This is a genomic window from Leptolyngbya sp. GGD (assembly GCF_026735145.1).
GTDB classification, from domain to species: domain Bacteria; phylum Cyanobacteriota; class Cyanobacteriia; order Leptolyngbyales; family Leptolyngbyaceae; genus Leptolyngbya; species Leptolyngbya boryana.
Window position 1 is genome coordinate 572,247 of record NZ_JAPQKE010000003.1, and the last position, 227,567, is coordinate 799,813.

At 47.3% G+C, this 227,567-nt stretch carries 238 protein-coding genes, 2 tRNA genes and 1 riboswitch; of the genes, 137 read left to right on the forward strand and 103 right to left on the reverse strand.

The features are described from left to right. Window positions 1-58: 58 nt before the first annotated feature. The gene (locus tag OU814_RS17650; protein ID WP_036045839.1) at window positions 59-562 is read right to left on the reverse strand and encodes a DUF29 domain-containing protein; all 504 of its coding nucleotides are present in this window, start codon (window positions 560-562) and stop codon (window positions 59-61) included. A 127-nt stretch (window positions 563-689) separates the two neighbouring features. Beyond that, window positions 690-5,345 carry a glutamate synthase large subunit gene (gene gltB, locus OU814_RS17655; RefSeq protein ID WP_326498316.1) on the reverse strand — a complete coding sequence of 1,552 codons (4,656 nt, stop codon included), beginning with the start codon at window positions 5,343-5,345 and terminating at the stop codon, window positions 690-692. A gap of 633 nt (window positions 5,346-5,978) precedes the next feature. On the opposite strand from gltB, the gene OU814_RS17660 reads away from it, so the two are divergent. The 7 genes from OU814_RS17660 to tuf all read left to right on the forward strand — a co-directional run bounded on the left by OU814_RS17660 (window position 5,979) and on the right by tuf (window position 13,451). After that, window positions 5,979-7,667 carry a phosphodiester glycosidase family protein gene (locus tag OU814_RS17660; protein WP_268184552.1) on the forward strand — a complete coding sequence of 563 codons (1,689 nt, stop codon included), beginning with the start codon at window positions 5,979-5,981 and terminating at the stop codon, window positions 7,665-7,667. 180 nt (window positions 7,668-7,847) lie between these two features. After that, a complete protein-coding gene (locus OU814_RS17665) occupies window positions 7,848-8,255 on the forward strand; it encodes a cupin domain-containing protein (protein WP_017288036.1) in 408 nt (135 codons plus the stop codon). A 192-nt stretch (window positions 8,256-8,447) separates the two neighbouring features. Then, complete coding sequence (locus OU814_RS17670) at window positions 8,448-8,780, forward strand: HesB/IscA family protein (protein ID WP_268184553.1); 333 nt, start codon at window positions 8,448-8,450, stop codon at window positions 8,778-8,780. A 148-nt stretch (window positions 8,781-8,928) separates the two neighbouring features. Then, window positions 8,929-9,315, forward strand: a complete 387-nt coding sequence (rpsL, locus tag OU814_RS17675) for a 30S ribosomal protein S12 (RefSeq protein ID WP_017288038.1) — start codon at window positions 8,929-8,931, stop codon at window positions 9,313-9,315. A 189-nt stretch (window positions 9,316-9,504) separates the two neighbouring features. Continuing rightward, window positions 9,505-9,975 (forward strand): 30S ribosomal protein S7, encoded by a 471-nt coding sequence (rpsG, locus tag OU814_RS17680; RefSeq protein WP_017288039.1) that lies wholly within the window; start codon window positions 9,505-9,507, stop codon window positions 9,973-9,975. An 84-nt stretch (window positions 9,976-10,059) separates the two neighbouring features. Continuing rightward, on the forward strand, window positions 10,060-12,198 hold the full coding sequence (fusA, locus tag OU814_RS17685; protein WP_017288040.1) for an elongation factor G: 2,139 nt from the start codon (window positions 10,060-10,062) through the stop codon (window positions 12,196-12,198). 23 nt (window positions 12,199-12,221) lie between these two features. Then, window positions 12,222-13,451: an elongation factor Tu gene (gene tuf, locus OU814_RS17690; protein ID WP_017288041.1), complete on the forward strand. Its 1,230-nt coding sequence runs from the start codon at window positions 12,222-12,224 to the stop codon at window positions 13,449-13,451. Window positions 13,452-13,736: 285 nt separating this feature from the next. Here the strand turns inward: tuf and OU814_RS17695 are convergent, their stop codons facing one another. After that, the gene (locus OU814_RS17695) at window positions 13,737-14,225 is read right to left on the reverse strand and encodes a hypothetical protein (protein ID WP_268184554.1); all 489 of its coding nucleotides are present in this window, start codon (window positions 14,223-14,225) and stop codon (window positions 13,737-13,739) included. Window positions 14,226-14,426: 201 nt separating this feature from the next. Further along, window positions 14,427-14,984, reverse strand: a complete 558-nt coding sequence (locus OU814_RS17700; protein ID WP_268184555.1) for a Uma2 family endonuclease — start codon at window positions 14,982-14,984, stop codon at window positions 14,427-14,429. Window positions 14,985-15,181: 197 nt separating this feature from the next. On the opposite strand from OU814_RS17700, the gene rpsJ reads away from it, so the two are divergent. Both rpsJ and OU814_RS17710 read left to right on the forward strand, forming a co-directional pair. Continuing rightward, window positions 15,182-15,499 (forward strand): 30S ribosomal protein S10, encoded by a 318-nt coding sequence (gene rpsJ / locus OU814_RS17705; protein ID WP_017288044.1) that lies wholly within the window; start codon window positions 15,182-15,184, stop codon window positions 15,497-15,499. A gap of 114 nt (window positions 15,500-15,613) precedes the next feature. Beyond that, a complete protein-coding gene (locus OU814_RS17710) occupies window positions 15,614-16,261 on the forward strand; it encodes an LON peptidase substrate-binding domain-containing protein (RefSeq protein WP_017288046.1) in 648 nt (215 codons plus the stop codon). A 48-nt stretch (window positions 16,262-16,309) separates the two neighbouring features. On the opposite strand, the gene pheA is transcribed toward OU814_RS17710, so the two are convergent. Continuing rightward, a complete protein-coding gene (pheA, locus tag OU814_RS17715) occupies window positions 16,310-17,155 on the reverse strand; it encodes a prephenate dehydratase (protein ID WP_268184556.1) in 846 nt (281 codons plus the stop codon). A 169-nt stretch (window positions 17,156-17,324) separates the two neighbouring features. On the opposite strand from pheA, the gene OU814_RS17720 reads away from it, so the two are divergent. Beyond that, window positions 17,325-17,903 carry a DUF1997 domain-containing protein gene (locus OU814_RS17720; RefSeq protein ID WP_268184557.1) on the forward strand — a complete coding sequence of 193 codons (579 nt, stop codon included), beginning with the start codon at window positions 17,325-17,327 and terminating at the stop codon, window positions 17,901-17,903. Here the strand turns inward: OU814_RS17720 and OU814_RS17725 are convergent. Together OU814_RS17725 and OU814_RS17730 are read right to left on the reverse strand one after the other, a co-directional pair. Further along, window positions 17,887-18,528 carry a ribonuclease HII gene (locus OU814_RS17725; protein WP_268184558.1) on the reverse strand — a complete coding sequence of 214 codons (642 nt, stop codon included), beginning with the start codon at window positions 18,526-18,528 and terminating at the stop codon, window positions 17,887-17,889. The two genes, OU814_RS17720 and OU814_RS17725, sit on opposite strands and share 17 nt — an antisense overlap. A 1-nt stretch (window position 18,529) precedes the next feature. Beyond that, on the reverse strand, window positions 18,530-20,665 hold the full coding sequence (locus tag OU814_RS17730) for an Rne/Rng family ribonuclease (protein WP_268184559.1): 2,136 nt from the start codon (window positions 20,663-20,665) through the stop codon (window positions 18,530-18,532). 40 nt (window positions 20,666-20,705) lie between these two features. On the opposite strand from OU814_RS17730, the gene OU814_RS17735 reads away from it, so the two are divergent. Further along, complete coding sequence (locus OU814_RS17735; protein ID WP_017288051.1) at window positions 20,706-20,909, forward strand: hypothetical protein; 204 nt, start codon at window positions 20,706-20,708, stop codon at window positions 20,907-20,909. A 216-nt stretch (window positions 20,910-21,125) separates the two neighbouring features. Here OU814_RS17735 and OU814_RS17740 read toward each other — a convergent pair whose 3' ends face one another. From OU814_RS17740 to OU814_RS17750, 3 genes are all read right to left on the reverse strand, one after another. Next, window positions 21,126-23,684 (reverse strand): TIGR03960 family B12-binding radical SAM protein, encoded by a 2,559-nt coding sequence (locus OU814_RS17740; RefSeq protein WP_268184560.1) that lies wholly within the window; start codon window positions 23,682-23,684, stop codon window positions 21,126-21,128. Between the two features lie 77 nt (window positions 23,685-23,761). After that, window positions 23,762-24,097, reverse strand: a complete 336-nt coding sequence (locus tag OU814_RS17745) for an STAS domain-containing protein (protein ID WP_190652342.1) — start codon at window positions 24,095-24,097, stop codon at window positions 23,762-23,764. Between the two features lie 263 nt (window positions 24,098-24,360). After that, the gene (locus OU814_RS17750; RefSeq protein WP_017288054.1) at window positions 24,361-24,720 is read right to left on the reverse strand and encodes a hypothetical protein; all 360 of its coding nucleotides are present in this window, start codon (window positions 24,718-24,720) and stop codon (window positions 24,361-24,363) included. Between the two features lie 243 nt (window positions 24,721-24,963). Between OU814_RS17750 and clpS the strand changes: the two genes are divergently transcribed. The 4 genes from clpS to OU814_RS17770 are packed head-to-tail and all read left to right on the forward strand — an operon-like array spanning window position 24,964 to window position 27,899. After that, window positions 24,964-25,245, forward strand: a complete 282-nt coding sequence (clpS, locus tag OU814_RS17755) for an ATP-dependent Clp protease adapter ClpS (RefSeq protein WP_017288055.1) — start codon at window positions 24,964-24,966, stop codon at window positions 25,243-25,245. A gap of 15 nt (window positions 25,246-25,260) precedes the next feature. After that, a complete protein-coding gene (locus OU814_RS17760; RefSeq protein WP_268184561.1) occupies window positions 25,261-26,085 on the forward strand; it encodes a CPBP family intramembrane glutamic endopeptidase in 825 nt (274 codons plus the stop codon). Window positions 26,086-26,094: 9 nt separating this feature from the next. Next, window positions 26,095-26,985 carry a lipoyl synthase gene (gene lipA / locus OU814_RS17765; protein WP_326498319.1) on the forward strand — a complete coding sequence of 297 codons (891 nt, stop codon included), beginning with the start codon at window positions 26,095-26,097 and terminating at the stop codon, window positions 26,983-26,985. After that, window positions 26,982-27,899 carry an NAD(P)H-dependent glycerol-3-phosphate dehydrogenase gene (locus OU814_RS17770; RefSeq protein ID WP_268184562.1) on the forward strand — a complete coding sequence of 306 codons (918 nt, stop codon included), beginning with the start codon at window positions 26,982-26,984 and terminating at the stop codon, window positions 27,897-27,899. The genes lipA and OU814_RS17770 overlap by 4 nt, the downstream gene beginning before the upstream one ends. A gap of 43 nt (window positions 27,900-27,942) precedes the next feature. Here the strand turns inward: OU814_RS17770 and trpE are convergent, their stop codons facing one another. The 7 genes from trpE to OU814_RS17805 all read right to left on the reverse strand — a co-directional run bounded on the left by trpE (window position 27,943) and on the right by OU814_RS17805 (window position 37,098). Next, window positions 27,943-29,469 (reverse strand): anthranilate synthase component I, encoded by a 1,527-nt coding sequence (gene trpE / locus OU814_RS17775; protein ID WP_190652337.1) that lies wholly within the window; start codon window positions 29,467-29,469, stop codon window positions 27,943-27,945. A gap of 137 nt (window positions 29,470-29,606) precedes the next feature. Continuing rightward, complete coding sequence (locus OU814_RS17780) at window positions 29,607-30,029, reverse strand: photosystem I reaction center subunit II PsaD (RefSeq protein WP_017288063.1); 423 nt, start codon at window positions 30,027-30,029, stop codon at window positions 29,607-29,609. 210 nt (window positions 30,030-30,239) lie between these two features. After that, window positions 30,240-32,228 (reverse strand): DICT sensory domain-containing protein, encoded by a 1,989-nt coding sequence (locus OU814_RS17785; RefSeq protein ID WP_017288064.1) that lies wholly within the window; start codon window positions 32,226-32,228, stop codon window positions 30,240-30,242. Between the two features lie 171 nt (window positions 32,229-32,399). Then, complete coding sequence (gene ispF, locus OU814_RS17790; RefSeq protein WP_017288065.1) at window positions 32,400-32,879, reverse strand: 2-C-methyl-D-erythritol 2,4-cyclodiphosphate synthase; 480 nt, start codon at window positions 32,877-32,879, stop codon at window positions 32,400-32,402. Between the two features lie 161 nt (window positions 32,880-33,040). Further along, complete coding sequence (locus tag OU814_RS17795; protein ID WP_268184563.1) at window positions 33,041-34,444, reverse strand: TldD/PmbA family protein; 1,404 nt, start codon at window positions 34,442-34,444, stop codon at window positions 33,041-33,043. A 258-nt stretch (window positions 34,445-34,702) separates the two neighbouring features. Further along, a complete protein-coding gene (locus tag OU814_RS17800; protein WP_017288067.1) occupies window positions 34,703-34,978 on the reverse strand; it encodes an Npun_R1517 family heterocyst differentiation transcriptional regulator in 276 nt (91 codons plus the stop codon). Between the two features lie 971 nt (window positions 34,979-35,949). Then, on the reverse strand, window positions 35,950-37,098 hold the full coding sequence (locus OU814_RS17805) for a histidine kinase (RefSeq protein ID WP_017288068.1): 1,149 nt from the start codon (window positions 37,096-37,098) through the stop codon (window positions 35,950-35,952). A gap of 272 nt (window positions 37,099-37,370) precedes the next feature. Between OU814_RS17805 and OU814_RS17810 the strand changes: the two genes are divergently transcribed. Continuing rightward, window positions 37,371-39,665: a cation:proton antiporter domain-containing protein gene (locus OU814_RS17810; RefSeq protein WP_268184564.1), complete on the forward strand. Its 2,295-nt coding sequence runs from the start codon at window positions 37,371-37,373 to the stop codon at window positions 39,663-39,665. A 108-nt stretch (window positions 39,666-39,773) separates the two neighbouring features. Further along, window positions 39,774-40,298: a hypothetical protein gene (locus OU814_RS17815; protein WP_268184565.1), complete on the forward strand. Its 525-nt coding sequence runs from the start codon at window positions 39,774-39,776 to the stop codon at window positions 40,296-40,298. A gap of 109 nt (window positions 40,299-40,407) precedes the next feature. Here the strand turns inward: OU814_RS17815 and OU814_RS17820 are convergent, their stop codons facing one another. Then, window positions 40,408-40,623, reverse strand: a complete 216-nt coding sequence (locus OU814_RS17820) for an Hfq-related RNA-binding protein (protein ID WP_017288073.1) — start codon at window positions 40,621-40,623, stop codon at window positions 40,408-40,410. 78 nt (window positions 40,624-40,701) lie between these two features. On the opposite strand from OU814_RS17820, the gene dapF reads away from it, so the two are divergent. After that, complete coding sequence (gene dapF / locus OU814_RS17825) at window positions 40,702-41,541, forward strand: diaminopimelate epimerase (protein WP_268184566.1); 840 nt, start codon at window positions 40,702-40,704, stop codon at window positions 41,539-41,541. A gap of 65 nt (window positions 41,542-41,606) precedes the next feature. Here the strand turns inward: dapF and OU814_RS17830 are convergent, their stop codons facing one another. Further along, window positions 41,607-41,828 (reverse strand): DUF4327 family protein, encoded by a 222-nt coding sequence (locus OU814_RS17830; protein WP_026148621.1) that lies wholly within the window; start codon window positions 41,826-41,828, stop codon window positions 41,607-41,609. A 311-nt stretch (window positions 41,829-42,139) separates the two neighbouring features. Continuing rightward, window positions 42,140-43,159 (reverse strand): 4-hydroxythreonine-4-phosphate dehydrogenase PdxA, encoded by a 1,020-nt coding sequence (gene pdxA, locus OU814_RS17835; protein ID WP_268184567.1) that lies wholly within the window; start codon window positions 43,157-43,159, stop codon window positions 42,140-42,142. A gap of 82 nt (window positions 43,160-43,241) precedes the next feature. On the opposite strand from pdxA, the gene petM reads away from it, so the two are divergent. Beyond that, window positions 43,242-43,346 (forward strand): cytochrome b6-f complex subunit PetM, encoded by a 105-nt coding sequence (gene petM, locus OU814_RS17840; RefSeq protein WP_017288077.1) that lies wholly within the window; start codon window positions 43,242-43,244, stop codon window positions 43,344-43,346. Window positions 43,347-43,375: 29 nt separating this feature from the next. Here petM and OU814_RS17845 read toward each other — a convergent pair whose 3' ends face one another. After that, complete coding sequence (locus tag OU814_RS17845) at window positions 43,376-43,753, reverse strand: ArsR/SmtB family transcription factor (protein ID WP_017288078.1); 378 nt, start codon at window positions 43,751-43,753, stop codon at window positions 43,376-43,378. Window positions 43,754-43,942: 189 nt separating this feature from the next. On the opposite strand from OU814_RS17845, the gene OU814_RS17850 reads away from it, so the two are divergent. The 10 genes from OU814_RS17850 (at window position 43,943) to OU814_RS17895 (ending at window position 54,034) form a co-directional block, all read left to right on the forward strand. Further along, complete coding sequence (locus tag OU814_RS17850; RefSeq protein ID WP_268184568.1) at window positions 43,943-44,926, forward strand: SDR family oxidoreductase; 984 nt, start codon at window positions 43,943-43,945, stop codon at window positions 44,924-44,926. Window positions 44,927-44,962: 36 nt separating this feature from the next. Beyond that, on the forward strand, window positions 44,963-45,865 hold the full coding sequence (locus OU814_RS17855) for an NAD(+) kinase (protein ID WP_268184569.1): 903 nt from the start codon (window positions 44,963-44,965) through the stop codon (window positions 45,863-45,865). A 98-nt stretch (window positions 45,866-45,963) separates the two neighbouring features. After that, window positions 45,964-46,653: a response regulator transcription factor NblR gene (gene nblR, locus OU814_RS17860; RefSeq protein ID WP_268184570.1), complete on the forward strand. Its 690-nt coding sequence runs from the start codon at window positions 45,964-45,966 to the stop codon at window positions 46,651-46,653. Next, the gene (locus tag OU814_RS17865) at window positions 46,650-47,162 is read left to right on the forward strand and encodes a DUF192 domain-containing protein (protein ID WP_017288082.1); all 513 of its coding nucleotides are present in this window, start codon (window positions 46,650-46,652) and stop codon (window positions 47,160-47,162) included. The genes nblR and OU814_RS17865 overlap by 4 nt, the downstream gene beginning before the upstream one ends. A 500-nt stretch (window positions 47,163-47,662) precedes the next feature. Beyond that, a complete protein-coding gene (locus OU814_RS17870) occupies window positions 47,663-47,860 on the forward strand; it encodes a DUF2949 domain-containing protein (RefSeq protein WP_017288083.1) in 198 nt (65 codons plus the stop codon). Between the two features lie 17 nt (window positions 47,861-47,877). After that, entirely contained in the window at window positions 47,878-49,008 is a 1,131-nt protein-coding gene (locus tag OU814_RS17875; protein ID WP_268184571.1) for a glycosyltransferase, read from the forward strand. Between the two features lie 91 nt (window positions 49,009-49,099). After that, window positions 49,100-50,245, forward strand: a complete 1,146-nt coding sequence (locus OU814_RS17880; RefSeq protein ID WP_268184572.1) for a glycosyltransferase — start codon at window positions 49,100-49,102, stop codon at window positions 50,243-50,245. Beyond that, window positions 50,223-51,305: a glycosyltransferase family 4 protein gene (locus tag OU814_RS17885; RefSeq protein WP_017288086.1), complete on the forward strand. Its 1,083-nt coding sequence runs from the start codon at window positions 50,223-50,225 to the stop codon at window positions 51,303-51,305. The genes OU814_RS17880 and OU814_RS17885 overlap by 23 nt, the downstream gene beginning before the upstream one ends. A 16-nt stretch (window positions 51,306-51,321) precedes the next feature. Continuing rightward, entirely contained in the window at window positions 51,322-52,764 is a 1,443-nt protein-coding gene (locus OU814_RS17890; protein WP_017288087.1) for a polysaccharide biosynthesis/export family protein, read from the forward strand. Between the two features lie 250 nt (window positions 52,765-53,014). Next, window positions 53,015-54,034 (forward strand): pentapeptide repeat-containing protein, encoded by a 1,020-nt coding sequence (locus OU814_RS17895; RefSeq protein ID WP_017288088.1) that lies wholly within the window; start codon window positions 53,015-53,017, stop codon window positions 54,032-54,034. Between the two features lie 6 nt (window positions 54,035-54,040). On the opposite strand, the gene OU814_RS17900 is transcribed toward OU814_RS17895, so the two are convergent. Both OU814_RS17900 and OU814_RS17905 read right to left on the reverse strand, forming a co-directional pair. Further along, window positions 54,041-55,081, reverse strand: a complete 1,041-nt coding sequence (locus tag OU814_RS17900) for a tetratricopeptide repeat protein (RefSeq protein WP_017288089.1) — start codon at window positions 55,079-55,081, stop codon at window positions 54,041-54,043. Beyond that, on the reverse strand, window positions 55,081-55,773 hold the full coding sequence (locus OU814_RS17905) for an RNA polymerase sigma factor (RefSeq protein WP_268184573.1): 693 nt from the start codon (window positions 55,771-55,773) through the stop codon (window positions 55,081-55,083). The genes OU814_RS17900 and OU814_RS17905 overlap by 1 nt, the downstream gene beginning before the upstream one ends. A 183-nt stretch (window positions 55,774-55,956) precedes the next feature. On the opposite strand from OU814_RS17905, the gene OU814_RS17910 reads away from it, so the two are divergent. After that, the gene (locus OU814_RS17910) at window positions 55,957-56,475 is read left to right on the forward strand and encodes a hypothetical protein (RefSeq protein WP_026148622.1); all 519 of its coding nucleotides are present in this window, start codon (window positions 55,957-55,959) and stop codon (window positions 56,473-56,475) included. Between the two features lie 183 nt (window positions 56,476-56,658). On the opposite strand, the gene OU814_RS17915 is transcribed toward OU814_RS17910, so the two are convergent. Next, window positions 56,659-57,627, reverse strand: a complete 969-nt coding sequence (locus OU814_RS17915; RefSeq protein ID WP_268184574.1) for a HEAT repeat domain-containing protein — start codon at window positions 57,625-57,627, stop codon at window positions 56,659-56,661. A 54-nt stretch (window positions 57,628-57,681) separates the two neighbouring features. Continuing rightward, the gene (locus OU814_RS17920; RefSeq protein WP_190652320.1) at window positions 57,682-58,746 is read right to left on the reverse strand and encodes a DMT family transporter; all 1,065 of its coding nucleotides are present in this window, start codon (window positions 58,744-58,746) and stop codon (window positions 57,682-57,684) included. Window positions 58,747-58,865: 119 nt separating this feature from the next. Here OU814_RS17920 and sppA point away from each other — a divergent pair, with 119 nt between their 5' ends. Both sppA and aroH read left to right on the forward strand, forming a co-directional pair. After that, window positions 58,866-59,705 (forward strand): signal peptide peptidase SppA, encoded by an 840-nt coding sequence (sppA, locus tag OU814_RS17925; RefSeq protein ID WP_017288099.1) that lies wholly within the window; start codon window positions 58,866-58,868, stop codon window positions 59,703-59,705. A 78-nt stretch (window positions 59,706-59,783) separates the two neighbouring features. Continuing rightward, window positions 59,784-60,194: a chorismate mutase gene (aroH, locus tag OU814_RS17930; RefSeq protein WP_268184575.1), complete on the forward strand. Its 411-nt coding sequence runs from the start codon at window positions 59,784-59,786 to the stop codon at window positions 60,192-60,194. Window positions 60,195-60,284: 90 nt separating this feature from the next. On the opposite strand, the gene OU814_RS31340 is transcribed toward aroH, so the two are convergent. Both OU814_RS31340 and OU814_RS17940 read right to left on the reverse strand, forming a co-directional pair. Beyond that, window positions 60,285-60,644 carry a chlorophyll a/b-binding protein gene (locus OU814_RS31340; RefSeq protein WP_326498317.1) on the reverse strand — a complete coding sequence of 120 codons (360 nt, stop codon included), beginning with the start codon at window positions 60,642-60,644 and terminating at the stop codon, window positions 60,285-60,287. Between the two features lie 81 nt (window positions 60,645-60,725). After that, the gene (locus tag OU814_RS17940; protein WP_268184576.1) at window positions 60,726-62,927 is read right to left on the reverse strand and encodes an NACHT domain-containing protein; all 2,202 of its coding nucleotides are present in this window, start codon (window positions 62,925-62,927) and stop codon (window positions 60,726-60,728) included. Between the two features lie 185 nt (window positions 62,928-63,112). Here OU814_RS17940 and OU814_RS17945 point away from each other — a divergent pair, with 185 nt between their 5' ends. Together OU814_RS17945 and OU814_RS17950 are read left to right on the forward strand one after the other, a co-directional pair. Continuing rightward, entirely contained in the window at window positions 63,113-63,538 is a 426-nt protein-coding gene (locus tag OU814_RS17945) for a hypothetical protein (RefSeq protein WP_268184577.1), read from the forward strand. Continuing rightward, window positions 63,535-63,954, forward strand: coding sequence for an HNH endonuclease (locus OU814_RS17950; protein ID WP_268184578.1), 420 nt, complete (start codon window positions 63,535-63,537; stop codon window positions 63,952-63,954). Before OU814_RS17945 ends, OU814_RS17950 begins: the two co-directional genes overlap by 4 nt. 14 nt (window positions 63,955-63,968) lie before the next feature. On the opposite strand, the gene OU814_RS17955 is transcribed toward OU814_RS17950, so the two are convergent. Continuing rightward, complete coding sequence (locus OU814_RS17955) at window positions 63,969-64,403, reverse strand: hypothetical protein (RefSeq protein ID WP_268184579.1); 435 nt, start codon at window positions 64,401-64,403, stop codon at window positions 63,969-63,971. Window positions 64,404-64,522: 119 nt separating this feature from the next. Between OU814_RS17955 and OU814_RS17960 the strand changes: the two genes are divergently transcribed. Together OU814_RS17960 and OU814_RS17965 are read left to right on the forward strand one after the other, a co-directional pair. Further along, a complete protein-coding gene (locus OU814_RS17960; protein WP_017288102.1) occupies window positions 64,523-65,959 on the forward strand; it encodes a folate/biopterin family MFS transporter in 1,437 nt (478 codons plus the stop codon). A 14-nt stretch (window positions 65,960-65,973) separates the two neighbouring features. Beyond that, window positions 65,974-67,494 carry a carotenoid oxygenase family protein gene (locus tag OU814_RS17965; protein WP_268184580.1) on the forward strand — a complete coding sequence of 507 codons (1,521 nt, stop codon included), beginning with the start codon at window positions 65,974-65,976 and terminating at the stop codon, window positions 67,492-67,494. Between the two features lie 47 nt (window positions 67,495-67,541). On the opposite strand, the gene OU814_RS17970 is transcribed toward OU814_RS17965, so the two are convergent. Both OU814_RS17970 and OU814_RS17975 read right to left on the reverse strand, forming a co-directional pair. Then, the gene (locus tag OU814_RS17970; RefSeq protein WP_017288104.1) at window positions 67,542-68,120 is read right to left on the reverse strand and encodes a rhomboid family intramembrane serine protease; all 579 of its coding nucleotides are present in this window, start codon (window positions 68,118-68,120) and stop codon (window positions 67,542-67,544) included. A gap of 53 nt (window positions 68,121-68,173) precedes the next feature. Continuing rightward, on the reverse strand, window positions 68,174-69,052 hold the full coding sequence (locus OU814_RS17975; RefSeq protein ID WP_268184581.1) for a M48 family metalloprotease: 879 nt from the start codon (window positions 69,050-69,052) through the stop codon (window positions 68,174-68,176). A 64-nt stretch (window positions 69,053-69,116) separates the two neighbouring features. Here OU814_RS17975 and OU814_RS17980 point away from each other — a divergent pair, with 64 nt between their 5' ends. After that, on the forward strand, window positions 69,117-69,986 hold the full coding sequence (locus tag OU814_RS17980) for a DUF72 domain-containing protein (protein ID WP_268184582.1): 870 nt from the start codon (window positions 69,117-69,119) through the stop codon (window positions 69,984-69,986). A gap of 6 nt (window positions 69,987-69,992) precedes the next feature. Here OU814_RS17980 and OU814_RS17985 read toward each other — a convergent pair whose 3' ends face one another. The 3 genes from OU814_RS17985 to OU814_RS17995 form a co-directional block, all read right to left on the reverse strand. Further along, entirely contained in the window at window positions 69,993-70,214 is a 222-nt protein-coding gene (locus tag OU814_RS17985) for a PIN domain-containing protein (RefSeq protein WP_268184583.1), read from the reverse strand. A gap of 151 nt (window positions 70,215-70,365) precedes the next feature. Next, window positions 70,366-70,626, reverse strand: coding sequence for a hypothetical protein (locus tag OU814_RS17990; RefSeq protein ID WP_268184584.1), 261 nt, complete (start codon window positions 70,624-70,626; stop codon window positions 70,366-70,368). Window positions 70,627-70,670: 44 nt separating this feature from the next. Further along, window positions 70,671-71,453: a hypothetical protein gene (locus OU814_RS17995; protein WP_268184585.1), complete on the reverse strand. Its 783-nt coding sequence runs from the start codon at window positions 71,451-71,453 to the stop codon at window positions 70,671-70,673. Window positions 71,454-71,780: 327 nt separating this feature from the next. On the opposite strand from OU814_RS17995, the gene hpsJ-B reads away from it, so the two are divergent. The 4 genes from hpsJ-B (at window position 71,781) to OU814_RS18015 (ending at window position 75,259) form a co-directional block, all read left to right on the forward strand. Further along, window positions 71,781-72,599 (forward strand): hormogonium polysaccharide biosynthesis protein HpsJ, encoded by an 819-nt coding sequence (gene hpsJ-B / locus OU814_RS18000; RefSeq protein WP_199329622.1) that lies wholly within the window; start codon window positions 71,781-71,783, stop codon window positions 72,597-72,599. 79 nt (window positions 72,600-72,678) lie between these two features. Then, window positions 72,679-73,539 carry a glycosyltransferase family 2 protein gene (locus OU814_RS18005; protein ID WP_017288111.1) on the forward strand — a complete coding sequence of 287 codons (861 nt, stop codon included), beginning with the start codon at window positions 72,679-72,681 and terminating at the stop codon, window positions 73,537-73,539. A gap of 227 nt (window positions 73,540-73,766) precedes the next feature. Continuing rightward, on the forward strand, window positions 73,767-74,459 hold the full coding sequence (locus tag OU814_RS18010; protein ID WP_197693268.1) for a DUF502 domain-containing protein: 693 nt from the start codon (window positions 73,767-73,769) through the stop codon (window positions 74,457-74,459). Between the two features lie 29 nt (window positions 74,460-74,488). Beyond that, a complete protein-coding gene (locus OU814_RS18015) occupies window positions 74,489-75,259 on the forward strand; it encodes an HAD family hydrolase (protein ID WP_017288113.1) in 771 nt (256 codons plus the stop codon). A 3-nt stretch (window positions 75,260-75,262) separates the two neighbouring features. Here the strand turns inward: OU814_RS18015 and OU814_RS18020 are convergent, their stop codons facing one another. Continuing rightward, window positions 75,263-76,150 carry a Uma2 family endonuclease gene (locus OU814_RS18020; RefSeq protein ID WP_268184586.1) on the reverse strand — a complete coding sequence of 296 codons (888 nt, stop codon included), beginning with the start codon at window positions 76,148-76,150 and terminating at the stop codon, window positions 75,263-75,265. Window positions 76,151-76,424: 274 nt separating this feature from the next. Between OU814_RS18020 and OU814_RS18025 the strand changes: the two genes are divergently transcribed. Continuing rightward, window positions 76,425-77,504: a HEAT repeat domain-containing protein gene (locus OU814_RS18025; RefSeq protein ID WP_268184587.1), complete on the forward strand. Its 1,080-nt coding sequence runs from the start codon at window positions 76,425-76,427 to the stop codon at window positions 77,502-77,504. A 169-nt stretch (window positions 77,505-77,673) separates the two neighbouring features. Here OU814_RS18025 and ilvB read toward each other — a convergent pair whose 3' ends face one another. Together ilvB and OU814_RS18035 are read right to left on the reverse strand one after the other, a co-directional pair. Then, a complete protein-coding gene (gene ilvB, locus OU814_RS18030) occupies window positions 77,674-79,512 on the reverse strand; it encodes a biosynthetic-type acetolactate synthase large subunit (protein WP_268184588.1) in 1,839 nt (612 codons plus the stop codon). Between the two features lie 283 nt (window positions 79,513-79,795). After that, the gene (locus tag OU814_RS18035; RefSeq protein WP_268184589.1) at window positions 79,796-80,311 is read right to left on the reverse strand and encodes a hypothetical protein; all 516 of its coding nucleotides are present in this window, start codon (window positions 80,309-80,311) and stop codon (window positions 79,796-79,798) included. A 110-nt stretch (window positions 80,312-80,421) separates the two neighbouring features. Here OU814_RS18035 and OU814_RS18040 point away from each other — a divergent pair, with 110 nt between their 5' ends. Further along, complete coding sequence (locus tag OU814_RS18040; RefSeq protein ID WP_268184590.1) at window positions 80,422-81,594, forward strand: ferrochelatase; 1,173 nt, start codon at window positions 80,422-80,424, stop codon at window positions 81,592-81,594. Window positions 81,595-81,688: 94 nt separating this feature from the next. Here the strand turns inward: OU814_RS18040 and glmU are convergent, their stop codons facing one another. After that, window positions 81,689-83,044 carry a bifunctional UDP-N-acetylglucosamine diphosphorylase/glucosamine-1-phosphate N-acetyltransferase GlmU gene (gene glmU, locus OU814_RS18045; RefSeq protein WP_268184591.1) on the reverse strand — a complete coding sequence of 452 codons (1,356 nt, stop codon included), beginning with the start codon at window positions 83,042-83,044 and terminating at the stop codon, window positions 81,689-81,691. Between the two features lie 139 nt (window positions 83,045-83,183). On the opposite strand from glmU, the gene OU814_RS18050 reads away from it, so the two are divergent. From OU814_RS18050 to OU814_RS18105, 12 genes are all read left to right on the forward strand, one after another. Next, a complete protein-coding gene (locus OU814_RS18050; protein WP_268184592.1) occupies window positions 83,184-84,062 on the forward strand; it encodes an Rpn family recombination-promoting nuclease/putative transposase in 879 nt (292 codons plus the stop codon). A 59-nt stretch (window positions 84,063-84,121) separates the two neighbouring features. Then, window positions 84,122-84,250 carry a hypothetical protein gene (locus tag OU814_RS18055; protein WP_263970826.1) on the forward strand — a complete coding sequence of 43 codons (129 nt, stop codon included), beginning with the start codon at window positions 84,122-84,124 and terminating at the stop codon, window positions 84,248-84,250. Between the two features lie 13 nt (window positions 84,251-84,263). Further along, complete coding sequence (gene glyA, locus OU814_RS18060; protein WP_268184593.1) at window positions 84,264-85,541, forward strand: serine hydroxymethyltransferase; 1,278 nt, start codon at window positions 84,264-84,266, stop codon at window positions 85,539-85,541. A gap of 334 nt (window positions 85,542-85,875) precedes the next feature. Next, window positions 85,876-86,916: a glycosyltransferase family 4 protein gene (locus OU814_RS18065; RefSeq protein ID WP_017288123.1), complete on the forward strand. Its 1,041-nt coding sequence runs from the start codon at window positions 85,876-85,878 to the stop codon at window positions 86,914-86,916. Then, window positions 86,913-88,160 carry a competence/damage-inducible protein A gene (locus tag OU814_RS18070; RefSeq protein WP_190652311.1) on the forward strand — a complete coding sequence of 416 codons (1,248 nt, stop codon included), beginning with the start codon at window positions 86,913-86,915 and terminating at the stop codon, window positions 88,158-88,160. The genes OU814_RS18065 and OU814_RS18070 overlap by 4 nt, the downstream gene beginning before the upstream one ends. A 163-nt stretch (window positions 88,161-88,323) precedes the next feature. Then, a complete protein-coding gene (locus OU814_RS18075; RefSeq protein ID WP_017288125.1) occupies window positions 88,324-88,461 on the forward strand; it encodes a hypothetical protein in 138 nt (45 codons plus the stop codon). 27 nt (window positions 88,462-88,488) lie between these two features. Beyond that, a complete protein-coding gene (gene aroQ / locus OU814_RS18080) occupies window positions 88,489-88,932 on the forward strand; it encodes a type II 3-dehydroquinate dehydratase (RefSeq protein ID WP_190652310.1) in 444 nt (147 codons plus the stop codon). Between the two features lie 15 nt (window positions 88,933-88,947). Next, window positions 88,948-89,334: an allophanate hydrolase-related protein gene (locus OU814_RS18085; RefSeq protein WP_190652309.1), complete on the forward strand. Its 387-nt coding sequence runs from the start codon at window positions 88,948-88,950 to the stop codon at window positions 89,332-89,334. Then, window positions 89,331-89,510 (forward strand): DUF4089 domain-containing protein, encoded by a 180-nt coding sequence (locus tag OU814_RS18090; protein WP_190652308.1) that lies wholly within the window; start codon window positions 89,331-89,333, stop codon window positions 89,508-89,510. The genes OU814_RS18085 and OU814_RS18090 overlap by 4 nt, the downstream gene beginning before the upstream one ends. Next, window positions 89,507-90,877, forward strand: a complete 1,371-nt coding sequence (locus OU814_RS18095) for an AtzE family amidohydrolase (RefSeq protein WP_268184594.1) — start codon at window positions 89,507-89,509, stop codon at window positions 90,875-90,877. The genes OU814_RS18090 and OU814_RS18095 overlap by 4 nt, the downstream gene beginning before the upstream one ends. Window positions 90,878-90,984: 107 nt before the next feature. Then, window positions 90,985-91,251, forward strand: coding sequence for a photosystem I reaction center subunit PsaK (gene psaK, locus OU814_RS18100; RefSeq protein WP_026148626.1), 267 nt, complete (start codon window positions 90,985-90,987; stop codon window positions 91,249-91,251). Window positions 91,252-91,486: 235 nt separating this feature from the next. Beyond that, complete coding sequence (locus OU814_RS18105) at window positions 91,487-92,356, forward strand: lipid kinase (protein WP_017288131.1); 870 nt, start codon at window positions 91,487-91,489, stop codon at window positions 92,354-92,356. Here the strand turns inward: OU814_RS18105 and OU814_RS18110 are convergent. Then, window positions 92,316-93,182: an FTR1 family iron permease gene (locus OU814_RS18110; RefSeq protein WP_268184595.1), complete on the reverse strand. Its 867-nt coding sequence runs from the start codon at window positions 93,180-93,182 to the stop codon at window positions 92,316-92,318. The genes OU814_RS18105 and OU814_RS18110 overlap by 41 nt on opposite strands. Window positions 93,183-93,257: 75 nt before the next feature. Between OU814_RS18110 and OU814_RS18115 the strand changes: the two genes are divergently transcribed. From OU814_RS18115 to OU814_RS18125, 3 genes are all read left to right on the forward strand, one after another. Beyond that, window positions 93,258-93,851, forward strand: coding sequence for a Uma2 family endonuclease (locus OU814_RS18115; protein WP_268184596.1), 594 nt, complete (start codon window positions 93,258-93,260; stop codon window positions 93,849-93,851). Between the two features lie 78 nt (window positions 93,852-93,929). Further along, complete coding sequence (locus OU814_RS18120; RefSeq protein WP_268184597.1) at window positions 93,930-94,520, forward strand: Uma2 family endonuclease; 591 nt, start codon at window positions 93,930-93,932, stop codon at window positions 94,518-94,520. A 102-nt stretch (window positions 94,521-94,622) separates the two neighbouring features. Continuing rightward, on the forward strand, window positions 94,623-95,213 hold the full coding sequence (locus OU814_RS18125; RefSeq protein WP_268184598.1) for a Uma2 family endonuclease: 591 nt from the start codon (window positions 94,623-94,625) through the stop codon (window positions 95,211-95,213). Window positions 95,214-95,222: 9 nt separating this feature from the next. On the opposite strand, the gene rppA is transcribed toward OU814_RS18125, so the two are convergent. Beyond that, window positions 95,223-95,903, reverse strand: a complete 681-nt coding sequence (gene rppA, locus OU814_RS18130; RefSeq protein ID WP_017288135.1) for a two-component system response regulator RppA — start codon at window positions 95,901-95,903, stop codon at window positions 95,223-95,225. An 86-nt stretch (window positions 95,904-95,989) separates the two neighbouring features. Between rppA and hisG the strand changes: the two genes are divergently transcribed. The 10 genes from hisG (at window position 95,990) to OU814_RS18180 (ending at window position 104,430) form a co-directional block, all read left to right on the forward strand. Beyond that, entirely contained in the window at window positions 95,990-96,634 is a 645-nt protein-coding gene (gene hisG / locus OU814_RS18135) for an ATP phosphoribosyltransferase (RefSeq protein WP_190652302.1), read from the forward strand. After that, window positions 96,631-98,427 (forward strand): ABC transporter ATP-binding protein, encoded by a 1,797-nt coding sequence (locus tag OU814_RS18140; protein WP_268184599.1) that lies wholly within the window; start codon window positions 96,631-96,633, stop codon window positions 98,425-98,427. The genes hisG and OU814_RS18140 overlap by 4 nt, the downstream gene beginning before the upstream one ends. Window positions 98,428-98,650: 223 nt before the next feature. After that, window positions 98,651-99,232, forward strand: a complete 582-nt coding sequence (locus OU814_RS18145) for a TetR/AcrR family transcriptional regulator (protein WP_017288138.1) — start codon at window positions 98,651-98,653, stop codon at window positions 99,230-99,232. Further along, a complete protein-coding gene (locus OU814_RS18150) occupies window positions 99,229-100,401 on the forward strand; it encodes an ABC exporter membrane fusion protein (RefSeq protein WP_268184600.1) in 1,173 nt (390 codons plus the stop codon). Before OU814_RS18145 ends, OU814_RS18150 begins: the two co-directional genes overlap by 4 nt. 33 nt (window positions 100,402-100,434) lie before the next feature. Further along, window positions 100,435-101,052, forward strand: a complete 618-nt coding sequence (locus tag OU814_RS18155; protein WP_017288140.1) for a GNAT family N-acetyltransferase — start codon at window positions 100,435-100,437, stop codon at window positions 101,050-101,052. Window positions 101,053-101,056: 4 nt separating this feature from the next. Beyond that, complete coding sequence (locus OU814_RS18160; RefSeq protein ID WP_268184601.1) at window positions 101,057-101,965, forward strand: sigma-70 family RNA polymerase sigma factor; 909 nt, start codon at window positions 101,057-101,059, stop codon at window positions 101,963-101,965. A gap of 35 nt (window positions 101,966-102,000) precedes the next feature. Then, on the forward strand, window positions 102,001-102,363 hold the full coding sequence (locus OU814_RS18165; RefSeq protein ID WP_268184602.1) for a DUF5367 family protein: 363 nt from the start codon (window positions 102,001-102,003) through the stop codon (window positions 102,361-102,363). After that, a complete protein-coding gene (locus OU814_RS18170) occupies window positions 102,360-102,560 on the forward strand; it encodes a hypothetical protein (RefSeq protein ID WP_017288143.1) in 201 nt (66 codons plus the stop codon). The genes OU814_RS18165 and OU814_RS18170 overlap by 4 nt, the downstream gene beginning before the upstream one ends. A gap of 11 nt (window positions 102,561-102,571) precedes the next feature. Then, window positions 102,572-103,723, forward strand: a complete 1,152-nt coding sequence (devC, locus tag OU814_RS18175; protein WP_017288144.1) for an ABC transporter permease DevC — start codon at window positions 102,572-102,574, stop codon at window positions 103,721-103,723. Further along, a complete protein-coding gene (locus OU814_RS18180; protein ID WP_268184603.1) occupies window positions 103,723-104,430 on the forward strand; it encodes a DevA family ABC transporter ATP-binding protein in 708 nt (235 codons plus the stop codon). The genes devC and OU814_RS18180 overlap by 1 nt, the downstream gene beginning before the upstream one ends. Window positions 104,431-104,466: 36 nt before the next feature. On the opposite strand, the gene OU814_RS18185 is transcribed toward OU814_RS18180, so the two are convergent. Beyond that, the gene (locus OU814_RS18185; protein WP_268184604.1) at window positions 104,467-107,232 is read right to left on the reverse strand and encodes a M16 family metallopeptidase; all 2,766 of its coding nucleotides are present in this window, start codon (window positions 107,230-107,232) and stop codon (window positions 104,467-104,469) included. A gap of 180 nt (window positions 107,233-107,412) precedes the next feature. On the opposite strand from OU814_RS18185, the gene OU814_RS18190 reads away from it, so the two are divergent. The 4 genes from OU814_RS18190 to OU814_RS18205 all read left to right on the forward strand — a co-directional run bounded on the left by OU814_RS18190 (window position 107,413) and on the right by OU814_RS18205 (window position 111,100). Continuing rightward, the gene (locus OU814_RS18190; RefSeq protein ID WP_268184605.1) at window positions 107,413-108,309 is read left to right on the forward strand and encodes an alpha/beta fold hydrolase; all 897 of its coding nucleotides are present in this window, start codon (window positions 107,413-107,415) and stop codon (window positions 108,307-108,309) included. Between the two features lie 182 nt (window positions 108,310-108,491). Continuing rightward, entirely contained in the window at window positions 108,492-109,376 is an 885-nt protein-coding gene (locus OU814_RS18195) for a D-alanyl-D-alanine carboxypeptidase (RefSeq protein WP_017288148.1), read from the forward strand. A gap of 74 nt (window positions 109,377-109,450) precedes the next feature. After that, entirely contained in the window at window positions 109,451-110,101 is a 651-nt protein-coding gene (locus OU814_RS18200) for a TVP38/TMEM64 family protein (protein WP_268184606.1), read from the forward strand. A gap of 18 nt (window positions 110,102-110,119) precedes the next feature. Further along, a complete protein-coding gene (locus tag OU814_RS18205) occupies window positions 110,120-111,100 on the forward strand; it encodes a hypothetical protein (RefSeq protein ID WP_026148628.1) in 981 nt (326 codons plus the stop codon). Between the two features lie 151 nt (window positions 111,101-111,251). On the opposite strand, the gene OU814_RS18210 is transcribed toward OU814_RS18205, so the two are convergent. The 5 genes from OU814_RS18210 to OU814_RS18230 form a co-directional block, all read right to left on the reverse strand. Continuing rightward, window positions 111,252-112,091: an ABC transporter ATP-binding protein gene (locus tag OU814_RS18210; protein WP_017288151.1), complete on the reverse strand. Its 840-nt coding sequence runs from the start codon at window positions 112,089-112,091 to the stop codon at window positions 111,252-111,254. Between the two features lie 43 nt (window positions 112,092-112,134). Beyond that, the gene (locus OU814_RS18215; protein WP_268184607.1) at window positions 112,135-113,526 is read right to left on the reverse strand and encodes an ABC transporter substrate-binding protein; all 1,392 of its coding nucleotides are present in this window, start codon (window positions 113,524-113,526) and stop codon (window positions 112,135-112,137) included. A gap of 205 nt (window positions 113,527-113,731) precedes the next feature. Then, complete coding sequence (gene ntrB, locus OU814_RS18220) at window positions 113,732-114,580, reverse strand: nitrate ABC transporter permease (RefSeq protein ID WP_190652290.1); 849 nt, start codon at window positions 114,578-114,580, stop codon at window positions 113,732-113,734. Between the two features lie 17 nt (window positions 114,581-114,597). Next, window positions 114,598-114,757: riboswitch (cyclic di-AMP (ydaO/yuaA leader) on the reverse strand. Between the two features lie 93 nt (window positions 114,758-114,850). Continuing rightward, window positions 114,851-115,738, reverse strand: a complete 888-nt coding sequence (locus OU814_RS18225) for a glycerate kinase (protein ID WP_268184608.1) — start codon at window positions 115,736-115,738, stop codon at window positions 114,851-114,853. 107 nt (window positions 115,739-115,845) lie between these two features. Further along, window positions 115,846-116,880 (reverse strand): hemerythrin domain-containing protein, encoded by a 1,035-nt coding sequence (locus OU814_RS18230; RefSeq protein ID WP_017288155.1) that lies wholly within the window; start codon window positions 116,878-116,880, stop codon window positions 115,846-115,848. A 297-nt stretch (window positions 116,881-117,177) separates the two neighbouring features. Between OU814_RS18230 and crtO the strand changes: the two genes are divergently transcribed. Continuing rightward, a complete protein-coding gene (gene crtO / locus OU814_RS18235) occupies window positions 117,178-118,869 on the forward strand; it encodes a beta-carotene ketolase CrtO (protein ID WP_268184609.1) in 1,692 nt (563 codons plus the stop codon). A gap of 238 nt (window positions 118,870-119,107) precedes the next feature. Beyond that, window positions 119,108-119,539 (forward strand): IS200/IS605 family transposase, encoded by a 432-nt coding sequence (gene tnpA / locus OU814_RS18240; protein ID WP_071596222.1) that lies wholly within the window; start codon window positions 119,108-119,110, stop codon window positions 119,537-119,539. Between the two features lie 57 nt (window positions 119,540-119,596). Here the strand turns inward: tnpA and gatA are convergent, their stop codons facing one another. After that, the gene (gatA, locus tag OU814_RS18245) at window positions 119,597-121,045 is read right to left on the reverse strand and encodes an Asp-tRNA(Asn)/Glu-tRNA(Gln) amidotransferase subunit GatA (protein ID WP_268184610.1); all 1,449 of its coding nucleotides are present in this window, start codon (window positions 121,043-121,045) and stop codon (window positions 119,597-119,599) included. Window positions 121,046-121,446: 401 nt separating this feature from the next. On the opposite strand from gatA, the gene OU814_RS18250 reads away from it, so the two are divergent. Both OU814_RS18250 and xth read left to right on the forward strand, forming a co-directional pair. Beyond that, window positions 121,447-122,649, forward strand: a complete 1,203-nt coding sequence (locus tag OU814_RS18250; protein WP_268184611.1) for a protein kinase domain-containing protein — start codon at window positions 121,447-121,449, stop codon at window positions 122,647-122,649. 55 nt (window positions 122,650-122,704) lie between these two features. Then, window positions 122,705-123,490 (forward strand): exodeoxyribonuclease III, encoded by a 786-nt coding sequence (gene xth / locus OU814_RS18255; protein ID WP_268184612.1) that lies wholly within the window; start codon window positions 122,705-122,707, stop codon window positions 123,488-123,490. Window positions 123,491-123,595: 105 nt separating this feature from the next. Here xth and OU814_RS18260 read toward each other — a convergent pair whose 3' ends face one another. Further along, window positions 123,596-123,817, reverse strand: coding sequence for a hypothetical protein (locus OU814_RS18260; RefSeq protein WP_268184613.1), 222 nt, complete (start codon window positions 123,815-123,817; stop codon window positions 123,596-123,598). Between the two features lie 283 nt (window positions 123,818-124,100). On the opposite strand from OU814_RS18260, the gene OU814_RS18265 reads away from it, so the two are divergent. Next, a complete protein-coding gene (locus OU814_RS18265; RefSeq protein WP_268184614.1) occupies window positions 124,101-125,165 on the forward strand; it encodes a hypothetical protein in 1,065 nt (354 codons plus the stop codon). Here the strand turns inward: OU814_RS18265 and OU814_RS18270 are convergent. From OU814_RS18270 to OU814_RS18300, 7 genes are all read right to left on the reverse strand, one after another. Beyond that, the gene (locus OU814_RS18270) at window positions 125,162-125,482 is read right to left on the reverse strand and encodes a hypothetical protein (RefSeq protein ID WP_268184615.1); all 321 of its coding nucleotides are present in this window, start codon (window positions 125,480-125,482) and stop codon (window positions 125,162-125,164) included. The two genes, OU814_RS18265 and OU814_RS18270, sit on opposite strands and share 4 nt — an antisense overlap. Further along, window positions 125,466-128,648: a DUF3854 domain-containing protein gene (locus OU814_RS18275; RefSeq protein WP_268184616.1), complete on the reverse strand. Its 3,183-nt coding sequence runs from the start codon at window positions 128,646-128,648 to the stop codon at window positions 125,466-125,468. The genes OU814_RS18270 and OU814_RS18275 overlap by 17 nt, the downstream gene beginning before the upstream one ends. Window positions 128,649-129,057: 409 nt before the next feature. Beyond that, window positions 129,058-129,744, reverse strand: a complete 687-nt coding sequence (locus OU814_RS18280) for a hypothetical protein (RefSeq protein WP_268184617.1) — start codon at window positions 129,742-129,744, stop codon at window positions 129,058-129,060. Then, window positions 129,741-129,932 carry a hypothetical protein gene (locus OU814_RS18285; RefSeq protein ID WP_268184618.1) on the reverse strand — a complete coding sequence of 64 codons (192 nt, stop codon included), beginning with the start codon at window positions 129,930-129,932 and terminating at the stop codon, window positions 129,741-129,743. Before OU814_RS18285 ends, OU814_RS18280 begins: the two co-directional genes overlap by 4 nt. Window positions 129,933-130,120: 188 nt before the next feature. Next, window positions 130,121-130,705 (reverse strand): Uma2 family endonuclease, encoded by a 585-nt coding sequence (locus tag OU814_RS18290; protein WP_268184619.1) that lies wholly within the window; start codon window positions 130,703-130,705, stop codon window positions 130,121-130,123. Between the two features lie 6 nt (window positions 130,706-130,711). After that, on the reverse strand, window positions 130,712-130,918 hold the full coding sequence (locus OU814_RS18295) for a hypothetical protein (protein WP_268184620.1): 207 nt from the start codon (window positions 130,916-130,918) through the stop codon (window positions 130,712-130,714). Between the two features lie 2 nt (window positions 130,919-130,920). Continuing rightward, window positions 130,921-131,211, reverse strand: coding sequence for a hypothetical protein (locus OU814_RS18300; protein WP_268184621.1), 291 nt, complete (start codon window positions 131,209-131,211; stop codon window positions 130,921-130,923). 261 nt (window positions 131,212-131,472) lie between these two features. On the opposite strand from OU814_RS18300, the gene OU814_RS18305 reads away from it, so the two are divergent. The 19 genes from OU814_RS18305 to OU814_RS18395 all read left to right on the forward strand — a co-directional run bounded on the left by OU814_RS18305 (window position 131,473) and on the right by OU814_RS18395 (window position 140,611). Next, window positions 131,473-131,634 carry a hypothetical protein gene (locus OU814_RS18305; RefSeq protein ID WP_268184622.1) on the forward strand — a complete coding sequence of 54 codons (162 nt, stop codon included), beginning with the start codon at window positions 131,473-131,475 and terminating at the stop codon, window positions 131,632-131,634. After that, window positions 131,619-132,065: a hypothetical protein gene (locus OU814_RS18310; protein WP_268184623.1), complete on the forward strand. Its 447-nt coding sequence runs from the start codon at window positions 131,619-131,621 to the stop codon at window positions 132,063-132,065. The genes OU814_RS18305 and OU814_RS18310 overlap by 16 nt, the downstream gene beginning before the upstream one ends. A gap of 261 nt (window positions 132,066-132,326) precedes the next feature. Then, window positions 132,327-132,671 carry a GIY-YIG nuclease family protein gene (locus tag OU814_RS18315; RefSeq protein ID WP_268184624.1) on the forward strand — a complete coding sequence of 115 codons (345 nt, stop codon included), beginning with the start codon at window positions 132,327-132,329 and terminating at the stop codon, window positions 132,669-132,671. Window positions 132,672-132,732: 61 nt separating this feature from the next. Beyond that, on the forward strand, window positions 132,733-133,761 hold the full coding sequence (locus tag OU814_RS18320; RefSeq protein WP_268184625.1) for a ParM/StbA family protein: 1,029 nt from the start codon (window positions 132,733-132,735) through the stop codon (window positions 133,759-133,761). A gap of 8 nt (window positions 133,762-133,769) precedes the next feature. After that, window positions 133,770-134,072: a hypothetical protein gene (locus tag OU814_RS18325; RefSeq protein ID WP_268184626.1), complete on the forward strand. Its 303-nt coding sequence runs from the start codon at window positions 133,770-133,772 to the stop codon at window positions 134,070-134,072. A 10-nt stretch (window positions 134,073-134,082) separates the two neighbouring features. Beyond that, window positions 134,083-134,427: a hypothetical protein gene (locus OU814_RS18330; protein ID WP_268184627.1), complete on the forward strand. Its 345-nt coding sequence runs from the start codon at window positions 134,083-134,085 to the stop codon at window positions 134,425-134,427. Between the two features lie 234 nt (window positions 134,428-134,661). After that, window positions 134,662-134,874 (forward strand): hypothetical protein, encoded by a 213-nt coding sequence (locus OU814_RS18335; RefSeq protein WP_268184628.1) that lies wholly within the window; start codon window positions 134,662-134,664, stop codon window positions 134,872-134,874. 24 nt (window positions 134,875-134,898) lie between these two features. Beyond that, window positions 134,899-135,237 carry a hypothetical protein gene (locus OU814_RS18340; protein WP_268184629.1) on the forward strand — a complete coding sequence of 113 codons (339 nt, stop codon included), beginning with the start codon at window positions 134,899-134,901 and terminating at the stop codon, window positions 135,235-135,237. Between the two features lie 77 nt (window positions 135,238-135,314). Continuing rightward, window positions 135,315-135,470 (forward strand): hypothetical protein, encoded by a 156-nt coding sequence (locus tag OU814_RS18345; RefSeq protein ID WP_268184630.1) that lies wholly within the window; start codon window positions 135,315-135,317, stop codon window positions 135,468-135,470. 70 nt (window positions 135,471-135,540) lie between these two features. Then, window positions 135,541-135,873: a hypothetical protein gene (locus OU814_RS18350; protein WP_268184631.1), complete on the forward strand. Its 333-nt coding sequence runs from the start codon at window positions 135,541-135,543 to the stop codon at window positions 135,871-135,873. Beyond that, window positions 135,870-136,061: a hypothetical protein gene (locus OU814_RS18355; protein WP_268184632.1), complete on the forward strand. Its 192-nt coding sequence runs from the start codon at window positions 135,870-135,872 to the stop codon at window positions 136,059-136,061. Before OU814_RS18350 ends, OU814_RS18355 begins: the two co-directional genes overlap by 4 nt. Window positions 136,062-136,064: 3 nt before the next feature. Beyond that, a complete protein-coding gene (locus OU814_RS18360; protein ID WP_268184633.1) occupies window positions 136,065-136,307 on the forward strand; it encodes a hypothetical protein in 243 nt (80 codons plus the stop codon). After that, window positions 136,304-136,456: a hypothetical protein gene (locus OU814_RS18365; protein WP_268184634.1), complete on the forward strand. Its 153-nt coding sequence runs from the start codon at window positions 136,304-136,306 to the stop codon at window positions 136,454-136,456. Before OU814_RS18360 ends, OU814_RS18365 begins: the two co-directional genes overlap by 4 nt. Next, on the forward strand, window positions 136,453-136,668 hold the full coding sequence (locus OU814_RS18370) for a hypothetical protein (protein WP_268184635.1): 216 nt from the start codon (window positions 136,453-136,455) through the stop codon (window positions 136,666-136,668). Before OU814_RS18365 ends, OU814_RS18370 begins: the two co-directional genes overlap by 4 nt. Continuing rightward, entirely contained in the window at window positions 136,665-137,096 is a 432-nt protein-coding gene (locus tag OU814_RS18375; protein WP_268184636.1) for a hypothetical protein, read from the forward strand. Before OU814_RS18370 ends, OU814_RS18375 begins: the two co-directional genes overlap by 4 nt. Then, a complete protein-coding gene (locus OU814_RS18380) occupies window positions 137,096-137,872 on the forward strand; it encodes a hypothetical protein (RefSeq protein WP_268184637.1) in 777 nt (258 codons plus the stop codon). The genes OU814_RS18375 and OU814_RS18380 overlap by 1 nt, the downstream gene beginning before the upstream one ends. After that, the gene (locus tag OU814_RS18385) at window positions 137,811-139,727 is read left to right on the forward strand and encodes a hypothetical protein (RefSeq protein WP_268184638.1); all 1,917 of its coding nucleotides are present in this window, start codon (window positions 137,811-137,813) and stop codon (window positions 139,725-139,727) included. Before OU814_RS18380 ends, OU814_RS18385 begins: the two co-directional genes overlap by 62 nt. Window positions 139,728-139,738: 11 nt before the next feature. Further along, window positions 139,739-140,104, forward strand: a complete 366-nt coding sequence (locus OU814_RS18390) for a hypothetical protein (RefSeq protein WP_268184639.1) — start codon at window positions 139,739-139,741, stop codon at window positions 140,102-140,104. Window positions 140,105-140,323: 219 nt separating this feature from the next. Next, window positions 140,324-140,611: a hypothetical protein gene (locus OU814_RS18395; RefSeq protein ID WP_268184640.1), complete on the forward strand. Its 288-nt coding sequence runs from the start codon at window positions 140,324-140,326 to the stop codon at window positions 140,609-140,611. 90 nt (window positions 140,612-140,701) lie between these two features. Here the strand turns inward: OU814_RS18395 and OU814_RS18400 are convergent, their stop codons facing one another. Next, a complete protein-coding gene (locus tag OU814_RS18400; protein ID WP_268184641.1) occupies window positions 140,702-141,667 on the reverse strand; it encodes a hypothetical protein in 966 nt (321 codons plus the stop codon). Window positions 141,668-141,697: 30 nt separating this feature from the next. Between OU814_RS18400 and OU814_RS18405 the strand changes: the two genes are divergently transcribed. Next, window positions 141,698-142,006 (forward strand): hypothetical protein, encoded by a 309-nt coding sequence (locus OU814_RS18405; protein ID WP_268184642.1) that lies wholly within the window; start codon window positions 141,698-141,700, stop codon window positions 142,004-142,006. Between the two features lie 4 nt (window positions 142,007-142,010). Here the strand turns inward: OU814_RS18405 and OU814_RS18410 are convergent, their stop codons facing one another. Next, entirely contained in the window at window positions 142,011-143,567 is a 1,557-nt protein-coding gene (locus OU814_RS18410) for a DUF4214 domain-containing protein (RefSeq protein WP_268184643.1), read from the reverse strand. Between the two features lie 1,135 nt (window positions 143,568-144,702). Continuing rightward, window positions 144,703-145,245, reverse strand: coding sequence for a tyrosine-type recombinase/integrase (locus OU814_RS18415; RefSeq protein ID WP_268184644.1), 543 nt, complete (start codon window positions 145,243-145,245; stop codon window positions 144,703-144,705). A 200-nt stretch (window positions 145,246-145,445) separates the two neighbouring features. On the opposite strand from OU814_RS18415, the gene OU814_RS18420 reads away from it, so the two are divergent. The 4 genes from OU814_RS18420 to OU814_RS18435 all read left to right on the forward strand — a co-directional run bounded on the left by OU814_RS18420 (window position 145,446) and on the right by OU814_RS18435 (window position 147,069). Continuing rightward, entirely contained in the window at window positions 145,446-145,997 is a 552-nt protein-coding gene (locus OU814_RS18420; protein WP_268184645.1) for a hypothetical protein, read from the forward strand. A gap of 15 nt (window positions 145,998-146,012) precedes the next feature. Continuing rightward, window positions 146,013-146,174, forward strand: a complete 162-nt coding sequence (locus OU814_RS18425; protein WP_268184646.1) for a hypothetical protein — start codon at window positions 146,013-146,015, stop codon at window positions 146,172-146,174. Between the two features lie 190 nt (window positions 146,175-146,364). Further along, complete coding sequence (locus OU814_RS18430) at window positions 146,365-146,841, forward strand: hypothetical protein (protein ID WP_268184647.1); 477 nt, start codon at window positions 146,365-146,367, stop codon at window positions 146,839-146,841. Between the two features lie 66 nt (window positions 146,842-146,907). Further along, a complete protein-coding gene (locus OU814_RS18435; protein ID WP_268184648.1) occupies window positions 146,908-147,069 on the forward strand; it encodes a hypothetical protein in 162 nt (53 codons plus the stop codon). A 131-nt stretch (window positions 147,070-147,200) separates the two neighbouring features. Here OU814_RS18435 and OU814_RS18440 read toward each other — a convergent pair whose 3' ends face one another. Next, a complete protein-coding gene (locus OU814_RS18440) occupies window positions 147,201-147,527 on the reverse strand; it encodes a hypothetical protein (protein WP_268184649.1) in 327 nt (108 codons plus the stop codon). A 200-nt stretch (window positions 147,528-147,727) separates the two neighbouring features. After that, window positions 147,728-147,901: a hypothetical protein gene (locus tag OU814_RS18445; RefSeq protein WP_268184650.1), complete on the reverse strand. Its 174-nt coding sequence runs from the start codon at window positions 147,899-147,901 to the stop codon at window positions 147,728-147,730. 286 nt (window positions 147,902-148,187) lie between these two features. Here OU814_RS18445 and OU814_RS18450 point away from each other — a divergent pair, with 286 nt between their 5' ends. After that, a complete protein-coding gene (locus OU814_RS18450; RefSeq protein ID WP_268184651.1) occupies window positions 148,188-149,531 on the forward strand; it encodes an AAA family ATPase in 1,344 nt (447 codons plus the stop codon). Then, window positions 149,528-150,211 carry a Rho termination factor N-terminal domain-containing protein gene (locus OU814_RS18455; protein WP_268184652.1) on the forward strand — a complete coding sequence of 228 codons (684 nt, stop codon included), beginning with the start codon at window positions 149,528-149,530 and terminating at the stop codon, window positions 150,209-150,211. Before OU814_RS18450 ends, OU814_RS18455 begins: the two co-directional genes overlap by 4 nt. Here the strand turns inward: OU814_RS18455 and OU814_RS18460 are convergent. From OU814_RS18460 to OU814_RS18470, 3 genes are all read right to left on the reverse strand, one after another. Continuing rightward, entirely contained in the window at window positions 150,201-150,413 is a 213-nt protein-coding gene (locus OU814_RS18460) for a hypothetical protein (RefSeq protein WP_268184653.1), read from the reverse strand. The genes OU814_RS18455 and OU814_RS18460 overlap by 11 nt on opposite strands. Before the next feature lie 22 nt (window positions 150,414-150,435). Next, on the reverse strand, window positions 150,436-150,909 hold the full coding sequence (locus OU814_RS18465; protein ID WP_268184654.1) for a hypothetical protein: 474 nt from the start codon (window positions 150,907-150,909) through the stop codon (window positions 150,436-150,438). A gap of 366 nt (window positions 150,910-151,275) precedes the next feature. Continuing rightward, window positions 151,276-151,464, reverse strand: coding sequence for a hypothetical protein (locus OU814_RS18470; RefSeq protein WP_268184655.1), 189 nt, complete (start codon window positions 151,462-151,464; stop codon window positions 151,276-151,278). A 125-nt stretch (window positions 151,465-151,589) separates the two neighbouring features. Here OU814_RS18470 and OU814_RS18475 point away from each other — a divergent pair, with 125 nt between their 5' ends. After that, window positions 151,590-152,453, forward strand: coding sequence for a pentapeptide repeat-containing protein (locus OU814_RS18475; RefSeq protein ID WP_268184656.1), 864 nt, complete (start codon window positions 151,590-151,592; stop codon window positions 152,451-152,453). Window positions 152,454-152,560: 107 nt separating this feature from the next. Here OU814_RS18475 and OU814_RS18480 read toward each other — a convergent pair whose 3' ends face one another. Further along, complete coding sequence (locus tag OU814_RS18480) at window positions 152,561-152,764, reverse strand: hypothetical protein (protein WP_268184657.1); 204 nt, start codon at window positions 152,762-152,764, stop codon at window positions 152,561-152,563. Window positions 152,765-153,343: 579 nt separating this feature from the next. Between OU814_RS18480 and OU814_RS18485 the strand changes: the two genes are divergently transcribed. Beyond that, on the forward strand, window positions 153,344-155,332 hold the full coding sequence (locus OU814_RS18485; protein ID WP_268184658.1) for a GAF domain-containing protein: 1,989 nt from the start codon (window positions 153,344-153,346) through the stop codon (window positions 155,330-155,332). Between the two features lie 257 nt (window positions 155,333-155,589). Here the strand turns inward: OU814_RS18485 and OU814_RS18490 are convergent, their stop codons facing one another. The 3 genes from OU814_RS18490 to topA all read right to left on the reverse strand — a co-directional run bounded on the left by OU814_RS18490 (window position 155,590) and on the right by topA (window position 159,324). Beyond that, the gene (locus OU814_RS18490) at window positions 155,590-155,892 is read right to left on the reverse strand and encodes a hypothetical protein (protein ID WP_268184659.1); all 303 of its coding nucleotides are present in this window, start codon (window positions 155,890-155,892) and stop codon (window positions 155,590-155,592) included. 544 nt (window positions 155,893-156,436) lie between these two features. Then, window positions 156,437-156,510, reverse strand: a tRNA-Pro gene (locus OU814_RS18495). Between the two features lie 105 nt (window positions 156,511-156,615). Further along, the gene (gene topA, locus OU814_RS18500) at window positions 156,616-159,324 is read right to left on the reverse strand and encodes a type I DNA topoisomerase (protein WP_190652868.1); all 2,709 of its coding nucleotides are present in this window, start codon (window positions 159,322-159,324) and stop codon (window positions 156,616-156,618) included. A gap of 541 nt (window positions 159,325-159,865) precedes the next feature. Here topA and OU814_RS18505 point away from each other — a divergent pair. Further along, window positions 159,866-161,452: an NAD(P)H-quinone oxidoreductase subunit N gene (locus OU814_RS18505; RefSeq protein ID WP_017288220.1), complete on the forward strand. Its 1,587-nt coding sequence runs from the start codon at window positions 159,866-159,868 to the stop codon at window positions 161,450-161,452. Window positions 161,453-161,531: 79 nt separating this feature from the next. Here the strand turns inward: OU814_RS18505 and OU814_RS18510 are convergent, their stop codons facing one another. Then, complete coding sequence (locus OU814_RS18510; RefSeq protein ID WP_268184660.1) at window positions 161,532-163,754, reverse strand: CHASE2 and HATPase_c domain-containing protein; 2,223 nt, start codon at window positions 163,752-163,754, stop codon at window positions 161,532-161,534. Further along, window positions 163,735-164,565: a FecR family protein gene (locus OU814_RS18515; RefSeq protein ID WP_017288222.1), complete on the reverse strand. Its 831-nt coding sequence runs from the start codon at window positions 164,563-164,565 to the stop codon at window positions 163,735-163,737. The genes OU814_RS18510 and OU814_RS18515 overlap by 20 nt, the downstream gene beginning before the upstream one ends. Before the next feature lie 75 nt (window positions 164,566-164,640). Between OU814_RS18515 and OU814_RS18520 the strand changes: the two genes are divergently transcribed. The 3 genes from OU814_RS18520 (at window position 164,641) to OU814_RS18530 (ending at window position 167,974) form a co-directional block, all read left to right on the forward strand. Continuing rightward, window positions 164,641-166,602: an FAD-dependent oxidoreductase gene (locus tag OU814_RS18520; protein WP_268184661.1), complete on the forward strand. Its 1,962-nt coding sequence runs from the start codon at window positions 164,641-164,643 to the stop codon at window positions 166,600-166,602. Between the two features lie 11 nt (window positions 166,603-166,613). After that, window positions 166,614-167,330 (forward strand): Uma2 family endonuclease, encoded by a 717-nt coding sequence (locus OU814_RS18525; protein ID WP_268184662.1) that lies wholly within the window; start codon window positions 166,614-166,616, stop codon window positions 167,328-167,330. A gap of 65 nt (window positions 167,331-167,395) precedes the next feature. Further along, window positions 167,396-167,974 (forward strand): Uma2 family endonuclease, encoded by a 579-nt coding sequence (locus tag OU814_RS18530; RefSeq protein WP_017288225.1) that lies wholly within the window; start codon window positions 167,396-167,398, stop codon window positions 167,972-167,974. Here the strand turns inward: OU814_RS18530 and OU814_RS18535 are convergent. Further along, the gene (locus OU814_RS18535) at window positions 167,971-168,351 is read right to left on the reverse strand and encodes a hypothetical protein (RefSeq protein WP_268184663.1); all 381 of its coding nucleotides are present in this window, start codon (window positions 168,349-168,351) and stop codon (window positions 167,971-167,973) included. The two genes, OU814_RS18530 and OU814_RS18535, sit on opposite strands and share 4 nt — an antisense overlap. Window positions 168,352-168,420: 69 nt before the next feature. On the opposite strand from OU814_RS18535, the gene OU814_RS18540 reads away from it, so the two are divergent. Beyond that, window positions 168,421-169,833, forward strand: a complete 1,413-nt coding sequence (locus tag OU814_RS18540; protein WP_268184664.1) for a GTP-binding protein — start codon at window positions 168,421-168,423, stop codon at window positions 169,831-169,833. A 119-nt stretch (window positions 169,834-169,952) separates the two neighbouring features. Here the strand turns inward: OU814_RS18540 and OU814_RS18545 are convergent, their stop codons facing one another. The 5 genes from OU814_RS18545 to OU814_RS18565 all read right to left on the reverse strand — a co-directional run bounded on the left by OU814_RS18545 (window position 169,953) and on the right by OU814_RS18565 (window position 176,640). After that, entirely contained in the window at window positions 169,953-171,134 is a 1,182-nt protein-coding gene (locus OU814_RS18545) for a hypothetical protein (protein WP_268184665.1), read from the reverse strand. Between the two features lie 55 nt (window positions 171,135-171,189). After that, window positions 171,190-173,511 carry a hypothetical protein gene (locus OU814_RS18550; RefSeq protein ID WP_268184666.1) on the reverse strand — a complete coding sequence of 774 codons (2,322 nt, stop codon included), beginning with the start codon at window positions 173,509-173,511 and terminating at the stop codon, window positions 171,190-171,192. Window positions 173,512-173,888: 377 nt separating this feature from the next. Next, window positions 173,889-175,331 carry a cardiolipin synthase gene (cls, locus tag OU814_RS18555; protein WP_268184667.1) on the reverse strand — a complete coding sequence of 481 codons (1,443 nt, stop codon included), beginning with the start codon at window positions 175,329-175,331 and terminating at the stop codon, window positions 173,889-173,891. Between the two features lie 10 nt (window positions 175,332-175,341). Beyond that, complete coding sequence (locus tag OU814_RS18560) at window positions 175,342-176,160, reverse strand: endonuclease/exonuclease/phosphatase family protein (protein ID WP_190652877.1); 819 nt, start codon at window positions 176,158-176,160, stop codon at window positions 175,342-175,344. 129 nt (window positions 176,161-176,289) lie between these two features. After that, window positions 176,290-176,640 (reverse strand): DUF1257 domain-containing protein, encoded by a 351-nt coding sequence (locus OU814_RS18565; protein ID WP_017288233.1) that lies wholly within the window; start codon window positions 176,638-176,640, stop codon window positions 176,290-176,292. 191 nt (window positions 176,641-176,831) lie between these two features. On the opposite strand from OU814_RS18565, the gene OU814_RS18570 reads away from it, so the two are divergent. Beyond that, window positions 176,832-177,296, forward strand: a complete 465-nt coding sequence (locus tag OU814_RS18570) for a DoxX family protein (protein ID WP_017288234.1) — start codon at window positions 176,832-176,834, stop codon at window positions 177,294-177,296. Between the two features lie 69 nt (window positions 177,297-177,365). Here the strand turns inward: OU814_RS18570 and OU814_RS18575 are convergent, their stop codons facing one another. From OU814_RS18575 to OU814_RS18585, 3 genes are all read right to left on the reverse strand, one after another. Then, on the reverse strand, window positions 177,366-177,500 hold the full coding sequence (locus OU814_RS18575; RefSeq protein ID WP_017288235.1) for a hypothetical protein: 135 nt from the start codon (window positions 177,498-177,500) through the stop codon (window positions 177,366-177,368). A gap of 149 nt (window positions 177,501-177,649) precedes the next feature. Further along, entirely contained in the window at window positions 177,650-179,638 is a 1,989-nt protein-coding gene (gene htpG / locus OU814_RS18580) for a molecular chaperone HtpG (protein ID WP_190652878.1), read from the reverse strand. Between the two features lie 131 nt (window positions 179,639-179,769). Next, window positions 179,770-180,198, reverse strand: coding sequence for a Pvc16 family protein (locus OU814_RS18585; RefSeq protein WP_268184668.1), 429 nt, complete (start codon window positions 180,196-180,198; stop codon window positions 179,770-179,772). 383 nt (window positions 180,199-180,581) lie between these two features. Between OU814_RS18585 and OU814_RS18590 the strand changes: the two genes are divergently transcribed. Both OU814_RS18590 and OU814_RS18595 read left to right on the forward strand, forming a co-directional pair. Then, entirely contained in the window at window positions 180,582-181,724 is a 1,143-nt protein-coding gene (locus OU814_RS18590) for a sensor histidine kinase (protein WP_017288238.1), read from the forward strand. Window positions 181,725-181,748: 24 nt separating this feature from the next. Continuing rightward, window positions 181,749-182,438: a LuxR C-terminal-related transcriptional regulator gene (locus tag OU814_RS18595; protein ID WP_268184669.1), complete on the forward strand. Its 690-nt coding sequence runs from the start codon at window positions 181,749-181,751 to the stop codon at window positions 182,436-182,438. Between the two features lie 18 nt (window positions 182,439-182,456). On the opposite strand, the gene OU814_RS18600 is transcribed toward OU814_RS18595, so the two are convergent. Together OU814_RS18600 and murI are read right to left on the reverse strand one after the other, a co-directional pair. Then, complete coding sequence (locus tag OU814_RS18600) at window positions 182,457-182,822, reverse strand: hypothetical protein (RefSeq protein ID WP_017288240.1); 366 nt, start codon at window positions 182,820-182,822, stop codon at window positions 182,457-182,459. 14 nt (window positions 182,823-182,836) lie between these two features. Further along, the gene (gene murI / locus OU814_RS18605) at window positions 182,837-183,694 is read right to left on the reverse strand and encodes a glutamate racemase (RefSeq protein ID WP_326498318.1); all 858 of its coding nucleotides are present in this window, start codon (window positions 183,692-183,694) and stop codon (window positions 182,837-182,839) included. Between the two features lie 382 nt (window positions 183,695-184,076). Here murI and OU814_RS18610 point away from each other — a divergent pair, with 382 nt between their 5' ends. Both OU814_RS18610 and OU814_RS18615 read left to right on the forward strand, forming a co-directional pair. Beyond that, window positions 184,077-184,454: a hypothetical protein gene (locus OU814_RS18610; RefSeq protein WP_017288243.1), complete on the forward strand. Its 378-nt coding sequence runs from the start codon at window positions 184,077-184,079 to the stop codon at window positions 184,452-184,454. A 4-nt stretch (window positions 184,455-184,458) separates the two neighbouring features. Next, window positions 184,459-186,429, forward strand: coding sequence for a caspase, EACC1-associated type (locus OU814_RS18615; RefSeq protein ID WP_017288244.1), 1,971 nt, complete (start codon window positions 184,459-184,461; stop codon window positions 186,427-186,429). A gap of 249 nt (window positions 186,430-186,678) precedes the next feature. On the opposite strand, the gene OU814_RS18620 is transcribed toward OU814_RS18615, so the two are convergent. Continuing rightward, complete coding sequence (locus OU814_RS18620; RefSeq protein WP_190806266.1) at window positions 186,679-186,846, reverse strand: hypothetical protein; 168 nt, start codon at window positions 186,844-186,846, stop codon at window positions 186,679-186,681. A gap of 245 nt (window positions 186,847-187,091) precedes the next feature. Between OU814_RS18620 and OU814_RS18625 the strand changes: the two genes are divergently transcribed. Then, a complete protein-coding gene (locus OU814_RS18625) occupies window positions 187,092-187,991 on the forward strand; it encodes a DUF4351 domain-containing protein (RefSeq protein ID WP_017288247.1) in 900 nt (299 codons plus the stop codon). A gap of 9 nt (window positions 187,992-188,000) precedes the next feature. On the opposite strand, the gene OU814_RS18630 is transcribed toward OU814_RS18625, so the two are convergent. Next, a complete protein-coding gene (locus tag OU814_RS18630; protein ID WP_197693266.1) occupies window positions 188,001-189,734 on the reverse strand; it encodes an N-acetylmuramoyl-L-alanine amidase in 1,734 nt (577 codons plus the stop codon). Window positions 189,735-190,364: 630 nt separating this feature from the next. Beyond that, on the reverse strand, window positions 190,365-191,738 hold the full coding sequence (locus OU814_RS18635) for a cation:proton antiporter (protein WP_268184670.1): 1,374 nt from the start codon (window positions 191,736-191,738) through the stop codon (window positions 190,365-190,367). A 140-nt stretch (window positions 191,739-191,878) separates the two neighbouring features. Here OU814_RS18635 and psbN point away from each other — a divergent pair, with 140 nt between their 5' ends. From psbN to OU814_RS18650, 3 genes are all read left to right on the forward strand, one after another. Next, window positions 191,879-192,010: a photosystem II reaction center protein PsbN gene (psbN, locus tag OU814_RS18640; RefSeq protein WP_017288250.1), complete on the forward strand. Its 132-nt coding sequence runs from the start codon at window positions 191,879-191,881 to the stop codon at window positions 192,008-192,010. A 97-nt stretch (window positions 192,011-192,107) separates the two neighbouring features. Continuing rightward, window positions 192,108-192,350: a type II toxin-antitoxin system RelN family antitoxin gene (locus tag OU814_RS18645; protein ID WP_017288251.1), complete on the forward strand. Its 243-nt coding sequence runs from the start codon at window positions 192,108-192,110 to the stop codon at window positions 192,348-192,350. Continuing rightward, window positions 192,340-192,720 (forward strand): type II toxin-antitoxin system RelE family toxin, encoded by a 381-nt coding sequence (locus OU814_RS18650; RefSeq protein WP_268184671.1) that lies wholly within the window; start codon window positions 192,340-192,342, stop codon window positions 192,718-192,720. The genes OU814_RS18645 and OU814_RS18650 overlap by 11 nt, the downstream gene beginning before the upstream one ends. 12 nt (window positions 192,721-192,732) lie before the next feature. On the opposite strand, the gene OU814_RS18655 is transcribed toward OU814_RS18650, so the two are convergent. After that, window positions 192,733-195,834, reverse strand: a complete 3,102-nt coding sequence (locus OU814_RS18655; protein WP_268184672.1) for an alpha-mannosidase — start codon at window positions 195,832-195,834, stop codon at window positions 192,733-192,735. A gap of 17 nt (window positions 195,835-195,851) precedes the next feature. Between OU814_RS18655 and OU814_RS18660 the strand changes: the two genes are divergently transcribed. The 3 genes from OU814_RS18660 (at window position 195,852) to OU814_RS18670 (ending at window position 199,931) form a co-directional block, all read left to right on the forward strand. Beyond that, window positions 195,852-197,348: a hypothetical protein gene (locus tag OU814_RS18660; RefSeq protein ID WP_017288254.1), complete on the forward strand. Its 1,497-nt coding sequence runs from the start codon at window positions 195,852-195,854 to the stop codon at window positions 197,346-197,348. 72 nt (window positions 197,349-197,420) lie between these two features. Then, a complete protein-coding gene (locus OU814_RS18665; RefSeq protein WP_071596159.1) occupies window positions 197,421-197,537 on the forward strand; it encodes a photosystem II reaction center protein I in 117 nt (38 codons plus the stop codon). A 219-nt stretch (window positions 197,538-197,756) separates the two neighbouring features. Continuing rightward, window positions 197,757-199,931: a DUF3769 domain-containing protein gene (locus OU814_RS18670; RefSeq protein ID WP_268184673.1), complete on the forward strand. Its 2,175-nt coding sequence runs from the start codon at window positions 197,757-197,759 to the stop codon at window positions 199,929-199,931. Here the strand turns inward: OU814_RS18670 and OU814_RS18675 are convergent. Next, the gene (locus OU814_RS18675; RefSeq protein WP_268184674.1) at window positions 199,912-203,481 is read right to left on the reverse strand and encodes an eIF2A-related protein; all 3,570 of its coding nucleotides are present in this window, start codon (window positions 203,479-203,481) and stop codon (window positions 199,912-199,914) included. The genes OU814_RS18670 and OU814_RS18675 overlap by 20 nt on opposite strands. A gap of 179 nt (window positions 203,482-203,660) precedes the next feature. Here OU814_RS18675 and OU814_RS18680 point away from each other — a divergent pair, with 179 nt between their 5' ends. The 4 genes from OU814_RS18680 (at window position 203,661) to OU814_RS18695 (ending at window position 208,639) form a co-directional block, all read left to right on the forward strand. Further along, window positions 203,661-204,068: a hypothetical protein gene (locus OU814_RS18680; RefSeq protein ID WP_268184675.1), complete on the forward strand. Its 408-nt coding sequence runs from the start codon at window positions 203,661-203,663 to the stop codon at window positions 204,066-204,068. A 108-nt stretch (window positions 204,069-204,176) separates the two neighbouring features. Then, on the forward strand, window positions 204,177-207,974 hold the full coding sequence (locus OU814_RS18685; protein ID WP_268184676.1) for a hypothetical protein: 3,798 nt from the start codon (window positions 204,177-204,179) through the stop codon (window positions 207,972-207,974). Window positions 207,975-208,193: 219 nt separating this feature from the next. After that, on the forward strand, window positions 208,194-208,376 hold the full coding sequence (locus tag OU814_RS18690; protein WP_268184677.1) for a hypothetical protein: 183 nt from the start codon (window positions 208,194-208,196) through the stop codon (window positions 208,374-208,376). 2 nt (window positions 208,377-208,378) lie between these two features. Continuing rightward, window positions 208,379-208,639 (forward strand): hypothetical protein, encoded by a 261-nt coding sequence (locus OU814_RS18695; protein WP_268184678.1) that lies wholly within the window; start codon window positions 208,379-208,381, stop codon window positions 208,637-208,639. Window positions 208,640-208,763: 124 nt separating this feature from the next. Here OU814_RS18695 and OU814_RS18700 read toward each other — a convergent pair whose 3' ends face one another. Then, entirely contained in the window at window positions 208,764-209,585 is an 822-nt protein-coding gene (locus tag OU814_RS18700) for a C39 family peptidase (protein ID WP_190652890.1), read from the reverse strand. Window positions 209,586-209,824: 239 nt separating this feature from the next. On the opposite strand from OU814_RS18700, the gene OU814_RS18705 reads away from it, so the two are divergent. Beyond that, window positions 209,825-210,454, forward strand: coding sequence for a TetR/AcrR family transcriptional regulator (locus OU814_RS18705; protein WP_017288259.1), 630 nt, complete (start codon window positions 209,825-209,827; stop codon window positions 210,452-210,454). Next, the gene (locus OU814_RS18710; protein WP_268184679.1) at window positions 210,438-211,685 is read left to right on the forward strand and encodes an aminopeptidase P family protein; all 1,248 of its coding nucleotides are present in this window, start codon (window positions 210,438-210,440) and stop codon (window positions 211,683-211,685) included. The genes OU814_RS18705 and OU814_RS18710 overlap by 17 nt, the downstream gene beginning before the upstream one ends. A gap of 58 nt (window positions 211,686-211,743) precedes the next feature. Here OU814_RS18710 and OU814_RS18715 read toward each other — a convergent pair whose 3' ends face one another. Next, entirely contained in the window at window positions 211,744-211,932 is a 189-nt protein-coding gene (locus OU814_RS18715) for a hypothetical protein (RefSeq protein WP_017288261.1), read from the reverse strand. 158 nt (window positions 211,933-212,090) lie between these two features. Between OU814_RS18715 and OU814_RS18720 the strand changes: the two genes are divergently transcribed. After that, entirely contained in the window at window positions 212,091-212,924 is an 834-nt protein-coding gene (locus OU814_RS18720; protein ID WP_268184680.1) for an alpha/beta fold hydrolase, read from the forward strand. Between the two features lie 78 nt (window positions 212,925-213,002). Further along, window positions 213,003-213,851, forward strand: coding sequence for a LysM peptidoglycan-binding domain-containing M23 family metallopeptidase (locus OU814_RS18725; RefSeq protein WP_017288263.1), 849 nt, complete (start codon window positions 213,003-213,005; stop codon window positions 213,849-213,851). 273 nt (window positions 213,852-214,124) lie between these two features. On the opposite strand, the gene OU814_RS18730 is transcribed toward OU814_RS18725, so the two are convergent. The 10 genes from OU814_RS18730 to OU814_RS18775 form a co-directional block, all read right to left on the reverse strand. After that, complete coding sequence (locus OU814_RS18730) at window positions 214,125-214,319, reverse strand: hypothetical protein (RefSeq protein ID WP_144056278.1); 195 nt, start codon at window positions 214,317-214,319, stop codon at window positions 214,125-214,127. After that, a complete protein-coding gene (locus OU814_RS18735) occupies window positions 214,282-214,749 on the reverse strand; it encodes a hypothetical protein (RefSeq protein ID WP_268184681.1) in 468 nt (155 codons plus the stop codon). Before OU814_RS18735 ends, OU814_RS18730 begins: the two co-directional genes overlap by 38 nt. Continuing rightward, window positions 214,746-215,252: a hypothetical protein gene (locus OU814_RS18740; RefSeq protein WP_268184682.1), complete on the reverse strand. Its 507-nt coding sequence runs from the start codon at window positions 215,250-215,252 to the stop codon at window positions 214,746-214,748. Before OU814_RS18740 ends, OU814_RS18735 begins: the two co-directional genes overlap by 4 nt. Before the next feature lie 95 nt (window positions 215,253-215,347). Then, window positions 215,348-215,959, reverse strand: coding sequence for a hypothetical protein (locus tag OU814_RS18745; RefSeq protein WP_268184683.1), 612 nt, complete (start codon window positions 215,957-215,959; stop codon window positions 215,348-215,350). Continuing rightward, window positions 215,959-216,408, reverse strand: coding sequence for a hypothetical protein (locus OU814_RS18750; protein ID WP_268184684.1), 450 nt, complete (start codon window positions 216,406-216,408; stop codon window positions 215,959-215,961). The genes OU814_RS18745 and OU814_RS18750 overlap by 1 nt, the downstream gene beginning before the upstream one ends. After that, entirely contained in the window at window positions 216,405-216,686 is a 282-nt protein-coding gene (locus OU814_RS18755; protein ID WP_268184685.1) for a hypothetical protein, read from the reverse strand. The genes OU814_RS18750 and OU814_RS18755 overlap by 4 nt, the downstream gene beginning before the upstream one ends. A 3-nt stretch (window positions 216,687-216,689) precedes the next feature. After that, complete coding sequence (locus OU814_RS18760) at window positions 216,690-217,220, reverse strand: hypothetical protein (protein WP_268184686.1); 531 nt, start codon at window positions 217,218-217,220, stop codon at window positions 216,690-216,692. A 121-nt stretch (window positions 217,221-217,341) separates the two neighbouring features. Beyond that, complete coding sequence (locus OU814_RS18765; RefSeq protein ID WP_268184687.1) at window positions 217,342-218,175, reverse strand: hypothetical protein; 834 nt, start codon at window positions 218,173-218,175, stop codon at window positions 217,342-217,344. Next, window positions 218,175-220,802, reverse strand: coding sequence for a hypothetical protein (locus OU814_RS18770; RefSeq protein ID WP_268184688.1), 2,628 nt, complete (start codon window positions 220,800-220,802; stop codon window positions 218,175-218,177). Before OU814_RS18770 ends, OU814_RS18765 begins: the two co-directional genes overlap by 1 nt. A gap of 64 nt (window positions 220,803-220,866) precedes the next feature. Next, complete coding sequence (locus OU814_RS18775) at window positions 220,867-221,172, reverse strand: hypothetical protein (protein ID WP_268184689.1); 306 nt, start codon at window positions 221,170-221,172, stop codon at window positions 220,867-220,869. A gap of 203 nt (window positions 221,173-221,375) precedes the next feature. On the opposite strand from OU814_RS18775, the gene OU814_RS18780 reads away from it, so the two are divergent. After that, complete coding sequence (locus tag OU814_RS18780; protein WP_268184690.1) at window positions 221,376-221,549, forward strand: hypothetical protein; 174 nt, start codon at window positions 221,376-221,378, stop codon at window positions 221,547-221,549. A 145-nt stretch (window positions 221,550-221,694) separates the two neighbouring features. Here the strand turns inward: OU814_RS18780 and OU814_RS18785 are convergent, their stop codons facing one another. From OU814_RS18785 to OU814_RS18810, 6 genes are all read right to left on the reverse strand, one after another. Next, window positions 221,695-221,874 (reverse strand): hypothetical protein, encoded by a 180-nt coding sequence (locus OU814_RS18785; protein ID WP_268184691.1) that lies wholly within the window; start codon window positions 221,872-221,874, stop codon window positions 221,695-221,697. A 166-nt stretch (window positions 221,875-222,040) separates the two neighbouring features. Beyond that, entirely contained in the window at window positions 222,041-222,706 is a 666-nt protein-coding gene (locus OU814_RS18790; RefSeq protein WP_268184692.1) for a hypothetical protein, read from the reverse strand. Further along, window positions 222,691-222,951, reverse strand: a complete 261-nt coding sequence (locus tag OU814_RS18795) for a hypothetical protein (RefSeq protein WP_225885687.1) — start codon at window positions 222,949-222,951, stop codon at window positions 222,691-222,693. Before OU814_RS18795 ends, OU814_RS18790 begins: the two co-directional genes overlap by 16 nt. A gap of 15 nt (window positions 222,952-222,966) precedes the next feature. Further along, complete coding sequence (locus OU814_RS18800) at window positions 222,967-223,452, reverse strand: hypothetical protein (protein WP_225903962.1); 486 nt, start codon at window positions 223,450-223,452, stop codon at window positions 222,967-222,969. 30 nt (window positions 223,453-223,482) lie between these two features. Then, window positions 223,483-223,803, reverse strand: a complete 321-nt coding sequence (locus OU814_RS18805) for a hypothetical protein (RefSeq protein ID WP_268184693.1) — start codon at window positions 223,801-223,803, stop codon at window positions 223,483-223,485. Window positions 223,804-224,050: 247 nt separating this feature from the next. Further along, window positions 224,051-224,272, reverse strand: coding sequence for a helix-turn-helix domain-containing protein (locus tag OU814_RS18810; protein WP_268184694.1), 222 nt, complete (start codon window positions 224,270-224,272; stop codon window positions 224,051-224,053). A gap of 323 nt (window positions 224,273-224,595) precedes the next feature. Between OU814_RS18810 and OU814_RS18815 the strand changes: the two genes are divergently transcribed. The 6 genes from OU814_RS18815 (at window position 224,596) to OU814_RS18840 (ending at window position 227,434) form a co-directional block, all read left to right on the forward strand. After that, window positions 224,596-224,931 (forward strand): hypothetical protein, encoded by a 336-nt coding sequence (locus OU814_RS18815; protein ID WP_268184695.1) that lies wholly within the window; start codon window positions 224,596-224,598, stop codon window positions 224,929-224,931. Between the two features lie 68 nt (window positions 224,932-224,999). After that, window positions 225,000-225,218 (forward strand): hypothetical protein, encoded by a 219-nt coding sequence (locus OU814_RS18820; RefSeq protein WP_268184696.1) that lies wholly within the window; start codon window positions 225,000-225,002, stop codon window positions 225,216-225,218. A gap of 81 nt (window positions 225,219-225,299) precedes the next feature. Then, on the forward strand, window positions 225,300-226,202 hold the full coding sequence (locus tag OU814_RS18825; RefSeq protein ID WP_268184697.1) for a hypothetical protein: 903 nt from the start codon (window positions 225,300-225,302) through the stop codon (window positions 226,200-226,202). Beyond that, window positions 226,199-226,426 (forward strand): hypothetical protein, encoded by a 228-nt coding sequence (locus OU814_RS18830; RefSeq protein WP_268184698.1) that lies wholly within the window; start codon window positions 226,199-226,201, stop codon window positions 226,424-226,426. Before OU814_RS18825 ends, OU814_RS18830 begins: the two co-directional genes overlap by 4 nt. Next, window positions 226,423-226,614 carry a hypothetical protein gene (locus tag OU814_RS18835; RefSeq protein ID WP_268184699.1) on the forward strand — a complete coding sequence of 64 codons (192 nt, stop codon included), beginning with the start codon at window positions 226,423-226,425 and terminating at the stop codon, window positions 226,612-226,614. The genes OU814_RS18830 and OU814_RS18835 overlap by 4 nt, the downstream gene beginning before the upstream one ends. Beyond that, window positions 226,607-227,434, forward strand: a complete 828-nt coding sequence (locus tag OU814_RS18840; protein WP_268184700.1) for a hypothetical protein — start codon at window positions 226,607-226,609, stop codon at window positions 227,432-227,434. The genes OU814_RS18835 and OU814_RS18840 overlap by 8 nt, the downstream gene beginning before the upstream one ends. A gap of 48 nt (window positions 227,435-227,482) precedes the next feature. On the opposite strand, the gene OU814_RS18845 is transcribed toward OU814_RS18840, so the two are convergent. After that, window positions 227,483-227,555: transfer RNA gene (locus OU814_RS18845), tRNA-Glu, on the reverse strand. Window positions 227,556-227,567 lie beyond the last annotated feature (12 nt).

The following is a 227,567-nucleotide window of genomic DNA, read 5'->3' on the forward strand; positions in this document are numbered from 1 at the left end:
GTGTTGCGGAAGCAGAGGCAGACAGCATCTACAGACGAATAATGAATAATAAGTGAGTTTAGTCCGCTACTAACTCGCTTGGTTCACCCGGATAAAAGCGATCGCTCAATATCTCTTCCAAGTTGTAAGGACAATCGATCGGAAAAGTAGAATTCGGTAAATCTGTCTCTCTCACCGCAAGTTCAACTCCTCTCAAATAGGCTTTACAAAGCGCTTCTTCGATGTAAGGCTTCAAGCTAGGATTCTCGTCAAGTAGATCATTAATATCTAAACGCTGAATTCGCAGCGTTGACAACCAGCTACGGCTACGATGTTGAGGCTGATACTGCCATTTCAGCAAATGCCCAATTAAAATACTGAGACGATTCCGAAGTTCTTGGCGCTGCTGCTTTCCCAAAGATTCGATTTCCTCAATGATATTTGGCAGATCAATCTGCTCCCACTGCTGACTGTGCAGAAGTCGTACTTGCTGTTGTGTCCAACCGTAGAAATCAGCTTCGTAGAGATCCAATCCAGAAACTGTATGCTTTGCTGTCTCGGAATCCGCTTCTGGCATGTTCATCAGCTTGCCCCGATTGTGATGTCTCATTATAAAAATAAAATACTTATTCCTGGCGCTAAGCGATTCAAAACTTGAATATTGAAAAAAAAGGAGCGATCGCAGAAATAGCGATCGCTCCTTTTTTTCATTAAGCCGAGACAGCTACCTTCTCAACATCTGGATTTGCTTCCGGCGTGTCCTTCTCAGACGGCGGAACCACCTGCCAGAACTTCGGCAAATACTCCGACCAGTTCGCCAAAACAGCCTTCGCTTTCGGGCTACCCGTATGCTCAACATGAGCCTCAAGCAGTTCTTTTAACTGTTGCTCACCCGCAGGCGCTACAACTCGCTGAACTTTGACAATCTCAGGATTTACTTTCTCTTGGAAGCTACCATCTTCATCCAAGAAATAAGCTAATCCTCCAGTCATCCCTGCGCCAACGTTCCGACCTGCTCGACCGAGAACAACGACTACACCGCCTGTCATATATTCACAGCAGTGGTCACCCACACCTTCAACCACAGCTTCAGCCAGAGAGTTACGGACTGCAAACCGTTCGCCTGCTTGACCATTCGCAAACAGTCTGCCGCCTGTCGCACCGTAAAGGCAGGTATTTCCGATGATCACATTCTGAGATGGATCATACGTTGCTTCAGGAGAGGGTTTGATAGCAATCTCACCGCCATGCATTCCTTTACCGACGTAATCGTTTGCTTCTCCAACGAGATTCAACGTCATACAAGGTAAGTTAAACGCACCAAAGCTTTGACCCACCGCTCCGGTAAAGTTTAGAGTGACCTGACCGCTGAAGCCAGAGTTACCATATTGTTTCGCGATCGCTCCTGAAATCCGAGTCCCAACCGTTCGATCCGTGTTAACGACTTCAACGGATTTGGTCACATCGCCTTGATTTTGAATCGCAGCTTGAAGATCTGGATCACTGAGCAATTGATCATCCAGAACAGCACCATTGCTATGCACAGTTTCGTGATTCAGCCAAGTGCGATCGCTGCGAGTATCCGGCAACTGAGTCAAACAATCTAAGTTCAACAGTTGAGTCTTGGTCAGATTCACAGCTTCTCTGGGCTTGAGCAGATCAGCACGTCCAATAATTTCATCCAGAGATTTGTACCCTAAGCGAGCCAAGAGCGATCGTACTTCTTCTGCGATGAACAAGAAGAAATTCACAACATGCTCAGGTGTGCCAGGGAAGCGTTTGCGAAGTTCTTCCTTCTGACTCGCAACACCGACTGGACAACTATTGGTATGGCAAATCCGAGCCATGATGCAGCCTTCCGCGATCATTGCGATCGAGCCAAATCCATATTCTTCAGCACCCATCAACGCGCCCATGACAACATCCCATCCCGTCTTGATACCGCCATCAACACGCAGAATCACACGATCGCGCAATTGATTTTCCATCAAGACTCGATGCACTTCGGTTAAGCCCAATTCCCAAGGACTTCCAGCGTGTTTGATTGAGCTGAGAGGAGATGCACCTGTACCGCCATCATGTCCAGAAATTTGAATGATGTCAGCATTCGCTTTGGCAACCCCAGCGGCGATCGTACCGATTCCTACTTCTGCAACCAATTTCACGGACACTTGAGCCAGCGGATTGATTTGGTGCAAGTCGAAAATCAGTTGGGCAAGATCTTCGATCGAGTAAATGTCGTGATGCGGAGGTGGAGAAATCAGCGTTACTCCAGGCTTCGATCGACGCAGGAGAGCAATGTAAGGACTGACTTTTGGCCCAGGTAATTGTCCACCTTCACCCGGTTTTGCACCTTGAGCCATCTTGATTTCGATTTGCTTCGCGCTCATCAAATACTCAGGCGTAACTCCGAAACGTCCTGATGCGACTTGTTTAATCGCAGAGTTTGCAGTGTCGCCTGTTTGCAGTCCTTTGAGATGCGGCAAGAGCGGGGATGTCCCGTTCTCAACTTCATTCAGGATCTTGTATCGAACTGGATCTTCGCCACCTTCTCCAGAGTTAGACTTACCGCCGATTCGATTCATCGCGATCGCTAAGACTTCATGCGCTTCACGAGATAAAGCACCGAGGGACATTCCACCTGTGCAGAAGCGTTTCACAATGTCGATCGCAGGTTCTACTTCATCGATCGAGATAGCTGCGCGATCGCTCTTGAAATCGAGTAGATCTCTCAATGCCGTAAGCGGACGACCCGCTAAATGCTTCTGATAGAGGTCGTAATGATCCGGGTTCTTCGTTCTCACAGCTTGGTGCAAGTGCTTCGCCATCTCTGGACTGTTCATGTGATACTCGCCGCCTGGACGGTATTGCACAAAGCCAAAGTTTTCCAGCTTCTTGGTTGTCAGCTCAGGGAATGCCTTGCTATGGAAGGAGAGAATTTCTTGAGCCAGCTCCGCTAAGGTCAACCCACCTAAGCGTGAAGCGGTTCCAAAGAATCCAGTATTGAGTAAATCGCCGCCGATTCCGATCGCTTCAAAAATTTGTGCGCCTTGATAGCTCGAAAGCAGGGAAATTCCCATTTTCGAGAGAATCTTCAGCAAGCCATCTTCGATCGCTTTTCTGAAATTCGCTTGAACGGCTGCAATGCTGGCAGATTTAATTTTTCCACGTTCCATCAAAGCCTGAGTCTTAGAATCCGACCACCACTGACGCACAGATTCCAATGCCAAGTAAGGACACACCGCACTTGCACCATAGCCAATTAAGCAAGCGAAATGATGCGTGCTCCAAGCTTGAGCCGTATCTACGACCAGAGAAGCTTTCATCCGTAAGCCTTTCTGAATCAAATGATGGTGAACAGCTCCCACTGCCAGCATCGGCGGAATGTAGCTGTAGTCCGCATTCAGTTGAGTTGGATTGCCAGATTGATCTAAGCGATCGCTCAAGACCAAAATCTTGCTTCCGGATCGCACTGCTTCCGTCGCCTGCTCACATAAGCGAGCCACCGCAGCTTTCAAACCTTCTGGGCCTGCTGCGACTTCAAATAAAGTCGAAAGATTTGCAGTCGCCAAACCCGATTCACGAATCTGATCTAACTCAGGTTCAGTTAATACTGGAGAATCAAGTAAGAAGAGATTTGCGCCATCTGAATTAATTTTCAGCAGATTTCCGCGCTCACCTAACTGCATCGTCAACGACATGACGAGTTTTTCGCGCAGTGGATCGATTGGCGGATTTGTCACCTGAGCAAAGCGCTGTTTGAAGTAGTCATACAGCAAATGAGGACGCTCAGACAGCACTGCAAGGGGAATATCATCCCCCATACAGAATGTTGGCTCTTTCCCTTGAGCCGCCATATCTTGGATGACCATTTCCAAATCTTCCAAGGTGTAGCCAAAGGCAGTTTGATGCGTCAGCAGCGATTTTGCATCCAATGCCGCTGTTTCCAAGAAAGCATGAGATTTCAGAGTTTTACGATTTTGCTTCAACCACTCTCCATAGGGATGAGCGTTGGCAATGCGTTGCTTGATTTCCCAATTTTTCAGCACTTCACGAGATTGCAAATCGAATGCAATCATTTGCCCTGGACCAAGCCGCCCTTTCTCAATGATTTCGGATTCTGGCAGATCTACAACACCCGCTTCTGAACCCACTACAAAGTAGCCATCGCGCGTAATGCTGTAGCGGGCTGGACGCAAACCGTTCCGATCGAGAGTTGCTCCAACAATTTTTCCGTCACAAAATGCCAGCAGTGCAGGACCATCCCAAGCCTCTTGAACACCGCTGTTGTACTCGTAAAAATTGGTGATTTCAGGGTGATCTGCTAGTTCCGGCTGGTTCTTGTACGCTTCTGGAACCATCATCATGAGCGCTTCGACTGGGCTACGTCCAGATCGCACTAACAATTCCATCACGTTGTCCAAATTCGCGGAGTCACTGTTATTGGAATTCACCGTTGGCTTGAGCAAATCAATGCGATCGCCCCAAACCTCATGCGCTAAGTCCGCTTCTCGCGCTCTCATCCAGTTGACGTTGCCAAGCTGGGTGTTAATTTCGCCATTATGACCGAGCAATCGCATCGGCTGCGCGAGTTGCCACTTCGGCATTGTGTTGGTACTAAATCGACGGTGATACAGCGCGAAGGTGGTTTTGTATGCTGGATTTTGCAAGTCGAGATAAAACTCGCCTAAAATCTCCGATCGCACCATGCCCTTGTACACGATCGTCCGCGTCGAGAAAGAGCAAACATAAAGCTCATCAAATCCGGCTTCAGGTCTTACTGCAAGTGTGCGATGAATGCGTTTGCGAGCAACATAAAGCTTGCGCTCTAATTCTTCATCGGCAACTTCAGACTGCACAATTAACTGTTCAATCAGCGGCTGATTGTCTCGAGCTTGAACGCCTAAAACTTCGGGTTGGACTGGAACGCTTCGCCAACCTAAAAGGGTCAGCCCTTCTTCAGCAATAATTTTCTCTGCGACCTGTTTTGTTTCAGCCGCGATCGTAGGGTTTTGCGGCAGGAAAACCATACCCACTCCGGTATAACCCGCTTTGAGCGTTACACCGCGATCGCTTGCCCATTGATTCAGAATCTCCCAAGGAATTTCTGCCATCACACCCGCGCCGTCTCCGGAGTCTTGATCCGCGCTGCATCCGCCCCGATGCTCCATACAAGACAGGGCAATCAGCGCTTTGGACATCAGATCATGACTGGCTCGACCTTGCTGATCGACAATAAAACCAACTCCACAGGCATCGCGTTCCTCGACTAACCAGCGCTGCCCTGCATATCCATTCGAGATTGACTGAGATTCATTCGGAGACGGAACACTTGCTTGACTCATGGGTGGATTGATTCGATTCATTTCAATGAGAATTTGAGGGTTAGAACGGAGAGCGCTGGGACTTGAGAAACTTTTATGAAGAAAGGAGAAGAACGATCACATAAACTTAACAATCAAGGAAAAGATTCTGCTCGTCAAGCAGTTCTGTAGCCACGCTTACCTGTGACGAAGGCATCGTAAAAGATCTATCACAACAAAACAGCCAAATCTGTTGCCAAACCTCAAGTCTGAGAAACCATTCACTCGTTCATGGTGATGTCAGATTTATCAGAGCTGAACTAGCCAGCCTATACCCAATCGCCGAAGAGATCTTAGCTTGACTGAATTTTTATAAAGACCGGATTAAGAATATTATAGAAAATTTTGACTTCTGACAATCCCTGTAAAATTGCGGTTTCAACTGAAATAGACTGACGTTCTCAGCCCAATCGCTTTGCTGAGCCAGTAGATTCCCATAAAGTCCCCTGAGGAAAGTTATGGTTTGTTGATAGTTTCACCTTTGGACGATCGCAGTAAAATACCGCAGGTATTGCGGAATCTCTTTCACGAAATCTTGTCTAGATGACTTCTCCCAAATTTGGTTTCTACGTCCTAGCACTTCTCTCTTTTTCACTTCCTGCTCGGGCTGATGCCCCTGCAGCTCTTGATTTTAACGTGGCGCAACAATCCGTTCCCCAAAGAGTTCCTGCTTTGAATTTCAATGTTCCAACGGCTCAAGGTACTCAAATTAATTTGAATGGCGTAACCATCAGCGGAAATTGGATGCAATGGCAGGGAAATCGCGTCGGAATCAGTGATGCCATCATTCGTTCTCAATTCGGAGCGGAGCTTCTCAGTACAACCGATGCTACTCGCCAACCTGTGCAATGGTTCTCTGAAGCCGTTTTACCAACTCGACTCACACCACCCCTGCGATATTTGGATGTTACAGATCTCGCCCAAAAGTACGGGTGGCAACTGCAAATTAGCGGCAATATTCTCCAGATTTCGACTCCAAAAGCAAACCTGACAGCGATTCAGCAAGAGCAACTGGCTGGAAACGTCGATCGCATTACAATTTCGCTCGATCGCCCAATTACCTGGCAAGCTGATCCGCAGTCGAATGAACTTGTTTTAACATTCGATGCCCAAGCGGATCAGAACCGGATTCAAGCGTTTAAGCCGATGCCATCTTTTCGACTTCGTTCTCTCAAAGTCGAGCCGACGCCAAACCGAACCACAGTTCGGTTTGGTATCCCCATTGGTTTCAGACCTCGAATTACCACGCTTTCCAATCCCGATCGTATCGTCATCGATATCGGTTCCAACTTTCTCAGTGACAGAGATATCCTCTGGACAAACGGCTTACTCTGGCGGCAAAGATCCTTAACTGTACGATCGAATCAATTCCCGATCGTTTGGTTTGAAGTGAATCCACGTCAACCGGGTCTCAGCATCCGCCCGATTTTGCCCAATGCTACAACATTGACGGGAACCCTACCTTTATTTACCACGGCTCAACAGTCCCTCACTTCAGCAGCCATTAACGGTGGATATTTCAATCGCAATAATCAGCTTCCTCTAGGTGCAATTAAGGTAAATCAGCGATTTGCTTCTGGTCCAATTTTGAATCGGGGGGTTGTCGGCTGGGATGCAGCGGGAAATTGGAAGTTCGATCGCTTAAGACTTCAAGAAACTCTCATTCTCAGTTCGGGTCAACGCTTTCCTTTAACTGCTCTAAATTCTGCTTATGTTCAAGCTGGGATTGCCCGGTACACCGCTGATTGGGGCAGTACTTATACGACTTTAACCGACAATGAAATTCTGCTCACTGTCCAGAATAATCAAGCGGGAACTCAGCAAGCCGCAGAAAAAGCGGGAACGGTCATTCCGTTGCCAACGACTGGATATCTACTCGTTTTTCGATCGAATCGAACTGCTGCCGCATCTTTCCCACCCGCAACACCAGTTCAACTAGAAAGTATCTTTACTCCTTCTGACCTTGCTGCTTTGCCTAACCTGATTGGTGGTGGGCCGCTTCTTATCCGCGATGGTCAAATCGTTCTCGATGCTCGGCTCGAACAATTTAGTGATGCGTTCATTCGAGAAACGGCAGCACGAAGCGCGATCGGACAAACTTCTGACGGCAGAATCCTCATTGTTACGGCTCAGAATAATGTTGCAGGTTTAGGTGCGACACTCAGTGACATGGCAGACATCATGCAGCAATTAGGTGCGGTCAATGCGTTAAATCTCGATGGAGGAAGTTCAACGACGCTTTATCTAGGAGGACAGTTGCTCGATCGACTTCCTCGTACTTCTGCCCGTGTTCATAATGGAATTGGCGTTTTTATCCAGCCCTAACGCCTCTTCGCCCTTCTTCACCGATTAAGCAATTTAAGTCAAGACTTCGTGAAATCTTCGCAAATCGTCCACTATAGACAAGCGAGTTCTAGATTGGTCTGTTAGGCTTCTTGGTTGGTAATCCAATCGGTGAAGTCAAGCAGTACGACTTCGTTCCTAAGTTTTAGAGGAGGAAAAACGGTGGCTCAGGCTCAAGAAAAGACCCCAACCCTTACTTTATCGCCAACTGCTTTGAAGTCGGTGGGTGCTTCCGAACTCCGTCCTTGGGGTTCGTTTACAGTTCTGGAAGAAGGTCGTGGCTACAAGATTAAGCGGATCGAAGTCAAACCTGGTCATCGTCTTAGCTTACAGATGCATCACCACCGCAGCGAACACTGGATTGTAGTCTCCGGGACAGCAAAGGTTGAGTGTGGCGGTGAAGAAATTACCCTCAGCAGTAATCAATCGACCTATGTGCCTCAATGCACGACCCACCGCTTAGAAAATCCTGGCGTCATTCCTCTAATTCTGATCGAAGTTCAAAACGGCGAATATCTTGGCGAAGACGACATCGTAAGATTCCAAGACGACTACTCCCGCGCTAACTAAATCTTATTTATTTTCTAGAGGGGCAATTCTACCGGGATTGCCCCTCTATGTTTTTGGAAATTCCAATCGCGGTACGATAGGAACACAAAATTTTGCATCCAATATCGTGCCAGTTCTATAAAGTCCCAGTTCAAGGACAATCACCCTAGAAATGTAGTGAACTGGTGCGGGTTGTTAATTCTAGGAAATTCCATGATCAACTTAAGCCCTTCGGCGATCGCCGAAGTCCAACGCCTTCGCACCCGCCACTCTACTCCTGACGCTCTTTTCCGTCTCCAAGTCATTCCAGGCGGATGTGCCGGACTTGCTTATGAAACGAAATTCGATCTTGAAAGTAGGTCCGACGATCTCATTTTCAATTGTCACGGCATCCAAGTCGCGATCGATCCACAAACCGCCACTTATTTAACTGAATTAACGATCGACTTTTCAGAAGACTTAATGGGCGGCAGTTTCCGCTTCCATAACCCCAATGCTAAAAAAAGTTGCGACTGTGGGGTCTCCTTCTCGGTAAACGAGAGCTAGAATAGATAGGCTTTACATTCCGAAAATGTCGATCGTTCTGGATTTCCCAAAAAAAGGGTTTGACAGGCGTATCGATCCATTGGTATGTTTAGTGATCGTTGAAAGTCGGAGCAGTCTCGAAACTGCATTCTCCAATACATTTTAGAAGATGCCCACCATCCAGCAACTCATCCGAGATGAGCGCAGTAAAGCTAAGAAGAAAACCAAATCCCCGGCTCTGAAGAGTTGCCCTCAGCGTCGTGGAGTTTGCACACGGGTTTATACCACTACGCCGAAGAAGCCGAACTCGGCTCTGCGTAAGGTGGCGCGGGTTCGTTTAACTTCAGGATTTGAAGTGACAGCGTACATTCCCGGTATCGGTCACAACTTACAAGAACACTCCGTTGTGATGATTCGGGGCGGACGGGTAAAAGACTTGCCTGGTGTCCGTTACCACATCATTCGCGGAACTCTTGACACGGCTGGTGTAAAAGACCGCAAACAAGGTCGTTCTAAGTACGGCGCGAAACGTCCGAAACCAGCGGCTGCTAAATAAGCACGCTAAAATTATCTGCTTAATAAAGAACCTCGTCGCTCATACTTATGAGTCAATGAGGTTCGTTTGTTAGCGATCGAAGGTATTGATAGAAAACATCTCACGGCTTTCTGTTCTGCGATCGCGCTTTTGTCGGTCAACTATGCTGGTTGAACCTCAATCCATCGTTGTTTTTCTTGAAGGCTCATTATGTCTCGTCGCGTCGCAATCAAAAAGCGTCCCATTCCTGCGGACTCGGTACACAATTCCCGTCTCGTCACCATGATGGTGCGGCGGATTATGAAAAGTGGCAAGAAATCTCTCGCCACTCGCATTGTTTATGATGCGTTTGAAACGATCAAAGAGCGCACTGGCGCTGATCCGCTCGAAACCTTTGAACGGGCTGTAAAAAATGCAACGCCGCTCGTCGAAGTGAAAGCGCGTCGGGTTGGTGGTGCGACTTATCAAGTTCCGATGGAAGTGCGAACCGATCGAGGAATCGCGTTGGCCTTGAGATGGTTAATTCAATTCGCACGGGCGCGGGCAGGAAAGTCCATGTCAGCGAAACTGGCGAATGAATTGATGGATGCTGCAAATGAAACCGGAAGCGCAATTCGTAAACGCGAAGAAACGCACCGGATGGCAGAAGCAAATAAAGCATTCGCGCACTATCGCTATTAAAAAGTATAGAATCTTAACAGACGCACAGACGCAGTAGTGTGATTTAAACCCAAGACCCTTTTCACAGATGCTAAGGAGGTAGCTGTGGCTCGTACCGTCCCGCTCGAAAGAGTAAGAAACATCGGGATCGCCGCGCATATTGATGCGGGCAAAACAACAACAACAGAACGGATTTTATTTTACTCCGGCATCGTCCATAAAATTGGCGAAGTGCATGAGGGGACAGCCACAACGGACTGGATGGAGCAAGAGCGGGAGCGGGGAATCACAATTACCGCTGCTGCAATTAGTACTCAATGGACTCGTCGCGATGCAGACAAGCCGAACCAGCCCGGTGAAGGCGAACTCGAACACAAGATCAACATCATCGACACGCCTGGACACGTAGACTTCACGATTGAAGTTGAGCGTTCCATGCGAGTTCTAGATGGCGTAATTGCTGTGTTCTGTTCCGTGGGTGGCGTTCAGCCCCAGTCCGAAACTGTGTGGAAACAGGCGAATCGCTATAACGTTCCCCGCATGGTGTTCGTTAACAAGATGGACAGAACTGGCGCAGACTTCTTTAAGGTCTACGGTCAAATTCGCGATCGTTTAAACGTTAAATACGCTGTTCCAATTCAAATTCCGATCGGTGCTGAAGATCAATTCAAAGGCATCATCGATTTGGTTCGGATGAAAGCGTACATCCACAAAGACGATTTAGGTCGTGAAATTGAAGTCACCGATATTCCTGAAGATCTCAAAGAGAAAGCTGAAGAATTCCGCACGATTCTGATCGAATCCGTTGCAGAAACCGATGAAGCTCTACTTGAGAAGTACTTCGCTGGTGAAGAACTGACCGAAGAAGAAATTAAAGCTGCAATTCGCAAAGGCACGATCGAAGGAATCGACGGAGAATTTTTTGTTCCGCTGCTTTGTGGTTCTGCCTTTAAGAACAAAGGCGTTCAGCAGATGCTCGACGCAGTCTTGGATTACCTTCCTTCCCCGATCGATATTCCGCCGATCCAAGGAACGATGCCGGATGGAAGCCTTCAAGCTCGTCCGCCGAAAGACGATGCACCTTTGGCTGCACTCGCTTTCAAAGTCATGACCGACAAGTTCGTGGGTCGCTTAACCTTTGTTCGCGTATACTCTGGTGTGCTTGCGAAAGGGAGCTACATCTACAACTCGACTAAAGGTAAGAAAGAGCGCGTCTCTCGTTTGATCATCTTGAAAGCAGATGAGCGGATTGACGTAGACGAACTCAGGGCCGGTGATTTGGGAGCGATTCCTGGATTGTCCGACACGCTCACGGGTGACACTCTTTGTCCTGAAGGCGACAACATTGTGCTTGAGTCGCTGTTTATTCCTGAGCCTGTGATTTCGGTTGCAGTTGAACCGAAAACCAAAGGCGATATGGAAAAACTTTCCAAAGCGCTCAAGGCACTGTCTGAAGAAGACCCGACGTTCCGCGTCAGCATTGACCAAGAAACGAACCAAACTGTAATTGCCGGAATGGGCGAATTGCACTTGGAAATCTTGGTCGATCGTATGCTTCGCGAGTTCAAAGTTGAAGCAAACGTCGGTGCGCCTCAAGTTGCTTACCGTGAAACGATTCGCAAAGCTGTCAAAGCTGAAGGCAAGTTTGTTCGTCAGAGTGGTGGTAAAGGTCAATATGGTCACGTTGTGATCCAGCTTGAACCTGGCGAAGTCGGAAGCGGATTCGAGTTTGTCTCGAAAATCGTAGGTGGTACAGTTCCGAAGGAATATGTCGGGCCTGCTGAGCAAGGGATGAAAGAAGCTTGCGAAAGTGGGATCGTTGCGGGCTATCCATTGATTGATGTGAAAGCAACACTCGTCGATGGTTCGTACCACGATGTAGACTCTTCTGAAATGGCGTTTAAGATTGCTGGATCGATGGCGATCAAGGATGGCGTTATGAAAGCCAGCCCGGTACTCTTAGAACCGATGATGAAGGTCGAAGTTGAAGTGCCAGAAGACTTTCTTGGCAGTGTAATGGGGAATCTGATCTCGAAGCGTGGGCAAATTGAAGCTCAAGGTGTCGAGCGCGGAATCGCCAAAGTCACCACCAAGGTTCCACTGGCAGAAATGTTTGGATATGCTACGGATATCCGATCGATGACTCAGGGACGCGGTACTTTTACAATGGAATTTAGCCATTACGAGGAAGTACCTAAGAACGTCGCTGAAACCATCATTGCGAAAAACAAAGGGAACGCTTAATCAGGAAAGAGGAATTGTAATTCATGGCACGCGCAAAGTTTGAACGGACTAAACCCCACGTTAACATCGGCACGATTGGTCACGTTGACCACGGTAAAACGACGCTGACGGCTGCAATCACGATGACCCTATCAGCTCTGGGTCAAGCAGCGGCTCGGAAGTATGAAGACATTGATGCAGCTCCGGAAGAAAAAGCACGGGGTATCACCATCAACACCGCTCACGTGGAGTATGAAACTGAATCCCGTCACTACGCTCACGTAGACTGTCCTGGACACGCTGACTATGTGAAGAACATGATCACGGGTGCGGCTCAGATGGACGGCGCGATCCTGGTGGTATCGGCGGCTGATGGTCCCATGCCCCAAACTCGCGAACACATCCTCTTGGCTCGTCAGGTTGGCGTTCCCCGTCTGGTTGTCTTCTTGAACAAGAAAGACATGGTGGATGACGAAGAACTGCTCGAACTCGTAGAACTTGAAGTTCGCGAACTTCTCAGCTCTTATGACTTCCCCGGTGACGAAATTCCTATCACCGCTGGTTCTGCTCTTCAAGCAGTTGAAGCGATGACTGCGAACCCCAAAACCAAGAAGGGTGAAAACGAGTGGGTTGACTGTATTTATGCGTTGATGGATTCCGTTGACGAATACATCCCAACTCCTGAGCGTGATGTTGACAAGCCTTTCTTGATGGCGGTTGAGGACGTATTCTCGATTACAGGTCGGGGTACGGTTGCAACGGGTCGGATTGAACGTGGAAAAGTCAAGGTTCAAGACGAAGTTGAACTCGTTGGTATTCGTGACACTCGCAAGAGTACTGTAACGGGTATCGAAATGTTCAAGAAATCCTTGGATGAAGGGGTTGCTGGTGATAACGCTGGTATTCTTCTCCGTGGTATTCAGAAGGCTGACATTGAGCGTGGGATGGTCTTGGCTAAGCCAGGTTCGATCAAGCCTCACACCAAGTTTGAGTCTGAAGTTTACATTCTGAAGAAGGAAGAAGGCGGCCGTCACACTCCGTTCTTCCCTGGCTATCGTCCTCAGTTCTATGTTCGTACAACCGACGTAACCGGAACGATCAGCGACTTCACGACTGACGAAGGTGGCGCAGCAGAAATGGTGATGCCTGGTGATCGCATCAAAATGACGGTTGAACTCATCAACCCGATCGCAATTGAAGAAGGAATGCGTTTTGCAATCCGTGAAGGCGGTCGTACCGTTGGTGCAGGTGTTGTTGCTAAGATCCTCAAGTAAGTCTTAGTTAGCTAACTTGAAGCCCCCAGTGGAGAGATTCACTGGGGGCTTTGTTATTTCCAAGTACAATTGAAAGTTTTTGAAATCTCGATCAAACTAACCCGATTCGAGTTTCCTCGATCAGTTCAAGCTAGATTGCAGTTTTTGCTCGATCAATTAAGATAAAAGTCACGAGCTATCTCAAGCTGAACGACAAGGAGAAGGCTTAGCAGAATTTTTGTCTTTGCTATGTTTATGCTCGAGACAATCAACAAAGTAAGCAAGAGCAATATCCGATTCAAGTTCTTATTCCATCCAAAACTTGAATCGGATATTTCTTGATTTGACTTTGCTTAAAAAGCTTGCAAACCGTTCAAGATCTTGAATGATAACTGCTACTGATTCATCGTTGTTGTGAGTCCATAAATGAGTAAATAGGTTGGGGTTGATTTGTAAAGATTCAACTAATTTCTGCATTGTCCTAATTGCAATATCAGCATCAGTAGAACTGAACCAGTCAGGTTGTCTTGAAAGTTGTTGCAAGCTCTCCTGAATCTTCTGCATAAGTTCATCACGTTCAGGATTGTCCAATTCTTCAGCAGCTTTCAGAGCTTCTTCATAATATTCAGGGTCGTCGATAAAGAAGTGGCTTAACTTTGTTAACCCATTCTCTTCAGCGATTTCCTCAAGTTTCTCCCAAACTCCTCTAATAGTTAGATTCTGACTGGGGAAATTTTCTGGGAGGGATTGCATCCACTTCTCACTCTCTAGAGCGATTCCAAACGCGATTGACACTACTTAGGCTCCACAACTTTCAATCTTATCTGTAGTTCAAAACACCTATACAAGCGACAGGCTTTCTCCGTTGATCCTGTATAGCTCTCTCAAAGCTGCCTCTAAACCTACAAAATCTCATTGATGAGCACTGCACTACCATGGCAAAAATCAATACCAATCTGTGCATCAGCTTGTTTTGCCATTTATGATCTTCAGCTTTTAGACAGTTATCAACTGCCGCACATCAATTTGAATGTTCGGAAAAGACAATGGGCTGATTACTCCAGAAGTGACACTAACTTCTGATTGGTACTCTCCATTCACTGGAGTGCGAAAAACAATCAATTTCTTGTCACGCAGATTAATCACCCAATACTCAGCAATGTTTACTTCTGCATAGATTTTGCTTTTAATCTCTAGATCTTTCGTCAAGCTTGACTGGGCATATTCAATGACCCAAAATACATCGTCTGGATAGGGGTGATGCGCTAGATAAATTTGATCAAGGGGTTGAACGATCGCAATATCTGGTTCTGGTTCTGATGCATTCGGCAGCGTGATCGGTTTTGCCTCTCTGACATAAGCGAGTTCAGGAAGTTCCAATAATCGTCTGAGGTAACGAGCGGCTCTATCACTGTAATAAGCATGAGGTGTCCCTTCAGGCGACATCAGAACCAATTCTCCTTTCAACAATTCGATCGCTTGATCCTCAAACACGCCAGCTTCTACCGCTTGATGGTAACGGTCGATCGTCCATTGGTAAGTTGCGATCGTCATCTGCCTCGCTCCACTTGAACCTGGTTCTATTTTACTGAGAATTCACTGACCGTATGTTGCTCACTGCTGATCAAGTCAGTCGATCAAGGTTTCTTGAGAAAAGAGCGAGTCTGAAGCGTTTTTAGCGCTACAATATTTTACTGGCGCGATCGCGCGTCCACATCTGAACCATTGACAACTTGGGAACTTAACTTCAAATGGCAACGATTCAACAGCAAAAAATTCGGATTCGTCTGAAAGCGTTCGATCGACGTTTACTCGATACATCTTGTGAAAAGATCGTCGATACCGCAAACCGCACGAATGCCACTGCAATTGGTCCTATTCCGCTCCCGACTCGCCGTAGAATCTATTGCGTTCTGCGTTCTCCCCACGTTGATAAAGACTCGCGTGAGCATTTTGAAACTCGCACTCACCATCGCTTGATCGATATCTATCAACCTTCTTCTAAGACCATTGATGCTTTGATGAAGCTTGACCTTCCGGCTGGTGTTGATATTGAAGTCAAACTCTAGAACTTTGAAAGGATGTGAGTGATCACATCCTTTATTTTTTTAAAGATGTTTACATTTCTCAATAACAGATCCGTTAGAGTAGAGTAAGCACCCTCAATCACAAGTTTGCAGAGCATGACATCATCGATCGCGGTTCGTGAACTCCCCCTGTTTCCTCTTCCCGACCTGGTACTTTTCCCAGGTCGCCCCCTTCCTCTTCACATCTTCGAGTTTCGCTACCGCATGATGATGAACACGATTCTGGAAAGCGATCGACGATTTGGAGTATTAATGTGGGATCCCGTTAAGGGACAGCCTGCTCCGGTGGGATGCTGTGCTGAGATTGTTCAGTTTCAGCGGTTGCAAGACGATCGCATGAAAATTCTCACACTTGGACAGCAGCGATTTAGAGTGTTGGAATATACTCGCGAAAAGCCATATCGAGTTGGTTTGGTGGAGTGGATTGAAGATCATCCTCCCGCGATCGATCTCAGACCTTTAGCAAAAGAAGTCAATCAACTTCTGCATGATGTGGTTAGGTTGACTGAGAAGCTTTCTGGACAAGAGATTGATCTGCCTGAAGATATTCCAGAGCTACCGACTGAGCTTTCCTACTGGATTGCTAGTAACTTGCACAATGTTCCAGACGAGCAGCAAGCATTGCTTGAGTTGCAAGATACGGAAGCTCGCCTAGAGCGAGAGTCTGAGATTTTAACTTCAACTCGGAACCATTTGGCAGCTAGAACGGTTTTAAAGGACACCTTAAAAGACGTTGCTGAATAGTTGAAGAATCAAGCGAATGAAGAAGCGATCTTTTGAATCTGCAAGCATTTAACCGATCGCGGGTAAAACGTCATAGCTTCCGAAGATTTTCAGAGTCTCGGTGCAATGCTCTAACTCAGCGAGTGCAGATTGAATCGCATCTTGTCGGGTATCGGCTTCTAAATCGACAAAGAACACGTAATCGCCGAGCGATCGCTTTGTTGGGCGCGATTCAATTCGGCTCAGGTTAATCCCTTTTTCTGCAAAAATCTGCAACGGTTTAACTAATACTCCAGGCTGGTTCGCACTGACACTAAACGCGATCGAAGTTCGACTTCCGCCGGGTGACGGATCGAGACTGACAACAATAAATCGCGTGCAGTTCTCTGGATGATCATTAATCGGAGACGCAAGAACGGGCAGGCTGTAGAGCTGGGCTGCTCTTTGTGAGGAAATAGCAGCGATCGTTTGATTCTCGCCTAAATGCTGTAATGCCTCAGTTGTGGAATTTGCGGCAATGACTTGCGCCGAAGGTAAATTGCGATCGAGCCAATTTTGACATTGAGCCAGCGCTTGCGGATGAGAATAGACCGTTTGAATTTCGCTGAAATCAGATGCGATCGACAACAGTGCATGATGAATCGGTAATACGATCGCATGTTGAATTCGCAAGGTATCAAGCCGCCAGAGAGCATCTAAGGTCATCGTGACACTTCCTTCGATCGAATTCTCGATGGGAGCTACGGCAACCTGAACTTCTTCCTTTGCCACAGCTTCTAAAGATTGCGTAATACTGGGATAAGGACACAGCAACGCAGCTTGATCGTGGCTTTTCGTGAACCAGTTGAGATATTTCAGTGCAGCCGTTTCTGCATAAGTTCCATGCGGTCCTAAATGTGCGATCGAAATAGTCATCGCCTTTTTCCAAAAATGATTCAGTACTCTATATACTCTGCTGAGTTTTGTAAAACAATAATCTTTTGTATAAGTAATTATGTTTATATTTCAGTAAGATGACTTACGTGACTGAGAAGCCCTTAAAATTAGTTCATAATTAGATCAAACCTTCCCTAAATCTTTGCGAATGGATACTCGGTTTTCCGCCTCTCTGGGAGTTGAAATGGTTGTTCCAGAGCAGCCCATTCATATTACGAATTACTTGCGCCAGCCGCAACGGGTTGTCAATGCACTCGCCGCTTCTAGCCAGATTGAGCGATTGGATTCAGACCTTTATCGGCTGAAAATGCGATCGCTGAATTTTATGACCCTCAGCATTCAACCGATTGTCGATATGCGCGTTTGGGCAAATGAGGAAGCAGCGATTAATATTCAATCGGCTGCCTGCGAGTTGCGTGGAATTGAGTATGTCAATGACAAGTTTTTATTCGATTTAAAAGGACAATTATCACCGTGTCAGCAGCATGGTGAAACCTATCTAAAAGGCTTAGCAAATCTTGCGGTCGCAGTTGAACTTCCGCCGCCTCTGAACTTTATGCCACGTCCCCTAATTGAGACGACTGGAAACGGGTTGCTGTTGAGTGTTTTAACCACGATTAAGCAAAGATTAATGCAGCAGTTATTGACTGATTATCGGAACTGGGTTGCAGTGCAAGTGGGAACTAATTCTGTGCAAGATTCGGTTGTGCTTAAGCCTCTAAATTAAGCTCGAATTGCTGAATGACTTTCTGTACTGGAGCATAAGTTTTGCGGTGATAAGGAGTAATTCCCAAGGATTGAATCGCGGCAAGATGCTGCTTTGTTCCGTATCCTGCGTTTTTCTCCCAGCCGTACCCTGGATATCGTTGTGCCAAACGGCGCATAAAGCGATCGCGTCTGACTTTAGCAATGATCGAGGCAGACGCGATCGCGTAGCAGGTCGCATCTCCATCAATGATTGCAGTATGTGAGCCTAAATCCGTTTGCCGAATGGGACGACCATCAATCAATGCGTGATCATAAGGTGCAACTCGGCTTAAAGCGCGTTGCATCGCGAGATAGGAAGCGCGGAGAACATTGATTTGCTCAATTTCTCGAACTGTGGCAATGCCAACTCCAATCGCGATCGCATTTGATTTAACTATGTCAAATAGTCGCTCTCTCTGAGATGCAGAAAGCAGCTTAGAATCTCTGACTCCGGCAATCATTTCGCAATGCACAGGTAAGAGAACGGTTGCGGCCACAATTGGACCAGCAAGACATCCTAATCCGGCTTCATCTACACCCGCGATCCGAAGCAGTCCTTGCTTCCACAAAGACTGCTCGATTTCTAGGGTCGGATTCTGCGGCATCTTACTCGTTTGTCGAAGCAGACGAGCGACGACGACGACGACGAACGGTCGTGTCTTCTTCGGGTTCCGCCGGAGCTTCCTCAACTGTGGGTGGCTCTGGTTCTGCAATGTCTGCAAATGTTGGAACTTCAAATGCAGGTTCTTCAAACGCAGCTTCTTCAAACTCTGGAGCTTCAAACACTGGTTCTTCAAACGCTTCGAGATCCTCTACTGGAGAAGATTCTACGTCAACAGATGGTAGAGATTGAACTGCTTCAGGAGGTGGAACTTCACCGGGTAAAAGAATGGACACGATCGCATTTTTGGGATTTTTCACTTCCTGATTTGAGAGAATCAGCGGTGAAATTCCCATCCAGGCGTAAACATCCTGTTCATCGGGAGTCATTTCGACATAAACCGATTCGGGCGGTTCGGATGGCGTTTTATTAAAGCGATCGCGTCTTTGTGACCGTCCACCGCGACGCTCTTCGTATCGATTTTCGCGAGGGGCTTCTTCGGTTGGGGGTTCTGCAACGGGTTCTGCGGGGAAATCGCTATTCGATCGAGACACCAAAGTGGGTGCAGAAACTGGGGGACGGCTGCTGCCGGATTCTTCCCAACGAGAAGGTCTGGGGGCAGATTCGCGCACAGGAGCTTCGGATCGACTCGATTCACGTGGGGCATCTTGGCGACGATGACGCGTTCTTTTCGCTGATCGACCCCGTTCTTGATAACTCGGATGATGCAGAAGTTCGAGGTCAGAATCGCCCGAATCGCCTTCCAAATCGTCGCCTTCCCAGAATGACTCTGAAGCGGCTGGAGCTTCGCGACGTGATTCGATGCGACGAACTGAAGCATCTCGCTCAGTGTAACGAGCCGCCGGACGCTGCTCTAAAGTCTCAAACTCTTCAGATGAGTCTGCTTCACCCGGCAAGTGAACGACATGACCTAAACCGCCGCAGGTCGGGCAAGGACGACCAAAGAGTTCGTAAATGTTTTTCCCTTGACGTTTCCGGGTCAGTTCGACGAGTCCGAGTTCGGACAATTGAGAAATTTGCGGTTTTGCTTTGTCCGATCGCAATGCTTTATTGAAATGCTCCAAGACCTGCAATTGGTCGCGGCGCGAGTCCATATCGATAAAGTCTACGATAATCACCCCGGCAATGTTGCGGAGGCGGAGTTGTCGAGCAATTTCGGTTGCCGCTTCGCAGTTTGTCCAGAGAACCGTTTCTCTTGCCGTTGCCGATCGCGTAAATGATCCAGAGTTAACATCAATGACCGTTAAAGCTTCGGTGCGTTCAATAATGATGTAACCACCAGAAGGCAAGTCTACTCTTGGTTTGAGCGCTTCTCGAATCGCAGCATTGACCCGGAAATAATCGAGAATCGGAATGCGATCGCGGTGATGATCGATCAGAACTCCTTGCGGCGTTTTGCCACTGCCCCAGTTGAGCAGTTGTTGTTTGACGCGCTTCAGCCCGGTATGAGAATCGACCACAATCCGGTTCACGTCTGAACTGTAGACATCGCGCAGCACTTTTTGAATGAAGTCGTCATCTCGATTCAAGAGCGCCGGGGCACGGGTGGAGCTTGCTTCTTGCAGAATCGCTTCCCACTGCCGTTGCAGCGCTTCCAAGTCCTCGATGATTGCCTCTTCGGGCATTCCTTCGGCTTCGGTGCGGATGACAATGCCCATTCCAGCAGGCTTCACTAGAATTGCCAATGCCCGTAATCGGTTTCGTTCATTCTCGTTGCGAATCCGACGAGAGAGATTAACGCCGCGACCGTACGGCATCAAGACTAAATAGCGACCCGGCATAGAAATATTGCCAGTCAGGCGAGGCCCTTTATTTCCGGTCGGCTCCTTCATCACCTGAACTAAAACTTTCTGCTGCGGGGCAAGCAATTCGGTAATTGAACCTGCCGCGCGCTTGAGCCGTAATGGCCCTAGATCCGAGACATGAATAAATCCGTTCCGTTCCGAATCGCCGATATTGACAAAGGCAGCGTCGATTCCGGGTAAGACGTTCTCAACAATTCCTAAATAAATGTCACTAACCTGATGACTTCCGGTTGCAACGATTAATTCTTGAATTTGATCTTCTGAAAATACAGCAGCGATTCTATGCTGCTCAGCAATCACAATTTGCTTAGGCATTCAATTTCCTCAAAACTGAGCGCGATCGAAGCTTTGAAGTTTGACTTCTTTCGCGTTAACAAACAAAAATACAGGCGCACAAAATCACACAAATCTGGGCGGTTTCTGGCTGAAGTGGTTTCTGAAAAACCGACAACCTCAAGCCACTTCTCGCCAAATGACGATAGGCATCCAACGAGTGAACTTCGATCAAGCTAGCAGCGGTGGTAAAGAGTTACGCATGCTGCATCCGGATGAAGAATAGCGAAAATCTGGCAGACAAGATGAGCAAAGACTCTAAGACTATCTCCCGACAGCATCTACGGGGATTCCTAGCTTGCTTCAGCTTGTGATGCAAAGCATTATAACGTGCGAATCTGCATCCGTACCATTTTTAACAATTGGATTCAAAAAGGGGGAGTAAAAGCGTGGCTTATGACCGTGTTCTTATTGCCTAACTCCCCCTTTTGGGGATGACAAATTACGCTAAAACCAGCTGAATTCGATGAATGGTGAACAAGTGGAGTTCTTGCTGGCTCACCTGTTCAAAGATTGAAACCAGTTGTTCAGGTTTCAACAATGTCCCGTCATTCTGACAGCTTCCGACATAACGAACGATCGCTCGATCTGAAGACGATTCGAGTAATTCCAATTCAAATAAGCGATCGCGCATGTTCAACGGATAGGTCTTACCCGATTTCGTCGTATGTTCTAGGAGAATCTCAGATTTCGCCAAAATTTGCTCGATCCAATCTTGCCAATTTCCCTGATCACCCGCAATTTCAAGCCGATATTCAGCTTTCTGTAGCAAAACTGCGGCGGCAGGTTGTTTCGGATCTACGTCTTGCACTTCATAGATGGGCATGTCAGCCGGAAGTTGAGCCGCGAGTTTAGTGCGGAATTCTTCGATCGACATTGGCTCAGTCAATTCAAAATCGACAATTTCACCGGAACTACTGACCCCAAGCGGCAACGCACTGGCGGGCACAATTCTAGGTTGAGGATGAAATCCACCTGTAAATGTCAGTGGAATCGAAGCGCGGCGAATGGCTCGATCGAATAATCGCATTAAATCCAAATGACTTAATAACGCCATTTCGCCTTCTTTGCCCATCCGCACCCGAATACGTTGTGCGCGGGTTTGATTGGGGACAAAATGCCCTGTAAATTCTGGGATTTCTGGCGGTGGGATCACAATATTGTGTCCAAAATCAACGCCACAAACGCCACAGTGAGAACAGCCTTCAAACGAGCAATCCGGCACGATCGCGGCTTCTAATGCCTTCTGCAAATCTTCTTGTAGCCATTTCTTATCGATTCCGGTATCCAAATGATCCCAGGGCAGAGGTGCATCGAGCGAAATGGATTCACTCGCCTCAAAAATATTCCACTCACCGCTATCGACTTGGCGATATTTCCACGTTAAGCCTGATTCTTCAATGGCTTGTGTCCAAGCTCCAAATGCTTTTTCGACACTTTCCCACCAGGAATCCATCCCTGCACCGAGTTCCCAAGCCCGCTTCACAACAGGCGCTAATCGTCGATCGCCTCTGCCGACAAAATCTTCCATTGCCGAAATCCGCGTGTCGGTGAAATTGACCTTTGTGCCTCTAATCGATCGAAACGCTTCTTTCAATAATTCTTGCTTGCGCTTGAATTCTGAGGTCGAAACAGAGTGCCATTGGAACGGCGTATGGGGTTTCGGTGTGAAATTAGAAATCGTAATGTTGAAATCCAACCGTCTGCGCCCCTGTTTACTGCACTCGCGGCGCAACCAGCGAATTGTATCTGCAATGCCCAAAACATCTTCGTCAGTCTCACCGGGAAGCCCAATCATGAAATAAAGCTTCACCTTGTCCCAACCTTGCTCAACGGCGGTCTTCACGCCTCTGAGCAGTTCTTCATTGGTCAAACCTTTGTTCACAATGTCGCGCATTCGCTGAGTTCCAGCTTCCGGCGCAAAGGTAATCCCGATTTGACGAGTTCCGCCAATGATATTGGCGATATTTTCATCGAAGCGATCGACTCTCTGACTGGGTAAAGACAACGAAATGTTTTCGCCGTGCAACCGATTCTTAATCTCAACCCCAACGGCTGGAAGGGCTAAATAATCCGAACAACTCAATGAAAGCAGCGAGAATTCGTTATATCCGGTGGCTCTCATTCCGGATTCGATCGCTTCGACCACTTGTTCTGGTTCAACATCCCGTGCCGGACGCGTGAGCATACCCGGCTGGCAGAATCGACAGCCGCGAGTACAGCCGCGCCGGATTTCGATCGTTAAGCGATCGTGAACAGTTTGCACATAGGGCACTAAGCCAATCGAATACGCTGGAATCGGAGTTGCAACGCGTCTCAAAATTCGTTTGGGTACGTCTGGACGATTCGGACGCACTGATCCATCTGCCGCCATGTCATAAAATCGCGGCACATAAACCCCTGGAATCTGTGCCAGATCGAATAAAAGGTCTTCGCGGCTCAGTCCTGCAAGCTTCCCTTCTTCAAGAACTAATCCAATCTCTGGGAGTAATTCTTCGCCATCGCCTAAAGCGACGAAATCAAAGAAATCCGCGTAAGGTTCGGGATTGGAAGTCGCAGTTTGTCCACCTGCAAAAATCAGGGGGTCAGATTCGGATCGTTCTCTCCAGGTCAAAGGAATGCCAGCGAGGTCGAGCATTTCGAGAATATTAGTTGCGCCCAATTCGTAGCTGAGGCTGAAACCAAGAATATCGAAATCGGTGAGAGGGCGACGCGATTCAACCGCAAAGAGTGGCGTTTGCGTTTCCCGAAGTTTTGTAGAGAGATCGGGAGCGGGGAGATAAGCGCGATCGCACAATTGACGCGGCTGGGTATTGAGAATGCTATAGAGAATGATGTGACCGAGATTTGATGCCCCGACTTCATAAACTTCTGGGTAAGTCAGCACCCATCGAACGACTGTGGTTTCCCAATCTTTGTGAACTGCGCCCAATTCGTTCCCAAGATATCGAGCGGGGCGCAGAATATCGGTTGTTAAGAGGTTTTCTACTGCAATTGCCACGATTCCACCTTGCGTTCTTAAATCAGATGCGTTCGAGTCTTTTAGTATAGCGACGAACGCAAGGTGAATTCGGGAAATTAGGCTGCGGCAAGTTCAAATCCAGAAATGCTCTCGAAGATTTCAAATACGCGATCGAGTTGAGTCAGTTCAAATACGATCCGGACTGAGGAGGAAACAGAACACAGACTGAGACGCTTTTGATTCACTTTTGCTAAGTTCAAAGTGGAAACCAGTGCCATCAAGCCAGCGCTATCTAAGGCTTCAACCTGGCTCATATCAACCACAAGGGCGTTATTGTGCTCTGAGAGAACGGCTGCATTTAGTTGCTGTTGAAATTCTGCGGCATTCGCAGCATTGAGAGAACCGCAAGGACGGATGATGACAGCCTGTGGACGAACGAGCAAACTCTGCATAACTACTTACCCTTTAAGCTCTCAAACACAACTTTCATGTGAACGCTTTGACGATAACTGTCGGCATCCGCGAAAGCCTAGAGAGAACTACGAGTTTCGCAGAAACTTCACTTGATTACCTCAATTGTTTAAATTTTTCAGTAAGCTTGAAATCCAAAAATGTGTAATTTTACACATTTCGGCAGTAAAAGGCATAAGCTAAATCGTTATATAACCAACTATTTTGGCTGAGATATTTACGTATTATTCACTACACCATAAAGTTATTGAAATGCTTCAGGATGCGCTTGCCAAATCTCGTGGATGAATTGGTGTAAATCTGAGGATTGAGGTTTAGAGTCTTGCAGTTGATACAGTCGATCGAGTAAGGGCAATACCTCGGTATCTAATGCTTCATGAAAGAGACGAGCCGGACACATCAAATCGGAGCCATCTCGCAGATCTTGAATCATCCAGTACTGATAATCTGTCCACCTCTGTTCTGGATCGGTGACGAGTGCGATCGGGCGCACCCAGCAGAGCTGCCTTGACTCTACGAATTGCACCACTTCAGCATAGAGGCGTGAATGCTCGTGTTCGAGGAAAACAACTTGGGAGGCATGGAACTTGATCAGCGCGGTCATAGAAAACGGTTGAAGGTTGCTATTTCTAATTCTAGAGGTCTGAAAATTAGATCTGCTACTCTTGAGTCGCGTCTGGGAGCTTCAAGCTAGAATACGATCGCTAGATTAAATTTGTTTAAACCCGGATTGTTCAAATAATCCATCTGATTTCGCCAATTTTGGTCGAAGTCATTAAAATTAGGTGGGTGGATTTGCCCACAACATTGTAGTAAACCCCTAATTGCTTACCGAGAGGAAAGACTTGTGTCTGTTGAAACGATTGAACAGCGCTCAACAACCCGTAAACTTGCCCCTCGCTATCGTGTTTTGCTTCATAACGATGACTACAACACGATGGAATACGTGGTGCAAGCTCTGATGGAAACGGTTCCCAGTCTGACCCAGCCCCAAGCGGTCAATATCATGATGGAAACGCACAATAGTGGCGTTGGACTCGTGATCACCTGTGCTCAGGAACATGCGGAGTTTTATAGCGAAACGCTGAAAATGAAGGGCTTAGATAGTACGATCGAGCCTGACGAATAAACCTCAGAACTCGACTTGAAGCTTAATTTTGCCAACCTTGCTCACCGCCCAACTCCGATCCGGATTGGGCTATTTTTGCTGATGTTGTTGGCAATTTGGTTGCCTGTGAAGCTCCCAATCGAGTGGGTGATTTCTGTTCTTTATGGCGTAAATGATGCGGCTCGAAATCTTGCTTCGATCGTGACGCTGGTGATTTTGTATCTCGAATTCATTGTCTTAGTGAGAGTTTGGAGTCGAGCGGTTTACCACGAGAATCTCTTCAAAACTTACGGACTCAGGCAGCCTCGTCAAACTGTTCGCGATCTGCTGAAAGGGCTTGCGATCGGGCTTGGCAGTTTGATGCTGATGTTTTTACTGCAAGGTCTATTGGGCTTGGTGCAGTGGCAAACTCCACAAAGTTCGTTTCCCCGAATTCTGCTCGAAGGTGGGGTGATGGCGATCGCAGTTGGTTTTGCAGAGGAATTGCTGTTTCGCGGCTGGTTGTTGAATGAACTCGATCGGGATTATTCGCCTCGGATTTCCTTGTGGGTGAGTAGTTTAATTTTTGCGATCGTTCATGGCACTCGACCGCAGTTTTTTGCGCTGGTGCTGCTTGGAGTAGCTTTAGTTTGGGCGAAACGAGGAACAGAAGGGCGATTAGGTCGCTCGATCGGACTTCATGCTGGATTGGTGTGGGGCTATTACTTAGTGAATGTCGGGCAATTGGTGAAGTATACGAATCACGCTCCGGAGTGGGTGACGGGAATTGATCGAAATCCGTTGGCAGGGCTGATTGGGATTTTGGCATTGAGCGCGATCGCGTTCAGTATCAAAAAAGCGAGTGTAAGAGCGTTAAGATAGATCACGCAAATCGCACATCGGGTTAAAAACGTGGTTGTTAAGCCAGAGTGGTTAAGAGTTAAGGCTCCGCAGTGGGAACGAGTCGGCAGCGTTAAAGAAATTCTGCGAGATCTCGAACTAAATACAGTCTGTGAAGAGGCATCTTGTCCCAACATTGGCGAATGTTTCAATGCAGGGACGGCAACGTTTTTGATTATGGGTCCAGCTTGTACGCGGGCTTGTCCGTATTGCGATATTGATTTTGAAAAGAAGCCGAAAGCGCTCGATCCGACAGAGCCAACTCGCTTGGCAGAAGCCGTTCGGCGGATGAATCTGAACCACGTTGTGATTACTTCTGTGAATCGGGATGATTTGCCCGATGGAGGCGCATCGCAATTTGTTCGCTGCATTGAAGGAATTCGAGCCGTTTCACCGAAAACCACGATCGAACTGCTCATTCCTGATCTCTGTGGCAACTGGGACGCTCTGGCAACGATTCTCAGCGCATCACCGGAAGTCTTGAATCATAATACTGAAACGATTCCTCGGCTTTATCGTCGGGTGCGTCCGCAAGGGGATTATGCGCGATCGCTAGAACTCCTGCAAAAAGTTCAAGACATCAATCCTCACGTTTACACGAAGTCGGGGATCATGGTTGGACTTGGCGAAACTGATGAAGAAGTGCGCCAAACGATGCGAGATTTGCGATCGGTGAACTGCGATATTTTAACGATTGGTCAATATCTCCAGCCGACTCAGAAGCATTTAGACGTAAAAGATTTCGTGACTCCAGAGCAATTCGATGCTTGGCGAGAATATGGCGAGTCGATTGGCTTCTTACAAGTTGTTTCGACTCCGCTGACTCGTAGCTCGTATCACGCAGAGCAGGTTCGCGCATTGATGGAACAGTATCCGCGATGAAGATTGCTGTGATTGGGGCGGGGGCTTGGGGGTCAACGCTGGCAGGATTAGTCCGCGAGAACGGGCATGAGGTGTCAATCTGGTCGCGTCGGAGTGAGCGATCGCTCAACGACACGATCGCGAATGCTGAACTGGTCATCTCTGCTGTGTCGATGAAAGGGGTGCGTTCTGTAATTGAACAAATCTCCACTCCAATTCCCGCCATTGTGACAGCAACGAAGGGACTGGATTCACAATCAGGTAGCGATCAGGCGTTGCCCTTGTTGCCGTCTCAGGTTTGGCAATCTGCATTTGCAAAGAGCACGATCGCGGTTTTATCAGGTCCAAATTTATCGAAAGAAATTCAGCAAGGCTTACCCGCGGCGAGTGTGGTTGCAAGTCAGGATCAAACGCTAGCGGATCAGGTGCAACGAGCCTTTTCATCGAGTCGATTTCGGGTGTATACCAACTCTGATCCGCTAGGCGTTGAACTGGGTGGCACGTTGAAGAATGTGATTGCGATCGCAGTGGGTGCCTGTGATGGATTGCAGCTTGGAACCAATGCAAAATCAGCATTAGTCACACGTGGACTGGCTGAAATGATTCGCTTGGGGACAACTTGGGGCGCGAAACCAGAAACGTTTTACGGATTGTCGGGATTAGGGGATTTGTTGGCGACTTGCAGCAGTGCGTTGAGCCGTAATTATCAGGTGGGATGTGGGCTGGCTCAAGGGCGATCGCTCGATGACATTCTCACAAATTTGGAAGGGACAGCCGAGGGAATTAATACCTCTCAAGTTTTAGTCAGACTGGCAAAAGAGCAAGGAATTTCGATGCCGATTTCGACTCAAGTCGATCGCTTACTGCGAGGGGAAATTACGCCTCAACTGGCAGTCAATGAACTGATGCAGCGTGATAGTAAACCCGAACAGTAGATTGCAGTGGGGCGAATCGTTCATCCACCCCCTGCGATCGCACTTAAGATTGTAAACATCGAATCGCTTCTAACAACCCCCGCGCTTTGTTCAGGGTTTCCTGATATTCGCTTTCCGGGACAGAATCCGCGACGAGTCCGGCTCCGGCTTGTACACTCACGGTATGTTTGCCGTTGCCTTGATCGCGAACAACCATTGTCCGAATCGCGATCGCGCTATTCAATTGCCCTTCAAAGTCATAGTAACCATACGCTCCAGAGTAAACTCCCCGCCGACAAGGTTCTAACTCATGAATAATTTCCATCGCTCGAATCTTCGGCGCACCGCTCACCGTTCCGGCGGGGAATCCGGCTTTGAGTAAATCCCAGGCTGATTTATCGGGGGAGAGCTGTCCAATCACATTACTGACAATGTGCATGACATGAGAGTAACGCTCAATCACCATCAGTTCGTCAACTTTGACTGTGCCATTGATGCAAACCCGCCCTAAGTCATTGCGTCCTAAATCAACTAACATCACATGCTCAGCCACTTCCTTTGGATCAGCGAGTAAATCCTGTTCCAAGGCAACGTCTTCTGCATGAGTTTTGCCGCGTTTGCGAGTTCCTGCGATCGGGCGAACAGTAGCAATTCTGGGTTCAGTTGGATCGCTTGCTTGTTCTGCTTTCACCAGGACTTCTGGGCTTGAGCCAATGATCTGCCAATCGCCAAAGTTGAAATACGCCATGTAAGGCGAAGGATTAATCAATCTCAACGATCGATACAAGGCAAACGGATCGCCTTCAAATTCTGAAGAAAGCCGTTGAGAAATCACAACCTGGAAGATGTCACCCGCTTTGATATAGTTTTTCGCGGTCTCTACGCTGGCACAGTACTGTTCTTTCGTCGTATTACTCGTCCAATTCACCGAAGTATCATTCTTTGGTGTCCAAGACAGGAGGCGATCTTCCTCGGAAAAGGGAGCTTTGAGTTTATCGACGAGTTGAGAAACGCGATCGCACGCTTGTTGATAAGCTGCCTTTAAATCTGTATTTGGATCACGCAAGTCGGCATAAGCGATCGCCCAAATTTTCCGCTTCACTTGATCAAAAATCAACACTTGATCGATCTGCATCCATAACCCATCGGGCAAATCGTCTTCTGTCGCCTGATAAATCGGGACACGCGGCTCAATCCAATTGATCAGTTCATATCCCCAGAACCCAAACAGTCCGCCGATTCCAGGCGGTAACTCTGGCACTTTTACCGGATGATAAGGCGCTAAACATTCAGACAATGTCGTAAATGGATCGCCCTCAAAAACTTGCTGAGTGCCATCTCGATGCGTTTGGGTTGTGCGATCGCCTTTCGCTTCTAAAATCCACAACGGATCGCATCCTAAAAAGCTATATCGCCCGATCGTTTCTCCGCCTTCCACCGATTCGAGCAAAAAGCTATAAGGCTGTCCGGCACAGACGCGATACCACGCGGAGACAGGTGTATCTAAATCTGCGACCCATTCTTGATAAACCGGGACAAAATTACCTTGTTTTGCAAGTTCGGCAAACTGAGAAAAATCAGGAGAAATCATAGAATCACGTTTGAGCTTGGCTTTAAAGAATACAAGCTTAATTAGCAGTTTGGTATGCCAGAAACAACAAGAGGAGCCAAACTTCAACCGAAACGGCTAAACTTTGGCTCCTAAAAGCACAACCAATAAAATTGAAATTAAGGATCGTAAGGGAGACGACCGCTAAACTTCAATTTTGCAGGTTCGGGGTTAGAACCGATGTTGCGCGGCACGCTATTCACGGCTACGCGACCTTCGTTCACCTTCTCAGGGAAAACACCATCTGCGGGATGCAAATACTGAATTTCGCCGTTGGGGAAGACACGGTAGATCTTGTAGTTGGTGATCTTAAACTTCGTGCGAAGTTGTCCACCGAGTGCAAGACAGTGTTCCTTGCGAGCTAAATACAGCAAGTTGTCACCTTGACGCATTTTGGCTGCACCACACATGGGCATTTCAAAGACTTGCTCTTTGGGGCTGCTCCATGTGATGGCATATTTCTCTTCTACTAAGGCTTTGGTAAGCAGTCCGCCTGTGCTGCCTCCGAACAAAGGTGCTTGTCCAGTAAGAGTTTCTGACATAGGTCTCGCTCTAAACGTTTTTGGCATCGTATCATCGGCTGTTTACAGGTTTAACGATTCCGTAACAGTTGTTAATAGGTGCTATTCCACGGTCTGTTCAGTCGGGTCGATTGATTAATTTTCTTAACAAAATAGGAAGTTTTTCTAGTGAATGGGCGTGTTGCTCAGCTTTAGATTCGGAGTTGGGTAAGCCGGAGAATAACCCGCCGATCAATCTCTCGATCGAGACGTTCTTTTCCGCTGTGCCGTTCTCTTTGTCTCGCCTGTAGCAACGATTGGAATCGTAAAGTGGAACTCACTGCCTAAATCTTTGCCGCTCGACTCTGCCCAAATCTTTCCGCCCCAATTCGTAATAATTTGGCGACAAATCGCAAGTCCAAGCCCTGTTCCGCCTGTCGTTCGACGGAGCGCGCCTTCCTCTTGGTAAAAGCGATCGAACACGGTTTCTAGGCGGTTTTCCTCGATTCCGCGTCCTGTATCGGAAATCATTACCTCCAGCATCGTGTCTCCGCTGCGCTGTGCTCGAATCGTCACTCTGCCAGTAGCGTCAGTGAATTTACAAGCATTATCCAGCAGTTTGGTTAAGACTTCGACGAGCCATTCGCCATCGACTTGTACCAGAGGCAATTCCGTTGAAAGCTGTGTGACAATTTGCGGCAAATTCGTAGTCATACGGCGAGTTTGCAGACTACTCAGCGCTAAATCGACGCATTCCCACAGAGGTAAGGGTTCAAATCGCCATTCGACTCGACCGCTTTCTAGGCGAGACAACGTGAGAAAATCCTGAATCAGCTTTCGCATCCGCTCTCCATCCACGAGAGCAGAATTCAGCATGACTTGCCGCAAGTCGGGGGACATGTCAGGTTCACTCGCTAGGCTTTCTAGACAGACTTGAATCGTTGAAAGTGGAGTCCGAAGCTCGTGTCCAGTAATCGCGATCAAATTGCTGCGCGTGCGATCGAGTGCCTCTAACTGCTGATTGAGATCTTCTAAATTCGCAAACGATTCGGCTTGAATCAGGGCAACCCCGATTTGAGTCGCGATCGCTTCTACCATTTCGACTTCATCACGCTCTAACACATGCGGTGTTGCACCCCAATAATGCAATTCCACCATGCCGAGCACTTGGTTTTGATGCAGAACCGGAACCATTAACCATGATCGAATATTCCAATCGAGCGTTAATGCCTGCAAGGTACGATCGCCATCCTTGATCATGGAGAATCGCGGATCGGTTTGCGTATCTTCAATAAAGACGGCTTCCTGGCGCTGAGCAACTTCTTCAAACAGAGGATTGCCTTGTAATGTCCAGACATGCCCTACTAAAGACGGCATGGATTCTGTGAGATATTCGTGACTTAAAGTGGCAGATAAATCAGTCGATTTGCACCGATAAATCAAACAGCGCTCTGCACCGAGAACTTTGCCGAGTTCTTCTGCCGCAACATTCAGAATTTCAGTTGGATTGAGCGATCGTCGAACTGCTGACGTGATCGAATTGACTAAGCGCTCTTTGCGTTCTTTTTCAGCGATCGAGCGATAGGCTTTCGCTAATTTGTACTGTCCTGCTTGCAAATAAGTCACTAAGCGATCGGCAAACGGAGCCGGATCGACTTGATTCAACTTAGAAACCATACCAGTCGCCATCTGATCCAGCACAGGCGCAATCTTGGTTTGCAATTCAGGACGATATTGGAGAATGCGGTGCAGCAAAATCTCAGCGGCTTTGAGGACAATATCGCGATCGAATGTCCAAATGCCTTCAAATCGCCGCGATTGATCGACATGCAGCGGTGGAGCAGATTGATTCTCCGTCGTTAAATCCCGTTCTCGGCAAATCAAACACGATGCGTATTGTTCGCTCATGACGACTAAATGCCATTCTTGGCTGAGTCCATCCTCTGGCTCAAACGCGATCGTTTCATAATGCTCTGAGCGATTGGTGAAATCTGTCTCAGGAGCGGCAAGCACATAAACTTGATCCGTGCGGCTGGCAATTCTCAAATATCGATGCGCTTCTTGACGATAGAACCGTTCGCGCTGGAAACTCGCAATCACCAGTGGGCGATCGTGACCTGCTAAAACTTGGTCTTCCATGGCATGGGACAATGCCGTTAAGGAAGACTTGAAATAGATTTGAGGTCGCACCTGGGGAAGCGCATTCAGTAAGGCTTCCAGGACAGAATCAGTAAGAATCATCGATAATAATTAACCCGCCAACTGTGTAATTTTTTGTGCAATTTCCAGTTAGGTCGAGAAGCTGAGGTCGTTGAGGGTTCAGCCGACGACCCAGACCCATATAGGACTATATTCTCAGCCATTGTAAAGGTTGAGCGGGATCGATGACTGAATCATGTTTTGTTTCTTAACTCATGCTTGAATTAGTAAAACTACCGCATGGGATGCGATCGCTTGTTCGTTCCCGACTGCATCCATCTTTTCATTCGTGGTTGCTTTCACACCGACTTGATCAGGCGCGAGGTTTAAAGCATTGGCAAGACGCGATCGCATCGCTTCAATATGTGGCTTCAATTTCGGACGCTCTGCCACGATCACCGAATCAATGTTACTAATTTGCCAACCTTGATCTTGAATGAGTCGATGAACTTGTTCTAACAGCACAATGCTATCGGCTCCTGCCCATTTCGGATCAGTCGGCGGGAAATAATGACCAATATCTCCCAAGCTCAAAGCCCCTAGCATGGCATCCATAATGGCGTGAGTCAGCACATCTGCATCACTGTGACCGAGCAATCCGGTTTCATGTGCGATTTGGATGCCACCTAAGATTAAGTCTCGTCCGCTAACTAAGCGATGAATATCGTATCCGTTGCCAATGCGAAGCTTCATGAGAGTGTGAAATTAACGATCGATCACAATTTTTACAATATCGCAGTTTAGGCGTTGGATTTAGGTTCCGATGATGCAGGTGCAAAAGTTACACCGTGCTGAACCTGAAAATCAAAACGCCCGAAGCATTGAGAATCTCAGGTGTTAGGCGACACGCTCTGCTAATCGTCGATCGCTTCTCCGCCAACCACGACATCTCGAATTCTTAGACTCGGCCCGCCACATCCGACGGCTAATCCACTCTGTCCACCTTTGCCACAGCCTCCCGACTCATCCCAGAAGAAATCATCTCCGATCGCTTCAATGTCGGCTAAGGTCTTAAACGCATTACCTGAAAGCGTGACATCCCGCACTGGCTCAGCAATTTCTCCATTCCGAATCATCCAAGCTTCGCCCGCAGTAAAGGTAAACATTTCGCCATTGGTCATGCCTCCGATCCAGTTGCGGGCATAAACACCTTCTTGAATATTCTGAAAGAGATCCTTGACGGGAGTCTTACCCCGCTCGATCCAGGTATTGGTCATTCTGACGATCGGGGGATAGTGATAGTTCAAGCAGCGTGCATTTCCTGTCGGCGCTTCTTCTAATTTTCCAGCGGTTTCCCTCGAATGCAGTCGTCCCACCAAAACGCCATCTTTGATCAGTTGCGTCGTAGTGGCTGGAACGCCTTCATCATCGTAGAAATAGCTGCCTCGATGTCCCTCGATCGCGGCTCCATCATAAATCTGCAATTCCGGCGATCCAAACCGTCGCCCTAGGCTCATCACTTCCAAAATGTCCGGATTCTCATATGCCATATCTGCTTCAGACAAATGCCCAAACGCCTCATGCACAAACAATCCAGACAGAATCGGATCAATGACAACGGTATACGCCCCACCTTTGACCGGGGGCAATGCGAGCGAGTTGACAGCGCGCTGCGCGGCTTCTTCAACTTGTCGATCGAGTCCCAGTAGATCCTCGTAAGCTTTCCGTGATCCAACCGTTTCGCGTCCTGTCTGCACAGTTTCGCCGTCACGGGCTGTCGCTGCAAATCGCATCTCCAGATCGACCCAAGACTGCTCGATCATGCTGCCGTCAGAAGTTGCCAAAATAATTTTCTGGGCGCTATCTCCATATCGCACCGAAATCGTCGCAATCCGAGGATCGACACTGCGAAGAATTTCTCCATAGTGCTGACAGAGCGATTTTTTCTGAGCAAGCGAAATTTGACGTGGATCGCTTCCTGTCAGGCGTAAAGCGCGATCGTCTTGAATCGGCGCAACAGGTGCCAAAATCGTTTCATCCATGCCGACTAACTTTGCGGCAGCGATCGCATCTTCAACGCGCTCTTTCAAACTCGACAACTGATTAAAACTCGAAAACCCCCAACCGCCTTTATAGCAAGCGCGAACCTGTCCCCCGATTGAAATTCCTTCACTCAGCGTTTCGATCTTATGACCTCGCAATAAAATGTCGGTTCCTTCTGCCGCTTCGAGTCGGATTGCCAAATAATCGACCTGATGACGGTAGCGACTCATCAAATCAGAAATTAAGTTCTTAGCGTCAGATAATGCCGAATTCATAGATGTTTTAGAAAATCACTAGATTAGTCGCAAATTCGATCGTCAAATTCCCCAAAATGATTCAGTCACTTCGTCGAGCGAGTTTCCCAACGAGAAAGCAGGTGACGTAGCGGATTTAGGAGATGGCAGCCGCGAGTCATGAAGCTGCTAACCTATCAAATTCACTTCTTAATTGTGCGCCTAATCGCGCCACCCTGCAAAAAAGGAGCCACGGATTGTCGTCGGCTCCTTTTTTGTAGTATTCAATTTGTGAACGATTCAATCTTTCGAGTTGCGAAGGCGCATGAGACGGCGACGCATCTGAGGAGAAGCCGCCAGTTCAGAAATCTCCGTTGCCTTTACATCCACATCCAGAGGTTCTAAATATTCATCTGCTCCGCAGGAATAAGCATCTAAGAGAAACTCTAGAAGTTGCTCTGGGTTGCTCAAAGCGCCCTTCTCTTCAATCAGTCTAAACTTCAGTCGAACCTCACACTCGTAAACTCCAACCTCTGCTGGAGCTGTGACTTTACACTCTAAAGGATCGTAATTCATCTACGCAGGCAGTCCCAATGACGCGGTTAAGTTGGATAGGGTTTCAGAATTAGGCTGTTCGATTGGCAGATCGCCACGAAAAAGATGCAGATAAGTTGAGTGCTTCAAGAAATCACGCCGAAACAGCAATTAATCTAGAAGCAATCTGGTAGATGTTCCTTTAACTGCTTGAACTTAGCACTTTTAGGAAGTTAGTCAGATCAGCTATATCGCTGAATCAAATTCATCAATATCTCAGCTTCATTGAGAAGTGAACCTGATTTTCTCAGCCGTTCTCAAATCCTGCTTATGCTCAGTTATAGAGGAGTGATTTTGGAATTAGTACCGTAATAACACCAATCTTTCAGGCACTTTGAATTGGAGAGTCAGAAAGATTGAATGCAAAATTTTGATCGAGTCTGTCTTTGATTTTTTGATCTCAAATTTGTGTGATGCATTGATGAAGTTCTCCCTGATTCAGCAACCCGTAATTTCAATTTCTGAAGCTAGTAAATTCCCTTGTAGCCTGTATTACAATCCTTAAATCCTATACGCAAGGATGGCACAAATCTAAGCGATATCAGATTAGGTTGATTTCGATCTGATCTGAGTGGACTTCGCAAAACTAGAGCGAATCAGTTTTTAGAGAATGCGCCTTGAAACCATCAATCTTGTTCTCTACGTATTTAACTAAATTTGATGTAATTAAAAATACATTGCCTGAAATTAAGCCTGGTTTTTTCTGAGTTGCCAAGTATCGATCGCACTTCAGTAGACGAGTTGTTTTAGACCATGAGTTTAAAGATTTTGTATAAGGCAAGATTCGGTTCTTAAATTCTGCTTTTTCGGTTCAGATCGCATTCTCCGAAATAGTATCTTTCTTGCTCAGATCCTTACATATTCAAGCATTCAAGCACATTGATTTTTGAACCTTCGTTGGTTCAAAAACGATCATTCAGTACAACTACTGAAAACTCCGTATTCTCCACAGGCTAGGAGCGGAATATAGGCAGGGTAAAGTGAAAACAACTGCCTTGATTTGCGATCGAATCGACCCAAATCTGCCCGTAGTGCGCTCTGACAATCCTTTGGCATAAGGATAATCCAATGCCGTATCCGTCCTGAGCTTCATCGCGTTGCAGCCGATAATGATCCTCGAAGACGCGATCGCGATTTTCGGGTGGTACTCCAGGGCCTGTATCACAAATACTGACTTGCACTTTCTGAGCAGTGCGGTGCAAAATCGAAACCTGAATTTTGCCACCAGTCGGCGTGTACTTAATGGCGTTATCCAAAATATTGACTAACACCTGCCGAATTCGCTCTCCATCGGCATACACGATCGGCAGATCCGAAGGCATATCTGTTGCGATCTGCTGATTTTTAGACTGCATGCGATCGCCGAGTCCTGCTAAAACATCCTCACAAAGCGCTCTCAAATCAATTTTTTCAGGTTGAATATGCAACTCGGAACTTGTCCCTCTTGCCGCTTGCAGGATATCCGTGATCATGCGGTCGATCGTCCGGATTTGAGTGCGCCCATGCTTCAACAGGTTCGCAGTCATTTGCGGAGTGAGCCGAGAAGTTTGCCCGTCTGCTTGTTTGTACGCAATTTCTAAGGTTTCGATCGCAATTGAGGCGGCGGTCAACGGATTGCGCAAATCGTGCGCCAGCATGGAAATAATTTGATCCTTAAACTGAAGCTGCGCTTGGAGATTCTCGTTCTCGCGCTGCAACCGGAAAACTTCATCAGTAAGTTTAATTAATTCCGCAGAATAGCCGACAGAGGCAGAGGGTTCAGTAGAATCAGAAGGAAGAGTCTCTTCGATCGATTTTTGCCAGCGCGACCACCAATTTTTCAGCTGAACGATTAAATCACTTCCAGTTAAAGTCTGACGGGGTTCTGGATGAAGTTTGATTAGAGCAGGTGTAGCAATGAGGCGAAAATGTTCAGCGAGATAAGGCTGCTCACCGACATCGACAACTTCTAATTCAAATGGACATTCCGCGCTCCGGTCTTTGAGAAAACCGCGAATTTGTCTGATCTGTTCGCGGGACGCGGGTCGTTGATCGACGAACAGCAAAATTTGGAGTGTCACTTTGGGGTCAGTGGCTGGGTTAGAGTGTGCCTGCATCGTCATGAATGGGCTTCTCAGAACTGAAAGCGGGTCTGAAGACGAAGGTTAGAGTGCACGATCAAGGATATTAAATTAATCGAAACATCACGCAAAATGCGCGGAGCTTGCCCCCAATCCAATATCGATCGTACTCACTCTATATAGATAGATTACCGCATCACCTCCATTGTCGGGCGTTTCAGTTAGATTCTGCGTCAGTTCCCCTACAAACTGGTGATTCAATGTAAAGTAAAATTAATAAGCTGTCATAAACTTTCTAATAATTCTGGAAGCTCGTGCAAGAAGACTTTCGTTTAATCGTTGATCTCGTCTCAGTATTAGCGGCAGCAGCAGCGGGTGGATTATTCGCCGCACTATTGAAACAACCTGTGTTGCTGGGCTATTTGGCGGCAGGGGTGATTGTTGGTCCGACTGGCTTGGGGTTAATTAAAGAGATTATCCAGGTCGAAACGCTTGCCCAGTTTGGGGTGGCGTTTTTGCTATTTGCGCTAGGGGTCGAATTCTCATTTTCAGAACTGAAAAAAGTTAAAGTGATTAGTCTCGGGGGCGGGGGCTTGCAAATTGCGCTCACGATTCTGGTGACGACATTAGTTTCTTTGGCAATGGGATGGGTGACATCTCCCCCTCAAGGAGTCTTCCTGGGCGGGATTCTGTCGCTGTCTTCGACGGCGGTTGTACTTAAGTGTTTGATGGAGCGCAACGAGACCAGCACGCCTCATGGTCAAGTGATGCTCGGGATTCTGGTGGTTCAGGATTTAGCGTTGGGGTTGATGTTAGCGGTATTACCTGCGTTAGATCAGCCAGCGGAAGAAGTCGGTTTAGCGATCGGGTGGGCACTTCTCCAAACGGGTCTTTTTGCACTTGGAGCCGTTGCCGCTGGGATTTGGGTAATTCCACGACTTTTAAGATTACTGGCAAAAACTGAGAGCCGCGAATTATTTTTGCTGGGAGTGGTTGCGCTCTGTTTAGGTATTGCTTTATTAACTGAGCATTTGGGTCTGTCGATCGAAATGGGAGCCTTTGTTGCAGGCTTAATGATTTCAGATGCAGAATACGCCGACCAAACGCTGACTTATGTAGAACCCCTGCGCGATATTTTTGCGTCGTTGTTCTTTGCGTCGATCGGGATGTTGATTGATCCCGTCTTCCTCTGGAATAATTTGGAATTGATTCTCGGTTTAGTCACCCTTGTTTTCATTGGCAAATTCTTAATCATTACGCCGCTGGTGCGAATTTTTCGATATCCCTTGAAAACCGCTTTGATTGCAGGATTGGGACTGGCTCAAATTGGAGAGTTTTCATTTGTTTTGGCGAGTGAAGGACAGACATTAGGATTAGTTTCGCGTCGAGTTTACCTTCTCATTTTGGGGACGACGGCGGTTACTTTGGTTGTGACCCCATTTGTATTGAGACTTGTTCCAAAATTATTTGCTTGGGGCGAATCAATTCCTTGGCTAGTGAAATTCTTAGAACAATCCGATGAACCGTTAGCGATTTCTGAGGATCTGCCGATCAAAGATCATTTCATTGTTTGTGGATACGGTCGAATTGGACGAAATATTGTGCGATTGTTGCGCGATCGCAATCATCCGGTTCTGGTGATTGATCAATCCGAGTCTCAAATTCAAAAGGTTCGAGACGCTGGAATTCCCTATATTTACGGCAATGCTGCAAGTTCCTATGTTTTAGAAAAAGCAGGCGTTGCAGAGGCGAAAGGCATGGCGATCGCACTTCCTGATCCGATGAGCACAAGATTGTGCGTGAAGCGATCGCTAGAAATTTCTCCAGATTTAGATTTAGTCGTCAGAGCCAACAAAGACAAAGACATCGAATTGCTCTATCAGCTTGGAGCGCGCGAAGTCGTCCAACCTGAGTTTGAAACGAGTTTAGAGCTTTCGGCTCATTTGCTGGCAGGAATTGGCATCCCAAGTCCCGCAGTACACCGAGAAGTGCAGATGATTCGGAATTCTCATTATTTAGAGTTTCGCCCAGACCAGGCTTCTGAGAACATTTCGCGCGATCTCAAAGCGGTCACAGGTGAGATGAATAGTCGTTGGTATGCGTTGCCAGAAGAGTCTCCATTACTGGGAATGTCGATCGAAGAAACAGATATTCGCCGTTTAACGGGTGTGTCTGTGATGGCGATTCGTCGTGCGGGTGGGTTGACGATCGATTATCCAGAGAGTTTGACGACATTGGAACAAGGCGATCGCTTATTAATCGTGGGTGAAACCGATGAAGTTGCTGCATTTGACCAACTGGCAAAAGGCGAAGCAGCAGTGCCTTCGACGAATTCTTCTTGCCAGTGGCTACAAGTGCCTTCAGAAAGCCCTTTGATCGGTAAAACGCTCTTAGAACTTGAACTTCAGCAGCGCTATAAAATCACAATTCAGACGATTCGACGCGATGGAAAATTGATTCGATTTCCTGAACCCGACGTAGAGATTCAGAATGGCGATCGTTTATTACTCTGTGGCGGATTTCATGCTCTGACTCAAGCGCAAGAATCCCTTGCCTCAAAAACGGAAGTGCCTTTAATCACGACCTCAATCTCTGAAGCAGAAAGTTAACATCAAACAGAATCGGCAATCAATGTGCCATTGGTTATAGATGTTTAGTCCCAGTTCGTAGCTTGGGAAAAATATTGCTGTTGTCAGTAAGAATTAAAGAAACAAGCAATGAGTGATCTATACGAACTCGCATTTACGCTTCAATTAAAACGAGATTTATCTCAGGAAACCCGTGGAATATTGAGATACATGACTCGATCAGTTGGTGTAAGTAACAAGCCACCCACATTGGATCATCCATTCTTTCATGTTGAAGGCTTCAAAACTGAGTGGACATATTTGATTGCAAATCCTCGTAATGATGACGAAGAAATGTTAGAGGGTGAATGTGGTAGCGCTTTAACGGATGAGCAACTAACATTTCGCGGATTGATTCATGAAGACCCATTTTGGAATACTTGGGAGCATTTTTCAAACTGGCTCCTGTCAATCAGTTCATCGACTGGGTTAATTGGGTATTACCGAAACATTCAATACGACGATCACATTACCTTAATTGTCTTTGAAGCAGAGAGGGTGTGCGACTTACCTTGTGAGGACTATTCAGAATTTGAGGATTTGCAGATTGAGATTATCGATACACTCAGAATTTCTGAAGTTGATCCTCCTATGATTCAGAGAGTAGATGGATAATAGCTTCATTGAGCATGATATTATTCTCGCTAGCAAAATTTTGAATGTGGCTACAAAAAAAACAAAACCCGCGTGAAGCGGGTCTGAAAAGCGAATTTGAAGTTATTTTCTACATCTTTGGCTTCACGAATACGATCGACTGTCGCCAGACAATCGTGGGCTGGTCGTAGTGATCCATGATGCAGATACAATGAGGGTCTTGCCAGCGAACCTTTCCCGTGAGTAAATCTCCGGTAGAAAGTTTCATCTCAACTTCTTTTTCTTCACGAATAATCGTCTGAATCTGACGAGTACTTGGCAATCCGGTATCTAGTTCAATACTCATTGGGGAAAAGTCCTCGATCGAAATCGTTCTAATTTACTAGAGTGCCTCAATTCACCACATCCTATACAGTCTTGCACTATGGCGATCGAATTTACAAAGTATCATGGGCTTGGAAACGACTTTATTTTGATTGACAATCGGGCTTCGACAGAACCAAAACTAACGCCGGATCAAGCGATCGCATGGTGCGATCGACATTTTGGCATCGGAGCAGATGGAGTCATTTTTGCACTTCCCGGTCAAGATGGCACAGACTATACGATGCGGATCTTCAACTCAGATGGCTCCGAGCCAGAGATGTGCGGCAATGGCATTCGCTGTATGGCAAGATTCCTCGCCGACCTAGAAACGGCTGAGACTGGAAAATTTCAAGAAAAATATCGCATTCAAACTTTGGCAGGTATAATAACGCCGAAGTTTGAATCCAACGGACAAATTACCGTAGACATGGGTGAACCCCGTCTCTGGGCAAGTGAAATTCCAACCACCTTAACTGGTGAGAAGGTAATCGATCAGCCGTTGGAAGTCGCAGGACAATCCTGGAATGTGACTTGTGTGAGCATGGGAAACCCGCACTGCATCACATTCGTTGATGACGTTGCTGCGATCGAGTTAGAGAAAATTGGTCCGCTGTTTGAACACCATCCAGTGTTTCCACAACGCACCAATACGGAGTTCATTGAAGTCGTCCGATCAGACTACCTGAAAATGCGAGTTTGGGAGAGAGGAGCCGGAATTACACTCGCGTGCGGCACAGGGGCTTGTGCGTCATTGGTCGCAGGGGTTCTCAATGAGAAATGCGATCGACGCGCAACGATTGAATTACCGGGTGGTTGTCTCGACATTGAATGGGCAGCCGATGGTCGAATTTATATGACCGGAGATGCAGAAAAAGTGTTTACAGGCAGTCGAAGTTAGAAAGACAGAGGATGGAGAGAAATGGAACCCGCTTTTGTTCCCGATCTCCCCATCTCCTCGTCTCCCTAATCGTTATCCCAGCACTCCTGAGCCATCAAATCGCCAATTCGGTCACGCAGCAAGAAGTCGAACCGCTCTAACTCAGTTTCAAAACGAACCCATTCACGAGCTGGAATATGCTTGCAAAGGGTGTAAATGGGCTGGTGGCGGCTCACAACACCTCGATCGATAAGTTGACGTACCTCGTCTTGAATCATGCAAAGCGAGTACTGTGCTGTCTGAAGCATGGGTCTACCTTCCTGAGAAATCTGGGATCGAAGATTGAAATCTATTTGGGGGACAAACCAAGTAGCAAAAGTTCGGAACATCAATCCTCAATACAATCAGCCATTACTCTCCTCAAAACGGCTGAAATCTGTAGTGAGATATACTGAATTCTCTCTATTTTCTAACTCATTTTGGGGTCAAAAGTTTACGAAGTGTCTCTAAAGTTATGAGATTCTGACATTGTTTAGCCATGTTACTCCTACAAAATTCAGCTCAAAGGCTTTGCTGAACGCGGGTCTGACGGATTGTGTTGCAGATAACTGTTTTTGGCTTAGATTGCCTTCATGGATTGAGACAATGCTTTACGTTTTGCAAGTCTAATTGCGAACTCGATCGCGGCTTTCATACTGGTTGCATCTGCAATGCCTTTGCCTGCAATGTCAAAGGCAGTCCCATGATCCGGCGATGTCCGAATAAATGGCAGTCCGATCGAGGTGTTGACAGCGCGATCAAATGCCATCAGTTTCACCGGGATCAACCCCTGGTCATGATAGAGCGCTAGATATCCATCGTGAGCGTTGACCTGTCCCAACCCAAACCAAGCCTGACCCGGTTTCACCCACATCGTATCTGGTGGCAATAATCCATCGAGTTGAGCCTGTGGGAAGCGTTGCCGCATTGCTGCAAGCCAATCGGATATCCAGTCCATTTCTTCGCGTCCTAGTTGCCCCTGCTCGCCGCTGTGGGGATTTAACCCGGCGATCGCAATTCGTGGCTGAGTGATCCCAAACGAATCTTGCAGCGATTCAATCAACAAGTCCAATTTGAGCGTTAAAACTTCTCGGGTTAATTTCTCCGGTACTTGGGATAAAGGAATGTGCGTGGTTGCTAACAGAGCGCGAAGTTCCCAGTCGGTATGTGGCGATCGCGCAACAAACATCATGCCGAATCGATTCACACCCGCTTTTTCTGCTAAAAGTTCTGTCTGTCCTGGGTAAATGTGACCTGCGGCTTTCCAGGCGGATTTTGCAATCGGAGCGGTCACGATCACATCAAACTCGCCGCTTAAAGTGCGGTCGATCGCCGTTTCCAAATATCGAAATCCGGCTTCACCACTGGCTGCATTTCCGGTTCCAAGTGTGATTGAACCGGGAGTTTCGATGTGAAGCAGGTTGAGATTCTCAGGATTCGCGGCGCTGTCTAAGCGATCGTACGTTTCGAGGAGAATATTGCGATTTCCAGCGATCGTAATTTCGGCTTGTTGTGAAATGGCTGGATCGGCTAAAGCTTTGAGGATGACCTCTGTACCGATTCCGGCAGGGTCGCCCATGGAAATAACTAAACGTGGCATTGGGTTCTAAGGCGTGACTGAACTGCTTTACAATACTTAGAGATGACCCACCTAATTGCTGTTTAAGAGGAGAATTCAAACAATGGCTGGCGAAATTTTTAACACTGCATTTTTAGCGTCCACCCTAATCTTAGTTGGGTTGTCGCTCGGTTTCTTACTCCTCAAACTCCAAGGTGGAGAAGAATAGAAATCAAACGCGAGAGTGGGGGAAATCCTTCACTCTTCTTCGTCTAAATGTTCAGCAACCTCGCGATAAAGATTGAGAACGTGATGATCTTTGAGCGAGTAAAAAACATTCCGCCCTTGTTTGCGATAGCCCACTAAGCGCATCGATCGCAGCGCTCGGAGTTGATGCGATACCGCCGATTCCGACATTTTGACGGCTGCTGCCAAATCACACACGCATAATTCCTGAACTGCCAGTGCCGAGAGAATTCTAAGACGGTTTGCATCGCCTAGCAAACTGAAAAACTCCGCCATGCGCTGAGACTTCTCTACACTCAGTAAGTCCCGGTGGAGAAAGCGAATATTATTTAAATTCACAGGATGCTGAACCGCACATTGCTCAGTTTCAGCCGGATTAGGGTTTGCCATATTCAGTTACAAGGTTGAGCGATCGCTTTATTTAGCGTAGCGTACGGAGTCAGGTTACATCCCTTAATCCAGGTTACGATGAGGGATGTTCGACTGGGGATCTGGAATTCGTTCTTGCTTTGCGCGACTCAACGCCAAGATTTCTGATAGAATTTATCGAAAAGTTAACAATTTGTCACATAACTCCTCATGAGCGTATTGATAGTAGGTGCGACTGGCACTTTAGGAAGGCAGATCACTCGGCGCGCCCTAGATGAGGGATACAAAGTTCGCTGTTTGGTACGTAGCCCCCGCAAAGCTGCTTTTCTAAAAGAATGGGGAGCCGAACTCGTGACCGGAAATCTCTGTTATCCAGAGACGCTTCCGGCAGCGCTAGAGGGTGTGACAGCGATTATTGATGCTGCAACTGCACGAGCAACCGATTCGCTCAGTATCAAAGAAGTCGATTGGACAGGCAAGGTCAATCTGATTCAAGCCGCGAAGAAAGCGGGAATTGAGCGATATATCTTCTTTTCGATTCTGGATGCAGAGAAATTTCCCAAGGTTCCTCTGATGGAAATTAAGACTTGCCTTGAGAAATTCTTAGCAGAATCAGGATTAAGCTACACAATTCTTCGCCCTTGCGGATTCTTACAAGGCTTAATCGGACAATACGCTATCCCGATTTTAGAAGGGCAAAGCGTATGGGTGATGGGGAATACTGCTCCCACGGCTTATATGGACACGATCGATATTGCAAAATTCGCGGTTCAAGCCTTAAAAGTCCCAGAATCAATTGGCAAAACCCTTCCGGTTGTCGGTTCAAAAGCTTGGAGCGCGGACGAAATTATTAAAGTTTGTGAGCGGCTGTCCGGCAAACAGGCAAAAGTGACTAAAACGCCGATCTCAGTTGTGCGGATCTCGCGGCGGATTGCTCAATTCTTTCAGTGGACTTGGAATATTGCCGATCGCTTAGCGTTTACGGAAGTCGTGGCAACAGGCAGACCGTTAACGGCTTCAATGGATGAAACGTACGAAGTTTTGGGATTAGATCCTCAAGAAATGACGACGCTAGAATCCTATCTGCAAGAGTATTTCAGCCGCATTTTGAAGAAGCTGAAGGAAGTCGAATACGCCCAAGAGCAAGCTAAGAAAAAGAAAGAGCGTACAAAAAAAGCGTATCCCCGCTTTTAGAATTAGAATTCATCACCATTTCACAGGGTTTTGCGCGTGCCGAAAGCTGGCATTATCTACAACGATGACAAGCCGATCGCTTGTCAAGTTGCGACCGATCTCGAAGCGAAGCTGACTTCGCTAGGCTGGGATGTGGCATTGGCAACGGGTGCAGGCGGAATCCTCGGATATGCTTCACCTGAAAGTCCAATTTGTCACACCCCGATCGATCGCTTGGTTCCGCCTGGGTTCGATTCTGAAATGAAATTCGCGATCGTCTTAGGTGGCGATGGCACAGTTTTGTCTGCATTTCGTCAGGTTGCACCCTGCAACATTCCACTGTTGGCGGTCAACACGGGGCACTTGGGATTTTTGACCGAGATTTTATTGGATCAATTGCCAGCAGCGCTCGACGCGCTGCTCTCTGAAGACTACGAAATCGAAGAGCGCACCATGCTGCATGTGCAAATCATTCGAGAGGAGGCCATGCTTTGGGAAGCCCTATGTCTGAATGAGATGGTGCTGCATCGTGAACCTTTGACCAGCATGTGCCATTTTGAGATCAGCGTCGGGCGACACAATCGTGTCGATATTGGTGCAGATGGAATTATTGTGTCCACGCCAACTGGCTCAACGGCGTATGCTTTATCGGCAGGTGGGCCTGTGATTGTTCCCGGTATTCCCGTGATGATTCTGGTTCCGATCTGCCCACATTCTTTAGCTTCGCGATCGCTCGTATTTCCCAATCGCGATCCGGTCACGATTTATCCTGCAATTCCGCATCGCCTCGTTCTGACCGCCGATGGCAACGCCGGATCATACGTGTTGCCAGACGATCATGTCTGTGTGAAAAAGGCCCCATATCCTGCAAGATTTGTCCGTTTACGTCCGCCTGAATTCTTCAGTGTCTTACGAGAAAAACTTGGCTGGGGCGTAGCGCATGTTGCCAAACCGACTTAGAGTCTGAGGACGTTATTTAATTATTTAATTGGGGCACTTTTCCCAAAATTGCCGTCTATGGTTAGAATAGGCTGAATTTCCATGCGAGGCTCTGCGGAATGAGTATTGCCGATGTGACTCCGTGCGTTTTGATTGTCGAAACTGATGCAGCACTAGCAAATCATGTGAGTTTGGATTTGCAAGAATCGGGCTATGACACGATCGTGGCTCATGATGCGCATATGGGATTAAGACAAGCGATCGAGAAACATCCCGCGCTGATCGTTGTCGATCGTTTACTCGATGGCGATTCTGGACTCTCGTTTTGTCACAATCTCCGAACCAGTGGTACTCGAATCCCAGTCTTGCTCTTGATGGCACGCGATGCCGTTGAAGATCGCGTCGCGTGTATCGAAGCCGGAGCCGACGATTATTTTCTCAAGCCTTACCGGAGTGAGGAATTTCTCAAACTGGTGAAACTTTATCTCAAGCCTGATATTCCGAGTACTGAGCAACTGAAGTTTGGCGACTTGGTTCTAGATTTAGCGACTCGTCAGGCGTTGCGAAATGGTCGAGCGATCGACTTAACAATGAAAGAGTATGAATTGCTCAAATACTTGATGGAGCATCCGCGCGAAGTTCTGACCCGTGAGCAAATTTTAGAGAACGTTTGGGGCTATGACTTTGTTGGCGAATCCAATGTCATCGAAGTCTACATTCGGTATTTGCGGCTCAAGATTGAAGACGAGGGTGAAAAGCGCCTCATTCAAACCGTTCGTGGAGTCGGCTACGTTTTACGAGAGTCATGAAAAATCGATTTTTTGCCTGGTTAAGTTTGCTTGTGTTGCTGGCAAGCTGTTCCACCACAACACAAGCAAAACCCTCACCCACTGAATTACCGCGCAGCAGTTCGCCCGCTGCGCCTCTGGGGCAAGTCTTGCCGCTCTCCGCATTTTTTCAAGTTGCAGATCAAACCATTCAACTCGAAGTTGCCCGAACCCCCGCAGAACAAGCGATGGGGTTGATGTATCGCACCAGTTTGGCAGACGATCGCGGCATGCTTTTTCCCTTCAAGCCAGCTCGCCCCGCCCAATTCTGGATGAAGAATACGCTCATTCCTTTAGATATGCTGTTCGTGCGAGATGGCACAATTCGATTTATCTCTGAAAATGTTCCGCCTTGTAAAGCTGATCCCTGTCCAACTTATGGATCACCGACAATCGATATTGATCAAGTGATCGAGCTACGAGCAGGACGAGCCGCTGAATTGGGGCTAAAAGTGGGCGATCGCATTTTTATTAAATCGCTTAAAAAATAGCAATGCTTGTCACAATCTCTTAAACTACTAAGGCTAATTCTTAACTCTTCTGGAAGAAACGAAAGGGTTCGAGGATGTGGTATTACACTCATCTCGTTAACATTTGTTGTAAACCTTGTTTATAAATGAATGAACATAACGATCTGTGTGACGGCAGGCAACCTAACTTCAGATAGAGACACTTTCCGCTATCTCGATTTACGCTAGAAGCCTGTTCTTGTGGCAGCTTGAGCTTGCGCTATTTAGCTTGAATCTGTGAAACTTTTACGCAGCTTCTATCTAATAACAGTAAGAAAACCTTAAGATCTGCTGATTCCAACTCAGAATTGCCTTGATACTCGGACTGACAAACTTAATGGAAACGATATGTTCAGTATTTCTCAACTGTACTGACCACTTCGTACACTGGCTACTCTCATAGGTCAAGCTAGCTTGGCTTTTCCATAATTAGATTCACTTGACCCTGTGTAAAACCCGTCTACTCCAGAGGTATTTGTCTGATGTTGACTGCAACCCATTCCAAGTTCATCCGGTTTTTACAAGAAGAACTGTCGCTATCTACTTCTTCGATCGCGCTGGCATTGCGCTACCGTGAACAAAATCCAGGACCTCTGCCGATGATTCTCTGGCAGTATGGTCTCGTTACGATCGAACAGCTCGACCGAATCTACAACTGGCTAGACTCATCCGAAAGGTAGGTTTCTCAGGTTGTGGCGTGAAAAGACTCCTATTTTTAGACCAGACAGGTAAATCTGGAGGTGCAGAACTGTGCCTACTTGATATTGCAAGAGCGTATCGAGATTCTTGCTTGGTTGGGTTGTTTGAAGATGGTGACTTCCGAGAACGGCTTGAGCAAGAGCAGATTCCGGTTCAAGTTTTAGCGAAAAAGTCGATTGCTGTACGTAAATCAAGCGGCGCGATCGCAGGTTTCCTGGGTTTGGGACAATTAATTCCTTTAGCAATGCGTGTTGCTACCCTCGGTCGTAGCTATGATGCAATCTATGCGAATACGCAAAAAGCTTTAGTTGTTGGTGCGATCGCGAGTGCCTTGTCAAACCGACCTTTGGTGTATCACCTGCACGATATTCTTTCTCCTGAGCATTTCAGTAAAACGAATCGACGCTTGGCAATTCTGATGGCAAATCGCTCCAAGCTGGTGATTGCAAATTCTCAAGCGAGTCGAACTGCATTCATCGAAGCAGGTGGAAATCCCGATCTAGTTGAAGTTGTTTACAACGGATTCGCGCTGGAGCCTTATCAGACTGATGTGCGATCGCCAATTGGATTAGAAGAATTAGAAGGGCGCTTCGTCGTTGGTCATTTCAGCCGCTTATCACCCTGGAAAGGGCAACATGTATTACTCGAAGCGTTGCAGTACTGTGACGAAAGCGTGAGCGCAATTTTTGTTGGTGACGCATTGTTTGGCGAACAAGATTACGTTCAACAATTACAAAATCAGGTGCAGCAATTTCAACTGCACGATCGCGTCAAATTTCTCGGGTTTCGCAATGACGTGACGGCACTAATGAAATCTTGTGATGTGATCGCGCATACCTCGATCGCAGCAGAACCCTTTGGACGAGTGATTGTGGAAGCTATGCTTTGTGGCATACCGACGATCGCAACGAAAGCAGGCGCAGCAATAGAACTGATTGATCCCGGAGTTACAGGATGGCTCACTCCGCCAGGTAATGCGAAAGAATTAGCGAATACGATCGAGTACTGTCGCCAACACTCGACTGAAGCTGCTCGAATCGCGGCAGCAGCTCAACTGCAAGCTAGCCAGAAATTCCGTCTGACAGAAACGAACGCTCAAATTCAACAGCATCTCCAAGCTCGGCTGTAGTTCGATTTGCACCAGTGTAATTTCAAACTACAGAGAGATGAATTTGTAGAAAAATTCCTTCATGCTATCAACCGCCGTTCTGCAAAACAGCATGTCTACTGTCAAACCCTTACTCAGTATATTTTTACCGACTCTCGATGGGGGCGGAGCGGAACGTGCCATGCTTTATCTCGCGATTGGTTTCGCTGAGCGAGGCTGGAAAGTTGATTTAGTCTTGGCAGAAGCTAGAGGAGCCTATCTCGATCGCGTTCCGCCTGAAGTTCGCATCGTCGATTTAAAAGCAAAATTCCCGGTTCTAATTACAAAAACGCTGGCGCTGCATCAATATTTGCAAACCGAACAACCTGCCGTTCTATTCTCTGCATTAGATATCTTAAGTTCAGCGTTATGGGCGCGCGGTAAGGCTCCGACTCGAATTGTGATGTGTGTCCAGACTTATTTATCTGAACAGTTTAGAAATCATCAAGGTGCAACCTTTGGCAAAGTGCGATCGCGCATGGTGCGCTGGCTCTATCCCAAATCCGATGCGATCGTCGCTGCTTCTTTAGGAACTGCAAAGGATGTTGCTGAACTTACCCAAGTTCCAGTCGAACAAATTCAAGTCATCTACAATCCGGTGGTCACGCCCGATGTATTTCAGAAAAGCCAAGAACCGATCGATCACCCTTGGTTTCAGCCTGGAGAACCTCCTGTGATTTTGGGAGTCGGACGATTGGTCAGCCAAAAAGATTTTTTCACGTTAATCGAAGCTTTTGCTCAAGTTCGGGTGACTCGTCCCGCACGCTTGATGATTCTGGGTGAAGGCGAACAACGTGCTCTATTAGAGGAACGAATTCGGCAACTCGGACTCGAACAAGACGTCGCCTTGCCCGGATTTGTGGAAAATCCCTACGCCTACATGGCAGCATCAGCTGTATTTGTTTTGTCCTCGAAATTTGAAGGCTTTGGAAATGTTGTGGCAGAAGCCCTCGCTTGCGGTGTTCCGATCGTGGCAACAGACTGTCCCAGCGGACCTGCGGAAACTCTAGCAGCGGGAAAATACGGTAAGCTAGTAAAAATTGCTGATCCGGCAGAAATGGCAACCGCGATTCTGGACACGCTGGATAGGTCGATCGATTCGACGCTTCTCAAACAGCGCTCTCTAGACTTTGAGCGCGATCGCATCGTCGATCAATACCTCACATTTGTGGAAACCCTGTTGCAGACTAGCTTAGATGCGGATTCTTCACATCCTTAACCACGCTCAAAATATTGGAAACGGGATTGTCAATGCTGCAATCGACCTCGCCTGTGCTCAAGCTCAAGCAGGTTTTGAGGTCGCGATCGCTTCGGCGGGCGGTGAATATGAATGTTTGATGAAGCAATTTCAAATCCAGCATTTCCCGCTAAAAGTTTCTCGCTCTCCGATAGAAGTATTAAACGCTACCAAGAAATTTAGAAAAATTACGCAAGAATTTTCACCGAATATTGTCCATGCCCACATGATGACTGGCGTGATTTTAGGGAAAGCTTTGCGTGGAAATGCCGATTATGCTTTGGTTTCAACCGTCCACAATGAATGGCAATTTCATGCAGTTTTGATGGGAGTTGCCGATCGGGTCATTGCAGTCAGCCAAGCAGTTGCGCGATCAATGCAACATCGGGGTATTCCAGTACGGAAACTCCATGTGGTGCCGAATGGAACGATTGGCAGTCTGAGACAGACCCCCCTGGATCGGGTCAAACCCTTATTGTTAGAGCGTCCTGCCATCACGACTATCGCCGGACTCTATCACCGCAAAGGAATTGAAGACTTACTTGAAGCCTTTGTGCAGATAGCTGACGAACATCCAACCGCCCACTTATATTTAGTAGGAAATGGTCCGCAACGGGCGGCGTTCGAGCGTCGAGCCAGGAAAAGTCCTCACCGGAAACGGATTCACTTTGAGGGTTTCCAAGCGGAACCGCAGCGATATCTGCTTGCAACGGATGTGTTTGTACTCGCCTCTCGCCGAGAACCTTTTGGGTTAGTGCTCTCTGAGGCACGGGAAGCTGGATGTGCGATCGTCGCCTCCAATGTCGATGGCATTCCAGAAGTCCTCGACGGTGGAAGCGCCGGAAAACTCATCCCACCCAAAGACATCACCGTTCTTTCTAAGACACTTTCCGGGCTGTTGACTCGGCGAGATGAATTAGAAGATTGGAAGCAGCGTGCCCAAACCAATTTAGATTGGTTACGGGTGGAACGTGTTCATCAGGAAACGCTTGGGGTGTATCAAAGTGCGATCGCAGAACTGACTCGGACTGTTTGTGCTTAGGAGATTTATCAGATCTATGGATTGGAAAAAGGCTCAGCCTAACCCGCTGATGATGGCAACACTACTCGGATTGACCGCGATCGCGACTCCTGCAATCGCCCAGACTGCGCCCACTCGACCTGCCCCAGCGGCTGCGAGTCCGGCTCCGGTTCGAGTAGATGAAGGGTACTTACTTGGCTCCGGTGACAGAGTGAAGATCGATATCTTCGGTGTCCCAGAATATAGTGGCGAATATCAAGTCATGTCGGATGGCTCGATCAACTTGCCGCTAGCAGGTGGAGTCGTGGTGCAAGGATTAACGATGCGGCAGGCATCTGATACGCTGGCACGACGCTACAGCGAATATCTGACTCGTCCCGTGATTACCGTCAGCTTGTTGACTGCTCGTCCCATTCAGGTGGCAGTATCCGGCGAAGTGGCACGCCCAGGAACCTACACTACGACGCTGGGGGATGTTGGTATTCCCACCCTGAGCCGCATGGTACAGATGGCAGGTGGAATCAAGCAGTCAGCAGATCTCAAGCAAGTCGAGATCGTGCGTCGTCGCCCCGGTGGTGGTGGAACACAGACATTCAAGGTTGACTTAGCCAAACTCTTGAGAGGTGGTGATTTAGGTCAAGACGTGCAGTTGCGCGACGGGGACAGTGTCTATGTGCCTGCAGCGGCCGCGCTAAATTTTGATCAATCGAGTGAACTGGCAAACTCTAGTTTAGGCGCAAGCTTCGATCGACCAATCAGCATTATTGTTGCCGGGGAAGTGAATCGTCCTGGACCTCAAACCGTGCGCGGTGAAACAATCGCGGTCTCCGATACAGGTGCGACAACCCCTGCTCCTGGAGCCACCACAGCAGCACAGCGCCTGAGAGCACCCACTGTTACCCGAGCACTGCAACAAGCAGGCGGTATCACTCAGCGAGCCAACATTCGCGATATTGAAGTGCGGCGGACGGTTGCCAACGGAGCCGAACAAACCATCAAAGTGAATTTGATGAGCTTGTTGAGAGAGGGCGACGGCAAGCAGGACATCATCTTGCAAGAAGGCGATCGCGTCATTGTGCCTCTGGCAACTGCTTCGATTACTCCAGAAGATGCCGCGATTATGGGTCGTGGGGTCATCTCGCCTGAACTGATCACAGTCAATGTGGTCGGGCAAGTAGAAAAACCTGGTGCAGTTCAGGTTCCACCTTACACGACGATGAACCAAGCCCTTCTTGCGGCAGGTGGCTTTGCTCGGGGAGCGCGTAAGAGTTCGGTTGAATTTATTCGCCTTCAGCCGAATGGAGCAGTTGATCGTCGTCGGGTCGATATCGATTTCTCCCGCGGCATTGATCAAGCAAAGAATCCTCCTCTGCAAGCCGGAGATACGATCGTGGTCGGTAAGACTGGACTTCAAAGTGTCGCTGAAGGAATCGGCAGTTTCTTAGGGCCGGCACTTGGTATCTTTGGGATTTTCCGTTAGGTTTCGGTTCCATCTCAAGCTGGGGAAACAAGGCTCTGCATATAAGGTCTGAGCCTTGTTTCTCTTTTTCCCGGCTATTTATAAATTTAATCAATGGGTTAACGAGATTAAATCACTCTTTATTCCGAGACAGGCGACCGAAGAACCGTTTACACTGAATCAAAGCAAGCTTTCTACTTCATTCTTCATTGGAGAATGAGTGAGTGAGTAATCACAGTTGGCTATCGGTCGAAGCGGGATGGTGAAGTAGATGGGTGAGCTAGAACGCTGCTATCAACTATTAGGATTAGAGCCTGGGGCATCGATGGAAGAGGTGACCCAAGCTTATAAGGACTTAGTGTTTATTTGGCATCCTGACCGTATCCCCAAGGATAATCCCCGCTTAGTGCAAAAAGCCGAAGCGAAAATCAAGGAATTGAATCAGGCACGAGATACCTTGCGATCGCACCATAAAAACGGCGCAACTCCAAAACCTGCAGCGGCTCAACCTAAGCCTGCGCAGCAAACTTATTATCAGTCCTACTATTACCGTCCTCCGACCCAATCTTCGACGGGCTACCACAGTGGGCAGACCTCCAGTGGACGGCAAACCAATGGGCATTCGACCAATGGGCATTCGACTAGCGGGCACTCAAATAACGGGCACTCAAATAGCGGGCACTCAAATAACGGACATTCGGAAAAGCACACCGCGAATTCGCGCCCAAATTACCAAACCTATCAGCCTTATCCCCGTCCAAATTATCATCAGACTTCGGATGCCAATCGCTCTGAACAGGCAAAATCGGCTGATGCGAATCCGCATAAATCGACGAATGATCAAAACTATTATCGTCAATCCCACTATCGCGCTGAATATCACCAGCCTCCCAAAACGCCCGCACGTCCCCACATGACAGATATGACGGGGAAAGATTTGAGCGGACAGAACTTAAAAGAGAAAGATTTGTCTGGCTATAACTTGAGTCGTGCGAATTTAACGCGTGCCGATCTCAGTGATGCGTTTATGCACAAGGCAAACTTGGAAGGTGCGAAATTAGAGAAAGCGAATTTGTTCCGTGCGAATTTGCTGGAAGCAAATTTGTGTGGGGCAGATCTGCGGGAGGCGAATCTAATCGGCGCGGATTTAAGTGGGGCAGACCTGCGGGGCGCGAATTTAGAGGGTGCGAAAGTTGGCTTTGAAGATCGAGTCATGGTGAAACTCACGGGAGCAAATCTTCAGGGCGCAATTATGCCGAATGGAAAAGTCCACGGGGTTAAGACTTCCTGATGTGTCTTATCGCGCTTGCCAACGGAATTTGCGCGATCGCAAAAACCCGAGTTGTTCTCTCAAAAAGGTCTGTTCCCGGGCTGCATTCAATCTCTGAGCCACCGAATAAGCTTGCTGATAATAGCCCTCAGCCGCAGTGAGTTTGCCCTGCTGCTGTTGATGCTGCGCCACCATTTTCAAAGAGTTCAGCATTTGCCAAGCGTCGTTACTCCGATTTGCCATTGCTAAACGCTGATTCAGCATCTCGGTGAAGCGATTCTCTTGACCCATGCCTCGATTTGCGAGCATCATGCCATCAAACGCTCGAAATTGAGCCGCTTGGTCGCTTCCTGTCTGTGCGAGCGTCATCGCGCGATCGTGGGCTGCATAAGCGAGCGCAAAAGATCCAACCGCCCGATAGGCATCGCCTAAGTTATTCAAAGTATTCGCTGCACCAATGGGATCTTTTGCCTGATCTCGGAACTTGCGGGCTTCTTCGAGAAATGCGATCGCGGCTTGATATCGCCCTTGGGCATAAGTTGCTAATCCCAAATTGCTCAGCGATAATCCCAGTCCTGCATCATGTTTCGCTTGGCGAGCGATTCTCACACCTTCTGCAAAAGAATTCGCGGCTTCAACGGTTTGCCCACGTTGCAGAATCACCTGTCCGACATTGTTATAGCCGTAGATTTGCCGAATCGTATTGCCTTCATCGCGGGCTGCACCCAAACTGCGGCGGAAAGCATTCTCAGCATTGTTCAATTGATTGAGTTGGATATAGGTCATGCCGAGCAAATCATAGACCCGCCCCTGCGCTGGGATTTCGCCAATTTGTTGATAGAGGTCAAGAGCGCGATTCCAATCCGCGATCGCTTGATCGAGTAAACCGCTTCGTTGCGCTTGAATTCCAGATTCCACGATGCGGTCTGCGGTTTGTCGCGCACTGCCTTGCGTGCCGTTATTGTACTGAACACGAAGCTGGTGATTGAGTGAAGACGCGAAGCTAGGAGCAGCCAGAGCGCTACTGACCAACAGGCTGAGCGCGATCGAGGGGACGAGTTTCAACATTAGAAAAATTCAATTTCTTCTAGGCTTGGATCGAAATCAGCCTCCAATTCGGAAACCGATTCTTGATCTAAAGCATTCCCACCCAGATAGATGGTTCTAATGTCATCCGGCAAAAGTTTCTCTAAGGCTTTGTAGCCTGCGTGCAAATGCGCTTTGACTTGATCCGCATCGATTTGTTCACCTTCTGCCTGCAAATACGCGGCAATTCGAGTTTCGCCCCAATGGAAGGTCTGAGCCATGACGATCGTCAAACGTGTCAAAGCTGGCAACTGTTCTAAAGCACGATCGAGATAACACCAAAATGGCGGAGAAACCCGTCGAATGTCATAATGAATTTCCTCAACAGGCGGCAATTCTGCTTCGTTCATCCCCGATGCCGTCACAGCTAAAAGCCAAGTTTGGAATGTTGAGCCACTTTGACTAAACACTCGCAAATCAACGCCTGCCAATTCGTGAAAGACATGTCGCCAAATCAATGCCAAGAGATACTCAGCTTGCACAGGCGAGCGGGCGGAGCGCTGAATTAACGCATAAACCATGGGACTGTAGCGACAAAACAGCGCTGTAAAGAATTGCCCAGAGTCAGGATAGCGCTGAAACAAGGTCAGCAATTCCTGATCGCTGTGATGAAACAATGCTTTAACGATTGGATGATTTGCTTCTGGAAAAGTTGGAACCGCTACAGCTTTCATAAGAATGTCAAGGTCGGATTAATAACTATATACAGGCTGAATCGAAAATGGCACGTTTTTTTAGAGGTCGATCGCCCAAAAAAATTGTGATTTTCTAAAGCTTGCGGATGGTTTCAGAATCGTATTGATAGAATAAGTGGACTGATTCTGTAACTCAGCCCGTTGCGTTAGTCTTTTTAATCTATGGATAGTTTATTCTCAACTCAAGGCATCATGGTGATGTTGCTCGGCGCATACGCTGTAGCAATGTGGCTTTTCCTGACGAGCGCTCCCAAGGTTCATACTGTGATGGTTTCAGATATCGAAAGCGCCCGCGATTTCTATGAAGGGATGTTGAAGCTAGCAGTGGCTGAGATTCCATTGCACTATTACTACAATTACGAACAGTCATTGGGAACGGCAGGAGTGAACCCGATGTATCTTACTGGTTCGATGGGAAGTACGACGGCGCGTGGTAACGGCAATGATGGACTGTGGTATCAGCTAAAGAAGAATACTCAACTGCATGTGATTTCTGGTGCAACTTTGGGTGAGAAAGACCGACAACGGCATGTTTGTTTCGATCGAGATTGTCTCGATCAGATTCTCCTCCGCATTCAAACTCGCGGCATCAAGCACAAGATCCGTCGTGAAAAGCCTTTGAACTTCTTAGCAAAAGACTTTACCGGGCAAGTTGTTGAGTTTGCAGAAGTTGTGAACTAAGCCTGAATTTGAGTTTTACAACGAGGAGTTAGAAAAGTCTGGCTCCTCGTTTTGCTGTTTAAAAAAGAATAGCTCCCGCAAGGGAGCCGAAGTTATGGTGATTTGACTCTAGGACACAATCGTAATTTTGACGGGATCTAGGCGAGAAATCTGTATCGAAGATTGCTCAAATCCCATTCATGCCTATGGCAAACTTTCAGGAGGACTGACTGAATTTTTCAAGGCAGGTAGATTGTCACCCGGAACTTGACGAATGCGATTCAGTTGTCCTAATGCCCATTTTGCTGTTTCTTGCACATCTTGGTCTGAATCCTCAGTGGCTTTGTGCAAGAGATTGCTGATTTGCGAAACCATGTCATACACGCGCGTCAAATCTCGAATGGCATTTTTTCGCACTTCTGCATTTTCATCTTGCAATGACACTGCTAAAGCGCGGGTCATTGGTTTGAGGGTGCGAGTCCCAATCTCTGACAGAGTTGAGAGAATTAAACTTCGCTGTTTAGAATCCGAATCAATCAGCAAATCGACGAGTGGCTGAACGGCACGAGTGTCGCCTCTTTGTCCCAACTCCCAAATCACTTTGCGGCGCTTAACTGGATCAGGCGATCGCAGATCTTGAATCAGTTCATCGACGATATTGACTTTCGCAAGTCGCGTCGTTTCCTCAAGCTTGGGCTGAGATTCTAGCTCCGTAGGCTTTGGAGAATTGACAACCTGAGTTAGCGGCTCAGCAATCTCAGATTGGAGAGTTGTCTGCGATCGACCATTGCCATTTTGAGAGGTTGGGCGAGAGTTTGCTAGCTCTGACTTGAGAGTTGAGCCGTTCAACGTTGGAACACTCAATGGCAAGGATGGGGAGGCTGGTAAGGATGGGGGGACAGGGTTTAAATCAGGCGTAATCGGCTCTAGGATGTCAGGCGTTGTTTGTCCCATACGCTTTAAGGCTATAACAACTGCAACTCCCACGATCGCGACTGCTCCAGCGCCTCCTAGCACAATTGGAGAAGCCCAAAGCGGTGGGGTTGCTGGCTGACCTGTTTTTGCCAAAACGGGTGAGGCTAAATTTTGAGCTTGACTTGCCTCGACCGAACGCGCCGACACACTGAGACAAGCTGCACAAGTGACAATCAGGAGACTGGGGCGTGGGATCATAAACAAATCCAAAACTGCAAATCGCCATTCGACTCCTAGAATGCCCGAATCGATTTAGCGATCGAGGTTAGAGTCCGAGATGGTTGTAATTTCACTGAGATTCGAGTCGGCTTGCGGTAGCATTTGCCTATTCTCGGCTATGTTACCCTGAACTTCTTCGATCGACTCAGAAATTGATCCACTCAAGACATCGCGTTGATTGATTAAGTAAATACTGATAAGGGTTAAAGCAACGCCAATCCACTGAATCGGACTGAGGACTTCAGCTAAGAAAAGGTTGCCAAACAGCAAAGCGAATACGGGTGTCAAAAATGTCAGAGAACTTAAACTAGTCAAGCTCCCACTCGCAGCAAAATAGAAAAATAAACCGTACGCAATTGCACTGCCAAAAATTGTGGAATAAGACAACGACACCCAATTGGCTGCACTTAAATTCGTCCACTGATCAGTCTCTAACTGGCTCGACAATCCAAACAGGGGCAATCCGCCTAAAATCATGTGCCAGCCTGTGGCTGAAATCGGATCTGCATATTGGCAAACATAGCGAGAAAGAATCGTTCCCACCGCCATCGACAAAGCAGCGAGTAACATGAGCCATTGCCCGTTATCGAATAAGCCAGCGAGCAAGTCAGCAAATGAGCCGATATCGACAAAAGCTTCTCCTAAACGTGATCCTGCTGAAAGAATGAATTCTTCAGGCAAGCCGAGCAGACTGATGCCGCAAACGCCTATTGCTAAACCCATCCAGCCCCACACTCCAATCTTTTCCCCAAAGAGCCATAACGCCATCAGCGCGACCGCTAAAGGCTGAGAATCAATCATCACTGATCCCAGTCCTGCCCCAGTTCTCACCAATCCTTGCGCCAAAAAACCCTGAAACAGTGCGCCATCGACTAGGGCGAAGAAACTAATCCAAAGCCATGCTGCCCACCCTTGTGGTTGCGATCGCTTCATCCAAATTGCTGCCAATAAAACCAAAATTCCCGCAGGGAGTAAACGCACCCCTGCCATAAAAAAAGGCGTGGTATTGGGAATGACTCCTTTCATCGCGACCATTGCAGTTCCCCATAGGAAAAAAGGTGCGATGAGCAGGAAAGGCGATCGAGATTTGAGTGACATGGGCAATTAGGAATGAGGCTACTCTAATCTTAGTAAATTATGTAGATTCGTTAAGTATTCTTTATAGCGATGGCGATCGGATTCGTTAGAATCAAACATACTTGTGATGGTTGAAATTTATGGTTCGGTTCTTTAGAAAACGTGGGTCACGAAAACAGATTGCTCGAATTGAGGTGAAAGGCGCGATCGCAGGTGCAACTCGAAAAAGAGTGCTTGAAAATCTCAAAGTGATTGAGGAAAGAGAATTTCCAGCTCTATTGCTGAGAATTGATAGCCCGGGCGGAACCGTAGGCGATTCTCAGGAAATTTACGAAGCGCTGAAACGATTGCGCGAAAAGGTAAAGATCGTTGCGAGCTACGGCAATATTTCGGCTTCAGGTGGCGTTTACATTGGCATGGGCGCACAGCACATTATGTCGAATCCTGGAACGATTACAGGTAGTATTGGCGTGATTCTGCGCGGGAATAATATTGAGCGCCTGCTCGAAAAAGTTGGCGTTTCGTTCAAAGTGATCAAATCAGGTCCGTACAAAGATATTTTGTCGTTCGATCGAGAACTGACTGAGCCTGAGCAAAAAATCCTACAAGAACTGATTGATATTAGCTATTCTCAATTCGTTCAGACCGTTGCAGAGTCACGAAACCTCCCAGAGGAGACGGTCAGAACGTTTGCAGATGGGCGGATTTTTACCGGACAGCAGGCACTCGCTTTAGGAGTTGTCGATCGCTTGGGAACTGAAGAAGATGCCCGTCGTTGGGCTTGTGAATTGGTTGGGCTTGATCCTGAGAAAACCAAGACATTTAACTTTGAAGAGAAGAAGTCGGTTGTGAGTCGATTCACGTCGAACGATCGCTTAGACGGACTGATTGGAGCCTTGCCGCCGTTGGTTGTCGGAATGGATTGGTTGGAATTTGAACTTGAGACTTGTGGGTTGCCTCTGTGGTTATACCGCCCTTAAGCGTAAAGAATGAAGCAATGATCCGGATTCAATCTATATCCCTTCGTTGATAAGCTAGTGGATTGAGACGAGCAAGATATGGAGGATACCCACGTGCATTGGCGAGTACGAGCAATTCGGGGAGCGACCACCGCTTCAGAAAATACGATCGAGTCAATTCGGGAAGCGGTGACGGAGTTATTAGACGAGTTGGAGGCTTACAACACGTTAGACCCTGATGAGATCGTCAGTGCTACGTTTACGGTGACGAAAGATCTGGATGCGATTTTTCCGGCTGCGATCGCTAGAGAACGCGCGCATTGGGCAAATGTGCCGCTAATCGACGTGCAGCAAATGTATGTGAAGGGGAGTTTAGAGCGGTGTATCCGGTTTTTGATTCATTTCAATACGCCTGATCCGGATGTGAAAATTCATCATCCTTATCTGAGACAGGCAAAAAATCTTCGTCCAGATTGGACGATCGCTCAAATTGCTGGAACGCAAAGTTAGATTGCAAAAAAACTGGGCATCTCTACCAGAGATGCCCAACAGACTAGCTTTCAAGGTTGACCAGAATTTAAAAGAAAGATAACGATACGATTACATCAGACCCAGGAAGCGCAATACGCCGCTACCTGTTAAATATTCAGTGATCAAAGCAGCCACAAAGCCGATCATTGCTAATCGACCATTCCATAGTTCAGCTTGCGGAGTGAAGCCAAATTTCCAAGCGTTACGATCCTCTACAGCAGGTGCTGTAATCTTTTGTGTGTCTTGCATGGTAAGTACTCTGAACGCATTAGCTGTAAATATATTAACTAATATTACAAAAAGTGTCAAAGTATTACGAATATGGTTAAGTGCGATACATAAAGCTGATATGGAAGCGTTAAGTCGGGTTGGGTGAAACTGAGAAGCATTGATCGAGCTATCTGAGAAGCGGCAACAAGAAATTATCATTGCAACTACGAATGTCGGTCATCTTTCAAGATTTACGATCGCTCAGCATTGGCGCGATCTTGTTTGACGCTCCCTATCTCCCTATCTCTCCACCTTCACCTGCTTTGCAAAATGCTCCAACAGTTCCCGATGAATGAACCGATAGCGTCCGCCGATGCGTTGTAGCAGTCGCCGCTCGGTGCAGTAGTTGAGAAATTGCGCTATGTTCCAGGGAGCAAGATTGTTTTGCCAAAGTACTAAGCGGAGACAGATATGCTTGATGCAAGTCATTCCAAGCTCAGGACGTATACTCCAGAAAAGCGCTATTGGTAATCCAATGAGTAAGAGAATTGGAATATTTATGCTTGTAATTGAATTACCCTTTAGTGATTGGTCTACTGCCAATCGAAATATTAGAACCAGTAGGATGAGAACTAATCCTACTAGGTAGCCTACAATAGCGCTTTTTAATGTATGTTGTGCAGAAATCCACATTCCTTGGTTGGGATAGGAACTAACTTTTAGTTCAAATGTGTTCCGCTCTTCTATGAGGGCTTGCCTCAACTTATTAATTCTTTGCTGTAGTTCAGATATTTCTTCTCGTGAAACGCCTACTTTATCGAGAATTCCGTCTACTCTTTGTCGTGCGAAATCTATTTTCTCCATAACTTCATCTATGTTTGATGGTCTGTCCTCCAGTTGGTTTACTTCTACGCTGATTTGCGCTAATTCCTTTTCATCTCGTATTACTGAGCTTACATCGCTCATTAGTGAATCTATATTGCTGATTCGTGCTTTCCATTTCTGTATTCGTGTATCTCTCTCTTGTAATAGAGCATCCATATTTTGCCGGATTCTATTTAGCCTCCCCTCAAGTCTATTGTTTACTTCAAAAAGTAGCGCAAGAGTTAATGCAATACTCAGTGCAGGAATCATGCCTATATTCTGTGCAAATAATATTGCGAAGAACAGGCTGCTGACTATCAAGTTAATTGATTGAATGAGCAACCGATATCGATTGCTTAGCCAAGGTGATTCAAGCCAAGAAAAATCGATTTGTTCGATCAGAATTTCTATCTTATTTCTTTGTTGTAGCTGTCTTGCTATCCATCTCAAATGTTGTTTTGCTGCTGTGTGATTTAGCTCCTGTTCTACTATTTCATAAGCCCAATTTTTCTTATCTAAGTTTTTTCTCCGATCGCTAGATCTCACATCAAAACTCAATTGCCGATCGATATACCGTTCCAGCAATTCTCCCTTCGCCCGAAACGGCTGATTCCTGTCATAAATTGCCGCTGCCAAAGACACAAACAAAGGAACCCGCAACAATCCCGCTTCCCCATTATTCGGCTCCAACATCTGCTGCATCTCTGGCGTTTCCTGAATCTGTTGCCAAAGTCCCTCTCGTTCAACCTGCTGCAAATAAGTCTGAATCTGTCGATCGCTTAACGGCTCTAACTCAACTGCACCCCGCAAATTTCCTAAGCGAATTCCTGACTCTTCAAATTCTTTCGACCTGCAACACACCACAACTTGTGGATACTGTCGCGTAAAATCATTCAATTTCGCCATACATTTCTGCTGGCGTTCCATTCCCAATTCATCTAATCCATCTAGCAACGGTAATAAAACTCGTTGTTCTAACCATTGCTCATAGCGTTTCAGCTTACGATCGCCCCCGTACAGATCGTAAAGCTGCTCAATCAGCCAATCTTGAATCGATTGATTGTCATTCTTCCAAGTTGAAAGCTCAAAGATGACAGGAATTACTGTTTTTGGATTGTCGTAGCCTTCGGCGCACGCTTGCGTGTTCGCTCCCGCCAAAAGCTGTTCTGCCAAACTTAGCAATAGCGTTGTCTTTCCCGCCCCTGGCGTACCCAAAATTAGCAACTTTCCTGCAATGTCGCCTCGTCCAAAGACCTCAATCATTAACTGTCCTGGATCGAGTAATTCTGAATCTTCTCCAGCGATCGTCAATCTTCGCTCTGACTCCAAAGCAGGCAAATTTACCCGTTCTGGCTGTTCTGACAGTTGAAGTGAGAGAGGATCGCGATCGCGCAATACGTATTTCAGTCGATTACGAACCTCTGCCTGCTGCTCGTGAATGACTCGCCCTGCCCATTCCCAATCGATTCCTGACGCAATCGAGCGTGAACCAAACAAGCCGTTATAAACGATCGTCACCTGCTCCACATTTTGGAAACTCAGCGCATCCCGTCCTGCCTGCGTCTGTTGCAACGTGCTATTTACGACAGAACTATCCTTCAGCGTTTGAGCTTGACGCGACTTCAGAAACCAAATCATGGGAAATCGATTGAGAGGCTTCTCCCTATGTTACTGACATCGAAAATCAATCTTAGGGAGAGCAGAGAAAAATTGTTACAGTTCAAGTGTTTTGCTGATGAAGTGGAGTGCGATCGCATCAGAACAGAATTGACCATTTTCCTCGATTAGAATAAGCAATATATCGCACTCTTCGGATTGCAAGTATGACAACGCAACGAGTCACAATCGATCTTCCAGAAGCAGTGTTTCGGCAGCTTGTTCGCATTGCGGAAGCAACCCAGCAGCCCGTTGAGAAGCTTGTCGCTCAAAGTGTGCTGAGTAATCTTCCACCTTCAGTAGAAAATGCTGCACCTGAGCTACAGAGAGAGTTGATCAGAATGCAAGTGTTGAGTACAGAAGAGTTATTGGAAATCGCGCGATCGCACAACGAACCTGCTCAACAAGCCCGTCATACAGAACTTCTCACCAAAAACGAGATGCAATCGCTTTCCTTACAGGAACAGCAAGAACTATCCACATTGAGGGAGTCTGCTGATCGTCTGATGCTCCTTAAAGCCTATGCCTGGTCTATTTTGCGCTGGCGAGGACAACGAATTCCACCCTTAGAAGAAATCCCTTTGCCCCGATGACGATTTCAGAAGCTTTACGGCGGCAAATAATCGAGGAAGCGGGTCATCGATGCGAATATTGCAAAACCTCCTCACGCTTGATTGGGATGCCGCTGATTATGGAACATGTCTTTCCAAAATCGTTAGGGGGACAAGACGATCGCAGCAATTTGGCAGCATCGTGTTACCGATGTAATGAATTTAAAGGAGCCAGAACGGATGCCCGTGATCCCGAAACGGGTCAGCTTGTTCCTCTGTTCAATCTTCGAATGCAGACTTGGAGCGATCATTTTACGTGGGGAAATGGGGGCACTCATCTTTTGGGCATAACATCAACAGGGAGAGCTACAGTCATTTCGCTCCGACTCAATAACGAAAACATTGTCGAAGCGCGAGCCATCTGGATTGAGTTCGGTTGGCATCCTCCTACAACTTGATCCTGTCTTAGAATTTAGAATCCTAAGAGTTTTGCGGCTCCTCCTAGCCAAGGCGCGATCGCGTTAAATACCGCCTGTCCCTTCTCCCAAAGCCCTTTCCCCGCCTCAGTTCCCTTATTCAAAGCTTCCAGCGTTTCCCCCGCTCGCTTCAGATTCTTTGCCACCATTTCTTTATCCGCATCGTCCCGCTTTGCCTCATCCTTTGCGGCTCCGACCGAATTTAGGAGTTTTTGCTGCGTCTCGGCTTCAATGCTCGATCGCTTCACCGTGGTCTCTAATTCTTCCAATAGGTTCACGACATCTGAACCAGTTAAGCCTGATTGCTGAACGGACGAGACGACGGATTGAGTTGCAGTTGCATCTGCTCCTGCCTGAGTCATCTGAATCTGACTGCCGACAACGGAACTTCCTGAAATCGCTTGAGACTGAGGCGGCTTTTTCTGAAACATGGTCGAATTACCAGCATTTTCCCTATTGTAGAAAATGCAACGCGAGGAAGAAGACTCGTAAATCAGTAAATCGCAACTTTCCGCAGGTCGGATAATACCCGGCTTCTGGATCTAGCGATATGATTAAAGACATTGATATTTGTAAAGAAACGTCAATGATTGTTTCTGACTCTGGTTTATCCAAACTCAAGGCATCCGTGACCGAGAAACTCTTCTTTGGGCACGAGCCATCTGCTGAGTTAATCGCGATTCTGCTGGTCTATTTTGTCCAAGGGATTCTCGGATTAGCTCGACTGGCTGTGAGTTTCTTTCTCAAAGACGAGCTACATCTCAATCCGGCTGAAGTCTCAGCACTGCTGGGTATTGTAGCGCTGCCCTGGATGATCAAACCTCTATTTGGGTTTATCTCGGATGGCTTACCGATCTTTGGATATCGTCGTCGTCCTTATCTGATTCTGTCTGGACTCATTGGAACCACAGCTTGGATTCTCCTGGCAACGGTTGTACATTCCGCTTGGGCGGCAACGTTGGCAATTTCATTAGGGTCTTTGTCTACCGCGATCGCAGATGTCATTGTCGATTCCCTGGTTGTCGAACGAGCTAGAGGCGAATCTGTAAGTGGTGCGGGTTCGTTGCAGTCCCTAAGCTGGGGAGCTTCTGCATTGGGTGGTTTGATGACTGCTTACTTCAGTGGGGCATTGCTTCAGCAGTTTGATACTCGAACGATTTTCTTAATCACCGCCACATTTCCGCTGATTGCTTCATCGGTGGCTTGGTTGATTGCAGAGTCTCCAGTTACCTCGAAGCCTGATTGGTCAGTTGTGGGCGATCAATTGAAGCAATTGAAGCAGGCGATCACGCAGAAATCGATTTGGCTGCCAACTGCGTTTTTATTCTTGTGGCAAGCGACTCCAACAGCTGAATCTTCGTTCTTTTACTTCTCAACGAATGAATTGGGATTTGAGCCGGAGTTTTTAGGGCGAGTTCGACTTGTCACGAGTATTGCCTCGATCGTTGGAATTTGGGTGTTTCAACGATTTCTCAAAGGGGTGCCATTTCGAGTTATTTTTGGCTGGTCTACCGTCATTTCAGCCGTTTTAGGATTGTCGATGATCCTGCTCGTGACGCATACCAATCGAGCATTGGGAATTGACGATCGCTGGTTTAGCTTGGGCGATAGTTTGATTCTGACGGTGATGGGACAGATTGCTTTCATGCCTGTGCTCGTGCTTGCAGCAAGACTCTGCCCGCCGGGAGTGGAAGCGACCTTATTCGCGTTGCTAATGTCGGTTGTTAACTTGTCTGGATTAGTCTCATACGAGTTTGGAGCGTTACTGACTCACTGGTTTGGCGTGACCGAGACAAACTTCGATAATCTATGGATTTTGGTCTTGATTACGAATTTGAGCACGTTGTTACCCTTACCTTTACTCGGTTGGCTGCCTGGGGCAGATGCGACGACTTCTGAGCCGATCAAACTTGCTGAGCCAGTTGGACAAGCTTTGGTTTCGGTCGGTAGCAGTGAAGTCGTTGAAGTCCAGAAAGATAGTGTTTAGGAATTGATTGGATAATGCAAGGATTTCAGCTTTTTGAACATGCAGCGACGGTTCCGACCCGTTCTTACAACACAGAAGAATGGCAACGCGGATATCGATCGCTGAAAGAAGAACATAGTTATTGGATTGAAGAGATTGAAGGCGAAATCCCGACTGAGCTAAACGGAACGTTGTTTAGAAATGGGCCTGGATTGCTCGATATCAATGGAGAACGGATTCAACATCCGTTTGATGGCGATGGCATGATTAGCGCGATCGCATTTCACAACGGTCGTGCTCATTACCGCAATCGATTTGTTAAAACTGAAGGCTACTTAGCAGAACAAAAAGCTGGCAAAATTCTCTATCGAGGCGTATTCGGCACTCAAAAATCTGGCGGCTGGCTCGCGAATGCTTTTGATACTCGCATTAAGAATATTGCTAACACACAAGTGCTTTACTGGGGCGGTAAATTACTTGCCCTTTGGGAAGCCGCAGAGCCGCATCGTCTTGATCCGAAAACTTTAGAGACGATCGGGTTAGAGTATTTCGATGGCGAACTCTCGACAGGCGCACCGTTTGCGGCACATCCTTGGATTGATCCATCGAGTCAATTTGATCAGGGCAACCCTTGCTTAGTCAACTTCTCGATCAAGGCTGGATTATCCTTCACCATTAGCATTTACGAATTGGATCTTGATGGCAAAATTGTTCGGCATCATGAGCATCCAGTTCCGGGATTTGCTTTTATTCATGACTTTGCTATCACACCGAACTATTGCATCTTTTTCCAAAATCCAGTTGCATTCAATCCTTTGCCGTTTTTAGCAGGATTGAGATCGGCAGGTGAATGTATCAAATTCCGCCCGGATCAACCCACAAAAGTTCTGATTATTCCCCGCGATCCAGCCCTCAAAGCGAAACCGAAAATTCTTGAAACGCCTTCAGGTTTTGTGTTCCACCATGCAAATGCTTTTGAGCAAGATAGCGAAATCGTGCTCGATTCGATTTGCTATGAGAGCTTGCCATCGGTTGAACCGGGTTCGGACTATCGCGAAACTGATTTCGATGCGCTTGCACCGGGTCAATTGTGGCGATTCCGCATGAATTTAGAGTCGGGAACAGTCGATCGACAACTGCTCGAACCTCGCTGCTGTGAATTTCCTTTTATTCACCCTGCGCTCGCTGGACGACAGCATCGCTATGTTTATCTCGCTGCGGCTCATGCTGAAAGCGGGAATGCTCCCCATCAAGCGATTCTCAAAGTTGATGTTGAAACTGGAGAACGTCAGACTTGTAGTTTCGCACCCGATGGCTACGTTAGCGAACCTGTCTTTGTGCCGCGTGGAAAAGCTTCAGACTCTGGGCTTTACACCGAAGTGCAAGGTGCAGAAGATGACGGATGGCTAATTGCAGTGGTCTTTGATGTGAAACGCGATCGCTCAGATGTGGTGATTGTTGATGCAAAGGATTTGAGTGTTGTTGCAAAGCTCCATTTGAAGCATCATATTCCTTACGGGCTGCACGGCTCGTTTACGCCGCATTACTTTGAATAGATTGCAACGCAAAAGAGCGATCGAATAATTTCGATCGCTCTTTTGCATCAGCGTCGTGAAAGTTCTCTTGCTGCGTAAATCCCGCCCAAGAAGCCGAAAAGGTGCCCTTCCCAGGAGATACCGAAGCGACCCGGCAGCACTCCCCAAATCAAACCGCCGTAGAGCAAACCGACAGCGAGAGATAGCGCGATCGACAAACTACTCCGTTCAAAATAAGCTCGTGAGAGTAGAAAGCCGAAATAGCCAAAGACGACACCACTCGCCCCAATATGTAATCCTGCTGAACCAAATAACCAAGTTCCGATTCCGCTTGCTAAAGCGACGATCACACTGACTTTGAAAAATTCAGGAATGCCGCGCAGCATCACAAACCAGCCCATGACAACGAAGGGAATGGTGTTACTAATGAGATGCTGAAAGTTCAGGTGTAGAAATGGGGCTAATAAAATACCTCGCAGCCCAATCGTGCTACGAGGATAGATGCCCAGGTAATTTAATCGACCGCCTAAAGCAATATCGACAAATTCCAGCAGCCACATTGCGGCAACGATCGTGCCAAGGATTGCAATATGAGCTTTGATTTCATCACCGATTCCGTTGGGATCGTTATAGTCGCGTCGCGTCATAGCGGTTTTTTGTGTTGAGATATTTCTGTTCTAGCACAGAGTTCTCAACGAAATTAAGCCGCGATCGCCGATGAGCGTTGAGCCGCGAGTTCCATTAAGCGACGAATTCGTTCTTCGGTTGCAGGGTGAGTGCGGAAGAGAGACTGTAACCCTTGGGTTGATAGCGGATTCACAATTAAGAGCGGTGACATTGCCGGATTTCCATTCATGGGGATTTGATGCCCAACGGTCTCCAATTTCTCTAGCGCACTGGCAAGAGCTAACGGGTTGGCAGTGAGTTCAGCAGAACCTTGATCTGCCGCAAACTCACGAGTTCGAGAAATTGCGAGTTGAATCAATGAAGCGGAAAGGGGGGCAAGAACAATCAGAAATAAGATGCCTAAAGGATTGTTGCCCCGGCGATTATTTCCGTAAACTGGCCCATATAGAGCGCCGAAGGTTAAGATGCGACCGAGAAAAGTGATGGCACCTGCGATCGTACCTGCAACCGCTTGCGTCAGCGTATCGCGATTCTTCACGTGAGTTAATTCGTGAGCGAGAACGGTTTCTAATTCTTCCGGGGATAGCAAATCAACAATCCCTTCTGTCACTGCTACAGAAGCATGTTCTGGATCGCGTCCGGTTGCGAAGGCATTGGGGGATTTGGTGGGAACGAAAAAGATTTTGGGCATGGGAATTTCCGCTCGATCGCTGAGTCGTTTCACCATGTCAAAGAGTTCGGGGGCTTGTTCCCGTTCGAGTGGCTGAGCAGCATAGGATGCAAGCGCAACTCGATCGGAGTAATACCATGACCCGAAGCTCGTGAAAGCTGCAAAGATTAGTCCTAAAATAAGACCTTGCTCATTTCCGACGAGATAGTAACCTGCTAAAACTAGGATTCCGCTTAAAAGTCCTAATAGTCCTGCTGTTTTAACTTGATTGATACCTAGCATGTTGATCAAATTTTGAAGGGGCAGTCTGATTGTCTAAATTTACGTTGTGATTTGACTCTATCTGATGATTGAATCCTCTTTCTCCGACAGAACGAAATTTCGGATCGGTTGTGCAATTTGGGCATATAAGCAGTGGGTAGGCGATCTGTTTCCCCCAAAAAGTAAAGCTTCTGATTTTCTAAATCTCTACAGTCGTCGCTTCACTTGTGTTGAGGGTAATACGACGTTTTATTCCATTCCCGATCGCGCTACAGTCGATCGCTGGAAATCCGAAACGCCTCTTGGCTTTAAGTTCTGCCCAAAGCTGCCAAAAATACTGACTCATTCTGGAAAGCTTGCCTCGTCGATATCAGGAGCCTTGCAGTTTTTGGAACTCATGCAGGGACTCGACGATCGCTTAGGGGTCTTGTTTGCTCAATTACCTCCAAGCTATAGCCCTGCGAATTTTGCAGATTTAGAAACGTTTCTTCGCGGCTGGAAGGGTGCAGATTTGGCGTTAGAAGTTCGACATGCCCAATGGTTTCAAGAACCGCATCGCAGCCGCTTGAACGAGCTATTGCAAGAGTTAAAGATTGGGCGAGTGTTGCTAGATACACGCCCAATCTATGAATGCGAAGATGATCCGCAGTTGGAGAGCGAACGCAAAAAGCCGAAAGTTCCATTGCAGCCGGATGTGACTGCACCGTTTACTTTGATTCGATATATCAGCCATCCAACTTTGAATCAGCAGTATTTGGAAGAATGGGTGAAAATTGTCGATCGCTGGTTACAACAAGGCACAGAAATTTACTTTTTTGTCCACTGCCCTGTTGAAGAACATTCACCCCAAAACGCCCGCCAATTCCAAAGATTACTAGAGCAGCAAGACGTGAATGTTCCGCCTCTTCCCTGGGATTTGATAGAACAACCGCCTTCACAAATGAGCTTGTTCTAAAAAACGTTATGGAATTTCAGCGTCAAACGGATTTAACAACTGAAACTGCCCTATCCACTGAAAATCGTTGATATTTCGTGTTACTAGGGTCAAGTTATGAACGAGTGCAGTGCCAGCAATTGTGGAATCTCCAAGTGAGATTCTGCGAATCTGGCGGAGTGCAACAGCTTGTTCCAAGACAGGCTGAGTCATCGGCAAAACTTGAGCGACTTGAAAAAACAGTCCCAAGCGATTCGATCTGCTTCTGTTAAGCGATGATAACCAAGAACCTCGACGTAACTTAACGCAGAGACAGCGGGAGCATGATCAGCGATAAATTGCCGAAGCTGAGCATTTTCAGGTTGAATCGCGTAAATGATAATGTTGCTGTCGAGAAGCATTATTCATCTCGTCCTGGAATAGAGCGATCCTGACGGACTTCGTGCTGCCAAGCGATCGGATCAATCTCTGAGAAAGCACGACTTGCGGCGAGTTTCTCAAGCACTTCAGCCATTCTTTGCCCACGAGTAGCAGAATCTATGCCCGTTTTTTCCTCTAAGACGGTGATGTGAACTGCGATCGATTGCTCTCCCAATTCGGGGGCTTCATCAAGCCACTCGATCGAGTTTCCCTTTAAAGCAGCCCTAAATGTTCGCAGCATACGGATAGCTAAGTGATGTATTTGTATTATCTCGTTTACTCGATCTAAACCGAAAGTCTCAACAAGAATCCACCGTTCGTCGTGACGATCAAATCCTTTTCAAAAGCGACAATTCCCGACGGAATCTGATATTTCGCTGTTTTTACATCGGCAACAGTCGAAACTTTTCCGGCTTTATCCACTGCGACAACTAGCCCTGCGTTCGTCGTCGCCACAATTTGATCGCGCCAAATTGCCACATTAAACGGCAATCCAAATCCTAACTCTTGCAAATCGACGATCGCTTTCACGTCTCCTTTCTCACTCACTCGCACCAAATGCCCACTCGACTGCGCCACAACCACGGAGTCCCCTTGCACGACTAGCCCGAATGGATTCTTAAACTCAGTCAAATTCGCGATCGTCTGAATCTCACCTTTTTGGCTCACTCGCACCAACTCACTTGTCGATTCGACCACATCCGTCGAGACTGTGACCCAGTACTCATCTCGAAACACCGTCACCCCAAACGGCGCACCATAAGCCCCACTCTGACGAGATAAATCTGCGATCGTCTCTACTTTGCCATCGGGTTTCACCCGCATTAAATAATGCTGAGGCAGAAAACCTGATACCGTTGCAATCACATCATTGCCTTGAGCGGTCATCCCAAACGGGACACCTAACTCATCTTTCATAAAATTCGCGATCGCCGAACTTTCTCCCTGGGGTGTCACTCTCAACAGTTGCCCATCTAACAACGGCACAATCAAATCCCCTTGCCTCACCGTAATATTCTGAGGGGTATAGATATTTAGCTTTTGAGAAATCACGGAGAGAGTTGCCATCATCTCAGAAAGTTTAGAAAAGTTGATAAGAATTCAAGCAGAAGGAACTCCGCTAGCGTTCTGGGGTCAAAAAAGCTTGTGATTTCTAAGCGTAGCAATGTTACCCTCTACATGCGGTGCAAACCTCAACTTCTATTTAGAATTTGATTCATTGACCTGACGTAGACATCCTCGGTATTCCTGCGCTTGAATCGCCATATAACTCATGTAAAATAACCAAGTTTCCAAAGTCACTTTACATTGAAGAAAGAAATCGCGCAGATCTAACCCGATGAGGTTTGAGTAATTTGCAATCCGTAGACAACCGTTAAATTTCTAGAAAGCCCGATGAAAGCAACGAATTCACTTCCCACCGCCCCCTTCGTCCTCCGACTCGTCGGCATCATTATGATCGTGTCGTCGATGGTGGACTATATTTCGGTTCTAATTCCGCCGAATTTCTCTGATAAAGCCTGGTTCGCGAACGTTGTCACACAAATCGTCGATCGTGGAATCATCCCACTCGTCGGTTTTGCCTTCCTCTTCGCCGGTGCATTCCTAGAAAGCGGTTCTTTCAATCTTGGAGAGCGCGTTAAACCTGCGATGTCGTTCCGGTTCTGGGCGATGCTGCTGTCTTTGCTCCTCGGGTTGGTGTTCCTCATTGCTTTCCCGCTGCACTTAAACAATACCCGTCAGGTTTCGGATCAGGCGCTAGAGCGCATCGATCGAGAAGCAAAAGACGCAGAAAATCAACTCAATACCCAAGTTCAACAGCGTCAAGATCAGATTACTGCTGCGCTGCGTGACCCGAATCAGAGCAAACAATTGGATGATCAACTCAAACAAATTGATGCAGCGATCGCCAGTGGTCAATTAAAAGGAGATCAACTCACTCAAGCCCAACGAGCGCAGAAAGAACTGCAAGCGCTAAAAGCGAATCCCAATTCGGTTGCCGATCGTGCAAAAGAATTCCGCAACACACAATTGACTTCAATTCGCGAACGGCGCACTCAAGCCGAGAATCAAGCGAGAAACGAATTCTGGAAAACTGGAATTCGAGTCGGGATTAGCAGCTTACTGCTTTCGCTGGCGTACTTCGTGATCGGGTGGTCAGGATTACGCGAGTTGGGTGTGATTGGTGGGAAGCGCAAGCCTGTAATGCGATAAAAATCTGAGGCTGCTTGCAAGATTAAAAAGGCAAATGGGGAGAACTAGAAGGTGATCCCCTTTGCCTTTTTTTACGGTTATGTTTTCTATTTTCATCCTGACGCACAACGAAGAAGTCGAAATCGCTGCATGTATCGAATCAGCGTTGTTGTCAGATGATGTAATCGTTGTCGATTCTTGTAGCGATGATCAAACGATCGCGATCGCAAATTCTTATCCCGTTCGTGTGATTCAACATCCCTTTGAAAGTCACGGCAAACAGCGCACCTGGATGCTGCAATCTGTCCCTGTGAAACACGAATGGGTCTACATCCTCGAAGCCGATGAGCGGATGACGCCGGAACTGTTTCAAGAATGCCTCGACACAATTCAAACAGCCGAGCATATCGGCTATTACGTGGCAGAGCGCGTGATGTTTATGGGCAAATGGATTCGCCGCAGCACGCAATATCCGAGATATCAGTTGAGACTCTTTCAGAAAGAAAAAGTTTGGTTTACCGATTACGGACATACTGAACGCGAAGTCGTAGACGGAACCACTGGATTTCTCAAAGAAACTTATCCGCATTACACCTCTGGTAAAGGGTTCAGCCGCTGGATTGATAAACATAATCGCTATTCGACAAATGAAGCGATCGAAACGATCCATCAACTTGAAACCGGAGGCTTAAATTGGAGCGCGCTATTTTTTGGCAAATCTGAAGTCGAACGGCGACGGGCATTAAAGGATCTGTCGCTGCGACTGCCTTTTCGACCGTTGATTCGATTTTTCTATATGTATCTGCTCTTAGGTGGGATGTTTGACGGCTATCCAGGATTTACCTGGTGCATGCTGCAAGCGTTTTACGAATATTTAATTACGCTGAAGGTTTGGGAACTCCAGCATCAGCCTGTAGACTCTCCCAAACTCGTCACACCGATCCTAGAAAATGTTAAATAATATACAGATCGTGTTCGGATATGTCGAGCGGGGATCAATGATTAAATAAGAAAGCTTAGAAATTCCTCAAATTCTCAACCTTTCTTTACAATATTAATAAACAGAGTAGATGCTGATTGCAAGATTTTTTGAGGAGCGTTCCTAATTGCGATTCAAGAATCGAAATCTACTTCTAAGGTAACGTCTACACTGAATGGCATAGCTGCCGTTAGATGAAGGAGATATCTGTGATCCATCGTCTTAAGCAAGATCTAAAAAACGACCTGATCGCCGGATTACTGGTTGTAATTCCGTTGGCAACGACGATTTGGCTGACGTATACGATCGCGAATTGGGTGATCAATTTCCTGACGCGCGTTCCGAAACAATTGAATCCTTTTGACGGCTTACATCCGCTCTTAGTGAATCTGCTCAATTTTATCGTAGGGCTAGCGGTTCCTCTGTTCAGTATTCTGTTTATCGGTTTGATGGCACGGAATATCGCGGGGCGTTGGCTCTTGGATGTCGGTGAGCAAGTTTTGCAGGCAATTCCGCTGGCGGGTGCGATTTATAAAACGCTGAAACAATTGCTCGAAACGGTATTACGCGATTCGAGTGGAAAGTTTCGCCGCGTCGTGTTGGTGGAATATCCGCGTGAGGGAGTTTGGTCACTAGGATTTGTCACGGGTGCGATCGGAGCCGAGGTGCAATCGCATTTCAAAACGGATATGCTGAGCGTCTTTATTCCCACGACTCCCAATCCGACCACGGGCTGGTATGCTGTTGTGCCTGAGAATTCGGTGATTAATTTGTCGCTGCCGATCGAAGATGCGTTCAAGGTAATTATCTCAGGTGGGATTGTCAGCCCAGACTCAATGAATGTGATTACAACTTCGACAACTACGAAACCTCCTTTAGTTGAAGCAACGGCGGACGAGTAGTACGCTTGAGGGGAATTTGAGGAGGTTGTATGCCGGGTTCCCCTAGTGTGTTGGCGTTAGATTTTGATGGTGTAATTTGTGATGGTCTGAAAGAATATTTCCAGACCTCTTGGCAGGCTTACGCGCAAATTTGGCAGACGGATACGACGCCGAATGAGCAGATCGCACCTGCTTTTTATCGATTGCGTCCGGTGATTGAGACGGGCTGGGAAATGCCTATTTTGATCCGATCGCTGGTAGTCGGTGTTCAAGAAGAAGAGATTTTGCAGAATTGGCTGACGATCGCGACTCAGACGATTGAGAAAGAGCAGTTAAAACCGTTAGAGATCAGTGCAGCGGTCGATGGAATTCGCGATCGCAAAATTGCAACCGATTTAGACAACTGGCTGGCAGAGCATGAATTTTATCCGGGCGTGATCGATCGACTGAATACAATTTTGAATAGCTCAACTGATTTTTTCATCATCAGTACAAAAGAAGGACGATTTATCAAGCAGCTTCTGAAACAGGAAGGGATTGAGTTAGCAGATTCGCAAGTGTACGGCAAAGAATCGAAGCGACCGAAACCACAGGTTTTGAAAGAACTCCAACAGGTTTATCAGGGTGCGATCTGGTTTGTTGAGGATCGATTGAAAACCTTACAGGCAGTTGAGCAGCAGGAATCGTTGCAAGAGGTCGAATTATTTCTAGCAGATTGGGGATATAACACGCGATCAGAACGAGAAGAGGCGCAGAATAGCGATCGAGTTCATCTAATTTCTTTGCAACAATTTGGACAAGACTTTCCGAATTGGCTGTGATGCTTATTCAGTTTGAAGCTGTTGTACCTCAGTTTCAATTAGCCCTGTGATCTGACTGACTTGCTCGATCGACATTCCTGTTTGCAGGAGATTTCGAGCAACTTGCAGTATTTGAGCTTCTGCTTGATTGGCGCGTTGTCGTTCTTGCTCTGCATCAGTCAGTATCCAATTGCCTTGATCGTCGTACCACCGTAACCAAGACCGACAAATTCCCTCAAATTCGCCTTGCCACAAGCCCAGTCCGATTTCCAGTTCTGGAATCCAAATCCGAGAATTTTCAGGATCAAGGGGTTGTGCTTGATATTTTCCACTCACCAGTTTGAAGAAATGCACCTGATCGTCATAGCGACTAAACACAATGTAGTAAGGAACGCGCAAAATCTGCTCGTAAACCTTCCATTTTGAAGGAGGTTTCTCTGACTTTTGACCTTTCGCTGTCGGCGTTTCAGATGCTTCTCTCACAGGTTGAAGGGGTTCCAACTCGATCTCTGGAGTATCAGCATAGGAACCCAAATCTTCTTTTTCTGTCCCAGGCGACAACAGTTCAACGACCACAAAGGGCGCACGTCGTTCTTGCCAGATCACATAGCTATTGCGGAGATCTCGCCCTTGATACAGACGCGGAACTCCGATCGACAAAAACCAATCTGGGCGCTTGTACCATTGCGGATGTGCGCTGTCGTAATACAGGTTTAAATCTGCTCCCGTAAAAAATTGATCAGTTACGGATTGGGTTAGTCGCAAGGTGCGGCTGAGAAGTTGAGGTTGAAGATCGTGAAATTCGTCGGGTAAACCAGGCTCCTCTGGATTCTCGCTGGGCAAATCATACATCGTTGGGAGCGTTTGCCAGGGAGGAAGTGGTGGATCGGGCTGGGGAAATGGTGAAGTCATAATAGATCAGCGATCGATGAGACTCTACTCTCATATTGTGCCGGATTATTGGGGAAGGCACGAACGCGATCGCTCTCGAAAGATAAGTTGTTTTATCAACCTAATTACGAGATGGAATTACGTAAATTACGAATTTGTGTCATATAAAACAGGAATAACCGCTTCTACTCAGTAATATCCCTGATATTTTTCATCACAATGATACTGTGTGCAATAGTCGATCGATTTCATTGCAAACGTTGCTTGATGTATAAGAGGGACAAAAATGAGGAACATGGGTTCAGTCTTTTTAGCACTTGCCATAGGGACGACATTGACAGTTTCTGAGGGGGCTTCTGCACAATCTACACCACCAGCAGGGCAGCAAATTCAGTACTCTGGTTCTTTTACAAATGCAACTCATAATCTGAGCGGTAAAGTCCTCATTAATCTGAGCTTTGGCTCCGATGATCAGGTCTCCGGCTATATCAACTTTACAAATTATCCTAACGCTCGTGCGCTATGCGGAGCAGGTAAGCTTACTGGGCGCAGACAAGGTAAAACATTGCAGTTTAGATTTGTCTCTGATGATCCAGATCCAGGTTGTGGTTTCGATCGAGGTTGGATATTTACAGGTAGCGCTACGCTTTCAAGCGATCGCACTGCGCTCGAAAATGGAACTTACCAGGTTATCCCTAGAGGGCGACGTGTTGAGAGTACTGGCATCTTTAGAGCCACTGCTCAGAATGTTGATCCGGTTGCGACTCGGATGCGGCAACTATCTTTACGGGAACAAGTTGGCTATCTGACCCAACTTATCAAAACTGGTAGTGAACAAGACCAGGCTAAAGCAAGAGAGATTTTGAAAACAGCACCCCCCGATGCAATTCCCTACTTAATTCCCTATCTGAAAGAGTCATCACCAGAAGTTCGCAAGGTTGTTGTTCTCTCCTTTGTTGGGATGAAAAGGTCAGCAGAACCAGCAATTCCCCACATCATTCCGCTACTAGAGGACTCAGATGAGTGGGTGCGGGCTTACTCCGTCATGGTTTTATTGAATATGGGAGAATCATCCAGTCCCTTCATTCCGCAACTGACGCGATCGCTGAAAGATCCATTTGTGACAGTTCGTTATTTATCGGCGCAGGTATTAGGAGAGATAGGAGTCGCCGCTAACTCTGCAATTCCTCATCTCATTCCGCTGTTGAAAGAGTCCAATGTCTTTCCTCGTTCTGCGGCAGTAAATGCTTTAGGAAAGATGGGAGAGTCTGCACGAGTTGCGATTCCCCAAATCATTCCGTTATTGAAAGATCCAGACCCAAAAGTTGTGGATGCAGCGAGAGCTGCGCTAAGAAACTTGGGGTATCAGGAATAGTCTGAACGAATCGCATGCTGCAACGCAATGAGAACACTTGTATCTACAAACTCCATGCTTTGTATCAGGAATAGTCTGAACGAATCGCATGCTGCAACAAGTAGGCAAATAAAACAAGAAGTCCAGCTTTTCAAATCGGCTGGACTTCTGAAAAATTGGGTCGATCGCGCTAAATTTTCGCGCCGCAATTTGGACAGAACTTATTCGTCGGAAGATTTTCAGTGCCACAACTTGCACATTGAACGGTTTCTGCCGCCCGTTCTAGCAATTTCCGCTCAGGGAGTCCGATCATTTGAGCATTGCTCTTACCGGATGGAACCATCGGATAACAGTTCTCATTCTTCTTGACGCGGACATCCATCAGAACGGGGCCTGGATGAGCGATCATTTCAGCGATCGCACTCTTCAACTCTTCGCGCGTTTCGACAATCATGCCTTTAATGCCAAACGCCTCTGCCAATTTGACAAAATCTGGCGTTCCCACCTGCATGTTGGAATTCGAGTAGCGCTCATCATAGAAGGCTTCTTGCCACTGCCGCACCATCCCTTGCCAACCGTTGTTGACAATCACGGTCTTCACACTGATGCCGTACTGTGCCAAAGTCCCCAACTCTTGAATGTTCATCTGAATACTGGCATCGCCACTGATACAGATCACTTCTTCATCGGGAACTGCCACTTTCGCGCCCATTGCCGCAGGCATACCAAAGCCCATCGTGCCAAGCCCCGCACTGGAAATCCAACGGCGTGGTCCATTTTTCAAGAACTGTGCTGCCCACATCTGGTGCTGTCCGACATCTGTCGTGTAGAAAGCATGAGGTGCTTGTCGTCCGACTTCTGCAATGACTTCTTGGGGAGAGAGAACATCTGAATATTCGGGAACCACGAGCGGATAATCTTCACGCCACCGATCGATTCTCGCGAGCCATGCTTCTGTCTGATTTGGATTCGCCGGATCATTCTCGTCTGCACTGCGCTCTAACAAGTCGGTTAAAACTTGTTTCACATCGCCCACGATTGGCACATCGGGCAAGCGAACTTTACCGACCTCTGCCGGATCGATATCAATGTGAATGACTTTTGCACGAGACGCAAATTCGTCGAGTTTTCCGGTCACACGATCGTCAAATCTTGCTCCAACTGCAATTAGCAAATCGCATTCCGTGACCGCAAAGTTTGCATAAGCTGTGCCATGCATCCCCAACATGCCGACAGAAAGCGGATGATGCTCATCAAATGCGCCAATGCCCATCAAAGTTGTCGTCACGGGCAGTTTGAAGCGTTCAGCCAGTTCTTTTACTTCTGCATGTGCGCCTGCTGCGATCGCGCCACCACCCACATAAAGCAGAGGTTTCTGAGCCTGACGAATCAATTTCAAAGCTTGTCCAATTTGGCGCGGATTGCCCTTCGTCGTCGGGCGATATCCCGTCAAGCGAACGGAGCCGGGATCGATTGGCTCATACTCAAATTGCTCAACGCCGACATCTTTGGGCACGTCGATCAACACAGGACCAGGTCTGCCCGTGCTAGCGATAAAGAAGGCTTCTGCCACAATGCGCGCCATGTCGCGAGGGTCACGCACCACATAGGAATGCTTGACGATCGGTAAAGTAATGCCGTAGATATCTGTTTCCTGGAAAGCATCACTGCCGATCGCAGGTCGAGGCACCTGACCGGTAACGATAACCATCGGAATCGAATCCATGTGAGCCGTAGCGATTCCGGTGACGAGGTTCGTCGCTCCGGGACCTGAGGTTGCGAAACACACACCGACTTGACCCGTAGCACGGGCATAGCCATCTGCGGCATGTGCTGCACCTTGCTCGTGGCGCACAAGAATATGCTGTAGAATTCCGGCTTTTTCGGCGCGATAAAGCTCATCGTAGATCGGGAGGATTGCTCCGCCTGGGTAGCCAAAGATATGTTTTACACCGTGGCGACTGAGACTATCGATTAAAGCAAAAGCACCCGTCACCCGTTGGACTGCCGATCGTTGCTGCAATTGCACTGGGGGAACCTCGTCAAGTATTACGCGATTTGGATAAATTGGAAGAAATTTGTATCGTAGGATGCAAGCAATAAGAATATAGTGTAAAACTGATCCCTATTTGTGTCGAGAGAATTGACTCAAGATATTTTCAAAATGCCCGATGACTGGGGAGTTTGAGCAATCTGAGCGAGAAAAAGCCGTCAGAAAAGCCTGACAATACCGAATTTTTGGTTTGAATCTATTGTCGATCGCGGGCCAATCGGATTCGGCATCGAAATAGACAAAACTTCTAAAACCAACCTTAAGACTGAAACTGAGTGATACCTGCTTTCTCAAGGATAAAGGTTGCAGCCGTCGTGACACGATTTGGGGTTCGATTTGAAAAGTCAACGTAGCCACGAACCAGATGTGGAGAGTGCCACATGGTCAGATGGTCAACGGCTGGATCAGCATAAAAGCTTTCTCCGCCCCCAAGCAGCTTTGAACTCCAATGTGTGAATTGATCGTGGCTTACCCGGTAGATTGGAAAATCTCCAAATAATGGAACTCCCCAGCCATCGATCGCGATCAAGGCAGAAATTGGAATATTGCGATCATACCAAGTTCGAGTGGCAGCGATCGCGCCTACAACTCCTGCACTAAACGCAATCATCACAACGGGGGCTTGCGGTTCAAAGAAGTCAAGTACATGTTGCGGAGAGTAAACGGGCTGATCTGCTGGAAAGATTAAAACTTCCTGTTGCAACAGTCCTAACGCTGTAACAAATTGCGTCGTTAATGTTGGCGAATGTATGCCCGGACAAATAAAAATCTGCATTGCTGAAGTTTCATCACAATCTACCGAGGGATAGCACCATCCCCCAGTAGGGGATGTTAGCCTAATGCCTAAACCTACTCGATACATTCTTTAGGCAAGGAGCTTTAATAGTGGTTGCAACTCCAGACAAGCTCGAACATTCTCATCATCTCGCATCTTCAGGCTCAGAACGAGTTGCGGTTTTATTGATGGGATATGGCGAAGTCGAAAGTTACGAAGATTTTGCAAATTATAATGAACAAGCCTTGAATCTGCTGACTGCTAAATTTGCACCCGTTCCAACTTGGGTATATCCCCCTTTGGCAAAACTTTTAGCGGTGTTTGACCTGCATGAGTGGGGTCATCAGCATGGCAATTTTATTTCTCCACACAATGCGATTTTTGAGCGGCAACGCGCCGGGGTAGAAGAAATTCTGCAAGAGAAATGGGGCGATCGCATTCAAGTCTTTAAAGCGTTCAACTTCTGTAAGCCTTTTCTTCCAGAGCAAGTGCTTGCCGAAATCAAAGCGCAGGGGTTTTCAAAGATCTTGATTTATCCTTTGCTCGTTGTGGATTCGATTTTCACGAGTGGAATTGCAGTGGAGCAAGTCAATAAGGCTTTGGCGAATTCGGCAGACGAGGGAGAACATTGGCTGAAGGGAACGCGGTATATTCCTTCTTTCTTCGATCGTCCGGAATATCTCAATCTGATGGCGCGGATGGTTGAGAAGCAGATTCAATCAGATTTAGCGGAGCACTATCTCCCGTCTCAAATTGGGATTGTGCTGATGAATCATGGCTGTCCTCATAAAGCGAAAGGCTTTACCTCTGGGATTACCGAGAGTCAGGCGCTTTATGATAAGGTTCGCGATCGCTTAATTGACAAGTATCCTTTGATCTCGGTCGGTTGGCTCAATCATCAAACTCCGTTGATTGAATGGACGCAGCCGAATGCGGATTTAGCCGCAAAGAATTTGATCGAATTGGGCGCGAAAGCGATCGTGTTTATGCCGATCGGATTTGCGACTGAAAATCATGAAACGCTGTTAGATGTTGAACACATCATTGAGAAGTTGCATCGCAAATATTCCGATGTGAAATATGTGCGGATGCCTTGTGTGAATGACGACGCAGACTTCTTGAAGATGGTGGCAGATTGGGCGAATCCACAGATTGATTCGCTGTTGACGGAAGAGGCGTTAGCGGTGACTCCAGTCCACGGTGAGGTACATCATCATCACCATCATGGGCACGATCATGACCATGATCACGCGCACGATCACGAGCATGCTCATCACCATTAATCGCAGTTTTGCTTTGTTTGAATAGATGAAATCCCGCTCAATCTCCCCAAATTTGGAGGATTGAGCGGGATTTCTGAATTAGAACCAGAGCGATTTATTGATCCTTGCGTTTCCAACCGGGTTTAACGACTTGGCGGGCACGCGCGATCGCTAAACAATCATTCGGCAAATCTTCGGTGATCGTCGAACCTGCTGCGGTTGTGACATCTTCCCCGATCGTAATTGGCGCGACCAAACAATTATTTGAGCCGATTTTGGTACGATCGCCGATCGTCGTTGGATATTTTTTCACGCCGTCATAATTGACGGTAATCGTTCCGGCTCCAATATTGACGCGATTGCCGATCGTCGCATTTCCTAAATACGACAAATGCGCCGCATTCGTTTTCTCACCTAGTTTCGTATTTTTCAATTCCACAAAATTCCCGACTCGGCAACCCTGCCCGATCTCAACGGGTGCTCTTAGATGTGAATAAGGCCCAATCTGGGAATTGGAATGAATCACACTGCCTGCCACGACTGAAAATAGAACCGTTACGTTCTCTCCAATTTGGCTGTCTTCAATTAAGCTTCCAGGCCCGATACGGCTTCCAGTCTTGATCGTTGTCTTGCCACGTAAATGGGTTTGTGGCTCGATCGTCACATTGGCTTCAAGTTCGACCGTATCGTCGATCGTGACGCTATTGGGGTCAATGATGGTCACGCCTTCTCGCATCCAGCGATCGCGAATTCGTTTCTGCAAAATCGCATAAGCATCAGCCAGTTGAGCGCGATCGTTAATCCCCAAAACCTCTTGATAATCCGGGACATCAACCACAGTCACTGCATCAAAGAAGTTAATCGCATCTGTGATGTAATACTCTTTCTGCTCATTATTAGAGTTCAGCTTGGGCAAAACCTGAACCAGATCTTTCCAGCGAAAACAATATGCGCCTGCATTCATGCGATCGTTTAATCGCTGCTCAGGGGTACAGTCTCGATCCTCGACAATTTCGGTCAAAATCTGATTCTCGTCACAGAAGACTCGTCCATATCCAGTCGGATCAGGAACATGGGCTGCAAGTAAGGTTGCTGGATTACCTTTTGCGCGATGGGTTTCAAGAAGCAGAGAAAGCGTTTCGGGGCGTAAAAGTGGGAGATCGCCATTTAAAACGATGAGATCATCGTCAAAGTTTTCTAGAGATGGAATCAATTGTTGAATTGCGTGACCTGTTCCTAACTGTTCGGTTTGGTCAACAAACTCGATCGCGTCTGGATAATCTGCTAATGCTTCTCGAACTGAATCTGCCTGATAGCCAACAATCACTAATCGACGAGAAGGCGCGATCGCAGTTGTGCTGCCCAAAACTCGTTCAACGAGCGATCGACTTCCCAACTGATGCAACACCTTGGGTAAATCCGATTTCATCCGTGTTCCGCGACCTGCTGCCAGAATTGCCACCGCTACCATACGTTTTCTACTTGCTCAATACGAGAGGGAGTATACCGTGAGTCGGTTATTCCTTCATCTTCTAATGAATCTTCACCGGGAAGTTTTAATTTTTAATCGGACATAATAGTACAATTGCTTCAGTTCTCCCTCGTCTTCTATGCGTCGTGATTCGATCTTTTATGCGCTGTTTCGGCAATCTCCCTCGCTTCTGTTCGAGCTTCTAGACTCCCCACCCCTGAATGCAGAAGCTTATCGATTCGACTCGGTTGCAGTCAAAGAGCCAAAATTTGAGATCGATGGCGTATTTCTGCCGCCTGATTCTGAGGCTGCTGGAATTGTCTATTTCTGCGAAGTGCAATTTCAAAAAGATGAACTGCTGTATGAAAGGTTATTTAGTGAGTCGTCTTTTTACTTCTACCGAAATCGGACGAAGTTCTCAGATTGGCGAGGAGTCGTAATTTATCCTTCACGCAGCACTGAGCAATCAGATACTCTTCCGTTTGAGGATCTATTAGGAGGGCATCGGGTTTGTCGAATTTACTTGAGTGAATTAGGCGAGATAGAACAGTTGCCGTTGGGAATTGCACTGATGGTGCTCACGACGATCGCTGAAAATCGCGCCTTTGAATCTGCTCGTGGCTTGCTCGATCGAGTGCAGCAGTCCGAATTTTCAACACAAAAAAGACGTGACATCATAGAGATGGTCACTACAATTCTCGTTTACAAATTCACAGACCTAGGTCGGCAGGAGATTGAACAGATGCTAGGAACTTCACTTCAACAGACACGGGTTTATCAAGAGGCAAAAGAAGAAGGTAGAGAAGAAGGTAGAGAAGAAGGCAGAGAAGAAGGTAGAGAGTATGAGTGTCGATCGCTTGTCTTACTTCAACTGAATCAGAAACTTGGGTCGCTTTCAGAAGAAACGATCGCTCAAATTTCCACCTTGACTCTTGACCAATTGGAATCCTTAGCGATCGCTCTACTCAACTTCACAACAATGCGCGACTTGACAGCCTGGTTAGAACAAATTTGTTAGTTTCTCAAAGTTCATACAAAAATTTAGGGATTGCACGAAAGTCTCGATCGAAGAGCGTTATGATCGGAAATCTTGGAAGCGCCCGATTCGTGATTGAGCCGTCTCAGATTGTTTTACCCCTTGATTCGCGTCTCGTTTCACTGCTCAATCGCGCGACTCGAAGGACGACTTCCGAATCGACGAATTAAAGGAATTAGCACTGTGACTCAATCAGACTTTCTCGCTAAGAGTGACCCCGCACTCGCCGAAATGCTTCAACAAGAACTCCAACGCCAACGCGATCACCTCGAACTGATCGCCAGCGAAAACTTCACATCGCCAGCGGTGATGGAAGCGCAAGGTTCAGTTTTGACCAATAAATATGCAGAAGGCTTGCCCAATAAGCGGTACTACGGTGGCTGCGAATTTGTCGATCGCGTCGAACAACTCGCGATTGATCGCGCGAAAGAACTCTTCGGAGCGGCTCACGCCAACGTTCAACCTCACTCTGGGGCACAGGCAAACTTCGCTGTTTTCCTCACGCTGCTCAAACCGGGTGACACGATCATGGGCATGGACTTGTCCCACGGCGGACACTTGACCCACGGATCGCCCGTCAACGTCTCAGGAAAATGGTTCAACGTTCAGCACTATGGCGTGAGTCAAGCGACTGAGCAATTGGATTATGACCAAATTCGCGATTTAGCCCTTCAGCATCGTCCGAAATTGCTGATTTGCGGCTATTCGGCTTATCCGCGTGTGATTGACTTTGAAAAATTTAGAGCGATCGCAGATGAAATCGGCGCATACTTACTCGCTGACATTGCTCACATTGCTGGATTAGTCGCCACTGGACATCATCCCAACCCGATTCCGTTCTGTGATGTTGTAACGACAACAACGCACAAAACGCTACGTGGGCCGAGAGGCGGTCTGATCATGACTCGCGATGCTGAATTGGGTAAACAACTCGATAAAGCTGTCTTCCCTGGAACTCAAGGCGGACCTTTGGAGCATGTGATCGCTGGAAAAGCCGCAGCGTTTGGGGAAGCATTGAAGCCCGAATTCAAAACCTATTCGGGTCAGGTGATTGAGAATGCCGCAGCAATGGCATCTCAGTTGCAAAATCGCGGCTTCAAGATCGTTTCAAACGGAACTGACAATCATCTAATGTTGGTAGACTTACGATCGATCAAAATGACCGGAAAGATTGCTGATCAACTCGTCAGCGGTGTCAACATCACGGCAAACAAAAATACGGTTCCGTTTGACCCGGAATCGCCGTTTGTCACCAGTGGTCTAAGACTGGGATCGCCTGCCATGACGACCCGCGGTATGGGAACAGCAGAATTCACCGAGATCGCAAATATTATTGCCGATCGCTTACTCAGCCCAGAAGACGACACCGTCGCTCAAGATTGCCGTCGTCGAGTGGCTGCATTATGCGAACGCTTCCCGCTTTATCCGCATCTTGCGGCTCAAGTTCCAGCGCTGGTCTAGGGAAATGATAGGGAGTCGTAGTTCACTACCATCAATTGGATAGCGGGATAGGGAGTAATCTGTATCTGAGTTCTCCCTATCTCCCTACCTCCTCACAGGATTGCTTCCAATCCTTCCTGATTCGAGTCGAGTGCGCCGAATAATCGTGACAAAGGCATCCCCTTCAGGATGCCTTTCGTTGTGTTTGAGTGAACAAATCTTGCGATAGATGATAAATATCAAAATAAATTTATGAATTAAATAGTCAACCGTGGTTCATAATTCTTTGCGAAGGATTCGCGAATCCGTAGTACACTCTCCCTGAAGCTTCTGTTCTTCCTACCTACGATTTCTAATGCCGTCGTTTTTTGCCGCATTCCTGATTTCTTTCCTCGTTGTTATCGTGACAACCCCCATCATCAACCGCTATGGCAGGCGAATTGGCTTGGTCGATCAGCCCAACCATCGCAAAGTTCATCAACGTCCCATGGTGCGACTGGGTGGCGTTGCCATGTTTATTGGGGTCGTGATGGCGATGTTGGTCGCTTGGGGAATGGGAGGATTTGATTTCCTCAGACCTGGAAAAGAGTCAGAGGTCTTAGGAGTCGCGATCGGTGGAATCGCCTTCTTTTTGATCGGGCTGGCTGATGACTTGTTTAACCTCTCACCGAAAACCCGATTAATCCTGCAAGTGGTCGTGTCCGGGCTGGTTTGGCAATCCGGTGTTCAGATTGATTTCTTGACGAACCCGCTTGCCGGATTAGGATTGTCGGCATTGCCAGAATGGGCAAGTCTTGCCATTACCGTGGTCTGGTTGGTGGGAATGGCAAATGCAATTAACTGGATTGATGGGTTAGATGGCTTAGCAGCCGGAGTGTCAGGCATCGCAGCTTTTGTGATGTTTTGGACTTGTCTGTTTATGGGACAGCCTCATGCCGCATTATTTGCAGCGGCTTTGGCAGGAGCAGCGTTTGGATTTTTACGCTACAACTTCAACCCGGCTCAGATTTTTATGGGTGACGGTGGGGCGTATTTTATCGGGTTTACTCTCGCTGCTGTGAGTGTGATTGGTCTTGTGAAAAGTGTCACGACTGTCGCAGTCTTGTTGCCTTACGTAATTTTGGCGGTTCCGATTTTGGATATGTCTGCTGTGATTCTCGATCGCTTACGGCGCGGAAAATCTCCGTTTGTGGCGGATAAGCGACATTTACATCACCGCCTTCTTAAAGCAGGACTCTCGCAACGGTTGGCGGTTTTGTTTATCTACTCGCTGACGCTTTGGGCAGGGAGTTTGGCGATGGCAGTATCAGGAATGCCAAGCGGAGTGGGATATGCGATCGCGGCGACAGTGATCTTAAGCGTAACGAGTTGGCAAGTTTGGCGCACCGCACGATGAACGCAGAAATTATTAGCGTCGGCACAGAGATCTTGCTCGGCGATATTCTGAACTCGAATGCTCAGTTTTTAGCGCAGCAGTTTGCGGAATTGGGCATTCCCCATTACTTTCAAACTGTGGTGGGAGATAATCCTGAGCGGTTGAAACAGGCGATCGCAATTGCCAGCGATCGCGCAAATTTGATCGTTTTCACAGGCGGATTAGGACCGACTCCAGACGACTTGACGACCGAAACGATCGCAGATTTTTTCCAAACGCCTCTGATTGAAAAGCCAGAAATCATCGAAGACATTCAGCAGAAATTTGCTCAACGCGGTCGGATGATGACCGATAACAACCGCAAGCAAGCCTTGATTCCGGAAGGTGCAGACATCTTGTACAACGCGATCGGCAGTGCGCCCGGTATGATTTGGCAGCCGCGCGTTAATCTGACCATTCTGACGTTTCCAGGGGTTCCGACTGAGATGAAGTATATGTGGCGTGAAGTCGCTGTACCTTATCTCAAATCGCAAGGCTGGGGAAAAGACATCATCGTGAGTCGAACGCTGAGATTTTGGGGCATTTCAGAATCTGCACTGGCTGAAAAAGTTGCACCATTTTTTGATTTGCAAAATCCCACTGTTGCGCCGTATGCCAACTATGGAGAAGTAAAATTAAGAATTTCAGCGAAGGCTGCTTCTGCTGAAGCTGCCCAAGCGTTAATTACGCCGATCGAACAGCAATTGAGCGAGATTGCAGGCATTGATCAATATGGCGCGGATCAAGATACGTTAGCTTCTGTAGTCGGTGACTTGCTGAAATCGCGTCATGAAACCCTGAGCGTTGCTGAATCTTGTACAGGTGGCGGGTTAGGACAAATGCTGACTCGTGTTTCAGGAAGCTCAGCCTACTTTTGGGGCGGAATTATCTCTTATGACAATTCAGTTAAAGAAAAAATGTTAGGCGTTGATCCAAGTGCGATCGCCGAGCAAGGAGCCGTGAGCGCAATTGTTGCCGAACAGATGGCGATGGGAGTGCGTACTCAACTGAATACAACTTGGGGCGTGAGTATCACAGGTGTCGCAGGACCAGAGGGGGGTACGGACGCGAAGCCCGTGGGACTGGTTTATATTGGCTTAGCAAATGCTGAAGGCGCGACAAGCCAACCGTATCAATTTGGCGATCGCGGTCGAGAATGGGTTCGTCAAGTCAGTGCTTGCAGCGCCTTGGATCAACTCCGGCGGCGGTTGTTAAACAAGTCTTAAGTTTTATAACTTGCGTTTAATCTATCTTTCGGTATGATGTTTAAATAGCCGATCTTCCTACTCCGGGATCATTGGTTTTCCAAAATCCGCCTGATAAAATTAGGTTACGCTTCAATCGCTGATTGAGCAAAATTTAGACCCTATCAAAGGAGCCGTCTGACTGATGGATTACGTTGAAAAGGTATTAGAAAAGCTTAAAGAATGGGCACGTCGCTTGATCGAAACCCTCTTAGGTCCTGAAGAAGAACCTGAAGCAGAGTTGATCCCAATCCCCGTTCACGACCGCCCTCGTCATCGCTAGTTTGACGCTACTTACGAGGCAAGTGAGTTGGATAGCATTTTGGTTCTCCACGGACCAAACTTGAACCTCCTGGGTAAAAGAGAACCTGGAGTTTACGGGGTTGTTACGCTGGACGAAATTAATCAGGCTTTAGAAAAGGAAGCTCAGTCGCTCGGGTTTGAAATTGCCACAGCGCAATCGAATCACGAAGGCGCGCTTGTTGATCTTATCCACGATGCGATGGGTCGTCATGCTGGAATTTTAATTAATCCAGGTGCATATACGCATACGAGTGTTGCCATCCGAGATGCGATCGCGGGTGTGAATCTGCCAGCGGTTGAAGTGCATCTCAGCAATATTCATAAGCGCGAAGAATTTAGACATCATTCTTATATTGCTCCAGTCGCGATCGGACAAATTTGTGGATTTGGAGCCGAGAGCTACCGTTTAGGATTGCAAGCACTTGTACACTACTTAAGACAGAATATGTAGTCTCTATCAGTTTCAATGAATAGTGCGGTGCGCTTAGCGGTCAATGGTACATTGATGCGCGGGCTTGAACTCAATCAAAACTTATTAGCCATCGAGGCGAAATTTCTGCGAGAGACGCAGACTGAGCCAGCCTATCGAATTTGGTCAATTGGCGATCGTCATCCGGCAATGTTGAAAGTCAAAGAAAATGGCGTTGCAGTGGCAGTCGAAGTGTGGGAAGTTCCAGCCAGTGGATTAGCAACCCTATTGATGCAGGAACCGCCTGGATTGTCGATCGGGAAAGTTCGGCTGATTGATGGCGAAGAAGTATTAGGCGTATTGGGCGAACCTTTTCTGTGTGAAGGGCAGGTCGAGATTACTGAATACGGCGGGTGGCGAGCTTATACCGAGGCAAAAAAATGACGAATGACCCGGAGAAATTTGTCGAGGTGATGTCTGAAGTGGTTGCGATGCCGATTCCGGACGAGTATCGAGAGAGTGTCGTTGCCAACTTTCAGCGAATTCAGACTGTTGCGAAATTGGTGTTAGAGTTTCCGCTTCCCGAAGAGATTGAAATTGCCCCGGTGTTTGAACCATGACGATTCCTGATGCGACTCAAATTGCGACTGCTGTTGCAAACCGCGAAGTCACCGCAAAGTCTGTGACAGCAGCGGCGCTGGCTCGAATTGCCGAGGAGAATCAAACTTATAACTGCTTTACAACGGTTTTGGCAGAGTCAGCGATCGCAGATGCCGATCGTATCGATCAAAAAATTGCGGCAGGAGAAGAAGTTGGAGCCTTAGCGGGGGTTCCTTTTGCCGTGAAAGACCTCTTCGATGTCGCAGGAATTCCAACGTTAGCAGGTTCTAAAATCAATGCTGACAATCCACCTGCGACTGAAGATGCAACGCTAGTGGCTCGATTGAAGCAGGCAGGTGCAATTTTAGTCGGCGCGCTCACGATGGATGAGTTTGCTTACGGGTTCACGACTGAGAATGCACACTATGGAGTTACCCGTAATCCGCATGATCTAGAGCGAGTCGCAGGAGGGTCATCCGGCGGCTCAGCGGCAGCCGTAGCAGCAGGGCTTGTCCCGTTTAGCTTAGGGTCTGATACGAATGGCTCGATTCGCGTTCCTTCCTCGTTCTGCGGGATTTTTGGACTCAAGCCAACCTATGGGAGACTACCGCGATCGCGCACCTATCCGTTTGTGGGCAGTTTGGATCATCTCGGTCCGTTTGCGCGATCGACTCGTGACATTGCACTCCTGTTTGACCTGATGCAGGGTTACGATCCGAGCGATCCAGTGTGTACCCAAAGACCGCCCGAACTTTGTTTACCCGAACTGGCAAAAGGCAGTGAAGGATTGAGAATTGCGATCGCGGATGGTTACTTTGCCAAAGGTGCTGAGCCAGAAGTCTTTGAAGCTGTTCAGAAAGTGGCAGAAGCGTTGGGGGTAACGGAGCGCATGATCTTGCCAGAGGCGCATCGGGCAAGGGCAGCCGCATTTGTGATGACGGGGGTAGAGGGAGCGAATTTGCATTTTGAGCATCTATGCACTCGTCCCCAGGATTTTGATCCGGCTGTGCGCGATCGCTTGTTGGCGGGAGCATTGATGCCAGCACAATGGTACTTGCAAGCGCAGCGATTTCGGCAGTGGTTTCGCGATCAAGTCCGCGAAGTTTTTCAGTCAGTCGATATTATTTTGGCTCCAGCGACTCCTTGTGTCGCGCCTCGGATTGGACAGCAAACGATGGTTTTAGATGGGCAAGAGATGCTCGTGCGCCCGAATATTGGCATTTTTACACAACCGCTTTCATTCATTGGATTACCAATTATTTCGGTTCCAGTGAAACGAGAAGGATTGCCGTTAGGAGTGCAAATTATCGCTGCTCCTTATCAGGAAGCCTTAGTGTTGCGGGTTGCAGCAGAATTGGAAGCGAAGGGTGTTGTCTCACTGAGTTAACTTTTTCATGTGTTAACTCTTTCAACAAAAGCGACCAGAGAAATCCACAACCGGGTATCTATGATCTTGGTGAATGTGTCAATTTAGCAAGACATAGGAGAAAAACTTTGCTTTACTCATTACTTCTTACGGCTGCACCTCGGACGATCGAATGGTCACCGGGTGTCGGAATCACCATGACGCTGTGCTGTTTGTTTTCAGTTGCGATCGGACGTTTTGCGATCAAAAATCGCGGAGTTGGCGCGAAACTTCCCGTTAGCACTCCTGCATTGTTTGAAGGATTCGGAGTTCCTGAACTTTTAGGAACGATGAGCTTTGGACATGTTCTAGGTGCTGGTGTAATTCTCGGACTGAGCAACGCAGGCGTGCTGTAAGCGAGAAGATGACAAGCTTCCTCACCGATCGTTTTGACTCAAAAAGAGTTGACTCAAAGCGATGGGTGAGGAAGTTATTTTTAGGTTGAGATGCAGAGACAGAAGAACTACTTGTCAACACTCCCTACTCCCCACTCCCCACTCCAGTTTCAATACTTCACCGCCATAGACACATGCGAGAATACCTGCCATCCGCTAAGATTGCTGCATCCGTTCCCTTACCTTGACGTTTATCATGGCTCATCGTGCGCTACTTCTGGTTAATCGCAATGCTCGCAAAGGTCAGCAACAACTCGAAGCAGCGATCGCTCAACTGCAATCGGTTGGCTTTGAACTGATCGAAGCGCCGATTGATCGTCCTAGCTTACTGCCACAAGTGATTCGAGACCATCGCGATCAGGTTGATTTAGTGATTGTGGGTGGAGGAGACGGAACGTTGAATGCAGCCGTACCGGGTATTGTGGAAACGCAACTCCCACTGGGAATTTTGCCGCTTGGAACTGCAAATGATTTGGCTCGAACTTTGGGCATTCCGTCCACTTTAGCGGAAGCGTGTCAGGTCGTTGCAGGTCGGAAAGTGGAGCATATCGATCTAGGTTGGGTAAATGGTCACTATTTTTTCAATGTGGCAAGTTTGGGGTTGAGTGTGCAGATTACGCGTGGGTTGACGAAATCGGTCAAACGGCGGTGGGGAGTCTTAGCTTATGCAGCGACTGCGTTGAAAGTGCTTTGGAAATCGCGGAGATTTAAAGCGGAAATTGTCATCAATGGTCAGTCTCAGAAAGTGAAAACCATTCAAATTGCTGTCGGGAATGGGCGTTACTATGGCGGGGGAATGACTGTCGCAGAAGATGCTGCCATTACTGATGGTCGCCTAGATTTGTATAGCCTTGAGATTGATCATTGGTGGCAAATGCTAGCTGTCTTGCCTGCATTGAGACGAGGAACACAAACGCGATCGCCTTGGGTACAGACTTGGGCAGGAGAGGAGTTCTTTGTGTACTGTCCCACCCCAAAATCGATCAACACAGATGGCGAGATTACAACTTCAACTCCTGCTCACTTTAAGGTGATTCCAAAGGCACTGCCTGTTTTGGTTCCGTAAGGCTTCTGAGGTAGAGGGTTCCAACTGTCGCCAAAAAGGTGAAGTATGCGATCGCTTCTGCCCAGTAAAAGCGATCGACATAACCAAACAAGGTATGCAAAATCACGCCCGGAAATTGTTTTTGAGGTAGGACTTGCGAAGTATCCCAAATCAAGCCGCCTAAAATGCAAGAATCTTGATTACAGGGGAAGTTTGGATTGAGCACTAAACTTTTATTCAGATGTGCGAGTACTCCAATCACTAAGCCCGAAACAATCAAGAGTAAAAAGATTCCCATGACTTGGAAGAACTGCTTGAGATTGATTTTAATGCCGAGTTTGAACAATAAAATCCCGATGATCGTCGCCCCACAGAGTCCACCCATTGCACCAATCACAGGTGAGCCACCTTGCTGAAATTGGGCAGCGATAAACACAACAGTTTCAAAGCCTTCTCGCAGAACTGCAAAAAAGATAATGCCAAAAATGCCCCAAGCGGCATTGGTTTGAATGGCGCGATCGAGTTCGAGTTCGACTTCACCTTTTAAGGATTTTGCTTGTCGGGTCATCCAGATCAGCATCCAACTTAAAAGCGCGATCGCGATCAGTCCAAATATCGCTTCGAGCAATGGTTTTAAATACAGTTGATTAGTCGTGTCTAAACTCGATAACGTTCCAATAAATATGGTTCCAATTGCAACGCTTGCGAGAATTCCTGCTGCAATGCCAGCGTAAACCCAAGGATTCAGATACGAGCGATTCGCTTTGTTCAGATACGCCAACACAATTCCGACAACGAGAGCAGCTTCTACACCTTCTCGCAGGGTAATCACAAACGTCGAAAGCATACATTCAAACCTGAAGAACTATGACTTATTTTAGAAGCTCGATCGAAGCTATCATCAGGTCAGGAGGAAAAAGCGATGACTCAAGCCAAGCCGAGATTTAGAACGATCGAGGAATATCTTGACTATGACGACGGCACGGACATCCGCTATGAGTTAGTTGATGGAGAATTAGTCGAGATGCCGCCGGAAAGTAGGTTAAACCGCCAGATTGCATCCTTTCTGTTTGAAGTCTTTCTTCGGTTAGGTTTGCCGTCAAGGTTGCTTGCGATCGGAACGCAGATCACGGTAACGAATCGCAAAGTTACAGCTAGACAGCCTGATTTCGTCGTGCTATCGCAAGATTGTGCAGATGCACTAGATGGAGCAAATCGCGATGTGATTACATCGAACATCCCATCTCCAACGCTAGTTGTTGAGATTGTTTCACCGGGAAATCCTGGAAGCGAGAATTACGATCGCGATTACATTGAAAAGCGTAAAGAGTATGCCCTACGGGAAATTTCTGAATATTGGATCATCGATCCGAATCGCAGTGCTGTGACTGTACTCGCGCTGAATGGCAACGAATATCAGGAAATTGGCTGTTTTCAAGACAATAATTTCATCATTTCTCTGGTATTTCCAGCACTACAAGTCACTGCAAAACAAATCTTACAGGCTGGAATGTGAGATTCAATCGATGTTCAGATACTCTCAACCCTTGCGCCTATAACGCTCCAATCCCTTTAAGTGATCGAGGAAAAAGCGATGACCCAAGCTAAACCGAGATTTAGAACGATCGAGGAATATCTTGACTATGACGACGGGACGGACACCCGTTACGAGTTAGTGAATGGAGAATTAGTCGAGATGCCGCCGGAAATGCCCATTAACAATTTGATTGTTAGTTTTCTGTTTGCGACATTTTTACGGATCGGAATTCCTCATTATCGATTGGTGATTGGTCATCAGGTTGTAACAAGTTCAACTAAGGTCACAGCACGACAGCCCGATCTAGTTGTGCATACAGAAGAATCTGTCTCTGCGATTTTGAGCGGAAGCCGAGTGTTGCAAGCTGAGATGCCACCGCCCTTGCTAGTGGTTGAAGTTGTCTCTAACAGCGAAGGAGACAAACGATCGCGAGATCGCGATTACGTTGAGAAACGCAAAGAGTATGCGCTGCGGGGAATTGCTGAATATTGGATTATCGATCCGAATCTCAATACCGTGACTGTCCTTGCTCTGAATGGGGATGAATATCAAGAAATTGGCTGTTTTCAAGATAATCATTGCATCGTTTCTCCGGTATTTCCAGCACTAGAAATCACTGCAAAACAAATCTTACAGGCTGGAATGTGAGATTCAGTCGAATCCTAACCTGCTGCTATTCTAGACACCAAACTTCACGGAAGTTGTGAGGCAATGCCTTTAAGTTATCATCGGCTTAGAAGGAGAGAAGCCATGACCCAAGCCAAGCCGAGGTTTAGAACGATCAAGGAATATCTTGACTATGACGACGGGACAGACACCCGTTATGAGTTAGTGAATGGAGAATTAGTCGAGATGCCGCCGGAGATGCCCATTAACAACACGATTGCAGTATTCCTGATTGTGACGTTTGTAAGATTGGGTATTCCTCATTATCGTTTGGCGACTGGGCATCAAATTGTTGTTAGTTCGTCGAGAGTAACAGCACGACAGCCCGATCTAGTTGTGCATACAGAAGAATCTGTCTCTGCAATTTTGAGCGGAAGTCGAGTGTTGCAAGCTGAGATGCCACCGCCCTTGCTAGTGGTTGAAGTTGTCTCCAACAGTGAAGAAGATCAACGATCGCGAGATCGTGATTACGTTGAGAAACGCAAAGAGTATGCGCTGCGGGGAATTGCTGAATATTGGATTATCGATCCGAATCTCAATACCGTGACTGTCCTTGCTCTGAATGGAAATGAATATCAAGAAATTGGCTGTTTTCAGGAAGGTGATCGCGTCGTTTCTCCTACCTTCTCAGAGCTAGATCTCACCGCAAAACAGGTTCTCAATGCAGGAATGTAAATCAGCAAACTATCCACTGCCAAATCGATACCCTTTGCCATATACGGTTGTAATTAACGATGTTTCTCCTTTGGCTTCGATCTTTCTGCGGAGCAAACGAATTTGTGCAACTAAAGCGTTGCTGGTTGGTTTCTCGCTGTCACTCCAGAGATGCTGGGAAATCTGTTCGTGGGTGAGAAGTTGATTCGGCTGTCGCATTAAATATGCCAACAGTTGGCTCTCTTTTTCAGAAAGCTCGATCGCTCTGCCATTGCGATAAGCGACTTGATTCTGAGTGTCTAATTCTAAATCGTCTACTTTCAATCGAGGCGTAGCAGTTGGCTCAATATTTGTCGGTCGGCGGAGCAGTGCTCGCACTCGTGCCAGTAATTCTCGCAGTTCAAACGGTTTGACAATGTAATCGTCGGCTCCTGCATCTAATCCTTGAACTCGATCGTCGATCGTATCTTTTGCCGTGAGAAACAAAACCGGAGTCATATCACCTTGCGATCGCAAATTTTGGCAAATCTCCAGTCCAGAATATCCAGGCAACATCCAATCGAGAATCAGCAAATCGTAAACTCCCTGACCCGCCAGTTGCCGACCGTGATCGCCATCATACGCGACATCCACTTCGTAGCCTTCGCGCAGCAGGGAACGGCTTAAGGGGTTTGCCATTTCGATTTCATCATCGACTAACAGAATTTTCATGCAATTCCCTACTCCCCACCTCAAATGCTCCAACTCAAAACGGATTGCTCTAATATAAGATTCTGACATTCTTGCGGGTTGATTTCATGCTTACCGTCGCGTTGCCGAAAGGCGCACTCCTCAAAGACAGCATTCGATTGTTCAAAGCGATCGGGCTAGATTTTAGCGCATTCCTCGAATCCGGCAATCGACAACTTCAAATTACTGACCCTACAGGCACAGCTAAAGCGCTTTTGGTCAGAAATGGAGATGTGCCTGTTTATGTCGAATATGGGCAGGCGCAATTAGGCATCGTTGGCTATGACGTGCTGAAGGAAAAAGCGCCTAATGTTGCACATCTGATTGATTTGGGATTTGGTGGTTGCCGAATGTCGGTGGCGGTGAAAGCGGAAAGTCCTTATCGATCGTCGTTAGAATTGCCCCTGCATGGTCGAGTCGCTTCTAAATTTGTCCATTGTGCGCGGGAATATTTTGAGAATTTAGATTTACCTGTTGAAATTGTGCCACTGTACGGATCTGTGGAATTAGGTCCAATTACAGGCATGTCAGAAGCGATCGTAGATTTAGTCGCAACCGGAAATACGCTGCGTGAGAATGGCTTAATTGAAATCGATGTCTTATTTCATAGCACGGCTCGTCTGATCGCTCATCCACTCAGCTATCGCCTGGATAGCGATAACATCAGTCAGCATATCCAGAATATTCGTCACCAAATTGCATCTCCTGTATGAATTCTTCTCGCTCTAAAGAGACTGATTGGCGCTTATTTCTGCGTCTTGCTCCGTATGCTCGTCGAAATCTGAAATTATTGCTGTTGTCGATGGTATTTCTTGTGCCATCTGCGATCGCAAGTACTGTGCAGCCGATTTTGATCGGGAAAGCTGTTTCTCTGCTCAAACGCGAGCCTTCTGCATTTGATGCGCCCTTCGGCTTTTTGCGCGATCTCTCGCTGAGTCAAGGGCTGAATGCACTAGCAATGTTGTTATTGACGACGATCGTATTTCGATTGATTTTCGATGCGTCTCAAGGCTTTCTTGTGCAGAATGTGGGTCAGCGAATTACCGCTAACATTCGCAATGATTTGTTTGATCATGTGACTTCTTTAGCGGTGCGATTTTTCGATCGCACTCCTGTGGGCAAGTTGATCACCCGCTTAACCAGTGATGTCGAAGCGTTGGGCGAAGTATTTTCGACTGGAGCGATCGGGGTTGTCGGTGACTTGTTCACGATGCTGACGATCACGGTGACGATGTTTCTGATTCAGTGGCAGCTTGCGTTACTGCTCATTTTCATGCTGATTCCGGTCACAGGATTGATCGTTTACTTTCAGCAGCAGTATCGCAAATCGAACTATCGCGCCCGCGAGGAACTCTCTGATCTCAACTCGATGCTCCAAGAGAACATTACGGGGATTGGGGTCGTTCAATTGTTCAGACGAGAGCAGTTTAATAGCCAACTGTTCCGGGAAGTCAATCAGCGCTATATCAAAGAAGTCGATCGCACTATCTTTTTCGATTCTGCGGTATCGGCGACCTTGGAATGGATTTCACTTGTGGCGATCGCAGGTGTGCTCGGTGTTGGGGGATGGCTGGTCACAGGCGGGAATTTGAACTTTGGCGTGTTGTCTACGTTCATCTTGTTTGCTCAACGCTTGTTTGACCCGTTGCGGCAGTTTGCGGAGAAATTTACCGCGATTCAGGCTGGCTTTACCGCAGTCGAGCGAGTCAGCGAAATTCTCAATGAGCCGATCGAGATTCGTGATCCAGCAAATGGTCAGATTCCTCCTTCCTCGCAAGCGGGCGAGATTCGCTTCGAGAATGTCTCGTTTGCTTACAAAGCAGATGAATTCGTTTTACACAATCTCGACTTTACAATTCGTCCGGGTGAACAAGTTGCTTTAGTCGGTCCAACTGGAGCCGGAAAGAGTTCGATCATTCGGTTACTCAGTCGTCTATACGAACCGACGAGCGGCAGAATTCTACTCGATGGGGTGGATATTCGAGACTTGCCTCAAGCCGAACTGCGTCGTCGCATGGCGATTATTTTGCAAGATGGCTTCATCTTTGCTGGCGATGTCAAAAGCAACATTACTTTGGGTGAGTCGTATAGCTTTGAGCAAATTCGCTCTGCTGCTGAACGAACAAATGTTGATCGCTTAATCGAACAATTGCCGCAAGGCTACAATACTGCGCTGCGAGAACGCGGCACAAACCTTTCTGGTGGCCAGAAACAACTGCTAGCCTTTGCGCGCGCAGCGATTCGCGATCCGAAAATTCTGGTTTTAGACGAAGCTACCGCCAGCTTAGATGTGGGCACAGAAGCTTTGATTCAAGAGGCATTAGAACATCTGCTCGAAAATCGGACTGCGATTATTATTGCCCACAGGCTCTCAACGATTCGCAATGTCGATCGTATTCTCGTACTCAAGCGGGGACAGTTAATCGAATCTGGAACCCACGAGGAACTACTGAATCTAGGCGGACTCTACGCAAGTCTCTATCATTTGCAAATGCTTGAGAGTTAGCATTCCTCTTTTTTTGGAGTAGCAGCAGTTCTAGCGGAGCTAATGTTCTCCGCTAGAACTGTTGCACGATCGCTTTTTTCCAAAAAGGGTTTACAAACCGAAATTTATGGGGCAGAATTTATAACAAGCGTTCGATATAAATCCATGACTCAGTTTCCATCAAGGTTCCTCTTCCGGTTAGACGATAGAATATATCGATCATTCGATATCCCAATTCGCCTGTATGCCGAAAATTGTTGACCACGATCGCTATCGCAAGGAACTGATTTTTAAATCGTTTGATCTGTTTGCTGAGAAAGGATACGCCGCGATTACGATGCGGCAGATTGCCCAAGGCTTAGGAGTTTCGACTGGAACGCTGTATCACTACTTTCCGAGTAAGGAGGCATTGTTTGAGCAATTAATCCAAGAACTGACTGAGGTGGATATTCTCAATTTTTCGACTCGATTAAAAGGCAAAAACCTAGTCGAACAGACTCAAGCAGGTTTTGCACTGTTTGAGGAGCATCGAGACTACTTTCTGAAACAGACATTGCTGATGACAGATTTTTACCAACATCAGAAACGAGAGGGAAAAGAAGTCAGTGAAGTCTTCAGAAGAATCTGTGATCAAGCTGAAAAAACGATGTCTGCAATGCTTGGAATTGATGATCCACAGATTCTGATTTTTATGATGAGCTTAGTCGATGGATTATTGCTCCAAGACCTTTACGGGCATCGCAAGATTGATTACCAAGCTCAAGCAAAATTACTTGCTGAAATGCTAACGCTGTACTTAGAGAAACACAAACCGAAAACATCATGAGTCTGGATCTCTTTCTGAAACCGAAAAATCGTCTCTGGAGCGGCATTGCGATCGCAACCTTGATCACAGGTGGAACATCGTTTTATGTCGTCTCTCAATTCAGTCCTAAGCCTGCGATACAATCTGCTGAAACCGCTCCGACTGTGACCCGAATTGCTGCGTTGGGACGACTAGAACCCGGCTCTGAAGTGATTCGATTGTCGGCTCCGATCTCGTTAGATGGCGATCGCATTTCTGAGCTATTCGTAAAACAAGGCGATCGGGTTCAGAAAGGTCAAGTGATAGCTGTTTTAGACTCGCGGGATCGATTGCAGGATGCACTCTTACAAGCTCGCGAACAAGTTCAGGTCGCACAGGCGAAACTTGCTCAAGTTCGAGCAGGCGCAAAGACTGGAGAGATTGAAGCGCAGCAAGCAACGATTGAACGACTCCAAGCCGATCGACAAGGTGAAATCGCAGCTCAGACCGCAGAAATTAATCGCTGGCAATCTGAGGTGAGGACAGCTCAAGCAGAATTCGATCGCTTTAATTCACTCTACAAACAAGGTGCGATCGCAGCTTCTAACTTAGATAGTAAACGCCTTGCACTCGATACTGCTCAATCGCAACTCAGACAAGCTCAAGTCAAACAGAATCAAACTGCAAATTCGCTCGAAGCACAGTTAAGTGAAGCAAGAGCAACGTTGAATCGGATTGCAGAAGTTCGTCCGGTCGATGTTCAGACAGTTGCAACTGAAGTAAATAGCGCGATCGCTGCTGTAAAACGAGCTGAAACTGAACTCGAACAAGCTTACATTCGCGCACCGATGGCAGGACAGATTCTCAAAATTCATACTTGTGCAGGTGAAAAAATTAGCGAATCTGGGATTGCAGATTTAGCTCAGAATGATCAAATGGTGGCTGTAGCTGAAGTGTATCAAAGTGACATTGCCAATGTGAAAGTTGGACAGCGAGCGACGATTACTGGACAAGCATTTGAAGGAGAGCTACAGGGAACAGTTTCAGAGATTGGATTGCAGGTGAATCAGCAGCAAGTCTTTAGTAACCAGCCAGGCGAAAACCTCGATCGACGAGTGATTGATGTGAAAATTCGCCTAAATCCAGTAGCAAGCCGAAAAGTTTCCAGCCTGACGAATTTACAAGTTCAGACTTCGATTCTGCTGAACTAATGGATAACGAACGTTCGATTTAAGGAGTGAGAGATGGACATTGTCAAACTAAAGCCTTCAGATTTCGCGATCGCATCGGATCAGCTTTCAGCAGCATTTAATCAAGATCCGCTCATCGGTTACTTCTTACCCGAAGAAGCATCTGCTAGGTTAAATGCCCTCAAGCACATGGCTCGCGCTTTGTTGAACTATGGTCAGCCTTACAATCAAATTTATACAACTGCTGAAACGCCAAAAGGGGCTGCAGTTTGGCTGCCCCCAGAAGCTTCTCAGTTTACTTTGTCGAAGGGGTGGCAGGCAGTGGTATCAGGATTGATCACTGTTCCGTTCTATATCCGTTGGGATCGAATTGGGGATTTACTTTCTTTTGTGGGAACAGAGATCCAATTACAGACCAAGAATGCTTCAGAGCCACACTGGCACTTAACTCTGCTCGGAGTATCGCCAGCATATCAGGGGCAAGGAATTGGTGGAAAGCTACTCCAACCCGTACTTCAAGAAGCCGATCGTACAAAATTGCCTTGCTATTTGGAAACTTCGACAACAGGCGCAGTGCGATTCTATCAGCGGCATGGATTTGAGATTGTTCATCAGGGAACCTTTGCGGGTCGTGAATACTGGGCAATGAAACGTAGCCCACAAGGAGGCTAGAGCGATGGACATGATCAAACTTTACTTCGATGAGATTGGGCGAATTCCGCGTCTGACTCCAGCACAAGAAATCGAACTCGGTCGGCAGGTTCAACGCCTACAAAAGCTCTATGAGATTCGACAGCCGACGCTTGAACAATGGCAACAAGCAGCAAACCTATCCTCTGAGGAGTTACAACGTGAGGTTGCGCTTGGAGAACGAGCAAAGCGCAAAATGATCGAAGCGAATCTACGCTTAGTGGTTTCAATTGCGCAGCAATATCAGAACCGGAATCTAGAGCTTTCAGATTTGATCCAGGAGGGAAATCTCGGCTTACAGCGCAGTGTCGAGAAGTTTGATCCCGCGAAAGGCTATCGATTTTCGACCTATGCGTATTGGTGGATTCGCCAAGCGATGAGTCGAGCGATCGCGCTAAAAAGTAGAACTATCCGAATTCCAACGCATTTGACTGAGAAGTTGAATTTGATTCAGAAGACTCAGCGATCGCTGTCTCAAACTCTCGGCAGAACTGCAACGATCGCAGAAATTGCTCAAGCATTGTCTTCTGATGCAACAGAGATTCGAGAAACATTGTTATCCGTTCGTCGCTCTGTCTCGCTAGATTTGCCCGTTGGCAGAGATCAAGACACAAAGTTAGGTGAGTTGTTGCCAGATGAAGGAGAGATGTTAGAGGAGAAAGTAACACGATCGCTGCTTCGAGAAGATCTATTCAATCTACTAGGATTGTTGCCTGCGAATCAACGTCAAGTCATGACTTTAAGATTTGGCTTAGAAGATGGGGAAGCTCTGAGCTTATCTCAAGCGAGCCGGAAGATGAATTGTAGTCGAGAAACGGTTCGCTTGTTAGAGAAAGCAGCAATGAAGACTTTGCAGCAGTATAAGGTGCGATTGCAGGAATATGTTGCGGTCTAAAAGTTCAACGTGAATTCAAATCTGGAGTATTTCTGATGCAATTTCTAGGGATTGGAGTTTTCATCTGGTTGACTGCCACGATCGCGTTTCGTCTAATCGGTCAATTTCTACTCGATCCGACAAACATTGCACTCTCAATTGGTTTATTTCTCGCTACCAGTCTAGTAATGCTGATTGTTGTTACTAGCGTTTATCTCTGGCAGCAAGTCAAATCCATTGATCGACCGAAAACTGCATTGCTGATTGCTCTACCGGGAATGCTACTAGATGTTGGAAGTATTTTATGGTTTCCAACGGTCTTCCCAAACATTGATCCAAATGCAAACATTCTATTTGCAGGACTGATGCTATGGGGATATACATCCATTCTAGTTACTGGTTTTTTACCTGAGCAATGAACAGCAAATTTCTTTTAGTCTGGGGACGTTTTTTGCGCTTGAAGCTTTCGCCGTGGTTGACTTTGATGCGATCGAGTTACCGAGCAATTCGAGGCTGCCCCCGAGGACAATCCCGCTGGATGATGGCGATCGCAAAACTCAATCTACTCCCTATCTATGATTTGCTGGACGATTTGATTCGTTATCCACCGTACTAAGGAAGCTTGATATGGCTCGTAAAACACCGCTGGCATGGTTCCAGTTGATGAAAGAGAAAGCCCGCTTAGTCGTCGCGATCGCGGGAATCGGGTTTGCTGACATGCTGATGTTTATGCAACTCGGCTTTCAAGATTCGCTCTACGATAGCGCTACTGTGCCGCATCGCATGTTGCAAGCAGATTTGGTGATCATTGATCCAAGGTTCAAGAGCTTAGCAGCATTTACACCTTTTTCTCGCGAACGCCTTTATCAGACGAAAAGTAGCGATCGCGTTCAATCAGTGAGTTCTATCCGAATTGCGATGGGACAGTGGAAAAATCCTGAAACTCGCTTAACTCGCAGCATTCTCATCTGGGGAATTGAACCGGATGCGCCGAGTTTTAAGCTCTCCGGATTGCAAGAGAATTTAGAACCGCTGAAGTTACTCAACAATGTGGTCTTTGATCGAGTAGGTCGTCCTGAATTTGGCGCGATCGCAGATACGTTTCAAAAACAAGGTAGTGTCTCAACGGAATTGAATCAACAATTGATCAATGTCAGTGGACTGGTCACGATGGGCGCATCTTTTACTGCTGATGGCAATGTGTTCATGAGCGATTCAACTTTCTTGAGGCTGTACCGCGATCGCCAAGCAAGCGACATCGACATTGGGCTGATTCAACTCAAACCGAACTCAGATGTCAAAGCCGTTCAAGCTCAACTGAGTGCAAGTCTGCCAGATGTAAAAGTTCTCACGCCTGAAGAGTTTGCAGGCATTGAACGCAACTACTGGGAAAGCCAAGGAACAATTGGCTTTATTTTTGGAATTGGTGTGATTGTTGGATTCATTGTTGGCACTGTGATTGTTTATCAGATTCTCTACACCGATGTTGCAAATCACCTGCCTGAGTATGCCACGTTAAAAGCAATGGGATATAGCGATCGCTTTCTTCTGAATATTCTGCTGCAAGAAGCTCTAATTTTAGCAGTTCTTGGCTTTATTCCAGGCTTTGCGGTTGCAGTTGGACTTTATCAAATTACTTATGCTGCAACGTTGTTACCGATCGCAATGACAGCAAATCGGGCCATTACGGTCTTTGTTCTAACTGTTGTGATGTGCTCGATTTCGGGCGCGATCGCCATGCGAAAACTTCAAGCTGCTGATCCTGCGGATATTTTCTAATGATGCAACCTGTTATTTCTGTTCAAAATCTCAACCATTACTTTGGTCAAGGTCAATTGAGAAAACAAGTCTTATTCGATGTCAGTCTGAATATTCATGCAGGCGAGATCGTGATTATGACGGGACCTTCTGGCTCTGGGAAAACAACGCTACTAACGCTCTTAGGTGGATTGCGATCGGCTCAGGAAGGAAGCTTAACGATTCTGGATCAAGAAATTCGAGGCGCGACCAAGCAACAACTGACCCAGCTTCGTAAAAATATCGGCTATATCTTCCAGGCACACAATTTAATGACATTCTTAACCGCAAAGCAGAATGTCAGAATGTCTCTGGAACTGCACGATCGCTATCTCAATCAAGATCTAGATGCAATGGCAGTGTCAATGCTCGAAGCTGTTGGACTTGGGCATCGAGCAGATTACTATCCAGATGGACTCTCTGGAGGTCAGAAACAGCGAGTTGCGATCGCGCGAGCTTTAATTAGTCACCCTAAAATTGTTCTCGCAGACGAACCGACTGCTGCACTCGATAAACAATCGGGTCGAGATGTCGTTGAACTCATGCAGAAGCTCGCAAAAGAGCAGCATTGCACGATTTTATTAGTAACCCATGACAATCGGATTTTAGATATCGCGGATCGCATTGTTTATATGGAAGACGGGCGATTGGTCAGTGATGGAAAAAGTGCGATCGCTGCCGTAAAGTAACGTCAAGTGCGATCGCACCCCAACGGATCAAGTATCTTATGACTTTGGTGGTCCGGCGGTCACAATGATCAATTGCTCTGGTCGAATCAGTTCTTGAGCAGCCTGATTGACCTGAGCTTGCGTCACCGATTCGATTTGATTCGGAAATTGACGCAACTCAGCCGGGTTTAAGCCATAAGTCTCATTCATCAAAATTTCACTGGCAAGCTGATCCGGATTCGCTAAATCAACCGGATAGCTACTGGTGATCGATCGCTGAGCAGTCAATACCTCAACTGTACTGACTCCCTTTTCTCGAACTTGCTCTAAGAGCTTCACTGTACTTGCGATCGCTTTATCTGCATCTTCTGGAGCAGTCTGCATCGAAATCACAAATGGACCCGGACGATTTCCCGCTTGGAAGTAACTGTAAATTCCATAAGTTAATCCTTGTCGATCGCGCACCTCAGCCCCTAAACGGCTCGATAGCGTATCGCCTCCTAGTACCTGATTCACAATCGAGGCATTGTAGAATCGTGCATCTCGTCGATCGATTCCGGCTGATCCAATCAGCGTGACAGATTGTGTCTTACCCGGAATCGGCGCATAACGACGCACGACAGAGCTAGGAGTAGGCAAGGGTGGATAGGTCAAAGCTGGTGCGGCTCCAGAAGCTTTCCATCCGCCCAGTTCTTTCTCAACTAGGGTTTTCACATCCGCGAGATCGAAGTCACCCACTAAAGACAGAATCATTCGATCGGGTCGATAGTGTGTTTGGTAGAAGTTCAAGACATCTTGGCGCTGAATTGCTTTTAGACTCGTTTCGGTTGGGAAACTGTGGAACGGATGATTTTCGGGATAGACTGTCTGCTGAAAAACTCGACGAGATAGAACTGCCGGATTGTCCAGTTGAACTTTGAGCGCCGAGAGCGCGCGATTTCGAGCCAGTTCAAGTTCTCGATCGGGAAATGTTGCATTTTGGGCAACGTCTGCCAACGTTTGAACTAAAACGGGGAGATGTTCGCTGAGTGCGCTTGCGTTGACTAACACGCTCTCACGATTGGTTTCAATTCCAAGCTCAATGCCTCGATCTTCTAGCGTTTTCGCTAACGTTAGCGCATCTTTGGTCTGGGTTCCATTCGTTAAGTTATCAGCAGTCAGCTTGGCGATTCCCGCTTTTGCACTTGAGTCAAATTCGGAACCTGCTTGCATAGAAGCAGCGAGCGAAACGGTTGGAGTACTGCTATCTCGCATCAATAGCAGGCGCAATCCATTCGGCAAGACATAGCGTTCTGGTAGCGCTTGCGTGGTGCGATCGCTCTTTTGCACGGCAGGCAAATACTTGGCAACTTGAGCCGGATCAACAGGCGCACCTAGGTTAAATTTCTCAGTCGTCTGACCTGAATTCGCTGCATTTCCTGCTTTTGCATCAATCGTTGTCGGTTGGAAAAAGCCAATCGTCGATTTTTCAGGGGCGAAATATGTTTTAGCAACACGTTGCAGATCAGCTGCAGATACACGATCGACGGCGGCTAAAAAGCGATCGGTATATTTGTAATCGCCTGTCGTCGTCTGATCATCCCCAAGCTGAAAGGCTTGGCGAGTAATATCGCGATTTTTGAGCAGAATTGAAGACTTTAACTGCGTCTTAGCGCGGGTCAGTTCTTCTTGGGTGACTCCTTGCGATCGCACATTAGATAGTACTTTCTCGATCGCGGCGCTGATTTTATTCAAATCTTGATCCGGCGCAGCAGTTGCAGAAAGGTCGTACCATCCCCCCGAAATCATATTCGCTGGATAACCGCTAAACCCGCTGACCAAGCCCGTTTCAACCAATGCCTGATACAGTCGAGAACTCCGACCCTGAGTCAAGACTAAATCCAACACATGCAATGCAGGTACATCGGGATGGGTTGCTTTGGGTAAAGGATAGACTGAGTTCAACAAGGGCGCGCTACCCGGTTCGCGAAGCACAATCGGTTGGGCTGGTTTTACAGGTTTTGCAACAGGCTGAGCTTGTTGCTGAACAGGTTGCTTTTCTTTTTTCGGAACTTTGCCAAAGGAGTCTTTGACCGCTTGCAAAGTCGGCTCTGTTTTGAAGTCCCCGACAATGATTACAGTTGCATTCTCAGGGCTGTAGTAATTGCTGTAGTAGCTACGAACTTGTTCGATGCTAAACTTTTCGACATCTGCTTTTGTACCGCCCACAGGCAGTCCATAAGGAGAATTTGGGAGAGCAGCCCGCATCACCGCTCGACTTAATCGATAGTTCGGGCTATTCTCGTTACCTTGCAATTCTGAAATGACCACTCGCTTTTCACTGGTCAGCGAATCTGCGGTGATCAAAGCATTCTGCATCCGATCCGCTTCGAGCACTAGCAGCGATCGCAATTTGTCCCGCTCAACGGTTCCGAAATATGCAGTCTGATCGTAGCTCGTAAACGCATTCGATTGACTGCCCAAGGCATTGAACAGGCGACCGAATTGAATCGGTCGATCGCTCGTTCCTTTAAACATCAAATGTTCTAATTGATGTGCAATCCCATTTACACCTGTTGCTTCATCTCGTGAGCCAATGCGATACCAAACTTGCACGGTTACCACTGGAGCCGTCGGAACTTCTTTCGTCAACACGGTCAAGCCATTGTCGAGGACTGTCTTACGAACTTCATCGGTCGTCGTCATGGCAACGATCGCAGGAGAACTCGCCCACGCCTCTAATTTGCCAAAGTAGACTGAATTAGAAAGCAGAACGATGCCGAGGCAAAGTGTAAACAGCCCACTAAAAAGGCGATGATGTCGAAAGAATTTCAGAAAAGACATAAGTTAATGAGTAAAGCGCCGACAGAAAAAATTCGGCTTGAGAAATTTAGACCTGATCTGACCAGGTAAGTTCCACTTACTTTAGCGTGTCTTTATTTAGATCGACTGATGCAATTTGTGAATGGCGATCGTGTTCTGGCTTACATTTGGGAGATACATAGTTTAGGGTAGGATGAAATGATGTCTACCAAACTTATTTCTGGAGTGCCGCATGTCTATGACTTGACGGCTCCGACTTCCCATCCCGAAACGCTAGTTTTTATTCACGGCTGGATGCTCAGCCGAAATTATTGGCAACCCTTGATTGATCAACTGTCAGTCGATTATCAATGTCTGTCTTATGATTTGCGGGGTTTCGGTGAGTCTCAGCCTGGTCGAGATCGCGTCATCTTGCCAGAGGCTCAATCGTCTGGAAACCTGGCTGTTGCAGTACAGGCGAGGGTGACCCAATACAGCCTTTTATCGTATGCCAGAGATCTGGGCATGTTGCTCAGAGAGCTGCAGATTTCCAAGGCATGGCTGATCGGGCATTCGTTAGGAGGATGTGTGGCACTGTGGGCAGCGGATCAAATGCCGGAACAGGTTCAAGGCGTGATTTGCTTGAATTCAGGGGGCGGAATTTATTTGAAAGAAGCCTTTGAGCGGTTTCGATCCGCCGGGCAGCAAATGGTCAAATTTCGTCCAAAATGGTTGCCACAGTTACCGGGATTAGATTTAGTATTCACGCGCGCAAATGTGGTGCAGGCGATTGATCGATCGTGGGGTCGCCAGCGGTTGATTGATTTTGTCAAGGCTGATCCAGACGCTGCTGTTGGCACGTTGCTCGATTCGACGACAGAAGCCGAGGTGCATCGATTGCCGCAAGTTGTAGCACGCTTATCACAGCCTGTCTATTTTGTGGCAGGGACGAAGGATACGGTGATGGAGCCGAAATATGTTCGTCATCTTGCTAGTTTTCATCCGCGATTTGGCAGCGATGCGGACAATGTGCTAGAGATTGCCGATTGTGGACATTTATCGATGTTGGAAAAAACGGATGTTGTCGAGGCTCATATTCGTCGTATTTTGCGATCGTAAGTTCAACCAAGCAGAAATAGTTCTCAACTGTCTGCTCAAGGCTCAGATTCTCGCAAGCTAGGCGAAATGGGCAACGTTTATTCTTTGATCAAAGTGATAGTAGCTGCGATTCTTGTGATATATTGCTCCGCGGTGGGAGTGATTTTGTTACGAAGAATTTAAGTAAAAGCTACGTGAGCAAGATGCAAAGATCCGAAGAAAAAGCCCTGACTCGAATTCAAAAAGTAATCAAAAACACTGCTTTAGCTGTCAGTATTAGTCTGGGAGTCTGGAGCCAGTCTGAAGTTGCCACTGCCCAAACTTCGTTGTCCGATGCACCATTAAATTTTGCGGTGCGATCAACTTCTAGATTCTGCCGAAGCAATTTAGAATCTGCGATCGACGCTATTGTGAAAAATCCAAGATTTCGCAATGCTCGCTGGGGCATTCTGATTAAGCCGATCGAAACGCCTGCAATTCTCTACCAGTACAATCCGAATAGTTCACTCATTCCCGCCTCGAATGTCAAACTGCTGACGACCGCTGCCGCGCTGAAAATCGCTAGCACCAACAATCCTCAAACGATACCGTCTTTTAGTAACTGGGTGACTGAGGTCAATCGCTATAGCGATAACAATCGAGCGGATGCGCTGCGCCGTCGTATTGGAGGACAAGCTGCCATCAGAAATGCATTAGAACTGCTAGGAGTGAATGCCCAGAGCTATGCGCAAGTTGATGGTTCGGGACTCTCTCGCAATAATCGGGCAACGCCATCTGCTCTCGTTGCTCTCTTGGAAGGGATGTTTACGAATGATTCAAGTGGACTATTTTATCGATCTTTAGCCGTTGCCGGAGTGAATGGAACACTCCAAAATCGCTTTCGCAATACTCCTGTTCAAGGTCAATTTCATGGCAAGACTGGAACCTTGCGGGGAGTCAGGGCATTGTCTGGATATTTAGACAACCCGAACTATGGCACGATCGCGCTGAGTATTGTGGTCAATCAACCTGGGCAGTCAGGACAAGTCCTCGTCCAAGCAATCGACCAAATCGTGCTGAAAACGGCTCAAGTCGATCGCTGTGATTAGCCTGCGAATTCCGTGCTGAGGTGTATTGTGTGAGATCCTATTGATCAGGTGCTCGCACAAACTTCTCTCAAACTATGCCGCATACGATCGCTAAAATCTTGAAATTCTCCTTGATTGTTCTCCTCATTGCTGGAATGATTTGGGGAATCAATCAAATTGGTGTCGATCAACTCCGAACAGAAGTTCAACGCTTTGGCGTATGGAGTCCGATTGTTTTACTCGGACTGCGATTTGTCAGTATCGTGATTCCGATTCTTCCAGGGACGTTGTATGCGCTGCTCGCTGGCGGTCTATTTGGCTTTGGAGTGGGGTTAGCGACGATCGTTGTCGCCGATCTCCTTGCTTGTGTGCTGAATTTTTACCTAGCACGTCGCTATGGTCGATCTCTTGTCCAAAAGCTGGTGGGCGCAAAATTTATGGAGCGCGTCGATCGGTTTAGCCAAAAGCATCTAGAGAAGAATTTCTTCTTAGCTACGGGCTTTATGATGGGCGGTGGTTTTGATTTTGTCGCATATGGGATTGGCTTAACTCAGATGCGATGGAAAAAATTCCTAGCATCTTTGGGGCTGAGCTTGATTGTTGCCAAGCCTCCAATAGTTGCTTTGGGTGCAGGATTATTTGATGGCGGTCAAGCAGTAATCGGCATCGCAGTTATCAGTTGCTTTGCACTCGCGGTCGTCACTGCACTTTTGAATCGGCAAGCAGACAGTTCATCGGCAGAATAAAGACGTTGAATGATGAACATGGTGAAAAATCGAATATCTCAATCTTTGACGAATCAACAAGTTGAAGCACTACTATCAGACTCTAACTATAACCAGAATGTGGAACTCAGTGAGCGTTATGGTGGCGAAGTTTATCAATTGCAAGATAAACGAATTTTAGCAATTACAAATGGAGTATGCCGTAGTCGAATCTACCCTTCAATTGACATTTTTACTACTTCTCTAATCGATTTAGAAAGTGAGTGGCAAGGTGATGAAAAAAAGCCAGCCTTTCTGCCCCTTAAGAAGGCTCGTAAACTTCTAGAACGCAACTCAGGATGGAGCCAGAATCAAGATTTAGAAGAGCAGGCTAGAATAAAATTCTCTGAAATTTATGAACATGATGATGGGCAAATTCTTACATTTCCTAGTGCACAAATTCTTAAGCAACCGTTCTCCAAACTGAAGGGAGCACTGCTGTATTCCTCTTTAGAATGCTACCAAGCACAGTACGAATTCCGGTCTAAACATATGCTTGCAGGTCTACTGCCACAGCAAAACAAATTCATTGAAGCTATTCCTAAACTTTGTACTAAACTCGGCACTCAGCTAGCAATTCCAGAGCAATATCTCGATAAGAGCGAAGCAAGTCTTAAGCACGTTGAATGGGCAATCAAACGGCATGGTAAGCGGAATTGCTTAAACTCTGAAGTTTTTCCATCTCTTCTTGCGTACATTGGAGAAGTTATCTGTCATGAAACCCATATAAGTTGGAAAATGAACCTACGAGAGGGGGAAATCTGGGAACCCTGGCTAGTTGCTTCTGATGGTTGTAAGTATGAGTTTTTTGTGGATTTGTACAAACAATTAGACAGTGAAGCTCTGCAAATCCGCACAACTGTAGAATGTCTTATTGATGCAATTAGAAGCAATAGTCGTTTTGACAACTTAGACTACCCATCTGATGATTACCAATTTCTTGATGGTGATGACGATGATTTAGGCATTGGTCTAGATTAACGATAAGAAAAGAACTCCAGGCTTGATTAAAACTTGGAGTTCTGTAGCTGCTCGAAACTTTAAAGATTCAGGTCAGGAGAATAGGGTGAAGATCTGAAATGATAGTTGCTACTCCCCACTCCCCACCCCGCAACATGAATGCGATCGACGATTACTCATCCGACTCAAAATGCGAGTCCAAGAAATTCAACGCATGATTCCGCAGTTCATAGTAAGCAGGAGAATTGCGAATCTTCGCTCGATCGCGGGGATGCTCAAACGGGACTTCTAGAATCTCTCCGATCGTAGCTTCAGGCCCATTCGTCATCAGCACAATGCGATCGCTCATATAAATCGCCTCATCGACATCATGCGTAATCATCATCACCGCTTGCCGATGCTGCTCCCAAATTTCTAGTACCTGTCGCTGTAATTTACTCTTCGTCAACGCATCCAAGGCTCCAAACGGCTCATCCATCAGCAGCATTTTTGGGCGGATTGCTAAAGCTCTCGCAATCCCGACTCGCTGCTTCATGCCGCCTGAAATCTCATCCGGATACTTATCCGCCGCAGCATTGAGATTCACCATGGCAATGTGTTCATTGACAACCTGTTTTTTCTCAGCCGCAGACAAGCCTCGCGACACTTCATCGACAGCTAAGCGAATGTTCTGTCGAACGGTTAACCAAGGCAGCAATGAATAGTTCTGAAACACCATCATTCTTTCTGCTCCGGGTTTGCGAATTTCTCGCCCTTCGAGTAAGACGGAACCTGAAGTCGATCGCTCTAGTCCCGCCACAATTTTTAGCAACGTAGACTTCCCACAGCCCGAATGCCCAATAATCGAGATATATTCGCGCTCCCCGATCGTTAAATTGACATCTTTGAGAATCACAGTTTCGCGATCGCCGTTTTTATACGATTTAGAAAGCTGCTGAATTTCAAGAAATGCTGGTGCATATGACATCCCAAACTCAGGCTTTGGCGCATTGAGCATGTTGAATTTTGTCATGAAGAACTCCTTCTAAAATACTCGTTAACTACGAAAAATAAACCTAGGAAAAATAGACTTTTGTAGCTTGACTCGCCCGAATCTCGAAACTGTTGAGATACCCGACTGGATCGCTTGGGTCAAACGCTTTCTTGTCGATAAATGCTGCTGATGGCTCAACTTTGTAATCTTCAGTTGGACAGGCAATTCCCAACTCTGCTGCGACTTCGCGATAAATATCGGTGCGCCAAGATTTTGCTGCAATCTGATCCGCATCTTTCGGAATTTCTTTGATTTGTCCCCATCTCGCTGCTTGGGTCATCAGCCATAAACTGCGCGATTGCCACATAAAAGTAGAATGCTCATCTTTGGCGTGAGGCACATCTTTCGGCATGTCGAAGAACATGGTTGTCGAATCTGATTTCACGGTTCGATTTTTGCCATCAAATCCGCCGTAGTTGTAGTCTCCGACGATCGCTGGTCGAGTAAATTTCACATTTGCTCCGGTATACGATCGCGCTGAAATAATCTGAGCGACTTCTTCTCGATTTTGATCACAGTAGCGACAGGCTTCGATCATCGCTTTGAGTAATGCCCGATAAGTTTTGGGATTCTCATCAATAAAAGATTGCATGACCGCAAGTAAGCGATCGGGATGTCCATTCCAGATCTCTCGTCCTTGAGCAAAAGTAAACCCGATGCCTTCATTCCCTGAAATTGCCCGTGTATTCCAGGGTTCAGCGACCATGTAACCTTGCATTGCGCCAATCCGCACATTCGTCACCATCTGGGGCGGGGGCACAATAATCACTCGAAACTCTTTGAGTGGATTGACTCCTGCTGCTGCAGCAACGTAGCGCACAAAGTACTCGTAGATTGAAGAACTGAGGACGACTGCCCAGACTCGTTGCTCTGAAGGTAAGTTATCAAAGTACTGTCGAAAGTCTTGCCCAAATGTGTCTAAGTTGCCGTTGTATGCTGACCAAGGACGCAATCCTGACTCCCACATTGCGCGATTCATCGTCATCGCATTTCCGTGATGATGAATGGTCATGCCAGCACACATCGGAGCATGGCGCGCGCCTTCTGCTCCAACTCGCGCATTTGTAACTGCTCCGGCAACGACGGGAGCCGCATCTAAGCGACCGAAGATTAAGCCATCTCGTGAGGTCGCCCAACTGGCTTCACGGCTCAATTGTACATTCAAGCCATATTTGCGAAAAAAACCTTTTTCCCAAGCGATCGCAAATGGCGCACAGTCATTGACCGGAACATAGCCGATCGTCAAATTCGGTTTCTCTAACTCGCTCGATTGAATCACAGGAGTAACTGACATTGCAGCCTCAGAGAGTCCTTGGGGTGCACGACTGGCATTGATCGCACATGAAGGCAGTGAAGCTGCCACAGTCGAGGTTCCCGCGCCGATTAAAAATGCTCGTCTTGTCCAATTTCTCATGCTCTACTCTCTGCATTCGGAGGATGTTCAGTTGAATGTCGGGTTCGGTTTAAGGGTGCTACAGTAACTTCGGCTTTAGCGTCTAAAGCTCCTAGAATCAGGGACTTTAAGTTTTGAAACCTCTAAATTTTCAAGATCTGCTAAGCCTACAAATTGCTATCAATCGTTCCTGATAGCACGCAATTCTCTAGAGGGTTTCTCGAAGCTAAACCGATCGCCGACGATGTGTTACTAGAGCTTCAAGCTGGGCTAATCCAAAATCTAATAGCAATCCTGTTAAGCCAATGACAAACACGGCTAAAAACACAGAGCTAAGATTCAATCGACTCCATTCATCCCACACAAAGAATCCGATTCCCACTCCGCCAGTTAGCATTTCGACTGCCACAATCACCAGCCAAGCAATTCCCAGGCTAATTCTCAAACCTGTAAAAATGTACGGCAAGCTAGCAGGGAGCACAATCTTCAGAATCCGCCGCCACTGCGGCATTTCCAACACTCGCGACACATCAATATAATCTTTTGGGACACTCGATACGCCCAACGCAGTGTTGATAATCGTTGCCCAAAGTGAAGTAATGAAGATCACGAAAATTGCTGAAGGATCAGCCAGATTGAAAATAGAAAGCGCGATCGGTAACCACGCCAGCGGTGAAACAGGCTTAAAAATCTGAATGACTGGATTAAGCGCCATCATGGCTTTTTCAGACATGCCAATCAAAAAGCCGACTGGAATCGCAACCAATGCCCCCAAGGTAAATCCAATCAATACTCGTCGCAAACTCGCAAGTAAGAGCCATCCTAATCCCAAATCTCCGGGACCTCGACGATAAAACGGATGCAGAATGTAATCCAAATTCGCAACCAATGCTTCAGGAGGCGTTGGAATCAATTCAGGTTTGGCAAGTGCGATCGCCCACCACAGCACAATCACACCCAAAAAGCCCAGAATCGGTAAAAAGACACGATCGCGACTAATAACTGGACGAACCCGCCGCCCCATCGCTTGAGAAACAACAGCAAACATTGCTGCCAAATTGATTTGCAGGATCATAAGTTTAGATTCTCCAGAGCCAAACTCTCGAATGCTGACGAAGTTAGCTGACGGGCGAGGGCTGCGAGATGCCCCCCATTGGGTTACTTAGAAATAACTAAGCTCACAACAGTAAGCCCCGAATAAACTGGTTCCTCCGCTTCAGAGATTACTCTCTGAATTAAGCTGACCGACTCGAATAGGAGATACTTTACCATCGAAGTATCAAAATGAACAATCTTTCTTTAGAAGTATTTCATGATCCTCTCACAACAGAATGCATAAAAATTCTCAATCGATTGGATAGTTTATCGATCGAACACTATGCCCGTCTCCGATCTCTAGAACTAAATCTGCCTGCTTTAGCAGGGGCGGAATGAATAATTCAGGGTGTAAGGCTTGCCAAAAGTACTCGACAAATTCATCGATTTCAGCATCACTCATTCCAGCTTTACCTTGAGCAATCATTTTATGCTCAGCTTCTTTCCGCCATTGTTTGCTCAGTTGATACTCTGGAACATAGAGAATCACGAAGCGATCGAGTAATTCCCACAACGGTACATAGCTCTGTAATTGCTGATTCATGGCTTGTGCGAATTGCTGATCTGCAACAATCTCGAACTCAGAAACAATCGGGCGTACTCCCACAAACCATCCCTCAAAGAGAATAATATCTGCCTGTGTAATGAGTTCTGGCTCACTGCGATCGCCTTCGCCTCCATGAGCCGATTTATCAAATCTGGGCAGTGCGATCGGAAACTCTCCCCGCTGAAACTGCTGTAAAACCTCAATGCCTAATTGCACATCATGCGTTCCAGGTGGTCCTCGACGAATCATTCGCGGATCACGAGTTCGCAACCGAACTCGATCGACATACGGCAAATACAAATCATCAAGTGACCAACTCACAGTCGAGTAGCCGAGCTTGTTGAGAAGCAGCGCAAGGACTTTAGTTAAGGTGGTTTTTCCAGTTCCTTGCCCACCTAGAAAAGCCTGAATGAGAACACGAGATTGAGCGTTGCGCCAATGTGCAATCTGGAAGGCTAAAGGTAGCCAGACCTTCTCAATGGTGTCAGGGTCTCGCACAATTTCGAGTTCGTTGCAGAGTTCTACGATCGCAGCTTCGTGGATTTTAAGAAACTCGGATCGATTCCTTTCAGACTCATAATCAATATCCATAGAATCAAGTCTTTATCCGTCGCAATTCTATTATTGAATCAAAAAAACCGGGAGAATCTATCCCCCGGTCTATAACCCCTGAAATCAAACCCTAGCTCGTGCAGCGATTATTTAGCAGCAGCTTTTTGTACTTCGCTCTTTCTCGCCTTGAACTGAGTTGCCAGATTTTCCAGTTCAGAACTGCTGAAGTTATCGCGCAATGCTGCAAAGAACGTGCTTTCTTCTTGACGAACGTGATCCATGATCTCATCCATCAACTTGTTCAATGCAGACATGAACTGATCCGACATCATGTCCATTTTTTCCATCGCTTCAAGTGCGGGGAACCAGGAATTTTGCTCATCGTAAAGTTCTTGCAAGTCGCTTTCAGCATACTTACCTCGAACTGCGGGATAAGCAATTTCGTTTTCAGCGATCGCATGAGCGCGTAAGTCACTCGCCAACTGAGTGAAGAACTCTTTGCGCTTCATTTGATCTTGCGTTCCTTTGATTTCAGCAAACAGAACATTCACTTTTTGGTGATCCATCCGAATCACATCTTGAATGTTCATATCAGACTTGCCACTCGCTTGCGTGACAACACTACCTGCTACACCAGACAGTGCCGCAACCGCATCTTGAACCCGGCTCCACAGTCCTTGGTCTGCATCCATTCCGGTCAATTCCCGCACGCCCAACGTTTCGAGAACGCCTTTGAGTTGCTCTTGGTGAGCACGGTTTTCAAAGTTGACAGTATTTAGTGGAGTAATCGCCGCTTCGATATCTGCACCCACGCGCTGAGCAGCTTTGTGAATCGTGATTCCGGTCATCACTTGTTGATGTTTCATCAATTCATGTTGAAACACCTTTTCATACATGGTCAATTCGGAACCAGACATCATCTGATCCATCTTGCTGACGAATTCGCTAATCGTCTGCTTCGGTTCAGATGGCACACCATATTGAACAATCACAGTGTCTAAGATTCCCAGGTTCTTCTGGTCATCTTTCAGCATCTCTTGAAAGCGCTTGGCAATCTCAGAATCCGTCGTTGCTGAAATAAATTTCTGTTCATTAGAGATGATTAATTCTTGAACAGCTTTCATATCCGCAAGCTTCATCGCGATCGCTTTGCGTTTCGTGTCGTCTACTGTTGTAACCATAATGAGTGTTCTCCAAATTTGCTCTTATTGAGATTTCGGTATTCGTTCCAGCTTTGAGCTTCGCACAGGCATCTAGAAACAACATCATTCCCGTGGTTGACTAAAATGTTGGGTAAATCACCTTCGGGATCAGACTCTAGATACACGTAGAATCTAAAATTTCGTCTTTAGATAGTTGCCTTTTGCTCAGTTGTGCTAGACGCTTTTGAATAAGAATAAAAAATGGGATGCTTAGGCGAATCGTGCCGCTAGGACTGTTCGCACATCACGTGAGAGAAATGCTAGGAGCAAGTATCGATGTCTACTTATGATGTGGTCATAATTGGTGCAGGTCACAATGGATTAGTCTGTGCTGCCTACCTACTCAAAGCTGGGTACAAAGTGCTTTTGCTAGAAAAGCGATCGGTTCCAGGTGGAGCCGCGACAACCGAAGAACTTCTACCCGAAGAAGCGCCTGGATTTCGATTTAATCGATGTGCGATCGATCATGAATTTATCCATCTTGGTCCAGTAGTCGAAGAACTGGAGCTAGAAAAATATGGGTTGAAGTATCTTTACTGTGATCCGGTTGTCTTCTGTCCGCACCCGGATGGCACTTACTTTCTGGCACATCAGTCTGTTGAAGAAACTTGTGCTGGAATTGCTCAATATAGTGAGCGAGATGCGAGAAAGTATGCAGAGTTTGTGGATCTGTGGCAGCGGACGATCAACGCCATGATTCCGATGTTTAATGCACCTCCTAAGTCAATTATTGATATTGCTGGAAACTATGATCTCAAGAAGATCAAAGACTTTCTCTCAGTAGTTGGTTCGACTAACAAAGCGCTCGATTTTGTGCGAACGATGCTTTCGAGTGCTGAGGATATTTTGCATGAGTACTTCGATACGGAAACAGTCAAAGCACCTCTAGCTCGATTAGCAGCAGAAATGAGTGTGCCGCCTTCACAGAAGAATTTAGCGATCGGAGCAATGATGATGGCAATGCGACATCATCCAGGAATGGCACGCCCGCAAGGGGGAACAGGTGCGCTGACGGCTGCTTTAGTAAAATTAGTTCAATCTCTAGGTGGGGAAATCCTCACGGATCAATCGGTGAAGCAAATTCTGATTGATGACGGAAAAGCAGTGGGTGTCAGAGTTGCAACAGGTCAAGAATATCGAGCGACTCGTGGCATAATTTCTAACATTGATGCGAGACGAGTATTTTTGCAGCTTGTTGATCCAAGCGATGTGGATTCAGCCGATGAGCATTTGCGAGAAAGGCTCGATCGTAGAATCGTGAACAACAATGAAACCATTCTAAAAATCGATCTAGCAATGTCTGAACCTTTGAAATTTATTCATCACGATCACAAAGATGAGTATCTCATTGGTTCAGTGCTGATTGCGGATTCGGTTAAGCATGTAGAAATTGCTCATCACGATTCTTCGATCGGCAAAATTCCCGATGCTGATCCCTCAATGTACATTGTTCAACCGACGATGCTCGATCCGACGATGGCTCCTGAGGGTGGTCATACGGTGTGGATTGAATTCTTTGCGCCTTATTACGTTGAGAATGCTGAAGGAACAGGCTTGAATGGCACAGGCTGGACAGATGAATTGAAAAATAAAGTTGCCGATCGTGTCGTCGATAAGCTGGCTGACTATGCGCCTAATGTGAAAACAGCTACGATCGCTCGTGCGGTTGAAAGCCCTGCCGAGTTAGGGGAACGGCTTGGCTCTTACAAAGGTAATTACTATCACATTGATATGACCTTAGAGCAGATGGTCTTTTTCCGACCTTTGCCAGAGATTGCGAATTATAAAACGCCGATCGAGAATCTTTATCTCACAGGGGCCGGAACGCATCCGGGTGGGTCAATTTCGGGAATGCCGGGGCGGAATTGTGCGCGAGTGTTTCTCCATGCTCAGCAACCGTTTTTGCAGACGTTTCGGGATGCAGGCAGTTCGATCAAGTCTGTGTTTGATGGGTTGTTTCAGAAATAATCGCGATCGATGGTTTGATCATCATGGTTTTGACCATCGTGTGGTTGATTTGACAAAACAATCATCGTGCTGGTTACTGACAAATCAATTGAGCTTTGCTGCGTTGCTATCTCGCCCCGGATTAAAATCGCGGGGCTAACCGTGCGAACTCCCTGAAGGGACTGTTGGGGTTGAGTGGTGGGTTAGGAGATGGAGGGATTGGGTCATTCTAGGCAGGATGTTTTGTCAGATCGCGCTCATGTCACTTTGGAAGCTTTACTATCACTTCGTTTGGGCAACCCATCAGCGGCTTCCTCTGATCAAATCGAGCAGGGAAGCACCGCTCTATCAATTCATCCAGCACAAAACGAATGACTTGGGTGGCTATCTCCGCGCAATTGGTGGGATAGATGACCATGTTCATCTGATCGTCTCGATTCCACCCAGTCTTGCACTTGCTCAGTACGTTCATTTGGTTAAAGGCAGCAGTAGTCGCTATATGAATCGTTACTATGCTGACCCTGATGCGTTGTTCAAGTGGCAACAGGAATACAGTGTTTTCTCCATCAGCGAGAAAAATCTAACAATCGCCCTTCACTACGTCAATCACCAAAAACGCCATCATGCAAAGTCCAAACTTCTCCTCCACCTAGAACCCGACGCGCTCTTCAGTCGCCTTATTCCACCCTAGTCCCTTCAGGGAGTTCGCACGGTTAGCACCGGGTTTTTAATCCGGTGCGGGACTCAATTACAACTTCGGAACTCTTGTATGCCAATCCGTCGCCTGCTCATAAGCATAAGCAACTTGGAAAACCTGATCCTCTCTCAGCACATTGCCAATAATCTGAAGCCCGATCGGTAAACCTTGCGAATCAAATCCACAAGGCACACTCATTCCGGGCAATCCTGCCAAATTCACCGGAATCGTCATCAAATCAATCAGATACATGCTCAAGGGATCTTGCGACTTATCGCCGAGCTTAAATGCAGTCGTCGGAGCCGTCGGTGAAACTAAAACATCCACTTCCTCAAACGCTTTCTCGAAATCTTGCTTGATCAGCGTTCTCACCTTCTGAGCTTTCAAATAATACGCATCGTAATATCCAGCCGAGAGCGCATACGTTCCGATCATGATCCGGCGCTTCACCTCCGCGCCAAATCCTTCTGATCGCGTTTTCGTATACATCTCCATTAAATTCTCAGCATCCTCAATCCGCGCCCCATACTTCACCCCGTCATATCGTGCCAAATTCGCCGAAGCCTCAGACGGAGCAATAATGTAATACGCTGCAATTCCATACCGGAATCGAGGACAAGAAATCTCTTTAACTTCAGCACCTAAAGCTTTGAGTTGATCGATCGCAGCATTCACCGATTTCTCAACTTCGGGATCAAGCCCTTCGCCAAACGTTTCTTTAATGACTCCAACTTTTTTCCCTTTCAAATCAGTCGTGAGAAACTGCGTGTAATCAGGAACATCTACTTTCAAACTCGTAGAATCTTTCGGATCGTACCCCGCGATCGCATTAAGCAAAATCGCCGCATCTTCCACCGATCGCGCAAACGGTCCAATCTGATCCAACGACGACGCAAATGCCACTAATCCATACCGTGAAACCAATCCATAAGTCGGCTTCATCCCCACAATTCCACAGAATGAAGCAGGCTGCCGAATCGATCCCCCGGTGTCTGATCCCAACGAAATCGGACATTCGCCGCCTGCAACCGCTGCTGCTGAACCACCCGATGATCCGCCCGGAACTCTTGAAATATCCCAGGGATTTGCTGTCTTGGCATAAGCCGAAGTCTCGGTCGATCCGCCCATTGCGAACTCATCGAGATTCGTCTTGCCGACCATCACCGCGCCCGCATCGATCAACTTCTGCGTCACCGTCGATTCATAAGGCGGCACAAAATTCTGCAAAATCTTAGACGCACAAGTGGTCGGAACCCCTTGTGTACAGAGGTTATCCTTAATCGCGATCGGGATTCCTGCCAGCAGCCCGATTTCTTCCCTGGCGGCAATCTTTGCATCGATTTGCTTCGCCTGTTCTAATGCGCGATCGTTCGTGACCTGCAAAAAACTATGCAACTTCGGCTCCAATGCTTGAATCCGATCCAGCGACTCCTGCACAATCTCAACGCAAGACCGCTCTTTGCTAATCAGTTGCTGATGCAACTCACGAATCGATGCCATACGAACCTTCCTCAATAGACGTGCGCACTCAAAAATCTGCACAAGTTTACAGTATAGGGGAAGCCAGAGATCGAGCGTTAGAAAAAAAGACGTTATCCCACTAGCAAATTCTGGGAATTTTGAGAGCAAAGCAGAAACTTTAAACTTCTATGACTGCGTTGCGAATTCTATTCGCGCTTGGCTCAGTCAGCGGCTGGAATAATTTCTGCGTCAGTTCTAGGGGGCTAGGTTAAATTGTTTACATCAATTTCCTACGCGCTCTATGATTTCAAATTCCTGAAATTCGCGATATTTCTCAGTTTTTCGTCCAAGTTTTCTGTGGCGTGCATGTGATTACTCTAACTTTATTACACCCAGTTCAGCTAACGCCCGTTCAACACTGGACTTTTGAGGACTCCCCAGTGGTAAAAGTCGGTCGATCGACTGACAATCACGTTGTGCTGTATAGCGCAGTTGTGTCTCGTTACCACGTCGAACTTCGGCAAGTCAACTTAGCCTGGGAGTTGGTCAGTCTCGGTGCGAATGGGACTTATTTTGAAGGCAAACGAGTCTTACAATTGCCTGTGCGAGATGGCATGATTTTCCGACTCGCGCGATCGGGTCCCAATCTTCAAGTTCATTTTGGGCGACCTGAAACCCTGACCGTGAAGCGTTCTGTTGAGCCTGCGAAAATTCCCGTTGCGGCTCTCAATGTGCCGTTTACGAGCACCGAGGATGAGGATAGAACTCAGCCTCTGCTCAATACTCAAACGATCGCGGTTTCAGATTCTAAGACAACGATGGATACAGATGTATCTTTCGGGCATCCCAGTGCGGAGTGGATTCGCAAGCAAGATGAAACGAGAATCGGCAAATACCAAGAGATTCAACTGCTCAGCCAAGGCAAAGTGGGGATCACCTATCTGGGAGAGCGAGACGGCGAATTGCTGCTGCTCAAAACGCTCAATCCTGATTGGATCAATCATCCCCAAGCGCTTGCCTTGTTTGAACGTCAGTCTAAGATGCTCAAGCAACTGAATCATCCTGGTCTTCCGCGCTGGCGGGATTTTTTTCGGATTGACGGACAACCTTTTCTTGTGACAGAGCGGATTTCTGGGCAGACGCTCTGTCACTACATTGGAGATCGCGGCAAAGTCGAACTCAAGCAAGCGATCGCGTGGATGATAGAAGTCTGCGAAATCTTGGAATATCTCCATGACCAATCTCCTCCTGTGTTGCACCAAGATCTTCGTCCTCATAATTTGATTTACCGTGCTCACGCTACGTCTTCCTATCAGCTTGCGTTGGTCGATTTTGGCAGTGTCCGGGGATTGGGTATGGATGAGACTTCTGCCGCTTATCTTGCACCAGAGCAAAAAAATGGACAGGCAACATACCTTTCTGATCTCTATGCGCTCGGCACAACGTTAGCCTTTTTGATTTCAGGGCAACATCCGCATCTGTTTTACCGACAATGGCGGCAGGAATATCGCTTCAGTCCCGATTTGATTCCGGGATTACTACCGCAATTGATCGAAGTTTTATATCAATTAACCGAGCCGAACCCGGTAGATCGCTACCAGTCTGCGCGTGAAGTTCTAACGGCATTGCGATCGCTGATTTAAGCCAAAATCTGAGCAACGTATGCGATGATGAAATCCGTTTGTTTCATCCTGGCTCATGAAGATTGCAACTTGGAATGTCAACTCGATTCGGACTCGTCTGACGCATGTTACAGACTGGCTGACAGCGAATCCAATCGAGCTATTGTGCGTACAAGAAACAAAAGTGGTCGATGAGTTATTCCCACATGAAGCGATTCAATCGATCGGCTATCATGCAGCGGCATTTGGACAAAAGAGCTATAACGGCGTTGCTTTGATTAGTCGATCGCCTTTAGAACACGTCGATCGCGGATTTGGAGCGATTCTTCCTGCCGAGATTGTGGGTGATCTTGATGATCAAAAACGAGTCATTAGTACAGTAATTGATGGCGTTCGAGTGGTGAATCTCTATGTTCCCAATGGCTCGGCTGTGGATAGTGAAAAGTATATCTACAAGTTGCGCTGGCTGAAGGTTCTGCGAGAATATTTAGCAGTTTTGCTAGAACAATCGCCTTCGCTGCTTGTCTGTGGAGATTTCAATGTTGCGTTAGAAGATATTGATATTCACAATCCCAAAGGTCGCGAAAAGCAGGTGATGGCAACCGATGTGGAGCGAGATGCATTACGGCAGGTCTTGGAATTGGGGTTATCTGATGCGTTTCGGAAGTTCACAACCGAAAGCGGACATTTTAGCTGGTGGGATTATCGATCGGCTGGGTTCCGTCGGAATGCAGGTTGGAGAATTGATCATCATTACCTGACGCCAGATTTGTACGATCGAGCAATTTCCTGTGTCATCGATCGCGCTCCTCGTGAATTGGAACAACCGAGCGATCACACTCCCGTCGTCGTGGAATTTTGATTTCATACCAAAAATCTAGAGCGCCAAGGAACTGAAGGACAGCACGTTCTCGCAATTTGGCTCAATCCAGTCGTGTGTCTGACGATCTTTAGACGATCGTCATTCTTATCCTCTTCGGGAGTAAAAAATTATCTGAAACAGCAATGCTGCCACGATCGGAATCACGATCGGGATGAGCACCACAAATCCCCAGCGATCGAACTGGAGCGGTTGATCTTTCGGTTTCAGGAGATATACACCTGCTGCAATTCCAGCGATCGTGCAGAGGATACCGAACCCTAGAAAAATAACGAATCCTGACTCTGGAATTCCCATACTGTTGCTCATGCACTGCGCACTTGATTCTAGAGGAATTGACACAGTGTGCTGCTCCAACCCGTGATAGATCTGATAAAAATCCATCTAAACAGCATTTTTCAAACCAATCGGGATGACAGGATTTGAACCTGCGGCATCCTGCTCCCAAAGCAGATGTACTAAAGCGCTACGAATGGCGTTAAACTAGGTGTAATAAGCGATTTAGGCTCTATCTCTGGTGTGTTTAATCATCTTGAAACATCCTGAATTAACCCAAATCGCGACAAAATTTAGGGCTAGTTTAGGGCTGACTATGGATCAGATTCAAAAAATTAACGATCGCTTGAAAGCCGCATGTGTTCGAGTGCGTGTCATTCCCAAAGGCAAAAACTTAGGGCTACGTGCGACGCTGCCGAAGAAGCCTCAAGACGGCATTGGACGGAAGCAATATGACATCAGCTTGAGAATCCCCGCTTCAAAAGACGGATTCAAACGGGCGGAGCGAGAAGCCTACAAACTAGCTCAGTCACTCGCTGATGGCTCCTTTAGTTGGGATGTCTATCTAACTCCCGACTGCGACCCCAACGAAAAGACGATCTCGCAACTAATCGAAGAATTCAAAGCTGAATATTTCCGCACTCACCCCCGGATCAAAGAAACAACGTGGAACAACACTTGGGCTTCAACATTCCGAAAACTGCCGCAGAATGGGCTTTTGAGCGATTCTATGGTGCTTGCTGTCGTTCTCAGCACAAAAGACAATAGCCGCAATCGAGAGCTAACCTGCGAGCGTTTACAGAAGTTTGGTGAGTTCGCAGGACTGACGATTGATTTGTCCAACTACGTAGGGGATTATGAGCCGAAACCGCGTGATATTCCAGACGATGCCACGATCATCGAATGGCGCGACAAAATCCCTAACGAGCAGTGGCAATGGGCTTACGGTGCGATCGCTGCATTCGGCATTCGTCCGCACGAAGTTTTCGCCTGCGAAATGATTGATCCGTTAACGCTGCGAGTTCACAAGGACACCAAGACAGGTGCAAGAACGACACGAGCGATCCTACCTGAATGGGCAGAAAAATGGAATTTGATCGAGATGAATCCACCAGAAACAACGCAGACAGATAGACGATTGAGAGGGCAATTGGTGAGTCACCAGTTCGGAAGCGATCGATATAACTTGCCGTTCCATCCCTACGATTTGCGTCATGCTTGGGCTTTAAGGGCTTCAGTCATTAAAGGACTGCCGATCAGTACCGCCGCTTCAATGATGGGGCATGGCTCCGATGTCCACACCCGCATTTATCACCGCTGGCTGAACGATGCTCAGAATGAGCGAGTTTATCGATCTCTCATTCTGAAGCAAAACGGCTAGCCCGCACGATACCGCCGCTCTAATGCCTTTCTACAACTTGGAACGTGATAGAGCCATCTCGGAATTTTCCCATTGCCGTTGTTATTAATTTCGCCTTTGGATTCGCTGAATGCCCCATTTAACCGTAAGTTTTGAAGCTGTTTCGGCGATTTGATGCCGTGAGACTTGAGCGCGATCGCTGCCTCTTTCTCTGACATCCAGCCATCAGCGATTGCGGGATGTCCTTCGAGTTGCAATCGGAGTGCCTGAACCTCAGCCATTAATTTCTGCTGATTCAGGTACATTTCGGCGATCAATTTTTCAACGTCGTTCGTCATACAGATCGCCTCCAAAAACTTGTGGACACGGAGCTTCAATTCCTTGCTGTGATTCAGTTGTAGAAATTTGCTTTTCTTCGCTGTACTCAGTCGATTCTGGCTCTGATTGCGTAGTGGGAAGGTCGATTGGGGCGATTACATTGAGCCGTTTTCTAGCGGCTGCGAGTGCCTTTTCTCGCATTTCCCAAGCTTGACTCTGTAAATCTTCCGATACTCGATCGACTGACACAGAGTAAACTCGCTCTCGTTGCTCCCCCCGCCTGCCTTGGGTCTTGAGGCACAGAGATTTTAAGCCAATCTTCTTGAGCAGTTTGCCACAGACATCGACGGGCGTGTGTTGCTTTCTGCCTTTTGAGTCTGTGTATTCAGGTGCGATCGTCAGTCCGAAATAATATCGAAGCTGCTTTGCGTGTTTGACTGCCCATTGCTGGATTGCAATGCAGCGCGGATCAGAATTCGAGAATTTAGCATCACGATCGGCAAGCTGCAAGATCCCGCTCTTCTGGAGCAGTTGAGCGCGAATGTACCGCCGCTTCATCCGATGCGTCATTCCCAAATCATCGGAGCAAATCGCCTCAATCGATTCGCGATCGAGTTCTTTAGTCGCCAAAGTATTCTCGGTTGCCGCCTGCATTTCCGCACCGCGTCCTAATTTGCCACGGTTGCAAATCAGAATCCACAAGCAGTTATCGAGATCGTCAAAATTGATGTCAGGGAAGCGATCGCAGGCTAGAGTTTTCTTCGCCTTGATCTCGTCTTCAAGACTGCATTCAGAAGCCAGAGTCTTATGAGCCGCGTCAGTTGTCTCGTACTTGCCAGAATCTGCCCATCTCTGAGCCTCTTCGAGGTCGATTTCGTCACGAATCTGAACAAGCTCAGCGAGTTCTTCGCTGCATCTGCCCCATTCTTCGGTCTGGACAGTATGCCCTGCTTCATTTAGAAGAGATTCTAAGTAATCACGAGAGATCGCCTTCTGTGCCCCGCGTAGAGCGCACATCTCCGAATAATATTCTTGTGCTGCGAGGCGAATTGCAACTTTACGATCGTCGGTTTCTTCTTCTTCGAGAGCTTCGATCGCATAGTGAGCCGACATTGCAGCACGATCGAGATCCGCTTTCTCGCGAATTGACTTCGGCAGCATCAAGGACTCATCGCCTTGCGTCACAACGAACTTGGGACAGCAGACAAAGCGGGGTACGCTCGGACGATACCGACCCAACATCTGAAACCAGCCGTCCGGGTTGATCGCTCCGACGAAGTAGCCATAAACCGCGTCAAAGCCCTCCCAAGTAATCGAAACACCCGTTCTGACAGAGGGAGAGACGATGAGAAAATCAGGCTGATTCTGCTCTAGCCAAGTATCCGGATCGTCGAAGAATTCAGCAAATGCCCCGCCTCGATTTGTTTCCGAATCAATCCGAATAACCTTCTTGTTAGGGAATTCAGCTTGTAACCGACGATCGAGCTTCTTGCCACTAGCTTGCGAATCGGTCGGAATAAAGAACCGTTTCGATTCTCCGTAACCCAACTCTTCAACAGCATCTAATAGAATCTTGGCTGAAAAGCCGCTCAAGTCACCAGTTCCGATCGCTACCTCCCACATTGCGTTCTGCCGATAATGCTTGAAATAGCGAATATCGGTAGAGCCTGAGAACTTCTTGAGCAGTTCAATCGATCGTGGGTGAATCTCTGCCTCGGCTGAAATAATCGCGCCACTGAATCCGCAGGTGAAACAGATCTCGGCAAAGCGATCGAGGATTTCTGAATGCTTTGACCCTAAATTTCCACCTTCAATCAGATAATCTAAGCCTTGGTTCACCTCGTCCAGTACAAGCAGCAGGGGACGACCGGTTAAAAACCCTTGGGGAATTCGCATCAGAGAATTAAAGCAAATCGCTGCACCATGACGCGCTGAAATATCGCGACAGAAGGCACTATAGCCGTCTTTGTCACTCAAGTCGTAATCAGAACTGTGCGGAATATCTGAGAGCCGTGATCCTTGCGCTCCAAGCGACAGAAGCGGGTCAAGCCGTAGAACATTGCCGCCGTTCTCGATCCACCGTTGTACTGTCCGATTAATGCCCGTGTAGCTCTTACCCGATCCCATATTTGCCGCGATCGCAGTAATTGAGCCGATCGGAATCTCAGAAGGCAACTCAGGCAGATAATCGCCAGTAGTATCGCGATCAGGCGTAATTTGCAGAGTTTTCAGTCTGCGAATGATCTCGAAGTATTGCCGCTTCAGTCCGCATTTCTTCCACTCATCCAGAGTGAGAGATGCCGCGATCGTTGCGTCTAACCAGTCCGCACCCTCTTGAACAAAGGCATCGTCGATCCCTTTCCCGCTTCGGGAATCCCAAGTGGTTACGAAAATATTGCACTTAAACTCTTGAAACGCCTGCCCTAACTTCTTGATCTGCGCTCCAACGTTCGCGACCGTCTTAGGCTTCTCGTCCTGGTCAAACACGATTCGGATCATTCTGCCTTCAGTCGCAAACTCTCGCAGGATTGGGAAAAGCTCAGCTTCTCCTTTACGATGCCAGTTTGCGACACCTCGCAGACAAATCGCTGGATAGCCTTGCTGAGTCAAGAGAACGGCTTTCTTAAGCCCCTCAGTAACACATACAGGCAGACTGCAACGTTTAACAGTTCGCCAGAAAGACTCGCCTTCTAGTGGGACAGCATCGTATTTCTCGAAAACCCTTTCAGCCGTCGCCTGATCAACAAATGGCAAGATCGGCAACGCCTCGCACTTTCCAGGCGTTTCGTATTTAATCTTTTTGCGCTTCTCGAAGTCGATTCGAGGATGTCTCGACTTGAAATAAGCAACTTCTGCGCGATCACCGTCGATTGTACTGCCATAGCTCAGCCAGCCACCTAGAGCCGCATTCTCGTAGCGTCTAAGAATTGATTGAGCAGATCTTGTGACGTACTGAACGCTCTGGCGTTGCGCGATCTCATGCTCTGCCAGAACTTCTACCGCATCATCGCCTTCGATCGTCTGCATATTGAGCGCGATCATCTCGTCGGCGATGCCACTCGATTTCCAGTCCTCTTTTGCCCATTCTTTGACTGTTAGTTCACGATCGAGACGGTTTCTAAAACCCTGAGTCGATCCGCCAATCTCAATGGCTTGAAATTTGCCAAATCCTTTGAAGGAGATCATGGTTGAATCCCTCCGCACTCTTCAAAGAGGGCAATCCATCGATCGACAGTCGTTTTTTCTTTCGGCTTCCGATTAAGTTCGGCAATACGATCGTTTAGCGAAGTTTGAAAGTCTAGTTGGAGCGATCTCTCACAATCGCCCCTGTTAGGTCTAACATGTCTCATATGAGACTTAAGGGAGAAACAGGTTATTTTTCCTGTTGCAAAAAATGAAATTTGTGTCATGATCGAGGTCAAGTAATTTATATCGAGCGCGGCGCAAACCGTGCTTTTTTTGTGTTCAGTTTCGAGAGTAAGCGATCAGAACAAGAAATAGTAGGTCTGATCTATAGAGAGGCATAACCCTCTCAGAGCTTAGGTTTGAGGTCGTTTTTTGCCCGTTTTTCAACCAAAATAGTTCCTTAGAAATTTCAAGCACCCTTGATCCTGTGGGCAAGTTTTCGGAGTCGGTCAAAGCGCTTCGACTGTAAGCTTTTGAACGATTTCAGCTTGCTTCTCAGGGTTGGATTCCCCCGGAGCCGCTTCTGGATGGCTATTTGGCAGAAGTTTAGAAATGCGCCAGACTCATTCCGAGATCGCACCGAATCGGCATACTCGATCGTCCTCAACGCCCGCTTATTTTCAAGTCCGTGCAACATTGCGGGATCTGGCAGACTACCCGAAAGCAGCATTTTAGATTCGCGAGCATTAACTTGATTGCCCCTTGCAGCCGACAGCATCGCCTCACAGTCAAGTTCAAGAATTGTTGTGAGTGCCTCACCTGGGGAGTTAGGGAACCACGATCGCGGATAATTTTGACTTACTTCTGCTTCAATCTCGCTCCAGCCAAACCAGAACAGATCGTAAACGCCAAGGTAGTACGCGACTTCGCCTTCAATGAGGCGTTTCCGCTTCACGTCATCTTTCCCGATCGGGTTTGCTTCCCCTGAAAAGTACGCCGCAAGAGCTTTTTTCAGGTCTTGAAAGTGTTGGTGGACAGCAATAAAGTGCTGTCCTTGCTTGGTCGTCTCAGTTCGATCCCACTCCTCGACGGGTGGCAATCCGTTGCATGTTGCCAAAAGCATTTCTTGATCCGTTGGTGTGACTTTGATCTTCACGACTTGCTAGCCTTCTGATGTTCCTCGATCGCTCTTTCCAGAACAGCGATTGCAGCAGTTGCTCTGCGACCACTACGATGCATTGTTTTCAGCACTTGGATCTGATCTGGATAAAGCTGAATTGTGAACTTAATTTTTTCTTCAGTGGAGTCCATTTGTACTGCCCAAGAAAATACACGAAGAAGCATACAGTAATTAATTCAAAAAGCAAGCCCCAAATAGGAGCAATTTTAATTACTTTGTTGACCTCTTTCATGTCAGAAATAACAACTAACAGTTGTCAGTTTAGTGATTGAACTCTTTACACATCTGCAATCCAGCGATCGCTTGCTGCCTCTGCGATTAGAACGATCGTGCAACTTACAATTTTTGTAAATCACCCTGCATTCAGAACTTGCTCTGCGGTGAGTTGCAAATTTGGGAATGTGGGGGAGACGATCGGATCAGTTCCACGAAACTCTGCTATTCGATAAGAGCCACTTCTCAAGCTCAGAATTGCCACAACTGCGCGACTGGGATCGACTCGCCAGAATTCAGGAATTTGCCGCGCTGCATATTCCTTGGGTTTATCAACGTAATCACGATCGTAGTTCTCTGTTCCGGGCTTCCCTGGCGATACGACTTCGACAACAAGCATGGGAGCAGGCATCGCAATCCGAATCAGTTTTTCGCCTGATAGCAATGCGGTGATGGACTCGTCGGTATGAACGACTAGATCCGGCTGTCGAGCGCTGACATCAGCCGATGTGACCTCGATTTGATGCCCGATCGCAAAACGTCTGGGAGGAATCCCCATTGCCGCAAAAGTGAGCAGTAGAAATGCTGCGATCGTGGAATTGATTGGATCTTCAGTAGGCAAAGCGATCAACTCCCCATCAACCAGTTCATAACGGGTGTCTGTTCCATCGTCATATTCGAGATAGTCCTCGATCGTTCTAAATCGTGGCTTGGCTTGGGTCATGACGATTCACCTCGCTTTGTCCTGCTTCAATTCTTGCTCAATTTGTGAAAGTTCCGCTTCGGTAAGGTCAAATTCTGCGATCGCTGCTTCTCGTTGCGCTTCAGCCAGCGTTAGCAACCATATAGCTTCGGATGTCCCTGCATCGCGCTGAGCTAGTTCAGATTCGTGAAACCTGTCGAGAGCCTCAAAAAACCTTTCTGCTACTGTCTTCACGATTAATCCTCCGTGTTGGTTTCAGAATTTAAGCGATCGCTCTCTTCTGTTGACGATGCTGATTCTGTTTTCTTTGGCTTGCCTGCGCCTGGACGTTTGCCGCCTCTAAGATCCTTCAAGATCTCTGCGTCCGGAGGAATAACGCCTTGAATTTTGCAGTGAATAAAAAGTAATTCTTCTAAATATTCGTTGACACTCTTTCCCGTGCGCTGGGCAAGTTCCTTCAGCGCTTCAATAATGCGCTCATCAATGTAGTAGCCAGCTTTTTTACGGGGCACAGCGATCGTATTCATAACGTTCAAACCTCATTAAATCGTGATTTTTCCACTATAAGCGAACTTTGATTTATCTTGGTACCAATTTGATATAAGCATTCCTTATTTTCATTTTGGTACCATTTTGAAGATAAAAGCCTTTCGATATAAGGCTTATAGCTGTAAAGTCTCTCCCTAGATCACATAAATATTGCTGACTAATACTTGGTACCAGTTTGAAAAGAATCGAGCTATATTAGTTTCAAGCGAGGGGAGAGACAACCCCAAGCGGATGTCCGGGTGACTCTCCGGGCGGGGCAGAACCCCAAACAAAATGAGCGGAAGGTGAGACTCTCCCACCTGAGAAAAGGTAGACATATGTTCGGCGTAGACCAAGCCGAACTCAAACCCGACGAGGGCAGCCGCAAGGTTGAAGACGGTGGCGAGTGGGTAGGACGTTAGCCCACAAACAAGATTCCACACTCGATCGTGCTTCTCATGGGGCCGATCGACTGCTGGATTCTTCCAGCCTCAAACACTACAACGAGGACGCAAAAATGTTTACTTTATTTCTGGGCTTGACGATCGGCTATTGCGCCAACAAATACACGGTCATCGAGACATTAGACGACGGCAAGACAGCCAATGTTGAGATTATTTTCGGGTCATTCATCAAGGACTGTCTCTGGATCTTCGCAGTGCTTGGAGCCGTTGCAAATTGGGCGATCGCGACAGGTCGTAATGTTCGGAATTACTTCGATCGTGCCTTACTTCCTTGGTTGGCTGACTTCGGATGGAAGATCGAGCTTCCGACTTTGCGCCTTCCAGTGATGGCAGCAGACGACGAGTTGAACCAGACCGACCTTGATGAACTGCTCGAAGTTCAAGCTTAATTTCCAATCAAAAAGCCGTCCCTGCCTGAGAAACATTGGACGGCTTCAACCCTACGTCAATAGGATTTCAACTAATGCTATCACTTCAAACGATTCCGGTTCCTGTCAAAACGACGGAGCCAACTTGCTCACAGTGTCGCCACTATGATCGTGGACTTTGCCGCCTCAAAGCTGAGGCTGATTGGGATGACTCCGCTAAAACTTCTCCCATAAGAAAAGCTTGCAAAGTAGCAAGCCTCATTCCGTTCTAGGCGGTGCAACGTGGTTTATCTACTGCACTTCCACGATCGCATCAGCCCCAATCACACAACTCAGCATTATGTTGGCTTTACCGATTCACTGAGCGATCGTATTTCGGATCATCTTGCTGGCACATCCGGCGTAGCGCTAATTCGCGCGGCAAAACAGCGAGGTATCAAGTTCACCGTGGTTCGAGTATGGCGAGGGAATCGCAAACTTGAGAGACATCTTAAAAAGCTCAAGAATGCACCTAAATTCTGTCCCTGCTGCAATCAAAAACCGTGGGAATTGTACCCAGATGGAAAGTTGAAACCAGCGCGGGAAGTAACCGGAAATCGGCTTAAAGAGTATCTACTTTTTGCATAGTTCAAGTGGCTCTAGTACTTGTCTAGAGCCACATTCATCCATTCACAATTAGGAGCATCAAATGACCCCATTGACTGAACTGAAAACGCTCAATTCTCAAACGGGAACTCAGCCAAAGTTAATCAGTATCGAAATCAGCAATTCTCAAGGCAAGCGCTACGGAGAGGGAGATCGCGAACCACTTATCGTCCATTCTGCTTGGACGCATACTGTAGATCGTGTTTCTCGCGGGAAAGGAACTCAGTCCAGCCCGCAAATTCAAACCCAAGATGATGGCTTAGTTTGGTTTGGTGAAATTCCCGCATTAGGAGAGCATCAATCGATCGCAACACTCGGAAAGGACAAGTCAGAGATTGCGCGATTCTTGCTGTATCCGTTGCTCCGAGAGGATGACAACGGCGGGGCACATGACGGGCATCTCCGCATTGTCATGAGTCATCACAGTTACTTCGATCCTGAGATTCAACGCCGGATCGAAAAGCAGACTTTAGGGCGGCATCAATTCACCCGCAACGGGCGCGATATTGATGTCATCGTCGATTCAGTTGATTTAGTTCCCGAAGGCGTAGGCGCTTACTGGTTAGCGTCTGAACTGGGGCAATTGAACTCTGGCTACAGTCTGACGATCGAGATTGGTTATCGCACAACCGAGGTTTGGTTAGTCAACGATGCAGGTGAGCCGATTAAAGGTGAGCCGATTCAGTTTGGGGTGTTCAATCTGGCATCTGCGATTGCGTCTGATGACGAAGTGAGATCTGCCTTACTCGGAACGACTGATACCCCTAAGCAGGTGCGAGATAGTCAGATTGCGATCGCACTGAAGCAGGGCAAAATCGCAAAGCTTGATTCTCAACAATGGGATTTGATCAAGACTCGTCATTTGGAACGCTGGAAAGACGATGTGATTGGCATGGTGTTCGCTCAGCATGAATCGAGTTTGGCTCAGGCAGAGCAGATTCTATTTTCAGGTGGAGGAGCCGCGCTTCTAAGAGAAAGATTGCGCCGCGCTAACCCGAATTTCTGGGTAGACGGTGATGCTCAGACAGCGAGTGTAAGAGGTTCTTACTATCACTTTCTAAGTCGCGTCTAGGGGGAAAAATGGCGCAACGAAAAAACTCGGTAGTGTTGACTGCCACCGCATTATCAAAACTGCAAGTACTGGTGAGTACTGGTGAGTTTTGCTCACTCGATGATGCAGCATCGCACATCATCACATCAGTACTGGGCAGTACTGGGCAGTACTCACTCAAAACAGACTTAATTCTGCCTAAAACCGATTCAGTGAGTAGCAGTACTCAAGAGTACAAGGCGAATACCGCTCAAAACGCTGAAAAGCCAGTACAGGCAACGGCTTCATCTGAATCTAAGCCGAATTTAGCTCAATCACTTCGCTCAATCTAAGGAGAACTTCATGCGTTCAATCACTGCTTATAAGTCGAAATTAACAACCGCGATCGCTCAGATTTATGGACGAAACTTGCAAAATGCTACCGAAGATCAACTGTCCAAATTGATTTCAGATTGCTTGTCGAACTTCAGGCAATCTGACTATAACGGCGTTTTTCGAGGTTCAAAAATCTATCTTTCTCGCGATAAGGACGGGGTTAACCTTTCCGTCGAGGTCACGCCAGAGAGCAAAATTGATGCACTGCGAACTCTGTCGATTCTGGCGAATATTGCAGCAGATCGAGAGGCAGAGAAAGCCACCGCTCAGCAGGTTGAATCAGCACTGAACCGAGTTATCGAACCATGCTGATTAATCATCGGCTCAGAATCAAACGACAACCACGATCGTTGCTCAACGTAACCATCGGGCACAATCCGCACCTGCTTGCGAAATACGATCGTGCTTCTACCGCAGCTTTGATGAGACTGAATTTACAAAATTTGGGAATCAGAAAATGCTGAATGATGTTGATTGGTAGATCGAATAGTTCCCCAAGATGCTCAGTTAGACGAGTCGCAAAACACATGTTTAGGACTCTCAATCATGGTTCTCGAAAACGTTAATTTCCACATCGACAACAGCACGATCGTCATTGATCCGAAGCCAGGACATACAGGCAGTGCGGCTCACAACTTACAACCGATCATCCGGGCTGTGCAGTCCACTCATCCAGCCGCAGAGCAATGCGAGCGAGCGCGGCTCTTAGTCAACGGTGAGTATGTTGATCTGACAATCAGCCTTCTCTTCTCTGCTTAGTAAATATCACACGGAGAAATAACTATGTCCGAACTGTTCAAAGCTGTTTCTGCCTTCTACGGCGGTGATTCACTGCTCAAAGGTAGCTTCGTCGATTTAAGTTTCCTAATTTCTGATATTGGCAGATCGCTCATTTCTGGCGATGCGATCGAGCTAAAACGCTCTGACAAATTCATGACTGTTCGGAAGCAGGCTGAGCAAATTTCTCGACTGGACACCATCGTTTGCTTAGCTCGAATCACAGCAGTGCTTGAAACCAAACTCAAAACACTGCCAGCGGACGAACTCGAAACACTTGATCGGATGCGAGAAATTTCTAGAAGTGCCGAATTTCCGAAACGACTCGCAGATCGCAATCTCTAACATCAAAAAGCCGATCGTCCAGCCTGTGACAAGGAAAACGATCGGCTCACTCCCCCTACTATCGAGGTTCTTTCATTATGTCGAAAAAACTTAAGTCGCGCTTAACCGGAATTGCGGTTATGGGCTTCATTCTGTTCGTCGCAATGCGCCATGCAGCGTATGTTCGATCACTCGAAGTCAATCAAATTCCAAACGATCGACCAGCGATTACTCAGTTTGACCAGAAACGCTAATTAAAATGCCGTCCCCAGCTACCAACTAACGGACGGCACTACCCACAAATCACTTGAGGATTTTTCAATTATGACTCAATCAATTGGCTATTACGGCGGAGATTACGACATTCCCGAAATCAAGGAATTCGCAGAACGATTTGAGGATTCAGCGGGCAACTGCAAACTGTCTGACAACGATCAAGCGGCATTAGTTGCAGTGCTTGGGGTTCATGCTTGGGGGTTGAAGTCCGGGCTTCAAGATGATTTCTGGACAAGCGTTTCAGACGCGATCGGGGATGGCGTTGAAACCTCAATGGAAAACGAATCGGCAAACGATCCGATGCTGTTTGCGCTGGAAAGCTTATCGACTCTGACAGACCCAATTCAGTGTTGGGCAGTCATTGCTTGGTTAATTCAATGATTGACCTCAAAGACGAATTCATCCCACACCCGCTCGAACATATGGCTTCAGAGCGTGTGAAAGCAACAATGCAGCAGATTCGTAGCATCGTCGAGAATTCAGGCTTGGATGAAGACGAGTTACCTGATCTGCAATTCCTGATTGAAGACCTTGCCAATGATTTAGAAAACCTAATCCCGGAGGATTAAACCGTGAGCCTTTGGCATATTTCGATCGCTTCTAGATCAGATATTTGTCCCGGCAATCTCACGGCGGAATATGCAGGAAAGTTAGCTGATGCCCTCGAATTAGAAGCTTTCCTGCATTCCGAAGATGGGCAATGGTACGGATTTTCAGAAGATGAAGACGACACGGTTCGATGGTTTGAGCTTTCACCTGCACTCTGGCAACGATTAGCAACGCTTGGAAACACTTATGAGGATATCGATCCATGAACTATCACCGTGACGACGGCTCTAGCGTGGGAGGAATGATGACGATCGTGTTCGTCCTAATCGCTTTCATCGCTGGCTACTGGATACGTGACCAGGGTGTTCGACTCAAGATTGATATTCCCGCGATCGAGCAACGGAGGGCGAAATGACACGTTTTTTCATTCAATGTCTCACGATCGCAATCTCGTTAGGCGCAATCATCCAAGGCTGTCAGTCTGTCAGCCATAAGCCGCAAATCGAACCGATTAAAGGCTTTGAAGTACCCGCCGATCGTCCAGCAACCGAACCATCCGACCGGATTAAAAACAACACAATCCGACCGGATGAAGTTCAACGAATCGAGCAACGGAGGTCGAAATGAGCCTACTAGAATTTCATCCAAAGTACAGACCATTTGTGGCTAGCGCTGTCCTTGCCCTCTGCTCCTTTCCTGCTCTGTGGCACGGCTACCGATACCAATCCGCAAATGACGAGCGCAGAACAGCTACAGAGCAGGCAGAGCAGTCTATTGCCCTCAGCGACGAGCAGACTATCAGGAATGAGCAAATTGCCCTCAAACGGGCAGAGCGATGCGTACTGATTAACGAGAAATTCCCGTTAGTCGAAGGCGGCAAAGTGTTCTACGACCCAAAGATGAGAAAGGATTCTAGATTGCTACCAGAAGGGACAAAGCTTTGCTCCAAATCTGGCATCACAGCGATCGTGGATGAGGCGGGAACGGTAAGCAGCATTAAGCAAGCGCCGATCGAGAAGGTAAACCAAATCTTGAAACAACGAGGACTCATTTAATGGCGCTACGCAATTCCCAAGAAAACCGCACCCCTCACCCGAAAGTAGTCACGGGTGATCGTGAGGTTGACAAAAACAGTCCAGAATTCAAGGATTTCAACGCGAAATCGAACCCACCAAGCGCTTCACCGTTAGCCATGTTGGGCGATCTTGCCCAAGGCTTGATGCAAATTGCATTGGACAAGAATCTCTGGATGATTGCAGGCTATGGATTCGCGGGAATGTCGGTCGCTGTTTCAATGGTCGGCTATTCTAAATGGCTTGCTCCTGTGATGGCTCAATCGCTCAATATCGCGGGAATCCCGGTAGGTTTGGGCGTTGGTATCATCACCGGAAGCGCGATCGCGTTGTTCATCCAGTGGAAGCAGATTGAACCCGTCATTTACAAGCTCGATCCAGATTTAGCCGATGCTCTCGCCTTCAAGCTGGGGTTACAGAGATTTGTTAACCCCAAGGAAACGCAAGACTCGCCCACATTGCTGCCGAAAGCGAAGGCTTGGGCACGGCGCGCTCATGATAAAGCCGATCGTGAGTCTGAAATGCTCCGTTATGCGCTCTACTTCCTGGAATCTGGCTTCGCCTTCGCAACCTTCCCGCTCATTCTCAACGGCGTTTTACACATTCCCGGATTGATTGCGGCTGCAATGGCGATCGGTGGATGTGAGATGGGCTATCGCTTTGGCATCCAGGCTCAAAAGAAACGCCTAACAGCGCGTGAGTCTCAGAAGTACCGGATTCAAAAGCGCATTCTGCGTTCTCAAGCTGAATCGAAATAACTCAATCAAAAATGCGATCGCACCTTTGCCCGGACGCGATCGCTTTTGTCCTTTTACCCTACGAGGTGCAAGAACGATGTCTAGCTTATCCCGTTACGGAAAAAGCGCGATCGACAAAACTTATCCTGATGCCGAAGAGTCAGTCTTTGGTCACATGGTTTTAGAACTTGGCATGTCGCCAGAGCAAGCCGTACAGAACCTACGTCCGTGGGTGAGAGATTTAGACCGTTCCGCAACGATGAGCAAAAACACTTGCTACGGCGCTACGGCGATCGGCGCGGGTGTTGGGCTTTTAGTTGGGGCGACGATGGGCGTGGGAATTGTAGCAGCGCTTCCAATCATTGCGGCTGGTTATAGCTTTCTACTGGCTCAACAATCAGCGAAAGAACAAACCACGAGGGAGTCTGAGTACTTACTGCTCAAGTCCTGCCCTGAATTGCTCAAACTGATCTACGCGCTCACTAAGCGAGGATTGCCCAAGGAAGCCTTAATCGAGTGTTATGACGAACTTCTAGGCAGTTTTACCGCACACCATCAATCACGGGCAGCGCTAGGCGTGAGTGATGAGCTTGATCATGATATCGTCCGAAGTTTTCAAGAGATTGTGAATCGTAAATGTGAGGCGGAGAACTTGGGACGGCAAATTGTTTCTGAAGCGCAAGACTTCAGATTCGATACGCTCTATCAATCGTCGGAGCCATCCGCACCACGAGTTGAACTACCGCAAGCCTCACCCGCTCCCATCGGGAATCAAACCAGGCTCGGAGCCGTGGAAGTTCCCGCAACATCCGCGCAACCGTTCACAATCCCGATCGTCTCTCCTGAATCAAAGCTGTTCGATTGGACCTTGCTCAACACTGCTTATGATGACTTCCCTCACTTGCTCATGCTGGGCAAGACTGGAGCAGGTAAGAGCTTTCTGGCTGAGTATTTGGGGCGATTCTTGAATGGATCGACGATCGTGATTACTCCCAAGAAGAAGCCGAAAGACTTTATCGGGATGCAGGTGATCGGCGTGCCCTATGACTTTGCAACGATCGCGGCGAATATTGGGGGACTATCGAAATTGGTTAAGGACAGGGAAGCTGAGATGAACCAGACCGGGAAAGAAGACTTTCTGCCGATCAACGTGATTCTGGATGAAGTCCCTACGTTTGTTGCTGGTTGCAACGATCTAAAGCTTGATGTGGTCAAGGATCTGAAATTCATCATTCGAGCAGGCAGGACAAGCAAAGTTCGCCTGATTCTGTTGGCTCAAGGGCAAGAAGTGAAGACACTCGGAATTGAGGGAGAAGGTAGTCTACGAGACAACCTCAGCTACGTCTACCTCAAAGGATTTGCAGAGAAGCAGGCGCAGGATCTGAAGCTGGACATTTCCACATACGATCGTCCCTGCATTATCGACAGTAAGGTTGCCGAGATTGCGGCTCTACTTGAATTGGCAAATCAGAAGTTGAGGGAAAAACCGCCGATCGCGTCTACTCCAGAAGCCCTTGATCGGATGTATCGAATGGAGTCTGAAGAACCACAAGCTTCAAGTCATGAGGTTGAAGAATCGGTATGCGAGACTGATTCACTTTTGCCAAAGATTCAGGCAGCTTTCCCTCAGTGGAAGCCAAAATCAATCGAGGTTGCTTCGACGATCGTGGATTGGTTAGCAGCACGCTCAGACAAGTCGTTTGCCCCATACGAAATTCGTAAATCAATTCGACGGCTCAAGGATGATTCAAGCTTACCGACCGAGAAAATCAAAACTGTTTTGGATGTTTTGGTAACGGCTCAATTCTTGATCGAATCAGAGGGTAAGTACTCGATCACACCCAATGCACCCAATACCGAAGAGTACGATTTCTAGGAGCATGAAACGTGGAATTTCAAGAAGTTGTTAAAGCAACTCAGCAGAGTCGAACCTTCAAAATCAAACAACCTAGATTCTGGGTATTGTGTCATCTATATTTACCTGATGAAGTTGCAGAGCATTTGAGCGCGATCGAGGTTTCTAAAGTCAGAGGACAATACCTTTTAGGCTTTAACTTTAAGCCAGAAAAGGGCGAATACTTTCCCTACTGCGGTCACATCTGGAGAGTAAAGAACAACCCGATTCAATTCCCTGCTAGATATAAGACAAAAGGACGAAAAGAGCCACCGTTTGTCATGGCGGAGTATGTAACAACTTGCGATAGTGAAGCCGAAATATTTACGGCAATGCTTGACCTTTCAATTAACAGTTAGCTTTCTCTCACGAGACACGAGACGGAATTCTGAGGGGTGGCAAAAAAGGGCGAGACACCTTGTCTCGTGGTTGTCTCGTCTGTCTCGCGAGATTTGTCTCGTGATTTTGTCTCGTCTGTCTCGTGGATCAGAGGCGGTTACGATCGTTCATTGAAACTATCAGTGAAAGCGATCCGCCTTGCAGCATCACAACTAAAAAAACAAGGAGAAAATTCAACCATGAAACTTTCAGAAATCTTGAATGAATTACTCGATCGTGGCTTCAATCCCAACTTCAACAGCACAGGGATTCTTTGCGAAATTAACCTCGATAATTGCAGTTTTGGACTAACGATCGCTCCTTCTTACTCTGAGTTTATTCGCTGCGTTGCTTGGGAAAGTTATGCTGGATCGGATTATTTCGATCGTTTGTTTCCATCCTTGAAAGAAGCATTGTTTTCCGCGCAAATGGCAGCAGTTTTAGACACCGCCAGACTGACGGAAGAAATCGCACATCTTGGAAATTGAGCCACTTACAAATTTTGTAAATCCCCAAATTCAAACAAACAAAATCGGGACGATCGTTCTGATCGTCCCGGTTCTTCTATTTGTAAATGGCTAAAATTCTGCACTCACTTTAATGATTGTGACCAGTGAGTATACGCCAGTCGCAGGAATAGTCGCATTATATGCAGCAGTGGAATTGTTAGGGAAAATCGCGTTGAGATTAATATTTGAGGCAGTGCTAGGGTTTTGAGTGCAAAGCGGATTGCCAACCCGCTTATTCTGCTTGAACGGGATGAATACATTAATCGGGGTTCCAGCCAGCAGATACCCATCAGCGGTTACTTGGATTTCCTCATAGTATCTCTGACATAAATCCAGTTCTTGCGAAACCAGTCTTGGTTCAATCCGTGAGGGCAGTGATAGTCCAGGCATCGCTACAACGTTGGCTATGTCGATCGTCCCTGTTCCACCCCATGAAATTGCTGCGCCTGCTTGGGATGCGACGCTACTTCCTGCCTGTAACCAGAATTGAAGCCTCAAACAGTCATCAGTGCCGATCGTTTTGCTGGCGATGGATGGAACAACAAACGTCATCGAGAATTGCTGCCAAGTCGAAGACAGAGTAACAAGTTGCCCTGCCCCCGGAACAACCGGGCTTCCTCCTGTGCCGAAGTTTTGGAGCAAATTCACGCCGATCGTTTTGCTTGCAATCGACGATCTCGCCCAAAATCTAACTGTAATCGTTTGACCAGCGAATGTTCTAACTGACTCGATCGACTGTGATAAAACCCAATATGACCCTACACCGAGCGATGAACCTTGAGAGGTGTTTGCAATTCTAAGGTAGTTGCTCGGTTCATATGGGACTTCCGGTTGCCCCGGTGAAAATGATTGCTGTGAAACAGATCCGGTTGGATTTGTGCCGCCACTCGCATTCATCAAGATTTGCCAACGATCGAGCGTGTAAGCTCCATCAACAAATGAATAGCTAGTTGCGCCACGCTGATTAATGCGAAACTCACCGTTAATAACTGAATTGACCAATGAGACAGGTTGCGCCGAAATTCCTCTGAGCATACGGTTTGGGTGTCGATGTGAGTACCATTTTTGCAATCGAAAAACCGCCCAGAGCTTAGCCCCAAGCGGTTAGAGATGTTTGCACGATCGTACCTCACCCTAGTTGGGAGTGAGAATCGCATTGAGTTACTTCAATCTGCGTTCCAACTGCTCGATCGTTCTCCCATGCTCAATCTCTGTCTGCATTCCTCAAATTGGGGGAATGGCTGTAGGGCAAAGAGTTGGGCGATCGGATCAGGAGCCGAGAAACGGACAGCACCGACGTTTTTCATGATTTGTGATGAAAGCTCTCTTACCAGCCCAACTGCTGAACAGCCGTTACTTTCTCTGGCTCCGTGACTTTCTAATCCACGATCGCGCTATCCATCATCATATCGACCCATTCCATGTCTACTTCCTTAAACGAGGCATATCGGCTGGAGATTGATGCAACAAACGGTAGTCTGGGAAGTTCTTTCTTGGCTTCAGGGGCAAACACAAAATTAAGCCCCTGGTTCCCTTGTACGGTCACATTAATCGCCCCAGACACCACAATTCCCGTCCCAACTCTCAAAGGTTGTCCGTTACTTGTATTGTCTTTGAAAGTTGATCCATTAATAGTTTGTGAAGCACTCCCAAACCATGCTCGGGTTCCAATAGAGAGAGCGATCGCCATAAAAGCGCTGTTACTTGTCCATAGCGTATTGCTAGAAAATTGTAAATCTTGTGCATAACCTGCGTAACTCCCTGGAGCCGTCCCGACTCCCGCAAGGTTAAACACCCCATCACTCACAATTCCCCCATAGGCATTGTTGGAGAGATTCAAGACAGTATTGTATCTGATGCCGCTGTCTTGACGCTTTTGAACGGATTTATTGCCGACAAACGAGACAATTCCAACATCTGTCATATTGATGACGGTATTAAACCTAACATCTACGACTTCCCCACCGATCGAGATGCCATCGGACCATTGAGAAGAAAAATTACTAAAGGTTCCATCAACGAAGTTACCTCTCACAACCGAATAAGCAGGAGGAAGCCCTACAGCACCACCCCCGATCGTGATATGGCTGAAACCCATAGCCCTCTCAACTCGGCTAGATATGATGGATGACCCCATCCCCCCAAGCAACCCAACATTGATGTTTTGCGGCTTGAAGTTGGGTTCATTGATTTTGCTGCGTTGCCCATCAACCCATACAAAATTAAGGCTTGATGCTTCAGAGACGGCGATCATAGCTCCATCAGTAAAAGATGGAGATCTCACAAACCGCGCCATTTTCTGATATTCATCAGGAAATGTTGCACCATCGGTATAGATACTGACCCCCCAAGGAGTAACGATCGTTTCAGTCACTTCGATCAAACTCCTTTGAGGTAGCATAATTCTTGTCCCGACTCTAGACGAATTCAAAAGAGCTTGTAGTTGCTTGCTGTTTGTGATTTGGACTCCTTGAGGTCCATCTGACCATTCATAGCTATTTGAGCTTCGCTTGACCCCAATCCTGTAGGCAGGCTGACTTATTTCCGGTCGATACGGAGTGCCCCCGCGAAACTCATATTTTCCTTGGGTATACATGGAGCCGATCGAGTTAAACTCTTCACCCCAAAAGAAATTAAAGACCACATCAGAGAATGAGCGCACACCAGAATCAACTTGAGATGCCCAATAGTTAACGCCCCCTAGATCGGCTTCTCGGGATAAAGCAACTCTGTAGAGAACCGCTAATCGATCCTTAGTGTTGTAGCCCTTACCTAAGAACTCATCTCCGGTAAAAAAGGATGCTCCAACTCTTCTAACTTGATCCAAGGAGCGATCGCGCTCGATCTCACCCTGCCAATAATTCCAGCCACCTGCATCGGGTGCGCGTCCTAAAACATCTGTGTACGTCTTTGAAAGAAACTGATAAGCAACCATGAAATTCAAAACCAAATGGCAGTGGTTGCACGTAATCTATACAAGATTCTTTTGGATTTACGAGAAAATACTGATAGTTCTTATGAACTTCACAAAAACTATGGAACGTTAAGAACTTTATGATTTCTCAATATCTCAAAGCTGAGACTGGCTCAAGGATTCTCGCTTTCTAGAAGCGATCGCGCCTGTGATCAAAATTAGGGGTGATCACTGAGCGGGCGGGAACGAGAACACAGTCAAAACCCGCAAATATAAAAATCTTCCTCTTGTGCCTTTTCTTAAAATTTGATGTGCATTTGGTTGCAAGCGCTCTGAAATCGGCTCCACATAATACTGATAATGGGATGAGCAGTTAAAACTTGTGGCAGTGTAGCGCGACGTTACTCGAACTAGGGACTATATGCACGTCTACATGGGAAAGATAACAGGACTACTTATCAAAATTTAGTGAAACCGATTGATTGGCATCTTGAGAGCAGATAACCTAAGTGAGCAATGTTACAGTCCAATTAGATGAAGCTCAGCATATTTGGTTCTCTTACTGCAATTCTCTTGTTTGTCACTCAATCCCCTGCTCATGCCCGTAGCTGGAGAATGCTTGCGGAGTGTCACTTTGTCAGCGCTGATGGCAAGGAACAAATTGATGACACATGCGAAGTTGAAGGCAGTTCCGGTCAAGGAATGACTTATTTCACTATCAAATGGCGAGATGGAGTTCAAACTCGCGTCAGTGGAAATTTTGCAACTAGAAGCAACTACAAAGTTGACCAGAAGCCCGCAATTCAGAGGAGCGTTAATAACGTGACGTTTCTGCGAACTGATAGTGGGAACGTCATTATTCTTCACAAGCTTCGAGATTTGGAGTATTGAGTTTTATAGGGCGATCGACTACTGCAACATTGCATGAATAGAAAAGAGTGTGTCGCAAAAGCCGACGCAGTAAAACTGGGAGCGGGAGGAGGACGATCGGATCAGGAATCGCGAAACGTCCGTGCTGTCCGTTTTTCCACATTTACGTGGAAAAATCCCTTACCAGCCCAACTGCTGAACAGCAGCCACTTACCGCCCCTGGTAAGTGGGTGTTTTGCTCAAGTCTGAGCAAAACATATGATCACTGGAGCAATGTCTCGCAACGCTAACGCAACTGCATGATCGCATATCGCCGTTGCTCTGGTGTGACCTCCAGATACCGAGAGAGTTCATTCAATGACTCATGCCCCGTGATGCTTGCGATCGTCTTGATCGGAACACCTTTGCCATGCAGCGACGTAGCCAGCGATCGACGAAATGAATGTGTTCCAACGCCGCGCAATTCCAAAGCCTCACAGACTTCTCTTAGTTCCTTGTCCAACGCTTGGCGAGTGATATAACCTGCGCTACGGTTCGACGGGAATAGATAGCCTTTTGTCGGCAGATTTGCACCAGTGAGAATCTTCACTAACTCTGGGTGCATTTCGATTTCCCGCGCTCGACCCGTCTTTGTATTTGTCAAGGTAATTATCTTCTCTGCCAAATTTAGGTTCTCTGCTCTAAGTCGAAGTGCCTCACCCATTCGGCAACCAGTGAAGGACGCGATCGCAACCACATAGCAATATGGCTTCCTACAGAGACTAATCACCGCATCGATCTGATCATTGGTCAGAATTGCCGCTTGTCCTTTTCCATTCACTTTGGGCATGAGACTGTTACTCGAAACAACTTGCTCTATTTTATTGTCGATTCCTATGAAACGACAACGACAGAATGGGATATTCAGGCTCATTTCTGAAATCAGTCGCGCTTTACCCTGCTTATTGACAATGACCCTCTGCTATTGCGAAAACGCGGTTATCATTGTTATCAGATGGGTCTTAAATGAGACGATGAGCCGCAATAAACATGAGTGAGAAAAAAGTAATGGTTGGGTGTCGAGTGCCGATCGCGCTAAAAGACGAAATCGATTCGACTGCGCGATCGATGGATTGCACCTCCAGCCAAGTGATTCAAATCGCGATCGAGCAATATTTGGGCATTGAGTCTGCGGACTTACCGACGAGTCGAATGACCACGATCGAGCAACAGATTCAAGAACTGCGGACGATCGTTGAGGAATTGCAAAAATCAACTACCGCGATTCCGGTAGTTAGAGATTTCCGAGTCTCCTCGGAAAAGGCTCTGAATTTACTGCCAGAAAATCTGGTAGTCGGCGAGAAGGTTTTGAACGATCGCCGTTACGGGGATTCCCGTGGCGGGAAAACCTCTTTACCCGTCGAGGTGAGTGGATCTTCCCCGAAGGTTGAGGAAATCTTGACTGAGGCGGAATTACTCAATCGTTTCAATCTCTCCCAGAATTGGCGATCGTCCGCTCCGCACGGCTGGGTACATGAATTTTGGCTGGCTCAGAAACTTGGAGTCGAGTATTTGGGGAACGATCGGTATCAACTCAGCTAAATGTGGGGAAATCCCATGTTTTGGAATCTAAGCGGCGGTACAATTCAGGATTTTTCGCCATCGCTGCAAACTGAGGGAATGCGGGAAATCCAGTTGGTCAGCATTTTTTCCCGGCTCCGGGAAGCTACCGGGGCAGACCACGAGCCGAAATCGCTGGAAAAAAGCCGAAATCAGTGATAGTCAAGCTGTCTTCTCCCTCCCCCTTGAGTTAGTTAAACGTCAGAAAATCTGACGTTATACAATCCAGTCTCCGGAAAACCATTTCAGGGGCAAGACTGAAATGGAGAGTCAGGAGGCATCAACGATCGTCCCTGAACTGAAAGAGGATAGGGATTTCTTGTCAGATCATGAAAAATAGTCAGTGTGGGTGTTCCAGCTTCATACCGAATCAGAATCAACAGGGTCGATCGTCTCTGAATTAACCGTCGATGCCAACGGAGTCGGACGATCGACCATCCGAGGGGTTGCGCGAATGGTTGGGGTGTCTCAACCCACATTAACCGAGCATTTTCAGGGTGATAGGCTAACCCCCTCAAAACTGTCTCAAATGCTTATGGATGCTGGCTTCACAGGTGATAGCCTAGCCCGTTTCGCTCAAGATGGCATTCCAGATACAGCGATCGCGATCATTGCGACTTACTACGGATTTGAAGCAGGTCGGAATTGTACGGCAAAAGCGAGATCGACTGTTCTTGCATTTAGCTCGATCGGGATTCGGACTTACATTCAGCTTCATGCCGAACCAGATCCAACCGAATCGATCGTCTCTGAATTAACCGTCGATGCCAAAGGAGTCGGACGATGCACCATTCGTGGGGCGGCAAGAATTGTTGGGGTTGATTAAGACTCCATCCGTTACAGCCTCTCAACCAGTGCAGAAGAGAAACCCTCAAAATTGGCTAGAATGCTGATGGATGCTGGATTCGAGAGTGCAGAACTGGCAGATTTCGCCCAAAAGGGCATTCCCGATCGTGCGCTTGCGATCATTGTTGAGTACTACGCGCTTGAAGCTTCCCAATGCCGGACGACAGCATCTCCACAAGTGGGGGACAAAAGCCTACCAAACGGATAGACCGCTGATGGAGTAAGAGTTTGCGGGTGGAGAACTAGAAAGATTTTTCGTAGACGGCATCCCCGATCGTTCTTCAGCAATCATCGTTGAGCTTTCCGGGGAATTTGAAGTTGTCGCATTTTGCTACAACTTCAAACTTTGATCGTTTTTCTCGATCGTTCTGTAATCGAATTCTCCCAAACCCATCGGCTCTGCTGCTCCAACTTCACCAGCATCCAAGAACATTTAGAGAGATTTCGATCGTTGATTAAAAGAACTTCTTGCCGAGGATCGTAGCTCATCGCCACGTCGAAGCGGCTAGGGAGTTCTGTCAAATCTGCGATCGCAAAATATTTAATCTCAGAGCCGTCGATCAATGTGAAGCCTTTACCGTGGGCAGCAGCGAGACGAGGAACGATCGACAACTTTTGCAGCATATCGGGAGAGACGATCGTGGTTGGATATCCGTCGCGTGGCATAAGGTATTTTTTCTCTCACTTGGGAATTGGAACCAAGGGGATCTCGCGAAGCACTTTTGAGATCCTTTAATATCTCAAAAGTGCTGTTTTCTCACCCCTTGAAGATCCGACCGTTCCATTTTGCACGTCTTGAAGCACCAATTAAGGACCAATCAAGGACCAATTAAGGACCGCTCATTGGGCATATCGTAAGCGCTGCTTTAGTGCGATTGTACTCTCTTCCTTCTGCGATCCACAGGCGCAGGCTGCACAATTCGCGTGGGCATCCAAGACTTTGATCCATCATCGAATTCAATCAGGACGATCGGGCAGTTTGCACTCTGCTCGACGATCGTTCCAGTTCGACCACTGGGAACACAAACACGATCGTTCATTTGATTTTTCAAAAACTCATTAGAACAATCGTACTGAATTTTGAGAAGGACGATCGGAAAAGCGTCGCGTCGGTTAGATCCCTTAACCCTCTGCGCCTAGGTGATGTTTGGACTACCAGCTTTACAGAGCTTATACAATCCTAAGTATTTTCAGCGTTAATTAAGATAAAATTTATACGTAATATGTCTGCGAATAGCAATAATTATTCCGGAGCCTCAAGAGGTTTTACGTAAACAATTCTTGGTAGTCACCTCAAGGAAGACAGTCGTTCTATCTTTTATGCTTATGTCATCTACAAGCCTGCAACAAGCCCTACATAGCCTTCCAGACGGGGCCCCAGAGGCAATTGTTGATTTCAACTTTGCACAACGCGCTTTTCTGGAAGCGTTGGGATTTTATACAGGAGAGGTATGTCCACAATACGATACTGGTGGTGGTACTTTTGTTGACTACGCAGTTCGCAAGAACAATTCAGATGATTGTTTCGTAAACACTAAATCGAATCCTTACCTCTTAATTGAACTGAAAGGACGAGATGTGAGCTTAGCTGAAGGCTCAGCAGGCTATAAGAAAACAGTTGCACAACTCAAGGGGTATTTGCTGGGGACTCAATGCAAAACAGTGCAGTGGGGAATTATTACTAATTCTGTTCACATTCAGCTTTTTCGTAAACACGGGAAGGTAATTCATCCAGCAACAACTTGCCTCGAAATTACAGCAGAGAATATTGACCAAGTTATTGGTTTGGTGCGAAAGAAAATTGAACAACCGATAAGAGCATTGACCATATCTGTCTACAACAACAAGGGTGGAGTTGGTAAAACAACTACAACAACTAATCTTGCCTCCATTTTCACCCTATTTGGTAAAACGGTGCTGATTGTAGACTGCGATCCGAATCAACAAGACCTGACTAGCTCTTTAGGAATGGCATTAAACGAAGGATCTGTTTTTCAAGCACTCACAGACAGGGATGTTGATTTCTGTTCAGCAATTAAGTCATTCTCAGTTAGTTCTAAAGCATTAGGCAGAGAGCTTAAGTTTGATGTTATCCCCGCAGAGAAGCAATTTGCAGCGAATGATTTTGATGAAGTAAAACTGCGCCAACTGCTTACGCCTCATACCTTACGCCGAAAGTTAGAACCATTAAAGTCAGAGTACGATTACATTCTCATTGATGCTCCCCCGAATTGGCGAATCTTTAGCCAATTGGCAGTTTATGCAGCGGATGTGGTCTTGATACCCACGAAACACAATAATCTATTTTCTCTAGAGAACGCAGCGATGGCGATCAAGGAGTTCATTCCCGAAGCCCAGAGAGCAAGAGACGATGGTAGTCCTGTTCCACTACCTGTCTTTTTTAATGGGGAAAAGACAACCCCGCATCAAATTGCCTCAGCTCAAATCGAAATCGCTAATATCCTCAAGCAAGCAAAGAAGGAGGGGTTTGATTTGATGCCCCATTTTTATCCAAGGTATACCAATACCAAGAAAGATTTGCATATCTTTGAAGTTCCAAGCTATGCGAATATCGCCAACGCAGCATTTGCTCGCGTTCCGGCAACTTATCGTGACAAAACCGCTCGTGATTACTATTTAGCCCTGGCAAAGGAGTACTTTCTACAATGAGTGCCTTCACTGATATTGGTAACCTTATGTATCTGTATCTCGATGACATTGATCCAGGTGAAGGAACCGATGCTCCTGAATTTCTAATCAAAGCGACTGCACAACAGTTGAAAGATGCAGGGGGGCGCAACTGGCTACCAACGATCGTCAAAGAAACCAGCAAAGATCGCTATGAAGTAGTGGGTAATGCCTTTGTCTATGCAGTCGTAGAGGCTGCGGGATTGGAGAGAGTTTGGTGCATTATTGCAGACGAGAGTGAGGCTACTGCTAAGCTCTCACAAACATTATCTAGAGAAGCGACCCCTCAAATTAATCTCTCCACCGCATCGAGAGATGACATTCAAGCAGCATTGCAATATCTCATTGAACAACCAGGTAGCGGATTTACAGGGGTCAAACTACCTGTAGCGACGAATCGAATTGATGAAGCGCCCCGTCAGTACTGGAAGACCTTAGATCCGGTTACAACGCTCAAGTGCGGAATTAGCAAAGGGAAAAAGCTCAACGCTTTGAAGCAAGTTTTTTACCTAACGCCTCAACCCTTGCCAGATGTCATTAGAGATCCCGCTATTTTGCAAAGCCTGACAACTCAGGAGTTAAAAAAGATGGCGAAACAGCGAGGTGTGGCAGGATATACCAAATTGAAAAAATCGGACTTAATTGCTCAACTCAGTCTCTGAACAAGTTTGAGGCAGGCAGCGCGCGCGCTCTGCCCCGAACAAAAAATCCCGCCACTTCGGCGGGATGGATGCGTGAACTAATGAATAGATTAATTTCAGCATGTCCAAGCGATCTGTCAGCAGAGCCACTTCCCTTCTCTTTCTCTCCAGGAAATTCGGAAATTACTTGAGTTTTTGAAGCAACGACAATCAATAATTTCATCGATCAAGCTTCCATTGAAGAGCTAGGGGATGGCATTGACAATTATGCTGATTCCAAAAAAGATCACTGCTAGCATCAAGCATAAAATTGCATGGTTAAGGTAAATTCTTCGGAATGCCGCTACTTCTTCAAGGCTCTCGATTGATTTCAGTCTTTGGTCAATAATCTGCCTTCTAACTTCTTCTTCTGGATAGTAATACAGGTTCTCCCTTAAATAGCGGGTGGTTAAGCTGTTTCCACCTGCTTTTGGGTAAAGTCCACACCCACAGAAAACAACAGTTCCAAGCAATAGAACTGTGACAATAACTTTGAGTGAGAATAACTCCCCGTTGCTAGGCATGTCTGATGCGAACTTTAACAAAACCCCGCTAAAACCAAGGAAAGTTGTTAACTTGCTGGTGATGTTATCAATACTTTTGTTGATTTTCTCTACCGATTTTTCCGCATGTTCATAAATTAATTTAGAATTGTCGCTCCCATTTAATTTGTTCTCCATGTCGAAAAATAACACCTCTAACTCACAGACAAGCGAAGGTGGTCAGTCCCAACAGCCATCGCAACCTTCCAAGCCAGCTTATCCTGCTTCGCCTCCCTTGTCACAGGAGCCGCCCCCAGGTGCGACAGGCAATGAAAGAAATGATGGACAATAGCTTTCTATCTCAAAACACAGGATGTCATCGATTTCTGTGTTGAGGCTGTAAGCAGCAAAAAGCGAGATCGATGAATTATCGATCTCGCTTTTTTGGGATTTGTAAAGTCTCAGATGCAACTGGTGCAAATAGACCGAGAACGATCGCAGATGAAAGCAGTAATTTCTTCATGGTTTAAAGGCAGCGCATTGCCCGTTTAGAATTCCCAACGCTCAGCGATCGCACTCGGAGCCGTAGAGGATCGTTCTTGTGCCAGATCGAGAGAATCGAGCGCACCAATATCCATCGGCTAGCCAGACGCGCGCCGGATAATGGGCAAGACAGCCCCCCACAATGAGCACGATCGTTAAAGGAATGCTGATTGCCAAAGCTGGAATCAAAACACTCGGTCTTGAGGGCATTAGAGCGAAAACTGTTGCCCTAATGTGATATTACTGGCAAATAATTTTCAGAAGTTTACATAACCTATTGATCGTGTTGAAGTAATATCTTTTTTTAACTGGGGCTAATCCCAACAAATGGGTCGATGTTTATTGATTCAAACGTCATGCAGAGTTCATCCATCACCAACGAATTTTTCATTCGTCCGAATGTAGATCTACAGATTGGAGACGAGGATTACCTCGTGGCTGTTAAGTTATCGGCAGAGAACCTCAAGGAAAGATGGCAAACTCCTGAAGGACGAATTATTCTTGAGCGATGGAAAGCCAACGCTTATCAGAGAAAGACTTTAGACAACCTCGTCGGTAAATATTATGGACACACAGATTTAAGAGGGATTGATCTATCGGCACAAGACTTAAGCGGAGCCGACTTGAGTAATGTTGATCTTTTTGCAGCCAATCTTGAAAATGCGATTCTGCAAAACTCTAACCTAATGAACAGCTATTTATCAGAAGCGAATATCAAAGGAACTTGCTTCAACTGGGCAAAAATGGATGACGTTCTAATTGATAACGTCAAATACAGCAACAGCACTAGCTTTATTGGTGTTCGATTAAACAAAATCGATTTTAATTTATCAGAACTATTACAAGATTTTGCATATAGCCAGCAAAGAATTATTGCACTAAAACGAAAATACCCTAGACTTGCAGGGTTTCTTAGAATTACGTGCGACTACGGGCGTTCCTTCCCCCTATTCCTGACATGGTGTAGTGGCATTATTTTGCTGTTTAGTGCTTTGTACTGCATTATTCCAGGTACGCTCAATCACTCCGGTTTTTGGAGTAGCTTCTTTTTCTCTTTCATGACCTTTACAAGTGCTGATAGTGGTATTGAAGCTGCTTCAGTTGTGGGACAAGGATTAGCGATGCTTGAGTCTGCTCTTGGCTATCTGATGACTGGTTTGTTAGTCGCCATCTTGGTAAAAAGAACGATTGGAGATTAGCTGACTCAGCAAAACCTGATATGTGATTCTGGTTCTGCATCCCTCTATAGAAGACCTGGAGATCAGATCTAACCGAGTAATGGATTTGCTCAGAATCTCCGAACCGGCTAACGATCGCACTCGGAGCCGTAGAGGACTTTCCCTGATCCATCTGGAGAAAAGCTGACGCACCATTCCCCATCCGCCAGCCAGATCCGCAACGGGTGGTGGATAAATTTGCCGTAGATGAAGGCGAGAACCACGATAGCCAGGGATAAGATCACAACCCCTTGAGCTACTTTCCAGGGTCGGGCTGTCCATTGATTTTCCATTGGCGCAAATCTTGAGGGAACGGGCTTAGGGTTCCCAGACGTGGAGTTCGTCGATCTCGGACTTCTAATCTCTAGTCAAGTGTGTGTTAGAACCGCACTATAAGACTTCCAGCTATTAAAATCAGCGCGATCGTGCTCCTGCAGCTTTCAACTTCGCCATGCGATCTTTAACCCTCTTGAGGTGATCGTTTCCCAAGCTTTTCATTATCAAATAAGACCCCTCGATAGGCGCAAGTGTTTACGAGGGGTTAATTCGTGGAATAAATAATGAGGAGGCTCCGAGGAGTTCTTGTTGTGACGGATAACTCTTAGGGCTGGGCTTTCCTCCCTCTTAAGGTAATGTGTCGGCAAACACGATCTCGATACAAATCGATCTGTGTTAGAGAGTAGCCTTCAAGAAACAGGTTGTGCCCGTTGCTGAAAATTGCAGCGGGTTTTCTCATTGGAGGAGAGTAAAGGACTTTAGATAATTAGGAGAGCAAGCTATGAAGAAATATATTTGTACAGTTTGCAGCTACACTTTTTCTGGGTCTTGAGGGAATCTTACAAGGAAAATAAAATCCCATTCTGATCGACCTCATGTGCTCTTTTTCCACCTCTTCTAGTGACACCTCAATCGACTTAAATCTGGCAATCTCTCAACCTGTCTTCACAGAGATTAACCCCCAAACGGCAATCACCCAATTGAGTCAGTGGGCACTCTCCACTCCAGCATTAGACTCGCTGTTTGAGCAAGTTGCCCAGTTAATTGCAAAGACTTTAAAAGTTTCCTACAGTGCGATTTGGCGAGTGCTTTCGGATCAACAATCGTTCAGGCGTGTAGCTTGCAGCCTGAATTTCATCTCAGGAGAGCCGACAGCAGAAATGACGGAGTTCCATCTCCCCACGCACTCTCCGCTCTTACAAGAGGGTGCATTCCTCATCCACGCCACTCAAAGTAGTACAGTTCGGGATCTGCCTTTTCCATCTCCACCAGATAGCCAGGGTGGAATTGTGTTGAGGATTCAGGGGCGGCATCAATTGCTGGGAGCGATTGAGGTGTATTCTGATGAACCTCGTCAATTTTCTGAAGACGAAGTGCATTTTCTCCAAACCGTCGCCAGTATTCTCGGCTCCGCGATCGAGCGAAACGCTTCCGAAGCCCTGATCGCAACCCAAAGTCAGGTGTTGGAGTTGATTGCTGATGGAGCCGAACTCAAGGAAATTTTCAATCGATTGTGTGAATTATTGGAACAGGAATTACCCAGTGCCTATTGTTCCATTTTGGTCGTTGATCCCCAAGAAAACCGTTTGAGATCTGGGGCTGCTCCAACCCTCCCACCTAAGTATGCTCAAGGGGTGGACGGGTTGATGATTGGTGCATGTTCCGGCTCTTGTGGAACGGCTGCGTATCGAGGGGAATCTGTCTTTGTGAACGATATTGCCACGGATCCACTGTGGTCAAATTTTCGGGATTTTGCCCTAGGTCATGGCATTCGTGCCTGCTGGTCATCGCCCTTCTTATCGGCTGAAGGGCAAGTCTTAGGCACCTTTGCCCTGTCTCATCAAGTTGCCTGCCAACCGACCCCCTATCATCAGGAAGTTCTGAAGACGGCGGTCAACCTTGCCAGCATTGCCACAGAATCTTCGCGTCGAGCAGCGGCACTCAAAACAGCGAACTTGGAGTTAGAGCACCGAGTAGAGGTCCGTACAGCTGAATTGAGTTCGACGCTGCAACGACTCCAGCAAACCCAGGCTCAACTGATTCAAGCAGAAAAAATGTCTGGATTAGGGCAAATGGTGGCTGGGGTTGCTCATGAAATTAATAATCCTGCAACCTTTATTGCGGGCAATCTTCCTCATGCGAAGGAGCATTTTGAAGACCTCCTGAATCTCCTCAAAGCGTATCAGTCCGATTTCCCTGAGCCTAGAGAGGCAGTGTTAGCCCACCTAGAGACGACTGAGCTAGAGTTTCTAATGGAAGATTTGCCGCAGGTTCTGAAAGGAATGGAGTCAGGCTGCGATCGCATCATCAATATTGTTCAAGGACTCCGTAACTTTTCTCGGTTGGATGAGGCAGACCTCAAAGCTGTCAACCTGCATGAAGGCATTGAGAATACGCTGATGATCCTCAATCATCGTTTAGCAGCTTCAGGACAACACCCTGAAATTCAACTCCTGAAACAGTACGGCGATCTCCCCTTAGTCAGCTGCTATGCCAATCAACTTAATCAGGTGTTTATGAATCTCTTGAGTAACACGATCGATGCGCTATCCTCTCAAGCTTTACACGCAAATCCTAACTTCTCCCCTTGGATTCGCATCACCACAGAACGGGCAGGAACCGACCGGGTTCAGATCAAAATTGCAGATAATGGGATTGGTATTCCTCCCGAGATTCAAACTCGTATTTTTGACCCCTTCTACACCACGAAGCCCATAGGACAGGGAACAGGCTTAGGGCTTGCGATTAGCTACCAAATCGTGACGGAAAAGCACCAGGGCAAACTCTACTGCCACTCAACCCCTGGTCAGGGTGCTGAATTTGTCATTGAGCTGCCGATTCACCAGGGCGGTGTGAGTAAATGAGCAGGTAGAACGTCGGTTCGCTCGCCCGACAGTCCTGGATCGAACGGCAGTGGGATGATTTTTGCCCATTCGTGTAGAAACGTGCTGTAGATTCAGGACTCGAGCGATCGTCAATCCTGCTACTCTGCCAGAATCCTCAAGTGACCAGCCCAAGGGTTTAAGCCAGAATCAGCTATGCCGCGATCGTCGTTCAGTGGATGCAGGCTCACAATCCATCAAGTCATTTTTTCCATTGGCGCAAACTTGAGAGAACGGGCTTAGGGTTGCCCTGCTGTGCCTGAAGATTTGCGCAACGCTTCCCGATGCCGCCGCCGAAGGGACTTCACAAGGTTGCGAAAATCCTCGGTTAACTCAGGTTCCTCCCAGTATTCAGGAATCAGCCTTAGTTGAAAATTCACCCATTCATACGAGGCTTCATCTTCGCTATAGTTTCTAGCGGCGTAGAGAGCGGTGGCGATCGCGTTTCTAATCATGGGGTTGAGTTCCTGCATTTGTGCATCGCTCAGATATTTGCAATGAAAGTCTTCCATCTCGTTGCGGACAGCCATCGCAATCAGCATCGCTAGGTTTTTTGTGCTTTTTAGTAATCGAGGGCGCTTTTTTGTCATCGCTGAGTATCTACTGAGATTGATCTCATATTAATCATGAGCGCTTCTCAAGCGAAAAAGCCCATCAGATCGCTGATCGCATCGCTCTGCCCAAAATCTCTAAGTCACTAGCCCAAGTATTACCGCCAGAATCAGCCATGCCGCGATCGTCGTTGGCGCAGGTGTTGGCTCAAAATTCATCACTAAATCCCCGTTCTCTCTGATTTCCTCCACTGCTGCTGGGGGAGGGGGTTAGGATTCTCAGTTTGGATTTGTCGATCGCGCTTCGTCAAGAGTATGTGTTAGAACCGCGCTATAAGACTTCTGGCTATTAAAAACAGTTTCTAGCATGAACAAAAAGAGACGGTATTTGTCTTGGTGTTCATAGGTTTCAATGGGTATCAATTCCCCTTTAAGGCTGTGAACACGCTCAAATATCGCGCTTCTCCTTATTTAGTTGTGTTTCGGTTTTAGGGCTGGTTTAGGGCTGAGTCCTATAGCCAAACTCTGAAACCAATCGGGATGACAGGATTTGAACCTGCGGCATCCTGCTCCCAAAGCAGGCGCGCTACCAAGCTGCGCTACATCCCGTAACAGACTCGAACTAGTATAGCGTAATCCTCGCGCAATAAATCTGTTTTTCTCAATGAATTTTGAATTTCGGAGCGCGATCGTTAACGATCGCGCTCTAGTTCTCTATTCGCTTGTCTTGACGCGCTTGCTGGTGCCAGTCGATTTCTTAGCTGCAGCAGCTTTTGTCGTGGTTTTCTTGGTCGTGGTTTTGGTTGCGCGCTTCGCGGTTGTTTTCTTCGCGGTCGTCGTTTCTGATTTCTTCTTCGATCGCGTTGTCTTTTTCGTTCCTGCTTTCGCTGCTAATGCCTCGACTGCAACATCCATCGTGATCTCTTCGACCGTCTGACCTTCCGGTAAAGAAGCATTCACCTTGCCGTGCTTGAGATACGGACCATAGGGTCCTTCATAGATATTGACTGGCTCTCCATCATTCGGATGTGCCCCCAACTCCCGAAGCGGTTTGGCTGCTGCACGCTTGCCGCGAACGGCTTTGGGTTCGGCAAATAGCTCTAAAGCCCGTTCCAGCGTAATCGTTACCACATCATCTGGGGCTTTAATCGATCGATAATCCTTCTTCGGCTTACCGTCTTCGTCTTTGCCCAAGTCATGCACAATATACGGTCCAAACCGTCCCAGTGACGCTTGAATTTTGCGACCCGTTTCGGGATGAACTCCCAGAGTCCGGGGCAACGTTAACAAGCCCAACGCCATTTCCATCGTCACTTCTTCAGGCTTGACCTTCGGAGGAACCGAAACATTCTTCGGTTTCGGATTCTCTTCAGTCTTGTCGCCAAGCTGAATGTAATGCCCGTAAGGTCCCAATTTGACGTAGATCGGTTCTCCCGTTTCAGGATGCGATCCCAGCTTGTTCGGTCCTTTCAGCAGAGTCTCGACCTGAGCAGGATGGAGATCAGCAGGCGGCAGATCTCTGGGCAAATTGACATTGCCATTCTCAGACTCGATATAGGCTCCGGTTCGGCTGATCCGAATTTTGGTTCCGAGATCGTCTAGATGAATCGTGCGGGCTTCCTTGGGATCGATATTGCTATCGCGCTCTTTGACTTGAGTCTCTAACCCTTGATCCCCAGAGTAGAACTGAGTCAAATACGGCAGCCAATCGACTTCCCCAGCGGCAATATCGTCTAAGGTTTGCTCCATTTTGGAAGTGAACCGCAAATCGACAATATCGGGGAAATGCCTTTCCAATAAATCGACCACCGCAAAAGCCGTGAAGGTCGGAACAAGCGTATTGCCAACCAGATGCGCGTACCCTTTGCGCTCATCGGTGATCGTGCCAATAATGCTGGCATAGGTCGAAGGACGACCGATTCCCTCACTTTCTAGAGTTTTCACCAGCGATGCTTCGGTGAATCTCGCAGGAGGTTGGGTTTCATGTCCGATCGCTTCTAGATTTCGGCAGTTCGGATGATCTCCAGCTCGCATCGGTGGCAAGATGATTTCTTGGTTCTCGATCGCAGCATTCGGATCGTCTGATCCTTCAACATAGGCGCGGAAGAAGCCCGGAAAATCAATGCGTTTGCCGCTAGCTCGGAAACCCGCATCTTCGACTTGAATTTGCGCTGTAACTTGAGTTTGCCGCGCATCTGCCATTTGAGTGGCAACGGTACGTTTCCAGATCAAATCGTAGAGTTTTAACTCTCGATCTTTTAATCCGGTCTGTTTCGGAGTGCGGAACGTGCTGCCTGCCGGACGAATCGCTTCGTGCGCTTCCTGTGCGCCTTTGCTCTTGGTCGTGTATTGGCGAGGAGATGGGCTGAGATACTCTGCCCCATACATTTCTTCAACACAACTGCGGGTAGCCGCGATCGCTTGTTGGGACAAGTGCACCGAGTCCGTCCGCATATAGGTGATATACCCTTGCTCATACAGACTTTGAGCCGTTCGCATCGTGTCGCGAGCAGACAGCCCTAATTTACGGTTCGCTTCCTGTTGCAGGGTTGAGGTCGTAAACGGAGGTGAAGGCTTGCGAGTGACCGGACGTTCTTCGAGATCCGAAACAGTCCAGGTTTTCCCATCTAAGCGAGCTTGTAATGCTCTCGCTTCCTCTTCACTTAACAGCACAACGTTTCGACCTGCGGCAACTTGCCCGGTTGATTCGTCAAAATCTGCACCAGTTGCAAGTTTTCGACCTGCTAAGGTCACGAGTTTTGCTTCAAATTCTTGCCGGGAATCAGCTTCGATCGCGAGCAGTGCTTTGAGATCCCAATACGCGCCTTTTCTGAACGCACGACGTTGCCGCTCTCGATTCACCAGCAGACGCACAGCAACAGACTGAACCCGTCCTGCCGAAAGTCCATAGGCGATCTTTTTCCACAAGAGCGGCGACAGTGTGTAACCGACTAAGCGATCAAGAATTCGTCTGGTTTCTTGCGCCCGCACGAGTCTTACGTCAATATCGCGGCAGTTCTCGATCGCGCTGTGAATCGCTTCTTCTGTAATTTCGTGAAACACCATTCGCTTCACGGGCACTTTCGGCTTGAGCAATTGAAGTAAGTGCCAGCTAATACTTTCACCCTCGCGGTCTTCGTCAGTCGCCAGCAATAACTCGTCCGCTTCTTTCAAAGCGTCCTTTAAAGTCTTCACAACCTTTGATTTATCTTTTGGCACCAGATAAATTGGCTCAAACCCTGCCTCAACATCGACACCGAGTTCTCTAACACGCTTGTCCTTAATGGAATCAGGCACGTCGCTGGTCGATTGGGGCAAATCGCGGACATGACCCATTGATGCCTCAACGCGGAAATCACGAGGCAAATAATTGCGGATGGTGCGAGCTTTCGTCGGGGATTCGACAATAACAAGAGTTGGCATGAGTCTGTCTAACTAGAAATCGCGGGTCAACAAGGATTCGCACTGAGTGTCTGTATTGCTATCAATATCACTCAATTTGCTCGATCGGGAATACGGAAAACCAACCTGAGGGGTCGTGCAGGCTGTAAAGCTCAAGATTTGAGTTACAGACGCGACATCGTGGAAACCAGCCTGCTTCTAACTTATAACCATACCCAACTGCACAAATTGATTCACTATATAAATAATCAAGATTCAGAAGACTGGCTAAAGTTCGGGGAGCAAACACCTAAGTTTTAGACTGTAGACTATTCGTTCGCAATCGTCCATCTTTTCTGATGGATTAAGTCTTTCTTCAGAGGGTTGCACGATCAATATAGACCAAAGTTGATAGATGGATCTCGTGATCCCAATTGCGGCTTTGGGCAAAGAACTCGGATTTGACGAAAACCAAGTTGCATCCCACGTTAAAATCCCTAACAGGTGAAGTATTCGTTTGCTTCAAATAAAAGTGCGACTAGCATAAATTTTTGTTAATTCCTGCTCATACGGACTCCGTGCTATGGATTTTGCTTCTCTTGCGGCTCAACTGAATGCCGGAACGATCCTGCCAGAACTGATTGTGATCGTAACGTTACTCACTGTGATGGTGGGTGATCTCATTGTGGGACGACAAAATTCCGCAAAATGGACACCCTATGTCGCGGTGGGTGGCTTATTGACGGCGACAGGTGCGCTGTTTACCCTCTGGGATAGTCCGAACCCGATCGGATTTATTGGCGAATTTAATAGCGATGCCCTCAGTATCGTGTTTCGGGGAATTGTCGCACTTTCGGCGGCAGTGACGATTCTGATGTCCGTTCGCTATGTCGAGCAGTCTGGAACGGCTCTGGCAGAGTTTATTACAATTCTGCTGACCGCAACGGTGGGCGGTATGTTTCTGGCTGGGTCGGATGAATTTGTGGCAGTTTATGTTTCGTTGGAAACGCTCAGTATCGCGTCTTATTTGCTGACGGGGTATACAAAGCGCGATCCGCGATCGAATGAAGCTGCGCTGAAATATTTATTAATTGGTGCGTCGAGTTCGGCGATTTTCCTATACGGCGCGTCGCTGCTGTATGGATTGTCCGGCGGCGAAACAAAATTATCGACGATCGCGGAAAAGATTTCACTCGCTGGATTGGATAACTCGATTGGGTTAGTGATTGCGTTGGTATTTGCGATCGCGGGGATCGCATTCAAAATTGCGGCAGTTCCATTCCACCAATGGACGCCTGACGTATATGAAGGATCGCCCACGCCCGTTGTTGCTTTTCTATCGGTTGGATCGAAGGCGGCTGGATTTGCGTTGGCGATTCGGTTATTAGTCACTGCATTCCCGCAAGTGACCGAGCAGTGGCATTTGGTGATGACGACGCTCGCGATTCTGAGTATGGTGCTTGGAAACGTCGTTGCCTTGGCACAGACGAGTATGAAACGCCTGTTAGCATATTCGTCGATCGGTCAAGCTGGATTTGTGATGATCGGGTTAGTGATCGGCTCGGATGCCGGATACGCCAGCATGATCTTCTACTTGATGATTTATCTGTTCATGAACTTGGGTGCGTTTACTTGTATCATTCTGTTCTCGCTCCGCACGGGCACAGACCAGATCAGTGAGTACTCGGGCTTGTATCAGAAAGATCCGCTCTTGACCTTGGCGTTGAGCATCTGTCTGCTGTCGCTCGGTGGGATTCCACCCTTAGCTGGCTTCTTTGGGAAGTTGTACTTGTTCTGGGCAGGTTGGCAGGCCGGAGCTTATCCGCTGGTGATTTTGGGCTTGGTCACCAGTGTCATCTCGATTTACTACTACATTCGAGTGGTGAAGATGATGGTCGTCAAAGAGCCACAAGAAATGTCAGAAGCGGTGAAGAATTATCCGCCGATCGCTTGGAATTTGCCTGGATTGCGTCCGTTGCAGGTTGGATTGATTCTGACTTTGGTGGCAACTTCGATCGCTGGAATTCTCTCGAATCCGCTGTTTACGTTGGCAAATGATTCAGTTACCAAAACACCAATGTTGCAGCAGGCGTTGACCAAAACACGCCCGATCGCGCAGGGAGTCGAGCAGAAAACCGCTGAATTGCCGCAACCGGAAATTCACAGTTAGACCGACTTGTGATTTAACGCGGTTCGCCTGATCGACACACTGATCAGGCGATTTTTTATGACTGCTTTGAATCTCGGCTTCACTCGCTTTTAAATCTGACAATAAAAATTGTCCAATTCGGTTCAGACTTTAGTTCGATCTTGCCTTGCAACGATTCAACTAAGCATCTCACTAATGCCAGCCCTAAGCCTGACCCGCCCTGTTTCCAAGGATCAGCATTGGGAACCCGATAAAATCGCTCGAAGATTTTATCGATCGCTTCATCAGGAATCTCAATGCCAGAATTCTCGACTCGAAATTCAATCCAGGGTGCAATCCACTCCGCGCTGACAACAATCTGTTCATTTGGAGGTGTGTATTTGCAGGCGTTATTGATCAATTCAACGAGAACTCTTTCTACAGCAGCTCGATCGCAATTCAATATCGGAAGACTAGGATCAATAATCACATTGAACTCTTGCTGTCGGGTTTCTGTGCGCCGATAAAACGGCTCTAGCAGCGTCGGTAGCCAGGTTTGAAGTTCGATCGATGTGGATTGCAAGGGCTGCTGCCCAGACTCGATTCGCTGCAAATCTAATAAACCATTGACTAAATCTGATTCTCGATTACATTCGTTTTCTAAAATTTGCAGATAATGCTCTTTCTGGGTTTCAGTGCTCGCGATCTTGAGCAATTGAATTGCCATTTTCATATTCGTGAGCGGGGTGCGCAACTCGTGAGAGACTGTGCTCAAAAATTCATCTTTCAGTTCACTGAGTTGATTGAGTTCTTGAATTTGATCGCCTAGATTGAGTTCGATCGCTTTGCGAATGGTGATGTCTTCTAGCGAAACTAAAACACCATCGGTCTGCACACTCAGCGGTTCAACTTGTAAACGAAACCACTTTTGCTGATAAAACTTTTCGACGAAAACAGTATGGGGCTGCTCTAAAACTTGCTGCCACTGCTCCAAACACAGCCATTCTGGAACCAAAATCGCTTCGAGTGCTTGATCAATCTCGACATGGAGCAGCGAAGTCGCGATCTCATTACAAAACCAAACTTGCCCCCTTAAATCGGCTGCAATTAGCCCGATCGCTAAACTATGTGTGATTGCCTGTTGAGTCAATTGTGCTTGTCCCAGTTGGTCGGCTAGCGTCGTGAGTTGAGTAATCTCACGAATAGAAGTCGCTTCGGGAACGGGACGAGTCACAACTGTCGTCTGATAGCGTTGCTGAAGTTGATCAACTTGCTGTCTGAGAGCAGCATTCATGCGCGATCGCTCGATCAAGGCAGTCGCAATGGTACTACTGACCACTAACCCAATCGGTAGCGCAACGGGCAGTAAGTAATTCGCTTGCAGTGCGGTGACACTGCCCCCAATCCAACCCGCGATCGCAAAACCTGCGATCGCCACCTGTATGCCAGTTCGGTAAAAGCTTAAGAGAATGCTAAATCCAACTCCGCCGATCGCAAAAATTAAGAGCGTAATCACCGGATGACGCATCGAGTGCACCGGATTGCCTTGCAAAACGTTATCGATCAACGTTGCTTGCAAATGGACTCCACTAGCAAGCGGATAGCGATTGAACGGAGTGGGAACCGCATCCATTCCAGTCGCCGTCATTCCCACGATCACGATTTTGTCTCGGAAAGCTGAATCTGGGACATCGCCTTGGACGACGCTTGCGAAGGAATATTGTTGGATCTGATCAGCGCGTCCTACCCAATTGAGCCAAATCGGGTGGCTGAGATCAGGCATCGCGATCGCGGCTTGCATCATCGAATACGACATGACTGTCGCAATCCCAAATGCTAAAGTCCCGTTGATTTGGGGTTGGATGGCTCGGGTCATGCCATCCGTATCTGCCCAGATGCGAATATGACCACTTGCGACGGCTGCATCTCTCAGTTCTGGAATCGGCAAGAGCGGCTGTCCAGATTCATCTTCGGCTTGAGCGAGTACGACTCGCTTCGATTTCAGCATCGCTTGGGCAAAGGCGGCATCATCTGGACTCGACTCTGAAAATAAAAGATCGAACGCGATGATACTCGCATCAGCTTGAGTGAGACGATCGAGCAAATCAGCATAACGGCTTCTTTTCCAAGGAAATTGTCCGAATTGTTTGATGCTTGGCTCATCAATTTTGATTAAAACTAAGCGATCGTCCCATTTTCGTTCTCCTCGCAATTGAAATAGCGTCGAATATCCAATCTGTTCGAGGGGGCTGAGTAGACCGAAATGAAACAAGCTTGCCATCAGAATGGTGGCGATCGCACCTGGAAGAAAACGCCATCTCACCTCATCGGAGCGCCAGTTCATAGGATTGAGTTTTTCCCAATGGAGTAGTCACCGTTACATTGATCCGCAAAAATGAGCGCGCAAAAACTTCAGCGGTCGTAAACTGTCCATTGCGATCGGTCGATTGGGGCTGTCCATCAACGGTGACGACATTGACCGGATCAACTTGGCCAACCAGTTGAACCTTACGAATTCCTCGATCGATCGTTTTCACAAAGTTCGCTTTCAAACTCGGATCATCGCGAAGCGGAACTGCCGCAGAAGGAGGCTCTCCTGGAATCGTGAAATTCTGAAAGCCAGCAGGAACGGAGACTTCTGAGCCTTGTGCTGAAGTCATCACCGCGCCTTCAAGTGTTGCAACCCCAGTCTTGCCGTCGGGCTGTACAACTACGCCAAAGTCTGTTCCTCGAACCCCACTGATACCTGCAGGAGTCCGAATTTCTACTTCGGAGTTGGGACTAGTAAATCGCCGCAACTTGAGGCGAACTTGTCCCCGAGTCACATCTAAATGGGTAATGCGTCCATCATCCGCAGTTCTGTCCATGCGCCGAACTCTCAAATTTGTGTTCTCTAGCATATTAAGCACACCCACTCCCGTATCGAATAGGAGCGAAGCTGCTGATCGAGTGCCGGTCGTAACCCCATCGCCAACGGTTTCTAAGCGATCGCCTACTCTTGCCGCCCTAGTTGCAGACGCACGATTGTAGTTAACGGTTCCTGAAATTTGCTGAATGGCTAACCATCGCTCAACCCGCACATTCACAGGTTGGGCAGTAGCGATGGTTGGAATTAAGAGAGTGGAGAGAATGCAAGGAAAAAGGATGAATTTCATGAAAAAGATTCTTGCATATTTTGTAAATGTCGCCTAGTTTAGTTCAGTTAAAATTACATCTGAAAAGCTTTAGATATGAAATTATTCTTACGGTTGGGAATTGGAGCGAGTGTCATAGCACTATTTTCAATGTTCCGAGTAGAGGCTGCGACTTCACGCTCGATCGATCAAGAAGTAAATTGCGAAGTCGCGATCGTCGGTGGAGGACTGGCAGGAGTGGCAGCGAGCTACGAAGCGTTGAAAGCGGGACGAACAGTCTGCATGACCGAAATTACCGACTGGATCGGCGGACAAGTCTCGTCACAGGGAACTTCCGCTTTAGATGAGAAACCGACTCAGCGATCGCGATTACTTTTTCCACGCGGTTATGCTGAATTTCGCAAGCGCATTTTGGCGGAAAACCAAGGCAAAAATCCAGGTGCCTGTTGGGTGAGCTTGGTGTGCTTTATGCCCAAAGAAGGCGATGAAATTCTACGATCGCTGCTAAAAGAAGCAGAAAAAGAAGGCAAAGGAAAACTCTACTTTTTCCCGAATACCGTTGCAAAATCTCTGAGTGTCGAAGGCTCTGAAATTCGCTCGATTCGTGCGATTCAACACAGTCCCGCTCCGAACGCTCCACCTCTCAATACCTATCCTCTGTCTCAAACAATTCTCGATAGCTATACCGAAACAGATTCGCAACTGTTTCAGAAAAAGATCATTCGCTTCGTTCCGCCAAAATCGGGTCGCTGGTACGTACTAGATGCGACCGAGACGGGAGAGCTAGTTGCCCTGACAGATGTTCCGTATCGGTTAGGACTGGATGCGCGATCGTATCGCAATCCTTCGTCATCGAGCGAAACGGATTATGCCTACTGCCCCCAGGGCTATACTTACACCTTTGCAATGGAAGCGACGGCAACTCCTCAATCTGTGACGCCTCCTGATTTCTACCCTCGCTATGCTCAGTCTTATAGCTTTAACGATCAGCGCTATGCGGAAGCTCCTGAGCTAGTTTTTACTTATCGTCGAATTCGGAGTGTCGATCCAAAAGCGGGAAGTCGCGTGGTCAATCCGGGTGATATTTCCATGCAGAATTGGAACTGGGGCAATGACTATGCGCCTGGAACGAGTTTAGATAACTATTTGCTGTCGCGTGAGCAATTGCAATCGACTGGACAGCTTGCAGACTGGATGGGCGGGTTTCGGGTCAGTGGATTGCAGGGTGGTGAAGAACAAGCGATCGGCTTTTTTCACTGGTTCCATTCCGGCACAACGGATGCGAAACAACCGATTAAGAAGCCTGTCCCGAATCTGCGTTACTTGACGGGATTGGATTCGCCGATGGGAACTGTGCATGGATTGTCAAAGTATCCTTACATGCGAGAAGCGCGTCGAATTGTTGGGCGACCGTCTTATGGCTATCCGAACGGCTTCTTCATGGATGAAGTAACGGTATCGCGCAAAGATTTCAGCGATCGCTTTTACACGGAAAATCTTGATCCTGAGACGTTTCGGAATTTGTCAGTCTCGATCGCTGGATTGCGGACGATTGCCGTGATTCGAGGACAAGTTGAGCCGCAAACGGTGAAATCAAGAGGTCGATCGCACATCTATCCTGATAGTGTTGGGATCGGACATTATCCGCTCGATTTTCATCCTTGTATGGTTGAATCCCCACCTGAAAAGCCTGGAAATCAGGAGCGTCCTGGAGAGCGACAAGGTGCAGGTGAAACGTTTCCATTTCAGATTCCACTCCGAGCGATGATTCCCCAGAAGATCGATAATTTGATTGTGACTGGGAAAAGCATTGCGATGAGTCATATTGCGGCATCGGCGTATCGAGTGCATTCGATCGAATGGTCTGCGGGGGCAGCAGCGGGAACGACGGCAGCATTCTCACTCGAAACGGGAATTGCTCCGTATCAATTGGTGGAGAATTTACCCAATCCAAGTCCGAACTTGGAGAAATTGCAAAAGCGACTGAATGAGAATAACAATCCGACTGCTTTTCCGGGTACGACAATTCTGAATACCAATTGGCAGAACTGGAAGTAGGGAGGTTGAAAATGTGCGATCGCACTGAGAGATTCAGCGATCGTGCATTTTCACAAATCCTTCAACTCGGAAAGCCGATCGATAAAATTCACTTGCATTTCAGCGATCGAACTCCGAATAATTTCTCTGCTATAGTTCAGGAATACCGTCGCATTCTGGACAGGCTCATGGTACATCCTGCATTCATTGAGATTACCGACGAAGAACTGATGCAAATGAGTTCCAAAAATCCTGAACTGCGATTCGAGCGGAATGCAGACGGGAGTGTGGTGACAATGCCTCCAATGGGCGGACTTTCAGGAAATCGAGAAGCAAAAGCTGGTGCGTATCTTTTAGTTTATGTTGAGCGAAATGATTTAGGTGAAGTTTTTGGGCCGACGACTGGCTTTCGCTTATCAAACACTGCGGTAAGATCTCCCGATGCTGCGTTTGTTGCAAAAGATCGATTGCCCCAAAATTGGCGACAACAAGAAGATCAATTTATTGCTGTCGCACCTGATTTTGTGATTGAGATTCGATCGATAAGCGATTCACTCACAGAATTAAAAGCAAAAATGCAGGAATATATCGAAAACGGCGTGCGCTTAGGTTGGCTGATCGATTGTAAAAACAAAACGGCTTTTGTCTATCGTGCAGATGGTTCGGTGACACAATACCCCGAATCAGCAACCTTGAGTGGAGAAGATGTCATCCCAGGATTTACTTTGGCATTTCAGGTTTTTCTGTAAAACGTCGATCGCTTTATCGATCGCAGAATTAAGACAACGTTGAAAAGGTTCTCTTTACTCTACTCATGGTTGCCACTTCATCGACTTCTCAACCCAGACCCGCAAAAGTCATTCATCATCTGACCTGGAAGCAGTTTGAGGAACTCGATCGCTCTCTCGAAGATATTGCTGGTATCAAATTGATTTATCTGGATGGAACTGTTGAGGTTATGCCTGTTAGTGAAGAACACGAAGACTTTAAGGTGCTGTTTCGACGACTGTTAGAAACTTACTTTGAAGTCTTTGGGATTCGCTTTTATGGTCGGGGCAGCGCGACGATGGGCACAGAAGCGATCAAAGCCAGAAATGAGCCAGATGAAGCTTATAACTTGGAATATAAGAAGCCCCAACCTGATTTAGTGGTTGAAATCACCGTAACAAGTGGAGGTGTGAATAAGCTAGAAGTTTATCGTCGATTGGGAGTCTCGGAAGTTTGGTTTTGGGAAGATGGAACGCTTGAAATCTATCACCTTCGCGATCGTTATGAAAAAATAACGCAGAGCCAACTTTTGCCAGATTTCCCGATTGAGCTTTTCTGCCGCTACATGACTTACTATGACCAGTATGATGCTGTTCGGGAATTTCGAGCGGCACTGAAGCGCTAAAAAACTTCGTCTGCCTCCAACCATTTTGGATCGCTGATTGCTCGATCGAACTCTGCCTTACTGCCAAATCCAAGTGCTTCTGCTCGTGCAAAATTTGCAAGCTCCTCTTCATCCGTATCAGCAGGCTCCCAAATCGCGTCGATCATCCATTCCAGCCAGCTAGCAGGAGGTTTCCACTGGCGAAAGTATTCAATCTTCTCAGCTTCAGAGTAATCTTTTTCTTCCCACCAGTCTGACCACACCTCGATATGTGCTTCTCCACCGCCCATTCGCCAACAGAGGCTATACGGATGCTCGTTGAAGACAACCCAAGGAGGCGGAACGGTTCCGTACTCTGATTCAAGCTTGCGGATTGCTTCTAATTGCCATGCTTCCATAAACTTCTAGACCCGATTTTTACAAATTTGGATGAGAATAGATTGTAGATGCCGTTGGTCTAATTTGCTTTGAGTCAAGCCTCTCCTAAATCGCGTCCGAATCCTCAAGAAACCCACCTCAATCGAGCGCGGGCAAGTTTGCGTCAGGCGCTCACGAATTATTCCCAGTTTTTACGATCGACCAAAAATCCCGCTCTCCAAACCGCGCTCAAGGCTGAACTTGAGACAATTTCGACGAATTTAAGTAAGCTTGATCGCTTTGTGCTGAGAATTGCTGTGTTTGGCTTAGTCAGTCGCGGTAAATCGGCGATTTTGAACGCGCTGATTGGCGAGAAAATTTTTGAAACGGGTCCGTTGAATGGAGTCACGCAACAGCCGAGGCTGGTCACCTGGTCGCCAAGCGGCGGATTTGTGGCGGAAGATCAAGCGATCGTGCCGGAGTCTTCCAGCAAGATTCAGATTGAATTGATTGATACGCCAGGGTTAGATGAGATTGATGGACAGGCGCGAGCCGATATGGCGCAGACGGTGGCTCGGCAGGCGGATTTAATTTTATTTGTAATTTCTGGCGATATCACTCGGACAGAATACAAGGCGCTTTGTGATTTGCGGCAGGCTCAAAAGCCATTGATTTTAGTATTTAACAAAGTGGATCTGTATCCGGATCAATCACGAGAAGAGATCTATCGAAATTTGCAAAATTTAGGCATTCGCAGCAATAGTAGCGATCGCTTAGAGCATCTGTTGACGGCGGATGAAATTGTCATGGTTGCGGCTGAACCTGCGCCGTTACAAATGCGGGTGGAATATCCGGATGGCCGGGTCAGCTACGAGTGGGAATCGCCCCCGCCGCAGATTGAAGAATTAAAAGCGAAGATTTTAACGATTCTGAATCGAGAAGGTCGATCGCTGTTAGCTTTGAATGCTTTGACTCAGGCGAGAACCGCTGAAACTGAGATTGCAACGAAAGTCATGGAGTTGCGAGACGTGGAAGCGGAGGCTTTGATTTGGAAATTTACGCGCTATAAAGCGATCGCGATTGCGTTGAACCCGATCGCATTTCTTGATCTGATCGGTGGAGTGGCATCCGATCTGGCTATGATTCAAGCGTTGGCGAATTTGTATGGATTGCCGATGACGCGCCATGAAGCAGGGAAACTGCTAAACACGATTTGGGTGAGTTCAGGAAGTTTGCTGCTCGGTGAAATTGGTAGTGGAATTTTACTAGGAATGGGAAAAAGTGCAGCGGCTTTGGCAACTGGAGTCGATGGCAGTGCTGGCTTTTCGGCTTTGGCGGGAACTGCGATCGTGCAGGCTGGCATTGCTGGATATGGCTCGTATTCTGTGGGACGAGCGGCGCAGATTTATTTAGAAAATGGCTGTACTTGGGGAGCACAGGGAGCAAATACTGTGATTCGAGAAATTCTCGATCAGGTAGATGCGAAGACGATTATTTATCGATTGCGTCAGGAATTGCTTTAGCTCAAACACTGAGGCGAATAGATTAAGAATTGGCTGTTGTGATTTGAGAAATTCTGAATCAATCGGCTTTGTTGGATGAATAGCCAAAGCAACAAAAGTCGATCGCTTCTAAGCACATTTCAAGGCTGAATCTGGAATTCATTCGCGGTTGATTCTACGATCGTAGTCCCATCTTCCTTCAGTGCTTGCACTTTCCACTGTAACCGCTGCTTTATTTTCTCCTTCAACCAAGGTGGAGCAGTATAGCTCATTTGATTTGCTCCTAGCAGAGCAGAGAGTACCACAGCCTCACCCTGTCTAACCTCTAGCTTGTAACTATATGCTCCATCCACTCCCTGCCATTTAAATTGAATTGATTGTTGAACCGATAGTCTCGCTCCATCGTTTGGCTGTACTAAGTTCAATGGGCGCTTATCGTTGGTTACGAAGTAGCGGAGCACTGGCAGGGAAAATCCAGCAACTCCGCCAGAATTTACAACTCCAATCCCCGTATCTGAATTGCCTTCACGATCGTCTGTCGCCTCAATTCTCAGCAAAATGAAATGCAGCCCGGTAGAACCTTTGGGCAAGGTATTTGGACTAGGCCCTGGGATAAACATTCGTCCTGTGGGTGGAACAAACACATCAAAGCGCTGAAGGGTCGTATAGCGACGTTGCAAGGGACGTTCTTCGATCGGCAGCGTTGCTTCGGTAAGCCGATCTCGCTCACTCGGCAGAGGATCGCCTGGTAGCACAACTTCCCAGCGTCCTTTTAGTCGTCCAGTGCCGTTGTAGGAGATTTCAGCCCCAAATCGGGGCAAAGTTTCTCCAGTCGCGATCGCTGGCACTGGCTGACCATCTTCAAATGCTAATCGCACCTCAGTTAGCGCAAGCGGAACCCGTGCCCCGCCTCCTGCAAGTCGGCAAGTGACAGCAACAAATTCATCCGGAGCGCCCGTCCTGCTCACAAACCGTCGGACATAGAAAAACTGCGACGAATTCCCTCGAATCGCGTCTTGATAGGCTCGTCGAGCGACCGAAGGCGGAATGGTCATGATATCGGTATAGTTGTTCGAGCCGCTGAGTCGGGAGCGATTACTACGGGCTGGAAGCTGACCGAAGATTGTCCCAGGCACACAAGATTGATCGGCATTAATCGCACCGCACCACAGCCCTTCCGCCGGAGTTTGATTGTTTAGCCCCACAAACGTGAGAAACACCGTGGTTGCTCCGAAGGTACGAACATTCACCCCTTTCGGGCTGACAGTCACGGCTTCGGCAGTGGACATCCTCATCAACAATCCAAAGATAGCTGAACCCATGAGTATGCTCAATAATTTCAGTTTTAGTTTCATTACCTCTCCACCGATTCCATTATTAAAAACTAAAATTTAAGCCTGCACTGACCGTTTGAATCGTGGCATTCGTATCCACATTGAATAGAGGGTCATGTGCGATCGTAGATTGTGTCCCATAACGGATAAATGCACTTGCTGGAATCTCTCGACCCAAGCTATGCATCTGAAATTGCCAAGTGAGTAAGGCTTCCAAATTCGTGGCGCGTGTGATTTTTTGATTCAGCGAATCTGTCTCATCGGTACGGTTGTAATTGAATGCGAGCGTTAAATTCGGAAACATCACCCAACTGATACTAAGCGTTGGGCTACTCGTAAAGCGAGTAATGCCTTGCTCAAAGCTTTTTGCGCTTGTGAAATTGTAGCCCAAGGCAAGATTCAATCGTGGATTCACTTGCCAAGCGATCGAGACTTGGTGATTCATCGTGCTAAAGTCTGCCAACTCTCGCGTAGGTTGGCGATTGTCTTGAAAAGTATTCGAGTATTGATAGCTAAGGCTGAAATTGTCGATCGACCAAGCTGTCCCAAATTTATGGCTTGTGGTGAGTTGATCAGGAATTTCCGAGGGATCAAACCCAGATAGAGCCTCAACTGGCTGATTTGCTCCAAACTGATGAGTGCGTTGAAAGCTGTAAGTTAAGGTTGGTAATAACTGATTGCTGCTGTTTAAGATCGTTTGTAAGGGCGCATTGATAGTTAGAGAACGGTTTTGAGTTTTGGTTTTTAGAATAGTCGCGATATTTGCTAGATTGTCTTCGGACTGATCGGTTTGAAATTGAATGGTGGCTCCTGCGATCGCAGCATTGACCCCGAAGCGAGTTCGGAGTTGATCAACCGTCACACTTGCTCCGACTGTGCCAAACTGTGGATCAAGCCGCTCATGCCGAAAGTTAAATGACAAATCTAGGGTGCGAGTGGCATCCAGTTTGACATTTTTGAGCAAATCATAGCTTGTCTCAACAAACCAAGCACTGCGGGTCACAGGCTGCACTCTCGCCACAGTTAGATTATCAACCAATTGTGGATCAGCCGTCGGATTTGTAAAGCGACTGCGGACATAGCCTGCATCAAGTTTCAACCGACCAGAGGGATCTGTGCCAAACAACCGCACCCCGAATCCTTGGCTTTTTTCTGCATCGACTACTTCACCAACATTAAAGTTCTCAATCGGTTGACGAGACCCCCGCATAAAGGTCGTTTCTAATCGAACTCCGCCTGCGGGATTATCGAGCAGTTGCATACCGAGCGTTGCGGCTGTCAGGGTATTGTTTTGGTGCTCTATGCCTAAGAAATTGTCAAAGCCCACTACACTCGTGGTGCTGATATGAGCGATCGACAAATTGACCCGCTTACTGATTTGAATCTTACTGCTTAAGCCACGCGAGCAGAGATTGTCTAAGAGAAAGGGATGATTTCCATAACATTGATGTCCAACAGAAACCTGTGCATTTCCCACTTTCACATCGAGCAAGTAATCACTCAAATCGATTTGGGGTGCAGCTTCTTTTAAGGTGTTAAAGCGCAATGCCTCTTGCAGATTGGTGCTACCTGCGAGATTAAAGTTCGATTGAACATTAAAGTTATCTCTCTGATACTGAGCGGCGAATCCACCTGTCAACGCCAAATCAGCAAAAGTTGGACGCTCCGATCTGCCTGCATCCGGCGTGCGGGCTTCAGCGACTTGAGATTTGAAGTTGACGTTCAGCTTCGGAGTGAATTTGAGATCTTCGGCGCGGGTAGTAGTAGGCTTTGGAGTCTCAGATGTGGGTTGTTCTGGAGTTTTTGGTGTTTCAGGCGATGAATTGGCGGGGCGGGATGGATCGGAATTCGGTGTTACAGGTTGCGGGGTAGAAGATGATTGATTCGACGATTGAGGCGTTTGTGCTGTGGTCGGATCTACTTTGAGTACAAAAGTCTCTAAAACGATCCACTGTTCTGCACTCTTAACCATATAGACAGTGAGAGTGTGCTCACCAGGTGTGAGGGGCAATAATCGCGATCGATAAACCAGCTCATTGCCCGTAATGGCAACTTGAGATGTGACATCAACTTGATTTAGAAAAACGGACAGTGTACCTTCGTTTGTTGTAGGAAGATGAGCTAGCTTGAGCCGTATTTCTTCAGTTGAACGGACTGTAAGTACAGTTGGCTTGCTAGAAAATTGTTCAGGTTTGAGTGGTTGGGAAAGTCGTTTCAGGGGAGATGAAGGTTGAGGAGAGGCTTGTGAGTTCATCTGTGTTATTAAGTTGGGCACGGATTGAACTTCTGAGTTTGCAAAACAGGCTGGAATTCCCCAACTCAACCACACCAAAAATCCGATGCTCCCATTGATGAGCCATCGCATAGTTCACCTCTAAGGTGTTGATTGGGTTGTACTGAAAGATTGTCCGAGTCGATCAAGCGAATTGTTGTTCGTTGCCCTTTGCGCCTAATCGACCTAGGAATGATTGAAATAAAAACGCGCGGTCAATGTGCATGATTGTGTTTCCTGCGTTGTGTAACGTGTGTCAAGCATTTAAGCTTGTGATGAGTTACACGATGGAAAGTCAGAACATATGCAAGGAGACTGAAAATTTTTTGAAAAAACCGAAAGTTTGTCAGGATCGCATCCGCATGATCGAGATTGCCAAACCTGATAGCTATCGAGTTGAATCGTAATCTCGGCTTCCTTCACCCCCGAAATAGTCGCTTTTGCTATTCATGCACCAACGCCGAATCAATCTATAAAATTGGCGCAAACAGTCGTGCAATCCGTGCAACCAACTTCAGCCACAGGGATTGTTGCTGATAATCCGAAGGGGTTACTAAATAACAAAGCTGTAAATCATCCTGCAACATTGCTTCAACTGCTTCCACAAATGCCTGATGAATTACAAATAAAGTCACTTCAAAATTCAATTGAAACGATCGATTATCTAAATTCACAGTTCCGACTCCCGCGATCGCATCATCAATCAAAATTACTTTTTGATGCATAAATCCAGGCTGATAGCGGTAAATTCTCACGCCAGCCGTCTGCATTTCCATGTAGTAAGAAAATGCACAAAAGTAGACCATGTAATGATCAGGACGATTAGGTAGTAAGATTCGCACATCGACTCCCCGAATGGCTGCAAGTTTGAGAGCCGTCGCGATCGAATCATCTGGCACAAAGTAAGGACTTGCAATCCAGAGCCGTTGCTTTGCTTGATTAATGGCATTGACAAAAAACAACGTACAAGCCGGAACCTGATCAGCAGGTCCCGTGGGCAAAACCAATGCCACTTGATCAAATTCTGGTTTTGGATCAACATTCCACTGAACTTGCGGAAGCTTGCGAGTTGCCCAAAACCAATCGCCTAAGAAGCTGCCTTGTAAGCATTTCACAGAGGTTCCTTGCACTCTCACATGCGTATCTCGCCAAGGACTCAGCGGCGGTTTATATCCTAAATATTCATCTGCAATATTCAGTCCACCCACAAACCCGATCGCACCATCCACAATCAAAATTTTGCGATGATTTCTAAAGTTGATTTGCCAGCGATTTCCGCGTCCTTTCGTACTCTTAAATGTATTAACTCGAACGCCTGCTTGCCGCAGCGATCGCAGATACGATCGTGCTAATCCTCGCGTGCCAATTCCGTCATAAAGCAAGTAAACTCGCACACCTTGCATTGATTTATGAATCAACGCTTTACAGAATTCATTCCCAATCTGATCATCGTCTAAGGTATAAGTTTGAATCAGGATATAGTCTGTTGCATTTTGTATTGCCGTTAGCATTGCTGTAAATGTTTCTTTCCCATTCACCAGCAATTCAGCAAAATTCCCCGTTGTAAATGGAATGGTGGTTAATGAGTCTGCTAGCTCTTGCAAAGGAGAAAACTCTGGAGGTAATTCTGCTTTGCATTCTAGAATTTCTTGATAGGCTTCTTTTGCCTGAGCATTATGCTCAATGTATGCCGCTTGCAACGCTTCTGCATAACCATAAAACCGATTCCGTCCCAAGATCCAATACAACGGAATCGCAAGCCACGGAATCGTCAGCAGTGAAATACTCCAAGCGACTGCTCCGCGTGACGATCGTACATTCATCACCGCATGAGCCGCATTCACAATTCCCAATAGGTGTACGACGATCGTGAGAATGCTAAAAATCTGAACCGAACTGCCAACGCCCAGCATAGATTTTGGTTTACAAATGGAACTCGACCAGCATCGGCTTATGATCAGACGACTGAATCTGATCGAGCACCCGCGCCTGTAAATAATTCTGATGCAGCCCTCGGTAGAAAATGTGATCTAACGGAGGAGACATTAAAAATCGTTTGATGTTTTGTGTATCTGCTTCTGAAAATTTCGCTCGTGATAGCCCTAGCCTGCGCGTCATCTTATCTAATAATTGCCAGCGCGATCGATTCCACGTATTAAAATCGCCTGAAAAGATGATCGCTCCATCGTGAGCTGCGATCGCAGTTTCTAATTCAACTAATTGCGTTTTGAATTTATCTAGCTCAACAAAATTAATTAAGTGCGAATTGATCGTCAGTAGGGTTCCTTGTGCAAAAGGATGTTCAGTCACTAAGGACACTTTAGGCGTATTAGAAACGGGTTCAGCATGTTCTGTGATCACTGCCTTACGAGTCACACAAGAAGCCCGAGAAGCTGTCAAAACGCCTGCATAGATGTTTCGATACGTATCAATAAAATTCGGTGCAAAGCTCCAGCCGAGTTCAGCGAGTTCAAAATGCTTGAGTTCGGTGCAAAGCTGAACTTCTTGAAGAAAGATCAGATCCGGCTGATAGCGATCGACGATCCAATCAAAATCTTTTTGCCAACTGCGATCGTGATTATTTTTCGCAATATTCCAATTCAACACCCGAATGGCTTTCTCATTGAGCGGAGAGGGCTGGTGCGGTCGATGCAGAATCGTTTCGTCCGTCGGAATAAATCGGTAAGGCGGAAGTAGCGTTTTGAAGGGAGTTGTAAATATTTCAGAACCTAACTTCGCCATGATTTGATTCCAGATGCAACCATTTGAACCCTATCTTAAGATACTTTTCAAACGATCGTGGTTTTCTGCATCACTAGACCTCCAAGCTTACGGGAAACTCGGAGGTCTAGACGATTTGGCTAGCACGCCTTACCGTACCATCACTTGCACATTGGCATTTTGTAATCCAGGACGCTTCACCTGATTCAACGTTTGCTGCACTGCGTACTTCTGATTCACTGAAGTCATCAATTCTGCAAGGTTATGCTTTCTGGCGACACCCCAGAGATCTGCCACAATGCTAAACGTTCCATCTTCATTATGAATCCAACCGATATCGTAGCTGCCATCCAAGACTGCAACGATGTCTGCATGAACACGCTGACATCCCATGCCTCGGACTTCTGCATTTGTTTCAACTGTGAAACCCAAATCGCGCAAAGAAGACTTGAGCAATTCTGCATCCGTAATCTTGCTGCGGAGTGTACTAAAGTGCGACATAGCTATATACCTTGCTTTAAATGAGTAATTGCATCTACGGTAGCAAGCACCCTTAGCTGCGACCGTCTATCCAAAGGCTGCATTTCTCATCTTAGGTCAGGCTTTCCGTAGAAAATGAGTAGTTAAATTGAGTTATGTAACAATTTCAATTACAGTTTCCATAAGATTCAAAGCGCATTTTGGAGAAAAAAATGACTGTTGCCCCTTCTCAGCGATCGCTCATTTCAACGATTCTGCAATCTGACCTCAGCCCAAATCCAATCTTCCAAGCAGCTTGGCTTGTAGTTCGCGTTGTGGTTGGGTCATTAATGATTCACAACGGGTTTAGTAAATTAGCCGATGTGCCAGGCTTTATTGAACATGTGATTAATGTGATTGGATTACCGTTTCCAACCTTTTTTACTTACTTAGCGGCTTATACCGAAATCGTCGCTTCTATTTTCTTAATCGCTGGGTTGCTGACTCGATTCAGCGCATTGTCTCTACTCTTCACCATGCTGATCGCAGTTTACTTTCACCTGAAGGATAGCGGGTTTCAGATTCCCCCGTTAGAAACGGCTTCGGTTTATTCGCTTTGCTATCTGGCTCTAGCAGCAGGGGGAGGTGGAAATCTCTCGATCGACCATTTCTTAGTAAAAATCTTTAACAAGCAGTAATACTGTAAAAAATCACAAAATAATGGTCTAGATCATATGATCTAGACCATTGCTTTCGTAGTCAAAACTTTATTCCTCTTCTGTTTCTTGCTCAACGCATTCCGGTTGATCGGTTTCGTTTTGTGCAGCAATCTCTTCGAGTGCTTTCTGAATCCACAATCTTGATAAATCAACCAAGCTAATGCTGTCTGGCACAGTGGTCATTTTGTTAATCCTCCTTATCTATCTAAGAGCGTAGCGAACCACGCCTGAAGTTTCATCAAAAGACTGATTTATTGAAATATTTGTTTACAATTCACAATTCTTTGCAAGCTGCCCGCGCTGCCGTGAGTGGTAGCGCGGGCAATTTAAGGCTAATTTAAGGCGCGTTCGGTCAATTTCGTGAGCACCTGGTTCGATCGCTCAACAAAGGCTTTCATCCCATCGGCATCAAAGCCTTTCTGCGCCATCAGGGCTAAGTCATACACATGATGACAAATCATATCGGCAAGCTCAGCCGACGGAGAAGCAGCAGATCCGGTAACAATTGCGCCTTGACTCAAATTCATTAAGTTTTGAATCATTGGATGCGCTGTATTGACGAGCAGAATATGCTCTTCTGGAAACTGCATCGCTTGTTGCTGCAAGAGTGCATTCATTTCCTGCATTCTACGCAGTTGTTCAGGCAGTAAGACGATCGCCGGAGGTGCAGCATTATCGCCTTTGAGTGCCTCGGTGCGAATCGTCAATTTTGGCTTGCCTAATGCCTTGAGGAACAGGTCTTTGATCTGTTCTCCCCGTGTTTGATTGGTATTGGGGTCAACGATGTCTTCTGCTTTGTCTTTGTCGATCAGTGTGTCATCGAGTTCGGCATCGACTCGTGAGAACTTGATATGGGAGTACTCTCGTTCTAAGAAGCTGACAAAGTGGCTGTCGATGAATGAATCCATGAACAACACTTCTAAACCTTGGCTCGTATGCAACTGCACATACGTTGCTTGAGTCACTTCATCGGTGCAGTAGAAGACTCGATTCTCATGACGCTCTTTGTTGCGTTCCAGGTATTCTTGCAAGGTGGTGTAAGTCTTGCCGTCGATCGTATTACTTGCCTCTTGCCAGACATCGCCTTCTGAAGTTTCGACTTCAACTTTCGGCTTGCTCAAATCCGCAGTCGTGCGATAGATCAAAATGTCTTCGACTTGCTTTTTGAACTTGTCATCGTTCAGCGAGCCGAATTTTACGAAGGTTCCGAGGTCTTGCCAGCTTCGGATATAAGCTTCTCGATCGTCTCGGTAGAGTTCTTTTAAGCGATCGCCGACTTTCTTCGCGATGTAATCTGCAATCCGGCGGACGGTGCGATCGCTTTGTAAGAAGCTCCGCGAAACGTTCAATGGAATATCAACGCTATCGATCACCCCTTGCAGTGGGAGTAAGAATCGTGGGACAACTTCTTCGCAGTTGTCGCTGACGAAAACTTGATTGCAGAAGAGTTTGATCTGCCCCTTGCTGACATCAACATCGGGCTTGAGTTTAGGGAAGTAAAGAATGCCATTGACGACAAAGGGATAATCCGTATTCAAATGCACCCACAACAGCGGCTCATCTTGGAACGGATAGAGGTAGCGATAAAACTCTAGATAATCTTCCTTGGTGAGATTGCTAGGTGACTCTTTCCAAGGTGCTTTTTGGCGGTTAATTTGCTCGGGTGCAGTGGCTTCCTGTCCTTCAGATGCTAGGGTTTCTAGCTTAATCGGGAAGGGCAAGAAATCGCAGTACGTCTTGATCAGTTGGCGAATTCTGTAAGGCTCTAAGTATTCTAGTTCTTCTTCTTGGAGGTGAAGTTTTACCGTTGTCCCACGAGTCGATCGCTCAGATGCCGACAATTTGAACTCAGTCGAACCATCACAGATCCAATTGACCGCTTGTGACCCTTCTTTGTAAGACAGGGTATCAATTTCAACCTGCTTCGCCACCATGAAGGACGAATAGAATCCCAATCCAAAGTGACCAATGATTTGCTGATCGCTGCTTGCCTGATACTTTTGCACAAACTCTTCTGCGCTAGAGAATGCGACTTGGTTGATATATTTTTTAATCTCGTCTGCCGTCATCCCAATGCCGGTATCCGAGATGGCGAGGGTTTTGTTTGCTTTGTCGATCGTAATGACAATTTCCGACTCGCCTAGTTCGCCTGAAAACTCACCAGAGCGAGACACCATGCTCAGTTTTTGCAGCGCATCGACCGCGTTTGAAACCAGTTCACGCAAGAAGATCTCATGGTCTGAATACAGCCATTTTTTGATAATCGGGAAAATATTCTCAGTATGAATTGAGATATTCCCCTGCTCTAGGATGGTGGTCATAGGCTTAAGGAGAAATTCTGTTTATAGGCAACGCATTTATTGTGCGTGATGATTGTGCCCTGCGTCTCTATTTTGCTAAGTGCGGGTTTCCCCACCTGCGGAAAGTGGGGAGTGGGGAGGTGGGGGATGATCTACGTCGGAACCTTCACCGTCACATACAACGCCGGACGCATCGGTAATCCCAATGACTCCCACAACACCACAGGCTCGATCGCTGGAATCGCATCCACCTCGATCGATAAGGCTTGATAGTCTTCTAGTTCTGGGGATAAAAATTTCGGCTCAAGCTGTCGATGTTTTTTGAGAGAAGATAAAGCTTCTGATAATAATGGCTGGTCACCCCAAGCAGGCGTATCCCAAGCGCTGATGACGAAAGCTAAAGCGACTTCTGGAAGCGTCGGCTTTTTCTCAGCGCAGCAATAGTTGTAGCAGTAGATATTGAGAGCCGCCTTGCCCATCAACGACTGAGACGGTGGATTAAAATCAACCCGTTCAACTTCATTCAGAGAAGTCTCGATCGCCAGCACATTTGCTAGCGCTTTAGAAATGGCAGGAATCATTATCTTATGTAGCGATTAAAGGGGACAGTTTATGACGATCACAGAAGAGATCGTTAGCCGTAAGTCGAACTGAGTCAATACAAACGATGAAAACCGAGATGTAGCGGGCAAAAGATGGCAATTAGCACCGTATAGAGTACCGATGCGAAATTAGGTCTTTACAAAATAGGTGTTAAATAAATTGCCTCCCTCCGGGAAATTACTGAGATATTTATTAGAATCCGTGGGAATTTTGAGGACTTTTCGGACTCTGGGTTATACAAAAGTATGGTTCTTTATCAATGTGCTTAACTTGTAACCGATCGTATTGGATTACAAGCAAAAAGCACGCACTTTTTAAGATATTTTGTCGTGTTTCCCTAACTTCGGATTCTTGTGGTGTTATGCAAGCTGTCCATTCATTTAAGCGGTTTCCCTCTGCGATCGTATCCCATACGGTCGAGCCTTCCACAGTTGCTGAGAATCCAATTCAAGCGTTTTGTCGGTTGCAAATTGAGCAGATTTTGTCTCAATTTCCAGATCTCGGCATTCGTTTAGTTTTTCATTCTCCAGAGCATTCAAAACGTCAGTGTTTGCTTTATGGTCGCGAATTTTGGTCAGTGTTAGATACGGAGGCTCAAGCATTTTTGGCATCCGAAACTTGGTGGATCAAAAATTCGATCGGGCGATTGATTAAAGTTTTTACAAAATCAAAACCTCGATTCTATGCTTGCCCGATTAGTCCCACCAAACCGGAATACCTGTTGCTTGGAACCCCCAAACTTCTTACAGCAAAGCAGAAAAGATTGATAGAAAACTGCGCAAATCTGTTGAGCCATCATCTCTCAATGGTGCGCGAACTTTATACACAACGCCAGTCGTACCAACAGTTAGAGCAAAAAAACAACCACATTGAGCATCAGGTGAAAAGTCCGATCGCGCTAGTTCAAATTTATACTGAGATGCTACTGACGACTGTTTCTGAACAGCACTCCAGATCGCATCTCGAATCAATTCAGGCATCGATTCAGGATATCAGCCGTCATCTGAAGCAATTGACCGTCAAACAGAAACCGCTGCGAATTGCGGAACACAATTTGAGTGAACTGATCACGGAAAGTCTCAAACAGTTGCAGCCTTGGCTGACTGAGAAGGACATTACTGTGAACTATTCGCGATCGCTGATGCTGATCGATGTCGATGCCTGGCAATTTAAGCAGGTGTTGGATAACTTGATTTCCAATGCGATTCATTTCAGCCCTATCTCTAGTCAGATTGATTGCCACTGGGAAGTGACCGACCAGGAAATCGTGATCGAAATCTCCGATCACGGTGTGGGTTTGTCTGAGAGTGATGTCGAAAATCTCTGTACTCCGTTTTATTCTCGTCGTCCGGGTGGAACAGGATTAGGACTTTCGATCGCTCAAAAGATCATTCACGCGCATAATGGTCGCCTATGGGCAGGCAATTTACCAGAAGGCGGCGCGAAGTTTTCGGTGGCGCTGCCTCGATATAGCCCCAAATTATCGATCGTGCCTGCGATCTAACGGTTCCATTTTTACGAGTTCACTATGTCCACTCCTGCCACTATTCAGCAAACCTCTGTTCTGCTTGTCGATGATGATGCTCGGTTCCGTCAGGGTCTACAAACCTTGCTTCAGTTCTATAACACGACGAATGATCAACGATTTACAGTAGTGGGTGAAGCAGCTTCTTCACAGCAAGCGGTGCAACTGGCAATGGAGCAGCACCCGATGCTCATTCTGCTGGATATGGAGCTAGCAACCGGAGATGGAATTGCGACCTTGATGGAGTTATCGAAGCTAGATCTGCGATCGCGCATTCTCGTTTTGTCTGGTCATCAAGAGGATGAATGGGTGTTTCGAGCAATGCGGGCGGGGGCGAATGGCTATGTCGTGAAGGATGATTTGGCGACGCAGTTGTTTCAAGCGATCGAGACGGTTTTGAGTGATCAGATTTATTTGTCTCCAGAATTGGCAACGCGATTTTTTCAGACGTTCCGGTTTTACAACGGGCAAGCTTCAGAAGCGAAGGTAAAGTTACACTTGACGGAGCGCGAGCAAGAGGTGTTGCACTGGTTGGTGCAAGGCGCTTCTAATGAGGAGATTGCAGCCCATTTATATATTTCAGTCGCGACAGTGAAGGCGCATTTGACGGCGATTTTCAACAAACTAGGTGTGACAAGTCGAACGCAGGCAATCATTAAAGCGTTAAAGATGGGACTAGTCGGTTATTCTTGATGCTGCCTACGAAGCGAGTTAATCTTTGGGAATTGATAAAGTAGGCAACGATGGGCGAGACGATCGCTCTGGTAAGGCTCGCATTGGCGCTCGTCGAGAAGATTCAGTCGAAACTTTCATCGGTGCAGGGCGATGCGACAAATGCCACCATCGCAAGGCTAACGCGATCGTCACCGTGCTCAATCCGAAAATCACCAATGAAGTGCTTTGATCAATTCCACCGATCGCGACATTCATTGCACCCGCAGTCAGAATAAATCCTGTGATCGGCTCTTTACGATAAACCGTTCTCAAAATGCGAAACCATAAAGCATTCATCATAGTCATTTCATATTCAGGATTTTGAAACGTGACCTCCGAGTCCTGGGGAAACTGAGAGGTCATACCTTTTCTCTAGCTTAGCTAACCGCAACGGATTCAGACAGCGAGATCTGAGTCACGATCGTGTTACATCCTAGCCATTGCTGTGCCAATTGCATGAACGGTTTCGGATCACCGCTGACATAAAACCGCGTCGGCATCGGAGAACGCTGATTTCGCAGTCCCAAGATCTCCAATTCCTGAGCCGCTGCTTTCGCCACATGCACTGCCGGGTCTACAAATTGCACTGACGAAGGCACGATCGATTTCAATACGGGCGCTAAATGCGGATAATGCGTACAGCCGTAAATTAGCGTGTCAATTTCTTGGTCGAGTAACGGTTGTAAATAGCTTTGAGCCACTTTGTGGGTGTAAGGATCGTCGATGCGTCCTTGCTCGATTAAGGGCACAAATTCAGGACAGCCGACCTGCCAAACTTCAGCCGTGGGATCGACTTCGAGAATCGCTTGCCGATAGGCATCGCTTGCAGCCGTTGCTGGCGTTGAAATGACTCCGATGCGTCTGCCTTGTCGGACTGCTGCACTGGCACCCGGTAAAATCACTCCCAAAATCGGTAAGCCTGGATATTCCTGGCGCACCGTTTCGATCGCTAAAGCCGAACTCGTATTACACGCCATGATCACCATTTTGGCGCGGTGGGCCACCATCCAATCGAGAATTTCGCGCACGAATTGAATAATCTCAGACTGCGATCGCGTTCCGTAGGGCAAGCGCGCTGTATCGCCAAAATACAAAAGTGACTCATTCGGTAATTGACGGTACATTTCGCGTAGCACGGTCAAACCGCCGACCCCACTATCGAAAAGCCCGATCGGATCAGAGCCATTCGGGAGATCTCGCAGAAATCCCCCAAAATTCGATACTTCCATGTTCATGCTGAATCCTCACACCAATGTAAAACGCCCAAATCAGAAAAAATTCCTGCTTGAATTGTAAATGTGTACTTCGATTCCTGAACCGTCCTTTTCGGACGTTTCTACAATCAAAATCCAAAATCTAAAATTCAAAATCTTCTATCTGACTGTTAACTTTTTTCTAAGTCTAGGCGGTCTTGCTCAGAGGCTCAAGATCGACTTCAGAGAAGAAATCATGAATTCTATTTGCAGAAATACTTGAGAGGAAAGCGCGATCGCTTCTGTCGTGGTCAGATTGTTGAGCAGGGTTGCAAATGTTGGCTGGCTGCATTCCGGGGAAGTACGGATAATTCTGCGTCAGAGGGTTAGAATCTGAGGAAGTTTCGTAGAGTGTGGATGGGTTATGAGTACTGCCTCTAAGCTTGAACTGATGCTGAGTTTTCAAGATGCGGAGAGTCCTGAGAAGCAGGAGAAATTGACACAGACGCTCTGGCAGCAGATGAGACAGATTGACGGAGTGAAGATCGATCGCGTCAGTGATGACAATCCGCCGGAGGGCAGTAAGGCGTTTGGGTCGTTTTTGTTGGGGTTGCTGAAGGCGACGGTGACGTTGGAGGGGTTGAAGTCGCTGTTTGGGTTTTTGGGCGATCGCTTGGGGAATAAGCCGATCAAGATTAAGGCGAAGTTTGCGGATGGGCGTGAGGTGGAACTCGAAGCGAGTAGTCGTGAGGAGTTGGCGCTGGCGGAAGAAACGTTAAAGCGGTTGGCTCAAACTTTGTAGGACGATGGCAAAGATAGCGTTGCTGATTGGCGTGAGCGAGTACGCTGAGGGGTTGAAGTCGTTGCCTGCGGCGGTGAAGGATGTGGCGGCGATGCGATCGATATTGAGCGATCCAGAGATTGGTGGGTTCGATCGCGTTGTGCCGCTTGAGAATCCAGATTTACAGACGATGCAGGAGGAGATTGCTACGCTCTTTAGCGAGTGTGGTGAGGAAGATCTATTGCTGCTGTATTTTTCGGGGCATGGGATCACGGATGAGTTTGGCAAGTTTTATTTCAGCAATCGGAGTTCGAGAAAGTTAGCGGATGGCAGGCTGAATAAGGGTACGGCGGTTCCTGCGAGTTTTGTGCATGACCAGATGGAGAATTGCGAGTCGCGGCGGATGGTTGTGATTTTGGATTGCTGTAATAGTGGGGCGTTTGGGGCGAATGTTGCGCGGGATGAGGGGACGATCGACTTTTCTCGGCAGTTGGGCGGAGAGGGGCGGATTGTGCTGACTTCTTCTTCGGCGATCGAGTATTCGTTTGAGCGGTCTGGGGAGGAGTTGGCGGTTTATACGCGTTATTTGGTGGAGGGGTTGCGGACGGGAGCGGCGGATCTCGATGAGGATGGGTTGATTTCGGCGAATGAGTTGCATGAGTTTGTCAGGACGAAGCTGACGCGGGCGATGCCTTCAATGCACCCGGAGCGGTATGTGGTGCGGGATGGAGAGAAGATTGTTTTGGCGCGGGCATTCGTTGATGTTGCTCAGAAGTATCGCAAATTGGTCGAACAGTATTGTGCAGAGGGTGAGATTCGTCCGGCGGGGCGGAGAATGCTCGATCGAAGAGCGCAAGGTTTTGGGCTGGATGCGGCGGTGGCGAGGCAGATTGAGGATGAAGTGCTTCAGCCATATCGGGAACATCGGGCGAATTTGGCAGAGTATGAAGAGGTTTTGCGCGAATGTAAGTTTCCGTTGGATGAACGAGATCGACGAGAGCTAAAAGAACTTCAGCAGGAATTGGGGCTGACGGATGAGAGTGTTTTAGAGATTGAGCGGCGAATTGTTCCTGACGCAAAGGATGTAGAGGTTCCGGCTTCTGTAGAGCCTAAACCGACAATCAAAGAGCCTTTAAAGCCTTCGCTTCCGGTTTTTAGCTTTGAAGTGATTACGGTCAACGATCGAGGACAGGAAATCGATCGTCGTCAAAGCCAAGCGAATTACCGTCGAGAAGAACTCGCGAAAGGTGTCTTTCTCGATATGGTTTGGATTCCAGGTGGAACCTTTTGGATGGGTGCGGCAGAGGGAGAGTTAGAAGCAGAAGATATTGAGAAACCTCGGCATCAAGTGACGATCGAGCCTTTTTTCATGGGTAAGTATGCGGTGACTCAGGCGCAATGGAAAGCGATCGCTCAATTCCCCAAAATCAATCGGGCTCTCGAACTAGATCCATCCAAGTTCAAAGGCAATAATCGACCTGTTGAGCGAATTTTTTGGGAGGATGCTATCGAGTTTTGCGAACGATTAACTCGAAAAACGGGAGAGCGATACCGATTACCGAGCGAGGCTGAATGGGAATATGCGTGTCGGGCTGGAACGACGACCCCGTTCCATTTTGGAGAAACAATTACGTTTGACTTGGTAAACTACAACGGCAATAACACTTATGCGTATGCAGCGAAAGGGAAGTATCGCAAAACCACGATCGATGTCGGGAGTTTTCCTCCGAATGCGTTTGGTCTGTATGAGATGCATGGAAATGTATGGGAATGGTGCGCTGATCCATGGCATGACAGCTATACAAATGCGCCTGTAGATGGTCGTGTTTGGGAAGTGGAAAGCGATCGTGAGAACAACCGCAGAGTGTTGCGGGGCGGCTCCTGGTTCAACTCTCCGAGGTATTGCCGTTCTGCGGCTCGCCTCTTTAATGCTGCGGGGATTCGCCTCAACCTCAACGGTTTTCGCGTCGTGTGTTCTGCGCCGAGGACTCTGTAGCCCTTTGCCCTCTTGCCTTTTTGCCCTTTGCTCTTGTTTCTTTTCTCTTCTTATTCGCGCTCTGCGCGATCAAAATTTTTTGGACAATTTGGGAAAGCGATCAATGGATGTGTGATCGTGATTCATCGATCGTCGTCTGTGATTCATTAGATGTCGATCGCGAGGGGTTGATCGTTATTGACGATTCATCGATCGACGTTTACGAGAGATCGAACATCGTGAGTGCATCACTGTAATATCATTCGCGATTCATCGATCAACGCTCGTGAGAATTTGAACATCAAGGGTGAATGTTCGATCGTCATTGGAGATGTATTGATCATCGTTTGCGAGGATTTGAGTATCAAGCGTGAATGTTCGATCGACGTTGGAGATGTATCGATCGATGTTGGAGATGTATCGATCGACGTGACCCATAAAATTTCCGGCGTTGCTGAATCACAGTATGTTTTCTTCGTTTGAATCGGTTGCAGCCCTCACCCCAACCCTCTCCCAAATTGGGAGAGGGAGCCAGAATTCTAGTTCCCTTTCTCCCAATTTGGGAGAAGGGGTTAGGGGATGAGGGCAGAATTCATGCCATTATTCAGCAACGCCGAATTTTCTTTAACATATGCAATAATCTATAGAGCGCTTGTACTTATCACATCACATTTCCGTTTCCAATGACGCGACAGCCCTTCGACGAATTTTCCAAACAACTCTTTGAAGCGCTCCTCACACCTTACGGACGAGTCACCATCGATCGCACCGTTCCCGGAGAAGCTCGTCGCATCGACATCTACTTTGAGCCAGACGACTCAGTTCAACTCGACCCCAACGAACTGGGTCAACTCGCCCAATTAAGCACAAGCAAATCCCTATTTGAGCCATTTCGCAATCCTCCAACCGCAACCGATATCCGTAGCTGTGTTTCAAAACTCTATTTCCTTCATGCCGAACTCGATCGCGCCGCCGAACAAACCCTCCCAGATTCAGAACAACCGCAATTATGGATTCTGGCATCTTCTGTTTCAGATCGAGTTCTAAACGACTTTGGCGGCAAACTTCAGGAAGAAGACGGGATTTATCTTTTCGATCGAGGTTGGCGAACAGGCTTAATCAACATTGCTGAATTACGCTCAACTGAAGAAACTTTATGGCTCAGGCTACTCGGCAAAGGCACAACTCAAGAACAAGCGATCGAAGAGCTACTCATGCTGCCAGAAAACACCCCAAAGCGTTCCACAGCCCTTGATCTATTAGCCCGCTGGAACCTTAGTATAAAAGTAACTGAAACTCTTGACGCAGAGGAGAAGCGATTTCTAATGGCACTCTCAAAAGCATATTTAGAATGGGAACGTCAAACGCTCGCGACCGGAAGAAGACAGGGAATTGAGCAAGGAATTGAGCGCGGGAAAGCTGAACTGATCTTGATGCAACTGCGATCGCGCTTCTCTCTGCCCGAACCCCTCGAACTTCAAATCCAGCAACTCCCGATCGCACAACTTGACCAACTCGCGATCGCACTGTTGAATCTCAGTACGATCGCAGAATTAGAGCAATGGTTGGCAGAACCCCGCTGATCCTCAAAACTAACTGCGTCTACCCAAGTACTCAAGAATCCCACGTGCAATCGATTCTGCCATCCGTTGCCGGAATGTCGTATCTGACAACCTGCGCGCATCATCTCGCCCTGTGACAAACCCAAGTTCGAGTAAGACTGAGGGCATTGAGGTGCGCCGCAGTACATAAAATCGAGCGCTGCGAACTCGGCGATCGGGCGCGCCAGTGCCCGCCAAGATATTGCGATGAATCGTCTGGGCGAGTTCCAATCCACTTTGGAAATAGTAGGTTTCGACTCCATTGATATCGGGACGGCTCATGCTGATTGCATTCGCGTGAATACTGACAAAAATTGTGGCTCTAGCGCGTTCAGCAATATCGACACGGGGCTGCAAATCGAGATCAATATCTGCATTGCGCGTCATCACAACCTGAACATTACTACGTTCTAAGATGTCTCGCACGCGGCGGCTGACATCGAGAACGATTTCTTTCTCTTGAATTCCACCAATTCCGACTGCTCCAGGATCGGGTCCACCATGTCCGGGATCGAGGATAACGACTTGACGACCGCTTGGGATCGGGCGGGGAACTGGGGTGGGAGTGGGACGAGGGGGGACGGGGATCGGATTGGTTGTGGGGGGTGGGGTGACGGGTTGTGGGGTGATAGGGGGTGGGGTGACGGGGAATAAGCCCGATCGAGTAAATGGAACCGTCAATTGTTGTGGGCTAGACTGCACAATCGCGCCAATTTGGTTGCCAGACGCAGGAATGATCAAGACTGCAACGTCATTGCCTTCTTGCCGAACTTGGGCACGAAGTAGGGGACTGTTGGCAGGGAGTTGAATCGTTCTAAGATCCGTACGGGCAGAGCGAATCAGGATACGATAAGCTCCTGAAGGGCGATCCCATCCGGCGCTGTAGTTGAGAGCCTGATTGCCTCGGATCACGAGTTGACGGTTGGCATCTAGTTCTACGGATTGGACGATCGCGGTTTGCGAAACGGGCTGTCCAGGACTCGCTCCGATCGTTTGGGGCAGAATTATCAAGCCCCCGGAAGGACTGACACTCGCCTGCCAATTTGGGCTTTGTTCAGAGAGTGTCAAAGTCACACGAACCACATCTGGCGAGAGCTGGGTAATTTGAGCGCGAGAAACGCCATTCAAATTGACGGGCAAATCACGCGGGGAAAGATTTGGAGAAATCGTTGCGCCGTAAAAATCGAAAATCATTTGGCGGCGATCTCCGGATCTCAAGGAACGAATCTCCGGTGCACCTCCGGTCGATCGCAGAAAGAACCCATCTCCAGTCGCTTGCAGACTTTGTAGAAACGCGCGCGCATTAGTCGCAGGAGGAGTCGAGGAAATCGGCGGCGGGGTAACGGGTGAAGGCGTAACGGGTGAAGGATTAATCACGCCTGAAATTTGGGGATTCGGCAACTGCACCGACCATTGATTGGCGGCTCTCGGTTGGAACTGCACCTGATTGGGGTCGATCGTATATCCGGGCGCGTATTCGACCACCATACGAGTCGTACCAGGAGCAAATTGCCCCACTCGAATCGCGCGAATTGCGCCGTTATAGGATTCTGTGACTTGGGGGCGACCGAACGTGACACCGGGCATATCAATCACAAGACGAGTCGGATTGCTCAACAATTGCGCGGTGGGCTGCACGCCGTCATCGGTGAAAAATTCTAATTGAGTTTGAGTCGGACTTAACCGCCAGGACTGTAATCGGGCAGCCTGAGCCGGGAAAGTCAATAGTAAAAAATAAAAAGAGCAAAGCAAAAAGAAAGCTTGAACGCAAGATGTTTTCTGAGATTTGCTTGCGCGAGATGCCTTAATTTTTGTACTCATCGTGTGAAGACCGCGTTCCAACTTTTCTCTCCTTTGATGCGTGGTGTTGCACTCATTTCGTCAGCAACTTTTATCATTTGACCGTCAAAATTCGGCGGCAAAATGTTAAAGATTTCGCCTACAAATTCAATGATTCTGAATCTATTTTCAGTCCTCGCTCACCCACGATCGATGAATCCTTGCTCGGCTGAATCCTTGAATTCATGCCAGTATTCACCTCAGAAATCTAACCTTTATACACCAAATATCTTGAATCAGAATCAACGATACTGGATCGACTGACCTAATATCCTCAAACTCGTTCCTAGAATCTGGAAACTCTGTTCAATTGATTTGAGAAATCGGTTTGTTCTCTTCGATGAAGCTCGACGCAAAAAAACTCGATCGAGTTTCTGAATGGTTCGATCGAGTTTCTGGGAAATAGCGGTTGCATAAATTCAAAAGAGGTGAAACAACGGCATCTCTAACTCAACGGGGTGGAGTTAGGCTAGAGCATTCTAGTACAGATGCCGGGATCACAGCATATTTTTTTGCTCATATATCGTCTGGCGCACTGAGAACTGGAGCCGACTCTTCTCGTTGGAAAACCAGCCGCAGTAAAGGCGGTGCGACGAATGTGGTTAAGATCACCATGACGATAATTGCAGCTTGTAAGGCATCGGAGAGAATGCCTGTATTTGCCCCAAATGACGCAAACACGAGTCCAACTTCGCCTCGTGGAATCATCCCGACTCCGATCGCGAGTCGATTTAATCCAGGCTGACCAAACACCGTAAATCCAGTCACGACTTTTCCTAAAATCGCCACAACAATTAGAAATCCGGACATGATCAAGCCTTCATGATTCGCTGGATCGAAGGGGTTGAGGACGCTGACATCGGTTCTTGCTCCGACGACCACAAAGAAAACCGGGACGAGCATATCTGCGATCGGCTTAATCTGAGCTTCGAGTTCTTCACGTTTTTCGGTTTCCGCCAAAATTAATCCGGCAGCAAACGCCCCTAAAATCGCTTCTAACTGAATCACAACTGCAATATCCGACAGAATGAATGCCACAATCAAAGCACTGACGAGCAATTGACCACGTGTTTTCAATTCATTGACCAGCGTGACAAAAAACGGGCTAACTAATCGTCCTAACCATAAGCTGCCAATCAAGAAAATTGCCGCGCTAATAATCAAATAAATGACGCTCGAAACCTGCACTTCGCCAGTTTTCGCCAATCCTGCGACGACTGCCAGCACAATAATTCCGAGCACGTCATCGAGCACTGCCGCACCGATAATGATTTGTCCTTCTTTCGAGCTAATGCGCTGAATTTCGGACAAGACTCGTGCGGTAATGCCGATACTGGTCGCTGTCAAAGCAGCTCCTGCAAAAATCGCAGGAATCGCAGGCACGTGAAAGAGGAGCATTAAGCCTGCGGTTCCCAATCCAAATGGCACAGCCACCCCCACGCAGGCGACCACCGCAGCTTGATAACCGACTCGAATTAATTCTTTGAGGTCAGATTCTAGTCCGATCTCAAACAGCAGAATCACGACTCCGATTTCTGCCAAGACTGAGATCACTTCACTCTGCGATTCAAATACGCTATTGAGTGCTTCGGGGCTGAGGTTGGCAGTCATTTGCAGGGCTTGCATGATCAGCGATCGACTGGCATCAAAATCGGCACTGGGAAACACTAACAAATGCAGTGCCGAAACTCCAACCACAACCCCTGCAACCAATTCGCCTAACACAGAGGGCAAATCAAGGCGGGCACAAATTTCTCCGCCGATTTTACTTGCGAAATAGACAACGACTAGGCTTAACAGAACGCCTGCGAGAACGAGAGACCCGTTTTCTGCGCTGGCTTCTGCAATGAGCGGATGAGAAAAGACGAGTGAGGAAAGGGAATTGATCATAATCCGACCGATCGAAAATCCTTTTAACTGTACTTGTTCTCAGGGATTTCTTCAGCCAACGAGCTTACCGAATCGATCGTAGATGAAAAGGACTTGTTACAATCCTTTATAATGTTAGAAAATCACTCTCTAAAACCAATATGGAACCAGCATTCGCGCTGAATATCTCGCTCTGTGTAGCGATCGTTGGACTGACCGGATACGCGATTTACACTGCTTTTGGGCCGCCTTCGGTTGATTTGGATGACCCGTTTGAAGATCATGAAGACTAAAAATTAGAGGGTGTCGAAGGATGCCCTCTTTTTGTGAGATTTATAATGAGGGAGCGAAAAGATTTAGTCGCGCACTGTTTCCAAGGAATCGCTCATCATGCGGATTACGATCGATCTTCCTCAAGATTTGCAAGTTCACCTCGCTGAACAAGCTCAACAACTTAATTTGTCGGTTGAAACGCTCATTCTTCAGTCCCTTCAAGAGCGGTTTCAAGCTCCTGATCCAGATGAAACTCCAACGGAGACGGTGATTGAGGGAATTCATCAGGGGTTATATGAAGCGCTAACGGGGCAGACGATTCCGCTGTCGCAGATGTGGGATGGAATTGATGCCGACTGATTTGCCTTTTGTTCGGATTGAACTTGCTCCCCGTTTCAAACGAGACTTACGCGCTCTTGCTAAATCGTATCGTCACGTTCGATCTGATCTTCAACCGCTGATTGATCAACTTCAGGCAGGCGAGCTTCCTGGCGATCGTATTTCTGGAGTCAAATACACGGTTTTCAAAGTTCGTTTAAAGAATCGTGATGTTCAGAAAGGAAAGAGCGGCGGCTACCGAGTAATTTACTATCTCAAAGCAGGTGACTTGATCATTCTGGTTACGATTTACTCCAAATCAGACCTTACCGATGTTGGTGCTGAAGTGGTTGAAGACGCGATCGCAAAGTACGAGAAAGAATTCCAGTCTGATTCTTCCGATTTGCAGTAGAGCTAGACATTGTTATGCTTTCCTTCTGATTCGATAAGACCGAATTTGCCAGGGTTCGATTTTGTTGGGTGTGTTGATCGGTCTTTCGAGTAAATCAACGGATTCAACGATCTCGAAGTCGCCTTTTAAGTTGAGTTCTGCGGGTTCGCCGTGGCATTCGTAGCAGCGCAAAATATACTCGCCCCGATTGTCTTCGGATTGCTTCAGGCTGGAGAGAATGAGATTGTCTGCTCCTAGATCGAGGAATGAATGAACGGGGGGAAGTGTGCCGTTTTCGGGGATTTTGTCGAGCACGATCGCTTGCATTGGGTTGCAGAATTCTGCTGCTTTGCGAACCGTTTGGGCTTCTTTCCAGTTTCCAGCGTGCGGATAGATTGCATAGCTAAATTCGCAGTATCCTAAATCGGCTTCTGGATCGGGGAATTCTGAGCCGCGTAGCAATGTAAGTCGAATTTGATTAGACGTGCAATCATAGCCGTGCTTTGATTCGCTGAGAATGCTAACTCCATAATTTTCATCGCTCAAATCTGCCCAGCTGAGTGCGGAGACTTCCCATTTTGCTTTTTCGGCTTTGGTTTGGGGAATTGTGGTTCTGTCGATCGCGCCTGCTGCAATTTCATAAGTTGCACTGCTCGATTCAATATTGAGTGGAAACGCAGCTTTGACTAGAACATGACGTTCTCGCCAATCAACAAAATTATGAATTTCGAGAAAGGGTGAATCTTGCCCAAGAATGTAAATTTGTTCAAAAGTAGATTCTCCGATTTGCCGGGTGACGGAGATCTGCGATCGAAAAGCTCGTAAAGGTCGATAACAGCCATTTGAGAGATGTGTTTCGCCCAATTTAACTTCTATAAGTTTGGGAGACGACAAAGCATAATCTGAATATTTCGGATCAATATTCCAAGCATCCCAATATTGTCCTTCATCTTGAAATGCTTGAAGTTGGTTTCCAGGCTCACTAAGAATTTCTCGTTGGTTTTGTTTATCAAAAATACTATCTAGATTACCAGTCTCTAAATTGACGGTAACTCGTAGAAATTGATTTTCAAGAATTGATGATTTAGGTAATTCTGGAAGGATTTCAGCTTCAGTTTCAAGTGGACAAAGCCAGAAGCATCGATATCCTATTCCTGGGATATCCTTAGCTAAGAAAGTAATTTCATACGATTGTATGTCTGAACTTGAATAGAAATGATTTTGTTCTTCGAGCCAATTCCCTTCCAAATCAGCAACCTGCCAGTGCAATCGATTTTTATCTGTGTCAGTAAAGGCTATGTTTTCATGAAGTGGTTTGACACTAATAAATTGATCTCGCCTCCAATTTGATGGGTTGAAAACAATAATCAATTTTGCTTCTAGATGAGGTAGATTTGAAACCCGAACACAACCTGAGAGTAGTCTCCGTGCTACCACATCAAGCTCCATACAGTTGTAAGATTCATACTCCCAGGTTTCTACCGCTGTTTCAAAAACCTCACGAATTGATGTTCCTGGTAAAATGTCATGAAATTGATTAAATAAAACTGCTTTCCAAATATCTTCCATGTCTAGCTTTGGATAAGATTCATCTTTTGTAATTGCTGCAAATGCAGACCAAAGCTCAGTCTCTTTTAGAAGCGATTCAAGCCAGCGATTAAAACTTTTCTGATCGCCATGTGTTGTATAGCAGCCCCGATGGAATTCTAAATAAAGCTCATCATTCCAAGCGTCTTTTGGAGCTTCTAGGCTTTCTAAGTACTTCAATGCGGTGGTAAATTCTAGCTTTGGAAAGAACGGCGATCGCTTCCACCGCTCTGCAATTTCCAACATGTCGCGTGTGGGACCTCCGCCATGATCGCCTACACCGAACAACCACAGTGCATGAGGTTGACCCGTTTTCTTCACCCAATCCCAAGCAAACTGTGCCATTTTGATCGGATCAATTCCTTCCCCGATCGGCGAAGACATCAAACTCTTTACTTGGCTACCATCCGGTGCTTGCCAGTTAAACCATTCGTAAGGAAATCGCGTTGTATCATTCCAGCGCAGCTTTTGTGTCACAAAGTAATCAATGCCTGCTAGCTTCAAAAACTGTGGCGTTTGCCAATTGAAGCCAAAGGTATCCGGCAGCCATGCGACTCGGCAGATTTCACCAAACTTTTCTTGACAGTACCGTTGACCATACAAGAGATGACGCGCGATCGATTCTGCATTGATCAGATTCATCTCTGGCTCAACCCACATGCCGCCAACGATTTCCCAAGTTCCAGCTTTCACTTGTGCTTGAATCTGAGCAAATAGCTCCGGTCGATTCTGTTCAACCCATTCAAATAAAGCAGGAGTCGTATGGCAAAACGTCAGCTCAGGAAAGTCTTTCTGCAAATTGAGTACCGAAACAAAGGTACGTTCTGCGGCTCTCCATGTTTCTTCCACATCCCAAAGCCAAGCCATATCTAAATGAGCATGACCGAGAAGGTAAATCGTATGTTGTTTGATTTGGGTACTAAATGGTAAAAGTGAATTTCTTAGTACTTCTAGAGATTGATGAAACTGCGATCGGTTACTAACCTGCCAATCCAATTCAAATTCAAGCTTGTCTAACTCAAACGCTTCAACATAGCTCTGAATTACTTCCAATTCATCCGCGACAAAGCCCGGATCGATCTCGTCGTAATTCGACTCGTAAATTAGACGCGATCGCATCAATCCGCCAATGTCATGTCCCGGACTGACCAATCGAATCGCAACTGCAATCTTCTCGCCTGGAACTGTGGCAGAACTCAACACAATCCGACAAGAATGATCAAATAAATCCCCTTCCTGAACCTTCTGCCCATTCACAAAGACTTCAGCCAGTTCCGCCCACCAGGTTAATGCCAACCGCAGCGTTAACCCTTCTAAGGGATAGCCTGCTAAGTCTTCCGGCACGCTAAACTCTTGATAGAACCAGCGAACCTTTCGCCCCTTCTCCCACACTAAATAGCGTTTCTCATTCAGCTCAAGTTTTGTAAAAGATTGTGTCGATAAATCTGCGATCGTACAATCCGTTTCGCAGACGAGCCAATGCTCGATCGCATCTGCTTGAACTAAATTTCTCAAACGCTCAATAAAAGAAGTGACAAATTCAACCATACCGATATGATATTGGGGTGGAAAATCGCGATTGTTACGATCGTCCTCAGTTTATGACCTCTCAACGCTATCAAAGCCAATTGTTTAACTTTGTCACGCAAAAGACTCAGAAATTTGCGGACAAGACGAGTACCTTATTGCGGCACGCCAAACTTGCTGCAATTTGGGGCACTCAAATTTTGCTGTATCCGGTCTACGCCCTCTTCCAGGGCACACGCTACGTTGGGCAGCAAATCGGGCAACGAGTGGAAAAAACAGTATTACGCTTGAAGATGAGTCGAGAGGAAATCGCGATCGACCCCGACAACAACCTCAGCGATGCGCCGATTCAAAATGTTCTGGTCGCTGTCAAACGCGCCTTAGTCAGCGGCGGCAATCTTCCCGTTCTCAAAGAACGGCATCCACTCGTCGTAATTGGACGATTCTTGTTCCGTCGCGACGAAGAAGCCCTAATTGTCTCGAATCCGTATCAAATTACCGCGATCGCTTGTACCGTTGATACCCAAAAAATCGTTTTGATTCTCGAAGATAATGTCATCTTCGACATTCTCACTCCAGAACAACAGCGTCAGATCGGACAGCGCATCCGACTCGAACTCGCCCGCTACTGGCAATGGCGGCGGAAGCTGTATCTCAAATCCGCTCCCTTATCCCTGCCCGAAGATCGAGAAACTTTACTAGCTCCGATTCGAGTCTTCCGGCAATTAATGGCTTGGGTGCAGACTAGCCCAGTTGCGATCGCTGCCAACCTGTTCAACGAATCAGAACTCGTCGAAGTGGCAGAACTCACCTGGTTTGTTCCGAATGTTCCACTGTCGGCTTGGAATCCCACCGGACTGATTCCCACGCCTCCGAGCCGCAAAGCAGTCACCACTTGGTTTGCTCAAGCTCCGAACTTAGCTGATTTAGAAGCGTTAATCTGGGCAGCCATTCACTATTTCTTTGGCAACAAGCCTCGCTTGGCGACAGCAAATGGTGCTTTGTCAGACACGGTGGACTCCTCGCCTTGGTTAAGCTTTACCGATGTCTTTGGTGGGGCGTTGCCGAATCAAGCTGTCAGCGAAATTCAGATCTTAGAAGGCTCGGCTGCATTTAATGGAGTGTTGATGCCGAATCAAGCTCCATCGTTTACAGAATCGCTCTTCGAGCATGTTCAGCGCCATCTGAGAAGATTTTCTGGAAAAATCATTCTGCGATCGAAACCCAAACAGCGCGCTGCAAGCTTAAGCCGCATCGAAACCCGAATCACCCAAGTGTCGATCGAGTCCGCACAGCCGCTCGATTTTGGCACACCCACCGAACTGGCAACGACTCAAAAAGCATCTGTACCTGCGGTAAGACGGGTCGAACGGACTCAAGTAGAGACAGCATTTGATTGGATTGAAACCCCGGCGACTGAGGTCGAATACATCCTGAGCCGTTGGCAAAAAATTCTCAAATGGCTGGACAATTTGGTGCTTTGGATCGAGGAAAGAATCATTGCCTTCTGGCATTGGCTCCGCGAGCGCAATTAACAACGATCCCGTCCTCCTGTAAGATAAAGGGACTAATTTCAAACCCCGCCCAACCAGTTTGGAGTCATTCATATGATCACACTCAAAATCGTTGTCTATATCACGGTCTTCTTCTTTATCGGTCTGTTCGTCTTTGGATTTCTCTCGAACGACCCCTCGCGCAACCCCAACCGCCGTGATTTAGAATAATCCATTCTCGATTTTGAGAATGAAGAGGGCAGACATCTGCCCTTTTTTTTTCAGTCAATGCCGCAAGAGCGATGCGCGATCGACATTACTATCGATCAATCTCTAAAACCTACAAGGCTCTAACCGAACTCGTGGAATCAATTTGCCGAAATTCCCGTCAATCCGTTAAAGTGCCAATGCTGCCGTCTGCCTTCTGTTCCGAGTCGTATTTCTAAGACTATGCCTTATCTGGTTCAACCTCCTGCGATTGTTCAACCTGCCCCTGCCCCTACGCAGAAGCCCAACCTAGCGATCGAGCTTGCTCAAACCGCTCCGCCAGAGAAGCTTCCCGTTGAGTCAAAAAAAGCAGAAGACCTAACTGGAACTCAATCCATTTCAGCGATCGAACCCGATTGGCAATTTGCAACCTCAACTCCCCTCTCCCAAACCCCCCCACCCCCCACTTCCTCCCCACTCCCCATCTCCCCACCCCCTACTTCTTCCCCACTCCCCATCTCCCCACCCCCCACTTCCCCCACTCCCGGCAACATCCCCACCGAACGCCTCACCAACCAAGGAATCCTCGAACTCAAAGCCGATCGCCAAGACTACGACACAAATCGCCAGATCTTCACCGCCGAAGGAAACGTCTCACTTCGATTTCGAGGCGCATTGCTGACGGGCGATCGCTTACAGGTGAATCTCGTGAATCGCCTCACAGTTGCAGAAGGCAACGTGACGCTGACTAGGGGCGATCAAGTCCTACGAGGGCAACGATTCCGCTATAACTTGATCCAAGAAGAAGGAACCGTTGAACAAGCCAGTGGAGAAATTTTTATTCCAACGGCTGGAACTGATCTCAATCCCAACTTACCCACTAACATTACAGCGGGAGTTGTCCCCGTGGGTTCAGTCGGCGATCGAGTGACTGCGGCGCAGAATAACATTTCTCTAGCAGGCAGTGCGCGGATTAATGTTGGCTCTGAGCAAAATTCGAGTGGATCAACGATTGTTCGACCTGCCGGGGGAACTGTTCGACGCTTACGATTTGAGGCGGCTCAAATTGAGTTTTATCCAGAAGGCTTTCAAGCTCGAAATATCCGAGTCACGAATGATCCATTCTCGCCGCCTGAACTGGAACTGCGCTCAGATCGGGCCGAACTCAGACGCATTTCACCGCTCAGAGATGAACTTCGGGTCAGCCGTAACCGATTGGTCTTTGATCAAGGGTTTACGCTGCCATTGCCGAGTCGAACGCTAGTCCTCGATCGCAATCAGCGATCGCCTGCTTTGTTCAACTTCGGATATGACGGTGAAGATCGAGGTGGACTGTTTATCGAACGCGATATTAATGTTTTCCCACAGTCGCCGATTCAATTCACACTCACTCCGCAGTTTTTCGTGCAAAGAGCGTTTCAAGATCGCAGTAATATTGCCAATCTCTTTGGTCTACGGGCGCGGCTTGCGGCTCCCTTGAGTCCTCGAACTGTGATTCGAGGCGAAGGTGTCTTAACTAGCTTAGACTTCAATCGGAGTGAAGAAGCATTACGAGGCAGCTTGCGAGCACAACAATTGATTGGTACACATACCTTAAGCTTAGAAGCAAGTTACCGCGATCGCTTATTCAATAATTCCCTCGGCTTCCAAGACGTTCAAAGTAGCATTGGGGCATTGTTCTTTTCACCGATTGTTCCGATCGGTAAAACTGGGATTAATCTCAGCTATCAAGTGGGATATCAATACGTCACAGCAGACACCGATCGCCTTGATTTACTAGAACCAATTCGATCGAACAATCGCATTAGTCTGGGACGATTCCAAGCAAGTGCTGCTTTGAGTCGAGGCTTTACACTATGGCAAGGAAATGCTTTACCTGCAACCCCAGATCAAGGCTTGAAGTACTCTCCGATTCCAATTCGTCCTTACATTGGTGTGGGTGTAGGAGTAACAGGTGTTGCGACTGCTTATAGTAACGGGGAAAGTCAAAACAGCATTAGTGGTGCTGTGAGTTTACAAGGACAATTTGGGAACTTCTCGCGCCCGTTTTTTGATTACACTGCGTTTAACGTCACTTACTCACAAGCCTTTCGCAATGGTTTGTCGCCGTTCTTATTCGATCGGATTGCAGACGATAAAATCCTCTATGCAGGGATCACGCAGCAGCTTTATGGACCAATTCGCATCGGGTTTCAAACGGCTTACAACATTCAAACAGGTCGAGAGATTAGTACGGATTACTTTTTAGAGTACAAGCGTCGGACTTATGGCATTACACTCCGCTATAATCCGGTTCAGCAGATTGGCTCTGTAGGTTTTGAAATTAGTGATTTCAACTGGAATCAGGGCAGTGGAGAGCCTTTCGCAGGCAGTGGTGTCATTCCGGTAGAAGGCGGAGTTATTCGATCGCCGCAGTAGAGCGATGCATCAAGTAAGAACTTCTGTCTGCTTCGATCGCGCCTAACGCTTTTAGATTTTCTTTTTGTGCCTCAGAAATTCCGGTGATGCCAGTAATATTCATTTTTTCATACGGGCGTTCAGTGCTTAGCGCCTTAACGGTTTCGCGACGATGCATATGCCAGATTTGAATCGGTTGCTCAAAGTAAGCGATCGCCAGAAACGGTTTTATCGGATTCCAAGAGACCGATGTTCCCCAATTGTTACCTTCGATCACCTGCTCACACTCACCCGTGCTCACGTCCCAAATTCTAATCGTTGAGTCAGTACAAGCACTCGCAATCTGAGTTCCATCCGCACTCCAAGTGACTGCATAAAGATGTCCAGGTGCATGTCCGTGCAAAGTTCTTAAACACTCTCCAGATTCCACATCCCAGAGCTTGATGGTACTTTCATAATCTCCACTCGCAAGCAATCGACCGTCTGGGCTAAACGCAATAGAATGAACAGAATGACCGACATGTAAAATTCGATCGCAGACACCTTGATCTAGATTCCAGAACCGAATCGTTTGATCAAAACTGGCAGTCGCAACACGATTGCCAACTGGAAACCAAACCACAGAATTGACCTGGTGCTGATGGTCTATAAGCGTAAGTAAGCACTGTCCAGAATGAATATCCCAGAGCTTCACCGTTTGATCATTGCTACTACTAATCACACAATTTCCATCTAGACTCCAAGCAACCGATTTTACCCATCGCTGATGTCCAAGTAATACCTGAAGACATTTTCCTGCCTGCACATCCCAAATGCGAACTGTGTTATCTGTTCCACAACTCGCAATCAATTGTTCGTTTGGACTCCATGCTGCACATAAAACTTCTTTGCGATGCCCTTGAAAAACTCGAACACATTCACCCGTTTGGCTATTCCATAATTGCACGGTATGATTCGTGTTACTGCTGAGCAGATGAACTCCGTCCTTACTCCACTGCACGCACCAAGATGAGTTACTATGCCCCTGCAATGTTTTGACGCAGCATCTCGTTTGAGTATCCCAAAGCTTCATCACATGATCATGAGAGACCGTGGCAAGCGTCTTACTATCGCGGCTCCAAGCGACTGCCCAAACCCAGCTTTGGTGTCCTTGAAACACTTGCAGACAGCTTAGAGTACGATCCCAGAGCGTTACAGTATGATCATCGCTGCCCCCAGCTAGCTTTTGCCCATCAGGACTCCATTCCATCCGCCAGACCGAATCTCGAACTGCGATCGCTTGTAAACATTCCCCAGTTTGCCAGTCCCAAAGTTTAACAGTTCGATCCATACTGCTGCTCGCGAGCATTCTACCACTTGGATGTAGTGCCAGAGACAAAACCCAGTGCTCATGCGCTTGAATAACGCGGATACATTTGCTTGAAGCGATATCCCAGACTTTAATCGTGCAATCTGTGTAAGCTGCTGCTAGCATTGTCCCATGGTTCAGCCAGATCACCGACCAAATCCAACAGCGCGCGCGCTGCTGCTGCTTGCTTGTTGCTAACCGGGTCAGACAAGTTCCAGTCGTTCCGTCCCAAATTAGAATATCTGCTGCTTGCCCACCACAAGCGAGTCGTTGACCATCGGGACTCCAAGCTAGCGTAAACACGCAATCTGTAAAGCCTTCAAAGTTTCGCAGCCAGCGACCAGTGCGAGTGTCCCAAAGGCGAACGATTGGACCTACTCCGCTCGCAAGTCTTGTACTATCAGGATGCCAAGCAGCCGCTAGAATCCAGCTTTGATGAGCTTGGATCGTGAGTAAGGGCTGCATGGTTTGAAATTGCCAAATGTGTAGTCCGCCTTTGGTATCTCCGATCGCAAAGTGTTGCCCATCGGGACTAAATCGTACCCAGACTCCTCCGGCAAAGGTCTGAGTAAAAGTTGATTGATCAAAATGTGCAAATTGAAAATTGACGTTTTGTAAGGTCGTGCCTTGAAGGTCTGCATGACGAATCGCTAAATGGGAGAAATCGTACCCTGTTAGATTAATTTTGAGATGCAAGCAAAGATTGAGGAAGTTACCTACTCCGTACCCAAACGCTGTCTCAGGAGCTGTCCGCAATTTCGCAAGTACTGGCTGTAAATGCCGTTCTAGCAGGGTAGCTCTACCGTGAAATGAAGCGTTTAACTGTTCAATCAGCGGGTGCAAGATCAATCGAATCTGGCTTTCTTGGATATAGTCTAAAACGGTCGTTTTAATCAAGGCATAATGGTTTAGACATGATATTTGAGTAGCTAATAATTCAGAAGTTAGCTGCTGAATGAAACGATCGATGACGTACTCCATGACTACAGGTTGCTGAGTATATTCACCAGAGCGCTTTTCAATTAGGTTCCGCCAAGTCAACGATTCTAGAGCTTCTAACAGGCTAGCACGCATGACCGTAGGTACAATGTCATTGTGCAATTGTGAGATCGCGATCCATTCCCGATTAATTGCTAACCAGTACATGATAGTTTGCTCTAGGGATGATAATCGTTCAAATTGCTGTTCGAGTAAGCGGCGAATGCCATGAAATTTTGGAGTTTCTGACTGTAAAAAAGCAGCAATTTCTCCATCAAACAAACTCTGAATCGAAGTTGCAACCATTTTGATCGCCAGTGGATTGCACCGATACAATTCGCAGAGTTGGCGTTTTTCGGTTGGAGTGCCCATTAGGCGCTTCGATTCTAGAAGTGCGAGAGATGCTTGCCAAGAGCCTCTCAGAGATAGAGAACGTACTACTCCATCCCAGTCTTCTAAAACTGCAATTTCCGCAGATTTCTCTCGACTCGTTAGAAGTACACAACTCTGATGATGCGATTCTCCAAGTAAGCGAAATAGGTCGCTATAAGCTTTGAAATTAGATTGATAGTATCCAGCACGATTGCCAGCTTCGAGAAGTGTCTCTTGATTGTCTAGAATCAAGAGACAGCGATGTGTTTGTAGCCAGTGAAGCAATCGCTCTGGCTTGGCGACGATATCTTGCTGCTTGGACAGAAATGGAACTAGCTCAGATAGAAGTGTTTCTAGCGACGGAGCATTGCGCAGCGATCGCCAAATGACGCACTCAAAATCTTCTTGAACTTGTTGGGCGACTTTAGCTGCTAAAGCACTTTTACCGATTCCACCCATGCCGACTACGCTGATCAAGTGACAGCGATCGCGAATGATCCATTGGCTCAATTGTTCGATTTCTTCGGCTCTACCCTGAAAGAACGATACATCGGTTGCTTCACCCCAGGAGGTATAAATGTCTGCCTTTGCAGATTGAGTAGACAGAACTGGAGCACTCAGATAGATTAAACGAGCACGTAATGTTGTTTTACTGACCTTACGGTCTAGTACTTTGCTCAAAAGTTTCCAGAATTTAGGTCCAGCGTCGCGTTGTAAGTAGTTGAGTGTATACCCTGATCGTTCAGCGATGCGATCGTAAGTCCAGTTGTTCCACGCTCCAGACAATAGAGCAACTTCGACCTCTGTCAAAGATCTGGATAACTTGCGATTGAATGCACCCGTGACGATCCCCAATGCCTGCTCGAATTCCATAAGATTTCACAGCTTTGGAGGAATAATCAGAATTAAATCATACTTTTCATACTCAACTCCATACTTTCCTGTAAAGACAGAGATATCGCATCATTGATAAATTTCAAGACATCTTCATAGTTTGATCAGTTTCAGCATTCTGTGTTTGAGAGATGTAGATTTTTATTAGGAGCATGGTTATGAGTGATGCGATTCCCGTAATTCATAAGGAGGATGTGCCGTTTTCCTGCTTTGGGATGATTAACGGCACAGTAGACGTGATTGTCTCTGATCCCCAGACAGGTTGTACTTTCCCTGTTTTACTGATTGCTCATACCAATCTAGGCTCAGGGTCAATTCCGATCGACATCAGCGGAAATGGCACAATTCACAAAAAAATCTTTGGCTTTGATGTTGATATTACTGTTTCAAATTGGCATTGCGATCAAAGTACAGTCAGTTGTCATGTGAAAGCTGTCGTAAAGGTAGTTCTCGCATCCTGTCAAGTGCTAGACAAAGACTTTACGATTCCGCGTCACAACAGTGAAACGCTAGCAGCCGCCATCGCTGATCTGCATACGAGACTCGAAGCCTCATCAGCGTCCTAATTAAATCTGGGACGATTTAGTTCTCGCGATCGTCCCTTGAAGTAGTAATAGCTGATACAGACAGATAGAACATTCTCCACACCTGACAGCACGAGGTAGAGATCGCTTATGTCAAACGAAAGTCGAGTATTTGCATCTGTTCCACCAAAGACACTTCTTGAGGTTGTCAAGCAATCGGAAGCTCTCAATTCTCTGAGACAAAAGCCTGATCCCAGTTCGCGAGATTATATTCACATCTCAGAACATCCTAGTTCGGTCAAAGAGCAATTTAATACGATCGAGCAGGAAACGCGCCGAGTTGAGATTGTTGGGGTTCATCTGATCTGGAGCGAAACGGAGAACGATTATGGACTCATGACCTATCAGGGAGCATCGGTGCTGGATATCAAAGAGTTGACAATGTATGCGGACACAGTCACGATCGCTTCCCCTCTAAGATTTCCTGGAACTAAAGTGACAATTTATTCACGAGAACTCAAGTTTGAGCAGGAGGGCTGCATCGATACTAGTCCCTGTGAATGGTCAACTCCTGCCTACGAAGCGGAACGAAACGGCATTTATCCAAAAGATTATCAGTGCGCAAATGGGCAAAATGGTGAACATGCAGGCGACATCTGGCTTTATGTTAACAGTATAAATTTTCCCAATGACAATAAGATTCGCTTTCAAGGGAATGGAGCACCTGGACAACAACCAGAAGCAGGCGGGCTAAAACCGTTTGTAGCAGGAGCAGATTCACCTTCTAAAAATTTAGATGCAGTGAAGCCCGAGGGCTTTGAGGGACATATTGCGAACTCTGGCTTTCCGCATGTCGGAAGTTGGCGTTGGCCCAAAGGTATAGAAAGTTTATCAGAGTCAGCCTTGACGCAGAAGAGTGATAGTGCGGGTGAAGTGAGCAACCCAAGCGATATTGTTCATGCTAATTATGCATTAAAAAATGGGCATATCGTTTACGCTACGCTCTTTGCCTATGATGACAATGTTGTTAGAAAGAACATATACCGATTTTACTTTCCTGGTGAAGCCTGTCTCTCTTATCACAGTATAGATTGGGTTTCAGATTCTGATTTGGCGTGGATTCTCCATCCCGATTTTTTTGATGATGATCCAAATCGAAAGAGACCCGGCAATGGTGAAGATGCCTATGCACCAGGCATACCTGGCAATGGAGGAAACGCTGGTAGTGTCTATGCTTTAGCGAATCTAGAGGGTCTGACGCAGTGCAGTTCTCTCAATCCTGGACAAAGGGGAGCCGATCCTCAAGGGGTGAAAAATGGTGTACAACCGGGGGGTGAACCTGGAAAACCTTATCCGGCATACTGGGCAACAATTGAGATTGTCAAAACGGATGTCATTGAGTCCTCGCGAAGTCCTTCGATCGTACTTCAAGATGTCAGTGCAAAAAAAGGAACGGATGCTCCGTTTGATTATAGCCAGTGTAAGCCAGGTGAGAATGGCTCAATTCAACCGATCCCGATAGCACCGACTAGTACTGCAATGTGGATTCATCCTGCTGCACTCAATGCAGTGATCACGTATGCATCCGATGCCTTTAGAAATGGTTGGCTAGATGATGCAAAGGCGATTTTAGCACCCTATTACAATGCACTTCAAGCAACGACTGACTCAGAATTGACTGCATTACAAATTGCGATCGGGACAATGCGATCGCATCTTGAGCAAAAAAGATTAGTAGATTATTTTGGGAATCCGATTGGTTGGGTTCCCAGGCTGAATGTAACGACTAATTTTGATATTTTTGACAAAGAGTATCAAAACTCAGCACCACTCCTTTACTTTACCCAACGCCTGTTGGACAAATGGGAGCAATTAAAAGACCAACAAGACTTTCAGAATGCTACTGCAAGATCACTACGAGATGAACTAGAGTCTGCTCGAAAAATGTTCCGAGACGAGGGCAATCGAGTCGGGCTAATCACACAGCTTGCAGATGCAAAAGACAAATTGCGGCAGGCAGCGGATCAATTAGCACAAGAGCAAGCAACATTTAATGACGTTAAAGATCAAGCCTTACGCGAAGCAAAGGCACAAGTAGAAGCAGAACAAGAAGCCCAAAATCTACTCAAGGGATTTTGCAAACTCATTGGGGGTCTTGCAAAAATTGTTCCGGTCGGACAGCCCTACTTAAGTTTAGCAGGTGATACAGTCGTCTCGATCTCTGATTTTGAATGGCAAGATGACCAAGGGAATTTTAGCTATGACAAAGTAAGTGAAAGCTTCTCAGGATTCGGAAGCACGCTCGAAAGTAACATTGATGCATTTCTTGGCGCACATACAGATACACTCGTTAAAGATACAACCAGTGGACTAACCCACTCAATTGAGGAACTCCAGAAGTCGATTGAAAGCACCAATACCCAATCGCCTTGGCATCAATTACGTCAAAATGAGATCGAGGCTCTGAAGAAGCAGATCCAAGACTTAGAGAAAATAAGTCCATCTAATGAGGCAGAGAAAGAAAAGCGGCAGAAAAAATTTGCAAGTCTGCAAGATGAATTAAGATTGGTTGCTCAAGACCGATTCGAGACAGCCAAAAAACGCTTACAGACTCAACTTGACACCGCAACATCAGAACTTGAAACTCACGAGAAAACCCGCAAGCAGATATTAGTCGATCAGTTAGAGAAGCTCGAAACGAATAAACAAACGCTAGAAGAGAAGACGAAAGAGACTTTAGGTAAACTTCAAGGCATTGGAAGTGGTGTTTCTAACATTGTTCAAGGCATTAGTGGACTTGTCTTTGCAAAAGTCACTGTAGAGGATGACAATCCACAGGTACAGAAACTCATGAGTACCTTGGATGATATCAATGCAAGCAGTATCTTTTCTGATGAACTCAAAAACAAGTTTAATGCACTCAAAAAGTCAGTAGAAGACTGTAATCAAACGAAGCTAGAAGCGATGAGAGATGTCATCAGCATTCAAAATCAAATCTCATACTACACCGCAGCAATCTCAAAAAACCTGATAGCATCAGTCGCACTCAGTCAGCAGCGACAGTTTCTCGATCAATCTTTATCTGTAGGTACGAAAAGTCATCTTAATGTGATGCAGCAACAGATTCGTGAACGTTTGCAGTCCGCTCTATACGATTTTGTCAAAGCCTATCAGTATGAGTACTTGGAAGATGTTGGAGATGATTTTTACAACTTTTTCGGGGCATATGTTGGAGAACTATGCAAACTAGACAACCTCGACACTGATGCTGCTCTTTCTTCATCCTCAAGAGTGCCAACTGAACAGCAGTTTCAAGAGACAGCTAATACTGTGTTGAAAGAGCATTATCTATCAACAGCAGCAAAAATTGTGACAGACAGGCAGCAATTTGCAACTAGTAACAATACGAATCAGGTAAATTGTACTTTGTCTCGCCAGCAATTAGATCAATTACTGAATACAGGTAGAGTACCGCTGAATCTTGTGCAAGACTTCCCGACTGCATTAAATTTTGAGTTAGCCAAAGCTCGAATTACAGATGTAGAAATGAATGAGTTTCAGATTGAAGCTCAAAGTAATTCTGATTTTAGCTTTGGAGTTCGGTTATATCACTCAGGAGTCTCGGTGATTAAATCACCGAAGTCAGGCAAGTATTACTTTTTTCAGCAAAATAAGGAAGACGATCCGATCGCTTGGGGATTTGTTTATCGACAGCATGATCAAACGATCGAGAAGGATCAGAAAGCTGATAGTTCTTCTCCTGATGAAGTACTTTATGCAAAACTTCAAAACAATCCAGGGATGATTCCGTTCAAAGAATACTTACCGTCTTGCTTTTCAAATCTCAAGTTGGTTCTGGAGAGCAACTATGATCTCAAACAGTATGTTAGAGCACTGACTCAAGTCAGATTCACAGTGAAGTATGCCTTCGGGCAGCCAAGGTTATAGTTTCTTGGCAAGATAACAGACAATAAATTTGAACGTGTGAGGTAGCTTTTGAAACGGGCGCGATCGCACATTGACAATATGGGATGCAGATCTAATGAGCAAAGCTATCAATCTTCAGATGAAGCTAGTTGTAGCTATTCTGGTCAGTAGTATTAGCTTGATTGCAGAGAGTAGGATATTTTAAGTCAAACGCAGAACACATCTGTCAAGTCAAATCCGTTGCCTTCAGAATACTGGGATGCAGTTGAAGATGCTCGAACTCCGGAATCCCAAGAAGTGTTTCGCAATCTCACAGCAATTACTCCCTACAACAAAGCGTTAATTTGGGATAATCGCGATCGCGTCTTAGTTGAACTTGGGCAACTTGGGGCGGCTATGCACCTAATCAAGGTAGATCGCTAATTTTGACTCAGGATCTATGGGTCACAGTCGTTCCCAATCTGAAAAACTTTTGCAGCAGCTATACTCCAACCTCGACGGTTCTTTTAGCAACTCGGCTCAATCAACTTCTCGGCTTACCTCCTGATGAGCGTGATCGTGCTGAAAATCGTCAAATTGTCGAGAGTTGGATCGATCCAACCCATCTATCCCTCTTCTGTCACCCTCTCTGTGGATCACTTCAACGAAATCCTCGGTTTGTTCACCCTCAGAGTTCTTCAGCCTAGAGAATTTGTGCTTCGCTACTAGTTCACCGCAATAAATTTGATGGAAGAATAGGGAGCAACCTGAGTTAGGTTCTCCCCACTCCCCACTCCGCAACATTGCTGCGGTTGACGACGACTTCAATCGTTATAAAGCCTTGGCAATCCGATGCAACCAAATGAAATCCTCGCCTTCTGGAGAACACTTCGATTGAATTAGCTCATTCGAGTAATGCAGATTTTCCCCACTCAGATCAGTACGATACCCCCATTCTGTCCATTCTCCGTAAGGATCATTCACCCAAAATCCTGTTTCGTCATAGCCGCGAATCAGAATAATATGACCGAATCCTGTGAAATAGCCATGAACAATGCAAGGCTTTCCTTCTGCGATCGCTTTACGAATATCATATAAACTTCCACGATTGGTGTAGTCAACCTTTAAGCCGTAAGCCTCTCCGAGTTTGACTAAATCCGATGGCTCATGTCGTGAGAGTTGATGATCTTCCATATATTGGTAGAGTTCATCTTCAAGCTGGATAAAGCTATCACTCTGACCTTTACGCTGCCAGTACACCATTGCCATCGCATAGCAAGTTACATTGCAAGCACCCGTCGGGTTCAACTCATTGTCAAGCTGGCTCTTGTAGAGCACACCCAATTGCTTTTGAGCAGGTAGCGCTACTTTCTCTACCTGAGGTTTCGGACGCTCAACTTGAATCGGAACGATCGCACCTTGATTGTCGATCAGTTGAACATGTTCTACAAACACATACCACTCAGTTTTTGTAGGATTGCCAAGCGATTGCCCTAACATCGCAACTTTGAGATGCTTAGGATCAACTGCTTTCCAAGAATGCAATTCAAACGTTTGCCCCCCTGCAACTGAGACTTTATCCGCATCCGCTAACTCTCCAGAACTTGCCGTCGATTGCTTAAAAATAGTATTTTGCAGAACACTAAGTTTCATCGTCTATCCTCGAATATTCATACTAAGGATAGATTTCCCCCTGAGAAACAGATTTTGATGTTCTCAGCGCGATCTCGGTAAATTTGCGAAACGTTGCGAAAATTGACGATCGGTTGAGTAACGGCAATTTATTTCGTTGAAATCTGTAAACTCTATAACACTTAAGCAAGAGATTTGAGATCGCTTGCACAATTGAAATAACAGGCGACACTTGTGATCCCGCCCTGTTCCTTGAAGCGATGGCAATAACCAACCGACTGCCCCAACAAGCTGAAGCTGAAACGCGCACTCGTATTCTCAAAGCAGCGCTGAAGCTGTTTGCGAAGCAAGGATATGATGGGACGACTACACGGGATTTGGCAGAAAAAGCTGGAGTCGCAGAAGGAACGTTATTTCGCCATTTCACCAATAAAAAGGCGATTTTGATCGAAGTTGCAACCCAAGGCTGGATCGAGATTTTGACCGATTTGCTCACCGAGTTAAGCGAAATGGGTAGCTATAAAGCGATCGCTCAAGTGATGCGAAAAAGGATGTTGAACATGCATCAGAACGCAGACTTATTCAAGGTCTGTTTTATGGAAGCGCAGTTTCACCCCGATTTGCGCGATCGCATTCAAATCGAAGTCGTCGAAAAAATGACCGACGTAGCAGAGGCATTCTTTCAAACCGCGATGGATCAAGGCATTTATCGGCAGATGAGTCCAAGATTGGTAGCGCGGGTATTTTTAGGAATGTTTACGATCGCGGGATTCAGTCAAGATACAATCATGTCCCCTGGAAGTTCTCCGCATGAAATGAAGGAGATGGCAGAAGGGATTGCAGATATCTTTCTGAATGGAGTTCTGGCACAACATGAATCAGTTGGCTGATACGCTCAAAGCTCGACGACAAAAGCTTTCTAAGTTGGTGGATTTTCCGGTGATTTTACGATCGGGCAGCCGGAAATCTCGAAATTTTCCAGCAAATACCTATCCATTTCGCGCGAGTAGTCATTTTCTCTACTTTGCAGGATTGTCTTTAGAAGATGCGATCGTCAAAATTGAGGGTGAGCGATTAACACTGTTTCTCGATGATCCGAAACCCGCCAGTGCGCTTTGGCATGGAGAATCGCCGACGCGCGATCAGATTGCAGAAGCGATCGGAGCGGATGCGGCTTACCCACTTTCAGAGGTCACTTCAGGCATTGAGATTGACAATTTAGAATTGCAGAAAGCCATCGTTGAATTGCGGCTCATTCACGATGAAAGTGCGATCGCCGAAATTCGCAAAGCGATCGCAGTCACCGTTGAAGCTCATCAAGCCGGAATCCAAGCCACCTTAAGCGCAAAAACTGAAGCTCAGATTCGAGCAGCCATGGAAAGTGTGATTCTTTCGCACAATATGACCTGTGCTTATAACAGTATTGTGACCGTACACGGTGAGGTGTTGCACAATGAACAGTATCATCATCCTGTACAGCCTGGGGATTTAGTGCTCGCAGATGTAGGCGCAGAAACCCAAAGCGGTTGGGCTTCAGATATTACGCGAACCTGGTCAGCTAGTGGAACGTTTTCGCCGACTCAAAAAGCGATTTATGATGTGGTACTAGAAGCGCATGATCGAGCGATCGCAAAGATTCGTCCTGAGATTGAATATCGCAATATTCATTTGCTCGCTTGTGAAGTGCTCGCAGAAGGTTTAGTCGATTTAGGAATTTTGCGGGGTCAACCTGCAGATTTAGTGGATCAAGATGCTCATGCGTTGTTCTTTCCACATGGGATCGGGCATTTGCTAGGTTTAGATGTCCATGATATGGAAGACTTGGGCGATCTAGCAGGATATGCAGCCGGGCGATCGCGCAGTGCTCGATTTGGATTGGGATATTTACGACTCGATCGACTGTTAAGAGCGGGAATGATCGTGACGATCGAGCCTGGATTTTATCAAGTTCCGGCTATTTTGAATGATCCAGAGCGCAGAGAAAAATATCGCGATGTAGTGAATTGGCAGCAACTCGAAAAGTTTTCAGATGTCCGTGGGATTCGGATCGAAGATGACATTTTGGTAACGCCAGAAGGTTCAGAAATCTTAAGTGCTGCTCTTCCCACCTCTGCAAATTAACCAATTAAAAAGCGCTCTTCCTCTGAAGAGCGCTTAGAGAGAAACAATCATTTAGCAACTAGCTCAAACCGACATTACTACGATCGTAGTTTTCAATATTTCCATGATGATTGCTTTGCATCACCTGGGCAGATTCCGAAGGCATTCCAACTTCGTTTGCTTGACGAGTCAACATGGATTGCTCACGGTTGCGAATCATTTGGCGGTGACGAACCATTAATGCGCGAGCTTGATCTTGAATGGACATACTCATTTCTCCTGGTCATTTCTTGTCTATGAGACTAATATACCAGATAATTTCTGTATCAACAACTACCGTTTCTTAAACTTGTCATAGATTTGTGACAATAGATTGTTGATCCCGAAACACGGTAAGCTCACAAAAAAGCTGTGGAGAGCGGGATTATGTCTGAAACGGGGAAGCGAATTGAAGTTGGAGCGCTAAATTGGTTTTACCGAGATGCCGAACCGACGAGTTCTTCTGATCGCACTCCGGTCATTTTGCTCCACGGTTTAGTCTCTCAGGGCTACAGTTGGCGCAATGTCTTGCCTGCGTTGGGTGCAGAAGGATTTAGAGCGATCGCGCCAGATTGGATCGGCTGTGGATATTCGAGTATGCCGGATCGCCGAGATTTCGCTTATCAACCCGAGACGTATCTCTCTGTCCTCGAAGATTTGATTGCAGCATTTGAATTTGAGCAAGTCTCGATCGTCGCTCAAGGCTTTCTGGGTTCCGTAGGAATCCAATACGCGCTCAGACATCCCGACCAAGTAGAACGACTGGCAATTTTTAACTGCCCAATTTTCCAAGCTGCGAAATTGCCTTGGAAACTAAAACAGATGAGCATTCCTCTCGTCGGAGACATGATGACGCAAGACCCGCTGCTCGTCGATCGCACCCTGGAAGGGGGAGGCGGATATCGGATTGAAGATGCTGACCTTGATGTCTATCGTCGTCCGTGGTTAAAAACTTCAGATGTGGGGCGGGCATTATTCGCGATTCTGCAAAATCTCCAACTCAAGCAAGTTACGGCTGAGATCGAAACCGGATTAAAAGACTGGAAAAAGCCATTATTAATCGGTTGGGGAGCGCGTGATCCTTGGCTCGCGATCGAGACTGCAAAATCCTTGTATCCAACCTTGGTTGAACTCGATGAAGTCGGACATTATCCTCAAGAAGACTGGCACGAAAAGGTGAATGAAATTCTCGTGCCATTTTTAAGACAGAAAGTGGTTTAGAAAATCCCGAAACAGAAATCCTGAAACAACGGGATGATAAACTCGTCCGAACAAATAGCGGCATCATTGAATCAAGCTATGTATTATCGTGGGTTGTTCCTAGCTGGAGTTTTAGGGTTTGGCATCATGCCCCCCCTGCAAGCACAAGAATCGGCTTGCCCTGCTCCAGCCTTGTCTCGGTTATCTCGTCACACAGTTGCAGCAGGCGAAACACTCGACTCGATCGCAACGAAATACAATCTCATTTCCACAACGATCATGGGGTTGAATCCCGATACGCGATCGGGAAAAGTTTCGCCTGGACAAACGCTCCTAATTCCGCCCTTTAACGGCATTCGGGTGGAAGTTCCGGCGGGAACGAGTTTCAAGGATTTAGCAGCACGTTATCGAGTCCGGGCAGATGTCCTATACGAAGTGAATGGCTGTCAGCGATCGCCCAAAGTTGTCTTTGTCCCAGGTGTAAACTGGTCACCGAATAGCGGTACTCAACCCGCAGCAGTTGGCAAAACTCCGGTTTTATCTGGTTCACCTTTAACGGGAGAAACCGCTTCAATTGCGCTAGGTTTTGGATGGTACTTGCCAGCAGGACGTGAAAAGCCAGTCTTTCATAGTGGAACGGATCTGCTAGCAAATGTGGGCACACCTGTAAAAGCGATCGGGGATGGAACCGTCGCATTTGCAAGCAACCAGGGAAACTATGGAAATCTCGTTGTGATTAATCATCAACAGGGCTATCAAACCCGGTACGCTCAGTTGGCAACCATCAATGTCAAAGTCGGACAAGTAATCAAACGAGGGACAGTCGTTGGAAAGGTTGGACAAACCGGATCACCGAGTACAGTACAACCACATTTGCATTTTGAAGTGCGAACGAATTCCAAATTAGGCTGGGTCGCAGAAGATCCGATCGCGTTTATTCGTCGGTAAAGGATTTCTCTTTCCTGTGATCGGATCGTTATTTGAACCCGAAGATCGGAAAGTGTGAATTGTTTACGATCGCAGTCTGCAAAACTCCCATCTGCTGCCGACTGCAGAAAACTAAAAAGCGAGGCAAGAGTGCTACTCTTGCCTCGCTTTTTTAATACCCCCAAGGGAATTCGAATCGGTAACGAGTGAAAACCGTAGTCACCAATTTTCAAACCTTTGTCTCGATTGGCACATAGCAATCGGGATAATTTCGCTTGGTCAAAAATGCAACCTTCATTCAGATGTGAATGCAGGATATTCCGCGATCGCAGTTCTAGAAGCTGCGATCGCTCGATACTCTTGAGCCAGTTGCTCTAATCCCAACGCAAGCTCTAAATGTGAAATGCCACCTATTTCTGGCAAGTGAATCACTAAAAATCCAACGTGAGTCTTAACGGCTCTCACGTTCTCCAGGTCCATATTTTCCATTGGTTGTCTCAAGTGTGGTGAGGCGATCAAGTTTTTCGTTGAATAAACTCATCTCTTGCTGAATCTGCTGAAGCGCGTGAAAAATCTCAGTTTCCGTCCGCTTGCTCATCTGCAGGGCGAGATTAATATCTGTCGTAGCTGCACCCATTCGCTCGATCGCGAGCGCAATTTTATCGTGACTGCCTTTCAGCTGGATCAGCATTTCGGCTTGCTGTTTGAAATGGATGTTGCGATCGTTGCGAATATCCTCAATCAAACTTGCCGTCAGCTTTTCCTCGCTGGCATCCTTCTGCTTGAAAAATCCTACGCCTTCTTTAATCAAGTAAACGACGATCGCCACCATCAGCCCACCTTCCATCAGAGGAGGGGTAGCAGTTGGGAGGGGTGAGGGCTGGAGTGATTGAGCGGTCATCGCTGAAATATTGTTCATGTTGCTTGTCCCCATAGCAGCATCTCGCCGACCGAAACGTTTACGCCGCCTGTGCTGTTAGAGAAGACAAACGTGTAAATCGTGTGAGCGGTGTTGAAATCTGTATCACTAGCGAGGTTGATCGTTTGGACTGTGGATACAGTTGCCAGAGTGCCAGAGTATAGCGGCGTTCCAGCTGTGCTGGTAACTGCTCCAGCAAAGATGCTCAAATCTCTAGGATGATTGAAATTTCCGTTGAACTGCCCTAACCAAAGCTGCACTTGATTAAGGTAGACAGCGGTTGAAAACTGCACTTGTACGAATACCGTTGAAGCATTCGTCACCATCATTCCAACGGTGTTACTACCATCACGCAAAGCGCTCATTGTGTAGGCTGTGCCGTGATAGGTGTAGCTTCCGTTATTGATCGGCGTGTAGGTCAGCGGGTCAAGCTGCGCTGTATTGCGGCTTGAGATTGTGTTAGACACTAAGCCTGCGTTCCTCAAGCAATCTAGAATCGCCACGCTCGTTGTCCTCAATTGCTCGTTAGTTGGGTTCGATGGAGGATTTGAAATTGTGGGCGGTGTAGTAGAAGCCCTAGCAGCGCGGGTTACTGGCATTAGACAAACTCTCGTACTAAAGCGTTTCCACCCGTAGCCGACCAAATCCCGGCGATGTTGCCTGTGTAGGCAATCGGAAGCTCATACAAATCGCCATTGTTGAGCGAGATAGTAAACGCAGAAGTCGAAGCGGTTGCACCTAGCTCGACATACAAAATACCAGTGCCGTTGTTCAAGATAGAAGCGCTCTTTCGGTTTGCGTTTGCAGCGAGCAGCTGGACAGAAGTTGTCGAAGCTGTGACAGCCGAAGCTACGACATTTGAGCTAGTCGGAGTATTTACAGTGACTTGAGTTGCGCCACCACGAGAAATGGGCATAGAAGAAACCTCAATCTGAACATCAAAGGGCGTTGCAAAATTCGGCACTCTGAGGGCAAGAGCGCGATCGCTGAAAAATGGGGGCGCTTCAAATTCGAGAATCCGGGCGTGAGGGGTCGCAGTAATGCGGCGCTCGTCATAGATAGCAGTGGAATCCGGATCAACTTGAGCAAGCCAAACCGGAACACCAGCCGTCTCAAACGTAAGCCTGACATAGCCTAGCTCTGAGCTAATTACTGGAGTAGATTGCCAGTCGTGTCCTGCGGTAATCGTTGCGATCGTTGTCCAGGTCATCAGAATAAAAGTTGAACTTGCGTTTGCAGTTCTCGAATCAAGTCTTCAGTACTATCGCTTTCTGAGCCGATGTACTCGTACAGAGTCAAAGCGATCTCGCTAAACCACCACGGGCAACTAAACTTCAGTTGATAAGTGGTTGAGAACTTCGGAAAAATCAGCAATCTTGCACCATTGCAGGGCAGTTGATAGCGATTAAGCGCCAGCTGCCCAATGTCAGAAACGCCAGAATCGACTAGGGGCGTGAGTGATCCGCCGCTTTTCCAGGTTGATCTGGCGTACTGACTAAAGGTTTTAGCCGCCAGAATGCGCGATTCTGCTTGCACGGGTAGCACCGTATCAGGAATCAACGATCGCTCTCTTGCACTGATTTGCTGAGTCGTAAATTGGTGCTGATAGAGTAAGCGCCAGTTTGTACCGTTAGCGGGATTAATGATTAATCGGCTCATACATGAGGCAACCAGATGATCGTGTCTGCATCCTCTAGAGCCGTTCCCTGATCAATCACAGCGTCAATATTGTCGTCAACAATGCCCCAGTACTCACCTGGCTCTACGCCAAATTGAGCGAGACAGTCTTCCAATTCATCGATCGTCGCGTCTCCCTTGAGAAACTTCTCAGTTAGGCGTTGAATCGTGAAATGAGCATCAATTTCAGTTGCAATATCGCTTTTGTTGTGATCTGGGGTGAGTCCCAGATCAAGCAGGAACGGCTCTAGAACGTGCATGGATTAGACCTTCTCTTCAACCAAGGTGAATTTAAGGTTCGTCGAAGACCCTTTCGCCTGAGTTGCGATGTCGTTGAAAGCATCCACCATCGTATCGGTTGAACCTTTCTTACCAAATGGAATCGAAGCGCTTTCAGTGTTGTACTTCAAGTACTTCAATCCGGTGAGCTTCGAGGTTGCTGCAACGCCAGTCTGACTGGACTGCTGACGACGCACCACGCGAGCGGGCCGGTAGGTACTCATCTTGATCGGGGTGTTCGTGCCCAAGGTTGCCGTGACACGGCTGCTGACCTCGCTCAGTGAGCTAAACAGATTCCAGGACGGAACCAAGGCAGAGGACTGAATTTTTACCGCAGTGCCGAGGGGTAGAGCGAAGGGATCAAGGTAAAGCTTAATCGAGTCTGGGCGGTTGCCTTTCGTGCCGATTCCCTCGCCTTGTTCAGCCAGTCCTTGCAAGTAGTTAAGGTATCTCGTGCGAGCGGTTGCGCCACGCATTCCGCGTAGAACGCGGGAAAATCTCGGTGCTGTTGACATAGGTTGTAAAGGTGTTGGAGATTGAGTAGCTATGTGAGAAGCGTGACCTCAATCTACCCACCCGAAAACACCTATACGAGTTTCTGGAAAGGTTGAACCTTTCCCAGTAATGTCTAGAATTTTAGGTTCGATAGCTTGTCACCAAAGCGCTGTCATACCGTCCAGAACGGTCGAATAAGTACACGGGTTTGGCTAGACCTGCGAGCTTTACCGTGGCGTACTGAAATCGAACCTCAGCAATTGGGCGACGGCGCGGCAGCCGGCGGGATTTACCCAGAATTGTCTCTCTCGGTGGAATGGTGGGAAAGGCTTCAGAAGGGCTACCGTTTTCGATACGGTTGAAGAACTCCCAATCAGGCGTATGCGATTGCAGGTCTAACACTTTGCCGATAAGGGTTCGCGCTTCGGTTTCATTGCGGGTGAGCAGTTGAAGCTGATAGCCTTTGTCCCAGTCGGTGTAAGAGCAAAGTTCCTTACCCTTGCGCCACACAAACCCTTGACCTGTGCCGAATTCGGTCTTGATTTTGTTGGCAAGGGCGAGCGCTTCGGAATTAGAAAAGGTTGTACTCGTTTGAGTCATCAGACGAAATGAGATTTCGCCTGAAACGGGGTCATAACCGGGTTCAACGTCTTCTAAATCTTCCAGAAAGTAGAGCGTCACTTGTGGACGAGTGCGACGCAACACGCGGTAATTCAAATCGCGATCGCTGCTCACTATGCCTTGATTCCATCGCTGTTTAATCAGCATGTCAAAGAGCAGCATTCTCGATAGAGTCATATCCATTGTGTCTAGCTCTGCATGAGTGCAAGCGGTTCTCAGACTTGCTCTAGGGGTACTGATATCCGGGTCATCAGTCGTAATGTCGCTGAACCATTCGCGCACCTCTGGGTTATAGGTGCGGCGAATGGTGTCTTGCAGGTGTTCAGCTGGGCTAAAGTTGTTCGGTAAAGGCATTATTCTGCATCTCCTTTTGTGCGGTCGGATGGTTGCAGGGTGGGCGATTTACTTGCGGCATTCGACTGATCAGCCGTGGATTTTGTGGAGTCGTTATCGGGGCGACTGTTGGGGGTGGCTTCCTTGATCGCCTTGTCAAAGGCTTCTTTCTGCTCCCTAAATTCGTTCACTTCTTCAGTGATCGATCGAACCTCACCCACAACGCTAGAAATTGAGCTTGCGGCATCATCTAAGCTTTCTTGACCATCCCTAAATTTCTGCATTCTCTGCTGCCATTTGCTCTGGGCTGTAACCCGCTCAGGCATCCAGGGATAAGCATTCTCGCCCACGACTCGGAAGCGTTTCAGCGCGTTGCCAATCTTCCCGGTATTCTCTGCCGTCCATTCGGCGATTTCGCGGGATGAGTCAGCGATCGATCTGACTGTCCAAACAATTTGGCTCGCAGTGGTGACAATGCGATTGAGCTTAGTAAAGGTTGCTTTGGTCCCGTTCCAGGTTTCTGCCCCTAGCGCATTCTCCATCGTTTCATTGACTGCCTTACCTAGTACTTCGTTAAAGTCAAAAGCTTCAGCGGCGGTCTTATCTACGCCAAACATCGGGGCAAAGGTTTGGACGGACTGCGTAACGACATCGCCCATAGTCTGACCCAGGTTTGCAGACAGCATCGCGGCATTATGCAACGATGCAGCTGTGCTGAGTGTGTTCATGACTTGAGTGAGCCGCGCTCGCAACTCTGCCAAACCAAAGCGCGATCTGATGTTGGCAGTGCGATCGCCCATCATCTGAGCAAACGAAGCCATATTCGCGGGTACTTGTACAGGTTCTTTTACGAAAATTGGACCTGTAAGGCGATTCCACGTCACAAATTTATCGACTGTGACTGTGACAGTCTGATTCTGGTTCTGTTGCCCTCGCTGTAAGTTAGCAATGCAATCGTTTTGACAAAGTGGAGGAGTAGACAAATCAGGCTCAACTCTGCGCTCTGCCTTGTCTTGAATTTCCTGAATTTTGTCAGGCTTGATTTTGCCATCTTTGAGGAAATCAGTAGTCACTCTGCCGTCTAATCGCTGTCTTAGCCCAACTTCTGGAGCAAAGTTAGGGCGCTGTCTTAAATTGACTTCTGGAGCGAAGTTAGGGCGCTGATCTGTCCTAATTTCCTGTCGAATTTCATAGCGGGGCTTGGGGTCGATTCCGGGTCTAATTGGCGGCGGCGGCGGCGGCTCAATTCTTTGACCTGGTGGCGGTGGCGCAAAGACTACGGGCGGCGGTGGCTCAAGTCTTCGCTCTGGTGGCGGTGGCTCAAGTCTTCGCTCTGGCGGTGGCGGTGGCTCAAGCCTTCGATTCGGCGGTGGCGGTGGCTCAGTCACTCGCCTTCCCGGCGGCGGCGGGGCAAAGATAAATTGAAACGGCGGCGGCTCAAGATTTGGATCAATTCCATTTTGGCGATCGCCTTGGACTTCACCCCCGCCGTTAAAGGGCTTTGCCGCGTCGGAGTTGTATCGCACTCGAAAATTACCAAACCATAAACTAGCGGTAGAAACTGGCTCTCCAATCAACTCCCTAATCTGCTCGCCATTCGCGTTTTTCCACACCAAATAGAAGCGATTGACAATTCTCATGCCAGATTCATCGATCGTCTGTGGATTAGTCGAATGAGGGGTACTTTCATCCGCTGTTTCACGCTCGATCGATAAGGGAATTCCGATTCTCGGCTGAAAATTGCTAACATTCGTGTCTTCTTCTCCCGGTCTGAGAGTTAGCGATTTATCGCCCGGATTTGCTACCGATCCGGTATTGCGGTTGTAGCGACTCGCCACAACGAACACTACAAATGTTTGAACCTCAGAGGGGTCAAAGTTGTAAATCGTCGCATCTTGGACTTTTCCCTGCTCCCACGGCTTCCAGCTAGTGCGCGCATCCTGTGTTTTTCTTTGCTGAAACTCTTGTAGCTTTCTAGCTCGCTCAAACGGGTTAGGCTCCTCTTGAATACGCGCAATTTCCTGCTTTTCCTGTTGAGTGAGTGGAGGTTTCCCGATCGCCTGTCGAATCCAGTCTGATAAGGTATCCCGCGCTTTGTTGCCTTGGGTTCTGATGATCCAATCTCCAATCGCACTAATCGCAGCGCCACCAATCGCAGCTGCACCCATGCCACCGCCAAATCCGCCACGATTGACGGTGACGGGCGGCGGCGCTGCGTTCCCTTGTCCACGCGGGAAGGGTTGAGCAGAGGTAAAGCCCTGATCGAATCTTTGCTGAGCGCTGATTCGATTGCGGTCTGTTCCATATTTGACGATCGATGATGACGAGTCATTGCTGCGAATCTGAATTTCGTTGGTACTGAACCCTTGGCGGCGATCTGCCTCTGCCATCTTGATGAGGCGGTCTACGTCGATTCTGCCTGTGTTGCGGTCGAAAGCTGCATTAACTCTCAGCGCCTCTGCCATGCGCGCATCATAGGAACCCTGCGAGACGGCGTGAGGCTGAATCGGTTTAGAAGGTGGGGGATCAGGATTCCTTCCGTTTCCGGTGTAATTTTTTCCGGTGATAGTATCCCAGTATTTTGCGTAATCAATCCGACCTGTACTATCGGTGAAATAAGTACGGGCATACGCTTCGCTAAATGACATGACAAGCTCCTAAACAGAAAAGGAGTGCCTTGCGACACTCCAGACAATGGCTGTGAGGTTGAAATTAATTCGAGGTGTATGCCGCTGGAATTTGAGTTTGTGAGAACTCCCTAACGTGAAGCCATAGCTTTTTAGAGTTGTCAGAAGCCCATGCCGGATCGATTTCAAAGCTCGCTCGCATCCATAAGCGGGTTGTGCCATCTGCTGCCTTGAAGATTCCAGAATCGACGACACGCTCATTTGCTAAGTCGGTTTCGAGAACTCGCATTTGTGGATTCATCGCTTGAAGCGTGAGCAGCGCCCAGGCGGCGGCTTCTTCGACCGTGTTGATCGCGGGTGGAATTTGCGTTGAAAGATTAAGTGCACTCATGTTGATTTAAGCCTTGCTACGGGCTTATTAATCCCTGCAATGATGCAAATCACAGCAGAAACGCCTTCTCCAATGCCACAAAGGGCATGAAAGAGATTCTGAGTTTCCCAATGTTTGAACTCGCCCTACTCGTCCTAATCATCTGTGTTCTTTGTTGGGTGCTACCACAACTCAGTAACTCGCCTTCACGACGAGCGACACCCGTGCGCACTTCTTCAAAACCTGCAATTCAGCAGCGACTCTATCAGCTGGTGTATGGCGATCGGGCAATGGCTGAGCGACTTTTGCGGCAAGCAAGATTGCGCTATCCTGATCGCTCAGAGCAGTGGATTTGGGAGAAGGTTGTTTTAGACCTGGAACGCGATCGCCGCTGGTAATTTTCAGTTGGACTAGAAATGGATTAAATCGCTTTTTGGTTATATTCGGAAACCCCGATTCTCTCGTTAGCATTGATGCCACTTTATGACGAGAGAATCGGGGTTTTGATAGGGACTTCTGCGCTTGATGGCAGGAGTTCATTAGTCAATTACTGTTTAAATCCTGCTCCAATTGAGTACGCATTGCCTCAGTTAATATCCGTTCGATCAAATCATAAAAGTAATCTGCCATCTGCTCAGAAGTTGCGGTGATGGTTAACTCAACAGTATTTTCTGACTTGCCTAGTTTGAAATGATTTCTTGCTGAAATTTCTTCGCTACTCATTCTTACTAACCTCGCTGATTTGTTGATCAATCTTTTCCATCGGTGTAGCCATCGGTGTAGCTCCGGTGTGGTATCGGTGTAGCCATCGGTGTAGCCATCGGTGTAATGCACTGCTATAGGAACACCGAACACCGCACCGATTTACCGATTTACCGATCCGGTTAATTCAAAGTGTTAAGAGAAGCCGCCATTCTCGCATCGAAGAATCGCGCCATTCACCCAACTGAATCCCTGTTAAAGCTACTAATAATTGACGTAGATTTTCGGTGTTCAGCCCATAGTTTCTACCCCAATTACTTCGCATTTTCTCAACTGAAATCCATCCTTCTTGATCGCCATACTGCGCGCCTTGACCACTGAGATATTCAACGCATAGCCATCCAATATCGCCACACGCTTGCATCACGTCCTGCTTGAGTTTGAGTAAGTAGGTGGCTTGTTCTGGCGGTGCAAGTTCAGAGTGGGGAGTGACTCCCCACTCTGAACTCTGCTCCGGATAGAGGTTGCCTAACTCCTGCATCTGCTGATTGTGGTCAAGATCCATCGTTGCCAGGTTGCGATGATGCTGGTTCATCATGCTGTGCGAGATTTCTCGCTCAATCAGCGACTCGGTGAGTTCCTGTCTGCGTCCTTCTTTCTGCCACTTGGGGAGAATGTGCAAGGCGTGAACGAAACAGAGGATCGGAATTAGGAATGTGAGCAGCTGAATCGACGGCGGCAAGATTTTGGCAAAGCAGATGAGGATAAACCAGGTAAAACAACCTGCACCAAATGTGACTGTCCATTGTTGCCCGTAGTCAGTTTGTGGCATCCAGGTCATGAAGCGAGCCATCCGATTAGACCTCCAATCATGAATACCAGGAAAAGTGCGATCGCTAAACCGAGTGAGGTGTCCTCCCCCCATCCAAAGTGCTGATCGAGCAGTGGACCCGCGAAGTAACTCATGAGGGTGAGAACGAGCAGGATGAGAAGAACGACCCATAATCCGACTGTGAGCGGGGGAAGGTGGCGCGCCATTAGCCCAATAAAAGAACTAATGGCTAGACCTAACCCCAATAGGGTCGCGAATCTAGCCATTTTGAACATATTCGATTAGCTCCAGCGGTTGCTTACGTCAGAGTAGAGCGCTTGGTATTCCGAGACTTTCATCTGAGCATCGTGGTGAGACGCGCCCAGGCTGTAGCCCATTTGAGCGTATGCCGGGGTGAGATTGTAGAGCGTCTTCGCCTTGCTGACATCCGCTTTTTTCTTGGTGGCAGTTGTGCGAGCCACGGTCGTTTGATAAGCGCGGAAGCTGGATTGATCCGCTGCATCTGAGGATTCAATCGATCGCAATGCCTGATAAGCCTGACGGTTATTTTTCGCCTGACGCTTGCGAGTGGCGGCGGTGATTCTCAGTTTGTCCGCTTCCTCTTGGGTGAAGTTGCGGTGTCTGCTGACAACCTTCTCGGTGCGAATTTCGCTACTGTCACCGGGATTCCAGGGAGTAGGCGCGCCGCTGGCGACATTCATCACGTCGTTTGGGGTCATGATTTGATTGACCTTGGACATTTTACCGTTTGAACTTCCGAGTCTCATTTGATTTGCTCCTTAATTTGCAGAATGAATTTAGCGATTGCAGAATGCGAGACAGTTGGTGGGAACCACTTTCTCTTGAGTGACGATCACGGGTTTTTCGATAATTTGCGGCTGACCCGTGGCGGCAGCTGGCGGTGTGATCAGATTGATCGCGACGTGAGTGACGGCGGCGATCGCGACGGCACACATGCCGACTGCGAACCAGAACAAACCGTCTTTATCGGAGAGCAGCTTGACCAATGCAGAGTCAGGAACCAGGCGATAGTCTGTGCCGTTGTGGCGGTAGACCGGGTAATCGGTCGGTTTGGTGCTGTGCCATTGAACTGGCTGATGTTTGGTTAGATTTGGCATGATTATTTATAGATAGGTGAACCATTCGAGCAAAAAACGCGCGGAATCAGTGCCTTTGCACCGATCCGCGCGTTTTTTGTTTCCAAATCCTAGAGGGGTGGATCATAATTGCTTAGCTCCGTGTGTGTTTAAGCGTTACGGGGCGACGCTCAGAGAGAGTTAGCGCTCTCTCTGGGTCTAGAAGTTTTTTAGAATTGACCTTTCATTTTTCACGCTCCAAAAGTTGATCGTTACTGACACTGAAAGCCTAGTTTGTAAGGCTTTCAGTGTTTTTATTTGAGCCACGTCCGAAATAGACAGGTAGATCATGAACAGAACATTCAAGGAAAGAACAGAGATCTTGAATTTGCTTGATGGTCAATCGTGGCTCGCGACTCCCTGAAAGCCAGTAGTAAACCGCTCTCGGAGAAATGTCCAAGACCGTAGCAACCTCTTCAGGTGTTTTTCCTTTCAGTTTTAACAGGCTCATGAACTCAGATTCTTGACGAGTTTTTTTCATCTTAAACTGAACTCTTGTTCATGAACAAGAGTTCAGTTAGAATCCTCTAAGTTGAACTCTTGTTCACTAGACAGCACACAAACAGCACAAAACCGCGCTTTAGCCGTTGGTTAAAGCACCTTTCACGGTTTCGTGAGGGATTTAGCTGTGTCACAGACAGCTTGCGATCGGAGACAAACGATCGCGGTTTTTTGCCCCCATCAAGGCAGAACTATTCGATTGTCGGTTTTGTGCTGTCTGTGTGCCTTTCATTGTCCAGTGAACTGCTCACCTATACATCAGGAGAGATTGACATGACTGATACCCGCGTTGAAGCAAGTGCTTCAACGACCCGACCTTTTACCCAACTCGAATCTATTACTTACCATCACAGCGACTCTGAGGACTCAGCAGAGATTGTTGATATCGCCAGAACTTACGGCGATCGACTGGAAAAGCTCGCACCCATGCAGCGAGTTGATCTCATCATCGCGATCGCGGGGCGAATGGAGGACAGAATCGACTCCTCACTTTGTCCAGCCGGACTGCTTAACCAACTCGATTCAATGTCAAATGACACACTCTGCGCCCTCATGATCGCTGCGGCTCAGCAGTTACGGGCGGACTTGAAACACGATCGCAACTCCTAAAAAAAGCGATCGCGTGCCTACCAGGGAGCGCGATCGCAAAGACAAAATTTCAACTTATGCGGCTCATTATGACTCAAAAACACATGTACCTAATCCGAGTGGGCGATCGACTCATCAATCTAAATCGGGTGAATCATGCAAAGCACTTCATCCAGCAAGACCGCAGTTATGTGGAACTCTGTTTCGACTGCGAAATTATCCAACTCAGAGACAGCGAGGCGGAGCAGGCTTGGGATTATCTGGAAACGCTTTGTCAGAAAGTGCTGATCGAAGCGATCGCCCAATAGATCGAAGGGTAGGAGTGCTGCAAACACCCCTACCCGGATTTTTTTATCCACCAATTGATCAACAAATCATGAACCAAAATCATGTCTAACCGTAATTCTACTGAAAACACCCTCAAAAAGTCAGCCCCACACCATCGGATCAGCGTTAAGGATGTGATTCGAGATTATCGAGCAGGACTTCTCACGCCAGCCGGGGCAATTTTTTATCTCATCGCTGCATCGCGCCGCATTGGTCATTCGGTTCGAGTCAGCATCAATCAGATTTGCCGCCAGCTTGACCTCAGCAGGGCAACTTATTACCGCGCGATCGGCACGCTTGCAGGTCAAGGAAGATTGAAGATTTCTGCACCTGATGAAATGGAGTTAACTATCCCAATCTCAACTACCGAAGGGGTTGCAGATTATATTGTTTTGGAAGAATTGTCTCAAATTTGCGACAACTTGTCTCAGAATTGCGACAGAAATTCTCAAATTTGCGACAAGTTGTCTCAGAATTGCGACAACTTGTCTCAGATCTGCGACAACCAAGGGCTAGAACCCAGAACCCAAGCGGAGTCTGGATCTCCTCAACTAGATCAACTAGATCAATCTTTTAAACAACTAACTACTGAGTCAGTCAGTCCCCCCACCCACCCAGTTTTTCAAAAATTGAAAAGTTCCGGAATTGAATTGACAGAAGCGCAACTTCTCCAGATCGAATCCTTCAAAGCCGAACAAGTCGAACAAGCGATCGCAGTAGTCCAGAACTCAAAGCAAGTACAGGACAAAGTGAAATTCTTCTTCAAGGCATTAAGGAACGGGTGGAGACCAAATCTCCCGCGCGAGTCTGCGGCTCCAAATTTCGGTGAATGGTTTGATCGTGCGCGTGCTCAAGGTCGCGTAATTGCCTCAATGATGGGCGGCGATGGCGTTCTAAGGATTCTGATGTCAGATGAGCGATGGCTTACGCTTCCCGATGCAATTTTGGAGGTCTCAGGGACATGATGCCAATCGACTACAGCGATCGCATCGCCTACATGCAAGTGTGTCTCGAAATTCTCAACCACTTCGATCCAGCTGGCGAGTGGAGAGAGCATCAATTGCTGAAAAAGTGGCATGAGGATCACTACGCTGTGACCCGCAAGGAACTTGCACTTCTAGAAGAATTTCTAGACCAGGAACGCGAGCGAGTGACAGAGAAAATCGCGGTCATTCCGAGGGGAGCATGATCACGGCAAATCAAATCAATGCCGCTCGTGATGCCCTACTGCAAATGACTCGAGGGAGGCAAATCGAATTGCCGATTCCAATCCTGATCGAACCGACTCCGACCGCAGAAAGGGTTAAACGTGGCAAATTACGCCGCTCTAAATACGTCCAACTCTCGCTATTTGGAGAATCGCCGCCGCATGAATGAAAGCTGCTCTCACTGGGTTGAGGAGTTCCGAAAGGACTTCTATCAACGCGGTAGCAGCGAAACGACTTGGAATGGTGACTACTGGAAGATTTTGAAGAGATTGCCGATGGAAAGCCCACTTACAGCCACAGTTCTACATGACTTAGTGATTGGAACCACACCAAACACCAAGTCTAGAAAACGTGCCTGTATGGTGGCTCGTCAACTCGCGCATCTGGCACAAATTGACTATGACCCAAAGCGCTATCAGGGCAAGTATTCTCCGGAATCGGTCGATCCGCGTGTCGTTCCCTCTGATGAGGTAATTTGCTCTGAATGGGCACGGCTCACTAATCCCAGCTGGAGATGGGTACTCGGCATTCTGGCGACTTATGGACTTAGACCGCATGAAGCCTTCCGGCTTGATTTTGATGCACTGCGCGACGGCGATCGCATTCTCCAAGTGCAGCGCAACACCAAAACCGGGAAGCGCCAGGTCTGGGCATATCACCCGGAATGGTTTGAGGCGTTCAATCTGTCTGATGTGCAGTTGCCACCGATCAAACTTGATCGACCGAATGAAGCGATCGGGCGGTCTGTAAATCACTATTTTCGAGATGCCAAAGTGCCTTTCAATCCGATGCTATTGCGGCATCGTTGGGCAATTCGCTCGCTCGAATATGGCTTAGATTACAAGCTCGCTGCTCGCATGATGGGGCACTCGTATGTCATTCACGAGCGCATCTATCACCGCTGGATTGATCGAGTCATTCTGCAAAACGCATACGATCGCACTCTGCAAAATCACCAAATTCCACCGCTACCGCATTCGGAAAACTGAAAAAACAGGGTAAGAGTAAAACTCTCACCCTGTCTTAATTTCAGCTAATACCCCCAAGGGAATTCGAATCCCTGTCGCCTCCGTGAAAGGGAGGTGTCCTAGGCCTCTAGACGATGGGGGCACACCTCGCAGC

What these genes read in the sequence shown, in the direction of transcription:
- OU814_RS18230 (WP_017288155.1), bottom strand. Translation starts at nt 116,880, where the DNA reads ATGGTTACAACAGTAGACGACACGAAACGCAAAGCGATCGCGATGAAG.
- OU814_RS18125 (WP_268184598.1), top strand. Translation starts at nt 94,623, where the DNA reads ATGACCCAAGCCAAGCCGAGGTTTAGAACGATCAAGGAATATCTTGAC.
- OU814_RS18380 (WP_268184637.1), top strand. Translation starts at nt 137,096, where the DNA reads ATGGCGCTACGCAATTCCCAAGAAAACCGCACCCCTCACCCGAAAGTA.
- OU814_RS18090 (WP_190652308.1), top strand. Translation starts at nt 89,331, where the DNA reads ATGACGAATGACCCGGAGAAATTTGTCGAGGTGATGTCTGAAGTGGTT.
- OU814_RS17820 (WP_017288073.1), bottom strand. Translation starts at nt 40,623, where the DNA reads ATGAGTATTGAACTAGATACCGGATTGCCAAGTACTCGTCAGATTCAG.
- OU814_RS18625 (WP_017288247.1), top strand. Translation starts at nt 187,092, where the DNA reads ATGACGCGACAGCCCTTCGACGAATTTTCCAAACAACTCTTTGAAGCG.
- OU814_RS17915 (WP_268184574.1), bottom strand. Translation starts at nt 57,627, where the DNA reads ATGATCCCACGCCCCAGTCTCCTGATTGTCACTTGTGCAGCTTGTCTC.
- OU814_RS18575 (WP_017288235.1), bottom strand. Translation starts at nt 177,500, where the DNA reads ATGACCACTGTGCCAGACAGCATTAGCTTGGTTGATTTATCAAGATTG.
- OU814_RS18110 (WP_268184595.1), bottom strand. Translation starts at nt 93,182, where the DNA reads ATGCTTTCGACGTTTGTGATTACCCTGCGAGAAGGTGTAGAAGCTGCT.
- OU814_RS18615 (WP_017288244.1), top strand. Translation starts at nt 184,459, where the DNA reads ATGGCAAAGATAGCGTTGCTGATTGGCGTGAGCGAGTACGCTGAGGGG.
- OU814_RS18490 (WP_268184659.1), bottom strand. Translation starts at nt 155,892, where the DNA reads ATGCTGATTGCGATGGCTGTCCGCAACGAGATGGAAGACTTTCATTGC.
- OU814_RS17965 (WP_268184580.1), top strand. Translation starts at nt 65,974, where the DNA reads ATGCAAGGATTTCAGCTTTTTGAACATGCAGCGACGGTTCCGACCCGT.
- OU814_RS18210 (WP_017288151.1), bottom strand. Translation starts at nt 112,091, where the DNA reads ATGACAAAATTCAACATGCTCAATGCGCCAAAGCCTGAGTTTGGGATG.
- OU814_RS18775 (WP_268184689.1), bottom strand. Translation starts at nt 221,172, where the DNA reads ATGAGTGCACTTAATCTTTCAACGCAAATTCCACCCGCGATCAACACG.
- OU814_RS18805 (WP_268184693.1), bottom strand. Translation starts at nt 223,803, where the DNA reads ATGCCAAATCTAACCAAACATCAGCCAGTTCAATGGCACAGCACCAAA.
- OU814_RS18085 (WP_190652309.1), top strand. Translation starts at nt 88,948, where the DNA reads ATGAATAGTGCGGTGCGCTTAGCGGTCAATGGTACATTGATGCGCGGG.
- OU814_RS18180 (WP_268184603.1), top strand. Translation starts at nt 103,723, where the DNA reads ATGATGCAACCTGTTATTTCTGTTCAAAATCTCAACCATTACTTTGGT.
- OU814_RS18170 (WP_017288143.1), top strand. Translation starts at nt 102,360, where the DNA reads ATGAACAGCAAATTTCTTTTAGTCTGGGGACGTTTTTTGCGCTTGAAG.
- OU814_RS18680 (WP_268184675.1), top strand. Translation starts at nt 203,661, where the DNA reads ATGAGTGATGCGATTCCCGTAATTCATAAGGAGGATGTGCCGTTTTCC.
- OU814_RS17750 (WP_017288054.1), bottom strand. Translation starts at nt 24,720, where the DNA reads ATGACCGCGCTGATCAAGTTCCATGCCTCCCAAGTTGTTTTCCTCGAA.
- OU814_RS17960 (WP_017288102.1), top strand. Translation starts at nt 64,523, where the DNA reads ATGATTAAAGACATTGATATTTGTAAAGAAACGTCAATGATTGTTTCT.
- OU814_RS17980 (WP_268184582.1), top strand. Translation starts at nt 69,117, where the DNA reads ATGATTGAATCCTCTTTCTCCGACAGAACGAAATTTCGGATCGGTTGT.
- OU814_RS18545 (WP_268184665.1), bottom strand. Translation starts at nt 171,134, where the DNA reads ATGGGTTCAGCTATCTTTGGATTGTTGATGAGGATGTCCACTGCCGAA.
- OU814_RS17725 (WP_268184558.1), bottom strand. Translation starts at nt 18,528, where the DNA reads ATGCCGCAGAATCCGACCCTAGAAATCGAGCAGTCTTTGTGGAAGCAA.
- OU814_RS17950 (WP_268184578.1), top strand. Translation starts at nt 63,535, where the DNA reads ATGACGATTTCAGAAGCTTTACGGCGGCAAATAATCGAGGAAGCGGGT.
- OU814_RS18320 (WP_268184625.1), top strand. Translation starts at nt 132,733, where the DNA reads ATGACCCCATTGACTGAACTGAAAACGCTCAATTCTCAAACGGGAACT.
- OU814_RS18480 (WP_268184657.1), bottom strand. Translation starts at nt 152,764, where the DNA reads ATGGAAAATCAATGGACAGCCCGACCCTGGAAAGTAGCTCAAGGGGTT.
- OU814_RS18070 (WP_190652311.1), top strand. Translation starts at nt 86,913, where the DNA reads ATGAACGCAGAAATTATTAGCGTCGGCACAGAGATCTTGCTCGGCGAT.
- OU814_RS18005 (WP_017288111.1), top strand. Translation starts at nt 72,679, where the DNA reads ATGTTTTCTATTTTCATCCTGACGCACAACGAAGAAGTCGAAATCGCT.
- OU814_RS18275 (WP_268184616.1), bottom strand. Translation starts at nt 128,648, where the DNA reads ATGATCTCCTTCAAAGGATTTGGCAAATTTCAAGCCATTGAGATTGGC.
- OU814_RS18725 (WP_017288263.1), top strand. Translation starts at nt 213,003, where the DNA reads ATGTATTATCGTGGGTTGTTCCTAGCTGGAGTTTTAGGGTTTGGCATC.
- OU814_RS18470 (WP_268184655.1), bottom strand. Translation starts at nt 151,464, where the DNA reads ATGCCCTCAAGACCGAGTGTTTTGATTCCAGCTTTGGCAATCAGCATT.
- OU814_RS18015 (WP_017288113.1), top strand. Translation starts at nt 74,489, where the DNA reads ATGCCGGGTTCCCCTAGTGTGTTGGCGTTAGATTTTGATGGTGTAATT.
- hpsJ-B (WP_199329622.1), top strand. Translation starts at nt 71,781, where the DNA reads ATGAAAGCAACGAATTCACTTCCCACCGCCCCCTTCGTCCTCCGACTC.
- OU814_RS17845 (WP_017288078.1), bottom strand. Translation starts at nt 43,753, where the DNA reads ATGGCAAACCCTAATCCGGCTGAAACTGAGCAATGTGCGGTTCAGCAT.
- OU814_RS17890 (WP_017288087.1), top strand. Translation starts at nt 51,322, where the DNA reads ATGGATTGGAAAAAGGCTCAGCCTAACCCGCTGATGATGGCAACACTA.
- cls (WP_268184667.1), bottom strand. Translation starts at nt 175,331, where the DNA reads ATGCTGGGCGTTGGCAGTTCGGTTCAGATTTTTAGCATTCTCACGATC.
- OU814_RS18565 (WP_017288233.1), bottom strand. Translation starts at nt 176,640, where the DNA reads ATGTCGCACTTTAGTACACTCCGCAGCAAGATTACGGATGCAGAATTG.
- OU814_RS18840 (WP_268184700.1), top strand. Translation starts at nt 226,607, where the DNA reads ATGAATGAAAGCTGCTCTCACTGGGTTGAGGAGTTCCGAAAGGACTTC.
- OU814_RS18355 (WP_268184632.1), top strand. Translation starts at nt 135,870, where the DNA reads ATGATTGACCTCAAAGACGAATTCATCCCACACCCGCTCGAACATATG.
- rppA (WP_017288135.1), bottom strand. Translation starts at nt 95,903, where the DNA reads ATGAAAATTCTGTTAGTCGATGATGAAATCGAAATGGCAAACCCCTTA.
- OU814_RS18665 (WP_071596159.1), top strand. Translation starts at nt 197,421, where the DNA reads ATGATCACACTCAAAATCGTTGTCTATATCACGGTCTTCTTCTTTATC.
- OU814_RS18365 (WP_268184634.1), top strand. Translation starts at nt 136,304, where the DNA reads ATGAACTATCACCGTGACGACGGCTCTAGCGTGGGAGGAATGATGACG.
- OU814_RS17955 (WP_268184579.1), bottom strand. Translation starts at nt 64,403, where the DNA reads ATGTTTCAGAAAAAGCCGCCTCAGTCTCAAGCGATTTCAGGAAGTTCC.
- OU814_RS18730 (WP_144056278.1), bottom strand. Translation starts at nt 214,319, where the DNA reads ATGGAAAATATGGACCTGGAGAACGTGAGAGCCGTTAAGACTCACGTT.
- pheA (WP_268184556.1), bottom strand. Translation starts at nt 17,155, where the DNA reads ATGACTATTTCGATCGCACATTTAGGACCGCATGGAACTTATGCAGAA.
- OU814_RS18340 (WP_268184629.1), top strand. Translation starts at nt 134,899, where the DNA reads ATGTCCGAACTGTTCAAAGCTGTTTCTGCCTTCTACGGCGGTGATTCA.
- OU814_RS18145 (WP_017288138.1), top strand. Translation starts at nt 98,651, where the DNA reads ATGCCGAAAATTGTTGACCACGATCGCTATCGCAAGGAACTGATTTTT.
- nblR (WP_268184570.1), top strand. Translation starts at nt 45,964, where the DNA reads ATGAGTATTGCCGATGTGACTCCGTGCGTTTTGATTGTCGAAACTGAT.
- OU814_RS18485 (WP_268184658.1), top strand. Translation starts at nt 153,344, where the DNA reads ATGTGCTCTTTTTCCACCTCTTCTAGTGACACCTCAATCGACTTAAAT.
- OU814_RS18185 (WP_268184604.1), bottom strand. Translation starts at nt 107,232, where the DNA reads ATGTCTTTTCTGAAATTCTTTCGACATCATCGCCTTTTTAGTGGGCTG.
- OU814_RS18375 (WP_268184636.1), top strand. Translation starts at nt 136,665, where the DNA reads ATGAGCCTACTAGAATTTCATCCAAAGTACAGACCATTTGTGGCTAGC.
- OU814_RS18065 (WP_017288123.1), top strand. Translation starts at nt 85,876, where the DNA reads ATGCCGTCGTTTTTTGCCGCATTCCTGATTTCTTTCCTCGTTGTTATC.
- OU814_RS18710 (WP_268184679.1), top strand. Translation starts at nt 210,438, where the DNA reads ATGAATCAGTTGGCTGATACGCTCAAAGCTCGACGACAAAAGCTTTCT.
- OU814_RS18160 (WP_268184601.1), top strand. Translation starts at nt 101,057, where the DNA reads ATGGACATGATCAAACTTTACTTCGATGAGATTGGGCGAATTCCGCGT.
- OU814_RS18635 (WP_268184670.1), bottom strand. Translation starts at nt 191,738, where the DNA reads ATGATCAATTCCCTTTCCTCACTCGTCTTTTCTCATCCGCTCATTGCA.
- OU814_RS18570 (WP_017288234.1), top strand. Translation starts at nt 176,832, where the DNA reads ATGACTGTTGCCCCTTCTCAGCGATCGCTCATTTCAACGATTCTGCAA.
- OU814_RS18795 (WP_225885687.1), bottom strand. Translation starts at nt 222,951, where the DNA reads ATGGCTAGATTCGCGACCCTATTGGGGTTAGGTCTAGCCATTAGTTCT.
- dapF (WP_268184566.1), top strand. Translation starts at nt 40,702, where the DNA reads ATGGCGATCGAATTTACAAAGTATCATGGGCTTGGAAACGACTTTATT.
- OU814_RS18460 (WP_268184653.1), bottom strand. Translation starts at nt 150,413, where the DNA reads ATGAAATTATTGATTGTCGTTGCTTCAAAAACTCAAGTAATTTCCGAA.
- OU814_RS18685 (WP_268184676.1), top strand. Translation starts at nt 204,177, where the DNA reads ATGTCAAACGAAAGTCGAGTATTTGCATCTGTTCCACCAAAGACACTT.
- OU814_RS18785 (WP_268184691.1), bottom strand. Translation starts at nt 221,874, where the DNA reads ATGAGTAGCGAAGAAATTTCAGCAAGAAATCATTTCAAACTAGGCAAG.
- OU814_RS17945 (WP_268184577.1), top strand. Translation starts at nt 63,113, where the DNA reads ATGACAACGCAACGAGTCACAATCGATCTTCCAGAAGCAGTGTTTCGG.
- OU814_RS18715 (WP_017288261.1), bottom strand. Translation starts at nt 211,932, where the DNA reads ATGTCCATTCAAGATCAAGCTCGCGCATTAATGGTTCGTCACCGCCAA.
- OU814_RS17830 (WP_026148621.1), bottom strand. Translation starts at nt 41,828, where the DNA reads ATGCTTCAGACAGCACAGTACTCGCTTTGCATGATTCAAGACGAGGTA.
- OU814_RS17770 (WP_268184562.1), top strand. Translation starts at nt 26,982, where the DNA reads ATGAAGATTGCTGTGATTGGGGCGGGGGCTTGGGGGTCAACGCTGGCA.
- OU814_RS18055 (WP_263970826.1), top strand. Translation starts at nt 84,122, where the DNA reads ATGATCGGAAATCTTGGAAGCGCCCGATTCGTGATTGAGCCGTCTCAG.
- OU814_RS18150 (WP_268184600.1), top strand. Translation starts at nt 99,229, where the DNA reads ATGAGTCTGGATCTCTTTCTGAAACCGAAAAATCGTCTCTGGAGCGGC.
- OU814_RS18270 (WP_268184615.1), bottom strand. Translation starts at nt 125,482, where the DNA reads ATGACGAACGACGTTGAAAAATTGATCGCCGAAATGTACCTGAATCAG.
- OU814_RS18260 (WP_268184613.1), bottom strand. Translation starts at nt 123,817, where the DNA reads ATGAGCAACAGTATGGGAATTCCAGAGTCAGGATTCGTTATTTTTCTA.
- OU814_RS18370 (WP_268184635.1), top strand. Translation starts at nt 136,453, where the DNA reads ATGACACGTTTTTTCATTCAATGTCTCACGATCGCAATCTCGTTAGGC.
- OU814_RS18300 (WP_268184621.1), bottom strand. Translation starts at nt 131,211, where the DNA reads ATGAATACGATCGCTGTGCCCCGTAAAAAAGCTGGCTACTACATTGAT.
- OU814_RS17745 (WP_190652342.1), bottom strand. Translation starts at nt 24,097, where the DNA reads ATGCAGAGTTTGCTCGTTCGTCCACAGGCTGTCATCATCCGTCCTTGC.
- rpsJ (WP_017288044.1), top strand. Translation starts at nt 15,182, where the DNA reads ATGGCAACGATTCAACAGCAAAAAATTCGGATTCGTCTGAAAGCGTTC.
- OU814_RS18415 (WP_268184644.1), bottom strand. Translation starts at nt 145,245, where the DNA reads ATGCCCAAAGTGAATGGAAAAGGACAAGCGGCAATTCTGACCAATGAT.
- OU814_RS17785 (WP_017288064.1), bottom strand. Translation starts at nt 32,228, where the DNA reads ATGATTCTTACTGATTCTGTCCTGGAAGCCTTACTGAATGCGCTTCCC.
- OU814_RS17895 (WP_017288088.1), top strand. Translation starts at nt 53,015, where the DNA reads ATGGGTGAGCTAGAACGCTGCTATCAACTATTAGGATTAGAGCCTGGG.
- OU814_RS18645 (WP_017288251.1), top strand. Translation starts at nt 192,108, where the DNA reads ATGCGGATTACGATCGATCTTCCTCAAGATTTGCAAGTTCACCTCGCT.
- murI (WP_326498318.1), bottom strand. Translation starts at nt 183,694, where the DNA reads ATGAACATGGAAGTATCGAATTTTGGGGGATTTCTGCGAGATCTCCCG.
- OU814_RS18435 (WP_268184648.1), top strand. Translation starts at nt 146,908, where the DNA reads ATGGATGCTGGATTCGAGAGTGCAGAACTGGCAGATTTCGCCCAAAAG.
- OU814_RS18190 (WP_268184605.1), top strand. Translation starts at nt 107,413, where the DNA reads ATGTCTACCAAACTTATTTCTGGAGTGCCGCATGTCTATGACTTGACG.
- gltB (WP_326498316.1), bottom strand. Translation starts at nt 5,345, where the DNA reads ATGAATCGAATCAATCCACCCATGAGTCAAGCAAGTGTTCCGTCTCCG.
- OU814_RS17905 (WP_268184573.1), bottom strand. Translation starts at nt 55,773, where the DNA reads ATGAAAGCTGTAGCGGTTCCAACTTTTCCAGAAGCAAATCATCCAATC.
- OU814_RS18290 (WP_268184619.1), bottom strand. Translation starts at nt 130,705, where the DNA reads ATGACCCAAGCCAAGCCACGATTTAGAACGATCGAGGACTATCTCGAA.
- OU814_RS17910 (WP_026148622.1), top strand. Translation starts at nt 55,957, where the DNA reads ATGGATAGTTTATTCTCAACTCAAGGCATCATGGTGATGTTGCTCGGC.
- OU814_RS18450 (WP_268184651.1), top strand. Translation starts at nt 148,188, where the DNA reads ATGTCATCTACAAGCCTGCAACAAGCCCTACATAGCCTTCCAGACGGG.
- OU814_RS18025 (WP_268184587.1), top strand. Translation starts at nt 76,425, where the DNA reads ATGGGTTCAGTCTTTTTAGCACTTGCCATAGGGACGACATTGACAGTT.
- hisG (WP_190652302.1), top strand. Translation starts at nt 95,990, where the DNA reads ATGCTTACCGTCGCGTTGCCGAAAGGCGCACTCCTCAAAGACAGCATT.
- OU814_RS17780 (WP_017288063.1), bottom strand. Translation starts at nt 30,029, where the DNA reads ATGTCAGAAACTCTTACTGGACAAGCACCTTTGTTCGGAGGCAGCACA.
- OU814_RS18820 (WP_268184696.1), top strand. Translation starts at nt 225,000, where the DNA reads ATGACTCAAAAACACATGTACCTAATCCGAGTGGGCGATCGACTCATC.
- OU814_RS18335 (WP_268184628.1), top strand. Translation starts at nt 134,662, where the DNA reads ATGGTTCTCGAAAACGTTAATTTCCACATCGACAACAGCACGATCGTC.
- OU814_RS17700 (WP_268184555.1), bottom strand. Translation starts at nt 14,984, where the DNA reads ATGACGATCGCAACTTACCAATGGACGATCGACCGTTACCATCAAGCG.
- rpsG (WP_017288039.1), top strand. Translation starts at nt 9,505, where the DNA reads ATGTCTCGTCGCGTCGCAATCAAAAAGCGTCCCATTCCTGCGGACTCG.
- OU814_RS18745 (WP_268184683.1), bottom strand. Translation starts at nt 215,959, where the DNA reads ATGACCTGGACAACGATCGCAACGATTACCGCAGGACACGACTGGCAA.
- OU814_RS18455 (WP_268184652.1), top strand. Translation starts at nt 149,528, where the DNA reads ATGAGTGCCTTCACTGATATTGGTAACCTTATGTATCTGTATCTCGAT.
- OU814_RS18620 (WP_190806266.1), bottom strand. Translation starts at nt 186,846, where the DNA reads ATGGGTCACGTCGATCGATACATCTCCAACATCGATCGATACATCTCC.
- OU814_RS18265 (WP_268184614.1), top strand. Translation starts at nt 124,101, where the DNA reads ATGGATCAGATTCAAAAAATTAACGATCGCTTGAAAGCCGCATGTGTT.
- OU814_RS17885 (WP_017288086.1), top strand. Translation starts at nt 50,223, where the DNA reads ATGCGGATTCTTCACATCCTTAACCACGCTCAAAATATTGGAAACGGG.
- OU814_RS18830 (WP_268184698.1), top strand. Translation starts at nt 226,199, where the DNA reads ATGATGCCAATCGACTACAGCGATCGCATCGCCTACATGCAAGTGTGT.
- OU814_RS17720 (WP_268184557.1), top strand. Translation starts at nt 17,325, where the DNA reads ATGGATACTCGGTTTTCCGCCTCTCTGGGAGTTGAAATGGTTGTTCCA.
- OU814_RS31340 (WP_326498317.1), bottom strand. Translation starts at nt 60,644, where the DNA reads ATGATAATTTCTTGTTGCCGCTTCTCAGATAGCTCGATCAATGCTTCT.
- topA (WP_190652868.1), bottom strand. Translation starts at nt 159,324, where the DNA reads ATGCCAACTCTTGTTATTGTCGAATCCCCGACGAAAGCTCGCACCATC.
- htpG (WP_190652878.1), bottom strand. Translation starts at nt 179,638, where the DNA reads ATGACCACCATCCTAGAGCAGGGGAATATCTCAATTCATACTGAGAAT.
- petM (WP_017288077.1), top strand. Translation starts at nt 43,242, where the DNA reads ATGGCTGGCGAAATTTTTAACACTGCATTTTTAGCGTCCACCCTAATC.
- OU814_RS18765 (WP_268184687.1), bottom strand. Translation starts at nt 218,175, where the DNA reads ATGCCTTTACCGAACAACTTTAGCCCAGCTGAACACCTGCAAGACACC.
- OU814_RS18590 (WP_017288238.1), top strand. Translation starts at nt 180,582, where the DNA reads ATGCAAGCTGTCCATTCATTTAAGCGGTTTCCCTCTGCGATCGTATCC.
- OU814_RS17650 (WP_036045839.1), bottom strand. Translation starts at nt 562, where the DNA reads ATGAACATGCCAGAAGCGGATTCCGAGACAGCAAAGCATACAGTTTCT.
- OU814_RS18515 (WP_017288222.1), bottom strand. Translation starts at nt 164,565, where the DNA reads ATGAAATTCATCCTTTTTCCTTGCATTCTCTCCACTCTCTTAATTCCA.
- OU814_RS18655 (WP_268184672.1), bottom strand. Translation starts at nt 195,834, where the DNA reads ATGGTTGAATTTGTCACTTCTTTTATTGAGCGTTTGAGAAATTTAGTT.
- OU814_RS18205 (WP_026148628.1), top strand. Translation starts at nt 110,120, where the DNA reads ATGGTGAAAAATCGAATATCTCAATCTTTGACGAATCAACAAGTTGAA.
- OU814_RS18610 (WP_017288243.1), top strand. Translation starts at nt 184,077, where the DNA reads ATGAGTACTGCCTCTAAGCTTGAACTGATGCTGAGTTTTCAAGATGCG.
- OU814_RS18225 (WP_268184608.1), bottom strand. Translation starts at nt 115,738, where the DNA reads ATGGATATTGATTATGAGTCTGAAAGGAATCGATCCGAGTTTCTTAAA.
- tuf (WP_017288041.1), top strand. Translation starts at nt 12,222, where the DNA reads ATGGCACGCGCAAAGTTTGAACGGACTAAACCCCACGTTAACATCGGC.
- OU814_RS18800 (WP_225903962.1), bottom strand. Translation starts at nt 223,452, where the DNA reads ATGAGACTCGGAAGTTCAAACGGTAAAATGTCCAAGGTCAATCAAATC.
- OU814_RS17870 (WP_017288083.1), top strand. Translation starts at nt 47,663, where the DNA reads ATGTTGACTGCAACCCATTCCAAGTTCATCCGGTTTTTACAAGAAGAA.
- OU814_RS17850 (WP_268184568.1), top strand. Translation starts at nt 43,943, where the DNA reads ATGAGCGTATTGATAGTAGGTGCGACTGGCACTTTAGGAAGGCAGATC.
- OU814_RS17670 (WP_268184553.1), top strand. Translation starts at nt 8,448, where the DNA reads ATGATCAACTTAAGCCCTTCGGCGATCGCCGAAGTCCAACGCCTTCGC.
- devC (WP_017288144.1), top strand. Translation starts at nt 102,572, where the DNA reads ATGGCTCGTAAAACACCGCTGGCATGGTTCCAGTTGATGAAAGAGAAA.
- OU814_RS18020 (WP_268184586.1), bottom strand. Translation starts at nt 76,150, where the DNA reads ATGACTTCACCATTTCCCCAGCCCGATCCACCACTTCCTCCCTGGCAA.
- OU814_RS18410 (WP_268184643.1), bottom strand. Translation starts at nt 143,567, where the DNA reads ATGGTTGCTTATCAGTTTCTTTCAAAGACGTACACAGATGTTTTAGGA.
- aroH (WP_268184575.1), top strand. Translation starts at nt 59,784, where the DNA reads ATGGAGGATACCCACGTGCATTGGCGAGTACGAGCAATTCGGGGAGCG.
- trpE (WP_190652337.1), bottom strand. Translation starts at nt 29,469, where the DNA reads ATGATTTCTCCTGATTTTTCTCAGTTTGCCGAACTTGCAAAACAAGGT.
- OU814_RS18095 (WP_268184594.1), top strand. Translation starts at nt 89,507, where the DNA reads ATGACGATTCCTGATGCGACTCAAATTGCGACTGCTGTTGCAAACCGC.
- OU814_RS18700 (WP_190652890.1), bottom strand. Translation starts at nt 209,585, where the DNA reads ATGAAACTTAGTGTTCTGCAAAATACTATTTTTAAGCAATCGACGGCA.
- OU814_RS18400 (WP_268184641.1), bottom strand. Translation starts at nt 141,667, where the DNA reads ATGCTCAGAGGAATTTCGGCGCAACCTGTCTCATTGGTCAATTCAGTT.
- OU814_RS18770 (WP_268184688.1), bottom strand. Translation starts at nt 220,802, where the DNA reads ATGTCATTTAGCGAAGCGTATGCCCGTACTTATTTCACCGATAGTACA.
- glmU (WP_268184591.1), bottom strand. Translation starts at nt 83,044, where the DNA reads ATGGTAGCGGTGGCAATTCTGGCAGCAGGTCGCGGAACACGGATGAAA.
- OU814_RS17990 (WP_268184584.1), bottom strand. Translation starts at nt 70,626, where the DNA reads ATGCTGCGAACATTTAGGGCTGCTTTAAAGGGAAACTCGATCGAGTGG.
- OU814_RS18530 (WP_017288225.1), top strand. Translation starts at nt 167,396, where the DNA reads ATGGTTGCCACTTCATCGACTTCTCAACCCAGACCCGCAAAAGTCATT.
- ispF (WP_017288065.1), bottom strand. Translation starts at nt 32,879, where the DNA reads ATGAAGCTTCGCATTGGCAACGGATACGATATTCATCGCTTAGTTAGC.
- crtO (WP_268184609.1), top strand. Translation starts at nt 117,178, where the DNA reads ATGTCTACTTATGATGTGGTCATAATTGGTGCAGGTCACAATGGATTA.
- OU814_RS18825 (WP_268184697.1), top strand. Translation starts at nt 225,300, where the DNA reads ATGTCTAACCGTAATTCTACTGAAAACACCCTCAAAAAGTCAGCCCCA.
- OU814_RS18595 (WP_268184669.1), top strand. Translation starts at nt 181,749, where the DNA reads ATGTCCACTCCTGCCACTATTCAGCAAACCTCTGTTCTGCTTGTCGAT.
- OU814_RS18835 (WP_268184699.1), top strand. Translation starts at nt 226,423, where the DNA reads ATGATCACGGCAAATCAAATCAATGCCGCTCGTGATGCCCTACTGCAA.
- pdxA (WP_268184567.1), bottom strand. Translation starts at nt 43,159, where the DNA reads ATGCCACGTTTAGTTATTTCCATGGGCGACCCTGCCGGAATCGGTACA.
- OU814_RS18510 (WP_268184660.1), bottom strand. Translation starts at nt 163,754, where the DNA reads ATGAACTGGCGCTCCGATGAGGTGAGATGGCGTTTTCTTCCAGGTGCG.
- OU814_RS17800 (WP_017288067.1), bottom strand. Translation starts at nt 34,978, where the DNA reads ATGAATTACGATCCTTTAGAGTGTAAAGTCACAGCTCCAGCAGAGGTT.
- OU814_RS18035 (WP_268184589.1), bottom strand. Translation starts at nt 80,311, where the DNA reads ATGCAGATTTTTATTTGTCCGGGCATACATTCGCCAACATTAACGACG.
- OU814_RS18395 (WP_268184640.1), top strand. Translation starts at nt 140,324, where the DNA reads ATGAAACTTTCAGAAATCTTGAATGAATTACTCGATCGTGGCTTCAAT.
- OU814_RS18200 (WP_268184606.1), top strand. Translation starts at nt 109,451, where the DNA reads ATGCCGCATACGATCGCTAAAATCTTGAAATTCTCCTTGATTGTTCTC.
- OU814_RS17805 (WP_017288068.1), bottom strand. Translation starts at nt 37,098, where the DNA reads ATGACGATGCAGGCACACTCTAACCCAGCCACTGACCCCAAAGTGACA.
- OU814_RS18440 (WP_268184649.1), bottom strand. Translation starts at nt 147,527, where the DNA reads ATGCCACGCGACGGATATCCAACCACGATCGTCTCTCCCGATATGCTG.
- OU814_RS18105 (WP_017288131.1), top strand. Translation starts at nt 91,487, where the DNA reads ATGGCTCATCGTGCGCTACTTCTGGTTAATCGCAATGCTCGCAAAGGT.
- OU814_RS18215 (WP_268184607.1), bottom strand. Translation starts at nt 113,526, where the DNA reads ATGAGAAATTGGACAAGACGAGCATTTTTAATCGGCGCGGGAACCTCG.
- OU814_RS17815 (WP_268184565.1), top strand. Translation starts at nt 39,774, where the DNA reads ATGAGTGATCTATACGAACTCGCATTTACGCTTCAATTAAAACGAGAT.
- OU814_RS18705 (WP_017288259.1), top strand. Translation starts at nt 209,825, where the DNA reads ATGGCAATAACCAACCGACTGCCCCAACAAGCTGAAGCTGAAACGCGC.
- OU814_RS18420 (WP_268184645.1), top strand. Translation starts at nt 145,446, where the DNA reads ATGAGTGAGAAAAAAGTAATGGTTGGGTGTCGAGTGCCGATCGCGCTA.
- gatA (WP_268184610.1), bottom strand. Translation starts at nt 121,045, where the DNA reads ATGGCATCGATTCGTGAGTTGCATCAGCAACTGATTAGCAAAGAGCGG.
- OU814_RS18075 (WP_017288125.1), top strand. Translation starts at nt 88,324, where the DNA reads ATGGATTACGTTGAAAAGGTATTAGAAAAGCTTAAAGAATGGGCACGT.
- OU814_RS18195 (WP_017288148.1), top strand. Translation starts at nt 108,492, where the DNA reads ATGCAAAGATCCGAAGAAAAAGCCCTGACTCGAATTCAAAAAGTAATC.
- OU814_RS18285 (WP_268184618.1), bottom strand. Translation starts at nt 129,932, where the DNA reads ATGCTTCTTCGTGTATTTTCTTGGGCAGTACAAATGGACTCCACTGAA.
- OU814_RS17730 (WP_268184559.1), bottom strand. Translation starts at nt 20,665, where the DNA reads ATGCCTAAGCAAATTGTGATTGCTGAGCAGCATAGAATCGCTGCTGTA.
- tnpA (WP_071596222.1), top strand. Translation starts at nt 119,108, where the DNA reads ATGTCACTTTGGAAGCTTTACTATCACTTCGTTTGGGCAACCCATCAG.
- OU814_RS18535 (WP_268184663.1), bottom strand. Translation starts at nt 168,351, where the DNA reads ATGGAAGCATGGCAATTAGAAGCAATCCGCAAGCTTGAATCAGAGTAC.
- OU814_RS18505 (WP_017288220.1), top strand. Translation starts at nt 159,866, where the DNA reads ATGGATTTTGCTTCTCTTGCGGCTCAACTGAATGCCGGAACGATCCTG.
- rpsL (WP_017288038.1), top strand. Translation starts at nt 8,929, where the DNA reads ATGCCCACCATCCAGCAACTCATCCGAGATGAGCGCAGTAAAGCTAAG.
- OU814_RS18600 (WP_017288240.1), bottom strand. Translation starts at nt 182,822, where the DNA reads ATGACCTCTCAGTTTCCCCAGGACTCGGAGGTCACGTTTCAAAATCCT.
- OU814_RS18735 (WP_268184681.1), bottom strand. Translation starts at nt 214,749, where the DNA reads ATGAACAATATTTCAGCGATGACCGCTCAATCACTCCAGCCCTCACCC.
- OU814_RS18475 (WP_268184656.1), top strand. Translation starts at nt 151,590, where the DNA reads ATGTTTATTGATTCAAACGTCATGCAGAGTTCATCCATCACCAACGAA.
- OU814_RS17880 (WP_268184572.1), top strand. Translation starts at nt 49,100, where the DNA reads ATGTCTACTGTCAAACCCTTACTCAGTATATTTTTACCGACTCTCGAT.
- OU814_RS17970 (WP_017288104.1), bottom strand. Translation starts at nt 68,120, where the DNA reads ATGACGCGACGCGACTATAACGATCCCAACGGAATCGGTGATGAAATC.
- OU814_RS18720 (WP_268184680.1), top strand. Translation starts at nt 212,091, where the DNA reads ATGTCTGAAACGGGGAAGCGAATTGAAGTTGGAGCGCTAAATTGGTTT.
- OU814_RS18750 (WP_268184684.1), bottom strand. Translation starts at nt 216,408, where the DNA reads ATGAGCCGATTAATCATTAATCCCGCTAACGGTACAAACTGGCGCTTA.
- OU814_RS18465 (WP_268184654.1), bottom strand. Translation starts at nt 150,909, where the DNA reads ATGGAGAACAAATTAAATGGGAGCGACAATTCTAAATTAATTTATGAA.
- psbN (WP_017288250.1), top strand. Translation starts at nt 191,879, where the DNA reads ATGGAACCAGCATTCGCGCTGAATATCTCGCTCTGTGTAGCGATCGTT.
- OU814_RS17865 (WP_017288082.1), top strand. Translation starts at nt 46,650, where the DNA reads ATGAAAAATCGATTTTTTGCCTGGTTAAGTTTGCTTGTGTTGCTGGCA.
- OU814_RS18670 (WP_268184673.1), top strand. Translation starts at nt 197,757, where the DNA reads ATGCCTTATCTGGTTCAACCTCCTGCGATTGTTCAACCTGCCCCTGCC.
- OU814_RS18675 (WP_268184674.1), bottom strand. Translation starts at nt 203,481, where the DNA reads ATGGAATTCGAGCAGGCATTGGGGATCGTCACGGGTGCATTCAATCGC.
- OU814_RS18525 (WP_268184662.1), top strand. Translation starts at nt 166,614, where the DNA reads ATGTGCGATCGCACTGAGAGATTCAGCGATCGTGCATTTTCACAAATC.
- sppA (WP_017288099.1), top strand. Translation starts at nt 58,866, where the DNA reads ATGGTTCGGTTCTTTAGAAAACGTGGGTCACGAAAACAGATTGCTCGA.
- xth (WP_268184612.1), top strand. Translation starts at nt 122,705, where the DNA reads ATGAAGATTGCAACTTGGAATGTCAACTCGATTCGGACTCGTCTGACG.
- OU814_RS17795 (WP_268184563.1), bottom strand. Translation starts at nt 34,444, where the DNA reads ATGAATTCGGCATTATCTGACGCTAAGAACTTAATTTCTGATTTGATG.
- OU814_RS18165 (WP_268184602.1), top strand. Translation starts at nt 102,001, where the DNA reads ATGCAATTTCTAGGGATTGGAGTTTTCATCTGGTTGACTGCCACGATC.
- OU814_RS18140 (WP_268184599.1), top strand. Translation starts at nt 96,631, where the DNA reads ATGAATTCTTCTCGCTCTAAAGAGACTGATTGGCGCTTATTTCTGCGT.
- OU814_RS17710 (WP_017288046.1), top strand. Translation starts at nt 15,614, where the DNA reads ATGACATCATCGATCGCGGTTCGTGAACTCCCCCTGTTTCCTCTTCCC.
- OU814_RS18050 (WP_268184592.1), top strand. Translation starts at nt 83,184, where the DNA reads ATGCGTCGTGATTCGATCTTTTATGCGCTGTTTCGGCAATCTCCCTCG.
- OU814_RS18445 (WP_268184650.1), bottom strand. Translation starts at nt 147,901, where the DNA reads ATGAACGATCGTGTTTGTGTTCCCAGTGGTCGAACTGGAACGATCGTC.
- OU814_RS17940 (WP_268184576.1), bottom strand. Translation starts at nt 62,927, where the DNA reads ATGATTTGGTTTCTGAAGTCGCGTCAAGCTCAAACGCTGAAGGATAGT.
- OU814_RS18650 (WP_268184671.1), top strand. Translation starts at nt 192,340, where the DNA reads ATGCCGACTGATTTGCCTTTTGTTCGGATTGAACTTGCTCCCCGTTTC.
- OU814_RS18155 (WP_017288140.1), top strand. Translation starts at nt 100,435, where the DNA reads ATGGACATTGTCAAACTAAAGCCTTCAGATTTCGCGATCGCATCGGAT.
- OU814_RS17920 (WP_190652320.1), bottom strand. Translation starts at nt 58,746, where the DNA reads ATGTCACTCAAATCTCGATCGCCTTTCCTGCTCATCGCACCTTTTTTC.
- OU814_RS18760 (WP_268184686.1), bottom strand. Translation starts at nt 217,220, where the DNA reads ATGTCAACAGCACCGAGATTTTCCCGCGTTCTACGCGGAATGCGTGGC.
- OU814_RS17975 (WP_268184581.1), bottom strand. Translation starts at nt 69,052, where the DNA reads ATGCTAGGTATCAATCAAGTTAAAACAGCAGGACTATTAGGACTTTTA.
- OU814_RS18425 (WP_268184646.1), top strand. Translation starts at nt 146,013, where the DNA reads ATGTTTTGGAATCTAAGCGGCGGTACAATTCAGGATTTTTCGCCATCG.
- OU814_RS18755 (WP_268184685.1), bottom strand. Translation starts at nt 216,686, where the DNA reads ATGCACGTTCTAGAGCCGTTCCTGCTTGATCTGGGACTCACCCCAGAT.
- OU814_RS18810 (WP_268184694.1), bottom strand. Translation starts at nt 224,272, where the DNA reads ATGAGCCTGTTAAAACTGAAAGGAAAAACACCTGAAGAGGTTGCTACG.
- ntrB (WP_190652290.1), bottom strand. Translation starts at nt 114,580, where the DNA reads ATGATCCTGCAAATCAATTTGGCAGCAATGTTTGCTGTTGTTTCTCAA.
- OU814_RS18115 (WP_268184596.1), top strand. Translation starts at nt 93,258, where the DNA reads ATGACTCAAGCCAAGCCGAGATTTAGAACGATCGAGGAATATCTTGAC.
- OU814_RS18350 (WP_268184631.1), top strand. Translation starts at nt 135,541, where the DNA reads ATGACTCAATCAATTGGCTATTACGGCGGAGATTACGACATTCCCGAA.
- OU814_RS18550 (WP_268184666.1), bottom strand. Translation starts at nt 173,511, where the DNA reads ATGCGATGGCTCATCAATGGGAGCATCGGATTTTTGGTGTGGTTGAGT.
- OU814_RS18120 (WP_268184597.1), top strand. Translation starts at nt 93,930, where the DNA reads ATGACCCAAGCTAAACCGAGATTTAGAACGATCGAGGAATATCTTGAC.
- OU814_RS18345 (WP_268184630.1), top strand. Translation starts at nt 135,315, where the DNA reads ATGTCGAAAAAACTTAAGTCGCGCTTAACCGGAATTGCGGTTATGGGC.
- OU814_RS18560 (WP_190652877.1), bottom strand. Translation starts at nt 176,160, where the DNA reads ATGGCGAAGTTAGGTTCTGAAATATTTACAACTCCCTTCAAAACGCTA.
- OU814_RS18790 (WP_268184692.1), bottom strand. Translation starts at nt 222,706, where the DNA reads ATGGCTCGCTTCATGACCTGGATGCCACAAACTGACTACGGGCAACAA.
- OU814_RS17995 (WP_268184585.1), bottom strand. Translation starts at nt 71,453, where the DNA reads ATGGCAACTCTCTCCGTGATTTCTCAAAAGCTAAATATCTATACCCCT.
- OU814_RS18330 (WP_268184627.1), top strand. Translation starts at nt 134,083, where the DNA reads ATGCGTTCAATCACTGCTTATAAGTCGAAATTAACAACCGCGATCGCT.
- OU814_RS18520 (WP_268184661.1), top strand. Translation starts at nt 164,641, where the DNA reads ATGAAATTATTCTTACGGTTGGGAATTGGAGCGAGTGTCATAGCACTA.
- OU814_RS17900 (WP_017288089.1), bottom strand. Translation starts at nt 55,081, where the DNA reads ATGTTGAAACTCGTCCCCTCGATCGCGCTCAGCCTGTTGGTCAGTAGC.
- OU814_RS18585 (WP_268184668.1), bottom strand. Translation starts at nt 180,198, where the DNA reads ATGATTCCTGCCATTTCTAAAGCGCTAGCAAATGTGCTGGCGATCGAG.
- OU814_RS18815 (WP_268184695.1), top strand. Translation starts at nt 224,596, where the DNA reads ATGACTGATACCCGCGTTGAAGCAAGTGCTTCAACGACCCGACCTTTT.
- OU814_RS18325 (WP_268184626.1), top strand. Translation starts at nt 133,770, where the DNA reads ATGGCGCAACGAAAAAACTCGGTAGTGTTGACTGCCACCGCATTATCA.